Origin of the sequence: Janthinobacterium sp. FW305-129 (assembly GCF_020858115.1) — a bacterium.
GTDB lineage: Bacteria > Pseudomonadota > Gammaproteobacteria > Burkholderiales > Burkholderiaceae_D > Janthinobacterium.
Genome location: NZ_JACYMM010000006.1, coordinates 1 through 230,686 on the forward strand (window position 1 = coordinate 1; position 230,686 = coordinate 230,686).

Genomic DNA, 230,686 nt, shown 5'->3' on the forward strand with positions numbered 1-230,686 from the left:
CAATCCGAAGATCGGCGCTGCACTACATCAAATGTCCACACTTATCGACTGTTAATTGTTAAAGAACTGTATTCGGTACTGCTTATTTGCTACTCTCGCGCTATCGACAAAGCGTTGTGTTTGTCAGCTGCGAAGAAGGAAGAGTATGAAGCATTTCACTACATCCGTCAACTCCTTCTTTTACTACTCATCGCCGTTTCCGGTGATCCTCAACTGCCGAATTTGACTGCGTCTCATTGGGGAGGCGAACTATAGCAAAGCGCCCCAGTGGAAGCAAGGCTTTTCCGGGGTATTTGCGGCCAACTGCTACAATTTCGCCCCCTCCGCGCCAAACGGCGCTTGCCTATATATAGAACCATAGAAGATTCACCATGAAACAACAAGCTCAAGGATCAGGCCTGACCCTGAAACGAGCTGGCTTTACCACTGGCTTCGGCGTGCTCGCCGCCACCCTCGGTTCCGCAGTCGGTCTCGGCAATATCTGGAAGTTCCCCTATCTGACAGGCGCCAATGGCGGCGCCGGCTTCCTGCTCATCTATCTGCTCGCTACCCTTTTAGTGGGACTGCCCGTGATGATCGCGGAAATCACCCTGGGGCGCCGCGCCAAGGTCAACCCGATCTCCACCATGGAACGGCTGGCACCGAAGGGCAAGCCCTGGTGGCTGGTCGGCCTCATCGGCATGGTCGCCGCCTTCCTGATCGTCGCGTTTTATTCGGAAGTGGTGGGCTGGGTGTTTGCCTATATCGCCAAGGCCATCGATGGCTCCATCTTGAGCAGCGACAAGCTGGTGACGGAGGCGGCTTTCGCCTCGCTGATCAGCAATCCTTTGCAATCGCTGTTGTGGCAATGGGGCGTGCTGCTGTTTATCGGCGGTATATTGATGCTGGGCGTGACCAAGGGTATCGAGGCGATCGCCAAGAAACTGATGCCGCTGCTGTTCCTGCTGTTGCTGCTGCTGTGCGCGGTCAGCCTGTCGCTCGATAAAGCGGGCGAAGGCCTGGCCTTCCTGTTCCGTCCTGATTTTTCCAAGCTGACGGCTTCCGTCGTGCTGACGGCCATGGGCCTGGCCTTCTTTAAATTGTCCGTCGGCATGGGCACGATGATGACCTACGGCAGCTATTTCCGCGATGACCAGAATATCCCCGTCACCACCTTGCGCGTGATGGCGGCCGACCTCGGTGTATCGATGCTGGCCGGCATCGCCATCTTCCCCGCCGTATTCACGTTTGGTTTCGCCCCCAGTGCGGGACCGTCGCTGGTGTTCATCACGATTCCCGCCGTGTTTTCGCAAATCCCGATGGGGCAAGCCCTGATGGTGGTGTTCTTCATCCTGGCCGCCGTGGCCGCCACGGGGGCGATGCTGTCGCTGATGGAAGTGCCCGTGGTGATTTTCCATGAGCGCTTCGGCTGGACGCGCACGAAGGCCACCATCGTGACCATGCTGCTGCTGGCCGTGCTCGGCTCCGTGTGCGCGCTGAGCAACAGCAGCCTGGCAGACTTCAAGCTGTTTAATTTGAATATGTTTGATCTGTTCGACTTCGTCTCGTCGAATATCTTCCTGCCCGTGGGCGGCATCGCCATTGCCTTGTTTACAGGCTGGGCCTGGGGCAAGCAGCATTTTATCGAGGCAATCAGCAATCACGGCCAGTTGCAGAATCAAACCCTGGCGCATGTGCTGCTGTTCCTGCTGCGCTTTGTCTCGCCTGTATTGATCCTGATCGTGATGCTGAAGGGCTTAAAAGTCTTCTAATCAGAGTACCCGGGTGTAGGTCTGGCGCACCAGCACCCGGTCGCCGCAATCGAAGTGCCACCATTCGCTGTTGATGCCGAAGAAGCCCGCCTGGAACATGGCGTCGCGCAGCAAGCGGCGGTGCGCCACTTGCTCCTCCGTAATTTCCCCCTTCTCCAGCAAAGCCAGCTCCAGCGCCGGATGCGAGCGCTCACTCAGATCGTCAAAGCCCGTGCCCATGTCCAGTTCCCTGCCGTCCGGCCCCACGATGGTGATGTCGAGCGCCATGCCGAACGAGTGGATCGAGCCGCGCGACGGTTCGGCGATGTAACCCAGCAACTCCGTTCCCTGCAGCGCATCCCACAGCTGCTGCTGCACCCGTTGCGGGCGCAGGGCGTCGAGCACCAATAAATGATGATCGGGACGATGCGCGGCCAGCCAGGCCACGGCCTGCTCCAGCGCGGCGGCCGCGTCACGGTGCAGCCAGGCGCAATCGATGGGGCTGTATAAGTCGCGGCCGACGAAATTGTCGGGCGTGGCATAGCGCAAGTCGACGGCGATGCCGGCGATGCTGCTCAGGTGGCGAAATTGCGGATCGTTGCCGACCGCTTCCAATTGCAAACTTGCAACAGACATCAGACTCCTCTTTCCAGGCAGTTGCGCGCCGCCACGCCGATGCTGTCGGCCAGGCGCCGCGCGCCATGCGACAGCGGCGAGTGGCTCGCCGTCAATAAATACAGTTGGATCGGTATCGTGGGCGCCCAGGGACGGCGCTGCAGCCGCTCGGGCGAGCCGGACGCGGCCGTGAACGGGTCGACCACGGCCATGCCGGCGCCCGCTTCCACCAGGGAACGGGCGATTTGATAGGTCTGCACCACGGTACTGAAGACGGGGTGGATATCCTGCGCCTCGCAGGCGGCGACCACCAGTTCGCCCAGCGGATCGTTGTCCGCATGGCCGATCAGCTCGCCATTCAGGCCATGCGCCGTCAACGGTGTGCCGCAATCGGCCGCATGCCAGGTGCCGGCGGGGGCGATCACCGTCATGACGCCGTGCGCAATGGGTTCGGCCACGATGCCCGGATGGCGCGGGTCTTGCAGCGACACGGCCAGGTCCGCTTCACCGAGGCGCAGGGTATTGACGATCTCGCCCGTGTGATGGGTGGCCAGCTGGCAACGCGTGTGGGGAAAGTCGCGCCGCCATTCCGTCATGGCAAACGGCAAGACGCTGATGGCGAGCGTCGGCGTGGAGACCAAACGGATGGTTTCCACCGCGTGACCCTTCAGGCTGGCCGCCAGGCGGCGGATGCCCAACAAGTCGCGGTTGAGCTTTTCCGTCTCGACAAACAAGCGGTGTGCCTCGGGTTTCGGGTACAGCTTGCCCCGCACGCGCTCGAACAGCGGCATGCCCAGTTGCAACTCGCAATGCTGCAAGACCTTGGTCACGGCCGGTTGCGAGATATGCAGCACCTGGGCGGCGCCGCTGATGGTGCCAACTTGCATGATGGCGTGAAACACTTCGATATGACGCAGCCGCATGAGCTATTCCTTTACCTTGCCGTGGCCGTCTGGGCCGTCAACGTTCAGCATATAAGAAAAAGTCATGGGCTGGAACGGCCGTGCTACTTTGCGACAACAGCTGCGGCCGGTGTCGTCAGCACTTCCAGCAGGGCCGCCGTTTCGCCATCGGGCGTGCCGTCGAACAAGGTGTTGCGGTATTTCATCTGGAAGGCGATCAGCACATTGCGCGTCGCGTCGTCGAAGACGCCCGTCTGCGGCGTCGCATAGCCATGCTGGGCCAGCTTTTTCTGGAACCAGACAGCGTCCGGCACTTGCTGCTCAAAAATGAGGCGTTGCGCGGCGACGCGGTTGGCATCGGGCCAGACGATCAGGCCCGCGTCGGCCAACTGGCGCCATGGGAACAGCGGACCCGGGTCCTGCTTGCGCTGCGGGGCGATCTCGTTATGACCGAGGATGTTTTCCGGCGCGATGTTGTAGCGGGCCTGGATATCTTTCAGCAGCGGAATCAGCTCATCGATCTGTGCCTGGGGAAACGGATACCAGAGGCGGCCTTCCGGCGTGTCCTTGTAGCCTGGGTTGACGATCTCGATGCCGATCGAGCTGACATTCAACTGTGTATAAGTCTTCCAGTTACTCACACCCGCATGATTAGCCTGGCGCGATTCGTCGACCAAGACGTAAAACTTCGGCTTGTCCGTGTCCGTCAGCAAATAATGGCTGCTGACCACTTGTTCCGTCAGGATCTTGATCGAGCGGGGCAAGTCGCTGACCGTGTAATGGATGACGATGAATTTCACGCGCGGGCTCTGGCCGCGCGCCGTCAAACTGTGGTCGAGGTGCGGCGCGGGCGTGGTACAGGCGGAGAGCAGGGCCACCAGCAGGGCGAGGGCGATTTTCTTCATGAAAGATCCGTGTTCGAGTTAATAAAATAGTCAGTCTTTGCCGGCATACAAGCTGGCCGTCCTGGCCGCCAGCTTGGCCGCGGCCTCATGCGAGCGGGCAACTTTTTGCTCCATTTGCAACGATACAGGCAAAGCGGCCCGCATGGCAGCGGCGATGGCCGGGTGCAATTGCGCCGCGCGCCCCGCCAGCACCACGGGACGGGGACCGTAGCGCGCCGTCAGGGCCAGCGCCAAACGCGCCAGTTCCTGTCCCGCGCGCTGCAAGATGTCCAGCGCCAGCGGGTCGGCATCCGCACTGGCGGCCACGGCCAGCGCCAGCCGGCCGATGGCACCCCGGTCCTGGCCATACATGAAGGCGCGCGACAGCGACCAGTCGCTGCCGCCCAGTTGCGCAAACACGGCCACGGCCATGGGAGACGCTTGCCAGCTGCCGGGCGCCTCGTCTTCGCGGCGCCAGATGTGGCGCAAGGCTTCGCGCGCGATCCAGTAACCGCCGCCGCCATCGTCGAGCAACACGCCGCGCCCGCCCGCCCGGTGAAACACGCCATCCGCATCGATCCAGGCGGCAATCGAACCCGTGCCAGCGTAGACCAGATAACCCTGACCTGGTTCAAAACTGTCGCGATACGCGATGTCGATATCATTGCCCAAGCGAACGTCGCTGGCGTCCAGCGCCAGCAACTCCGCCAGCATGTGCGCCAGCGTTACATCGTCGCCGCCAAAGCCAGTCAAACCGGCCACCACGGCACGCGGCTGGCCGATGGCCAGCACAGCCTGAGACAGTTTCGCAAACGTGGCGTGCACGGCCGCGCGGCCCGCTTCGCTGCTCATTTGCAAGGCAGACAAGCCTTCCACGGCCCCATCGGCCACGATGACGCCGCCCCCGTTGGCCAGGGCCCAGCGCGTCTGCGTGCCGCCCGCGTCGATGCCCAGCCCCAGCACGGCAGTGTCAGTATGGGTTACAGGGAAGGAAATCATGGCATGAGTGTAAAGCCAAGCCGAGCTTGCAGGCATGAAAGCTTGCGCATGTTTCATGCCTGCAGGTTATGGACTAGCGGTGATCCGGCAACAATTACTTGGCGAGGGCCGTAAACGGTGCGCGCACGGTGACGCGGGGGCTTTCATTGCCGAGGCGGTCCACGGCGCTGACCACCACCGCATTGACTTTACCAACGGCATCGTCGACCAGGGTCAGCTCGCCTTGCACGCCCGTGACCACGGTAAAGCGCCAGTCTTCGCCGTAGCGGGCCCAGACGGCATATTGCGCCACGGCTTTGCCGCCGCCTGCCGTCAATTTGATGTTCAGGCTGGTGGAATCGCGGCGCAAGGCCAGCACGGGCGTGCCCGGCGCTTCCTTGCCCAGCCACGGTGTGGCGGGAATCAGGGCAGGGCTTTGATATACGGTCGCCTTGAGTTGCTCGCTGACACCCTTGCGGTTCTGCATCAGGGGCACCATGCTGAAATGCACTTGTCCATTCGCGCCGGGGCGCGTGCGCGTCACTTCGATCTGCTTGATGATCTCTTGCGGCGTGAAGGATTTGGCGGAATTGTCGATGCGGCTCGTATATAAACCGGGCCACACGTGGCGGCCGTACGGGTTTTGCGCCAGCCAATAGTCGAGCAGCACGCCAAACGCTTGCGGCGCCTGCGCCACGGGCCAGTACAACTGCGGCGACAGGTAATCGAGCCAGCCCTTGGCCAGCCACAATTCCGCATCCGCATACAATTTGTCGTACTGGCTGAAGCCGACGATGCCGGCAGGGCGGCGGTCGGGACGGCCGATGCCGAACGGGCTGATGCCGAAGCGCACCCAGCTCTTTTCGCGGTGGATGCCGGTATATAACGCTTCGATCAACTGATTGACGTTCTGGCGGCGCCACGAAGCGCGGTCGAGATCGCCGCCGGCCAGCAGATATTGCTGCCAGGAAGGCTCATCGGGGAAAGGCAGTTCACGCTTGGCGCCGCCATTGCCCGCATCCAGCGCGGCCGTTTCCGCACCGGCACCGGCGCCAGGCGCGTCGATCGGATACGGATAAAAGTAATCGTCGATGTGCACGCCATCGATATCGTAGCGGCGCACCACGTCGAGCACTACGTCCGTCGTGTGCTTCGAGGCGGCCGCGTCGCCCGGGTCCATCCACAGGTAGCGGCCGTATTGCTTGACGGACGCCGGGTTGGTGGACGCGAAACTGTCGCGAGCCAGCGGCGACTTGGCCGTCGCGTGGCGGGCCCGGTAGGGGTTGAACCAGGCGTGCAATTCCAGGCCGCGCGCATGCGCCTGGGCCACCCAGAAGGCCAGCGGGTCATACAGGGGCAACGGCGGCTGGCCTTGCTTGCCCGTCAGGTATTCCGACCACGGTTCCAGCTGCGACGGGTAAATCGTGTCCGCGCTGGGACGCACCTGCAGCACGATCGCGTTCAGATTCAAGGACTTGGCGCGGTCGAGGATGGCGATCGCTTCGGCTTGCTGCTTGGCGACAGGCAAATTGCTGCGGCTGGGCCAGTCGATATTGGCCACCGTCGAGACCCAGGCGGCGCGGAACTCGCGCGGCGCCGGCGGCGGCACTTCGCCCGTGATGTGCTGCACGGGCGGCACAGCCGGCAAGCCCGCTTCGCCTGGCGTCACTGCGGAGGGCAGTTTGGTGCTGGTACAGCTGCTGAGCAATGTGGCGGTGGCCAGCGCGGCCAGTACGCCGACCGTGGTGCCCAGGCGTTTTTTGAAAGTAGACAACAAAACAATTCCTTGCAGTGGTGGAGCGCAGGTCTATCGGTGGGGCATTTTACTGTGCGCCCGCCATCCTTGCGGGCGCACGGTTCAAAAGAATCAGGCCTCGGTCTTCTTGCCGAATTCCGGATCGATCTTGACCAGCGCGGCCATGATGAAAGCGGGAATCGTGGCGATGCAGACCCAGATGAAGAAGTGCTGGTAGCCGAGCATTTGCTGTATCCAGCCGCTGGCCATGCCCGGCAACATCATGCCCAGAGCCATGAAGCCCGTGCAAATGGCGTAATGGGCCGTTTTATGGGCGCCATCGGACACCATGATCATGTACAACATATAAGAAGCGAAACCGAAGCCATAGCCAAATTGCTCCAACGCAATACCACCGGCGATCACATAGATGTTGCTGGGCAGGGCGCTGGCCAGGTAGACGAAGACCAGGTCGGGCAAGTGGACGGACAGCACCATGATCCACAGGCAACGTTTCAAGCCGAAGCGGGAAATGATGAATCCGCCCAGCAAGCCGCCCAGGGTCAGGGCGATCACGCCGATGGTGCCGTAGACGAGGCCCACCTGTTCCGTGCTGAGGCCCAGGCCGCCCTTGGCGACCGGGTCGAGCAGGAAGGGTGCGGCCAATTTCAGCAGTTGCGCTTCGCCGAGGCGGAACAGCAGCAAGAAGCCCAGGATGACGAAAATATCCTTCTTCTTGAAGAAGGCGGCAAAGGTGGCGATGAACTCTTGCAACGGGGAAATACCAGCACCCTGGATGCTGGGGCGGTCATCCTTCGGTTTCGGCAAGACAAAATAATGATAGAGGAAGAGGGCGATGAACAGGCCCGCCAGAATGGCAAACACGACGGACCAGGCCAGCTGCACATTGCCCGTCGCATGCGTCAGGTAGCCGGCCAGAAACACCAAGCCGCCCTGGCCCGCGATCATTGCCAATCTGTAAAACGTGCTGCGCACGCCGACGAAGGCCGCCTGCTGGTGCTCTTCCAGGCCCAGCATATAAAAGCCGTCGGCGGCGATATCATGCGTGGCGGAACTGAAGGCCATCAGCCAGAAAACGGCCAGGCTGATCTGGAAGAAATGGGGCAGGGACGTCGTCAGGGCCACCAGCGCCAGCGCGGCGCCGATCACCAGCTGCAAGCCGACAATCCAGAAGCGCTTGGTGCGGTACATATCGATGAAAGGCGACCACAGGGGCTTGATGACCCAGGGCAAGTACAGCCAGCTTGTGTACAGCGCGATATCCGTATTGGAAAAGCCGTAATTCTTGTACATGATCACGGACAAGGTCATGACCACGACATAGGGTATGCCCTGGCCGAAATACAGGGATGGGATCCACAGCCACGGATTATTTTTGCGCGCCGGGGCGGCTTGTTTCACTAGCTCCATACATCCTTCTTTGTCTCCCAGACAGAAGAATGCCGCGCCATCGGATCACGCCGCCAGTGCTGCCCGCACACTGCCGTCCGCGCCGGCCAACAATGCCTGTGCCTGGTTTGTGTTGATTTTTTTGATCAAGGCAACAATCGCCACCTTGACGTGATAGTGGCATTGCTCCAGCACGGCCCTGGCCTGCGCCTCGCTGGCGCCCGTGGCATGCATGGTCAGACGCACGGCCCGCCAGATCAGCTTGGCGTTGGTCGGCTTCAAGTCTACCATCAAGTTTCCGTAAGTTTTGTGCAAACCCACCATCAGAGCGCTGGAAATCGTGTTCAGGGTGATTTTTTGCGCCGTGCCCGCTTTCAGACGCGTGCTGCCGGAAATGACTTCCATACCCGTGTCGAGCACGATGCCGCATTGCGCCTCGTGCGCCACGGGGGCGTCCACATTGTTGGCGATGCCTATGGTCAAGGCGCCCGCCTTGCGCGCGGCCAGCAAGGCGCCCAGCACGTACGGCGTGGCGCCGGAGGCGGCCAGCAGGATCACCACGTCATTTACTTGCGGCAACAGGGCCAGCACATCGCGCTCGCCTTGCTGTACATCATCTTCCGCCCCTTCGACGGCCGTGAACATGGCGCCCGCGCCGCCGGCCAGGATCGCGACGGCCCGCTCGGGCGGCCAGGAGAACGTGGGAGTCAATTCAACGCTGTCGAGCACGCCCAGGCGTCCCGACGTGCCCGCACCCACGTACAGCAGGCGTCCGCCGGCGGCGATGCGGGGCAGGGCGGCCGTGATGGCGGCAGCGATTTGCGGCGAGGCCAGCCGCACGGCTTCGACGGCCCAGAACTGGTCATCGACCAGCGCCGCCACCAGTTGCTCCACCGGATACAGGTCCAGATCCGGATGCCGCCGGCTCGGGGTTTCAGTTTTCAACATGATTTCAGAACATGGTTGAAGGTGAAACCAGTTTAATACCAACGAGCAAGATCAACCATGAAAGGTTGGCGGGCGGGCATAACGGGAGTTTATGGCTGATGCAGGACGTGGTGTACTACTTGTACTTCGATACGCTCCCGTTTGTGTCTATACTTGGGTTCGACGCCCTAATTCACGACACGCCCATGATCGCTCGCCAATTGCTGTTCCTGTTTAGCGCCCTGGGCGCCATCAACGGCATTTTTCTGGCCGTCTATTTTTTCAGCCGCCGGCCTCGCTGCCTGGCCGATTGCATGCTCGGTGCATTGCTGCTTGCCGTGGGGGTGCGCACCGCCAAATCCGCCTTCCTCTACTTCAACCCGGCGATCGCCATCGAATTCCGCCAGCTGGGCCTGTCAGCTTGCCTGCTGATCGGCCCCTTGACCTATCTGTATGTGCGCGCTTTCATCGCCGGGCGCGCGCAACTGCCTGCCGGCCAAGAATGGCGCTGGCATCTCGGCCTGTCCTTCCTGCTGATAGGCATAGGCGTTGCCTTTCCGTATTCCGCGTATCGTGCTGTGTGGAACCAGTCGAGCCATGCCATTCATGTGTTCTGGTTATGCTACCTGCTGGCAACTGCCAAGTTGCTCTGGCAAAGCCGCCATGCATGGCTGAACGACGGACAGCGGATGGCGACCGGCAGCGTACTCCTGCTGAGCGTCTTTGCAGGCAGCGGTGTCATGCTGGCGGCGTACGCGAGCACGCCGTTCACGTCGTATATTGTCGGCGCCTTGTCATTTACCTTCTCGCTGCATGTCGCGGTCATGGTCTTTCTGCTGAGAAAGGAAACCTCGACGCCTTCCGACCCGAGGCAGAAGTACCAGAACAGCCGCCTGACGCACGAAGATGCGCTTGCCGTGCTCGCTGCGCTGGAACAACAGATGAGCGGGCAGAAATCCTATCTGAATCCGAACCTCACCCTGGCGCAACTGGCCAAACGGGCAGGGTGCACGCAGGCGCAGGTGTCGCAAGTGCTGAATGACAAGCTGAGCAAGAGCTTCACCACCTACGTCAACGAATACCGTATCGCCGAAGCGAAACAGGTCTTGGCCGACGAGCCGCAACTGAACATGGATACCGTTGCCGAGCGCTGCGGGTTCAATTCCAGTTCCACCTTCTACTCAGCCTTCAAGAAAGTTACTGGGCAGACACCCGCCAGCTTCCGCGCCCAATCCAGCCCGGCGGCCAGGGCCGTTTCCGCGTAAAACCGCTCCGGAATCGCCATTCCGGAGTCTGAAATCATGTTTGGCGACATCAACTCCCCTGCATTTCGATAACTTATCGACCAGCAACGACCTGCAATAGTCGTTGCTCCGATAAACGCAGTTATTCATTCAGGGTAAAGTCATGATTCAGTTTTTATTGCGAACGGTACTCGCCTGTTGCTTGCTCGGCAGCGCCGCCGCCGGCACCGCCGCAACCGCAGACCAGGACGAAAATGCCATCCGGGAAACCGTGCGCTTGTATCTGCACGGCACCAGCTTCAACGTACCGGACGAGATCAACCAGGCCTTCCATACCACCGCCCGCCTTTACCTGGACGGCAAAAACGATACGGAATGGGAGCTCAGCGGTCCGGAATACGCCAAACTCTTTCCCCAGGAGAAAATAGGCCAATTCAATGGGCGCCACGGGCGACTGATCAAGGTGGAGGCGAGCGGCAAGGTGGCCACCGCCAAGGCCGAGATCCACATTCCCCAGCAAGGGGTACGCTATGTGGATGTCTTTCTTTTGAAAAAGATCGCCGGCAACTGGAAGATCATCAGCAAGTCGGCCGATCGCGAGCCCGCAGCCCCGCGCCATGCACGCAAAGTGCTGCTGGTCGTATCAAATGTGCATCAATATCCCGGTACAAAAATTAACGCGGGCAATAATTTTCCCGAGCTGGCCTATACCTATGATGCCTTTCGCAAAGCAGGGTACGCGGTCGACTTCGTCAGTCCCGAGGGAGGCGCCATTCCCCTGGAAATGATCGTCACGTCGGACGAGTTGCTCAAAAAGCATCTGTACGACAGTGATTTCATGTGGGCACTGGCCCATACCAAGCCCGTTTCCGAGGTCAGGGCAGACGAGTATGCGGGCATGGCTTTCGTCGGCGGCGGCGCGGCCATCGTCGGCATCCCGGACAACAAGCCGCTGCAGGACATCGCTATGCGTATCTACGAGCAACAAGGAGGGGTGATCGCGGCCATCTGCCATGGCACCGAGGGCATCAAGAATCTGAAGCTCAGTGACGGGACTTTCCTGATCCAGGGCAAGGTGCTCACCTCGTTCCCCGATGCGTATCTCAACAAGGAATCGCCGGTATACAAGGCCTATCCCTTCTCGGCGGAAGCCAGCATCAAGCGCCATGGCGGCATTTTCCGGCACGGCGCCAACGGCAAGAGTCACGTCGAGGTCGATGGCCGGCTGGTGACCGGCATGAGCTGGGAGTCATCCGTCGGCGTGGCCGAATCCATGATCCGCCTGATCGCGCAGTAGCTTTATGGAGAACGGCGCATTTCCGCCACGAAGTCGTAATGGTCGCTGCGGCAATACGAATGCGTCAGTTCCACCGCTTCGCCCGAGTCCAGGTAGGCGATGCGCGTGATGAACAGCACGGCCTGGCCATCGGGGATGCCCAGCTGCTTGGCCAGCACGTCCGTCGCATTCATGGCGCGGATGTGCTGCAAGGCGCGCACGGGGGCCTTCTTGATGCTGCTCAAGTATTCGTACAGCGAGTCGCCCATGGCGGCCGGGTCCGGCACCACGCTGAAGGGCAGCACGCTCACTTCATATGCCATCACCACGTCGTCGGCCAAGCGCAAGCGCTCCAGGCGCGCCACTTTCGTGTTCTGCGCCAGGCCCAGGCTCAGCTGTTCATCGCTGCTGGCGATGACGACTTCGCGCTTGAGCCAGCGCGAGCCGGGACGGTAGCCGCGCTGCTGCAGCTGCTCGGAAAAGCTCGACAGGTTCGACAGGGGCTGCTCGATGCGCGGGGCAATATAGTTGCCCGAACCACGGCGGCGCACGACGAGGCCTTGCTCGACCAATTGATCGATGGCCTTGCGGGCAGTCACGCGCGATACGTCGAGCAGTTCGGACAGGGTACGTTCGGATGGCAGGGCCTGGTCTACCTGGTAGCGGCCGTTGCGTACGTCATCGCTCAGCTTGCGGGCGATCTGCATATATAAAGGCGAATTGTCATTTAAATCGACCTTGAGTTCTACGCTGGTCTGGCTCATACAGTTCTCCTTGTCCTCCTAGTGTAATAGCGATGGCGCTTGCGCGTAGCCCGTCCACCCATGAATAAATGGAAAATGGGCATAAATAACGGTTATACATTTAAAAAAACGATGTTTTACCGTACGTATAGCTTTGCATTATAGATAAATAAGCAATTTTCATTAGCCATGGAAACCATCGCGTTCTATGCTGGCGGCGCATCCACCACAGCGCGAAACAGGAAACATGCATAACAAACTAACGGGTTTATTGGGCTTGCTACTGCTGGGAACGACCTGGACGGCGCTGGCCGCCCCGCCCGGCAGCGGCAGCGAACAGCTGGTGCAACACGAACAGCAGCGCGCGCTCGATGCGGCCCTGTCCGCCATCGTAGATGATGCGGTCCACCCGCTGGCCAGCCTGTCCGTGCTGGCCATCCGCCATGGAAAAGTGTCGTATCAGCAACAATTCGGCTACCGGCACATCGGTGCCACGCCGGCGGAAAACCTGCCCGTGACGCCGGCCACCCTGTTCCGTATCGCTTCCGTATCGAAGATGATGACGACCCTGGGCCTGATGCGCCTGGTCGAACAGGGCAAGCTGAGTCTGGATCAGGACGTGGGCATCTATTTAGGCTTTTCCCTGCGCAACCCGCATTTTCCCCAGCGGCCCGTGACCTTGCGCAGCCTGCTCAGCCACACTTCCTCGCTGCGCGACGCGGGCGGCTATGCCTGGGGCCCCGAACGCAGCCTGCGCGACGTGTTGACGGCCGGCGGCGACGCGATGTGGGATTCCAGCGCGGCGCCCGGCCGCTACTTTACGTATTCCAACCTGAACTGGGGCGTGATCGGCACCGTGATGGAGCAAGTCACGGGCGAGCGCTTCGACTTGCTGATGCGGCGCCTGCTGCTCGATCCCCTCGATGTGCGCGGCGGTTACCACCCGGCGGCATTTTCTAGGGAAGAGCTGGCGAATACGGCCACCCTGTACCGCAAGCGCGCGCCGGACACGGAAGAGTGGCGGCCAGCCGGCCCCTGGATCGCCCAGGCCGACGATTTTGACCAGCGCCCGCCGGCCGGCCTGGCCAACTATGTGATCGGCAGCAACGCCACCGTCTTCAGTCCCACGGGCGGCTTGCGCATCTCCGCCGCAGGGCTGGGCACCGTCATGCAGATGCTGCTCGACGGCGGACGCTACCGGAATCAGCAGCTGTTGCAACCGGCCAGCATCGCCCTGATGTTTGGCCGGCAATGGCAGCTGGCGCCAGACGCCCGCAATGGCGACAGCGAACGGGGCTTGTACCGCGCATGGGGCCTGGGCAACCAGCAATTCGATGCGGTGGAAGGACAGGGCAACGGCCTGGTCGAGGGCGCCAGTTTTCATGCAGTAGGCCACCTGGGCGACGCGTATGGCCTCGTCTCCGCCTTCGTGCTCGATTTCAAGCACAAGAATGGCATGGTGATGCTGGTGGGCGGCACAGGCAGCGATCCCGAACGCTATCCGGGCACGTATTCCGCCATGGGCCGCGGCGAGGAATTGATACTCACCACCTTATACCGTGGTGCGATTGACAAGCATGAATAATTCGCACAAAAATAGTGCATTCCTGAAAGTTATGGCTGCACCATGATGTTTCATTGGCTGCCGTGATGGCCAGCCTCTAAGCTCTCATCGAATGCTCCCGCACCATGGGGGCGCAACGCAGCGAGGCAACATGCAGCAACACGTCATCATCATCGGCGGCGGCGTCGTCGGCCTGACATCGGCCTGGTGGCTGGCCGAGGCCGGCTACAGGGTCACCTTACTGGAACGCAATGAACAGGTGGCGATCGCCGCCAGCTACCGCAATGGCGGCCAGCTCAGCTATCGCTATGTAGCGCCGCTGGCCGACGCGGGCGTGCCCTTGAAAGCCCTGCAATGGCTGCTGCAGAAAGATGGCCCGCTGCGCTTCCGTCCCGAAGCGGACTGGCGCCAATGGCGCTGGCTGGCCAGTTTCTTGCGCAATTGCAACAGCGCCAGCAATGCCCGCACGACGGCCAAGCTGCTGCAACTGGGAGAATTAAGCCGCGCCGGCATGGCGCAGCTGGAGCTGACCGTGCCGCCGGAAGCGTATGCCTGGCGCGACGCGGGCAAACTCATCGTCTACCGCTCGCACGCCATCTTCCAGCGCGCCGTGGCGCGGCCGGAATCGGAAGAGGCGCGCATCGTCTTGTCGCCGCTTGAAGCCGTACAGCGTGAACCGGCGCTGGCCGCCCTGCAGGGCGCGCTGGCGGGCGGCATCTTTACCGAAGGCGAGGCGGTGGCCGATTGCCACGCCTTTTGCCTGGCGCTGGAAGCGCGCCTGCTGCAGCACCCGAATTGTTCGCTCATCCTGAAAGGCGAGGCGCGCCGCCTCCTCGCGCACAAGGGCAGGATCACGGGCGTCGATACCAGCCTGGGCCTGCTGCAAGCGGACCATTACGTGCTGGCGGCCGGCATCCAGAGCCGCGACCTGGCCGCCACGGCCGGCGTCTACCTGCCCCTGTATCCGCTGAAAGGCTACAGCCTGACGGCGCCCATCCGCGCACAGGACCGGGCGCCCGAGATCAGCATCACGGATTTCGAGCGCAAGGTGCTGTACGCGCGCATAGGCGGCGACCTGCGCGTGGCCGCCATGGTCGACATGGTGGGCGCCGACAACAGCATCGACTGGAACCGCATCGCCGGCCTGACGCGGCTGGCGCGCGAAGCCATGCCGCACGGCGCCGATTACGACCAGGCCACGGCCTGGGCCGGCCTGCGTCCCGCCACGCCGAACAGCGCGCCGCTGGTCGGTGCCAGCAAAGTTGCAAACCTGTGGCTCAACGTGGGCCATGGCCCGCTGGGCTTTACCTTTGCGGCCGGCACTGCGCGCATCCTGGCCGACTTGATGCAGAACAAGGCACCGCCGTTCGCGCTGGACTTCCTCGCGCCGCAAAAGTAGGCGCAGCGGCAGCAACGGCGACCGGCGCCGCCGTTATGGCGGATAATTGCGGAACTTTCCTGTTCCCTCTTTTCTGTTGCATATCGTCAGCGCATGTCCACACCCTCGAAATCCACCGCCTGCCCCTGTGGCGGCGCCTCCTACGCCAGCTGCTGCGGCCCGTATATTGCGGGCGACGCCTTGCCGCCCACGGCCGAAGCCCTGATGCGTTCGCGCTACACGGCCTTCACCTTGCGCGATGAAGCGTATCTGCGCGCCACCTGGCATGCCAGCACCCGTCCCGCCGACGCTTTATTTGCGGAAGAAGAAAAAGTCCACTGGCTGGGACTTGAGGTAAAATCTGCTTTACGTTTACGTCAACGTAAAGCAGAATCAGCAGATCAAGCCGAAGAGATACACCGCGATACCGTGGAATTCGTGGCCCGCTACAAGGTCAACGGCCGCGCGCACCGCCTGCATGAAGTGAGCCGCTTCGTGCGCGAGGCGGGCGAGGGCGGTGGCGCCCTGCGCTGGTTTTATCTCGACGGCAGTTTTCCCGAATAGCGCGACCCGAGAGACCGGGCGATCATAAAAAGGAACCGCAATGCCGCATATCGAAAGCAAACTCAATCCGCGCAGTGAAGATTTCAAGGCCAATGCCGCGGCCATGCAAGCCATCGTCGACGATTTGCGCGACAAGGTAGAAAAGATCGCGGCCGGCGGCGGCGAGGCGGCGGCCGCCAAGCATCTGGCGCGGGGAAAACTGCTGCCGCGCGACAGAGTCCAGATGCTGCTCGATCCCGGCACGCCCTTCCTCGAGTTTTCCCAGATGGCGGCCTACGCCATGTACCAGGACGCCAAGGGCGTCGACGCGGCGCCTTCCGCCGGCATCATCACCGGCATCGGCAGGGTCTCGGGCCAGGAATGCGTCATCGTCTGCAACGACGCCACCGTCAAGGGCGGCACGTATTATCCGATGACGGTCAAAAAGCACTTGCGCGCCCAGGAAATCGCCGACCAGAACAACCTGCCCTGCATTTATTTGGTCGATTCGGGCGGCGCCAACCTGCCGAACCAGGACGACGTCTTCCCCGACCGCGACCATTTCGGCCGCATCTTCTACAACCAGGCGAACCTGTCGGCCAAGGGCATTCCGCAAATCGCCGTCGTGATGGGTTCTTGCACGGCAGGCGGCGCCTACGTGCCGGCCATGAGCGACGAATCGATCATCGTCAAGGAGCAAGGCACGATTTTCCTCGGCGGCCCGCCGCTGGTAAAAGCGGCCACGGGCGAAGTGGTGACGGCGGAAGACCTGGGCGGCGGCGACGTGCACACGCGTTTGTCCGGCGTGGTCGACCACCTGGCGCAGAACGATTTGCACGCGCTGTCGCTGGCGCGCACCATCGTCTCGAATCTGAACCGTAAAAAACCGCAGCAGATGGCTTTGCGCGATTCCGTCGAGCCGAAATACCCGACGCAGGAACTGTATGGCGTGATCCCCGTCGACACGCGCAAGCCCTTTGACGTGCGCGAGGTGATCGCGCGCATCGTCGACGGCAGCGATTTCGACGAATTCAAGGCCCGCTACGGCACCACCCTGATCTGCGGTTTCGCGCACATCTATGGCGTCAAAGTCGGCATCATCGCCAATAACGGCATCTTGTTCTCCGAATCGGCGCTGAAAGGCACGCATTTCATCGAATTGTGCTGCCAGCGCAAGATCCCGCTCGTTTTCCTGCAAAATATCACGGGCTTCATGGTGGGCCGCAAGTACGAAAACGAAGGCATCGCCCGCAATGGCGCCAAGATGGTGACCGCTGTCGCCACGGCCGCCGTGCCGAAATTCACGGTGATCATCGGCGGCAGCTTCGGCGCCGGCAACTACGGCATGTGCGGCCGCGCGTTCTCTCCCCGTTTCATGTGGATGTGGCCCAATGCGCGCATTTCCGTCATGGGCGGCGACCAGGCGGCTTCCGTGCTGGCGACCGTCAAGCGCGACGGCATCGAAGGCAAGGGCGGCGAGTGGAGCGCGGACGAGGAAGCGGCGTTCAAGCAGCCGATCAAGGAGCAATACGAACACCAGGGCCACCCGTACTACGCCACCGCGCGCCTGTGGGACGATGGCGTGATCGACCCGGCCGATACCCGCATGGTGCTGGGCCTGGGCCTGTCGGCCGCCTTGAACGCGGAAATCCCGGACACGAAGTTCGGCGTATTCCGCATGTAAGGGAGAGAAAAGCATGGAATTTGAAACCTTAAAGCTGGTCATCGAGGGCAATGTCGCCACCGTGACCCTGAACCGCCCCGACGTGCGCAACGCCTTCAACGAGACGACGATCGCCGAACTGGCGCGCGCCTTCGAAGGCCTGGGACGCAGCGACATGGTGCGCGCCATCGTGCTGGCGGCGAATGGCGCGGCCTTTTGCGCTGGCGCGGACCTGAACTGGATGAAGAAGATGGCAGGCTACACGCATGCCGAAAACCAGGCCGACGCGCTGCAGCTGGCGCAGATGCTGCGCACGATTTACCTGTGTCCGAAACCCGTGGTGGCGAAGATCCAGGGCGACTGCTATGCGGGCGGCATGGGCCTCGTCGCCGCATGCGATATCATTCTGGTTGCGGAAGACGTGCATTTCTGCCTGAGCGAAGTGCGGCTGGGACTGATCCCGGCCACTATTTCACCGTATGTCATCAAGGCCATGGGCGAAAACGCGGCACGCCGCTATTTCCTGACGGCGGAGCGATTCTCCGCCCGGGAAGCGTTGCGCATCGGCTTTGCCCACGAGGTAGTCGAGGCAAGCGCGCTGGACGCGAAAACGGCCGAGGTGCTCAAGGCGCTGACGGGCAACAGCCCGCACGCCGTGGCGCAAGCGAAAACGCTGGTGCGCGAAATCGCCGGCCAACCCGTCGACGATGCGCTGCTGGCGGACACCGCCGAGCGCATCGCGCAGATCCGCGCCTCGGAACAGGGACGCGAAGGCGTGCAATCCTTCCTCGACAAGCGCAAGCCGGGTTGGCTCATGGGCTAAGAATATCATTGGAGCAGTTTTGAAAGCAGAAAAACAATCGGGCTGGGTCGAACGCAGTCTGCGCAGCGTGTGGCATCCGTGCACACAGATGCAGCACCACGCATCGGCCAACGACGCGGTCCCCTTGATCCCCGTCAGCCACGGCCGCGGCGCATGGCTGTATGATCACGAAGGACGACGCTACCTGGACGCCATCAGCTCCTGGTGGGTGAACCTGTTCGGCCATGCCAATCCGCGCATCAATGCGGAACTGAAGGACCAATTGGACCGGCTGGAACACGCGATGCTGGCCGGTTTCACGCATGAACCGGTGATCGAGCTGTCGGAAAAGCTCTCCGCGCTCACCAACGGCGTGCTCGGTCACAGTTTTTACGCGTCCGATGGCGCGTCGGCCGTGGAAATCGCCCTGAAAATGAGCTTTCACGCGTGGCGCAACAGCGGCAAGGGTGAAAAACAGGAATTCGTCTGCCTGAAAGGCAGCTACCACGGCGAAACCATCGGCGCGCTGGCCGTCACCGACGTCGCCCTGTTCAAGGATGCCTACGGCCCCTTGCTGCGTGCATCAACGACGGTGATGTCGCCCGACTTCCGCCAGGCGGCCGAGGGCGAGTCCGCCGAGGACGTGGCGCGCCGCGCCGCGGCCGACGTGGAACGGCTGTTCCAGGAAAAGTCCGAAAGAATCGCCGCCATCATCATCGAGCCGCTGGTGCAGTGCGCCACGGGCATGGCCATGCACGACCCGCTGTACCTGTCGCTGGTGCGCGCCCTGTGCGACCGCTACCAGGTGCACCTGATCCTCGACGAAATCGCCGTCGGCTGCGGCCGCACTGGGACGTTCTTTGCGTGCGAGCAAGCTGGCATCTGGCCCGATTTCGTCTGCCTGTCCAAGGGCATCAGCGGCGGCTATTTACCGCTGTCCCTCGTGATGACGCGCGAAGATATTTATCAAGCGTTCTACAGCACCGACGTGCGCCGCGGTTTTTTGCATTCGCACTCGTACACGGGCAATCCGCTGGCCTGCCGCGCGGCGCTGGCGACCCTGTCGATTTTCGAGGAAGACGACGTGCTGGCGGCCAACCGGGTACGCGCCGGGAAAATCACGCGCGCCCTGGCGCCGCTGGCGCAGCATGAAAAAGTCAAGAATTTCCGCCAGCAGGGCATGATCTGGGCGTTTGACGCGGTCGATGCGGCGCCCGATTTTTCGCGCCGCTTCTTCAGCACGGCGCTGGAACACGAACTGCTGATGCGCCCCATCGGCTCCACCGTCTACCTGATGCCGCCGTACATCCTCGACGACGCCGAAATCGCGGGCCTGGGCCAGCAGACGCTGGCCGTCTTCAACAAAGTGATCGGAGCCTGAGATGGAACTGATCGCGCAATTGCAACAGCAGCTGCAAGGGCTGGAAGAGCGCAGCCTGATCCGCCGCCGCCGCACCGTCGACACGCCGTGCGCGCCGCGCCTGACGGTCGATGGGCGCGCCATGCTGGCCTTTTGCAGCAATGACTACCTGGGCCTGGCGTCGCATCCGCGCATCGTCGACGCGCTGAAAGAGGGCGCCGACCTGTATGGCGCCGGCAGCGGCGCTTCGCACCTGATCAGTGGCCACAGCCGCGCCCACGCACAGCTGGAAGAACGCCTGGCCGCGTTTGTCGGCGCCAACCTGGAACAGGCGCGCGCGCTGTATTTCTGCACCGGCTACATGGCCAATCTGGCCGTGCTGACGGCCCTGGCGGCCGGTGATGCCGAAGCCGAGATCTTCTCGGAAGCGCTGAACCACGCCTCGCTGATCGACGGCACGCGTTTGTCCCGCGTCAAGACGCGCGTGTATCCGCACGCGGACCTCGATGCGCTGGCGCTCCTGCTGGCGGCCAGCACGGCCAAAACCAAGATCGTCGTCACCGACAGCGTCTTCAGCATGGATGGCGACCTGGCGCCGCTGCCCGCGCTGCTGGCCCTGTGCGAACAACATGGCGCCTGGCTGGTGGTCGACGACGCGCACGGCTTCGGCGCGCTGGGAGCCAATGGCCGCGGCGCGCTGGAACACTTCGGCCTGCATTCGCCCTACCTCGTGTACGTCGGCACCCTGGGCAAATCGGCCGGCGTGGGCGGCGCCTTCGTTTGCGCGCATGAAGCCGTGATCGAGACGCTGATCCAGAAGGCGCGCCCCTACATCTTCACGACGGCAGCCGCGCCCGCGCTCGCGCATGCGCTGCTGGCCAGCCTGGACATCATCGCCGGTGAAGAAGGAAAACAACGCCGGATGCACCTGGCGGCGCTGGTGGCGCAATGGAACGAGGGCTTGCAGTTGCAACGCTGGCAAGCCTTGCCATCGCTCTCCGCCATCCAGCCCGTCATCATCGGCGAGAACGCGGACATGCTCGATATCGCCGCGAATCTGTACCAGCAAGGAATGTGGGTCGGCGCCATCCGCCCGCCCACCGTGCCAGCGGGCACGGCGCGCCTGCGCGTAACCCTGTCGGCCGGCCATACGGCGCAGGAAGTGGCGCAATTGATCAATGCAGTCAACACCCTGGAAAGGACTCGCCATGAGCCTTGATGATCCCATCGTGGCGGAAGTGCTGGCGGACCTGGCGCCGGCCGTGCAGCCCGCACCGGCAGCCACCGCCCTGCCATCGCGCTTTGCCTGTTTCGTCACCGGCACGGATACGGAAATCGGCAAGACATTGACGTCGTCGGCCCTGCTGCACGCGCTGGTGGCGCGCGGCGTGCGCGCCTGCGGCATGAAGCCCGTGGCCGCCGGCGCCGAGATGCGCGACGGCGAACTGCATAATGAAGACGCCGACAGCCTGATCGCCGCCGGCAACGTCAGCATGCTGCGCAGCCTGACGACGCCCTACATGCTCAAGGAACCGGCCGCGCCGCACATCGCCGCCGCGCTCGAAGGCGTGAGCATCGAATCGGTGCCGATACTGGCCGCCTACCTGGAAATCGCCGCCGCCTCGGACGCCGTGGTGGTCGAAGGCGTGGGCGGCTTCCGCGTGCCGCTGTCGCCCGGCTTTGATTCGGCCGACCTGGCGCAGCAGCTCGATCTGCCCGTGATCCTCGTGGTCGGCATGCGTCTGGGCTGCATCAGCCAGGCCTTGCTGACGGTGGAAGCCATCGAAGCGCGCGGCCTGACGGTGATCGGCTGGGTCGCCAACACCCTGGAAGTGGAAATGCGCTTCCTCGACGAAAATATCGATGCGCTAATCGAGCGCATCCCGGCGCCGCTGCTGGGCAGGGTGCCGCGCCTGGCGCAGCCCAGTGCGGAAGCGGCGGCCGCGTATCTCGATTTCACCGGCTTGCCGAACTGGCCGGCGCAGCATCCCAACACTTAAACGCATTCAAAAATAGAAACGAAGGAATCACATGTCTCACGTCCAAGAAGCAGCAAAAACCGTCGAACTGCACCGCCCAGCGGCGCGCATCACCGTGCCGGAAGCGGCCACCTGGCCCGTCGCCGACGTGCTGGCCCTGTTCGACCTGCCATTCAATGAGCTGATGTTCAAGGCCCAGCAAACCCACCGCGTCAACTTCCCCGACGGCGACGTGGAACTGGCGACCCTGTTGTCGATCAAGACGGGCGGCTGCGAGGAAGACTGCGGCTACTGCCCGCAGGCGGCCCGCTACGACACGGGCGTGGAAGCGAAGAAAATCCTCGACATCGACACGGTGCTCGACGCGGCCCGCCAGGCGAAAGCCAACGGCGCCACGCGCTTCTGCATGGGCGCCGCCTGGCGCAGCCCGAAAGAGCGCGACATGGAAAAAGTCGAAGAGATGGTGACCAAGGTCAAGGCGCTGGGCCTGGAAACATGCGCTACTTTGGGCATGCTGGAAGAGGGACAAGCGGACCGCCTGAAAAACGCGGGCCTGGATTTCTACAACCATAACCTCGATACGGCGCCCGAGTTCTACGACAACGTCATCTCCACGCGCGAATACCAGGACCGCCTCGATACCTTGGGCCGCGTGCGCGAAGCGGGCTTGAAAGTGTGCTGCGGCGGCATCGTCGGCATGGGCGAGACGCGTCTGCAGCGCGCGGGCCTGATCGCCCAGCTGGCGAACCTGAATCCGTATCCGGAATCGGTGCCCGTCAACCACCTGGTGCAGGTGGAAGGCACGCCTTTGTTCGGCCTGGAAGCGCTGGACCCGTTCGAATTCGTGCGCACGATCGCCGTGGCCCGCATCACCATGCCGAAGGCGCGCGTGCGTTTGTCGGCCGGCCGCCGCCAGATGGGCGAAGCCGTGCAAGCCATGTGCTTCCTGGCCGGCGCCAATTCCATCTTCTACGGCGACAAGCTGCTCACCACCGACAACCCGGAAGCGGAAGACGACCGCGTCTTGCTGGGAAAACTGGGCTTGCAGACACGCGGCGCCATGCTGGACTCGGTACAGAAAGAGAAGTGCGGCTGCTGATCCAGCCCATGGAATGCGCCCCGCCCGGGCGCATCCCCTCCCAGCGACACCTCAGATAAAAAACTTCCAGCCACGAGCTGCAAAGAGAGAGACCATGTTCACTAAAATCCTGATCGCCAACCGCGGCGAAATCGCTTGCCGTGTCGCCGCTACCGCGCGCCGCATGGGCATCCAGACCGTCGCCGTGTATTCGGAAGCGGACGCCAACGCCAAGCACGTCGCCGTCTGCGACGAAGCGGTGCTGATCGGCCCCGCGCCGGCCAAGGAAAGCTATCTGTGCGGCGACAAGATCATCGCCGTGGCGCTGGCCACTGGTGCGCAGGCGATCCACCCCGGCTACGGCTTTTTGTCCGAAAACGCCGACTTCGCCGACGCCTGCCACGCGGCGGGACTGGTCTTCATCGGCCCGCCGGCATCCGCCATGCGCGCCATGGGCTCGAAATCGGCGGCCAAGTCGCTGATGGAAAAAGCCAACGTGCCGCTGGTGCCCGGCTACCACGGCGAGAATCAGGATGCGGACTTCCTGCACGGCCAGGCCGACAAGATCGGCTACCCCGTGCTGCTGAAGGCGTCCGCCGGCGGCGGCGGCAAGGGCATGCGCGTCATCGAGAACAGCGCCGACTTCAAGGCCGCGCTGGCCTCGTGCAAGCGCGAAGCGATCAGCTCTTTCGGCGACGACAAGGTGCTGGCCGAAAAATACCTGTCGCGCCCGCGCCATATCGAAATCCAGGTGTTTGCCGACACGCTCGGTAACTGCATCTACCTGTTCGAGCGCGACTGCTCGGTGCAGCGCCGTCACCAGAAGGTGCTGGAAGAGGCGCCGGCGCCGGGCATGCCGGCGGATCGCCGCGCGGCCATGGGCGAGGCGGCCGTCGCCGCCGCCAAGGCCGTCGGCTACGTCGGGGCGGGCACGGTGGAATTCATCGCCAACCAGGATGGCTCGTTCTACTTCATGGAGATGAACACGCGCCTGCAGGTGGAACACCCGGTGACGGAAATGATCACCGGTACCGACCTGGTGGAATGGCAGTTGCGCGTCGCCTTTGGCGAGCCGCTGCCGAAAAAACAGAGCGAATTGACCATCCACGGCCACGCCATCGAAGCGCGCATCTATGCGGAAAACCCTGAAAAAGGCTTTTTGCCGTCGATCGGCACCCTGCGCCACATGCAGTCGCCGGCGGCCGTGACGTTCGAGCTGGGCGGCACGCTGGTTCCCGCCGCCGTGCGCATCGATTCGGGCGTGCGCGAAGGCGACGCCATCTCGCCGTTCTACGACCCGATGATCGCCAAGCTGATCGTCTGGGGCGCGGACCGCCGCGAAGCGCTGGCGCGCATGGCGCAGGCGCTGGCCGACTACCAGATCGTCGGCCTGGCCAGCAATATCGCCTTTTTGAAGCGCCTGGTCGAAGGCCAGGCGTTTGCCGGCGCGGATCTCGATACGGGTTTGATCGAGCGCAATCAAGACACGCTGTTCCCCGCCCTGCAGGCGGCGCCCGACACGGCCCTGGCGCTGGCGGCAGTCAGCCTGCTGACGGAAGAAAAAACCGCGTCCGAAGCGCAGTCGAGCAATCCCGCCGACCCGTGGGGCAATGCCCTGGGCTGGCGCTTGAACAGCACCCTGGGACGCAGCCTGGCGTTTGCCGACGAATTCGCGCTGGCGGGCGACAGCAAGGCCTATACAGCACGCATCGCCTACAAGACGGATGGCTGGCTGTTCAACGGCCAGCCCCTGAGCTTGACGGCGCGCAAAGGCAATGAGCTGCACATCAAGCTCGGTGAACGTGCCGTGCACGGCACGGTGCTGCGCGACGGCGAGCAGTTCCACGTATTCACCGGCGGCTTGCACTACACGCTGCACTACAGCGACCCGATGGCGCATGCGGGCGAAGTGGAAGCGGAGGGCGGCCGCCTGACGGCGCCGATGCCGGGCAAGGTCGTCGCCGTGCTGGTGAACAAGGGGCAGGACGTCAAGAAGGGCGAACCGCTGGTCATCATGGAAGCGATGAAGATGGAGCACACGATCGCCGCGCCGCACGACGGCCTGGTGGAAGACGTGCTGTACGCCGTCGGCGACCAGGTGGCCGATGGCGCGCCGCTGCTGGCTTTCAAGGCTGCCGCATAGAGGCAGCCACGATGCGCATCCTTTTACAACGCTCGGACGGCAAGGAAGCGGCGTGGATCGCCGATTTTAAAGCCTTGCTGCCCGAAGCTGAAATCCACTTCTGGCGCGAAGGCGACACATTCGCGCCATGCGATTATGCCGTCGTGTGGCAGCCGCCCGCCGCCATGCTGCCGGCATTGAGCGAAGTCAAAGCCATCTTCAACACGGGCGCCGGCGTCGACGCGCTGTTGAAGTTCGGCGACGCGCTGCCGGCCCACGTGCCGCTGGTGCGCCTGGACGACGCGGGCATGGGCGTGCAGATGGCCGAATATGTGAGCCACGCCGTGCTGCGCCACTTCCGCCGCTTCGACGACTACGAGGCGCAGGGCCGCGCCGGCATCTGGCAGCCGCTACCCGCCTTCGACAAGGCCGATTTTCCCGTCGGCGTGCTGGGCATGGGCGTGCTGGGCACGCGCGTGCTGCAAGCGCTGGCACAGTTCGAATTTCCCCTGCGGGGCTGGAGCCGCAGCCAGAAGCACATCGATGGCGTGCAGTGTTTTGCGGGCGAAGAGGGGCTCGATGCCTTTTTGCGCGGCACGCGCGTGCTGGTGTGCATGCTGCCGCTCACGCCGGACACGCACAACCTGCTCGACCGCGCACGCCTGTCGATGCTGCTGCCGGGCGCCTACGTCATCAACGTGGCGCGCGGCGCGCATCTGGCCGAACCGGACTTATTGACGTTGATCCGCTCCGGGCATATCGCTGGCGCGACCCTGGACGTGTTCCGCAACGAGCCGCTGCCGCAGCAGCACCCGTTCTGGCAAGAACCGCGCATCACCATCACGCCGCATATTTCGGCCGCCACCCTGCGCCGCGAAAGCGTGGCGCAGATCGCCGCCAAGATGCGCCGCCTGCACGCCGGAGAGCTTGTGGCCGGCATCGTCAACCGTTTGCAAGGATATTGAGATGAACCCTATTACCAGTTTGCCCAGGCAAGTCAAGATCGTCGAAGTGGGCCCGCGCGACGGCCTGCAAAACGAGAAGGAAACCATCAGCGCCGCCGTCAAGATCGAGCTGGTCGACCGTCTGACCCTGGCCGGCTTCGCCAATATCGAGGCGGCGTCGTTCGTCTCGCCAAAATGGGTGCCGCAGATGGCCACCAGCGCGGAAGTGATGGACAAGATCGCGCGCCGCCCCGGCACCATTTATTCGGCGCTGACGCCGAACATGCAGGGTTTCGAGGCCGCGCTGGCGGCGAAGGCCGATGAAGTGGTGATCTTCGGCTCGGCGTCCGAGGCATTCTCGCAAAAGAACATCAATTGCTCGATCGCCGAATCGATCGCCCGCTTCGAAGGCGTGGCGAAGGCGGCCAAGGAACACGGCCTGCGCCTGCGCGGCAGCATCAGCTGCGCCTTCGGCTGCCCCTACCAGGGCGAAGTGCCGCTGGACGCCGTGGCCGACGTGGTGGGCCGCATGCGCGACCTCGGTTGCGACGAAATCGACATCGCCGACACCATCGGCGTGGCCACGCCGAGAAAGACGCAGGCGGTGATGCAGCGCGCCATCGCCGCCTTTCACGTGGGCGGCCTGTCCGGCCACTTCCACGACACCTACGGCCAGGCGCTGGCGAACATCTACGCCAGCCTGGAAACAGGGATTGCGATTTATCATTCGTCCGTCTCCGGCCTGGGCGGCTGCCCGTACGCCAAGGGCGCCACGGGCAATGTGGCCACCGAGGACGTGCTGTACATGATGCAGGGACTGGGGATTAGTACCGGCATCGACCTGGACCTGGTGGTCGACGCGGGGCAGTTCATTGCGCAGCAGCTGGGGCGCAAGGGTTCCAGCCGCGCCGGCAATGCGATTGCGGCGAAACGCCTGGGATAAATAAAAAGGGGCTGCGGCCCCTTTTTGCTGCCGGCCTCGCGCCGCAGGCGCTACAGACGAAAAAAAACCCAAGAGCCTAAACTCTTGGGTTTTTTTCTACAAATTTGGTCGGAGTACAAGGATTCGAACCTTGGACCCCCTGGTCCCAAACCAGGTGCGCTACCGGGCTGCGCCACACTCCGAAGACCAAGATAATACAGGCCGTATCGACTTCGGTCAAGGGTCAGGTGAAACTCTGTGTAAATTATTTACGCGCGGCACTGCGACTCATGTATTTTTCAAAACGATACAAGTATGCGACACTGGCTTGGCAAGTTTTCCCGATCAGACATGAAGGCGACGACGGCAATGGATTTCAGTATAGAAAGAAGCGGCGGCGGCCAGCCCATGCCGAATCGCCGCGGCATCGCGCTGGGCGTCGGCGTATCCTTGCTGCTGCATGGCGCCTTGATCTACCTGTGGCGCCACGTGCAGCCAGCCGCGCTGCCGGATGCCGCGCCGCGCGTGGAATCGATCGCCGTGTGGATACGTCCGCTGGCCGCCAAGCCCCCGCCGCCGCCTGTCGAGGTGGTCAAGCCGAAGCGAGAAGCCAAACCCGTCAGCAAGCCGACACGCGCCACTGTCCGCGAAACGCCAGCAGCGGCCACAACACCAGCGGCCAGCCCGCAAGCCATCACGGTGGTGCCGGCCTCGCCGGCGGCCAACCCCGACACCTTCAGGCAAGAAACCCCGGAGACGCCGAAATTCGATATGGAAGCGGCCAAACGCACGGCGCGCAAGATGGCGGGCGAGCGCGACCCGTCCAAGGTGGGCACGGCCGTGGGACAAATCCCCGACAAGCCCCTGCAAACGGAAACCCAGCTGGCGCGCGACATCGCCCAAGGCAAGCGCGGCGATTGCCGCACCGCCTATTCCGGCGCAGGCTTGCTGGCGCCCGTGCTGATGTTACTCGACAAGAAGGATAGCGGCTGCAAGTGGTGATGGCCTGCTTGACTATACCCATATTGGGTACTAACATACCCAATATGGGTACTTTCGCAGACACATTGTTTTCCAAGACACAGCAGCGCGTGCTGGCTTTGCTCTTTGGCCAGGCACAACGGTCTTTCTATGCGAATGAAATCATCGCCTTCGCGGCCATCGGCTCGGGCGCCGTGCAACGCGAACTGGCCAAGCTGGTGAAATCGGCCCTGGTGACCGTCAAGAAAGTGGGCAACCAGAAGCATTACCAGGCGAATCACGATGCGCCGATCTTCGACGAGCTGCGCAGCATTGTGCTGAAAACCTTTGGCATCGCCGATGTGCTGCGCGTGGCCCTGCAACCGTATTGGCAGGAAATCGACCTGGCCTTTGTGTACGGTTCAATGGCCAAGGGCTCGGAACATGCGCACAGCGACATCGACCTGATGGTCATCGGCAACATGGCATCGAATGCCCAGTTGCTGGCAGCGCTGCAGCCTGCGCAACAGCAGCTGGGCCGCAGCATCAACCCGACCTTGTATACGCGGGAAGAATGGCGGCAAAGAATAGACGACGGCAAGTCGTTCGTCGTGCGCATCCTCGAACAGCCCAAGATTTTTGTCAAAGGGGCCGATGATGACCTCCTCAAGCTCACAGGCGCTGGCGAACCTGGCGCGCATCGGCCAGCTCAAGGCTGAGCCAGCGGACGCACGCGAACGGGCGGGCTTGCTGCGCTCGGCCACCGTGCGCCTGCGCGATGCCAGGCAGCAGATACTGTCGCTGGAAAGCCGCTTCGACCTCGCGTATAACGCGGCGCGTGCTGCCGCCTTGTCTGCGCTGCGTCAACATGGTTATCGCAGCGACAACCGCTATCTCGTCTTTCAAAGCCTGGAACACACGCTGGGTTTCACGCCGCAGCAATGGCTGCTATTCAATCAGGCGCACCGGAAGCGCAACCTGGCGGAATACGAGGGCGATCTCGATGTCACGCAGGGTTTTGTCGACGAGTTGATCGAGCACGTGGAACAGCTGTTTGCGGCGGCACAGGCACTCGATGTCCAGCCGCCGTCCTGATCGCCTTATTCCTGCCCCTTCAACTGCAACGCCCGCTCATACAGGGCGTTTTTCTTGCGGCCCGTGATTTGCGCCGTCAGATTGGCCGCTTGCTTGACGCTGCATTCGGCCAGCAGGATATTGAGGATGCGTTCCGCTTCCACGTCTTCCGCGTCCTGCGCTTCGGTGGCGCCTTCCAGCAGGACGACGAATTCTCCCTTTTCGCGGTGCGCGTCGGCGCGGATCCAGCTTTCCGCCTCGGACAGGGGGCAGCGGTGGATTTCCTCGAACAGTTTCGTCAGCTCGCGCGCGAACACCACCTGGCGCGTCGGCTCGAATGCTTCCACCAGGGCCGTGGCGCAATCGAGGATGCGGTGCGGCGCTTCATAGAACACCATCGTCGCCGTCACGCCGCGCAAGCCGTGCAAGATGTTTTCGCGCTGCTTGGCCTTGGCCGGCAGGAAGCCGACAAAGTAGAACTGGTCATTCAATAGTCCGCTGGCGGAGATGGCGGTGATGGCCGCCGACGGGCCGGGCAGGGGCAGCACGCGCAATCCCGCCGCGCGCACGGCGTCGACGATGCGCGCGCCGGGATCGGACACGGCCGGCGTGCCGGCGTCGGAAACGAGGGCGATGCGCTCGCCCGCCTGCAGGCGCGCGATCAAAGTCTGCGCCACTTCGCGTTCGTTATGTTGATGTGCCGCAATCAATGGCTTGTTCAAGCCGAAGCGCGTCAGCAGGTGCGCCGTGTTGCGCGTATCTTCACAGGCGACGGCGTCGGCAAGGCTCAGCAAGTGCAGCGCGCGCAGGCTGATATCGGTCACATTACCGATGGGCGTGGCCACTATATACAATGTTGCGATAGGATAGACCTGGTGCGCCGCCTCTGTCATGATGGGCAGGCTGGCGATGGAACTGATTTCTTGTACGGTCATTTTGGAGGTTAAATGCTTGCTAATAGTGTGAAGTTACTGCTTGTTTGTGCCGCGACCGGCATGCTGAGCGCTTGCAGCACGCCTTGCGACGCGCCCGGGCAATTGTGCGCGCCTATTGAATCTAACACAAGGGCGCTGCCGCCACCGAAGCCGCTGCCGCCTCCCGTGCCGCCCAAGCCGCCCGCGCCCGAACCGGTGACGTTTGCCGTGGCCGTGCCCGATATTACCGCGTACGACGGCAGCGGCGCGCCGCTGGCGCCCATCGCCACCAGGCCGGCCACGGGCACGCCGCAGGACATGCCGGCCGCCACGGCGCCGGCGCCATCCGACGGCAATGTCCACCACATCGGCCTGCTGCTGCCGCTGCGCTCCGCTTCCCTGGGGCCGGCCGCCGAATTGCTGCGCGCCGGCTTCATGGCCGCGTACGAGCGCGACCGCAGCGGCTTCGAAGTGACGGTGATCGACACGGGCGACGGCAGCAGCGACGTGCTGAACAAGTTTGCGCAAGCGCAAGAGGAACAGGACGTCGTCGTCGGTCCCTTGTCGCGTTCGGCCGTGACGGCCGTGGCGAACAGCGATCTGGTGCGCAAACCGACGATCGCCCTGAACCACCCGGACAACCGCGGCGAAGCGCGCCTGCCGGCCAAGCTGCTGGTGATGGGCCTGTCGATCGAGGCGGAAGCGCGCCAGGTCGCCGCCTGGGCCGCCAGCGAACAGCCGGGCGCCAGCGCGCTGATCCTGTCGGCCGGTTCGCCCTCGCAGCGCCGCGTCAGCGCCGCCTTCAAGCAGGAATGGCTGCGCCAGGGCGGCAAGGTCGATGCGATGGACTTGACGGCCACGAATGGCTACCTGAGCGATGCGGAACTGGTGCAGCTGCGCGCGCGCCTGGCCGCGACGCCCCCGGGCCTGCTGTTTGCCGCGCTCGACGCCGACCAGGCGCGCCAGCTGCGCGTGGCCATCGGCAGCGATCTGCCCCTGTATGGCACCTCGTCCTTGAATCCCGGCGCCGGGCGTGGCGCCAGCGGCCCCGAGCTCGACGGCGCGCGCCTGCTGGACTTGCCATGGCAAGTGCAGCGCGACCATCCGCAAGTGATGGTGTATCCGCAGCCGCCGCAGCCAGGCGACGTCCGCCCGACGGCCGACATGGAACGCCTGTACGCGCTGGGCATCGATGCCTTCCGCGTGGCGCGCGAAGTGGCGCTGCGGCCGAATGCCCCATTCACGCTCGATGGCGTGACGGGCCGCCTGGCCGTGCGCTTTGAGAACGATCAAAGCGTGTTCGAACGCACGGAGCAAGCCGCCACCTACCAGCAGGGCGTGCTGGGCACCTGGCCGCCGGCCCCGCCGGCCGCGCCGCCAGTACAATAAGGACACGGCCATGCCGCCCTTCGCTTTCTGGAACAAACGGGAACAGGGACGGCAGGGGGAAGACGATGCGCTCGCGTATCTGCTGCTGCAAGGCCTGGTGCTGCTGGAACGCAACTATCTGTGCAAGGGCGGCGAGCTGGACCTGATCATGCGCGACGGCGCCGCCATCGTCTTCGTCGAAGTGCGGCTGCGCAGCAGTGCCACCTTCGGCGGCGCCCTGGCCAGCATCACGCCGGCCAAGCAGCGGCGCATGGTGCTGGCCGCGCAAACCTGGCTGCAGGGGCAAAAGAGCTTGCCGCCGTGCCGCTTCGACGCGCTGGCCATCGACGGCGGACGGATCAGCTGGCTGAAGAACATCCTCGATATGTAAGCATTTTTAACAGTGCTTGTCCGCCATGCCGCGCGCCTGCACTATAATCGGCAGACTATGAATAATCAACGCATCCTCTCGCACTTCCACGAAAGTGCCGAACTCAAGATCCAGGCCGCCACCGTGCTGGCGCAACCCATTGCGCAGGCGATCGACCTGATGTTTTATGCATTGTCCAACGGCAACAAGATCCTCGCCTGCGGCAACGGCGGTTCCGCCGCCGACTGCCAGCATTTCGCGGCCGAGCTGGTCGGGCGCTTCGAACGCGAGCGCTTTCCGCTGCCGGCCCTGGCGCTGACGACGGATACGTCGATCCTGACGGCCGTGGCCAACGACTACAGCTACCGCGAAATCTTCTCGAAGCAGGTGCAGGCCTTCGGCCAGGCCGGCGACATCCTGCTGGCCATCTCCACGTCGGGCAATTCGGCCAACGTGATGGCGGCCGTGGAAGCGGCGCTCGAGCGCGAAATGCGCGTCGTGGCGCTGACGGGCAAGGACGGCGGCGCCATCGGCAAGATGCTGACGGACGCCGACGTGCATATCTGCGTGCCGGCCGAACGCACGGCGCGCATCCAGGAAGTCCATCTGACCACCATACATTGCATCTGCGACGGCATCGATGTCGCCCTATTCGGAGGAGACGTGAATGACTAAATTCGGTACTGGCCCAGGCTGGAAACGCGTACAACGCCCGCTGGCCACCGCACTCTTGTGCGGCGCCATGCTCACTTCGCTCACCGGCTGCATCGAATTGATGGTCGGCGGCGCGGTGATGGGCGGCGTTGCCGCGGCGGACCGCCGCACCCTGGGCGCCCAGACCGAAGACAAGTCGATCGCCCTGAAAGGCGAGTCGCGCATTCCCTCCATCGTCGGCGATGCCGGCCACGTGAATGTCACCAGCTTCAACCGCCGCGTCCTGCTGACGGGCGAAGTGCGCGACGAGGCGATGAAAAATGCCGTCGAGCGCGAAGTGCGCAATATCGAGGGCGTGGAATCGGTGGCGAATGAATTGATCATCGCCGGCCCGGCCAGCTACACCTCGCGCTCGAACGATGCGCTGATCACCACCAAGGTCAAGGCCAGTCTGGTCGACATGAAAACCATCTCGGCCGCCTCGTTCAAGGTCGTCACGGAAAACGGCACCGTCTTCCTGATGGGCCGCGTGACCCAGCGCGAAGGCACGGTCGCGGCCGACGTGGCGCGCGGCGTGGGCGGCGTGCAGAAAGTGGTCAAGCTGTTCGACTACATTTCGGAAGCGGAATTGAAGCAATTGCAGCCCGATCCGCCGCAACAGCGCACGACGAACACGGTCAGCGATACGGTCCAGCAATAAGCGCCTCCGCCGTTTGACCTACGGCGCCAGACTGACGATGCGTCTATAATGGCCGCATCGTTGCTCTACATTAGTGAAACTTTGCCATGTCAACTTCGCCCTCCGCAAGCAAGTCCTGGATCAAGCCAGCCCTGATCGCCGTCTTCGTGGCGGGCGTGGCGGCAGCCGGCTATCTGTCGCTGAATGACAAGCAACGCGCGCCGGACGTGACCTTCCACGGCATCCATGGCGAGAAAATCACCTCCGCCAGCCTGCGCGGCAAGGTCGTGATGGTCAATTTCTGGGCCACCTCGTGCACTACTTGCGTGGCGGAAATGCCGGAAATGGTCGACACCTACAACAAGTACAAGGGGCAGGGACTGGAATTCGTGGCCGTGGCCATGAAATACGATCCGGCCAACTACGTGCTGAACTTCGCCGAAACGCGCCAGCTGCCGTTCAAGGTGGCGCTCGACGTGACGGGCGAGGCGGCCAAGGCCTACGGCGACGTGGCCCTCACGCCCACCACCTTCGTCCTGGATAAACAGGGCAAGATCCTCAAGCGCTACGTGGGCAAGCCGGAATTTGCCGAACTGCATAAATTGCTGGAATCGGCCATCGCCGGCTGATCCAGCCCCCGGCACCGCACAAAACCTTGTTGCCAAGCGTTGTCAATCTGTTATAACCTTCCCAGGCGTGATCCCATTCACCTTGTGAAGGCCAGCCGTGTCCCCAGCCGCTCAATCGCTCGACCCGCAGCAACTCAAAGCCTGGCTGCTTGCCACCGGGAACAAGGACGCCACGGCGTTCCGCCAGCTGTATACTTCTACCTCATCGAAACTGTTTGGCTTCGCGCTGCGTATATTGCATAAGCAAGAGCTCGCTGAAGAAGCCTTGCAAGAGGGGTTCGTCGCCATCTGGAACAACGCCGCCGCTTACCAGAGCCATCTGGCGGCGCCGATGACCTGGATGGCCACCATCGTGCGCAACAAGGCGTTCGATGTGCTGCGGCGCAGCGACGATACCGTGGAAATCGATGCCGAACAGTTTGATAGCGAAGTCATGAATGCACTCCGGGACCCCCAGGCCACGCCGATCGAATCGCTGCAACTGAGCGGTGACGCCAAGGCGCTGGCGTTTTGCATGTCCGCCCTGGAAGGGCTGCACCGGCAGGTGGTCGCCCTGGCGTTCTATCACGACCTGTCGCACAGCGAAGTGGCGCAGCAGATGTCGCTGCCGATCGGCACCGTGAAGACGTGGATACGCCGCAGCCTGGAACGGCTGCGCACGTGCCTGGCGAAACGGGAGGCATCATGAATATCCGCGGCAATGACGCGCTGCGCCAGAAACTGGCGTCCGAATACGTGCTGGGCACCCTGAAAGGGGGCGCGCGGCGGCGTTTCGAAGGCTGGCTGCACAACGACGCCGATTTGCGCAATATCACGGCCGAATGGCGCCAGCGCCTGGAACCGATGGCGGAATTCGCCACGCCCGTGGCGCCGCCCAAGCGCGTGTGGCAGCAGATCGAGCAGCGCCTGCACCTGGCGCCGCAGGGCGGCTGGTCCTGGTTCCGCGATGCGCTGTCGTTCTGGCGCGGCCTGGGCATGGCCTCGAGCGCCATCGCCGCCTTGCTGGTGATCGTCTTGGCCACGCGCGTGATGGAGGCGCCGCAGATCAGCTATGTGGCCAGCCTGACGGACGAAAAAGCGCAAACTGCCCTGCTGCTGACGGCCGACAGCCGCCACGGCGCGCTCGAAGTGCGCATGGTGGCCAACGCGCCCGTGCCGGCCGACCGCGACCTGGAACTGTGGGCAGTGCCGAAGAGCGGCAACCCCCGTTCGCTGGGCTTGCTGGCAGACAAGGGCAACGTGAAACTGGCCCTGTCCCAGCGCGCCCTCGGCAACGACGTGGCCTTGCTGGCCGTTACCCTGGAGCCGAAAGGCGGTTCGCCGAATCCGAATGGACCGACGGGACCGGTGCTCTACAAGGGTAACTGGGTAAAAATATAGTCTTACTTAGGATACAGAATCATCTGCGTGCAGCGGAACAGGGCAATCGTCTTGCCCGTTTCCTTGCTTTTCACCACGGCATCCCACACCTGCGTGTTGCGGCCCTTGTGCTCGACCTTGGCCGTGCAGGTGAGCGTGCCTTCGCGGGCCGTGCCCAGGTGGTTCGATTTCAGTTCGATGGTGGTGAAATTATTGGCGCCCTCGGGCAGGTTGACGATGCAGCCATAGCCGGACGCCGTGTCGGCCAGGGTCACCACGCTGCCCGCGTGCAGATAGCCGTTCGGCGCCAGCAAATGCGGCAGCACGGGCAATTCCGCCGTCAGCTGGCCGTCGCCCACGGCCGTGATGACGATGCCCAGGTGGCCGGGCAGGCGGCCGGTGCCGCGTTCATTCAACATTGCTACGGTGATGTCGGGATTGCTCATGCTGGTCCTTGTGCGGGTGAGTCCGGACAGTGGATACGCCGGAAAATACTATGATGATAGCAACTTTCCCCGCAACGGTTTGGCGGCCGCTTATTTCCGGCCGCGCCGCCGTTTCCACCACACCAGGGTGCCCGTCAGCAGGAACAGCAAGGGCATCAAACCGAAGACGGTAATGAAGGCGCGTCCGGCCACGCCAAAGGCCTGGCCCGAATGCAAGGGGAATTGCCAGCCCAGGAAGACATCGCCGGCCGGCGCCCGCAAGGGATCGCGTATGCGCAGGGGCAAGCCGCTGCGCGCGTCCAGGGTGATGCGTGTGGCGCCGTCGCCGTGGGCGATTTCGCCGGGCTGGCGCACGCGCACGTCGTACGGCTGGTCCTTCTTGCCCGGCAGCACGATGCGCGACACGCGCGCCTGCGGATACAGCTGCTGCGCGGCGGCCATGGCCTGGCCCGCATCGAGCAAGGCGCCATCCCGGGCCACATTTTTCAATTTTGCCGTGTCCGGCACCGTCGACACGAGTTCCACCAGCGGCACGATCAATTGCGGCAAATTGAAATAGATGCCGGAAAAGGCGAGAATTGCCAGCACGGGCGCGGCAAAAAAGCCCGCCGCCTTGTGCAAGGTGTAATTAAAACGGGGCCAGGAACCGCCATGCGACACGGTCAGGGCGCGCTTGATCGCCGTCCACTGCAGGCGCGGCCACCACAGGTAGATGCCGCTCAAGGCCATCAGCAGCAGGGCCACGCCGGAAATCCCCGTGATGGTCTTGCCCGCGTCGCCGGACAATAAATAGCGGTGCAAATGAAACATGCCCGACATCAGCAATGGACGCGTGAGACCGAAGCGGCCCCAGTCGCGCTCGCCTTTGACTTGCAGGGTGTAGGGGTCGACCATCACCTGGCGCACGATGGCCTGGCTGAAGGGCGACGGCTTGCCGGCCTGGCGATACGAGGCCACGTACACGTCGCGCGCATCGGCGGGCGGATTGAGCTGGCTCGGCTTGCCATAGGCGGGGTCGGCCGTAAGCCCATCCACCACCGCCTGCAGCGTGCGCGGCGTCACCTGGAACACCTGGCCAGGCGCGGGCGTGCTCGCCTGCAACAAGGTCGGATTCAGATACGCGTCGAGTTCCGGCATCCAGGCGATGGCGGAGCCCGTCAAGCCCAGCAGGACGAACAGGGCGCCGAACCACAGCCCCACGTACAGGTGCAGTTTGCTGAGCAACCACTTGATCGGGCGTCGGGACATGGAAACTTTGGGAAATTTGGGCTGCGGAACGATAGCATGAAAGCCCGACAGTGAAAATCATGCGCGGCCAGAAAGCGGCAAACCACACAACACGCTCATGCAAACGTCGGAAATAGGATAAAACGAGCGTTTCGGCACCATCAGCGAGCGCATCGGCATCGCGCGGTTATGTTGCGCGACATACACTTTCCCCTATACTTATCGAAAGGAAAATTATGACCGCCTCCCGCTTCCTCGCCGCCACCTTGGGCCTCGCTCTTCAACTGGGCGCGCACGCCGCCGATTTCACGGTGACCAGCACCGACATCGCCCCCGGCCAGCGCCTGGCGAGCGCGCAAGTATTCCAGGGCTTCGGCTGCACGGGCGGCAACCTGTCGCCGCAATTGTCGTGGAGCAACGCGCCGGCCGGCACGAAAAGCTACGCCATCACCCTGTACGACCCGGACGCGCCCACGGGCAGCGGCTGGTGGCACTGGAGCGTGTTCAATGTGCCGACCAGCACCACGTCCTTGCCTGCGGGAACGACAACCGCCACCTTGCCGGCCGGCGCCGTGCAAGGGCGCAACGATTACGGCGACAGCGCCTACGGCGGCGCCTGCCCGCCACCGGGCGACAAGGCCCACCGCTACCAGATCACGGTGTGGGCGCTGAAAACAGACAAGCTGCCGCTGGACCAGCACGCCAGCGGCGCCATGCTCGGCTACATGCTCAACGCCAACGCACTGGGCAAGGCACAGCTGACGGGACTGTATGGCCGATGACATGGAAGCGGTGGCCCTGAGCGAACTGCGCATCGCCCACGGCACCATCGAGGCACGCCGCGCGCAAAACCTGCGCCGCGTGCCCGTCTTCCAGAGCGCCCTGTGCCGCGTGCGGCAAGGAACGAAACTGCTGGAATGGGGCGCGCGCCAGGCCCGCGCCGGCACGCACGATGTGGTGCTGATGCCGGCCGGGCAGGAACTGGGCGTGGCCAACCTGCCCGGCGCGCAAGGCTACCGGGCGGAAGTGCTGAGTTTTTCGCCGGCCCTGATCGCCCGCTTCCGCGCGCGCCACGGCGGCCTCGTCGACAACCAGCTGCGCCAGGCGGCCACGGCCAGCCTGTGCGTGCCGCTCGATGCCCACGCGGCGCTGGCCTGGGACCAGCTGACGGCCAGCCTGGCCAGCAGCACGCCGCCCGCGCTGCTGGCGCACCAGGCGGAAGGCTTGCTGCTGGCTCTGGCACTGGGCGGCCATTGCGGCCCGCTGTTGCTGGATCGCCGCGATCCGCTGGCCGCGCGCGTGCAGCAAGTGCTACTGCTGGACCCGGCCGCCGACTGGAGCGTGGCCAAGGTTGCCAGCCATCTGCACCTGGGCGCCTCGACCCTGCGCCGCCAGCTGGCCCTGGAACGGCGCCATTTCCGCGCCATCCTGGAAGACGTGCGGCTGGGACTGGCCTTGCAGGAATTGCAATCCGGCATCTTACCCATCGGCGACATCGCGGCCGCCTGCGGCTACGCCTCGCCCTCGCGCTTCGCGGCCCGTTTCCGCCAGCATTACGGCCTGTCGCCGCGCGAGCTGCGCGCCACGCTGTAAGGGCGCGCTGGCGCAAATCACGCAACAAGCGCTGACAAGGCGGCGATTTTCTTGCTACTATGCGCCCATGTCTTCCCGCCAGCCCACCCGCAAACCTTACCCGGCGTCCGCCCTCGCGCGCACGCCGTGGCAGCTGTGCGTGGCGCTGTTCAGTGCGCTGGCCCTCGTGTTCCTGCTGTCGACGGCCGCCTCGCACCTGCACAAGACGACGCTCGACGCGGAAGAGTGCGCGCTGTGCGCCACGGTCATCGACAAGGTGGCCGACATCGCCGTGCCGCCGGCCATCGCCGAGCCGCCCGCCCAGTTACTGCCGTACCGCCTGCTGGCCCTCGCGCCCGCTACCCTGGCGCCCGTCGCCGCCCTCGTCCTGCCGCCCGTGCGCGGCCCGCCTGCCGCCTCACTGTAGTTCCCACGCTGTTTTTATCCTTTTCAGGCTGCCCCTTGCCGCACTTTGATGCGCGCCGGGCCGCCTGGCGTTGACTATTTTCGAGGTTTACCATGCAACACACACCACGCCTGAGCGCGCTGTCGCTCGCCCTTGCCAGCCTGTTTACCGTTTCCGCCCATGCCGCCGAGCCTGCCGAAGCCGCCAATACCGATGCCGCCCCGCCAGAGATGCAAAAAGTGGAAGTCACCTCCGCCCATTTGAAAAGCGCGCGCATCAAGCTGTCGCCGAAAGTCGGCACCACCATCTACAGCATCGACAGCCACATGGTCGACATGCTGGGCCAGGGCGACAACACGCCGTTCAATGAAGTGCTGCTGCGCCTGCCGGGCGTGTCGCAGGATTCGAAGGGTTCCGGCGCCCTGCACGTGCGCGACGACCATGCCAACGTGCAATATCGCATCAATGGCGTGCAGTTGCCCGAAAGCATCAGCGGCTTTGGCCAGTCCATCGACACGCGCTTGATCGACAAGACGGATTTCATGACAGGCGCCTTGCCGGCCCAGTTCGGCCTGCGCACGGCCGGCATCGTCGATATTGAAACGAAGGAAGGCGGCTTGAGCCCTGGCGGGCGCATCGGCATCATGGTCGGCAGCCACGACCACGTGGAGCCGAGTGCCGAATTTTTCGGCAGCGTCGGCAAGTTCAATTACTACCTGTCCGGCAGCTACCTGGGCAATTCCCTGGGCGTGGAAAACCCGCAAGCCACGCGCAGCGCCCTGCACGACAAGACGCGCCAGAACAAATCGTTCGGCAGCCTGTCGTATTTCCTCGATGACAACACGCGCCTGGGCGCCATGTTCGGCACGTATAACGGCCGCTTCCAGATCCCGAACAACCCGGACCAGGCGCCGGGCTTCTCGCTGGCCGGCCACAGCGATGCGCAGGCGGGCACGTCCAGCATCCCTTCATCGCAGCTGAATGAAAACCAGCGCGAAGTGAACCGCTTTCTCGTGCTGTCGCTGCAAAAAAGCCTGGGCGACGTCAATTACCAGGTGTCGGCCTTCCACCAGTATTCGGAACTGCACTTCACGCCTGATGCCATCGGCGACCTGATCTACAACGGCGTGGCCTCCGATTCGCGCCGCGCCAACAGCGCTTCCGGTGCCCAGTTCGACATCAGCTACAAGCTGCACCAGGACCACACCGTGCGCGCGGGCCTGGCCTACACGCGCCAGAAGACGACCAGCGACAACACGGTGGCCGTCTTCCCGAGTATTGACGGGGCGCAAACCTCCACCACGCCGGTCAGCATTCTGGACAACAGCGGCAAGACGGGTACCCTGGCCAGTGTCTACCTGCAGGATGAATGGCATATCAGCAAGCCATTGACCCTGAACTACGGCGCCCGCTTCGACAAGGTCTCGGCCTACACGAACGAGCAGCAATGGAGCCCGCGCGTCAACCTGGCTTACCAGATCGCGCCGGGCACGGCCCTGCACGCCGGCTATTCGCGCTATTTCACGCCGCCGCCGCAGGAACTGGCCGCGCAGGGCAGCATCGACCTGTACGCGAACACGACGAATGCGCCGGAAATCGGCCAGTCCGACAACGTCAAGGCCGAGCGCACGCACTACTATGACGTGGGCATCAGCCACCAGGTGAGTTCAAAACTGACCGTGACGGCCGATGTGTACTATAAAAAGATCAACAACCTGCTCGATGAAGGCCAGTTCGGCCAGGCATTGATCCTGACCCCGTTCAACTATGCGGATGGCTATGCCAAGGGCCTGGAATTGTCCGCCATCTACAGCGAGAAAAACTGGGGCCTGTTCCTCAACGCCAGCACGCAAAAGGCGCAGGGCCGCAACATCAATTCGGGGCAAGCCCTGTTTGGCGCCGATGAGTTGAACTACATCAGCAAGAACTATGTCTACCTCGATCATGACCAGAAATACACGCTGTCGGGTGGCGGCCACTATCACTTCGGCGATTCGCAAGTGAGCGCTGACTTCCTCTACGGCAGCGGCCTGCGGATGACACCGGACGGCGGCGCACCGAATTCCGGCCATTTGCCGAGCTACTTCACCGTCAACACGGCGCTCACGCACACGTGGAAAAACACGCCGCTCGGCAAGGTGGAAGGACGGCTGGCCCTGATCAACCTGTTCGACAAGTCGTACCTGCTGCGCGACGGTTCCGGCGTGGGAGTGGGCGCGCCGCAATACGGTGCCCGCCGCAGCATTTACGCGGGCCTGTCGACCAGTTTTTAACCGTTACCACCGTTACGCGCGAAGACAGCGGCAGGGAGCAACGCCTGCCGCTGTCGGTTGCCGTCAGGAATCAGCCATCACCCCAGGCGATAGGCGCCTGGCCATGCGCCTGCAGATACGCATTCGTCAAGCTGAACGGCTTGCTGCCAAAGAAACCTTTGCTGGCCGACAATGGCGAAGGGTGGGGCGCCACCAGCACCAGGTGCTTGCCGGGGTCGATCAGGCTGCGCTTGGCTTGCGCATAGCCGCCCCACAGGATGAAGACCAGGTGTTCGCGCTCGGCGGACAGGTGGCCGATGGCGCTGTCCGTCAGCTTTTCCCACCCCTTGGCCGCGTGCGAACCGGCCGCCCCGGCGCGCACCGTCAGCACGCTGTTGAGCAAGAACACGCCTTGCTCGGCCCAATCGGACAAATCCGTGCGCGTGCGCGCCACGCCCACGTCGCTGTGTAATTCCTTGAAGATATTCTGCAGGCTCGGCTGCGGCGGCGTGCCTTCGGGAATCGAAAAGCACAGCCCCATGGCGGCGCCCGGCGTGTGATACGGGTCTTGCCCCAGGATCACCACCTTGACTTGCTCGAACGGCGTCAGGTCGAAGGCGCGAAAAATGTATTTACCCGGAGGAAAACACGGCCCCGCCGCGTACTCTTCCTTCACGAAGGCGGCCAGGCGCTCCCAGTAGGGCTGGGCAAACTCCCCCCCCAGCCGCGCCTTCCACGATGCATCGATGCGTACGTCCATGGCTCCCCCGTCAAGCATGTTTTTAAAACATCATTGATCAGTATAGCCGCGTCGCGCCCGGCACCGCGTTACGGTACGGCTAGGCAAAGCTACCTACAATAGCAATTTCACTTTAGAAGACTGATGCACTCATTTGTTCATTCTAAGCGGCAAAATAAATATCATTTGTGACTTGAAAATATAAGATTTTTGATCAATAATGACTTACTGAAAAACTAAAAAGGCGATGCTATGATTGGGCAAATTCCTACAAATGTACTTAAAATGGCTAGAGAGAAGGCAGCGTTGAGTCAAACAGAACTCGCTGGCAGATTAGGTGTGAGCGCAAGTATTGTCTCAAGATTAGAAAGTACTGAATTCGCTGATTGCAAAATGGCGGAACGCTACCTCAGTGCCATTAAAACAGACCTAGCAGCCGAAATAGTCGAATATTACGGTGAACGGTGGCGATTTATCGAACAACCACCGTTTACTCACACTGAGAGAAAAGTTATTTTTTCTGCAGAACAGGCACTTCAAAGCTTGGACAATTTCGAAAATAGTTCACAATTTGATGCTATTTTGCAAGATCCACTGTCCAAGTTACGAAACAGAATAATTGCAGAGACGGAATTTGTCCGGCATAGGGAGCATGGAATTGCTTTCATCGGCGACATTGGAGTTGGTAAAACCACTGCTCTATCTTTTGTAACCAATTTAATACTTACAGGGAAAGGAGGCAAGCCAGAGAGTGTATTTCCAACAGGCAGTGGACGCACAACCGTCTGCGAGGTGGCAATTAAAATAGCTCCAGCATTTGGCATTTCCGTTGAAAGTTTAACGGAGGAAGCAATTCGGGAGTTAGTATCGGATCTCGTGCGAGGACTTAAAACCGGCAAGAGTGGTCTTCCAAGCGAACTTGAACGTGTTATTAGAAACATGGCAGATTTACGACGTACGCCAGTTCGTCCTAAAGCCGGTCTCGAAAAAGCGAAACCAATAGATGAATTACGCGATATGGTTGATGCAACCGATGATATCGATCAGGTCATCGCAGACGTTCTCTCAAAGATGAAACTCGATACTCGGACTGAGGCACAGATGATTCTTTCTGAGCATACAGAAGGAAGTATTGAATGGCTAGCTAGTAATATTGCAAAAATTAACTACGGGCAGCATCCGAATTTTTCTGTCCCCCAACGTATAACTGTTCTGCTCCCGCTGCAAGCACTACGAGAAACACCGTACCTCCTCAGCGTCATCGACACAAAAGGTGTCGAAGGAACCACTCAACGGTCGGATCTTAAAGCTCAGGTGGATGATGCCCGAACTGTAGTTGTACTTTGCTCAAAATTTTCAGATGCACCTGGCCCTACCCCAATGTCGATTATGCGAGAAATGACTGACTCTGGCTCTGACGCATTGGAGGCTGGAAGGATTTGTCTACTTGTGCTTCCTAGGGAAGATGAGGCACTTAAAGTTATAGACGATTTTGGAGGCAATCCATTAACACCTGAAGATGGTTACGCAGTAAGGGAAGCACAAATCGATCAACAATTCGCTACAGAAGGCCTACCTAGCATCCCTTTGAATTTTTACAATGTTGAAAATGATAATCCTGCTGATGTTTGGGTCTGGTTAACTTCAATGATAAATCGCATACGCGAGAATAAAATCGTTAGAATTGAGCGCTTTGTTGGTGCCGCACATGACCTTGTAGTAAATAGTGACATAGCGAAAAGCCGTCAGGCTCGTATCACAATTGCGGAAACAATTGAAAATGTAGTAGTGCGCCTCAATAAACTCCCTGAATCAAGAAAGCCAGCTCATGTTAACCTTATAGCAGAAACAAAAAAAGCTCATCAAAGCTCAATTTCTGCCTCAGTAAACCGCCGCGGGAAATGGGAAAATTTCAATGTTCCTCACATACTTGGGGTAGGGGTTCGAGCAGATGCAAACCTACGTACCAGAGATCTTTTTATTCGAATTGATGAGCAAATAGAAGGTCTAAAAAGAAAATTTGGTCATCTTCTTGATATTAATCAGCTACTTGAATCCCTACAAGATGACGTTACAGAATGGAAGCAAAATTTTCTTGCTAAAGCCGCGCTGACAGGACGTGTGTCATATTCGCCGCACTTGGAAAGCGCGACTGAGCTATGGAGTTTATGCGAGCAACGATACGGTAATGGAACTGGCTACCGTGTCGACATTTCGGAAATTTTCCAAAATCATTTCGAAGAGGATGACGGAGCAATAAACGCTCGAAATCGAGTTAATGCATCTTTGGAAAAAAGCTGGACTATTATCGTTATTGATCCATTGCTTGATGCCGCTAAATTTGACTCCGAGGAAATCTGAAATTTTGTGATAATTCACATATCACTCAACGTAGATGAATTTTTATTTTTAAAAATAACCGTAAGCATGAAAATTTACTCACAGTGACGGGTTATTATCAGCAACCGCCATTCTAGCCGCATTTTCTCTTCATCTTTCTCATCTTGGTTACCCCTTGTAATCATCTTTAATACAACTTGTACTTGTATAGGATACATCATAAAAAAAACCGCCAGCATGAGCGGGCGGCTTTGATCTGGCGCAAGCTGCTTAGAAATTCAGCGCCGATTCCACGCCGGCGCTGTGCGCCTGTTCATCCGCATGGTACGAGCTGCGCACCATGGCGCCCACGGCGGCGTGGGTGAAGCCCATTTTATAGGCTTCTTCCTCGAACATTTTAAACACGTCCGGGTGCACGTAGCGGCGCACGGGCAGGTGGCTGTTCGATGGCGCCAGGTACTGGCCGATGGTCAGCATGTCGATGTCGTGCTCGCGCATGTCGCGCATGACTTGCAGGATTTCCTCGTCCGTCTCGCCCAGGCCCACCATGATGCCGGACTTGGTTTTGACGTCCGGGTACATGGCCTTGAAATCCTTAAGCAATTTCAGCGAGTGCATGTAGTCGGAGCCGGGACGCGCTTCCTTGTACAGGCGCGGCGCCGTTTCCAGGTTGTGGTTCATGACGTCAGGCAAGCCATCCTTGAACAAATTCAACGCTTTTTCCAGGCGGCCACGGAAGTCGGGCACCAGCACTTCGATGCGGGTGTTCGGCGACAGGGCGCGCGTTTGCTGGATGCACTCGACGAAATGGCCGGCGCCGCCGTCGCGCAAGTCATCGCGGTCGACGGAGGTGATGACGACGTAGTTCAAACGCAGCTTGGCGATGGTTTTCGACAGGTTGGCCGGCTCTTCCTTGTCCAGCGGGTCCGGGCGGCCATGGCCCACGTCGCAGAACGGGCAGCGGCGCGTGCACTTGTCGCCCATGATCATGAAGGTGGCCGTGCCCTTGCCGAAGCACTCGCCGATATTCGGGCAGCTGGCTTCCTCGCACACCGTGACGAGCTTGTTTTCGCGCAGGATATCCTTGATTTCATAGAAACGGGTCGAAGCCGACGCGGCCTTGACGCGGATCCAGTCCGGCTTTTTCAGGCGCTCGACTTGCTCGATCGGAATGATCTTGATCGGGATGCGCGAAGTCTTGCTGGCGCCTTTTTGCTTTTCGCTCGGGTTGTACGCAGGAGCGGCAGTAGCGGCGGGGGCGGTGCTGGAAATGGTCTCAGAAGTCATGGCTGCAAGCCCTTGACGGGCATGTTGGTTTGTTTGCTCAGGCATCCGCTGCCTGAGGCGCGCCTGCGGCGCTGTTTACTTCGCTTACATCGAGTAATACGGTCAATTCCTGGGCCAGGGCCCGCTGCACCTCGGCCAGCGGCGCCACCACGCCCATGCTGCGCATGTCCACCGTCTTCAGGCCGGAATAGCCGCAAGGGTTAATCCAGGAAAACGGCGCCAGGTCCATCGCCACGTTGAGCGATACGCCATGGTAGGTGCAGCCGTTGCCGCGCACTTTCAACCCCAGCGCGGCGATCTTCGCACCCTTGTCTGGCCCGTCGGCAATATAGATGCCAGGCGCGCCATCGATGCGCTCGCCAGCGAGATTATACGCCGCCAGCACGTTGATGATGGCTTGCTCGATTTTATGCACGAACTGGCGCGCATACAGCTTGCCGCCCGGCTTGTTGCGGCGCAAGTCCATCAGCAGGTAAATCACCACCTGGCCGGGGCCGTGGAACGTCACTTCGCCGCCCCGGTCCGTCTGCACCACGGGGATCGCATCTGCCCCGGCCAGCAGGTGGCCGCGGTCGGCCGCCAGGCCCAAAGTAAATACGGGCGGATGCTCGACGATCCACAGTTCGTCGCGCGTGTCGGTCGTGCGCGCGTCGGTAAAGGCGCGCATGGCGGCAAAGGTCGGCTCGTAATCGACGCGGCCCAGCTCGCGGATCAGCGCCGTTTCGGTGCGGGTGGTGGTCATGACAGATTCTGTAATCAGCTGCCGGCGCCCTGCGGACGCTGCGGCGAAGCCGTGATTATAAGCCAGGCCGCCGTTTCATTCAGCCGCGGGCGCCGGCGGCAGCAGCAACCTGCCCAATTTTTGAGCAGCATGGCGTATCTGGGCCCCATTCAGGGCCGTGTAGCCGAGCAGCACGGCCGGCGCCAATTTTGCGCTGTGGCAAAAGTCACCGAGCGGCTGCAGCGCCAGCCCCTCCTGCGCGGCGCGCGCGCAAAAGGCCCGCTCGTCGCTGCCCGGCGGCAGCCACAGCACGCAATGAAAGCCCGCCTGCTGGCCGGAAATCGCGTAACGCCCGGGCGCCGTCTGCTCGAGGCAGGACAGCAGCAGGTCGCGCCGCTCCTTGTAGGCCAGCCTGGCCTGGCGCAGATGGCGCACGAAGGCGCCTTCCTCCATCCAGGCGGCCAGCGCCAGCTGTTCCGTCACGCCCACGGAGCGGCCCGTCAACTGCACGATGCGCAGCAGCTGCGGGCGCAGGGCAGGCGGCAGCACCATGAAACCCACGCGCAGGCCGGCAAACAGGGTCTTGTTAAAACTGCCACAATAAATCACGCGCTGATATTGATCGAGCGCCTTCAGGGCCGCCAGCGGCGCGCTCTGGTAATTGAATTCGCTGTCGTAATCGTCTTCCACCACCCAGGCACCGCTGTCGTTCGCCCATTCCAGCAGCGCCAGGCGGCGCGTGACGGACATGGTCACGCCCAGCGGCGACTGGTGCGCCGGCGTCACATAGGCGAGGCAGGCGTCCGTGTGCGCAGCCAGGGCGGCGCAATCGATGCCCTCGGCGTCGACGGCAATGTCCACGGGCACGGCGCCGGCCAGGGCGAACAGGGCGCGCGCGGCCGGGTAGCCCGGTTCTTCCAGGCACACCTTGTCGCCATCGCGCACGATGCTGCGCGCCAGCAAGTCGATCGCGTGGCGGATGCCGGTGGTGACGACGATGTCGTGCGGATCGCAGCGGATGCCGCGGTACTTGGCGAGGAAATCGGCAATCTGCTGGCGCAGCTGGGGCAGGCCGGCCGGATCGGCGCTGCACAGCTGTTCCGGCGTGGCGGCGGCCAGTGCCCGCGTGGCGCATTTGGACCAGGCGGCCATGGGAAACAGGCTGGCGTCGGCCCGCCGGGCCACGAAGGGCAAGCCGTCGCGCACGCCCGTGTCCGGGGCGGGTACGGGCGCGCTGGCCGGTGCGGCCGGGGTGGTTTCTGCAAATCCTGCCATCAAAAAACGCTCCGGCACGACGGCGCACACGCGCGTGCCGGAACCGGGCACGCGCGTCACGTACGCTTCCGCGTGCAGGCGGTCGAACACGGTTTCGATGGTGCCGCGCGACAACTCCCACCGTTCCGCCAGGGTGCGGCTCGATGGCAGCTGGCTGCCGGCCGGCAGCATCTTCGTCAGGATGGCCGAGCGCAGCGCTTCATACGCGCCGTCCTGCTTGTTGACGCCTGCCTTGTCGAGCCAGCTGGTCGGGCGAGGCAAGTCCAGGGCGTGTGGTGATTTTCCTCGCGGCATGATAATCGTCCAAGTGGTCCAATGAATTTTCTGATGACTGGCACTTCGCATTACACCACAACCATCCTATTCTCACCGTTCCGGTGCGCCAGCGGGGCGCATCATGCAATCTTACGTTTGGAAAAATGGTCAAAAACACATCCCTGCCGCTGTGGGCCTGGGGCGGCATCGTGCTGCTGCTGGTCTGCCTGTCGCGCATCAGCATCGACATCTATCTGCCTTCGCTGCCGGCCATGGCCGACGCCCTGCATGCCAGCGATGCCCAGTTGCAACTGACCCTGAGCCTGTTCATGGCCGGCTCGGCCGCTTCGATGCTCGCTTGCGGGCCGCTGGCCGACCGCTACGGGCGCCGCCCCGTGCTGCTGGCCGGCACGGGCATTTTTGTGCTCGCCAGCATCGTCTGCACCGTGACTTCCGATGTGCACGTGCTGATCGCCGCGCGCGTGCTGCAGGCGTTCGGCGGCTGCAGCGGCACCATCATCGGCCGGGTCATGGTGCGCGACCGCTTCGACCCCGCCACGCAGGCGCGCATGCTGGGGCAAATCTCGATGGTGATGGGCTTGTCGCCGATCCTGGCGCCGCTGGCCGGCAGCGTGCTCGACGCGGCGTTCGGCTGGCGCGCCGTGTTTGGCGTGCTGTGCCTGCTGGGCGCGCTGTCGCTGTGGCTGATCGCCGCGTACGTGCCGGAAACCAGGCCGGCCAGCGTCGTGCCACAGGGCAATACCCTGGCGCTGTACCGGCGCCTGCTGGGCGACGCGTATTTCCTGCGCTATGCGCTGGCCATCGGCTGCGTGTACTGCACGTATTTCCCGTTCATCGCGGAATCGTCCGTGCTGCTGCAAAGGGGCATGCACCTGTCGCCCGGCGCGTATGCGCTGGTATTCGGCCTGACGGTGAGCGGCTATATCGCGGGGTCGAGCCTGTTTCGCGCGCTGGGACCGCGCCTGGGCGCCGATCACATGCTGGGCGTGGCGGTACTGATCAATGTGGCGGGGGCGGCCAGCCTGTTGCTGGCGGGTACCTTGGCGCCGCGGCACGTGGCGTCGCTGGTGGCGCCCATGCTGCTGGTGATGGTGTCGGTGGGCATGGCGATTCCCGCCTGCCAGCTGGCCGTGCTGCAGCCGTATGGCGCCCAGGCGGGCAGCGCCTCGGGCCTGTTCTTCTTCGTGCAGATGGCCATTACGGCCGCCTGCGGCGCCGTTATCGCCGCCATCACGGATGGCAGCGAAAAACCGCTGCTGTGGGTGACGGCGGCGGCCAGTGGCGCTTTTGCCGCCGTCTGGCTGCTCACGAAGAGCCGGGCCAGCGTGGCGGCAGCCAGCCTTACATGACGATCTTGACCATCGGGTGGCCCGACAGCGCCATGTACAGGGCGTCGAGCTGCTCGCGGCTGATGGCGCGCACGGTGACGGTCAGGCCCGTGTAATTGCCCTTGCCCGATGGGCGCTCTTCCATGCGGCCAGCGTGGAAGGTCGGATCGTGGCTGATGACCAGTTCCAGCATGGTCGGCGCGAAGTCGACATGCGTCGGGCCCATGATCTTGATGGGAAAATCGCTCGGGTATTCGATCAGCGATTCGCTGGGAGGAATCGTCACTTCGGTCGGTGGGGTGGTTTGCATGGGAAATCCAATCAGTGCCGGTCAGAACAGGCGGCGCAGCGTACATCGCGCGGCGGCTGCATAAAAGCGTATTGTAGCCAACTTTGGCGGCACTTGCGCCCGCCGCCATGGCGCCAGGGGCGCGGAAAAAAAAAGCCAGCTGGGTAAGCTGGCAAAAAACTATTTCGTTTGGACAAAATAGCCGGAAAATCGGTGCTGTCAGCCGCGTCGGCATTGCGCTGTCTTGCAATGACTCCACTGTAGACAAAACACCGCGGCTTGACCGCTGAAATGTGACGAACTGTCGGTTTGGCGGCTTGAACGTCGATAATCCATGACCGGACGGACAAGCGGCCAGCGCCAGCGGCCCGTTCAGCGCTCCGCTTCCTGCATCCGGCCACCGCGGCCAGGCCCGCCGCGCTCCTTGCCTCTTTCATTCCCTCTTTCATTGCCCCGCTCATGATTCCTGGCACGCTCGCCGCCGCGCGCTTCCTGTGCCGGGCCGGCGGCAGGGGCTGGCATCGGCGGCGCGGGCCGCGGCTGGGCCACGGGCGGCGGGGCAGGCATGGACGGCGGCGGCGCCGTCTGCAGCACTTCGCGGCGGGGGCCGCGTTCTCCGCGCTCTGCACGCTCCCAGCGGCTGCCGTCCGGGCGCGGCTGCGGCCGCTCGGCGCGGGACCGCTCTTCACCGCGCCAGCCGGGACGGGCCACCGGATCTTGGACCGGTGGCAAGGCCGGCACGGCCGGCATCACGGGCTGGGGCGGCACGGGCGGCTGCTGAGGCTGCTGAGGCTGCTGAGGCACGGGCGGCCGGTTCGGCTGCATGGGACGCGGCGCCAGATGCGTCTGCCCATCGTCCGTCTGCAAGCGGCCGGGACGGTTGCCCCAGTCGCGGCGGAAACCGTCTTCCTGGCGCGGCATCCCGGCGGCGGGGCGCTGCCAGTTGCCCGCCGGCGCAGGCGGCGTGCTCAAGGGCATGCTTTGCAGCACGGGGGCGGGCATGATGGTGCGGTGACGGCGCGGCACGTCGACCGTGCGCGACCCGCCAAAACGCTCGCCCGGCAGCATCGTCATGCCTTCGCGGCGTTCGCGTTCGCCCGCCACGGATCGGCGTCCTTCCGCCACGCGGTTGATGCGGCGTTCATACTCCGCGCTGGCGCGGTAGCCAGGCACGTAGCGCTCGTGCGGCGACAGGGGGAACCAGCCCACGCCGGGGCGCTGGCCGTGATTGCCGCCGACCCAGCCCACCAGGGCCGGCGCCCACGGCACGCGGCCGCGCTCGCGCCCCGGTGCCCAGCCCCAGCGGTGGCCCAGCAGCACCCAGCGGCCGTAGTGCGAGGGCGCATAGCCCCACGGCGCATTGTCGACCCAGGTCCAGCCCCACGGCGCGATCCACGTCCAGCGCCCGTCGCTGTACGGCGCCCAGCCGGCCGGCACCGCGCTGGGCAGCCACAGGGGGCCGTATTCCGCATCGTCCTGCCAGGCGCCGTAGCGGTCCAGCTCTTCATAGCCGGTGGTATCGTCCGTGACATAGCGCAAGGCCGGCGCCGCAGCGGGCAAGGCTTCGGGCCAGTTGTCAAACGCCACGCGCTGCACCGCGCCCGTGCGCAATTCCTCATCCGTCAGCTCGGCGCGCTTGCCTGCACGCAAGGTGACGCTGCCCGTCGCGCCATCCACGTCGGCCGCCCCTTCGAGCACGCTGACGACGCTGGTGCCGGGCTGGCGCCCCGCCTCGATGCGTATCCAGCCCGGCTGGGTCAGGATCACGCGCGCCTGGGCCGTGGTCAGCTCGAAACCGCGCAGCGCGTCCGGGTTGCGCACGCGCACGCTGACGGTGCCATAGCTGAGGTGCAATTTGAAACTGTCGTCATCGAGCTCGCTCACTTCCAGCTCGGAATCGCCATCGAGGCGCACGGCGGCCGCGCCCACGCGAAACTCGGCCAGCGCGCCGCGCATGGTGCTGAGCCGGTTATCCGTCGTGACGGGCCAGTTCAGCAGGGCGTTTTGCGCCTCGCCATCGCCTGCGCGCACCAGTACCTGCCCTTCGACGGTGGAAATACGCCCCACGCGGGCGGGCGGGTCCTGCGCCAGGGCCAAGGCGCACGCCGACGACAGCAGCATGGCGCACACGGTGTTCAGCAGGGGGAGAGACAGGGTCGGACGCATGGCGCGCTCCAGGCAGGACGGACAGAAATGAAAGATGGACAACAGCCCGATTACATTCCTATCGGGCCGGCATCGCAAGCGGGCTTACAAATGTTTGCATGTTGACCTGGCTCAGGCAGCCGCCTGGCTGCCGCGCTTGACGAAGAACAAGGCCGTGCCGACGGCCATCAGCAAGCCGCCGAAGAAGCGGTTCTGCTTTTTCACGGCGCGCGCATCGCGGAAAAAACGCTGCATCGACGACGCTAAAAAGGCGTAGCTGTGCATGACGATCTGGTCGATCGTGCACATGGTGACGGCCAGGATCAGCAATTGCGGCAGCAGCGGCGCTGCCGGGCTGATAAATTGCGGCAATACCGCCACCATGAAGATGATGCCCTTCGGATTCGTCACGTTGGTCAGAAAGCCCGTCAGCACGCGCCGGCCCATGGAAGGCACCACGGCGTCGGCATGCAGGTCGCCCGTGACGGCCACCTTGGCGCGCCACTGCGACAGGCCCAGGTAGATCAGGTACAGCGCGCCCACCGTCTTGACGATATTGAACGCCACTTCGGACGCGAGCAGCAGGGAACCGACCCCGGCGCCGGCGATGCCCAGCACCACCAGCAGCCCCAGTTGCAGGCCAAGGATGGTGGCGCTGGCCTTTCTGACCCCATACGACAGGCCGTGCGACATCGACAGCACGGCGCCCGATCCCGGCGAGATGGCGATGATGGAAGCGGCGACGACAAAGGCGATCCAGGTGGCGAAGTGCATGCGGTGTCCAGAAAATGGTGATAAGAAGCAATTTTAACCCGGTCAGTGCGGCCCTGCCGGCCTTCGCTGAGGTAAGATCAGGGTCGTGCTTTTCCTTGCCGTACAACCAAGAACAACATCATGAAAAACAATACTTTCCAAGCTCCAACATTCCCTGCCACCGCCACGGGAGCGCGCTGAGATGGCCGGCTCCAGCCTGCTGGCCCTGCTCGACGACATCGCCAGCATCCTCGATGACGTTTCCCTGATGACCAAGGTGGCCGCCAAGAAGACGGCCGGCGTGCTCGGCGACGACCTGGCCCTGAACGCGCAGCAAGTGGCCGGCGTGCGCGCCGAGCGCGAATTGCCCGTCGTCTGGGCCGTCGCCGTCGGTTCGCTGAAGAACAAGGCCATCCTCGTGCCCGCCGCGCTGGCCATCAGCGCGTTCGCGCCGTGGGCCATCACGCCGCTCTTGATGGTGGGCGGCGCCTACCTGTGCTTCGAGGGTTTCGAAAAGATCGCCCACAAATACCTGCACCCGGACGACAGCCACAAGGCCGAGCTGGCGCAGGCGCTGCGCGACCCGCAAGTCGACCTCGTGGCGCTGGAAAAGGACAAGATCAAGGGCGCCATCCGCACCGATTTCATTTTGTCGGCGGAAATCATCGTCATCGCCCTGGGCACGGTGGCCACGGCCACCTTCGCCGAGCAGGTGGCCGTCGTCGTCGGCATCGCCCTCATCATGACGGTGGGCGTGTATGGCCTGGTGGCCGGCATCGTCAAGCTCGATGACGCGGGCTTTTACCTGGCGGCGCGCAAGGGCGCGGGCGCGCTGATGGATGGCGTGCGCGGCTTTGGCCGCATGCTCGTGTCGGCGGCGCCAAAACTGATGAAGTTTCTTTCCGTGGTGGGCACGCTGGCCATGTTCATGGTGGGCGGCGGCATCCTGACGCACGGCTGGCCGTGGGCCAGCGCCATGCTGCACCACGCGGAAGAAGCCGTCGGCGGCGTGGCCGGCATCGGCCCCGTACTGGCGGCCGTCACGCCCAGCCTGATCAACGCGGTGGCCGGCCTCATCGCCGGCGGCCTGGTGCTGGCCGGCGTCACCGCCGTGTCGGCTTTGTTGCGCATGATCAAGCCAAACAAATAGACTTTCTGGTCTGATGGGGCGGCAGGCGCATCCGTGCCTGCCGCCCCGGCCATGCCGGCGGCGCCCGCTGCCCATGGAGACCCTATGCAGACTTCCCCCGCCCCACGCCCCAGCAGCGCCTTCATCGGCGCTTCCTGGGCGGCATTGCTGATCGGCATCGTCACTTATCTGTCCGGCCTGTGGAACGCCGGCATGGCCCTCAACGAGAAGGGCTATTATTTTACGATCCTCATGTACGGCCTGTTCGCCGCCATCTCGCTGCAAAAATCCGTGCGCGACCGCGCGGAAGGCATCGCCGTGACGGGGATCTACTTTGGCTTGTGCTGGATTTCCGTCCTGCTGGCCTTGCTGCTGCTGACGGTCGGGCTGTGGAACGCCGCCCTGCAAAACAGCGAGAAGGGTTTCTATGCCATGGCGTTTTTACTCAGCCTGTTCGCCGCCGTGGCCGTGCAAAAGAACGTGCGCGACGTGGCGCGCGCGGCGCCGGCCACCTCTGCCGAGGTACCGGGAACTTAAATAGCGGCGGCGCATCTATCCCTGTATCCATGTCGGGAGGGGATGATGGGCGACCAGCAGAAACGTTTGCAGATGGCACTGGAGGCGGCGCACATGGCCATCTGGGATTCGCGCATCGTCGATGGCCAGGTCATCGACGGCACGGTCAGCTGGTCGGCCAAGGGCGCTGCCTTGCTGGGCCTGGAGGAGCGCGCCCTGACGCAGCCGTTTCGCAGCTTTCTCGACTGCGTGCACGCCGGCGACCGCGACAAGGTGATCAAAGTGCTGCAGGACGGCGTGCGCCGACGCGAAGGCTACGCCCTGCAATACCGCGTCGTCTGGCCCGACGGCAGCGAGCACTGGTTGGCGGCCAAGGCGCAAGTGTTCATGGATGACGCCGGGCATCCCGAACGCACCCTGGGCATCATCTGGGATATCACCGAGCACATGGCGCGCGAGCTGATGATTGCCGAGCGCAAGGAACTGGCCGAAGTGACGCTCAGCTCCATCGGCGACGGCGTCATCACCACCGATCCGCAAGGCAAGACGCGCTACCTGAACCGCGTGGCCGAGCAGTTGACGGGCTGGAGCAACGACATGGCGCGCGGCCTGGACATCGCCCAGACCATGCCGCTGGCCGACGAGCGCACGGGCGAAGCGCTCGAGCACGTGGCCCTGCGCTGCCTGCAACAGCGCCAGGCCATCGGCATTTCCCCCCGTGCGCAACTGGTCACGCGCGACGGCCGGCGCATCGCCATCGAGGAGTCGGCCGCGCCGATCTGGTCGCGCGACGGCGCCATCCTCGGCGCCGTCGTCGTGTTCCGCGACGTCAGCCACGAACGCAAGCTGAGCCAGCAACTGTCGTGGCAAGCCACGCACGACGCCCTGACGGGCCTGATCAACAGGCGAGAATTCGAACACCTGGTGGCCGGCGCCCTGCACACGGCCAAGCAGGACGGCCACGTGCATGCGCTGCTGTACCTGGACCTGGACCAGTTCAAGGTCATCAACGACACCTGCGGCCACGGCGCCGGCGACGTGCTGCTGCAGCTGCTGGCCAAGATGCTGCAGGGGCGCATGCGCGACAGCGACATCCTGGCGCGCCTGGGCGGCGACGAGCTGGGCGTGCTGCTGCCCCACTGTCCCCTCGAGCACGCGCGCCTGGTCGGCGAACAGCTGCGCCAGTCCATCCGCGAATTCCGCTTCGCCTGGGACGAACGCAGCTTCGAGCTGGGCGTGAGCATCGGCATCGTGGAAATCAACCAGGACAGCAAATCCATGAGCGAGCTGCTGAGCGCCGCCGACCAGGCTTGCTACCTGGCCAAGGAGCAGGGCCGCAACCGCCTGCATGTGTACCAGGAGTCCGACGTCATGCTGGCGCAGCGGCATGGCGAAATGCTGTGGATTTCACGCCTGAACGAAGCCTTCGAACACGATTATTTCCGCCTGTACGCCATGCCCATCGTGCACCTGCACGACCATCCCGAACACCACGACGAAGTGCTGATCCGCATCCGCAACAGCAAGGGCGACCTGATCTTGCCGGGCGCCTTCATCCCCGCCGCCGAACGCTACGACATGATGCTGTCCATCGACCGCTGGGTGATTCGCGCCGTCTGCGCGCATATCCAGAGCGTGCGCGACAGCCTGCCGCCGCTCGAGGCGCTGGCCGAAAGCCGGCGCCGCAGCCCGGCCCTGTATTCCGTCAACCTGTCGGGCCTGTCGCTGGCCGATGCCGGCTTGCACGACTACATCACCGGGCAGTTCGTGCAGTTTGCGATTGCGCCCGAGCAAATCTGCTTTGAAATCACGGAAACGGCCGTCATCGCCAACCTGCCCAAGGCGCAAGTGTTCATGCGCCAGCTCAAGGCCCTGGGCTGCCGCTTTTCGCTCGACGACTTCGGCAGCGGCTTTTCCTCGTTCGGCTACCTGAAGGCCCTGCCCGTCGACTACCTGAAGATCGACGGCGTCTTCGTGCGCGACATCGCCACCAACGCCATCAACCGCGCCATGGTCAAGGCCATCAATGAAGTGGGCCACGTGATGGGCCTGCAAACGGTGGCCGAATACGTGGAAGACGCGGAAACCCTGGCCATCATCCGCGAACTGGGCATCGATTACGCGCAAGGCTACGCCGTCGGCAGCCTGCGGCCGCTGACGGCGGGCGTGGATTAAGAGCCTATCCCGGTAGATGAATACATCCCCTGCTGGCGCCCGTCAGAAGCGGGGACTGCGTTGCTCGTCGTCGCGTGGCTCGCCACGCGTCCTCCTCACGCCTTGTCCGCGCTCCTGATGCGCTGCCAGCAGAAGACGCTCCCTACCGGGATAGGCTCTAAGCGCCGCCGACAACCAGTAGCTTTAAAACAATGCCGCATTGCTATCGCTAAATGCGTGCAAGCACGACCAATCTGGAGGATTTTGATCTACATCAATAAATTTGCGCAGGCGACTCCTTACACTGATCTCCATTCTTGCAATCGTGCAAGTCTTACTCACCAATTGCTCATTTAACCGATCAGGAAGCCGCGACCATGCGACAAAATTTGCCAGTGACTAACCGTGAAGTCCTCGTCTTGGACGATCAGGCCATCGTGTCGAAAACGGATATGAACGGCAATATCGTCTACGTGAATCCCTACTTCAGCCAGGTCAGCGGCTTCAGCGAGGCAGAGCTGCTCGGTTCGCCCCAGAACATCGTGCGCCACCCGGACATGCCGGCCGAAGCGTTTGCCGACCTGTGGGCCTCGATCCAGGCTGGCACGCCATGGACGGGCCTGGTCAAGAACCGCTGCAAGAACGGCGATTTCTACTGGGTGCGCGCCAACGTCACGCCCATCCGTGAAGCGGGCAAGACCATCGGCTACATGTCCGTGCGCGTGAAGGCGGACAAGGACCAGGTGAAGGCGGCCGAGGAAGCCTATGCGGCCATCCGCAACAAGGAAGGCGGCAACATCGTCATCAAGCACGGGCAGATCGTGCGCCCGGGCCTGGCGCACCTGCTGCACAGCCTGACGCACATGTCGCTGAACCTGCGCATCTGGGCCGCCACCTCCATCGTCAACTGTTTGCAATTGCTGGTGTGCATCATCAGCCTGTTCGCCAGCGGCGGCAAGATCACCAATTACGCCATCTTCGGCGCCACCCTGTTCGGCTTCCTGATCAACGTCTTCCTCTGGTACACCTTGCGCATGTCCGTGCTCCAGCCGCTGGGCAAGGCATTGAACGGCGCGCGCGCGATTGCCGCCGGCGACCTGTCGGGCAGTTTCGAAACGGACAGCACGGATGAAATGGGGCAATTGCTGCGCGCGCTGCAGCAAATGAACAGCAACCTGATCGCCACCATCCGCGACGTGCGCATCAACGTGGAAACCATGGCCGTGGCCACCAAGCAAATCGCCGTCGGCAATATGGACCTGTCGGGCCGCACGGAATCGCAGGCGGCCAGCCTGGAAGAGACGGCGTCGAGCATCGAGGAATTCTCGTCGACCGTGAAACAGAACGCGGACAACTCGGTGCAGGCCAATGAACTGGCCGTGGCCGCCTCGAAAGTGGCGGTGCAGGGCGGCGAAATCGTTGCCGAAGTGATCACCACCATGGACGACATCAATACCTCGTCGAAGAAGATCGTCGACATCATCGGCCTGATCGAAGGCATCGCCTTCCAGACCAACATCCTGGCCCTGAACGCGGCCGTGGAAGCGGCGCGCGCCGGCGAGCAGGGCAGGGGCTTCGCCGTGGTGGCGGGCGAAGTGCGCAACCTGGCGCAGCGCTCGTCCGTGGCGGCCAAGGACATCAAGCAGCTGATTGAAATTTCCGTCGGCAAGGTGGGCGCCGGCATGCTGCAGGTAAACCGCGCCGGCGCCACCATGGAGCAGGTGGTCAGCTCCGTCAAGCAAGTGACGGCCATCATGCAGGAAATTTCCATCGCCTCGCGCGAGCAGAGCATCGGCGTCGACCAGGTCAACCAGGCCATCGCCCACATGGACCAGGTGACGCAGCAGAACGCGGCCCTGGTGGAAGAAGCCGCCGCGGCCGCCACGCGCCTGGCGGAAGAAGCGGCCAGCCTGTCGCAAGCCGTGAGCCTGTTCAATTTCGGCAAGATGCCGCCACCGCGCCGCGTTGCCATGCCCGGCGGCAAATCGGGTGCCGCAAACGCCGGCAAACCCGCCATGAAACGCCTGGCCGCCTAAACCTTTCAAGACATCAAAACACATCATGCCTACACTACTCAGCAGTGCTTCCGCCGAACTCGATGCGGTCGTCGAATTCGACCCGGTCATCATCGGCAAGATGAGCCAGTCCGGCCCCCGCTACACGTCGTATCCGACCGCCGACCGTTTCAATGCCGAATTTGGCTACGGCAACTTCCTCGAAGCGCTGGCCGCACTGCGCATGCGCGGCGGCCGCCGTCCGCTGTCGCTGTACGTGCACGTGCCGTTCTGCGACACCCTGTGCTACTACTGCGCCTGCAACAAGATCATCACGAAAGACCGCAGCAAGGCCGCTACCTACCTCAGCTACCTGAAGCAGGAAATCGCCATGCAGGGCAAGCTGTTTGCCGGCATGAACCACATCGAACAGCTGCATTTCGGCGGCGGCACGCCGACTTACCTGAGCGAAAAGCAGATGGACGAGCTGATGACCCACCTGCGCCAGCATTTCGAGTTCGCTTCCGATGAAGACGGCGAATATTCGATCGAAATCGACCCGCGCACCGTGTCGCGCGAGCGCGTGTTTTCGCTGCGCGCGCAAGGCTTTAATCGCATCAGCCTGGGCGTGCAGGATTTCGACGCGGACGTGCAAAAAGCCGTCAACCGCATCCAGCCGGAAGCGGAAACGGTGGCCATCATGCAGGCGGCGCGCGACGCGGGCTTCCGCTCGATCAGCATAGACCTGATCTACGGTTTACCCAAGCAAAGCCTGGAGACGATGACGGAAACCTTGCGCAAGGTCATATCGGCCAGCCCCGACCGCATCGCCCTGTACCACTACGCGCACATGCCGCACCTGTTCAAGCCGCAGCGCCGCATCCTCGACGCCGACATGCCCGACAGCGCCACCAAGCTGGCCATGCTGGGCCTGTGCATCGCGCGCCTGACGGCCGCCGGCTACGTCTACATCGGCATGGACCATTTCGCCAAGCCGACGGACAACCTGGCCGTGGCGCAGCGCCAGGGCCGTTTGCACCGCAACTTCCAGGGATACTCGACGCGCGCGGAAGCGGACCTGATCGCCTGCGGCGTGTCGGCCATCAGCTCCGTCGGCGCCGTCTACAGCCAGAATGAAAAGACGCTCGACGCGTACTACGAAAAACTCGACGAAGGCGTGCTGCCGATCGCGCGCGGCATCAAGCTCGATACGGATGATTTATTGCGCCGCATCATCATCCAGATGCTGATGTGCAACTTCGAATTGTCGATCGCCACCATCGAGCAGGCGCACCCCGTCAAGTTCCGCAGCTATTTCGCCGCCGAGCTGGAAAAGCTGCGCGAACTGGCGCGCGACGGCTTGCTCGTCATCGAGGAAGACTGGCTGACAGTGACGCCGAAAGGACGCTTGCTGATCCGCAATATCTGCATGGTCTTCGACCGCTACCTGACCCTGGCCCGGGCCAACGCCACGCCGGATGCGCCGCAGCCGCTGCGCTACTCGAAAACGGTGTAACGCCGCCCGATGAACGCCCTGAGCCTCCTGCCGCTGTTCATGGTCGGCCTGGCCGGCAGCGTACACTGCATCGGCATGTGCGGCGGCATCGTCGGCGCCCTGTCGATCAGCGGCGGCGCACCGGCGGCGCCGGCCCGCCCCGTGATCGCCATCGCCGTGGCGCGCCCGGCATTGCAGACAACCGTGCAGGCTAACGTCCTGCGCGTGCTGGCCTACAACGGCGGGCGCATAGCCAGCTACATGCTGGCCGGCGCACTGGCCGGCAGCCTGGCGGGCGCCGGCATGCTGCACCTCGCTTCCCTGCAAGTGGCCGGCTACTGGCTGGCCAACCTGATGCTGGTGGCTTTGGGCCTGTACCTGATGGATGCCTGGCGCGGCCTGGCCCATCTGGAAGCGGCCGGCAACGTCGTCTGGCGCCGCGTGCGGCCCCTGCTGAAACCGCTGATGCCGATGGATACCCCGCTAAAAGCGCTGGCCGTGGGCGGCCTGTGGGGCTGGGTGCCGTGCGGCATGGTCTACAGCGCGCTGCTGACGGCTATGATGCAAGGCTCGGCCCTGAGCGGCGCGGCCGCCATGGGCGCCTTCGGCCTGGGCACCCTGCCCACCCTGCTGGGCATGGGCTTGCTGGGCACGCGGCTGCGCACGCAGATGCAGCGCCGCCCCGTGCGCATCGCCAGCGGCGTGCTGGTGCTGGGCTTTGGCCTGCTGGGCCTGTTGCGCGCCGCGAATGGCGTCTCGCTGGGCTGGCTCGACGCCCTGTGCGTCACGGGCCATCCATGAAAAGACGCATGAAAACAAACCTATGAATGCTGTTTTACAACCCTCCGCCTGTTTCCATTGCGGCTTGCCCGTGCCAAGCGGCTCGAACTGGAACGTCACCATCGACGACGTGCCGCGCGCCATGTGCTGCCCCGGCTGCGAAGCGGTGGCGCAAACCATCGTCGACATCGGCCAGAGCGCGTATTACCGCGACCGCGACGAGTACGCCGTCAACGCGGCCGGCGCCGCCATGGTGCCGCCCGAACTGCGTTTGTACAGCAATGACGACGCGCAATTCGCGCGCGACGCCAGCAGTTGCGAGGCGACGCTGTCCGTCGAAGGCATCCGCTGCGCCGCCTGCGTCTGGCTGATCGAGCGTCAATTGACGCGCCTGCCCGGCGTGCAGGCGGCCAGCCTGAACGTCGCCACGGAGCGCCTGTACGTGCGCTGGAGCCGCGCCGAATGCGAGCCGGGCGACATCCTGCAAGCCGTGCGGCAAGTCGGCTACACGGCCTATCCGTACGACGCCGTGCGCCATGGCGAACGCCTGCAAAAGGCCAGCAAGACCCTGGGCCGCCAGCTGTTCGTGGCCGGCCTGTCGATGATGCAGGTCATGATGTACGTGGCGCCTTCCTATCTGGCGGCCGAGGATGGCACGCTGGACGAGAATATGGCCAGCCTGATGCGCTGGGCCAGCCTGCTGCTGACCTTGCCGGCCATCTGCTACTCGGCCATGCCGTTTTTCCAGGGCGCCTGGGCCAGCCTGCGCGCACGCACCCTGGGCATGGACGTGCCCGTGGCGCTGGGCATCCTGGCGGCCTTCTTCGGCAGCCTGGTGGCGACCTTTACGGGACGCGGCGAGGTGTATTACGACTCGGCCACGATGTTCATCTTCCTGCTGCTGTGCAGCCGCTATTTCGAGCTGCAGGCGCGCCGCAAGGCGGCCTCGGCGCTGGAACGGCTGCAGCACGCCTTGCCCGCGTCCGCCTCGCTGATGGCGGGCTTCCCGGCCAACCGCGCCACCACCCTGGTGCCGGCCGGCAGCCTGGCCGTCGGTGACATCATCTTGGTGAAACCGGGCGAGGCGATCGCCGCCGACAGCGTCATCATCGAAGGCACGAGCGCGCTCGATTTATCGCTGCTGACGGGCGAGAGCGCGGCGCAGCGCAGGAAAACGGGCGAGCGGGTGCCGGGCGGGGCCATCAACGCCAGCGCGGCATTGATATTGCGCGTGCTCAAGCCGGCGCGCGAAAGTACCTTGTCCGACCTGCTGAAACTGATCGAGCGGGCCGGCAGCGGCAAGCCGCAGATCGCGCAGTGGGCCGATAAAGTGGCGGCCTGGTTCGTGCTGGGACTGCTGCTGTTCGCCGTCGCCGTGTTCGCCTTCTGGAGCTGGCATGATCCGGCGCAAGCGTGGCCCGTGGCGATTGCCGTGCTGGTCGTGTCCTGCCCCTGCGCGCTGTCTCTCGCCACGCCGACGGCGCTGGCGGCCGCCACCGACAGCCTGCTGCGGCGCGGCGTGCTGATCGTCCAGCCGCACGTGCTCGAAACCCTGCACCGCGCCACCCACATCGTCTTCGACAAGACGGGAACATTGACGCTGGGCCGGCCCGTGCTCAAGCAGATCGAGGGCCTGGACGGCATGACGGAAGACGATTGCCTGCAGGTGGCCGCCGCGCTGGAAGCGGGCAGCGCCCATCCGCTGGCGCAGGCGATCCTGGCAGCAGCGGGAGAAACACCGCGCATGCTTGCGGAACAATTACAGGAAGTGCAGGGCCAGGGCCTGGAGGGTATCGTCGACGGCGTGCGCTACCGCCTGGGCAATGCGGCCTTTGTCGCCGCCGTCGCCGGCCCGCCGCTGGGCGACACGGCCGTCGGCATGCAGGGCATGACGCCGCTGTACCTGGGCACGCAGGGCCGGTGGCTGACGCGCTTCCTGCTCAGCGATGCGCTGCGCCCGGAAGCGCGCGACGTCGTCGCGTATTTCCACCGGCGCGGCAAGCAAGTCGTGCTGCTGAGCGGCGACCAGGAAGCGCTGACGCAAAGCGTGGCGGCGGAGCTGGGCATCGCCACGGCCTGCGGCGAATGCCTGCCCGATGAAAAGCTCGATTTCGTGCAGCAATTGCAGGCGACGGGCGCCGTCGTGGCGATGGTCGGCGACGGCATCAACGACGCCGCCGTGCTGAGCGGCGCCGACGTCTCCTTCGCCATGGGTTCCGGCGCCGCGCTGGCGCAAGCCCATGCGGACACGGTGCTGCTGTCGAGCCAATTGGTCTCCGTGCTCGACACGGCGAAGACGGCGGCGCGCAGCATGCGCATCATCCGCGAGAACCTGGGCTGGGCCACGCTGTACAATCTGACGGCCATCCCGGCCGCCGCGCTGGGCTTTTTAAACCCCTGGCTGTCCGGCGTCGGCATGGCTGCCAGCTCGGCCGTCGTCATCGCCAACGCCCTGCGCCTGCGGAAAGCCTGAACATGGAAGCACTGTATCTCCTCATCCCCTTGAGCGTCGTGGTCGTCTTCATCGCGCTGTGGGTGTATTTCACGGCCTCGGACAGCGGCCAGTTCGACGACCTCGTCGGACCGGGCCTGCGCGTGCTGCAGGACGACGATACGCCGCCGGAAGCGGCCGCCCCGCCCGCGCCTCAGCGCGAATAGCCTTGCGACCCCGGCCGCGCATCGAAGCGCCGGCCCCACCACGGCAGAAACACGGTATTGCCGCCGCGCGCGCGGAACCACGGCTGTTCGTGGTCGACGGGCCGCACGACGGCCGGCGGCGCCACCACCACGGCAGTCGCGCTCTCGCTGTCGCTGCTGCCCGCCACCAGCACGGGCCGGCCCACGTGGTTGGCATAAGCGATGGCCAGCGCCACGTTCGTCAGCGCCGTGCCGGCGCCCGTTTCACCCAGCAGCGCCGGCATGTTGAAGGTCTGCTTGTTGAAATCGAAGTCGGGCAATTGCTGCGTCAGGCTTTGCGCCAGCGGGCCAATGCGCTCCGACGAGGCAGGATAGACGGCGCCCGCATCGTGGATGACGTAGCCGATGGCGTCGTCGTTCAATTGCGCGTTCCGGGCGGCAGCGTCGATGGCAGCGCTCCACGCCTGCACGGCGCGCGGGGACTGTCCCTTGCCGGCGCTGAAATCGGCGACCTTGCGCGTGGCGGGAAAGCCCAGCCAGGCCAGCGGCGCGCGCTCCGTCTTGTAGCCGGGACCGGCCAGCACCAGCAAGACCATGTTTTCATTGATCTGCTCATCCCTGGGCGGATAACTGGGCGCATCCCAGTTCATCACCCACACCGTCTTGTCGGGGTTCGCCTGCAGGTAAGCCAGCCCCGCCGCCAGGGACGTAAAGCCCGCATTGGCGCCGCCCAGGGTCACGCGCACGTCGGGCGGCGTGGCCGTGGTCCAGGAATCGGGGAAATGGGGGTTGCCGATGCTGAAAGCGCGCCTGATTGTATCCTGCACATATTCTCCAGCTTCTATGGGATCAAGACGTCCCGCAGGCAGCGCATATTCGACACGAATGCCGGCCAGTTCACGGCGCGTGGATTTGTCGGTCAGCGAATGGGCGTTGTAAAAATACTCTTTGCAGGAAAAATAAATGTCACGAAAGCGATAAATTAACTCGGCAACGTATTGCTGATGGTAGCCTTTAAAGGTTTCGCTACCGTTATTACCATAGGCAATCATGCCGATCGATTGCACCTTGCCAAAACGCACGGGGTTCTCTTTCACTTTGCTATCGTCCTTGTTCGGCTTGGCCAGGCCCAGTGTCCACAGCAATTGCCACTCGGTCGGATAATCGCGCCGCTGCAGGGGATTGAGCCACTGCACGCCCACCACCTGCGCCATATACGGCTGCGCGGGCGCAGCAGGGATAACGGCGGCAAATGGTGACGCCACAGGTGCCTTGCTGGCGCAGGCCGATGTTAAAAAAAGCACGGCAAGCGCCAGCAATGCCGGCATCAAGAATAGTCGTTTCATCAGCAATCCTTCTTCAAGAGGAACGTCGATTGGCGGGGCCTGCAATACCGACCAAAGTGCAATACCAGACGCAAGACTGAAAACAAAGATGCTCCAGCCCAGCCTGCGCGGTAAGGTAGCGATCAAGTTGCGCATCAGGAGGTCTCCGGGCGCTTGTACATGCGCTCATCCACAATCTCAGAAGGCATGCTTCCCGTGCTGTCATCGCTGCGCACCCAATCCAGCAATGGCAGTTCCTTGAACGTTCCCGTCAAAAAATACTCACGAAATATTTTCAATGGCAGCATTTCATTACCAGTAATTAAAAGACGCCAATCTGCCGCAATGCGCAGTTGTCGCATCGCCTTCTCGCTGATATGGCACACCCCAATCGCCACGTCATATGCCAGTGCCATTTCCGCGTGCCGGGGATTGGTCAGGATGGTGGAGTGGTCGGTGGCATGCGTGTCGCAGGTGGCCGCCAGTTGCCCCTGGATTTCCTGCTTGCGCCATTGCAAGTATTCCGGCGTGGCGGTGGACAGGTCGTCTTCCATCATCGCCTTGCCGTCATTGCCGTCGAGCTTCCCGCGGCGGGCCTTCATGCGCAGGCGGGCATGGTCTTCGTAGCGCAGTGCCGCCTCGGTAGAAAGCCTTGCGCAAACACGCGCTGGGTAAACACGCCGGCGCCGCGCGTGGCCTTGATCTCTTCGGCGCTGAGACCCAACCAGCCCATGCCCTGGATGGGCGTGGCGGAAATCACCTGGTCGTGCGGATTGCAATACAGGGTGACGCGGCCGCGCGTCGTGGGCTGCGGGCCGCAGGCATAGGCGGCCCTGTTCTTGTCGAGGGTGAAATCATGGCGCACGTTGGCGGCCATGTCCGCCAGCACGGCAGACATGGGCGGCTCCGTGGCCTGACCGCGCACGATATCGAAAAACGCCGCCGGGGTCTTGCGGCGCGCCTCGCCGCTCTGCCGGCCCACATTGCCATCGACATCCCTGACCTGCCCCTGCAGCCAGCCTTCCGTGTCGTTTCTGCGCAACAGGCTGTAGGGCGGGTTCACAAGACATAGGTATCGGCCACGCAGCGCCCGCTTTTGCCCGCCGCATCCTGCACCTCGGCCATCTTATTGCCCAGAAACGCGGCCGCCATGCCCGCCATATTGCCCTGGCTGTGACAAACCAGCGTGTTCGTTCAGGTAGATCGCCATATTGCTGCAATTCCCTGTCGCTGGCCTTGTAGCCCCAGCGGAACTGGATCACGGGCGAGAAATGCGCTTGCGGCCCGATGAAGGTGGCGGCCGTGTAGTCGGGATCGACATAGCCGTCATCGCTCAGTTCGCTCCGATAGCCCACCGGCGTCAGTTGCCCCGCCTGCGCCGTGGCATGCGCCATGTGCTCGTCGCAGCGCTTCATGCGCGTGTTCAGGCCCTGGCACAAGCCGGCTTCGGCGGCGCCGTACCACTCGCCGCCGGAATTGACGCCATGCACGAAGATGACGATGCCCGGCGACGGCGCCTGCACCAGGCAAGCGAGCTTGCCGTGATCTAACAGGGTCGTGCCCTCGGCCTTGCCGACGACCAGGTCCACCGGGGCATCAAACGGGTCGCGGCGTTCGGGGTCTTCCATGGCGGGCCTTGGGCGTGTCTGGACAAGCCACTGTAAGTCATTGCTTCCATGCACGTTTTACGCCATGTCAAGCCAGCTGTTGCAGGGATCTTGCATGGCTTTTTTGACCGGAATATCACTTTATTTCGATGCCAGTTCGCTACGCTTATTTCATCCGGGGAATTTTGATCCACATCAAAGTTTTTTCGCGGTCAAACACTTACTCTCTGGCCACCATCATAAATAGTAATTCCAGGGAGAGTCTTTGTGGATCAATCGCTGAACTATAACTACAAGATCGTGAAGCAATTCGCGGTCGCTACTGTGGTATGGGGCATCATCGGCATGCTGGTAGGCGTTATCATCGCCGCTCAGCTGGCCTGGCCTGCCCTGAACCTCGACATACCATGGCTGACATACGGACGCTTGCGTCCGCTGCACACGAATGCGGTGATTTTCGCCTTCGGCATCTGCGGCCTGTTCGCCACCTCGTACTACGTGGTGCAACGCACCTGCCAGGTACGCCTGTTTTCCGACAAGCTGGCCGCCTTCACGTTCTGGGGCTGGCAAGCCGTGATCCTGTGCGCGGTCGTCAGCCTGCCCATGGGCCTGACCCGCGGCAAGGAATACGCCGAACTGGAATGGCCTATCGCCATCCTCATCGCCGTCGTCTGGATCGCCTACGCCATCGTTTTCTTCGGCACCTTGATCAAGCGCAAGGTCAAGCACATCTACGTGGCCAACTGGTTCTTCGGCGCCTACATCCTGGCCGTGACGATTTTGCACGTGGTCAATGGCGCCGTCATGCCAGCCTCGTTCACCAAATCGTATTCCGCCTACGCGGGCGTGCAGGACGCCATGATCCAGTGGTGGTACGGCCATAACGCGGTGGGTTTCATCCTGACCGCCGGCTACCTGGGCATGGTCTACTACTTCATCCCGAAACAGGCCGAGCGCCCCGTGTACTCGTACCGTCTGTCGATCGTCCACTTCTGGGCGCTGATCTTCACCTACATGTGGGCGGGCCCGCATCACCTGCACTACACGGCCTTGCCTGACTGGACGCAATCGATCGGCATGGTCTTCTCGCTGGTCCTGCTGGCACCAAGCTGGGGCGGCATGATCAACGGCATCATGACCCTGTCGGGCGCCTGGCACAAGCTGCGCACCGACCCGATCCTGAAATTCATGATCGTTTCGCTGTCGTTCTACGGCATCGCCACCTTCGAAGGTCCGATGATGTCGATCAAGACCATCAACTCGCTGTCGCACTACACCGACTGGACCGTTGCCCACGTGCATGCGGGCGCTCTGGGCTGGGTGGGCTTCATCACCATGGGTTCGATCTATTACCTGCTGCCACGCCTGGCGGGCCGCACGCAGATGCACAGCACGCGCCTGGTCGACGTGCACTTCTGGGTGGCCACCATCGGCATCGTGCTGTACATCGCCGCAATGTGGATCGCCGGCGTGATGCAGGGCCTGATGTGGCGCGCGGTCAATCCGGACGGCACCCTGACCTACACCTTTGTCGAGAGCGTGAAAGCAACGTATCCGTACTACGTGGTGCGCGTGGCCGGTGGCCTGCTGTACCTGTCGGGTATGTGCATCATGGGCTACAACACCTGGATGACCTTGCGCGGCAGCAAACTCCCCGTCGCCCGCATTCCAGAACTGAACGCGGCGCACGCCTGATAGGAGCATAAGCAAATGAAATTTTCACATGCATGGATTGAGAGAAACCCCTGGCTGCTGATCGCCCTGGTCACGGTGGTGATCAGCATCGGCGGCGCCGTCGAGATCGTTCCCCTGTTCTTCCAGAAGAGCACGACGGAGCCGGTCGCCGGCCTGAAGCCGTACTCGCCGCTGCGCCTGGCGGGCCGCGACATCTACGTGCGCGAAGGCTGCTACAACTGCCACTCGCAGATGGTGCGTCCGCTGCGCGCGGAAACGGAACGCTATGGCCACTACTCGGTCGCCGGCGAATTCGTCTACGACCGTCCGTTCCAGTGGGGTTCCAAGCGCACGGGGCCCGATCTGGCCCGCGTGGGCGCCCGCTACAGCGATGAATGGCACCGCACGCACTTGAACAACCCGCGCGACGTGGTGCCCGAGTCGAACATGCCGGCCTACCCCTGGCTGGCGAAGACCAAGCTGGTGCCTGACGACATCATGCCGAAGATGCGCGCCCTGAAACGCCTGGGCCAGCCGTACAGCGATGAAGAGATCGCCGCCGGCCCCGCGCAGCTGCAGGACAAGACGGAAGAAGACGCCCTGGTCGCCTATCTGCAGGGCCTCGGTACATTAATCAAAACAAGGAATTAGCATGGCAATCGAAAACCTGTTTGACAGCGCCAGCAGCGTCATGACGGTGGTTTCCTTTACGACGTTCGTGGGCATCCTGTGGTGGACGTTCAGCCGCAGCAATGGCGACTTCGACGCGGCGGCGCGCCTGCCGTTCGCCGACGACGCGCTCGACTATCCGGCCGAGGCCGAGATGAACCTGGCGAAGGAGCATAACCATGGCTGACTTTACCAATGGCTTCTGGAATATCTACGTCATCGTGCTGTCCCTGCTGGGCATCATCGGCTGCGGCGTGCTGCTGTACTCGCAGTCGAAAGTGAAAGTGGCCGCCGGCGCCCCCGCCGACGGCACCACGGGCCACGTGTGGGACGAGGACTTGAAGGAACTCAATACGCCGATGCCGCGCTGGTGGATGTGGTTGTTCTACATCACCATCGTCTTCGCTCTGGCCTACCTGTTCCTGTATCCGGGCCTGGGCAACTACGCCGGCAGCCTGGGCTGGAAATCCACGGGCCAGTACGAGGAAGAGCTGAAAAAGGCGGAAGCCGACTACGGTCCCCTGTTCAACAAGTACCTGAGCCAGGACTTGAAGACGGTGGCCGCCGATCCGCAGGCGCAAGCCATCGGCCAGCGTTTGTTCCTGACCTACTGCGCGCAATGCCACGGTTCGGATGCGCGCGGCAACAAGGGCTTCCCCAACCTGACGGACAAGGACTGGCTGTATGGCGGCGAACCCGACATCATCAAGACCACCATCATGCACGGCCGTAATGGGCAAATGCCGCCGATGGGCGCCGCGCTCGGTTCCGAAAAGGATGTCGAGAACGTGGCCCATTACGTGCTGAGCCTGTCCGGTTCCACCTCGGACCCCGTCAAATCCGTGCTGGGCAAAGCCAAGTTCGGCGCCTGCATGGCCTGTCACGGCGCCGATGCGAAGGGCAACCAGATGCTCGGTTCGCCTAACCTGACGGACAAGATCTGGCTGTACGGCGGCAGCGCCGATACCATCATGGAAACCGTGCGCAAGGGTCGCTCCAACACCATGCCGGCCTTCAGCGATTTCCTCGGCGAATCCAAGGTACACGTGCTGTCGGCGTATGTCTGGAGCCTGTCGAATCCCCAGACGCCCGTGAAATGATGTAATGGAACCTCAAGTCATCAAGATGTATGCGGCCCGCGAGCAAATCTACCCTCGCGAGGCCAAAGGACGCTACGCTACCTGGCGATGGGTATGCGTATGGCTTACCCAGCTCGCGTTCTACGGCTTGCCGTGGTTGACCTGGAATGGCAGGCAAGCCCTGCTGTTCGATTTGACCACGCGCAAGTTCTACATTTTCGGCGTCGTGCTGTGGCCCCAGGATTTCATCTATCTGGCGGCCCTGCTGATCATCTGTGCGTATTTGTTGTTCCTCGTCACGGCCATTGCCGGGCGGGTGTGGTGCGGGTTCTCTTGCCCGCAAACGGTATACACGGAAATCTTCCTGTGGGTCGAACGCCGCATCGAGGGCACGCGCAGCGCGCGCATGGCCCTCGACAAGCAGGGCCCCTCCGTGCGCAAGGCGTTCAAGAAGACGGCCAAGCACCTGGTATGGGGCGCCATCGCCCTGTGGACGGGCTTTACCTTTGTCGGCTACTTCACGCCGATCAAGGAACTGGCGCACGCGGTGACCACGCTCAATTTCGGTCCCTGGGAGTGGTTCTGGGTCTTGTTCTACAGCCTGGCAACCTACGGCAACGCGGGCTGGCTGCGCGAGCAGGTGTGCAAATACATGTGCCCCTACGCGCGCTTCCAGAGCGCCATGTTCGACCAGGACACCCTGATCATCACCTACGATGCCAAGCGCGGCGAACCACGCGGCGCCATGAGCAAGAAGGCCGGCAACAACGACAAGCTGGGCGATTGCATCGACTGCACCCTGTGCGTGCAGGTGTGTCCGACCGGCATCGATATCCGCAACGGCCTGCAGTATGAATGCATCGGCTGCGCCGCCTGCGTCGATGCCTGCAACAGCGTGATGGACAAGGTCGACCGGCCGCGGGGACTGGTACGCTACAGTACCGACCATGCGATGGAAAACAACTTCAATTCGAAGCAGATACGCCAGCGCGCCATGCGCCCGCGCGTCTTGATCTACACTTCCATCCTGGCCCTGATCATCATCGCCGTGTGTACTTCGCTGGCCCTGCGCACGCCGCTGAAGATGGACGTGATCCGCGACCGCGGTTCGATGGGACGCGAAGTGGAAGACGGCATGATCGAAAACGTCTACCGCCTGCAGATCATGAACACCTCGGAGCAAAGCCAGCATTTCAAAATCAGCGCATCCGGCTTGCCGGGCCTGACCTTGCTGACGCGCGAAGAAGTGACCTTGCAGCCGACGGAAACGCTGGGCTGGCCGATCCGCCTGCGCGTGCCGCACGGCGTCGGCGAGAAAGGCTCGAACAAGATTGCGATCGAATTGCAATCGCTGGACGACCCGTCGCTGCATGTGCGTGAAAGCGCGGTATTCATCGTGCCACGTTAACAAGGAAAGGCGGACGGGGACCGGGTGCCCTCGCCGCCGCCACGAAGTTGCAGGAAGGCCGGTCCCCGCATGGGGACTGGCCGTTTAAACAGGAGAAATAGCATGTCCGACAGTCTGAAACTGCAACCTCCCGTTGCCCCGTGGTACAAGCACCGCTGGCCATGGCTGCTGATGATCGGTCCCGGCCTGTCCGTGGTCGTCGGCAGTTTCATGGGCTATATTGCGTTTACGCAACCCGATGCGCTGGTGGTGGGCGATTATTACAAGCAGGGCAAGGCCATCAACCAGGATTTGAAGCGCGACACGGCCGCCAGCAACCTGGCGATGGATACCAGCCTGTCGTATGACGTCGCTGCAGCGCGCCTCAGCGGTTCCGTGCACAGCTTCGGCAAAGCGTACCAGGGTCCGCTGCAGCTGCACCTGGCGCATGCGACGTTGCCGGAAAAGGATATCAAGCTGCTGGTGCAGCCCGATGCGGCCGGCAATTTTTCCGTGACGCTGCCGATGCTCGAGCGCAGCCGCTGGCAGGTGCTGGTGGAAAACGACAAGCGCGAGTGGCGCCTGTCCGGCATCTGGACCTGGCCGTTGCAGCGCAGCATCGCGCTGCACGCCGATGAAGAGCTGTAAGCCTTATTTGCAGACGTCGGTGCCGGCCGTAATAGCTTTTAACTTGGCCGGCTGCAAGATCTCGATCTCGCGGTTGGAGACGCGCAGCCAGCCTTCCTTCTTGAATTTCGACAATAAGCGGCTGACGCTCTCGATGGTCAGGCCCAGGTAGTTGCCGATTTCCTCGCGCGACATGCGCAGCTGGAATTTGCTGCTCGAATAGCCGCGCGCCTCGTAGCGCGACGCCAGGTTGACGATGAAGGCGGCAAAACGCTGCGTCGCCTGCATATTGCCCAGCAACAGCATCACGCTTTGCTCGCGCGTGATTTCCTGGCTCATCATGCGGTGGAAATGACGCAGCAGGGTCGGCATGTTGCCCAGCAATTGTTCCAGGCTGGAAAACGGGATTTCACACACTTCACTATCTTCCAGGGCCACCGCATTACAGTGGTGACGGTCGGCGCTGATGGCGTCCATGCCCAGCAGTTCACCCGCCATCTGGAAACCCGTCACCTGCTCTTCGCCGCCCGGATTGATCTGGTACGTCTTGAAGTGGCCCAGACGGATCGCGTACAGGTTCTGGAACGAGTCGCCGATGCGGAACAGCGAGGCGCCGCGCACGATCTTGCGGCGGCGGCCGATGATCTGGTCCAGTCTGTCCATATCGCCCACATCGAGGCCCATCGGCAGGCACAATTGATGCATGCTGCAAGTCGAGCATCGCGCACGCAACGCCTCCACGTTCACGGTGGGCAAGGTTGGAGTGAGTAGCGCTTCAGTCATGTCGGTACCTTTTAGAAAATGCAACAACAAGTTTACTGCATACAGGGTTGCCGTGTGCCAATTTCACCGCAATTTCGCTGAATAAACGACGTTCCGACTTTAATTATATGGCAACATCGTCAAAAGGCCGTACGGGGCAGGCAATTTGCGCGGTGGCGCTTGCCAAGCTGGGGCATTGATAGGAAAATTCCTGACAGCATTATCTGCCGCCTGTGCCGCCCGGTACTGAAAAGGAAATCATGAAGCCTCTTGGCATCAAAGCAAAAGTCGCGCTGGCCACCAGCCTGACCTCGATCGCCATGATCGCGCTGGTCACGATGATCCAGGTGCAGCACATGCGCGACGATTTCACCCGAGTACTGCTGAGCCAGCAGTCGTCCCTGATCACCCGCACCGCCGCCGAACTCGACGACAAGCTGGCCATGCTGCTGCAGATCGTCACCCTGACGGCCAGGCAGCAGCCGCCGGAACTGATCGCCCAGCCCGCCCAGTTGCGCCAATACTATTCGCGCCGCTCGATGCTGGTGCTGTTCGACGACGTGCTGGTGCTCGACGCGCATGGCGCCGTCGTGGCCGACATGCCGGAAGTGGCGGGGCGCGCCGGCATCAATGTTGCCGAGCGCGAATACTTCCAGACCGTGCTGCGCACGCGCCAGCCCATGATCACGGAACCGATGCTGGGCAAATCGAGCGGCATGCCCATCGTGCAGATGGTAGCGCCCGTGCTGGCCGCCGATGGCCAGGTGGCCGGCGTGGTGATCGGCGTATTGCGCCTGTACAAGGACAACCTGCTGGGCCGTTTGCGTTCGGAAAAGATCGGCAAGAGCGGCTATTACTTCATCCTCACGCGCGGCGCCGTGCCGCGCTACGTGCTGCACCCGGACACCAGCCGTTTGCTGCAGCCGCGCCTGCCGAACGCCAACCTGACGACGACCCAGCTGCTGAAGGACGATGGCGAAGGCAGCATGGTCAGCACCAACAGCCGCGGCATTACGGCCGTCAACAGCTTCAAGCGCCTGAAATCGGTGAACTGGCTGCTGGCCGCCTCGCTGCCCATCGACGACGCCTTCGAACCGTTCGATGGCGTGCTGTACCGGCTGGTGCTGTGGAGCATCCTCGCCTCGCTGCTGGCCGCGGCAGTGCTGGGCTGGGTTACCGTGCGCCTGCTGTCGCCCCTGGTGCGCCTGCGCGATACCCTGCAGGCGCTGCGCACCAGCGGCAGCCGCTTCACCCCCGTACCCGTGCAGCAGCGCGACGAGATCGGCCAGCTGACGGAAGCCTTCAACGGCCTGATGAGCGAACGCGACCGGCTGCAGCAGGAGCTCGAAGCGCGCGCGGCGGAGCTGGAGCAGGAGCGCGACCGGGCCGAGGCAGCCAACCGCGCGAAGAGCGATTTCGTGGCCAACATGAGCCATGAAATCCGCACGCCCCTCAATGCCGTGCTGGGCATGGTGTATCTGCTGGGAAATACCAAGCTCGATACGGAACAGCGCAAGTATCTGACCATGGTGCGCGTGGCGGGCCAGTCGCTGCTGGGCATCCTCAACGACGTGCTCGACTATTCGAAGATCGAGGCGCGCCGCATGGAATTGTCGCCCGTCGAATTCGACCTCGACGAAGTCATGAACACGCTGGCCACGACGATGACGATGAATGCGGGCGAAAAGGAGCTGGAACTGGCCATTGCCGTCGAGCCCGACGTGCCGCGGCGCCTCGTGGGCGACGCCCAGCGGCTGCAGCAGATCCTCGTCAACCTGGCCGGCAACGCCATCAAGTTCACGGAGCAAGGCGAAGTGGTGGTGGCCGTCAGCCTGGCCGAGAAGGACAACGGCCGCGCCTGGCTGCGCTTCGAAGTGCGCGACACGGGCATCGGCATGACGGAACTGCAGCAACAGCAGCTGTTTGCCGCGTTTTCGCAGGGCGACCAGAGCATCACGCGGCGCTTCGGCGGCACGGGCCTGGGCCTGGCCATCAGCAAGCAGCTGATCCACATGATGGGCGGCGACATCGCCGTCGCCAGCAGCGAAGGCAAGGGCAGCCGCTTCTGGTTCAGCGTGCCGTTCGACATGCTGGCGCAGCCGGCCGAAACGCGGCGCACGCCCACCCTGGGCCAGCTGCGCCTGCTGGTGGCCGACGACAACCGCACCACGCGCGAGCTGATCGTCAAGCTGATCGAGGCATGGGGCTGGCTGGCCGACGAAGTGGATTCCGGCTTTGCCGCCATCGAGCTGTACCGCGAGCGCCTGGCGCAGCAGCAACCGTACGACGTGGTGCTGGCCGACTGGCACATGCCCGTGATGGACGGCCTGGCCACGGCCAAGGCCATCCGCCAGGCGGCGGCCGGCCAGCGCCAGCCCATCGTGGTGATGGTCAACGCCTTCGCCCGCAACCACCTGGAGGAAATCTCCAGCGCGGCCGAGGCCGACGTGGTGCTGATGAAGCCGATTACGGGCTCGAGCCTGTTCGATGCCCTGCACCAGGCGCTGATTGCCAAGCACGACGGCGGCGAGCAGCGCATCCTGCACCAGCCGCTGGGCACGGAACTGGCCGGCGTGCATTTCCTGCTGGTGGAAGACAATCATCTGAACCAGGCCGTGGCGCGCGGCATCCTCGAACACATGGGCGCCACCCTCGACGTGGTGGGCGACGGCTTGCAGGCGGTGGAACGGCTGCGCACGGAAGCGCTGCGCTACGACATCGTGCTGATGGACATGCAGATGCCCGTCATGGACGGCTTCAGCGCCACCCACATCATCCGCACGGAACTGCGCTTGAGCCTGCCCGTGATCGCCATGACGGCCGGCGTGCTGGCGTCCGAGCGCGAGCGCTGCATGACGGCCGGCATCAGCGATTTCATCGCCAAGCCCGTGGTGGTGGAAGAAATGATGGAAGTCATCCTGCGCCACCTGCCCAAGCGCCCGCCAGTACAGACGGCCGAGCCGGCACGCGTCGCCGATGAAGAAGTGTTTTCCATGGCGCCGCTGATGCGCGTGATGGGGCGCGATGCGAAGGGGCGCGGCGTGCTGCGGCGCATGGTGGAAGACGCGCTGAACAAGGGCATGACGCCCGTGCGCGACGCCGAAACGGCCTTGCAGGCGGGCCGCCACAGCGACGTGGCGCGCATCCTGCACAGCGTGCGCGGCTCCGTCGGCACCCTGGGCACGAAGCGCCTGATCCGTGCCGCCTTCGCCACCGAGGAAGCCATTGACGCGGGCCGCCTGGACGAGGTGCCGGCGCTGCTGGCGCAGACGGCGCAGGAACTGGAGCAGGCGCTGGCGGCGGCGGCGGATTGGTTGTCGCGCCTAAAAGATTAATTTATGCGGGTACGCCCAAAATCACGCTGGACGCCTTGAAAATCGCCGTCACATTGCTGCCGATCTCGATGCCCAGGTCGGTGCTGCTCTGGTTCGTGATGATGGCGGCAATCGTGCCGCCACGCGGCAAGTCCAGCACCACTTCCGTGTTGACGGCGCCCGTCTGCACGCGCGTCACCACACAGGTCAATTGATTGCGCGCCGAAAAGCGCGCGCCTGCGCTATCGGCCACGAGGATGATGGACGAGGCCTTGATCAGCGCAAACGCTTCCGCGCCCGGCACCAGGCCCAGGCTGGCGCTGCTGCCCTGCGTGACGATGGCCACGATATGCTGTCCGCCCGGCAATTCCAAGGTGACTTCGTCGTTGACGGCGCCCTGTTTCAGTTCAGCAACTTTACCGAGGAATTGATTGCGTGCCGTGGTTTTCATGGCCATTCTCCGTATGAGTAAAAGATCGTCGGCGATGCCTTCCGCCTGGCTGCCCAGCTGGCGCAGGTAGCGGGCATGCTCGCGCTCGATGATGCGGAAATTGTCGACCAGCTGGCGTCCCCGTGGCGTCAGCCGCGTGCCGCCGCCGCCCTTGCCGCCCGTCAAACGCTCGACCAGCGGTTCGCCGGCCAGGTTGTTCATGGCGTCGATGGCGTCCCAGGCCGCCTTGTAGCTCATCTTGACGAGTTTGGCCGCCTGCGTGATGGAGCCGCACTCGGCGATGGCGCCCAGCAATTCCACCCGCCCGGCGCCGCCCAGGTTTTCTCCGCCCACCGTCATCCATACCGAGCCTTGCAGGCCGATTTCCGCTGCCGCTGCTTTATCCAATGCGTTCACCTAATGCCTTATTTTCTTCCATGCTGTCAATTTGTCCGTCACGCAAGTAAAGCACATGTTCGCCCAGGATGCGCGCATCTTCGGGATCATGTGTGATCAGGATCATGGGCACGTCCAGGCGCTGCTGCCACTGGCTCAGTTCCAGCCGCATTTTGACACGCAGGGCCGGATCGAGGGCGGCAAACGGCTCGTCGAGCAGCAACGCGGCCGGCTCAGCCACGAGTGCCCTCGCCAGCGCCACCCTTTGGCGCTGGCCACCGGACAACTCGTCGGGGAACTGGTGCGCCAGTTCCTGCAAGTGGAATGCATCGAGCCAATGCTCGACCTTCTGCAATTTTTCGCGCGCGCGCGGGTTGAACCAGCCGCGCGCCAGGCCGAAGCCCACGTTCTGGCGCACCGTCAGGTGCGGGAACAGCGCGTAATCCTGGAACAGGTAGGCGACATTGCGCTGCTGCGGCGGCAAATTGATGCCGGCGGCCGAATCGAACAGCGTGCGCCCGTTCAGGCGGATATGCCCCGCGTCCGGTGTAAACAGTCCGGCAATGGCTTTCAGGGTCATGCTCTTGCCGGCGCCGGAGGGGCCATACACGGCGATGCGCTGGCTGGTCGACGTGCATTGCACATGCATGTCGAAGCGGCGTTTGCCGGAGCGCAAGGTGGCGCGGAGGTCGAGGTCGAGTTGCATGGGCGTCATCATCAGCGTCATTTGTGCGCGATGCGCCCGGGCGCCAGACGGCCAGCCGACAGCAGCACCACGATGCAGACCAGGGAGATAATCACGACCAGCGTATTGGCCACGTCGTCCTGCCCCGCCTGCACGGCCTCATACACGGCCACCGACAGGGTCTGCGTCTTGCCGGGAATGCTGCCGGCCACCATCAGCGTGGCGCCGAATTCACCGAGCGCGCGCACGAATCCCAGCAGCACGCCGGCGAGGATGCCGCGCCAGGCCAGCGGCAAGGTGACGCGGAAGAAAATCGCCATTTCCGGGAGGCCCAGCACGCGGGCCGCCTGCTCCAGCTGGCCGTCGACCGCTTCGAAGGCGGCGCGCGCGGGCTTGAAGACGAGCGGAAAGGCGACGACTGTGGAAGCGATCACGGCGCCCTGCCACGTAAAGATCAGGTTGATGCCGAAGTTGTCCTGCAGCCAGATGCCCAAGGTGCCGCGCCGGCCCAGCAGCACCAGCAGGTAATAGCCGAGCACGGTGGGCGGCATCACCATCGGCAGGGTCAAGAGGGCATCGAGCAGTTCGCGCCCGGGAAAACGCGTGCGCGCCAGCAGATAGCCCGTTCCGATGCCGAGCAGCAAATTGAGCGCCGTGGCCCACGCCGCTACTTTGAGCGACAGGGCCAGCGCGGTCCAGGCGATATCCATGCGGGCGTGGAGGCGTTAGGGTTTCTTGAAGCCGTACTTGGCCAGGATGGCTTGCGCCGGCGCAGTTTGCAAATAGCTGACGAAACGCTTCGCTTCGGCCGTATTGCCGCTGCCCTTGATGGTGGCGATCGGGTACAGCACGGGCGCGTCCAGCGGCACCTCCAGCACCACGCTGACCTTGTCTTTCATGATGGCCGCGTCGGTGGCGTAAACAAAGCCCGCATCGACTTCGCCGCGCGCCACGTAATCGAGCGACTGGCGCACGTTCTGTGTGCCGATGGCCTTGGGCTGCACGGCGTCCCACAGCTTCGCCTTCTTCAGCGCGCCTTCGGAATAGCGGCCGACGGGCACGCTGGCCGGGTTGGCGATGGCCACGCGGGTCACGCCCTTGTGCGTCAGGTCGGCCAAAGCCTTGATGCCCAGCTTGCTATCGTGCGGCACGATCAGCACCAGGCTGTTGCCAACGAAATCCATGCGGTCGGCCGGCAATACCAGGCCCTGCTTTTGCGCCGCATCCATGGTTTCCTGGTCGGCAGAGGCAAACACATCCACGGGCGCGCCCTTGACGATCTGCTGCAGCAGCACGCCCGAGGCGGCGAAGTTCAGGGACACCTTGCTGCCCGGATATTGCGCCTCGTAGCCTTGCGCCGCATCCTTGAACGCGTTCGTCAGGCTGGCCGCGGCCGACACCACCACTTCGCCGGCAAAGGCGGAAGTGGCGGCGGTGGCGAGAAGAGCGGTGCCAAGCAGGCGGGCGAGGGAGGTGAGGCGCATGATCGTATCCTTGTAAAGTGAACGGTGAACAAGGAGCGTAATATACACTTATATATAGCGTTCTGCCACGGCACAGGTCAAGACAGCTGAACTTGCTTCACGCGAATCCTGGTGCAGACTCAGGCGGCCACTTTCCCGCTGTCCAGCTCGTCGTCCTTGCGCCGCGCATAGCGCTGCGCGATCACGGCGCAGATCATCAGCTGAATCTGGTGGAACAGCATCAGCGGCAAAATCACCATGCCCAGCGAGTGGGTGGCAAACAAGACCTTGGCCATCGGCACGCCGCTGGCCAGGCTTTTCTTCGAGCCGCAGAAAACGATGGCGATCTCATCTTCCTTGTTAAAACCCAGGCGGCGGCTGATGAACGTCATCAGGCCCAGGACCAGCGCCAGCAGCACGATGCTGAACAGGCTCAGGGCGACCAGAGTTTCCACCGAGATCGTGTGCCACAGGCCTTCGCTGACGGCTTCGCTGAAGGCCGTGTAGACCACCAGCAAAATGGAACCCTGGTCGACGAATTTCAGCATGGCCTTGTGGCGGTCGACCCAGCGGCCGATCCAGCGGCGCAGGAACTGGCCGGCCAGGAAGGGCAACAGCAGTTGCATGACAATCGACAATACCGCGTCGACCGACGACTTGCTTTCCGCTCCCTTGGCCACCAGCAAGCCCACCAGGATGGGGGCAAGGAAGATGCCGATGAAATTCGAGGCCGAGGCGCTGCAGATGGCGGCCGGCACGTTACCGCGCGCCATGGCCGTCAAGGCGATCGACGATTGCACGGTCGACGGCAGCGCGCACAGGAACAGGATGCCCACGTACAGCTCGGGCGTGAGGAAAGTCAGCGCCAGCGGGCGCAGGGCCAGCCCCAGCAGGGGGAACAAAATAAACGTGCTGGCCAGCACCAGCAAATGCAGGCGCCAGTGCATGACGCCGGCCACCACGGCTTCGCGCGACAGCTTGGCGCCGTGCAAAAAGAACAGGGCGCCGATGGCCACCGTGGTGATATTGCCGAAGACCACGGCCGTCTGGCCCGTGCAGGGCAGGAAACTGGCCAGCGCCACGGTGACGAGCAGGGCGATGGTGAAGTTGTCGGGTTTGAGATTGCGCAACAGGGCGGCGGGAAAGAATGAAGACATGCGGTAGCCTGGTAGCGGCCCAGCCGTGCAACACTGCGCCGTGGATGACAAAAAGCGCCGGAATCGGCGCCAGTGCTGGCTATTCTAACCCCATTGCCGAGCTATCTGCCTGGAAGCAGGCGTGGCTTGTGGACACAATGGCACAAAAAAATGCCCTGTCCGCAGACAGGGCAACCCGGAGTAAAGTACAGCGCGAGGAATTAACCGGCGGCTTTGACTTTCAGCTCGTTCTTGATTTCTTTCACGCCGCTCACGGAAGCGACGATCTGCACGACGCGGTCACCCGCTTCGGCGCTCGGCACGTCGCCCGACAGGACGACCACACCTTGCTGGGTTGCTACCTTGACTGGCAGGGCAGCGGCTTGCGCATCGGCGCTCAGGGCGGCCTTGGCCGAGGAAGTGATGGTTTCATCAGGGACGGCAGCGGCGGCGTTGGCGGCCACGACGGTGTCAGCAGGAGCTTGTGCTTTTGGGGCGGAGTCAGCTGCATGCGAAGCGGTGATCGAGGCGCCCGACAGTACGATAGCGGCGACCAGGGTATTGAACAGTTTCGATGTTTGCATGGTAGTTCCTCTCAATGAAGTTAAAAGCTTCTTACTTAGATAAAGCAACACTTTGAAGCGTCACATCTACCCATACAGCAAGCACCGTGCCAGCTTTTAATTTCCCTTCAAAATCAGCGACTTACAATCAAACTTGATTTTTTCAGCCCATTTCCGCCGGATCCGGCCCGAAAATCGGGGCTTTCTGTCGCCTGGCAGCGACAGACTATGGCAAGCATATCAATGTTTTAAAATAAGTCGTTGATTATGAAGACTTTATTTTTGTCGCTATTCAGCGACAGGGTCGCCATCACCCCGGAACAGGGCCGGCGTCAGCTCGTATTTCTGCAGTAAACGGTAGAACTCCGTGCGGTTGCGGTCGGCCAGGCGGGCCGCGTCGGCCACGTTGCCGTCCGTCAGGCGCAGCAGCTGGATCAGGTAGTCGCGCTCGAAGCGCTGCTTGGCTTCGTTATAGCTGAGCGCTTCGAGCGACGGCACGCGCAGCGCCCGCTGCACCAGGGACAAGGGCACCAGCGGCGCCGTGGCCAGCGCGCACACTTGCTCGACGACATTGACCAGCTGGCGCACGTTGCCGGGCCAGGGCGCCGCCACCAGGGCTGTCAGGGCATCGGGCGCGAAGCCGTTCAGGGGCTTGTCGTACTTGGCGGCCAGTTTCTGCAAGAAATGGTTCGCCAGCAGGGCGATATCTTCGCGGCGCTCGGCCAGCGGCGGCAAGGTCAAGGTCACGACGTTGAGGCGGTAATACAGGTCTTCGCGGAATTGCCCTTCCGCCATGGCCATATCGAGGTCGCGGTGCGTGGCGGACAGCAAGCGCACGTCGACGGGCCGCGTCTGGTCGGCGCCCACGGGCCGCACGGCCCGCTCCTGCAGCACACGCAGCAATTTGACTTGCAGCGGCAAGGGCATGTCGCCGATCTCATCTAAAAACAGGGTGCCGCCGTCGGCCGCCTGAAATAAACCTTCGCGGTTGCCGACGGCGCCCGTAAACGAGCCCTTCACATGGCCGAACAGTTCCGATTCCAGCAACTGCTCGGGAATGGCGCCGCAATTGACGGCGATGAACGGCGCCTTGGCGCGGCGGCTGGCGTTGTGCAGTGCGCGCGCCAGCAATTCCTTGCCCGTGCCGCTGGGGCCGCGGATCAAAATGCTGGCGTCGGAACCGGCCACCAGCTTGGCTTCGGCCAGCAGCTCAGCCATCTGCGCGCTGCGGCTGATCAGCTCAGCGCGCCAGCTTTCGTCGCCGGACGCGGGCGCCGGCATGACGGTGGACAAGTTGATGGCGTACGCCACCTTTTCCATCAGCAACTTGCCGTCGAACGGCTTCGTCAGGTAGGCAAACGCACCGCGTGCCGTCGCGTCGACGGCGTCGGGAATGGTGCCGTGCGCCGTCAGCAGAATGACGGGCAGGGCCGCGTGCTGGCGGCGGATTTCATCGAACAGGGCCAGGCCGTCGCGGCCCGGCAGTTGCACATCGGTAATAACCAGGGCCGGCAATTCCACGGCCAGGCGCGCCAGCGCCGCTTCCGCGCTGCCCACGGCCGTCACGCGATAGTTGCCCGCCTTCAAGCGGATGGTCAGCAAACGCAGCAGGTCGGGATCGTCGTCGACCAATAAGATGTGGGCGTGCTCGCTCATTTCGGCGCTCCCGCGGCGGGGCGCACGGACAGGCTGCGCTCGATGTTTTTCAGCGCTTCCAGCTTTTCATTGAGCAAGTCGATGCGGCGCTGGGCGTCGCGCAGCTGCGCATTGAGCTTGTCGATGCTCTCTTCCTGGCGGCGCAGTTCCGCGTACTGGCTGCCCAGCAATTGCGCCAGCGGCGCCAGCAATTGCGCGTCCTTGCCCGTGGCCGTGGCCAGCGGTTCCAGCAGCGCTTGCGCGCGGGCCAGGTCGCCGGGGCCGCGCACGGTCGATTGCAGCATGGCGCGGCGTATCGTGTTGTGCGGCGCCGTATCGGCCTTGGCCAGATCCAGTTGCGCCTTCACCAGTTCCGACGGCGTCATCAGGCGCAAGGCGCTTTGATACGCCAGCAGTTCGGTCAGCTGGGGATCGGCGACCACCACCACGCGGGGCGGCGTCTGCACCAGCACGGGCGTCTGTTTGGGAGGCTTGGCGGCGCAAGCGCCCAGCAGCAGCGCGCAGGCGGCCATGCCGGCCAGGGAAGTTCTCGTCATCATAAGGGCAGTTCTATCCGAAAATGCGCGCCAGCCTGGCGCGGTAAAAGAGTGACGCTGCCATCATGGGCGGCGATATATTCGCGCACGATGGACAGGCCGATGCCATTGCCGTTGCGCGCGCCGGCCGCCTGGCGCACGCCCTGGTAAAACGGCTCGAAGATGCGTTCGGCATCCTCGGGCGCCACGCCGGCCCCCTCGTCGATGCAATCGATGCGCACGCGGCCGCCTTCACCGGACAGGGTAAACCGCACGGTGCCGCCTTCCGGGCTGAAGCGCACGGCATTCGACAGCAGGTTCGCCAGCACAGTTGCCAGCTTGTCGCGGTCGGCCTGCACGATCAGGGACTCTCCCTGCACCTCGACCGTCAAACGGCGCGCCAGCCATTGCAAGCGCTGGCCCGCCACCACATCTTGCAGCAAGACCAGCAAGTCGACCTTGCTGTGCGCCAGATGCTGGGCGTCAAAGGCGGCGGTATTGTAGCGCAGCAAGTCTTCGATCTGGGTTTGCAGCGAGGCCGTGTTTTGCTGCAGGATGCCGGCGATTTCGCGCTGGCTGTCGCTGAGCTTGCCGGCCACCTCGTCTTCCAGCAGGGCCACGCCTTCGCGCAGGGCCGCCAGCGGCGTCTTCAGCTCATGCGAGATGTGGCGCAGAAAACGTTCCTTGTCGGCATCGAGATCCGCCAGGCGCTGGCGCAGCCAGTCCAGCTGCTGGCCCAGGCGGCGCGTGTCGGCCGGGCCGCCGACGACGATGGGCTGGTCGTAGCGCTTGTCGCCCAGGCGCTCGATGGCCGTCTCGATGCGGCGCAGCGGGCGCGAGAGTAAAAAGCCGAAGCAGGTGGCCAGCACGGCCGCCAGCAGCACGGCGCCACCCACCAGCAGGCCCAGCAGGCGGCGCTGGCGTTCCAGCTCGGCCAGCAGGGCATCGTTGCGGCTGCCGATTTCCGTCTTGCTTTCGCGCGCCAGGCTGTCATTGATCTGCGTCATGCGGGCAAACGCGCGGTACACGACGGCGTGGCCATCGCGCTTGCGGCGTTTACCCGCTTGCAAGACTTCCCAGGCCGCTTGCGCCTGCACCGTCCACTCGTCGGCCAGCTGGGGAGCGAACTCGGGCGTGGCGCGGTTCAGCACTTGCAGCGCCGCCGCCGCTTCGTCGCGCGCCGCCGCGTAGCGCTCGCGGAAGACGGGGTCGTCCAGCACGAGGAATTGGCGCGCGCTGCGCTCCATGGCCAGGGTGCGTTCGGACAGGCGCTGCGACTGTTCCGTCAGGGCAATCGCCTGCGCCGCCGTCTCGCGCCCCAGGCGCGCCAGGTGCTCCAGGGTCAGCAAGGCTTGCACGGAGGTGGCCGTCAAAATGCCCGTCGTCAAAATGAAGGCGGCAAATAACAGTTGGCGAAAAGAAAGTCTGGACAAGGTGCGGCCTTCGCTACAGTCTGGTAAAAAAACGCATGGTACGCGAAGCGCCGATTCACAGACGCCAGCCACCCTGAAATGGTAAATTTGGCAATACTATGGCTTTTCCGGCCGCCAGCAAGTCCCCGTCGGCGGCGCACGAATACTCCTAGTACAATAGGGAAAAACTTCACACAGGCATCAAAGTGGCCGCCGGCCCTGGCAATACGCCGCTTTGCCCCCAGATGTGATGCACGTCCACCGACCATCCGAACCATCTACCGCAGAGATCCCATACCGCATGAGCACATTTGAAAAAGTCAGCAGCAACTTCATTCCAGTCTTGCAGGCAACCATCGAGCAATATGTCGAGCCAGCAACGGGCATGCGCCATATCCACATGCATACCGAGCAGGCTGAAATGGTGTTCCTGGTGGCCTTTCCCACTGTGCCGGAAGTGAGCGACGGGCGCGCCCACATTCTGGAACACCTGGCCTTGTGCGGCTCGGCCCGCTACCCGGTGCGCGACCCGTTCTTCTCGATGCTGCGCCGCTCGACGGCCACCTTCATGAATGCGATGACCTACCCGGACCGCACCGTGTACCCGTTCGCCAGCACCGACCGCAAGGATTTCTTCAATCTGCTCGACGTGTACCTGGACGCGGCCTTCTTCCCCAACCTCGATTACCTGAATTTCCGCCAGGAAGGCTGGCGCCACGCGTTCGAAGGCGACAAGCTGGTGTACCAGGGCATCGTCTTCAATGAAATGAAGGGCGCCTTCAACAGCCCCATGCGCGCTCTCGACAGCGGCATCGCCAGCGCCTTGCTCAAGGGCACGACGTACGAAGTGGAATCGGGCGGCGATCCGCTGAATATCCCCGAGCTGACACACGATATGCTGAAAGAATTCCACGCCAGCCACTATCACCCTTCGCAAGCCGTGATCATGACCTCCGGCAATATCGAAGCGTCGGCCGTGCAGGAACAAGTCGCGGAACGCGTGCTGTCCAAGCTCAGCGGCTTTAGCCCGCGCCGCCTGCCGCAGCTGGCGCCCGCGTGGACGGCGCCGCAGGAAAATGTGGTGAAAATTCCGTCGCAGGAAGCGCGCGACGATGAATTCGGCCTGCAATTCGCCTGGCTGATGGGCGAGTCGAGCGACCCCATCGCCTACTACCACGCGCATCTGCTGTCGCACGGCTTGCTGGGCGAATCGTCGGCGCCCGTCATGCGCGCCATGGAATCGGCCGGCTATGGCCGCCCATCGGACATGAATGGCCGCGACGCGGGCATCCGCCAGATGGTGTTCCACATCGGCATGGAAGGTTTGACGCAGGAACAGATCGCCGATGCGCACCAGCGCATCTGGACGGCCCTGGAAGAAACGGCGGAAGAAGGCATTCCCGCCGCCGTGCTGCACGCGGCATTGCGCGATATCAAATACAGCCAGCGCGAAATCAGCAGCGGCCGCATGCCTTACGGCTTGGGCCGTTTGCTGCACGCCTTGCCGCTGGCCATGTACGACGGCAACGTCATGGACGCCTTCGACAATGCGGCGATTTTGGAAACGCTGGAGCAGCAGATCGAGGACCCGGCATTCTTCAAGCAGCTGGTGCGCGAACTGATCGCCAATCCAACCCGCTTGACGACGCACGTGGTGCCCGATGCCGCCTATTTCACGGACCGCGCCGCGCAGGAAGATGCCAAGCTGGCGGCCCTGCAAGCGCAGCTGACGGACGCCGAGCGCGAGCACATCGTCGCCGAGTCGGCCGCGCTGGAAGCGCATCAGCAACTGCCATCGAATTCGGAAGTGCTGCCGCGCATCCGCCCGGGCGACGTCAGCGCCGCGCCGCGCCCTGCCCTGCCGATTCCGCCCGCCGTCGACGGCGCCGTGGCGTTCAGCATTGCCTCGAACGGCATCAGCTATGCCAACGTGCTGTACGACGTATCGGGCTTGCCGGAAGCGTCGTGGCCCTGGCTGCGTTTATATACGGACCTGGCGCCGGAACTGGGCGTGGGCGACATGTCGTTCGACGACGCCAGCGCCTGGCGCCAGAGCATGGTGCCGTCGTTCCACATCGGCCTGGAAGCCATTCCCCGCCCGCAACAGGCGATGCGCGTGGAATTGTCGTTCTCGGCCAGCGGCTTGCGCGAAGAACATGCAGCGATTGCCGCCGTGCTGTCGGCCTGGATCGCCAAGCCACGCTTCGATGAAGAAGAGCGCCTGGCTTTCCTGATCGAAAGCCTGGTGCAGGACAAACTCTCCAGCCTGGCCGAATCGGGCAACCGCTACGCCATGCTGGCCTCGGCGGCCCCGCTGTCGCCGACGCGCCGCTTCGACGACATCGTCGGCGGCCCGGCCGCCTTGCCGTTCTACCGCCGCTTGCAGCAGCTGAGCAAGACATCGGCAGGCTTGCAGGAAATCGCGCGCGAACTCGACACCCTGCACGCGCACATCATCGCCCAGCCGCCGACCGTGCTGTGCGCGGGCCTGGAACAGGATGGCATCACCCTGGCCCGTTTGCTGGAATTGCCGGCCGCCGGCACGCAGGCGGATGCGCCAGCCGTTGCCGCCGCACCGGCCGCATTGCCGCTGGCCAACACGGCCCTGCATGCGACGAGCCAGATCAACCATTGCTTCGTTTCCTGGGCCGTGCCAGGCGTGCACAATCCGGACGCTGCCGCCCTGGCCGTGGCCGCCGAACTGATGACCAACCAGGTGCTGCATACGGCCCTGCGCGAAAAAGGCGGCGCGTATGGCGGCAGCGCCAGCTATGCGGCCGGCGCCGGCACGTTCACGCTGAGCTCCTACCGCGATCCGCGCCTGGCCGGCACGTTTGCCGACTTCGGCACGACGCTCGATCAGATCCTAGCCGGCGATTTCTCGCAGGAACAAGTGGAAGAAGCCATCATCTGCGTCATCAAGGGCCTCGACAAGCCGCATTCGCCGTACGCGGAAGCGCTGACGGCGTGGAACATGCAGCAGCGGGGCACGACGGAAGCCGTGCGCCAGCAGTTCCGCACCGGCGTGCTGAATTGCACCTTGAGCCAGATCAAGGACGTGACGCGCACCTGGCTGAAAAACGGCCAGCAAAGCCGCGCCGCGTTTGCGGGCAACACGACGCAGGACCTGGCCGGGCTGGACGTGGTCGATTTGCTGGCGCTGGCCAGCTAAGCACGCTGTACCGGATTCAATACCGCAACTATTGCGGTATTGAATTCGCTTCCATGTACATCAATTCCCATTGATGCCCATCGGGATCCTGGAAACTGTGGCCATACATGAAGCCGAAATCGATCGGCTCCTTGTAGATGCTGCCGCCCGCCTGGACGGCTTTCGCCACCAGCTCATCGACTTCGCCCCGGCTCTCGGCCGACAAACACACGAGCACTTCCGTCGCCACCGTGGTATCGCACAGCTGCTTGGGCGTGAATTGCTTGAATTTGTCGTGCGTCAATAACATCACGAAAATATCGTCGGCGACGATCATGCACGTCGCCGTTTCATCCGTGAAATGGGCATTGAAACTGAAGCCCAGCGCCGTGAAAAACGCCACGGAACGTTCGAGCGACTGGACGGGCAGATTGACAAAGATTTTGCGGGCCATCATGTCTCCTTGTAGGTCGTATGAGTACATCGTGCCCGCCGATTCTACACCGGCTTTTTACCCGCCCGCGCGCCCCACGGTCTTCGGCGCGTAGCCGAAATGGCGGCTGAAGGCGGCGCTGAAATTGGCCGGATGCCGATAACCGGTCTGCCAGCCCGCCTGCGCCACCTGGCAACCATTTTCCAACAGTAACTTTGCCCGCTGCATGCGCAGCGCCAGCAGGGTGCGCTGGGGGCTGTCGTTGTAGCGGTAGCGCCACCCCTGCTTGAGTTTGAACAAACTCAGCCCCACTTGCGCGCACAGGTAATCGAGCGTGAGTGCCTGCGCCATCTGCTCCTGCATCAGCGCGTGGACGCGCTCCAGCTTGATGATGTCGGCCTCGGACCAGCGCGGCACAGGAACGGGCGGCGGCCGCAGTCCCCGCAACTGTTCCGCCAGGATACTCAGCACGCCGATATGCACGGCCAGCGGGTCCGTCGCGCGCAGCAGGGCGCGCGCGTGCTGGGCGACAGCTGCCGTGGTGGCCGCATGCGCCAGCTGGCGCGCGCCGCCGTGGGGCAGCAGGGATGCCAGGCCTTCCGGCCAGTAGCGCGCCAGCGCATCCTCGTCGACCAGCACGCGCAATTGCGCCGCCCGTTGCTGCGCCTCGAAACGGCGCTCGCCGCTGACGTGGTGAAACGCCGTCACCGTCGTATGGCCGGCCCGGAAACGCAATTGTTCGCCATCGCGCGTGGCGTAGGCGGACGCGCCTTCCAGGCCGATGGTAATGACCATGCCGCCCGCGTCGTCATGCTGCGATTGCTCGACGAGCGCCAGGCGCGGGCGGTAATCGGAATGCACGAGCAGCACGCCCTGGTCGACTTGCCGCTGGTCGGCGCGGCACTCTTTCAACCCCGGGTCCAGCTGGCGCCGCACCCAGCCTGCCGCTGCCCTGTCCTGTTCCATCATCGCTCCTCCCCGTTTTCCCGCGCGCCGTCCCGCATACGAAAAACGCCGCCGCGCATACAAATGCAAATGATAACTATTCTCATTGTTACATAAAATGACGTTGATGCCCACTTCGCCGAAAGGAAGATCATGTCATTCGATACGCAACACGCTTTGCAGCCGTACTGGGACCTGGCCGTCGCCCCCGTCCAGGCCGATGGACTGGCCGCCGCCCTGGAACTGGGTATTTTCGAGGTGCTGGCCACGCCGCACACGGCGGCGCAACTGGCCGAGGCCCTGTCGCTGCATGCGCCGCACACGGCCCTGCTGCTGGAATTGCTCTGGAGCATGCAAGTGCTGCAGCGCGACGGGGCCGACGCGGGTGCAGATGCAAGCGATCAGCGCTACCGCTGCGCGGCCGCCACCGTGCAGTATTTCTGCCGCGACTCCGTGGCCTTTTGCGGCGACGCCTGGCTGTACCGGCTGCACGCGCTGCGCCATTTCGCCACGCAATTGCACACGCTGGTGCGCGACGGCGGAAAAGCGGCGCCGTACAGCACGGCGAGCGGGGTCAACTGGGCCGCCGCCGCGCAGCAGCAGATCGGCCAGGAGCAACGCGCCGTCACCATGCGCGCCGCCCTGTCCGTGATGCAGCGCATCGCGCCGTTTGCGGACGGCAACACGCCGCTGCGCCTGCTCGACGCGGGCGGCGGCCCGGGCTGGGTGGCCATTGCGCTGGCGCAAGCCCATGCGGGCGTGCAGGGTTGCGTTTTCGACTGGCCGGAAACGGTGGCCGTGGCGGCCGCGAACATCGCCCATGCGCAACTATCTGAGCGCCTGGAGACCCTGGGCGGCGACCTGGACTGCGACGACATCGGCAGCGGTTACGACCTCATCTGGTGCTCGTCCGTGCTGCATTTCGTGCCTGACATGGCGGCGGCCTTGCGCAAGATGCAGGCGGCATTAAAACCCGGTGGCGTGCTCGTCTGCGTGCAGGCGGAAATCGCCCCGGCAGCCGGCGACGCGGCGCGCGTGCTGCCGTATTACTTGCCGATGCGCATGCTGGGCCGCGCCGTCACGCGCCAGGGAGAACTGGCGCAGCTGCTGCGCGACACGGGCTGGCGGCAAGTGGAACAATACAGTGCCAGCGATTTCCCCATGGCGCCCGTGCAAGTGCTGATTGCTCGCGCCTAACAATTATCATTTAATAATTATCTTTTTTATAGCAAAAGGGGACGCAAATGCGCTAAGCTGTGCCGGCATTGATCGATGTCATCCGCAGCACTGTGCTGCCTTCACAGGGAACCCATCATGAGTCAAGCTATTGCAGGGAAAGTCGTCGTCATCACCGGTGCCAGCAGCGGCCTGGGCGAAGCCACCGCGCGCCATCTGGCCGCATTGGGCGCCTGCGTCGTGCTCGGTGCGCGCCGCATGGATTTGCTCAATGCCATCGCCGAGGAAATCACGGCGGCCGGCGGCCAGGCCGCCATTGCCCGGACCGACGTCACCCGGCCCGAGGATCTGCAGCGCCTGGTCGAAACGGCCCTGGCCGTGTTCGGCAAAGTCGACGTGCTGATCAACAATGCGGGACTGATGGCCATCGCGCCGATGAGCGCCTTGAAAGTCGACGAGTGGAACAGCATGATCGATATCAACATCAAAGGCGTACTGAACGGCATCGCCGCCGTCCTGCCATATTTTCAGGCGCAAAACAGCGGCCACTTCATCAATATCTCGTCGGTGGCGGGACAAAAAGTCTTCAGCCCGGGCGGCACCGTCTACAGCGGCACCAAGTTTGCCGTCAGCGCCATTTCGGAAGGCTTGCGCCACGAGCTGGCGGCCAGCGGCGGCACCATCCGCACCACCGTCATTTTGCCAGGCGCCGTGGATACGGAGTTGAGCCAGGGCAGCAGCCACGCCGACAGCGCCAAGGCCGTCAAGGAGTTCTATCAGATCGCCATTCCCGCCGCGTCGGTGGCGCGCGCCATCGCGTATGCGATCGAGCAGCCGGCCGACGTGGATATCAATGAAATCGTGCTGCGCCCGACGGCGCAGGCGTTTTAAGCGGCATCCTGTTGCAGCGACTCGATGATCAGGGCCGCCAGGCGCTCGACCGGCGGCCTGGACACGCTTGAGGCGCGCAGCAATTCCAGCGACAGCGGGGGCAGGACGGGCAAGCCTGCTTCCACGTGATCGAGCGCGCGCACGGTCGAGGGCAAGCCCAGGCCCGTGCGCACCGTCACGCCCAACCCGGCGGCCGCCGCCGCCCATAGTCCCGCCAGGCTGGGGCTGGTAAACGCCGTGCGCCAGGCGATGCCGGCCCCATCGAGCGCCTGCGTGGCGCAGCGCTGGAACAGGCATTCGCGGTCGAACGTAATGAGCGGCAACGGCTCGCCCGACCCGGGCCGCCAGGCCAGGCTGGACGAGGCGATCCAGCGCATGGACGGTTGGGCAATATGCTGGCGCTGCAGCGGCGGATAGGCGGCCACGTCGGCGATGCAGGCGCCGCCCCACAGCAGGGCCAGGTCCAGCTGGCCCATGGCCAGCCCTTCCATCAGGGCCGTGTTGCGCGCCACATGCGCTTCGATGCGCACTTTCGGATGCGCGCGGGCAAAACGCCCCAGCACGTCCGGCAGCAAGGCTTCGCCAAAATCTTCCTGCAAGCCGAGCCTGATCCAGCCTTCCAGTTCCGCGCCGCGCAAGGCAACGGCCGCTTCGTCATTGAGTTCCAGCAGGCGGCGCGCATAGCCGAGCAGCACTTCGCCGGCCGGCGTCAGCGCCAGCCCCCGGCCATCCTTGCGGAACAGGGGCATGCCCGCCTGCTCCTCGAGTTTTTTCAGCTGCGCGCTGACGGCCGAGGTGGAACGGCCCACCTTGTCGGCCGCGCGGGCAAAGCTGCCCAGCTCGATGCCGGCCACATAGCTGCGCAAGAAGGCGATGTCGAAATTGAGCTGGTGCATGGCGTAACGTTAATCGTCCTGTTTTATGGGATGGTTCAGCGTAAATTATCTGATATTCAGAATGATCGTAGCGCGCCACACTGCCAGGGTCAACCACTATCCTCTCCCTGCCATGACTACCAGCTGCCAAGCCATTCCTGTTCCTGTCCCCGTCACCGCGCCCGCGCTGGGCGACGCCCACCGCTGGAAAGTGCTGGCCGTCGGCGTGGCGGCCAACGCCAGTTTTTCCGCCGCCGCCAACGGCATGCCCACGACGGCCATCTGGCTGCGCAGCGGCTATCACCTGAGCAATACTGAACTGGGGGTGGCGCTGGGCGCCATGGGCCTGGGCGTGGCCCTGACCGAATTGCCATGGGGCATGGCCACCGACCGCTGGGGCGACCGGCCCGTGCTGCTGACGGGCTTGCTGGGCACCATGCTGGCGCTGCTGGTCCTGCTGCTGTGGATGACGCCCGCTGGCGGGTCCGTGCCGCCGTTATGGGCGCTGGCGGCCGGGCTGGCGGCAGTCGGCGTGCTGGGCGGCAGCGTGAACGGCGCCAGCGGCCGCGCCGTGATGCGCTGGTTCGGCGCGGGCGAACGGGGTTTCGCCATGAGCATCCGCCAGACGGCCGTGCCGCTGGGCGGCGGCCTCGGCGCCCTGATTTTGCCCAGCCTGGCATCGCGCTACGGCTTTGTCCCCGTGTTTGGCGCCCTGGCCCTCGTATGCGGCCTGTCGGCGTTTTTGACGTGGCGCTGGATGCATGATCCCGACTTCTCTGCCGAGGCCGCCACGGGGCCGCAGAACGCGTCCACGAGCCTGTTTGAGGTCAAGCCGCCACCGCCGTTGCAGAATCGCAAGGTCTGGCGCATGGTAGCGGCCATCGGCTTGCTGTGCGTGCCGCAGTTTGCCGTACTCAGCTATGCCACCGTCTTCCTGCACGACCATGGCCGCCTGGGCCTGGCGGCCATCACGGCCGTGATGGTGGCCCTGCAAATGGGCGCCATGGTGATGCGCATCTGGAGCGGACGCCACACGGACCGCCACGCGAACCGGCCGAGCTACCTGCGCGGCTCGGCCCTGGTGGCGCTGGCGTCATTCATTTTGCTGGGATGCATCGCCTGGCTGCCGGCGCCGGGCTGGCTGCTGATGGCCGCCGTGGTGCTCGCCGGCATCGCCGTGTCCGCCTGGCATGGCGTGGCCTACACGGAACTGGCGACCCGCGCCGGCGCCGCCAATGCGGGCACGGCCCTGGGCATGGCGAACACGGCCGTCTACGTGGGGCTGTTCCTCACGCCGGTCACCCTGCCGCACGTGCTGGCGGCCAGCAGCTGGCCCGTCGTGTGGTGGCTGGCGGGGCTGGTGGCGCTGCTGACCTGGCCGCTGTTTCCGAAGGATTAGGACAGCACCGTGATCCGATAGACGCAGCGCATCGCATTGGCCAGCACGTGCTGCTCGCGCACGATGCTGGCGTTCGGTCCCACCACTTCCTGGAACAGCTGCAGTTCGGAGCGGCAAAAGCCCTGGCAGGTGCGCGCGGCCGCGCAGATGGGGCAATGGTCTTCGATCAGCAGCCAGTCGTCGCCGTCCGCTTCCACGCGCGCCATATAGCCCTCTTCATCGCGCACGGCGGCCAGCTGCCGCAAGCGCGTGGGCAAGTCCGGCGCCGAGCATGCGAGCGCATACGCGCTGCGGCTTTCCTCTTCGCGCTGCGTGATCAATTTGTCCAGTCCCGCTTCGCCGAACAGCTGGCGCACAGAGCCGATCAGCTTGATCGTCAGCTGCGCATGCGTATCGGGAAAGCGCGCATTGCCAGCTTCCGTCAAGACCCAGTTCTGGCGCGGCCGTCCCGCGCCCGCCTGCGCTTCCTGGCGCCCCTCGATCAGGCCCGCCGCCACCAGCTTTTGCACTTGCTGGCGCGCCGCCTCGCCCGTCATGTCCAGGGTCTTGGCCAGGGTCGCCGTGGAGACGGGTCCCTTGGTCTTGATGAAATACAGGATGCGCTCCGTCGTTTGCGGCGCCTCGCTATTATCCAAACGTTTACTTGTGTAATTCATTTCGCTCAACTATCATGGGGCCAGTTAACCAACTAATTGCTTGCATAATAGGCCGGTAGCTCCCCGCTGTCGAGGAGTTTCCACGTCCGCATGCTGGCAAGGTACTCTTTTGACAGGATTTTCCCATGCAACTGTCTCACTCGATCTGGCTGTTTCACGCCATCCTCGCCACCGGCCTGGCCGCCTGGCTGACCCTGGCCGCCATCAACAACCTGCACGCCTTCCACGGCTCCGTCTGGGCCATCGGCAACACCATGCGCATGGACCCGCTGCGCCAGGACCCCACCATCCAGACGCCGCTGCTGCGCCGCGCCCTCACTTCCCTGCTGCTGCACCGCCTGGCCTTGTTCACGGTGCTGGCGCTGCAACTGCTGGCCGCCATCGCCGCCTGGACGGGCGTGGCGCTGTTTTTCGGCGGTGGCCTGGCCGCCGGCTTGCCCTGGCTGAACCTGGCCTTGTGCGCCATGGCCGCCTTTTTGCTGCTGATGCACCTGGGCGGCCTGTGGTTCGGCTACTGGATCGCGCAGGAAGGCTTGCAGACGACGCACCTGGTGCTGCTGCTGTGGACCATCGGCCTGTTTGTACTCTTCAACGCGCAGCGGACCTGACCAGCCTCCGCTGCGCCTCTTCTTTTTTCCCTTTTACTGCTGTAAAGGACTTCATCATGAACACGAAAATCGTCGGCGCCTCCGCGCTGGCCATCGCCCTGGCCGTCGCGGGCGCCGCGCTGTATCCGCGCGCTGCATCACAAGCCGCTACGCATGCGGCCGATGCCGCCGCCTACCCCGCCACCAAGGTGGCGCTGGTCCCCGTCGTGCTGGGCACGCAGGAACGCTTTTTTGCCGGCGTGGGCGAACTGGAAGCGGCGCGCCAGGTACAAGTAGCCGCCGAAACGGGCGGCCGGATCACGCAGATCCGCTTCGAATCGGGTCAGCAGGTGGCAGCTGGCGCCGTGCTGGTACAGCTCAATGACGCCCAAGAACAGGCAATGCTGCTGCGCCAGCGCGCGCAGCTGAAAAACGCGGAAAGCAGCCATGCCCGCACGGTGCAGATGGTCAAGGACAAGGCGGCCACGCAGGAACAGCTCGACACTGCCCTGGCCGCGCGCGACGCAGCGCTGGGCGACGTGCGCCAGACGGAAGCGCTGATCGCGCAAAAGACCATCCGCGCGCCGTTCGCGGGGCAGCTGGGCATCCGCAAGGTACACGCGGGCCAGTACCTGAACGCGGCCGATACGGTGGCCAGCCTGATCGACACGAAATCCTTGCTGGTGAACTTCGCCCTCGATGAACAGAGCAGCGCCAAGCTGGCGCCGGGCCAGGCCGTGCAAGTGCTGGTGGACGCGTATCCGGGCGACGTTTTTACAGCGAAGATCAATGCCATCGACCCGCTGATCGCCCGCTCGCGCATGGTGCAGGTGCAGGCGGCGCTGACCAATCCGCGCGGCGCCCTGAAAGCGGGCATGTACGCGAACGTGCGGGTAGCCCGCGAGGCCGGGCAGCAGCTGACGGTGCCGGAAACGGCCGTGACTTACAGCGCGTATGGCGACACGGTGTTTGTGGCGCAGCAGGAAGGCAAGCAGCCGCTCACCGTCAAGCGCGTGGGCGTGAAACTGGGCGAGCGGGCCGGGGGCCGCGTGGCCATTATCGACGGCTTGCGCGAAGGCCAGCGCGTGGTCGCCTCGGGCCAGCTGAAACTGGCCGACGGCATGGCCGTGCAAGCCGTGGCCAATACCCTGGACGAGGCCAAGCGCGCCGCGCCCAAGGCCGGTTCCTAAGGAGCGCACACGATGAAATTTACCGATTTATTCGTGCGCCGCCCCGTGCTGGCGCTGGTGATCAGCACCTTGATTCTGATGCTGGGCGTGATTGCCATCCTGCAGCTGCCGATCCGCCAGTATCCGATGCTCGAATCATCGACCATCACCGTGAAAACCACGTATCCGGGCGCCTCGGCGGAACTGATGCAGGGGTTTGTCACGCAGCCGATCGCGCAAGCCGTGTCGTCGGTGGAAGGCATCGATTACCTGACCTCGTCGTCGGTGCAGGGCAGCAGCACGGTCACCGTGCGCATGGAGCTGAACCGCGATTCCACGCAAGCGTTGACGGAAGTCATGGCCAAGGTCAACCAGGTGCGCTATAAATTGCCTGAAGGCGCTTTTGACCCCGTAATCGAGCGTTCGGCCGGCGATTCCTCGGCCGTCGCTTACGTCGGCTTTGCCAGCGAGAGCGTCTCGGCGCCCGCGCTGACCGATTATCTGGCGCGCGTGGTGCAGCCGATGTTCGCCACCATCGACGGCGTGGCCAAGGTCGACGTGTACGGCGGCCAGCAGCTGGCCATGCGCCTGTGGATCGACCCGGCGAAACTGGCGGCGCGCGGCCTGACGGCGGCCGACGTGGCCGACGCCGTGCGGCGCAACAACTACCAGGCGGCGCCCGGCAAGGTGAAGGGGCAGTTCGTCGTCTCCAACATCAGCGTCAACACGGACCTGACCAGCGTGGAGCAATTTCGCGACATGGTCATCACCAAGGGCGGCGATGCAAAGGACGGCGCCGCCCTCGTGCGCCTGAAGGACGTGGGCACGGTGGAACTGGGCGCGGCCGCCACGGAAACGAGCGGCATCATGGATGGCGTGCCGGCCGTGTACCTTGGCCTGTCGCCCACGCCGGGCGGCAACCCGCTGGTGATCGTCGACGGCATCAAGAAACTGCTGCCCGAGATCCAGAAAACCCTGCCGCCGGGCGTGAAAGTCGAGCTGGCGTTCGAGACGGCGCGCTTCATCCAGTCGTCCATCGACGAAGTGGCGCACACCCTGCTCGAAGCGCTGCTCATCGTCGTCATCGTCATCTACCTGTGCATGGGTTCCCTGCGCTCCGTGCTGATTCCCGTCGTGACGATACCGCTGTCGATGCTGGGCGCGGCGGCGCTGATGCTGGCCTTCGGCTTCAGCATCAATCTGCTCACCTTGCTGGCGATGGTGCTGGCCGTGGGACTGGTGGTCGATGACGCCATCGTCGTGGTGGAAAACGTGCACCGGCATATCGAGGAAGGCAAGACGCCCGTGGCGGCCGCCCTGGTCGGTGCGCGCGAAGTGGCCGGCCCCGTGATCGCCATGACGATCACGCTGGCGGCCGTGTATGCGCCGATCGGCATGATGGGGGGCCTCACGGGCGCGCTGTTCAAGGAATTCGCGCTGACCCTGGCCGGCGCCGTGGTGGTGTCGGGCGTGGTGGCGCTGACCTTGTCGCCCGTGATGAGCTCATTGCTGCTGCAGCCGAAACAATCGGAAGGGCGCATGGCGCGCGCCGCCGAGCATTTCTTCGAAGGTTTGACCAGCCGCTATGCGCGCCTGCTGGACCGCTCCTTGCACCACCGCTGGCTGAGCGCCGGTTTCGCCGCGCTGGTGATGGTCAGTTTGCCCTTTTTGTACCTGCTGCCGCAGCGCGAACTGGCGCCGGCGGAAGACCAGGCCAGCGTCTTGACGGCGATCAAGGCGCCGCAGCACGCCAACCTCGATTACGTCGAACGTTTTTCCTACAAGCTCGATGACATCTACAAGAACATCCCCGAAACGGATTCGCGCTGGATCATCAACGGCGGCGAAGGTCCGGCGTCGAGCATCGGCGGCATCAACCTCACGCCGTGGGCCGAACGCGCGCGCAACGCGGCCGTCATCCAGGCCGAACTCCAGCACGCCGTGGGCGACGTGGAAGGCACCAGCATCTTCGCCTTCCAGCTGGCGCCCTTGCCGGGGTCGAGCGGCGGCTTGCCCGTGCAGATGGTCTTGCGCAGCGCGCAGGATTACGCCACCCTGTTCCGCACCATGGAAGACGTCAAGCAGCGCGCGCGCGACAGCGGCCTGTTTGCCGTCGTCGACAGCGACCTCGATTACAACAACCCCGTGGTCAAAGTGCGCGTGGACCGCTCGAAAGCCAACAGCCTGGGCATCCGCATGCAGGACATCGGCGAATCGCTGGCCGTGCTGGTGGGCGAGAATTATCTGAACCGCTTCGGCATGGATGGCCGCGCGTATGACGTCATCGCGCAAAGCCCGCGCGAACAGAGATTGACGGCGCAAGCCCTGACGCAGCAGTACGTGCGCGCCGACGATGGCAGCCTGCTGCCGCTGTCCGCCGTCGTCTCGGTGACGGAACAGATCGAGCCGAACATGCTGACGCAGTTCAACCAGCAAAACGCGGCCACCTTCCAGGGCGTGCCGGCGCCGGGCGTGACCCTGGGCGACGCCGTGGCCTTCCTCGACGGCGTGGCCAAGACCCTGCCGCCCGGCTTCAGCTACGACTGGCAATCAGACGCGCGCCAGTTCGCCACGGAGGGCAATGCCCTGCTGCTGGCCTTCCTGGCGGCCGTCGTCGTCATCTACCTGGTGCTGGCGGCCCAATACGAAAGCCTGACGGACCCTTTGATCATCCTGATCACGGTACCGCTGTCGATTTGCGGCGCGCTGATTCCGCTGGCGCTCGGCTACGCCACCGTCAACATCTACACGCAGATCGGCCTGGTGACCCTGATCGGCTTGATCAGCAAGCACGGCATCTTGATGGTGGAATTTGCCAACGAATTGCAGGTGCATGAACGGCTCGACCGCATCACGGCCATCCGCAAGGCGGCGCAGATCCGCTTGCGCCCGATCCTGATGACGACGGCCGCCATGGTGGTGGGCCTGGTGCCGCTGCTGTTCGCTTCCGGCGCGGGCGCCAACAGCCGCTTCGGCCTCGGCGTGGTGATCGTCTCGGGCATGTTGATCGGCACCTTCTTTACCCTGTTCGTGCTGCCCACCGTGTACACCTTTCTGGCCCGCCGCCACACGGCCGACCATGCCACGCCGCGCGCCCGCGACCTGTCGCAGGCGCTGAAGGAATCCCCATGAAAAATTACCGCTATCTTATTGCCCTTTTCCCCGTGCTGGCCGGTTGCGCCGTCAGCCCCGCCTACGTCACGCCGGGCACGCCCGCCATCGCCCTGGCCAGCCCCCAGCAGGCGCAGTTTGCGCCAGCTCAAACGGCGGCCAAGGATGCCGCCTGGTGGACGTTTTTCGACGATGCGCGGCTGTCGCAGCTGATCGCCAGCGCCCTCGAACACAACCTTGATATCGCGCAAGCGCAAGCGAATCTGCTGGCCGCGCGCGCCATCTTCGACGAGCGCCGCCTCGATGAACTGCCCACCGTCACGGGCCAGGCTGGGTGGCAGCGCACGGTGCAGCAAGACACTCCCGGCAGCCGCGCCGCCAGCACGAATACGCGCGTGGGATTCGACGCGCAATGGGAGATCGACCTGTTCGGCCGCCTGGCGCATATTTCCCGCTCGGCGCAGGCGCGCGCCGATGCCGCGCAGGCGGATTTGCGGCAGGTGCAGCTGACGATCGCCGCCGAAGTGGCGCGCAATTACTACGAGGCGCTGGGCTACCAGCAAAACCTGGCGCTGACGCAGGCGCAGATACAAAGCTGGCGCGATACGGTGGCATTGACCGACGCGCGCATCCGCGCCGGCAGCGGCTTGCCGGAAGAACGCCACAACGCGCTGGCCAACCTGGCGCGCAGCGAGGCAGCCTTGCCGCCCCTGCAGGCGGGGTTACGGCAGGCGCAGTACCGGCTCGATGTGCTGAGCGGGCAAGCGCCTGGCGCCATCGCGCTGGCGACCACGCCGCGGCAACAGGCGCCGCTGGCGGGCCAGCTGCCCCTCGGTGACGTGAACCGGCTGATCAAGCAGCGGCCCGACGTGGTGCGCGCCGAGCGCCTGCTGGCCGCCTCCAGCGAAGACGTGGGTGCCGCCACGGCCGACCTGTATCCGCGCCTGAGCCTGGGCGGCTTTTTAGGCTTCTTCGCCCTGCGCGGCAGCGGCGTGTTCGACGGCGGCGCGCGCGCCTTTGAGGTTGCTCCCTCCGTCAGCTATCCGGCCTTCCGCCTGGGCAGCGTCAAGGCCCGCTTGCGCGGCACCCAGGCCGAAGCTCAGGGCGCGCTGGCGCGCTATGCACAGACGCTGTTAGTCGCGCAGGAAGACGTGGAAAATGCCGTCACGCAGCTGGCGGAAAACCAGACGCGATTGGCCTCCCTGCTGGAATCGGCGCGCCATGGCAACGCGGCTCTGGGCATCGCCACGACGCGCTACCAGGGCGGTGCCGGCAGCTATCAGGCCGTGCTGGAAAACCAGCGCGCCTTGTTCGATATCCGGCGCGAAGCGCTGCAGGCGGAAACGGCGTCCTACATCGATGCGATCGCCCTGTACAAGGCGCTGGGATGGGGGCACACTATGTGATCTTTTTAGCTCGGAAAGGCACGCGATGTTCACGCAAGGCAGCTGGCTCAATCCACCGGAAAACTGGTCCGCCGACGGCGCGCAATTGCGCGTGACGACGGATGCGAACACGGACTTCTGGCGCAAGACCTCGTATGGTTTTATCCGCGACAGCGGCCACTTTTTCGGCACGGAAATCGCCGGCGATTTTACGGCGCAGCTGCACGTGGCGGCGCAGTACTCTGCGCTGTATGACCAGGCCGGCATGATGGTGCGCATCGACGAGCAGAACTGGATCAAATGCGGCGTCGAATTTTCCGACGGCCAGCTGTTATTGAGCTCCGTATTGACGCAGGACAAATCCGACTGGGCCGTCAGCATCGCCCCGGCCATGCCCGATGGTTTCTGGCTGCGCGTCACGGTGGAAAAGGGCGTGATCCGGGTGCAGTATTCGACCGATGGCCGGCGCTGGCCGCTGCTGCGCCTGGCGCCGTTTCCCGAGGCCGGCAGCTACCGCGTCGGACCCATGTGCTGCACGCCGGAACGGGGTGGGCTCGAGGTCGCGTTTTCGCATTTTACGCTGGGCCCGGCGCTGCGCAAGGACCTGCACGACCTCACTTGAGCGCCGGCGTGCGCATGGCGGGTCAGACAACGGCATCGAGCCACTGATTGTCGACGCACCATTGCCGCACATCAGCGATCAGTTGCGCTGAAACAGGCTGGAGTCCCGGGAGTTTTTTCTCGTATTTCTGGATGCTTGCCACAAAAAAAGTGAAAAAGGCGGCGCCGATCAATTTGCGTTGTGCCGGCGTGTTTTTTTTCACCGGCACGAAGTCTTCCTCATCCATGGCGATATCGAGGCCGAACATTTTATCGCTGGCGTAGTAACGGCAAAAGGTTTTTCTCTGCAAGTCTTTCGGCAGGCAGCGCAGGCAGACAAACAATTCCCAGTCCAGATCAGGATATTTTTCTTCCATCACGGGACCAAGCTGCCGCAGTTCATGACCAATGTCAAAGACTTTGCTCCAGCTTGGCGAGTCCGATGTCGTGTCTATGCGCATGTTTGTTTTCTCCGGGTGCAAGCACCGCATGATACGCGCATCGTCGTTCAGGCAGCGCACCCGCCACCACACGGTAAGATCAATCCGCCCGCGCCACCCACGTCTCGTGCAAATGGCGCCACAGCAGGGCGCCGCTGGCCATTTTTTCATACACGACGGTCGACAGGCGCTCCGTGTTTTCCGCGCCGGGCATGGCTTGGAACTCGCGGTAAGACACAGTGGCGCCGGCCGCGCTTTCCTGTATCAGAACGAGATCCGAAATGTGCATCTGCAAGCCCGGACGGCTGCCGCCGGCGGCGCGGAAAAACGCCGCCAATCCGGCGCCATCGAGCTGCTTGCCGCCCGGCGACACCATCGTGTAACCGGGCGAAAAACGCGCCAGCAAACCGGCGCAATGTTCGGGTGCCGTGGCTTCGCCGGCGAGCCACTCGCGGATCAGCACATGCGTGGATAAGACGTCGTCAAAATAAGGATTTGTAGCGTTCATTTTTTGCTTGCTCCATGGTGATGTAAAAGGTCAAGAACGGCGCGGTTGTCGATGCGCAGGCACAGCGCCAGCGGCAGCACGCACGAGACGGCGGCCAGGGCAAAACACCAGTGAAACACCTGCGCCGCGCGCGCATGCTGGGCGGGGTCGTCCAGCGTCGAAATTCCCTGCGCCGCCAGCAAGCCGTTGAGCAGTACGCTCAGCAGCGCCACGCCCAGGCAAAAGCCCAGCTGGCGGTTGATATTCCACACGGCGCTGGCCTGGCTCAGCTGCCCGTCCGGCGTGCGCAAAAACGCCGTGCTTTGCGCCGTGCTGCTGCACAAGCCGCCGCCAAAACCCATCACGGCATACGCGCCGGCCAGCCAGAATAACTGGCCCGCCGAGTCCACCCGCAGCAGCATCAGCATGCCCGCCGCCTGCAGCAGCGCGCCAGCGATGAACAGCGGCTGCGGCCCCACGCGGCGATAGCTTTTGCCCGTGAGCGAAATGGCGCCAAACGAGGCCAGCGCCCACGGCAGCATCAAGGCACCCGCCGTCGATGCCGGCATGCCCAGCACGCCCTGCAAATACAGCATGGCCAGCAGGCTCACCCCCATGAAGACACCGGGCACCAGCAGATACATCAGCATGGCAACGCGCAGCAGCGGCTCGGCGGCCAGGCGCAGGTTGAGCAGCGGCGTGGACTTGCGCAGCGCGCCGCGCACGTAGATCCACGCGCAGGCGGCGCCCAGCGCCAGCACGCCGGCGCCGGCCAGCAACTCGCCCGGCGTACCCAGCATGGTCAAGCCCAGCAACAGCAGCAAAATCGCCGTGCTGCCCGCCAGCAGGCCGCCTGTGTCGAGACGGGGAACGGCCGCGCGCGGTGCGTCGGGACGCAGCCAGCAGGCGGCCAGCAGCAGCGCCAGCGCCGCGAACGGCACGTTCAGGTAAAAAATCCAGCGCCACGACAGGCTGTCGACGATCACGCCGCCCAGCGCGGGCGACAGGGCCGGCGCCAGCAAGCCCACCAGCATGATGACGGAGGACAGGCCAGGACGCTCGGCAGGCTGATACAGCTGGTAGGTCATGCTTTGCCCCAGCGGGATCAGCAAGCCGCCACCGAGGCCCTGCACGCAGCGCCAGGCGATCAGCGCCTCGATCGACGGCGCCAGGCCGGCGCCGATGCTCGCGCATAAAAAAGTTAGCAACGATGCCATGAACACGGTTTTGCTGCCATAATAGGCAGCCAGCCAGGCGCTGGCGGGGATGACGATGGTCAAGCCGAGGATGTAGGCGGTGCTGATCCAGGCCAGCTGCGCCACCGAGGCGTGCAGGGCATGGCCGATGTCGGGGTAGGCGACGCTGGTGATGAACATGTTGATCAGGTCGACGAAAAAACCCAGCAGATAGATGGCCGCCACCTTTTTGCGATAGTCCATGGTGCTCCGAATGGCAAACGGCCAGCTTAAGCTTTCATCGCCATTTGCGTAACGGGCCAGCCCCGATTACACTGTCAAATAAAATTTGACAAACCTCCGACACCCGCATGTTTACTTACTCTTATCATGATCAGTCTTGACCGCCTGGGTATTTTCATCGCCATCGTCGACGCCGGTTCGCTGACGGCGGCCGCCGCCGTGCTGGGCCAGAGCAAGGCCGTCGTCAGTTTTAATTTGAAACAGCTGGAGGCGGAGCTGGGCGTGTCGCTGCTCACGCGCAGCACGCGCAGTCTGGCGCTGACGGACGTGGGGCGGCGCTTTTACGAGGATTGCCAGCGCGTGCTCAGCGAAGCCCACGGCGCCATCGAGACGGCGCGCCAGGGCCAGCAAGGCTTGCGCGGCACCCTGCGCCTGACCACCACCGTCGAATACGGCAGCCGCACGGTGATTCCCGCGCTGATCGCCTTCGCCGCCGCCCACCCGCAGCTGCAGATCCAGCATTCGTCGTCGTCTTCGCACGAAGACCTGATCTCGGGCCGCTACGACCTGGCCATCCGCATGGGTTCCCTCAACGATTCGAGCTACCGCGCCGCGCTGATCGAGCCGTATGCCATCTGGCCCGTCGCCTCGCCCGCCTACCTGGCCAGCCTGCCCGGCAGGGACATCGCCACCTTGGACGACTTGCAGCGCGCGCGCTGGCTGGCGCACAGCCGCCTGGCCTCGCCGCTGCGCTGGGACGTGCACACGCCCGACGGCCCGGCCGCCTTTGCCGCGCAGGACGACGCCGCCATCCATTCCGACTCCGCCTCGGCCCTGCTGGGCTTTGCGCTGGGCGGCTGCGGCGTGGCCCTGCTGCCGCAGTGGCTGGTGGAAGGGGAGGTGCGGGCGGGACGTTTGCGCCGTCTGCTGCCCGGCGTCGTCTTCCCGGAGCAGGGCGTGTATGCCGTGTATCCGAACACCCAGCATATTGCGGAAAAGGTGCGCGCCTTTATCGACTTTTTGCGCGCGTTCGTGGGCACGCCGGACTGAGGTTTCACTTCGTCAATACTTGATAGGCACAACGATTTCCAAGGGGCAAACGGGCGCCCTTTTCGGTGTGCCCGGCCTACACTGAAAGGACGTTGTTCATCGAATGGAGACCATCATGGCACATACATTGGCAGCAGTTTTCGCCGTGCGCGACATGGCCGAGCGCGCCCGGCACGACCTGATCACGGCGGGCTTCCCCGGCGCCAGCATCCGCCTGCACGATGCGGGCAGCGACGACTTTTCCGCCACGGAAAATATCCGCCGCGACGACAGCGACAGCCTGCTCGACAGCATCAAGCATTTCTTTACGGACCTGTTCGGCAGCCATGCCGACCGCCACATCTACGCGGAAGCCGTGCGGCGCGGGCACGTCGTGCTGACGCTGGAGGGAGCGAGCGACGCCGATCTCCAGCGCGCCACCGACCTCGTCGAGCGCTACGCGCCGCTCGACATCGATGCGCACGCCGAGCACTGGCGCGCTGGCGGCTGGCAGGGCGCGCCGCAAGACGACAGCGCGCGGCGCCAGGGCGCCAGCATGCAGTCCGGCGCGCCATCACAGCAGGGCACGCCCAGCGGCAACCTGAACGAAGCGGCGGCCGTATCGCAGCAATTTGCGGGCGGCATGGCCCCGCCGCCTTCCGGCATGGGCGCCAACGTGCGCCGCTATCCAGGCGCGGAGAACCTGCCCGGCACCAGCTACGACGACGAGCAGTACTACCGCAGCCACTGGAGCACCACGTATGTCGCCACCGGCGCGCGCTTCGAGGACTACGATCCCGCCTACCGCTATGGCCATTCGATGGCCAACAGCGACAGCTACCGGGGCCGCCCATGGGACGAGGTGGAAGCGGACCTGCGTTCCACGTGGGAGCACACGTATCCCCAGTCGGCGTGGGACAACTTCAAGGCGGCCATCAAGCATGGCTGGGAACGCGTGACGTCCTGACGCGCGCCGATAAGATTGCTGCCCTCAGCGCCCCTCGTGCGTGAGCTTGAGGAAGTGGTTCAGGATGTGGAAGTGGTCTTCGAAGAATTGCTCTTCCATGGCCGGCAGCGAGGCCACGGGCACCCATTGCGCCAGGGCCGCATCGTCGGCCGCCGTCACGGCCGGCAGCTGGCGCGTCTTCAGGTCGAAATAATGCGCGTGCGTGATGGTGCGCCCGCGCTGGCTGCGGTCCGGATGGTCGAACACGGCCACGCCCACCAGCGCCTCGACGAGGGTGGGCGCCAGCACGCCCAGCTGGGTCTCTTCCGCCAGCTCGCGCAGGGCGCCCTGCAGCAGGCGTTCGCGCGGCTCCAGGAAGCCGCCCGGCAAGGCCCACAGGCCCTTGCCCGGATAGCCGCCACGGCGCACCAGCAGCACGTGGCCGCCCGTCTGCACCAGCGCGTCCACGGTCGTGAAGATGGGCGGATACGGCGCCGTGCGCCAGCGCGCCTTGTAGGCTTCGATGGCGCGGTATTCCTGCACCAGCGGCGCGTACCACGGCAGCAAGGTCCACGCTTTGACATACTGCCCGATGGCCGCCGGCAGCAGCTGCGCCACGGCGCTCAGCGACACGTCGACGTCTTCCGCCTCGAACAGCACGTTGCGGATGGCCGTCGCGCCTATCGGTGCGCCGGGATCGATCTCCAGATTCAATAGCTGCCAATGCGGGAAGTGGTGCAGGTAATAGCTGGTGGCGTCCTTGAAGCAGGCCACCAGGGTGACGCGCTGCGCCGCGGGCACGGCGCCCGCCACGGCGCGCCGCACGGCGTCGGCCCACAGGCCATCGTCGTAGTAATCGCGCACGGCCACGTAATGCACGCGCGCGCGCTGCGCCTCGGGTAACGTCGCGGCGATCATGGCGGCCCGCTCCTGCCACGTAAACGGGTTTTTCGGGCTGCGCGCATGGAAGGCGGATCCGAGCACCACCACCACCTGGGCGGCGGTGGCCAGCGCCGTCTGCAGCAAGCCCGCATGGCCGTTATGAAAAGGCTGGAAGCGGCCGATCAGGATGGCCGCGTCGGCGGAATAGGATAAGGTCATGCGTCGTCTCCGGTGGGGTAGTGGGCGGCGATCGGCAATTGACGCCCGCTGCCAAAGGCGCGCGAACGCACGCGGATGATGGGCGCCGCCTGGCGCCGTTTGTACTCGCTGCGGGCGACCATGCCGAGGATGCGCGTCACGAGAACCCGCCCCTCGTCCGTCTCGCGCAGCTGGTCGACCAGGGTCAGCGCCTGCGCGCTTTCGGCCGCCGGCAAACGCCGTCCCTCGATATGCCACTTTAAAATTTCATCGAGCACCGGGTATGGCGGCAAGCTGTCCGTATCGCGCTGGCCGGGCGCCAGTTCCGCCGACGGGGGTTTCTCGAGCACGGCGACGGGGATCAGTTCGCGCCCGGCGCTGGCGTTGAGGTGGCGCGACAGGGCGAAGACCTCCGTTTTATACAGGTCGCCGATCAAGCCCAGGCCCCCGTTCGTGTCGCCGTACAGGGTGCAGTAGCCCACCGAGATTTCGCTCTTGTTGCCGGTGGTGAGCAGCAGGGCGCCGAACGCATTCGAGTACTCCATCAGGATCGTGCCACGCACGCGCGCCTGCAGGTTTTCCAGCGGCAGCCCCTGCAGCTTGCCGTCGAAGGCCAGGGCATAGCCGGCTTCGTACTGCGCCACGATGTCGCGGATGGGATGCGTGGTCAGGGCGATGCCGAGGTTGGCGCACAGGGCGACGGAATCGGTGACGGAGCCGGCGCTGGAAAATACGGACGGCATGGTGATCGCCACCACATTGTCGGCGCCGAGCGCCTCGACGGCCAGGGCCAGGGTCAGCGCCGAATCGATGCCGCCCGAGCAGCCGACGACGACTTTGCTAAAACGGCAGCGGCGCGCGTAGTCGCGCAAGCCGAGCACGATCTGGCGCCGCGCAAACTCCACGGCGGGGATGCCGTCCGGGTCCGGCACGGGGAAGGGCTGGCCATCGGATTGCGCGAAACGCCCATCGGCAAAACGCAGCAATTGGAAATCCTCGACGAAGCGGGCCGCCTCGAATTGCAGGCCGTCGCCGGGCGAGATGGCGAACGAGGCGCCGTCGAACACCAGCTGGTCCTGGCCGCCCACCTGGTTGACGAAGAGCAGGGGCAGATTCACGCGCTGGCAGGCGGCGCCAAACACGGCGTGGCGCTGCGCGCGCTTGCCGATGTCGGACGGGCTGGCGTTGATGCTGACGACCAGGTCGGGACGCGCCGCGTGCAGGGCCTCAAACGGATTGACGGCGTAGGCGCGGCCATCGTCGTTCCAGCCATCCTCGCAAATCATGAAGCCCACCTTGCAGCCGGCGATAGTCAAGGTGCAGGCGCCGGGCGGACCGGGCTCGAAATGGCGGCCCTCGTCGAAGATGCCGTAGGTCGGCAGCAGCTGCTTGTAGTATTCGGCGACGATATGCCCGTCGCGGATGGCCAGCAAGGCGTTGTACAGGGGCTTGCCGACGCCGGGATTCGGGCGCGCCGTGCCGATGACGGTGACGAGTTCCGGCCAGCGCGTCGATGCTTCCAGCAGCTGATTCAGTGCCTGCTGCAGGCCGCGCAGGAAGGCGGCATCCTCGAACAGGTCGCCCGGGTAATACGCGCACAGCGACAGTTCCGGGCACACGAGCAGGTCGGCGCCATCGCTGCCGGCGCGGACCATGCGCGCGGTGATGGCGGCGACATTGGCGTCGAAGTCGCCCACGGTGGGATTCATCTGGGCGAGGGCGATGGTCAGCATGGCGATCCTTCAATTGGTTACGCATAATTGTGGCACTTGAGACCACTATCCTGCCTGAAAAATTTTCAGAGCGTACTGATGCAATCGTGCAAGCCTGCCGATCCTGCCGCTACAAAGTTTTGAGCCAGGCCCGCAAGCGGGTGCGCGCATTCGCATACGGCGACGACGTATTGAACTGGATCATGCGCCCCATCGTGTAATGCGTGTACCAGGGCTGGCCATACAATTGCGCGTCGTCATGGCTTTCGATCAGCGCCAGCAGCCGGTTCTTCGCCTGTGCCAGGCGCTGCAGCAAGTCGTCCATGCTGAGGTCAGCATAGTCGGCATGGAAGCGCTGCGCCAGTTTTCCCAGAGCGTTCCACGTGAAACCTTCGGCGGGAAAGGCGATATCCTCGATGCGTTTGCCCTCGCGCAGCTGCGCATGCCAGTGCAAAACCAGCTCATTCCAGCCCACCAGGTAGGCGAGCAAATCGCACACGCTCATGCGCGTGCCTTTCACTTGTCCCTCCAGCACGGGATCGCGCGCCAAGGCCGGCGGCACGCGCGCCAGCTCCTGCGCCAGTTTCGCGTACGTGGTGGTAATCGCCTCGACCAGTTCCTGCTTGCTGTTCGGGATCGCCATCACGCCGCCTTCACGACAGGCAAGCCGGCCGCCTGCCAGTCGTCGTAACCGCTGCCCAGACGGCGCGCAGGCAAGCCGTGCAGACGCAGGGCGGCCACGGCCTGCACGGACAGCACGCAGTACGGGCCGCGGCAATAGGCGGCGATCTCCGCGTTCGCGGGCAATTCGCCCAGGCGGCGCTGCAAGTCATCAAACGGAATATTGATCGCCCCGGGCAAGTGGCCGGCGGCAAATTCCTGCGCGGGCCGCACGTCGAGCACGGTGATGCTCGCTTCCTGCATGCGTTCCAGCAACTCATCGCCCGTGATGGCTTCCACGTGGTCGCCCCGGCCCAGCGCCTGCAATTCGCTGCGCTGGTGCTGTGCATACAGCTCCAGCGCATCGAGCAACTGCATCACAGGGCCGCTGCCCAGGCGGTACAGCACGCGCTTGCCGTCGCGCCGCGCCTGCACGAAACCGGCGCGCCGCAGCTGCTGCAGATGCTGCGAGGTATTCGCCACGGACAGGCCCGTCAACTCCACCAGCTGCTCCACCGCATATTCGCCGTGCGCGATCTGTTCGAGCAGGCGCAAGCGCGGCGCGCTGCCTAAAATATGGGCAAATCCGGCGGAACCGGCAAGCAATTCGATATCGGCATTTTTCATTGACACGATGCTAGCACCCTTATAACATTCAAGCAATCAATTGAATGTTATAAGGGAGACACGATGCAAATACTCTGGCTCGATGCGCTGGCGATCGGCGTGGGCGCGACGGCGGTGATGGATGTGTGGGCGGTGGCATTAAAACGTTTCTGGTGCATACCCTCGCTGAACTTTGCCATGGTGGGACGCTGGCTCGGCCATCTGCCGCGCGGCACTTTGCGCCACGTCAACATCGCCCAGGCGGCACCCGTGCGCGATGAAGCGATCCTGGGCTGGACGGCCCATTACGTCATCGGCGTGCTGTTTGCGGCCATGCTGCTGGCGCTGGTGGGACAGGACTGGGTGCAAGGGCCGACGTTCGCGCCGGCCCTGCTGGCGGGCCTCGTGAGCGTGGCCGCGCCGTTCTGCATCTTGCAGCCGGGCATGGGCGCCGGCCTGGCCGCCAGCAAGACGCCGCATCCGAACGCCGCCCGCCTGCGCAGCCTGATGGCCCACACGGCGTTCGGCATCGGCCTGTACCTGGCGGCGCTGCTGTGGTCGACCGTGCGCTGACTTGTGCCGATTAGCTCGTCAACGGCGGCACGGGGGCGGGCGCCGGGGCCGGTGCAGCGGCCACCGCCGGGATCAGCGACGCCTCTGGCTGCGCCGGCACGGTGCTCAGCACCATGGTGCTGGGCTTGGCAATCGCGATATGCGCCTCGTCCAGGCGCTTGAGCAGCTCGAACAGCAGGGCGCTGCGGATGCCCGACGTCAGGCGCGGCGACGAGGCATAGCCGGTGGCGTTGAACAGCAACAAGCCATTGTCGATACCGTCGAGCTGCACGTTGGGCGCCGGCGTGTCGAGCACGTCGGGATTGTCGACAAATGCGGACAGGATCAGCGCGCGCGCCGCCTGCGCATCCGTGCCCAGCGGCAGCGGCAGCTTGACTTGCACCAGACCCAGCGGATTGGCCAGGGTGACGTTGCGCACCGTCTTGGTGATGAATTCCGAGTTCGGCACGATCACCGTGGAACGGTCGCCCAACTGGATTTCCGTGGCGCGCACATTGATGCGGCGAATGTCGCCCTCCACGCCGCCCAGGGACACCCAGTCGCCCACTTTCACAGGACGCTCGGCCAATAGAATCAGGCCGGAAACGAAGTTCTGCACCACGGCCTGCAAGCCGAAACCGATACCCACCGACAAGGCCGACGCCACCCACGCGATGCGTTCCAGGCCGATGCCGGCCGCCGACAGGGCCAGCGCCACGGCCAGCACGCCGCCGATATAGCCGAACAGGGTGATGAACGACACTTGCATGCCGGAATCGAGATTGGTAGTCGGCAAATAACTGTTTTGCAGCCAGCGCTTGAACAGGCCCAGCGCCACGAAGCCGACGACCAGCACCAGCAGGGCCTGGATCAGGGCGGACGGGCGGATCGCCACCTCGCCGATGGCCAGGCCATCCTGCAGCTTGCCGACGCGCTGGAACAGCTCGCCCGGCCCTTCACCGAACGGCGCCAGCAGCAGCATCAGGGCCAGCAGCACGACGATGGCACGGCCGATGCCCGACAGCAACACGGCCGCCTGGTCGCGCGCCTTGGGCGTGGCCAGCACGGGGTTGACGGCGTCCGGCGGCGGCGGCGTGGAGGCCAGCAGCATGCAGATATCGTCGACCAGCACCGTCAGCAGATAGGTGCTGCCCACCACCACGATGACCCAGGCGATTTGCTTGGCAACAAAACTGCCGAAGGCCACATAGCCGACCAGCAAGCTGATGACGCTCGACGCCAGCGCCAGCCACAGCAGCACAGTGACGCAGCGCAGCCAGAACGGCGTGAGCAGGGTGGCGGGGTCGGCCTCGCGCAACAGGCGCCAGCAGCGCTCGGCGCGCATCAAGCCATAGGCGATGGTCGTGCTCATCACGAGGGCGACGATGCAATTGACGGCCACGGCCGTCGACAGCCCCGCATTGATGACGATGGTGACGCGCTCCGTCGCCCACACGAGCACGACGATAAAGGAAAACATCGACGGAAAATGGCGCAAGCGGTGCGCCAGCGCGTCGGGCAGGGGCAGCAAACGCCACGACACGCGCCACGGCGACAGCAGCGCGTGACCGAGGCCCGCCGTGAAACCGGCAAAACAGATGATGCCGATCAAGCTGCTGAGGAAAGTCGACGTCTTTTCGGACAGGCCGCCTTCCCAGCGCAAGCCCATGGCCAGCAATTCCGCCACCAGCCCCGGCGTGGCCGCCGCCAGCACCAGCACGGCCAGCGCATGCAGCGAACGGCGCAAGCGGCCATGCGGCACGCGCGTGGCCGTGATCACCAGCAGATAGCGCGACGCCCAGATGCTGGCGCCGATCACGGCCACGATGCCGGCCAGCAAGCCGCCCCAGGCCGACCACGGCGTGGCGCTGGCCGCATTCGCCAATTCCAGCTCCAGCGCCCGCAGGCGCTGCAGATTCTGCGGCAATTCCGCATGCAGCTGTTTCCAGAACGAACCGGCCAAAATCGACGCCGTGCGCTCGCCCAGGCGCGCCTGCAACTGCGCGCGGCGCGCCGTCGACACCTGTTCCGACGCTTGCGTCGCTTCCACGGCCAACAGGCGCGCCAGTTTCACCTGCGCGTCGAGGGCGCTGCTGGTGCGGTCCAGCTGGCTGCGCTGCGCTGCCACGTCGGGGGCATCTTTCGTGCCCGCCGCCGGCTTGCCCAGCTCGGCCAGCCGCGCCTGCACGCTCGACAGCGTGGGCGTGAGCGCCTCGGCCACCTTGTCCGCCTCGGCGCTGGCCGCCAGCGCATCGGCGCGCATCTGCGACAGGGTCGCGTCATCGAGCTCGGCCTCGCCATCGAGCGCCTTCTGGATGGCCGTGATCTGCTTGCGCAAGCCGTCGAGGCGCTGGTCGGCCGTGGCGGCATCGTCGACGGGCTGCGACCAGGCGGGCGGCGCAGCCAGCGAGCACGCCAGCAGCAGGGTCAATAGCAGCGGCAGCAGGAAGGGGAAACAACGGAGACGGAAAGAAGTCATGCGGACCTATGGCTGAAAATGAGAAAAACGGCCGGATTGGCAGCGGCGCCGGTCATGGCGTGCGGCCCGGCGGGTGCCTGCCAATATAGCGGAAAACACGCGCAAGCCGCAGGATAAGCGGAACTGGCGTGTGCCACGGGGAGAAACTAGGCATATTGCCCTATGGAAATATCGAACAAAAAGGTCTAGGATCGTCGTCCGCTTGGCGGCGCGGCAGCCATCTGCACGCCGCCGACCTTTTTACCATTCCCTCCGTATCGAGACAGCCATGAAGTTTTTATCCCACCTGACCATCGGCACACGCCTTGCCGTGGGCTTTGGCGCCATCGGCGCCATGCTGATCATCATCTCTTGCCTGGGCATTGCCATGCTGGGCAAGATCAACCAGGGCACCGGCCATATCGTGCATGACAGCATGCCGAAGATCGCGCTCGCCAACAGCGTGTCGGCCAACATCAACGACATCGCCATTGCCCTGCGCAACATGATGCTCAGCGCCGATCCGGCCGACCAGCGCAAGCAGACCGACGCCATCCTGGCCGCGCGCCAGGCGGCGGCCGGCAATCTCGGCAAGCTCGCCAGCATGCTCGATTCCGAGCGCGAACGGGCCTTGCTGGCGAAGATGAACGACGCCAACACCCGCTACGCGCAGGGGCAGGAGGTGCTGCTGGAACTGATCAAGAGCGGTACGCCGGACGACAGCAGCGCCTACCTGTACGGCCAGCTGCGCCCCGTCTTGCTCGTCTACAAGCAGTTGATTGCCGAACAAATCAGCTTGCAAAACACCCTGGCCAACACGGCGGGCGACAACGCCAACACCACCTACGCCAACACGCGCACCTTGCTGATCGGCATGTCGCTGGCGGCCTTGGCCATCGCGGCGGCCTTGGCGTATGGCATCACGCGCTCGATCACCGGTCCCGTCGCCACGGCGCTGCAGGTGGCCAACACGGTGGCCGCGGGCGATTTGCGCAGCCGGATCACCGTGCAGTCGAGAGATGAAATGGGGCAACTGTTGCAAGCGCTCAAGCGCATGAACGACAACCTGGCGCACACGGTGGGCACGGTGCGTGCCGGCACGGAAACGATCGCCTCGGCCTCGTCCGAAGTGGCGGCGGGCAGCCTGGACCTGTCTGCGCGCACGGAGCAGCAAGCCAGTTCGCTGGAAGAGACGGCCTCGTCCATGGAAGAGCTGACCTCGACCGTCAAGCAGAATGCCGACAATGCGCGCCAGGCGCACGTGCTGGCCGACACGGCCTCCGGCGTGGCGCAGCGCGGCGGCGCCGTCATCGCGCAAGTGGTGGCGACGATGCGCCAAATCGACGCCGCGTCAAACAAGATTGCCGACATCATCGGCGTCATCGACGGCATCGCCTTCCAGACCAACATTCTGGCCTTGAACGCGGCCGTGGAAGCGGCCCGCGCGGGCGAGCAGGGCCGCGGCTTTGCCGTGGTGGCCACGGAAGTGCGCAGCCTGGCACACCGCTCGGCGGCGGCGGCCAAGGAAATCAAGACCCTGATCGACGACTCGACCCAAAGCGTGGCGGCCGGCAGCGAGCTCGTACACCAGGCCGGCAGCACCATGCACGACCTGGTCGACAGCGTGCGCCGCGTTACCGACATCATGGAAGAGATCACCTCGGCCAGCGCGGAACAGACGGCCGGCATCGAGCAAATCAACCAGGCCATCAGCGAGATGGACAACGTCACCCAGCAAAACGCGGCCCTGGTGGAAGAATCGGCCGCCGCCGCGGCCGCCATGCAGGAGCAGGCGGCTACTCTGGCGCAGGTGGTGAGCGCCTTCAAGCTGGAAGCCGGCGCGTCGGCAAGCAAGCCGGCAATCGCCGCGACAACCGTACCGCGCCAGCAAGCCGTCACCCTGCGCGTGCCGGCCGCCAAAAAAGCTGCACCGGCAGCAACGGCGTCATCCGACTGGGAAGAGTTCTAAGACAGCAACGCCACAAGCGCCTCTCAGCGCCTGTGGCGTCATGCAGCATCGGCTGCTTCCTGTGACACGACTTGATTCATGTCAAACAATTAAATTTGACACGGCGCGGCTAGGCCGAGATTTCTCTGCGGATGATCTCCGCGCCGGCACTGAGCGCTTGCAATTTGCCTCTTGCCACGCCACGCGACAAGGGCGCCATGCCGCAGTTGGTGCTCGGGTAAAGCTTGTCGGCATCGACAAAGCGCAGTGCCTTGCGCAGGGTGTTGGCCACTTCTTCCGGCGTTTCAATGGTATTGCTTGCCACGTCGATGGCCCCGACCATCACTTTTTTGCCGCGTATGAGTTCAATCAGGTCGATGGGCACGCGCGAGTTGTGGCATTCCAGCGAGATGATGTCGATATTCGATTGCTGCAGCTTGGGGAACGATTCCTCATATTGACGCCATTCGGACCCCAGCGTATTTTTCCAGTCCGTATTGGCCTTGATGCCGTAACCATAGCAAATATGCACGGCCGTTTCGCATTTGAGTCCTTCGATCGCCCGCTCCAGGGTGGCGATGCCCCAATCGTTCACTTCATCGAAGAAGACATTGAAGGCGGGTTCGTCAAACTGGATGATGTCGACGCCGGCCGCCTCCAGTTCCCGCGCTTCCTGATTGAGGATCCTGGCAAATTCCCAGGCCAGTTTTTCGCGGCTTTTATAGTGGCTGTCATACAGCGTATCGATCATCGTCATCGGACCTGGCAGCGCCCATTTGATCGGCTGCGTGGTTTGCTGGCGTAAAAATCTGGCGTCGTCCACAAACACCGGCTTCGGGCGGCTTACGGCGCCAACGACGGTCGGCACGCTCGCATCGTAGCGGTCACGAATGCGGACGGTCTCGCGTTTGTCAAAATCGACGCCGCTCAGATGCTCGATGAACGTGGTGACAAAGTGCTGGCGGGTCTGCTCGCCGTCACTGACGATATCGATGCCTGCCTGCTGCTGTTCCTGCAGCGACAAACGCAAGGCATCCTGTTTTCCCTCAATCAATTCCTCGTCCTGTAATTTCCAGGGCGACCAGAGTTTTTCAGGCTGCGCCAGCCAGGAAGGTTTGGGCAGGCTGCCGGCAGTTGAAGTAGGTAACAATTTTTTCATGATGGTGATTTCGTGTATTGTGATTAATCAACGAGCGTGGCGGCAGCCCATTGTTCAAGAATATGCTTGTAGGGCTTGATGAAGTGCTCTTCCGTATATTTGCCCTGCTTGACAGCCAGCTGGCTGCGCTCTTCCCGGTCATAGACAATTTGCGTCAGTGAATAATCCTGATTCTTCAGGCTGGGCTGATAGCATTTCCCCGCCGCGGCATTGGCGTTGTAAATCTCGGGCCGATAAATCTTCTGGAATGTTTCCATCGTGCTGATGGTGGCGATCAGCTCCAGATTGCTGTAGTCAGCCAGCAGGTCGCCGATAAAGTAAAACGCCAGCGGGGCGGCACTGTCTGGCGGCATGAAATAGCGCACTTGCATGCCCATTTTTTCGAAATATTCATCCGTCGAGGAGAACTCATTTTGCTGATACTCGACGCCCAGGATGGGGTGCTGATTTTCCGTCCGCTGATAGGTCTTGCTGCTCGATGCGCTGAGACAGATAACCGGCAGCTTCTTGAAATGCTGCTTGTAAGTAGTTGATCCGACAAAGTGCTTGAACAGCTTGCCATGAAAATCGCCGAAGTTCTCTGGCGTGCTGAAGGTGGATTTATTATTGTTGTGTTCTGGCAGCAGCACGCTGAAGTCGTAATCGCGCACGTAAGAGGAGAAGTTATTCCCCGCGATGCCATCGATGCGTTGTCCGGTTTTTTTATCGATGATATTCGGCTTCAATATCTCGATCAGCGGGATGTTGCCGCCTTTGACATCGATATTCAACTCGACGGAAATGATTTCGAGCTCGACAGAATAACGGTCTGCCTTCGGGTTGTCCCAATGCGCCAGGCTGTTGAAGCGGCTGTCGATCATTTTCAGGGTGTTGCGCAAGTTCTCCTGGCGGCTCTTTCCCCTGGCCAGATTGGCAAAGTTGGTCGTCAGGCGCGTATTGTCCGATGGATGATAGTTTTCATCGAAAACAATGCTCTTGATGCTGAATACAAAATCGTTGCTCATGGTGATCTGCTGTCCTGATTTCTGCGAAAAGGTGAATGGGTTGATTGCCTGGCGACTGTGGCCATGCGTCTCAGGCGGCGGCCAGCTCTTGCGTCGTGGCCGGTCTCGCATGGCGCGTCAATCCGATCAAGGGCAAGGCCCGTTGCACCGCCAGTGCGGCCCGCTGGAGCAGGGCCTCGTCCTGCAGGCGGTAGTCGAGGAAATCCTTGTCGGTCGCGTAGACGCCCAGCGGCAAGGTGCGTGCCTGGAAGAAACTGAACAGCGGCCGCAACTGGTGGTCGATCATCAGGGCATGGCGCTCGCTGCCGCCGGTGGCCGCCAGCAGGACGGGCTTGTCGATCAAGGCGTCCTGATGAATGAAGTCGAAGAAATGCTTGAACAGCCCCGTGTACGAGCCGCGATAGACCGGTGTGGTCACCACCACGATGTCGGCTTGCTCGACGGCCGCAAGTTCCCGCTCCACCGTCTCGGGCAGCTGCGAGCGCCAGACGGCGCCGGCCAGCTGCGGCGCCAGCTGGCCCAGTTCGACCAGGCGTTGCTCGCACAGCACTTCGTCCGCGATCAGGTCCATCAGGTGCTCGGCCAGGGCTGCCGCCTTGGACGGGCGTTGCAGGCCGCCGGAGACGGCGACTAAACGCAGTGGACGTGTCATGTTTGCTTTCATAGGGAGTGATGCGCGAAGGCCTGGTAAATGCCGGCAACAGGAAAGTGGATGATAGCGGGAGGAATCGATGAAGTATAATGGTCATATTTCATACATCCATGAATATGGCTCATTCCAATGCTTGAACGCATCCACCTCAGCATCGTCCAGCAGGTCGAAAAACAGGGGTCGTTGACGGCCGCCGCAGGCGTGCTGCACCTGACCCAGTCGGCCCTGAGCCACAGCATGAAGAAGCTGGAACAGCAGCTGGGCACCGACGTCTGGCTGCGCGAAGGGAGAAATTTGCGCCTGACGCAGGCCGGCCAGTACCTGCTGGCGGTGGCGAACCGGGTGCTGCCGCAGCTGGACCTGGCCGAAGAGCGCCTGGGCCAGTTTGCGCAGGGCGAGCGCGGCGCGCTGCGCATCGGCATGGAATGCCACCCTTGCTACCAGTGGCTGCTCAAGATCGTGTCCCCGTATCTGACCGCATGGCCCGACGTGGATGTGGACGTCAAGCAGAAGTTCCAGTTCGGCGGCATCGGCGCGCTGTTCGGCTACGAGATCGACCTGCTGGTCACGCCTGATCCCCTATACAAGCCGGGGCTGACCTTCGAACCCGTGTTCGACTATGAACAGGTGCTCGTCGTGGCCAAGGGCCACGCCCTCGCTTCGGCGGCCCATGTGCAGCCGCAGCAACTGACCCGGGAAGTGCTCATCAGCTACCCCGTGGACATCGAGCGCCTGGATATTTACAATCAATTCCTCTTGCCGGCCGGTGTCACGCCGAAGCGCCACAAAGCCATCGAAACGACCGACATCATGCTGCAGATGGTGGCCAGCGGCCGCGGCGTGGCCGCCCTGCCGCGCTGGCTGGTCGAGGAATATGCGGCCAAGATGGACGTGGTGCCGGTGCGCCTGGGCGCGCGCGGCATCGCCAAGCAGATCTTCCTGGGCGCACGCGAGACGGACACCGCCATCGACTACGTGCGCGCCTTCATCGCACTGGCGCGCCAGCCGGCCATTGCGATTGCGCAAGGAAGCTAAGCACGCACACCTGTTCGCTGAGGCCGGCTACCGCGGGCCTTCCATGGCTTCCACGGTGTCGAAAATATGCGCCAGCGCGCTTTCCATGGCGCCGGCCGTAGCGTCGCCGCTCTGGTTGGTGATGATGAAGACGCCAAGCTGATATTTGGGAACGACGTAGGCGTAGCTTTGCGCACGCGGCACGCCGCCATGGTGCACATAATGCGTGCCCAGCTGGCGATTGCTGCCGATGTTCCAGAAATAAGCAATGCTGAAGTCGTCCTGAAAACGGACCAGCGGCTGGTGCGATTCAACGACGGCGGGATGGGCGCTCAATTGCAGGCGCAGGTATTTCGCCATGTCCGGCATGGTCGACTTCAGGTTGCCCGCCGCCCCCCAGGGCAGTTGCGGCATCGGCGTGGTGACGACGGGATTGTCGCTGTGGTAGCCCGGTGCCAGCCGGCCCGCATCCTTGGCGGTGATGCTCAGCCTGGTATCCTGCATGCCCGCTTCGCGCGCGAGCCATTGCGTGAGCAGGACTTCATAGGGCATGCCGTAGATTGTTTCGAGCGTGTGCGCAACGAGTTCCGTACCGGCGCTGGAATAGGCGTAGTCCTTGCCGAGCGGCCCCTTGATGCTAACCGTGTGCAAGTCCTGCCAGAATTGCCGTTGTCCGTAGTTGGCGTAGGCGGCATTGAGCTTTGCCGGCGTGGCGTGTGCCGTGAAATCCTGCAAGACGGTGTTCACCTGCAATGGCAGCATGCCCGGCATATTGCTCGTGTGCGTGATCAAATGGCGCAAGCGAATGGGCTGCCCCTGCGACTGCAGGTTCGGGTAGGCGGCCGGCAGGTAGGTTTGTATGGGATCGTCGAGCGCGGCCTTGCCATCGAGCACGGCGTTCGCCAGCAGCAGGCCAGCAAACGTTTTGCTGACCGAACCGATTTCATACAGCGTCGTATCGTCCGGCGGATTGGCTTTGCCGGTCTCCAGCTCGCCCTGATGCAGCATGAATTGCTTGCCGCGATACACGACGGCAATCGAGGTCGCGTGCAGCAATGGCGACTGCAGCAGGGTGGTCGCGGTCTGGCGCATGGCCGCAGGAATGTCGTGCGCAGGTGCCGTGGCTGCGGGCTTGCAAGCTGCCAGCACGAGTGTCATTCCAGTCATGATTGCGGCGAGTTTGTTCATCATGCACACCATCGAAGGGGGAGGGGCATTCTCGCACAATGGGTACAGCGGTGCCTGATAAAAGACAACGCCACCCGGAGGTGGCGTTGTCTTTTCATTCCTGCTGGCCCGGGGCGGCCCCCGCCCGGCTTACTCCACCGTCACCGACTTCGCCAGATTCCTCGGCTTGTCCACATCCGTGCCGCGCGCCAGGGCCGTGTGGTACGCCAGCAATTGCAGCGCGACCACGTGCAGGATCGGCGACAGATCGCCGTAGTGCTCGGGCAGGCGGATGACGTGCAGGCCTTCGCCGGAGCTGATGCGCGAGTCGACGTCGGCAAAGACGTACAGCTGGCCGCCGCGGGCGCGCACTTCCTGCATGTTCGATTTGAGCTTTTCGATCAGGGCGTCGTTCGGCGCGATGGTGACGACCGGCATTTCATTCGTCACCAGGGCCAGCGGGCCGTGTTTCAGTTCGCCGGCCGGATACGCTTCGGCGTGGATGTACGAGATTTCCTTCAGTTTCAAGGCGCCTTCCAGGGCGATCGGATAGTGCATGCCGCGGCCCAGGAAGAGGGCGTTTTCCTTGCGCGCGAACTCCTCGGACCAGGCGATGATCTGCGGTTCCAGCGCCAGCACGGACGCGATGGCGACGGGCAGGTGGCGCATGGCTTTCAGGTGCGCCGCTTCCTGCTCTTCCGTCAGGCGGCCGTTGACTTGCGCCAGGCACAGGGTCAGCAGGAACAGGCCCGCCAGCTGCGTCGTGAACGCCTTGGTCGACGCCACGCCCACTTCCACGCCGGCGCGCGTGATGTAGGCCAGCGCGCATTCGCGCACCATGGCGCTGGTGGCCACGTTGCAGATGGTCAGGGTGTGCTGCATGCCCAGGCTGCGCGCATGTTTCAGGGCGGCCAGGGTGTCGGCCGTCTCGCCGCTTTGCGAAATGGTCACCACCAGCGTGTTCGGGTGCGGCACGCTGTCGCGGTAGCGGTATTCGCTGGCCACTTCCACGCTGACGGGCACCTTGGCAATCGCTTCGATCCAGTACTTGGCCGTCATGCCCGCATACGAGCTGGTGCCGCAGGCCAGGATCAGCACGCGGTCGATCTGCTTGAAGATTTTATAGGCGCCGTCGCCGAACAGTTCCGGCATGATGGCCGTCACGCCTTCGAGCGTGTCGCCGATGGCGCGCGGCTGCTCAAAAATTTCCTTCTGCATGTAGTGGCGGTACGGGCCCAGCTCGGCCGCGCCCGTATGCGCGTGCACGGTTTTGACTTCGCGCTCGACCGGCTTGCCATCGACGTCGACGATCCAGCAGCGCGACAGTTGCAGGTCGACCACGTCGCCTTCTTCCAGGTAGATGATCTGGTCGGTCGTGCCGGCCAGCGCCATGGCGTCGGACGCGACGAAGTTTTCACCATTGCCCAGGCCGACGATCAGGGGCGAGCCCTGGCGCGCGGCCACCACGCGGTGCGGTTCGTCGCGGCAGAAGACGGCGATCGCGTACGCGCCGTCGAGGCGTTTCACGGCCTGCTGCACGGTTTCAAATAGATCGCCGTTGTACATGTGCTCGACCAGGTGGGCGATCACTTCCGTATCCGTCTGGCTCTGGAAGACGTAACCCAAGGCCGTCAGTTCGGCGCGCAGTTCGTCGTGGTTTTCGATGATGCCGTTGTGCACCAGCGCCACGCGGGCATTTTCTTCCGTTGGGGAAAAGTGCGGGTGCGCATTGAAGGAAACAGGGGCGCCATGCGTGGCCCAGCGCGTGTGGGCGATGCCCGTAAAACCGCTCAAGCCTTCTTCGGCGATCTGCTTTTCCAGCTCGGCCACGCGCGAGGTGGAGCGCGAACGCTGCAGCCGGCCATCCGCGTGCAGGGCGATGCCGCAGGAATCGTAGCCGCGGTATTCCAGGCGCTTCAAGCCTTCGAGCAGGATGGGAGTGATATTACGCTGCGCTACCGCGCCGACGATGCCGCACATGGAAACCTCTGTCTAAAATTTAATCAATGCAAGCATGCTAATGCAGAGTGCGTGAAATATGCTTTCTAAATCTGTATGTTTTTGACTAAATATTTCATGACCATTTTACGATGAAATATTATTTCATTTAAACTCAATATATTTCCCAATTCATCAAAATCATGAGCGAACACAATATTGCCCTCGACGAAATCGATCGTCGCATCCTGAACGCATTGCAACTTGATGCATCGCAAACCAACAGCGAGCTGGCACAAGCGGTGCACGTCTCGGCGCCCACCTGTTTGCGCAGGGTCAAGCATTTAAGGGAAAGCGGCGTCATCGAACGGCAAGTGGCCATCGTCGCGCCGCAACTGGTGGGCGCGCGCCTGACGGCCATCGTGGAAATCACGCTCGACGTGCAGGCGGCGGAACGCATGGCGGAATTCGAGCAGCTCGTGGCGGACGAGCCCGCCGTGCTGCAGTGCTACCGCGTCTCGCCCGGGCCCGACTTCGTGCTGATGGTGCAAGTGGCCGACATGCCCGCCTACCACGCACTGGCGCACCGCCTGTTTGCCGCGCACGCGAATGTGCGCAACGTGAAAAGCTATTTTTCCACGTTCCGCAGCAAGTTCGAGACCCGTATCGCCGTTTGATTTCCTTGGCCTCATTTGTCCACGGCTTGCCCACCGCTTGCCCACAGACTTATACGGCGCTTTTCCACCGCTTATGCCGCACTTGCCCACAGGCTTATGCACAAGCGTGACGCGGGCAAGCCATGGCAGCAGAGCAAGGGATGCGCGGGGAAGCAGTGCCAGGCGGCCCGCGACGGCGCCGCACCAGCATGGAAAAAGTGCACAAGCTACTGCCAGGTCAACTTGTACACCGGCTGCGCACAGCTTGCCAACAAGTTAGCAGCCCACTTATCGACAGGCTTATCCACAGCCATTGTGCGATGGCAGGCGGCATACTCAGGGGCGCACTTCGGCGTCGGCATAGAAGCGGTAGCCCGCGTTGCGGGCGGTATTGATGGGCAAGGCCAGGCCCGCGGCCTGTTCGGCCTTGCGGCGCAAGCGGCTGATCTGGGTGTCCAGGCGGCGCTGGTCGTAGCTGAGAAAATCCTCGCCCAGCGATTGCACGATCTGCTGGCGGCTGACGATGCGCTCCGGCTCGGCCATCAGCACGTGCAGCACGGTGACGTCCTGTTGCGACAGCGCAATGGCGCCGCAGCCGGGCGGCAACAGGCGGCGCGGTCCCAGTTCCAGCACCCAGGCCGTGGCGGGCGGCGGCGCGTCGGCAGGCGGCGCGCCGAGGCGCCGTGCCAGCGCGCCCAGGGTGGCGGCCAGCTCGTCCAGGTCGGCGCTCTTGGGCAGGTAGTAATCGGCACCACCGCCCAGTCCGTTGACCTTGTCCTGCGTGGCCCCGCGCGCCGTAAACACGACGATGCCGATGGGATGCCCCTGCGCGCGCAAGGCGCGCACCAGCACCATGCCTTCGCCATCGGGCAAGCCGAGGTCGATGATGGCAATGCGGTGCAGTGCCGGCGTGTAGCAGGCATGGAAGGCGGCCAGGTCGGCCACGGCGCTGACGCGGTAGCCGCAATCGCCGAGAAACTCCGTCAGCTCGTGGCGCAGCACGGCTTCGTCTTCAAGCAGGATGAGGTTCAACATGGCGCAAGGATAACCGATCGCCGTAGGGCCGGGAAGTTGTCTTTTTGACTGCCACGATGGCCGTGGTAAGCTCCTGCGCCATGAAAATCCTGCTCGCCATTTGCCTGTTGCTCACCGCCTTGCTCTGCCGGACTGCGGCAGCGGCACCCGTCCCCGCGCCGCTGCTGCTGCCTGCCAGCGGGCAGCCTGTGTCCGCCAGCGGCCACCTGCGGATGCTGCGCGACGCCACCGGCCGGCTGGGGCCCGATGCGGCATTGGCGGCCCCCGGCTGGCGCACCTTGCCCGGCGCCGTCAGCGCCGGCTACACGCAGGACGCCGTCTGGCTGCGCCTGGACGTGACGCGCGCGGCAGCCTCCCCCGACGAATGGGTCCTGCGTTTCAGCAACGCCGTGCTCGACGATGTGCGGCTGTACCGCTGGGATGCGGCAGGCCACTGGAGCGTGCAGGAGGCGGGCGCCGACGTGGCGCGCGGCAACTGGCCCATCGATGCGCGCCAGGTGGTGTTTCCGCTGCGCCTGCAAGCCGATACGCCGCAGCGCTGGCTGGTGCGCCTGCACAGCAAAAAGGCCATGTCCACCGAACTGACCTTGTTGCCCAGCGCCAGCTTCGACGACGTTTCGCGCCGCGAATACCTGTATTACGGCTTGCAGTTCGGCAGTTATTTGCTATTGATCCTGTTCCACATCTTTTTCTGGCGCATGACGCGCGAAGCGCACAGCGGCTGGTATCTGCTGTACGTGCTGACGAATGCCACGACGGAAGCGCTGACGATCGCCATTCCCCAGCAAATTTTCGCCATGCCGAACTGGCTGTCCGATCCCATGCTGGGCGTGTCGATGGCGATGTCCATCGCCGTCGGTGCCCGTTTTTCCACTTTGCAACTGGAACTGCCCGCCCTGTTTCCCCGTTTCAGCCGCGCCGTGGTGGGCGTGACGGCCGCTGCCGCGCTGTGCGGTGCACTGCTGGTGCTGCGCGGCAACTATGCCGCTGGCGTACTCGTCGTGCAAATGACGGCCTTGCCCTTGATCGTGCTGTTCATCACCCTGGCCAGCTGGCTGGCGCTGCGCGGGCATCGTCCGGCGCACGCCTTCCTGTTTATCTTCGGCATCTTTTACGCGGGCGTGGTGATCAGCTTCCTGCGCAACATGGCGATCGTGCCGCCGAATTTCTGGACCAACCATGCGGCCACCCTGGGCGCCTTCGTGCACATGATGCTGATGAGTTTGCGCCTCAACCGCCGTTACGCCGAATTGCGCCGCGCCAAGGACCGGGCGCAGGCCGAGGCCGTCAGCGCCGTGCGCGCCCTGAATGAGCGCCTGGAAGAGCAGGTGGCGCTGCGCACGGCAGCATTGCGGCAGGAAATCGGCCGGCGCGCCGCGCTCGAAGGCGAATTGCGCGCCGCGCTGGAAGTGGAAACCCGCACGCGCGAAGAGCAGCAGGATTTCGTTGCCATGGTGTCGCATGAATTCCACACGCCACTGGCCATCATCAATACCACGGCCCAGCAAATTGCCCGCAACACAGAGGCGCCGCGGGAAAAGACCCTGCAGCGCTGCCAGAATCTGCGTGAAGCCAGCGGCCGCATGACGGCGCTGGTGGATGAATACCTGAGCGCCGACCGCATGGAAACGAGCGCGGCGACCTTCCGGCCCCTGCCATGCGACTTGCGCGCGCTGCTGACGGCCGTGCTGGCCGAGTGGCCGCCCGGCCGCGTCGATGCCAGCGTGCAGGCGCTGCCCGACAGCATCGTGGCCGATGCCAGCCTGCTGCGCGTGGCCCTGCGCAACCTGCTCAGCAATGCCGACCGGCACGCGCCGCAGACCCAGGCGATCCGCATGCAGGCCGCCACGCTGGGGGACGGCCGCGTGCAGATCGTCGTCAGCAACGAGGGCGAGCCGCTGCCCGCCGATGAAATCCCGCGCCTGTTCCAGAAATACTTCCGTGGCCGCATCGCCCAGCACAAGCCTGGCGCCGGACTGGGCCTGTACCTGGTGCAGCGCATCGCCGAACTGCACGGCGGCCAGGTCACGCTGGCCAGCGCCGGCGCCAACGGCACCATCAGTTTCGCCCTGCACCTGCCCGCCTGATCGCTCCCGCATTCCCGACTGAAACAGTCGGGAATCGCTCAGGTTTGCTCAATTTCAAACGCTTCCATTCTGCTATATTTCCCGTCGGAAATCTTTGTAGCTTTTTATAACAAGAATGTTTAAAAAAGCAACAAAATAGATGCCTTCGGGGAAGCGCACGCCTTTCCTGTCGGCCATCGGCGCCAACACCTACCGCACAGGAAAAACATGCATCGCTCTTCATTCTTCATCCGCAGTCTTGGCCACGCCTGTTCCCGGCCGCATTCCTGAGCGATTTTCATCCCCATTCTGCCCACGCCAGCCTGGCGCTGGAGCATACCTTTTTCACATCAACAAGGATCGACCCTATGCATCGTCATGGATCATTGAATCACGTCTACCGCCTCGTCTGGAGCCACGTCCTGAACGCCTGGGTCGCCGTCGCGGAAACCTCGCGCGGACGCGGCAAGGGCAGCCGCCGCAAACTGGCCGCAGCGGCGGCCGCCATGACGGCGCTGGCGCTGGGAGGACCGGCGCTGGCCACTCCCACGGGCGGGCAGGTGGTGGCAGGCACGGCCAGCATCAGCCAGCAGGGCAACAGCACCACGATCAGGCAATCGAGCCAGCAGGCGGCGCTGAACTGGAACAGTTTTAACGTGGGCGCCAACGAAAGCGTCACCTTCGTTCAGCCTTCGGCCAGCGCGCTGGCCGTCAACCGCATCTTCGACAGCAACGGCACGCAAATCCTCGGAAGGCTCAACGCGAATGGCCAGGTATACCTGATCAACCCGAACGGCGTGCTGTTCGGCCGCGGCGCGCAAGTCAATGTGGGCGGCCTGGTGGCTTCGACGCTCGACGTCGACAACGCCAGCCTGGGCGGCTCGAAGCATGCCTTCGCCGGCAAGGGCAGCGGCAGCGTCATCAACGAAGGCACGCTGCGCGCGGCCGACGGCGGCTATGTCGCCTTGCTGGGCAACAAGGTCGGCAACCAGGGCGCCATCTCGGCCCGTCTGGGCACGGTCGCGCTGGGTGCCGGCAGCGCCGCTACCCTGAGCTTTGACGGTGCGCGCCTGCTGCAACTGCGCATCGAGCAAAGCACCCTGAACAACCTGGCCGAGAACGGCGGCCTGATCCGCGCCGATAGCGGCCAGGTGCTGATGAGCGCTGGCGCCCGCGACTCGCTGCTGGCCAGCGTCGTCAACAACACGGGCGTCATCGAGGCGCGCAGCGTGGAACAGCGCGATGGCAGCATCGTCTTGCTCGGCGGCATGAGCGCCGGCACCACCCATGTGGCCGGCACCCTGGACGCCAGCGCCCCGAACGGCGGCAATGGCGGCTTCATCGAAACGAGCGCCGCCCACGTGAAGGTCGCCAACGACGTTCGCATCAGCACGGCCGCCGCTCAGGGCCGCGCCGGCACCTGGCTGATCGACCCGGTCGACTTCACCATCGCCGCCAGCGGCGGCGACATCAGCGGCGCCGCCCTGTCGGCCAACCTGCGCAATGGCAATGTGGTGATCCAGAGCACGCAAGGCAGCGCCGGCACGGCCGGCGACGTGCACGTCAACGACAAGGTGAACTGGTCGGCCAACCGGCTGACCCTGAACGCCCAGCGCAACATCAATATCAACGCCACCCTGAACGGTTCCGGCACAGCCAGCCTGGCGCTGGAATATGGCCAGGCCGCCGCCGCCGCCGGCAATACGGCCGTGTATCAGCTGGGCAGCGGCGCGCAGGTGCATCTGCCCGCCGGGCAAAATTTCAGCACCACATTGGGCGCGGACGGCGTGCGCACCGACTATACGGTCATCACCGCCCTGGGCGCTTACCGCAGCGTCACGGGCACCGACTTGCAAGGCATTAATGGCAAGCTGAACGGCAATTTTGTGCTCGGTGCCGACATCGACGCCTCGGCCACCGCCTCGGCCGCCTGGAACCCCGTTTGGTGGGATGCGGGCTTCATGCCGCTGGGCAGGGATACGGGCTTCAGCGGCATCTTCGACGGCCTCGGTCATTCCATCAATCAGCTCAGCATGATGTCGGGTTCCGGCGGCGGCAGCGGCTTGTTTTCCATCACCACCAAGGATGCCCTGATCCAGAACGTGGGTTTGAATGGCGGCCACATCAAGACCCATTATTACGCGGGCGGCCTGGTGGGCGACAACAAGGGCACGATCAGGAATAGCTATGCGGCGCTCGATGTCACCGCCGATGGCTTCATCAGCGGCGGCCTGGTGGCGCGCAACAGCGGCAGCATCATCAACAGCTACGCCTCGGGCGCCGTCAGCGGCAACTCCCTGAGCGGGGGCTTGGCCGGCATCAACCTGGGAACGATCAGCAACAGCTATGCCACGGGCAGCGTGGCGGGCAAGAGCGACATTGGCGGCCTGATTGGCACCAACTCGGGATCGGTCGATACCAGTTTCGCCACGGGGCGCCTGCTCATCGCCGACGGCGGCAGCAACTTCGGCGGTTTGATCGGCAGCAATGGTGCACCGCAAAAAATCATCAACAGTTTCTGGTCCATCGACGGCACGGGCCAGGCCACCTCCAAGGGCGGCACCGGGCTGACGGACGCGCAGATGCGCACGGCCAGCAGTTTCACGGGCTTTAACTTCACCACCACGCCTGGCGCGCCGGGCAACAACTGGGTGCTGGTCAACGTGGACGGCGGCTTGAATAATGCCGGCGGCGCGGCGGGCGCCACATATCCGATGCTGGCGTCCGAATATGCGACGACGATCCACAATGCGCACCAGTTGCAATTGATGGCCATGGCGCCGGGCGCCGCGTATGTGCTGGGCGCGAATATCGACGCCAGCGGCACGGCGGGCGGCAAGGGCGTCTGGGGCGAGACCGGCTTCATTCCCGTCGGCACGCGCGACAACGCATTCACGGGTAGCCTGGATGGCCAGGGCCATACCATCAGCGGCCTGTATATCGACCTGCCTGATACCAGGAATGTCGGACTGATCGGCTACTCGGAGGCAGGTTCCGTCATCCGCCATGTCGGCATGCTCGGCGGCAGCATCAAAGGAGAGGACAGTGTTGGCGGCCTGGTAGGGTCGAATGGCGGCCTGGTCAGCGATAGCTACGCCACCGGGACGGTCAGCGGCGACGACTATGTTGGCGGTCTGGTAGGGGAGAATGGCGGTCGGGTTACCGATAGCTACGCCACCGGGACGGTCAGCGGTGACGACAGCATCGGCGGCCTGATGGGCCTGAACTACAAGGGCACCGTCAATGACAGCCACGCCAGCGGCAATGTCAGCGGCAGCGGCAGGATCGGCGGCCTGATCGGTGAAATTGACCATGGCACCGTCAGCGGCAGCTACGCCAGCGGGACGGTCGTCGGCGTGGATAACCGCGTGGGTGGCCTGGTGGGCGATAACTACAAAGGCACCATCACTGGCAGTTATGCCACCGGTAACGCCAGCGGATTTCGCAATGTAGGCGGCCTGGTCGGAAGCAATACTGGCGACGATGGCATCAGCGCCACGGTGCGCGGCAGTTACGCCACAGGCAACGCCACCGCCGTCAAGGACAATGCGGGCGGCCTGGTCGGCTACAACCTGGAAGGCAGCATTGCCGACAGCTACGCTACTGGCGTGGCCAGTGGCGACTATGACGTCGGTGGCTTGCTCGGTTTTAACAGCAACCCGGGTGACAGCGTGAGCAACAGCTACGCAACGGGCGCCGTGCACGGCAATGCGACGACCGGCGCCTTGGTCGGCAACAACTTCGGCATCGTGCGCGACAGCTTCTGGCGCGGCGCGGCCACAGCGCCTGGCATCGCTGGAAATGAAGGCACACTGAGCAATGTGCGCGGCCTGAGCGATGCAGAGCTGCGCTCGCCATCGAGCTTCGCCGGCTGGGACATGGCGTCCGCCGGCGGCAGCCATGCCGTCTGGCGCATCTATGAAGGCCAGACGGCGCCGCTGCTGCGCAGCTTCCTGACGGCCCTGACCGTCAACGCCGATGCCACGAGCAAGACCTACGATGGCAGGAACTACTCTGGCGGCCTGGTCAATGCCCGCTATTCGCTGGCCGGCGCCGCCGAATCCGGGAATATTCTCTACAGCAACAATGGCGTGTATGGCGCCATGCGCGATGCCGGCAGCTATCACGCCATAGACAGCTATCTGTATTCCGGCCAGCAAGGTTATGACATCGACCTGGTGGCAGGGGCGCTGACGATCAACCGGGCCGTCATTACTCTCGACGGCATGCGCACCTACGACGGCGGCAACGGCATGGCTGCGGGCCAGTTGACCATGTACGGGCTGGTCAACGGCGAAAGTCTGTTCCTGTTCGGGAATGGCAGCCTCGACAATAAAAACGTCGGTGTAGACAAGTACCTCAACAGCGCTAGCTTGATGCTGGCGGACGGCCAGGGTGGCCGGGCGGACAATTACACGCTGGAAGGTGGCCAGCACCGCGCCACCATCACCCGCGCCACCTTGTATGTGCAGGATGCGGGGGTGGCAAATAAAGTGTATGACGCCACCAACCAGGCCACCCTGACGGGCACGGCCAAGGTGCTGGCGCTGGGCGACGACCAGCTCAGCTTGACGGGCGGCAATGCGCATTTTGCCGACAAGCACGCCGGCACAGGGAAAACCGTCACCCTCGGCGGCTTCAGCCTGCAGGGCGCGGACGCGGCCAACTATGACCTCGTGCAGCCGGGCAACGTCACGGCCGATATCGCCAAGGCCAGCGTGATGGTGACGGGCGTGGGCGCGGCGAATAAAGTGTATGACGCGACGACGGGTGCCACCCTGACGGGCACGGCCAAGGTGCTGGCGCTGGGCGACGACGACTTGCGCGTGGCGGGCGGCACGGCAGCGTTTTCCGACAAGCATGCCGGCAACCGTAAAACCGTCACCCTCGGCGGCTTCAGCCTGCAGGGCGCGGACGCAGCCAACTATGCACTCGTGCAGCCGGGCACCGTCACGGCCGATATCGCCAAGGCCAGCGTGATGGTGACGGGCGTGGGCGCGGCGAATAAAGTCTACGACGCGACCAATCAAGCCACCCTGACGGGCACGGCCACGGTGCTGGCGCTGGGCGACGACGACTTGCGCGTGGCGGGCGGCAACGCCCACTTTGCCGACAAGCATGCCGGCAACCGTAAAACCGTCACCCTCGGCGGCTTCAGCCTGCAAGGCGCGGACGCGGCCAACTATGACCTCGTGCAGCCGGGCAACGTCACGGCCGATATCGCCAAGGCCAGCGTGGTGGTGACCGGCGTGGGCGCGGCCAACAAAGTCTACGACGCGACCAATCAAGCCACCCTGACGGGCACGGCCAAAGTACTGGCGCTGGGCGACGACCAGCTCGGCGTGACGGGCGGTAACGCAGCGTTTGCCGACAAGCACGCCGGCAACGGTAAAAAGGTCACTGTCAGCGGCTTCAGTTTGCAAGGCGCGGACGCGGCCAACTATGCACTCGTGCAACCAAGCAACGTCACGGCCGACATCGCCAAGGCCAGCGTGGTGGTGACCGGCGTGGGCGCGGCCAACAAAGTCTACGACGCGACCAATCAAGCCACCCTGACGGGCACGGCCAAAGTACTGGCGCTGGGCGACGACCAGCTCGGCGTGACGGGCGGTAACGCAGCGTTTGCCGACAAGCACGCCGGCAACGGTAAAAAGGTCACTGTCAGCGGCTTCAGTTTGCAAGGCGCTGACGCGGCCAACTATGACCTGGTGCAGCCAGGCAACGTCACGGCCGATATCGCCAAGGCCAGCGTGGTCGTCACCGGCGTGGGCGCGGCGAATAAAGTCTACGACGCGACAACCGCCGCCACTTTGACGGGCACGGCCAGGGTACAAGCGCTGGGCGACGACGACTTGCGCGTGGCGGGCGGCACGGCAGCGTTTGCCGACAAGCATGCCGGCAACCGTAAAACCGTGCTCGTCGGCGGCTACACCTTGCAGGGCGCGGACGCGGCCAACTATGACCTCATGCAGCCAGGCAATATCACGGCTGACATCGCCAAGGCCAGCTTGCTCTACACGGCCGCGCCCGTGACCTTGACGGGTGGCCGCACGCCCGATGGCTTGAGCGGCAAGGTCAGCGGCCTGCTGGGCAGCGACACCCTGGCGGATGCCACCAGCGGCATCCTGGCCTGGACCAGCCCGGCCACGGCCAGCAGCCCGGCCGGCAACTACGCCATCACCGCCAGCGGCCTGAGCTCGACCGACTATGCCTTCGTGCAAGCCGGGGGCAATGCCAGCGCGCTGACGTTGCAGTCGGCGACCCTGCCGCCGCCGGCCCAGGCAGCCGTGGTGCAATTGCAGGCGCAAGTGCTGGGCAGCTTTGCCGACACGCGTCCCGGCACCTTGGCCGCCGCGCCGACCATCACCATCACGCAGACGGATGCCCCGGCCGCCAATGCTGGCGCCAGCAATACCTTGCCGAACACCACCATGCAGATCGGCAGCCGCGGCCCGGCCCTGCAAGTCGTCCTGGGCGGCGTCAAGCTGCCCCCCAACATGCTTAACGTAAATCAATAACACCATGACTTATTCATCGATTCCGCGACACCTGATGCAACAACCGTTGCTGTCCCTGCTGCTGCTGGCCTTTGCGCCATGCGCCGCCGCCCAAACCACCCCGGTGGTGCCCGACGCGGGCACCATCCTGCGCCAGTTGCAGCCGGCCACGCCCGCCAATGCGCCCGCCAGTGCGCCGGCGCTGCGCATCGAACAGAAAGAGGGCGCGCCGCTGCCCGCCAGCGCGCCATTTCTCGTCACGCACATCGACATCGCCGGCAACGGCGCGTTCGATGCGGCCACCTTGCAAGCGCTGGTGGCCGATGCCCGCGGCACCACGCTGACCTTGGAGCAGCTGGGCGAACTGGCCGCCCGCATCACCAGCTACTACCGCGTCAACGGCTATCCGCTGGCGCGCGCCATCGTGCCCGCCCAGACCATCCGCCAGGGCACCGTGCGCATCGAAGTACTCGAGGCGCGCTATGGCCAGGTCGGCATCGACAACCGCAGCGATGTCAGCGACGCCTTGCTGAACGCCACGCTGGCGCCCTTGCAAACGGGCCAGACCATCGGCCAGGCGGAACTCGACCGCAGCTTGCTGTTGCTGTCCGACATCCCGAATGTCGCCATCACGGCCACGCTCAAGCCCGGCGCCGAGGTCGGCAGCTCCGACCTGCTGGTCGATGCCTGGTCCGGTCCTGGCGTGGCCGGCAATGCTTTCCTCGACAACAATGGCAACCGTTACACGGGCCGCGCCCGCCTTGGTGCCACCGTGTACCTGTACAACCCGCTGCACCAGGGCGACGTGGCCAGCGCCAGCGTGCTCAGCTCGGGCAAGGGCATGTCGTATGCGCGTCTCGGCTATGATTTGCTGCTGAACGGCGCCGGCACGCGCGCCGGGGTGGCCATGTCCGCCTTGCGCTACCGCCTGGAAGGCGCCATGCGCCCGCTGGAAGCGCATGGCACGGCCCAGGTCGCCAGTGGCTGGCTGCGCCATCCGCTGCTGCGCAGCCGCGATGCGAATATGTATCTGCAGCTGCAATATGACCAGGTGCACTTGCGCGACCGCATCGACACCAGTGCCATGCGCAGCGACCGCCGCCTGGATAACCTGGGCGCGACCCTCGGCGGCGACGTGCGCGATGCGACCCTGGCTGGCGCCATCACCAGTTGGAGCGTGGCCGCCACCGCTGGCAAGCTCGACATCAGCGACCCGCTGGCGCGCCTGAACGACGCCTACAGCGCGCGCAGCCATGGCACTTACGCAAAATGGAACGTCAACCTGTCGCGCCTGCAAAACCTGGACCAGCGCAATGCCGTGTACCTGGCCATCGCCGGGCAGTGGGCCGATAGCAACCTCGATTCGTCCGAAAAGATGAGCGTAGGCGGGCCCTACACGGTGCGCGCCTATGACGTGGGCGTCGCTGCTGGCGACCTCGGCTACTTCGGCAGCGCGGAATGGCGGCATGACCTCGATACCGGCAGCGCCGGGCAATGGCAAGCCGTGGCCTTCCTCGACAGCGCGCGCGTGACGGTCAACCAGCAGCGCTGGTCGGCAGGCCCGAACAGCGCGCGCCTGCACGGCGCCGGGCTGGGCGTGAACTGGGCGGACGGACAGCAGTGGAATGCCCGCGCGTATGTCGCCAAGCCCATCGGCGGCACGCCGGTCCTGCTGGCTTCGCGCAACTCCGCCCGCCTGTGGGTCGAGCTGAATCGCCGTTTCTGATGCGGCAGCAACAGCCGGAAGCCTGGCTTCCGGCTGTTGCTTGATCCAACGCAATACTTACCCACCAGCTTTCCACCGCCTATGCACGGCTTTTCCACAACCTTACCCACAGAGCAAGCTCAGGCCGATGACAGGCACGACTGCTTATCCCCACTTATGCAAAGGCTATGCAGTGCTTATCCGCAGGCTTACGCACAGACTTATCCACAATTAACGGGTAAACCGGCTTACACGACCGCAAAATGACGAAAATCGGAGGGGAGGGGGAGGACAGGCGCATGACAGGCGAAGCCACCCATCTTGCGCACAGCTTGTACGCAGGCTTGCCCACATGCTTATCCCATACTTGCTGATGGGCTTACCCACATAGTTATCCACAAATAAAAAAGGCAGGCCGCAAGGCCTGCCCGTGTGCCAGCGCCGACGCCAGCCTTACTTCTTGATCTTGACGGGACGCGTCCAGCCGTCGATGGTCACCTGCCGCGCGCGCGAGACCGTCAGCTTGCCGGCCGGCGCATCTTTCGACAAGGTCGTGCCGGCGCCCAGGGTGGCGCCCTTGCCGACCGTGACTGGGGCGATCAGCTGGCTGTCGCTGCCAATAAAAGCGTCGTCTTCAATCACCGTGCGGAACTTGTTCACGCCATCGTAGTTGCAGGTGATCGTGCCGGCGCCGATGTTGACCTTCGAACCGATGGTGGCGTCGCCGATGTAGGCCAGGTGGTTGGCCTTGCTGTGGGCGGCGATCTGGCTGTTTTTCACTTCGACGAAGTTACCCACATGCACGTCTTCCGCCAGGACCGTGCCCGGGCGCAGGCGCGCGTAGGGGCCGATGATGGAAGCGGCGCCGACGACGGCATCCTCGATATGGCAGAAGGGCTTGATGTGCGCGCCGGCGGCCACGGTGGCATTGATGATGACGTTGTTGGCGCCCACGCGCACGCCGTCGCCCAGTTCCACGCGGCCTTCAAACACGCAGCCGACGTCGATGGTGACGTCGCGGCCGCAAATGAGTTCGCCGCGCACGTCGATGCGGGCGGGATCGAGCAGGGTCACGCCCCGTTCCAGCAAGGCTTGCGCGATATTGTTCTGGTGGATGCGCTCCAGCTGGGCCAGCTGCACCTTGCTGTTGACGCCCGCCACTTCCCACACGGCAGCCGGGTGGGCCGAGGTGACGGCCACGCCATCGGCGACGGCCTGGGCAACGATATCGGTCAGATAATATTCCCCTTGGGCATTATTGTTCGACAGGGACGACAGCCATTGCTTCAGGGGCACGGTGGGCGCGACCATGATGCCGCTGTTGATTTCGCGGATGGCGCGCTCTTCTGGCGTGGCATCCTTTTCCTCGACGATGCGCACGATGGCGCCATGCTCGCGCACGATGCGGCCCAGGCCGAAGGGATCGTCCTGTTCCACGGTCAAAATAGCCAGCTTGTCCTTGCCGGCCGCCTGCACCAGCTGCTGCAGGGAAGCGGCGCTGGTCAGCGGCACGTCGCCGTACAGGATCAGGGTCGGTACGCTGTCATCGAGCAAAGCCACGGCTTGCTGCACCGCATGGCCGGTGCCAAGCTGCTGCGTTTGCTCGGCGGCGTCGACCGCCAGGCCTTGGCTGGTCTTGTAGCCGTCAAGCAACTTCAGCACCGCAGCGCCCCCATGCCCGTAAATCACGCATAATCGGGACGGCGCCAGACTGCGCGCCGTATCGATCACATGCGACAGCAGCGGCTTGCCAGCCAGCGGGTGCAGTACTTTTGGCAGCGCCGACTGCATGCGTTTCCCCATACCGGCGGCGAGAATGACAACGTTCATAGACCGTAATTTTTATAAGTTAAGAATATGAAAAAGTTTAACACGCAGGCCCCGTCTTCCACGCCCTTCCAGCGGTTTACTTATGCCGTGCTGGCCCTCATGCTGGTCGTCATGGCCGGCTGCAGCGGCTTGCGCCTGGCCTACAACAATGGCGATACCGTGCTGTACTGGTGGCTGAACGCGTATGTCGACCTGGACCGCGACCAGAAGGGCTGGGTACGCGAGGATATCGACAAGCTGTTCGACTGGCACCGCAAGACGCAGTTGAAGGATTACGTGGATATCCTGCGCACGGGCCAGAAACAGTTACAGGGCAATATCACGCAGGCGGACCTGATGGCCGACTACGGCGAAATCAAGCAGCGCACCCAGGCACTGCTGCTGAAGGCGGCGCCGGAGCTGGCCGACCTGGCCCGTTCGCTCAAGCCCGAGCAAATTGCGCAGATGGAAAAGAAGTTTAAATCGAACAATGATGATTATCGCAAGAAATACCTGAGCGGAGACCAGGAGAAACGCCAGAAACTGCGCTACAAGAAAGCCATGGAGCAATTCGAACTGTGGTTCGGCAGCTTCAGCAGCGAGCAGGAAGCCCTCATCCGCAAGGCGTCCGACGCGCGTCCGCTGAACAATGAGATCTGGCTCGACGAACGCATGCGGCGCCAGCAGAACGTTTTGAACCTGGTCAAGAAAGTCCATCAGGAAAAGCTCGGCAAGGACGCCAGCGTGACCCTGATCAACACCCTGATCAAGGACAGTTTCGAGCGCCTCGAACATTCCGAGCGCAAGGCCTTTTTTGATGCCTACGAAAGCAGCACGGCGCAGATGGTCTTGACGGTGATCAAGATCGCCACTCCGGCGCAAAAGGCCCACGCCGTCAAGCGCATGCAGGGCTGGATCGACGATTTCAATTCCCTGGCCACGCAAGCCAAATAGCCAGGCAGCGCCAGCAGGGGGGGAGGGGGCCATATGCTATAGTGGCCGCCACCGAATTGAAGAAATACCCATGCAAAAGAAAATTAAAAAACCCGCCAAAGTCCCCGTCCACCACGCGCCGCCACCGAACCAGGTGCGCATCATCGGCGGCCAGTGGAAACGCTCCGTGCTGCCTGTTTTGCAGGCACTGGGCTTGCGCCCGACGCCGGACCGCGTGCGCGAAACCGTCTTTAACTGGATCAATCACTTGCGCGACGGCGACTGGGCCAACGCCCAGGTGCTGGACCTGTTCGCCGGCAGCGGCGCGCTGGGCTTCGAAGCGGCCAGCCGTGGCGCGGCGTCCGTCACCATGGTCGATACGCACACGCCCGTGATCCGCCAGCTGGAAGAAAACAAAACAAAATTGCGCGCCGACAATGTGCAACTGCTGCGCGGCGACGCCCTGCTGACGGCGCAAGGGCTGGCAGCGCGCGGCCAGCGTTACGACCTGATCTTCCTCGATCCGCCCTACCAGCAGGATTTCCTGGCGAAAGTATTGCCGCTGTGCGCCAACCTGCTCAAGGAAGGCGGCATGGTGTATGCGGAATCGGGCTTGCCGCTGGTCTTCGATGAAACCAGCGCACTGGAAAAGCCCGAGTGGATGGCGCCATGGGAAGTCATCCGCGCCGACAAGGCGGGCACCGTTTATTATCATTTGCTAACTTACAACAAAGTGCCGGCAACTGCCTGAATCTGCCTATAAATGAGGCAAAAAATCTCCCTGGCCCGAGGCGCGGCACCAAGGTGGTCACCAATTTCAGGCATAATGCGCGTCTATATTGGTGCATCATCAGGGAGCCGCAATGGTTGTAGCCGTTTATCCAGGAACATTCGATCCGCTCACGCGCGGTCATGAAGATTTGGTGCGCCGCGCATCGGGCCTGTTTGACAAGCTGATCGTCGGTGTGGCCGACAGCAAGAACAAGCAACCGTTTTTCTCGCTCGACGAACGCCTGGAAATCGCCAACGAAGTGCTCGGCCACTATCCGAACGTGCAAGTGGAAAGCTTTTCCGGCCTGCTCAAGGATTTCGTGCGCAAGCACGAGGCGCGCGTCATCGTGCGCGGCTTGCGCGCCGTTTCCGACTTCGAATACGAATTCCAGATGGCGGGCATGAACCGCTACCTGCTGCCCGATGTCGAAACCATGTTCCTGACGCCATCCGACCAGTACCAATTCATTTCGGGCACCATCGTGCGCGAAATCGCGGCGCTGGGCGGCGACGTCTCCAAGTTTGTCTTCCCCTCGGTGAACCGCTGGCTGCAAAACAAGATTGCCGCCAACGCTGCCTCATCGCAATAAGTAAGAGTGAAATCATGGCATTACTGATCACCGACGAATGCATCAATTGCGACATTTGCGAGCCCGAGTGCCCGAATGACGCGATCTACATGGGCGCGGAAATCTACGAAATCGATCCCAACAAGTGCACCGAATGCGTGGGCCACTTTGACGAGCCGCAATGCCAGCAAGTGTGCCCCGTCAGCTGCATCCCCTTCAATCCCGCCTGGCGCGAAAGCCCGGAGCAATTGATGGCCAAGTACGAACGCCTGCAGGCGGAACTTCCCGCCAAGACTTAAGCTTTTCTTCCGCGCCACTTCCGGGCCACGTCTGCGTGGCGCCAGCTTCTGCCAACTGTTCTACACTGTGTGCTTGTGCGGACTTATCCACAGCCCATGTTTCTCCACGGAGGCAGAAGATGCAAATAAGCACATCCCGTTTCGGCCGCTCCCTGGCTTGTGCCTGCCTGTGCGCCGCCCTGGCACAAGCGGCGCTGGCCGTCGAGGTGGGCGGCGTCAAGCTGGACGACACGGTGCAGCTGGCCAGCCGCGAGTTGAAACTCAACGGTGCCGGCGTGCGCTACAAGGTCATCTTCAAGGTCTACACGATCGCGCTGTACCTGCCGGAAAAGAAAACCCAGCTGGAAGATATCCTGGCGCTGCCCGGGCCGCGCCGTCTGGAAATCGTCATGCTGCGCAATATCACCTCCGACGAGCTGGGACAGGCGTTCATGCAGGGCTTGAAGCGCAGTTCCGACCAGGCCGACCGCACGCGCCTGCTGAGCCAAACGATGCAATTCGGCGCCATGTTCGCCATGGTGCCCGGCCTGAAGAAGGGCGACATTCTCACCGTGGACTGGCTGCCGGAAGAGGGCACCTTGTGCAAGCTGAACGGCAAACAGGTGGGCGACACGGTGCCGGACCTGGCTTTTTATAATGCACTGCTGAAAATCTGGATCGGCGCCCATCCGGCCGACACGCTATTGCGCGCGCATTTGCTGGGCGATATGGCGTAATCGGCTGGCGGCAGGCGTAAAAAAAGCCGGCGCAGGCCGGCTTGTCATTTTGCAACAGTTGCTCGCTCAGGCACGCGTCGACAGGGCGCGCAATTCGGCGGCATTGCTTGGCGACACGCCGTCCATCTTGCCCAGAGTGCGTTGCAAGGCTTGCGCTTCACGCATCTGCTGGCGCGCCAAACGCTCTTCGCGGCTCAGCTTGGGACGCACCACCAGCACCATGGCGCGGGCGATGCCCACCAGCAATGGCTTGAACAGCAGGGCAAACGCGCCCACGGCGACGATCACCAGCACGAGTTGCAGGGCGTTCAGCAGGGAAATCTCCAGCACGGGTGCGGATACTGCGTACAGGGCGGAGGCGAAGGTAGACATACTGTTCCAGTGCATTATAGAATTTGCCAGTACTATAGTGCAGTGCAACATATAAATCTAATTCCATTTCTTGATACCAATTATATGAATCGTGAATGGAAAACTGTAATATTTTTTTACGAGTGAAAATATTCGTGCCCGGCGCGGTTTACACTCTTAACTAAATATCTGAATTCAACTTTTATCTTGGGCTTTCCATGAGTTTTCTGACGCTGGATCTGAACTTGCTGCGTGTTTTCGACGCCGTCATGACGGAACAAAACCTGACGCGCGCAGCGGGCCACCTGGCGATGACGCAGCCGGCGGTATCGAACGCCATCAAACGCCTGCGCGAAAGCCTCGGTGACGAATTGCTGATCCGCACGGCATATGGCGTGAAACCCACGCCCCGCGCCGAAGCGCTGTGGCCGTCCGTGCGCTCGGCCCTGGCCAGCCTGGAAGCGGCCGTCACGCCGGAAACCTTCGACGTGTCGAAAACGCATGCCACCTTCCGCATGGCCATGGCCGATGCGACGGCCGCCTTCTGGCTGCCCTCCCTGATGCGCTCGATCGAACGGGAAGCGCCGGGCGTCAACGTGCGCATGATGCCGCTGACCACGCGCGAGCCACGTCCGATGCTGCTGCGCGGCGACATCGACCTGGCCGTGGGCTTCTTTCCCGGCGTGGCGGCGCAATTGTCGAGCGAAACGGGTTCGCCCATCCGCCACGAGCGCCTGTATTCCGGCAAATATGTATGCGTGATGCGGCGCGGCCATCCGCTGGCCGACAAGGAATTGACCCTTGATAACTATTGCGCGGCGAACCATTTATTGGTGAGCTTTTCCGGCCGCGCGCATGGCTTGATCGACGAAGCGCTGTCGCAGATCCACCGCGAGCGGCGCATCTTGCTGACGGTCAACCAGTTCTTCACGGCCGGCAGAGTCGTCGCCAATTCCGACCTGATCACCGTCTTGCCGCGCCATCTGATCGCCTCGACGGGCATGACGGAATCCCTGCTGTACAAGGATTTGCCCTTGACCTTGCCGGCCGTCCACCTGGACATGCTGTGGCACGAGCGCGACGCCCGCAGCCCCGCCCACAAGTGGCTGCGCAACCACCTGGAAAGCATGAACACGCCCACGTTACGGACGGCCACGGCGGCCGGCGGCGGCGTGGCGCCGAAACCGCATATTGAATAAATGATCTGCCAGCACCAGAAAAAAAACGCCTGATGAATCATCAGGCGTTTTTTTTTTCATGCATGGCTGCTGGAGCGATAACCAATTCTAAAACCGCCCCAGTGCTTGCCCTCGACGTGGATGGGCACGGATAAATCGTGCATGACTTCGCCCGTATCGCGTTTATAGGTTTGCAACAGGAAGGGCTTGGTGTTGCTGCCGCAGCGCTTGCCCGTACGGTCGCTGAAGATGCGCTTGGTGCGGTTATTCACCATATCGGTGGCGTAATCTCCCGTCAGCGGCTGGGAAAACTTCTTGTTGTGCGTTGGAAAATATCCATTGTTGTCGACGGCGCCCGCATACGCCAGGTGGGGCAATGCCGCCAGCACGCCTTCCTGCAGGTCCGGCAGCACCTTGTCCGTAAATGCATCGAACTTCGTGTTGTGCTTGGGCGGATTGGTATTCGGGATGGGCCGGTAGTGCCGGTCGAACAGGGCTTCGCGCGTGATGCGGCCCGACGCGATCGCTTGCTCGAACAATTTGCCCACCTCGCGCGCGGCGCGCTGGGCCGCCTCGCGGATCTCGTCGTGCGGCGTGGCCACGCTCGATTCGCCCAGGGCGCCGGCGATCGCTTCGGCCCGCTCGGCCAGGGCCATGGCCGACTGCGTGGCGCGCGGCAATTCGGCATTCGTCGACAGCATGCTGTCGCGGATTTGCAGGATGGCATCGGCGATCAGCTGCGTCGTATCGACGTGTTCGCGCGAGGCGCGGGCGATCTGCCCGATCTCGTCCTCGGACTCGCCCGATGACTGCTCGATATGGCTGAGTGAGGCATGCACGCTTTCCACATTGCGCGCCGCTTCCGTGACACCGGCCGCGAGCGAACTCATGCCGCGCGCGGCTTTTTCCGCCTGTTCATTGATTTCGCGCACCATCACGCTGATTTCATCGGAGGCTTCCTTGGTGCGCTGCGCCAATTGCCGCACTTCCCCGGCCACCACGGCAAAACCGCGCCCGTGTTCGCCGGCGCGCGCCGCTTCGATGGCGGCGTTCAGCGCCAGCAAATTGGTACGCGCGGAAATATCGGAAATGGCTTCCGTAAAGCCCGTGATGCGTTTGGATTTTTCCTGCAGGCTCAGCATGTTGCTGGACGCGCCTTGCGCTTCCTCGCGCGCGCTATTGATGCGGCGCAAGCCCTGGTCCACTTCGGCGCGCGCCGCCACGCTTTCCACGCGCACGCCGGCGGCCACCTTGGCGGCCCGTTCCGCATTGGCGGCGATCTTTTCCGTCATCGCGGCGTTCTGTCCGGAACTGTCGGCGATGTCGCTGGCCGTGCGCACGTCGAGTTCCACCTTCTGTTTGACGGAATCGACAAAATACGAGGTTTCCGCCGCGCCGATCATGATGGCATCGATGGCGTTGCCCACCGTGTCGGCAAACTGGTGCAAGCCCGGCTCGCCGCGCGGACGGCCGGCAAACGCCAGCAGCGCGGCGCCGATGGCGGCCGCCACGCAGGCAATCAGATACGGATGGTCGCCGCCCGACAGCAGCAGCAGATAGGCCAGGCAACAGGCGACGGCCATGGCCAGGATCGTGAATACAAAGAAACGCACCAGCTGATGCTGCAACTGCTTCATTTGTCCCCCGCTGCGCGAACCCGTCACGTCCCCGCCGAGGGGACGTGCTGTAACCGTATGCGGATGGGCACGATTGCCCACTGTGCACCCTGAAGTTACCGTCTGCGCGGCGTTTCAGGCGGCTACCGGATAGCAGAATTGTAGTTCTACCCTACAACATTTGTTCCGATAGCTCAATCAGAAAAGTGGGGCGGCTACACCGAGGTCACTTAATCGGCAATTTGGTGGTGTTTTTGACCTCTTCCATGACGGCATAAGTGTGGGTTTCCCGCACACCTTTCTGCAACAGCGTCTTGCCCAGGAATTCGCGGTAGGCAGCCATGTCCTTGACGCGCGCCTTGACCAGGTAATCGAAACCGCCAGCGACCATATGACATTCCAGTACCTCTGGAATGATTTGTACGCTATGCTTGAAGGCGTCGAACACTTCCGGTGTCGTGCGATCGAGCACCACTTCGATGAACACCAGCAGCGACACGTCGAGCAGCTGCGGGTTCAACTGGGCCGTATAGCCCATGATGTAACCGGATTCGTGCAACTTGCGCACGCGCTCCAGGCAGGCGGCCGGCGACAGGTTCACGCGCGCGGCCAGCTCCACATTGCTGATGCGTCCATCGCTCTGCAATTCCATCAAGATTTTCTTACTGATCTTGTCCAGCATTACCATCACCCCCAAATTAATATTATTTGGTTAAATTGTCGCATCAAAAACTATCTATTGCTAGTCCCCTGTATTACCAGAATTAATCCATAAGAATCCCCTTTACAATCGAATCATCTTAACGTCCGACTTTCTGTATTTTTTTGCACCAAAAAAGAGCAAGAATTACGTCAGTTTTCGTCCCCTTTTTCCTTGTAAAGAGCACTTATGCACCCTGCAGGCCCCTCGGCTTTTACCCCGATTCCTTTTGCTGCGTTCCAGGCAGAAATCCTGCCCGAAGCGACACCCCAACGCGCCGCCATCACTGCCGCCTATAGGCGCGACGAGGTTTCCGCCGTGCAGTGGCTGTTGCAACAGGTACGCCCCAGCAGCACCGAAACGACGGCCGAAGGACAAGCGCTGGCGCACCGCCTGGTGTCGAACGTGCGCCAAAAACGCACACGCGCGTCCGGCGTCGATGCACTGATGCACGAGTTCTCGCTATCGTCGGAAGAGGGTGTTGCATTGATGTGTCTGGCTGAAGCGCTGTTGCGTATACCCGACAGTCAAACGGCCGACCGTCTGATCGCCGACAAAATCAGCAAGGGCGACTGGAAGAAACACCTGGGTGAATCGCCGTCGCTGTTCGTCAACGCGGCCACCTGGGGTTTGCTGATTACGGGCAAACTGGTCAGTACCAGCAGCGAATCGGGCCTCGGTTCAGCGATGACCAAGCTCATCGCCAAAGGCGGCGAACCGCTGATCCGCAAGGGCGTCGACCTGGCCATGCGCATGCTGGGCAACCAGTTCGTGACGGGCCAGACCATCGAAGAAGCGCTGAAAAACAGCCGCGAGAATGAAACCCGCGGCTACCGCTACTCGTACGACATGCTGGGCGAGGCGGCCCTGACGCAAGCCGACGCGGCCAATTACTACGCCTCGTACGAAACGGCGATCCACGCCATCGGCAAGGCCTCGAACGGGCGCGGCATCCGCAACGGCCCCGGCATTTCCGTGAAACTGTCGGCCCTGCACGCGCGCTACAGCCGCGCCCAGCGCGCCCGCGTCATGGAAGAATTGTTGCCAAAGGTCAAAGCGCTGCTGTTGCTGGCAAAACAGTACAACATCGGCTTCAACATCGATGCGGAAGAAACGGACCGCCTGGAACTGTCGCTCGACCTGATGGAAGCGCTGGCTTTCGATGCGGACCTGGCCGGCTTCGACGGCATCGGCTACGTGGTGCAGGCGTATCAGAAGCGCTGCCCGTTTGCCATCGATTACCTGATCGACCTGGCGCGCCGCAGCGGCCGCAAGTTCATGGTGCGCCTGGTGAAGGGCGCGTATTGGGATGCGGAAGTCAAACGCGCGCAAGTCGATGGCCAGGAAGGCTATCCCGTCTACACGCGCAAGGTCTACACGGACGTGTCTTACCTCGTGTGTGCGCAAAAACTGCTGGCCGCGAGCAGCCTGATCTACCCGCAATTTGCCACGCACAACGCGCAAACCCTGTCGACCATCTACACCTGGGCGAAACGCGACGGCATCACCGACTACGAATTCCAGTGCCTGCACGGCATGGGCGAGACCCTGTACGACCAGGTCGTCGGCCCCGACAACCTCGACAAGCCGTGCCGTATCTACGCGCCCGTCGGCTCGCATGAAACCCTGCTGGCCTACCTGGTGCGCCGCCTGCTGGAAAACGGCGCCAACTCGTCGTTCGTCAACCAGATCGTCGACGAAAGCGTGGCCATCGATAGCCTGATCCGCGATCCCCTCGAGCAGGCACGCCTGCAGGGCGGCTTGCCGCACCCGTCGATTCCGTTGCCGCTGGACATGTTTGGCAGCGAGCGCAGGAACTCGGCCGGTCTGGACCTGTCGAATGAAGACACCTTGCGCACCCTGGCCACCGGCCTGGCCCAGCAGCAACAATGGCAGGCAGCGCCGCTGATCGATGGCGCCGTCAGCCTGAACGGCCCCACGCACATGCTGCACAACCCGGCCCAGCACGACGATGTCGTGGGCAAGGTCATGGAAGCCGGTCCGGCCGACGTGGAAACGGCGCTGGCCAGCGCCAGCGCGTATGCCATGGATTGGCAAACCACGGAACCATCGCTGCGCGCGCAAGCGTTGCAACGCGCGGCCGACCTGTTCGAAGAGCATCATATCGAGCTGATGGCCCTGGCCGTGCGCGAAGCGGGCAAGTCGCTGCCGAACGCCATTGCGGAAATCCGCGAAGCCGTCGACTTCCTGCGCTACTACGCGGCGCAGGTGGAACACGCGCCGAACACCCTGGCGCTCGGTCCCGTCACCTGCATCAGCCCATGGAATTTCCCGCTGGCCATCTTTACGGGCCAACTGGCCGCCGCCCTGGCCGCCGGCAACGTGGTGCTGGCCAAGCCGGCCGAGCAAACGCCGCTGATCGCCCACCGCGCCGTGCAATTGCTGCACGCGGCGGGCGTGCCGCGCGGCGCGCTGCAATTCTTGCCCGGCAGCGGAGAAGTCGTCGGCGCCGGCCTGTGCAATGACGCGCGCGTCAAAGGCGTGATTTTCACGGGTTCGACGGAAGTGGCGCAATTGATCAACCGCAACCTGGCCGCGCGCGCCGTGGCCGAAGGCATCGACCTTCCCCTGATCGCCGAAACGGGCGGCCAGAATGCCCTGATCGTCGATTCGTCCGCCTTGCCGGAGCAAGTGGTGCAGGACGTGATGTCGTCCGCTTTCGACAGCGCCGGCCAGCGCTGCTCGGCCTTGCGCGTGCTGTTCCTGCAAGCGGAAATCGCCGACAAGACTATCCACATGCTGAAAGGCGCCATGCAGGAATTGCGCGTTGGCAATCCTGACCGCCTGGCCACCGATATCGGTCCCGTCATCGATGCGGAAGCGCAAAGTAACTTGCTGGCCCACATCAACAAGATGAAAACCATGGCCATCGACCATTATTCGCTCGATTTGCCGACCGTCAAAGGCACGTTCGTCGCCCCGACCGTGCTGGAAATCAAGTCGCTGGCGCAATTGACGCAGGAAGTCTTCGGCCCCGTGCTGCACGTGATCCGCTACAAGCGGGCCGAACTGCCGCAACTGGTGCAATCGATCAACGACAGCGGTTACGGCTTGACCCTGGGCATCCATACGCGCATCGATGAAACCATCGATTTCATCACCCAGCGCGCGCACGTGGGCAATATTTATGTCAACCGCAACATCGTCGGCGCCGTCGTCGGCGTGCAGCCGTTCGGCGGCGAAGGCAAATCGGGCACCGGTCCGAAGGCGGGCGGGCCCCTGTATCTGAAACGCCTGCAGCGCAATGCGCCGGCCAGCGCGCAGCACCAGCGCCAGGCGCCGCCCGCGCTCGATGCGCTGACCGTGTGGGCCAAGATGCATGGCCACGACAAGGTCGAGCAACTGGCGCAGGAATACGCGCGCACCACCTTGCTGGGCAGCACCACCGTCTTGCCAGGCCCGACGGGCGAGCGCAACACCCTGAGCTTTGCCGCACGGGGCACGATTCTGTGCGCGGCAGCCACCTCCGGCACCTTGATGAACCAGCTGGCAGCCGTACTGGCGACGGGCAACCAGGCTCTGGTGTTGGCGCAAGCGCCGGAGTTGATCCCGGCCGACTTGCCGGCGGCGCTGAAAGACCGCATCCAGATCGTCAGCAGCCTGGAGTCGGTCAAGCAGGATTTCCAGATCGCCATGATCGAGCCGAGTCTCGATGGCCAGCTCAAACCGCTGCTGGCGGCGCGGGAAGGGGCCCTGGTGGGCACCATCGCCACCACGCAGGACGGTGCCATCCCCCTGTGGCGCCTCGTCGCTGAGCGGGCGCTGTGCGTGAATACGACGGCGGCGGGTGGTAACGCCAGTTTAATGATGTTAAGTGTCTAAATTTTAATCAGGTAGTTAACAAGGAAGGGCAGAACCAGTGGTTCTGCCCTTTTTTTATGCACGCTAGCTGAAAAATCAGCCGGCCAGGCGCTGGCACAATTGCTGGATCACCGTCAACGCATACGGCGAGGCGACGGATTGCACGAAACGCATGAAGTCGACGGCGGCCTCCTCATTCGCGTTGTCGGAAATGGTGCGCATGACCGTAAACGGTACACCGAGTTCAAAACACACTTGCGCCACGGCGGCGCCTTCCATTTCGACGGCCAGCAAGTCCGGGATATCCGCTTTCAGCTGCTTGATATGCGCGGCGCTGCTGATGAACTGGTCGCCGCTGGCGATCAGGCCGCGGTGCACCTGCGCGTGCTGCAAGCCGAATTCCACGATATCGGCCGCCTTGAGCACGCTGGAAACATCGTCGCGCAGGAAATCTTCCGCGGCGCCAGCCAGTTGCGTGCTCAGTTCCAGATCCGTGGCGAAGCGCTGCAAGCCCGTCAGCGGCACTTCGAAGCGGGGAAACAGAGGGCGGGCGTCCATATCGTGTTGCAGCAACGATTCCGCCACGACGATATCGCCGACTTTCACGTGTTTATCCCCGCTGCCGGCCACGCCGGTGAAGACGATGTGGGTAACTCCGTACTTTTCCACAAGGATAGAAGCTGTCATGGCAGCGGCAACCTTGCCCAGACGCGACAGGACGCACACAGCGTCGATATTCCACAGGGTTCCCAGGGTGTAGTCGCGCATGCCGTGCGAACGCCTCTGGGGGCCTTGCATGGCTTCTACCAGCCCCTGCTGTTCTTCGTGCAAGGCACTGATGATGCCTAAACGCATTTTTTTGTGTGAATTCATGCTGTTTTTACAGGTTTTTTGCATTGCAAAACGGTTTACAGGGTGAAAACAGCCGTTCAGGCGACTTTTCCACCGTGTGCGTTTGTCTCTGTGTTTTAAATAAAGATGTATACATAAAAATAGTAGTGATAGTAAACGGCCATTTTTTTGTGGATAAGTCGGTATACCGTCTAAAAATCATCGACTTAGCGCACAAAAAAGTAGGCGCACAAGCATTGTATCTACGGAGGACTTGTTTGGGATAAAAATTGGCTTGTGGACAAAGATCGACTTTTCCCACATCTCATCCTGTGGATATGCAGGCACTTATCCACATCACCAAGCAAAAATCGCGTTTTTTCTTGCTGCAGTGACATGTTTGACGGGATTTGCGTGTATGGATCCCTGTCTGGCAATGCATGTTGAGCGATCACGAACGCTGTTCTTTCGCGAACATTGGCGTCCAGGTGATTCCTGGTAGACGGTTTGGCAGTGGGTCGGGCTGTCGCCGTTGGCTTTTTTTTTTTGATGCTTTTTGCATGCTTTTTGGAAATATCCTCGGACTTCCGCTTTTTTTGTCGGTTTACAATAGATCTATATATAAAAATAGTAGTAATAGTAAACGCGTTTTTTTCTGTGGATAAGTCACTTTTTTTCAACAGGATCAACCGTTTACGTGCAAAATAAAGCGTGAATAATCGCTGTATCACGCGAGGAGCAAAATTGTATAAAATGCGGACCTGCGCATAACTTCGTGTTTACTCACAAGTCATCCTGTGGATATCAAGTGACTTATCCACAATCGCTTCAAATACCCCCTCTTTTCGACACTGAATGGCTTGCTGGCACTGTGCCTGCTCAAGCCGGTTGACGTTTCTATTTTGCAAAACGGTTTGGCAGTGCTGTGCGCGTGATGCCGGCCGCGCCGGTTTTCGTTGCTCAGTTGTTGGCTGGATTTTTTTTTGTCAGCCAAAGCAGTTCGGCGGTTTTTTTTGAAGACAGGCTTGCGAACCTTCCCGAAGGCGAAGGGCAGGCAAAGCGCGCGTTGTCGGGTTTACCTTAACAAGTTCGTATACAAGAATAGTAATAGTAGTTAACGGCGGCATCTTCTGTGGATAAGTCCCGATTTATCCTTGTAAACAATCGCTTGGCGTGCGGATAAGCGCTGAGTAAGCGTTGTATCTGCCCGGGATGGTTTTGGGATAAAAAAAAGTCATCCAAAAAAAATTTCGTTTACTCACATATCGTACCTGTGGATATCCATACGGTTATCCACAGCTCGGAGCCCCTGTTTTGCCCGGTTTTTTGGGCTTGCCTTGACGTTTTTTCCTATCGCTTGCCACGATTAATGTCGCCCTGGCCCGGCACTGGTGGTAATCTCAATACGGCTCAGCAGCCATGCATGCACGAAGAAAGACAGACTCTGGTAGCGGAACGGGGCGGGGAGACACGCCGCGCGACAGCTTGATGGCATACCGAAAGGAGCTTCATTGGAATCGGCAGGCGAATACGACTACATCATCGTGGGCGGCGGCACGGCAGGTTGCGTGCTGGCCAACCGGCTTACGAGCGACAAGGATGCCAGTGTTTTGCTCGTGGAAGCGGGCGGCAAGGACGATTATGTGTGGATCCACATCCCCGTCGGCTATCTGCATTGCATCGGCAATCCCCGCACGGACTGGCTGTATTCCACGCAGGCGGACGCGGGCCTGGGCGGACGCAGCCTGATGTATCCGCGCGGCAAAGTGCTGGGCGGCAGCTCGTCCATCAACGGCATGATCTATATGCGCGGCCAGGCCGGCGATTACGATCACTGGGCCGACCTGACGGATGACGCTTCCTGGCGCTGGGACAAAGTCTTGCCGCTATTTAAACAAAGCGAGGATTATTACGGCGGCGCCTCGGAAAACCATGGCGCGGGCGGCGAATGGCGCGTGGAAAAACAGCGGCTGTCGTGGGATATTTTGAATGCTTTCCGCGATGCGGCGCAGCAGGTCGGCATCCCGAAAACCAGCGATTTCAATGGCGGAGATAATAGCGGCAGCGCGTATTTCGACGTCAACCAGCGCCGCGGCATCCGCTGGAATACCTCGAAAGCGTTTTTGAAACCGGCATCGCGGCGCCCGAATCTGACCATCATGACGGGTTGCCACGTGGAACGCTTATTACTGGAAACGACGGAAACGGGGCCGCGCTGCACGGGCATCGTGTTGACGGGCGGCGGCACGCAGTGGCAGGCGACGGCTCGGCGTGAAACTTTATTGACGGCGGGCGCCATCGGTTCACCCCAATTGCTGCAATTGTCCGGCATCGGCCCGGCCGCCTTGCTGCGCGAACACGGTATCACGCCCGTGCTGGACTCGGCAGGCGTGGGCGGCAATTTGCAGGACCACCTGCAGCTGCGCATGGTCTTTAAAGTCCAGGGCGTCAAGACCTTGAACGTGATGGCCAGCAATATCGTGGGAAAAATGCAGATCGGCTTGCAATATGCGCTATTCCAGAGCGGGCCCATGTCGATGGCGCCGTCTCAGCTGGGGGCGTTTGCCAAGTCCGACCCGCAGCAAGCCACGCCAAACCTGCAATATCACGTGCAGCCCTTGTCCTTGGACAAATTCGGCGAGCCCTTGCACGCGTTTCCCGCGTTTACGGCCAGCGTCTGCAATCTGCGCCCCACGTCGCGCGGCCATGTGCAGATCGCGTCGGCCGACAGTTATGCGGCGCCGAAGATCGTGCCCAATTACCTGAGTACCGAACAGGACCGCGCCGTGGCGGCCGACGCCTTGCGCCTGACGCGGGCCATCGCCGCCGCGCCGGCCCTGAAAAAATTTGCGCCGCAGGAATACAAGCCTGGCGTGCAATTCCAGAGCCAGGAAGAGCTGGCGCAGGCGGCCAGCCAGATCGGCACCACCATCTTTCACCCCGTGGGCACCTGCCGCATGGGCCTGGCCAGCGATGCGTCGAGCGTGGTCGACAGCCAGCTGCGCGTGATCGGCGTGGCTGGTTTGCGCGTCGTCGATGCGTCGATCATGCCGTACATTACTTCTGGTAATACGAACTCGCCCACCGTGATGATCGCGGAAAAAGCGGCGCAAATGATACACGCGGCCTGGAAATAGCCGGGCAAGCGTGCGAGTTTGCGCCATTCGGACTGGCGAAAAATCCCCGTAGTTATACTGTATTGTGCGTTAAATTTAAGTTGTGTATTATAAAAATGACTAAGTAGTACAAAAAGTACAACTAGGAGACACGATGTCAAACGTAATCTTGGAAACAAGAAATTTGACCAAGGAATTCAAGGGTTTCACCGCCGTGAGCGAAGTGAACCTGAAGGTAGAGCGGGGCCATATCCACGCCTTGATCGGTCCTAACGGCGCCGGCAAGACCACGTGTTTCAACTTGCTCACCAAATTCCTGGTCCCCACATCCGGACAGATCCTGTTCAATGGGAAAGATATCACGGCCGCCAAACCGGCCCAGATCGCGCGCATGGGCGTGATCCGTTCCTTCCAGATTTCCGCCGTCTTCCCGCATCTCTCCGTGCTGCAGAATGTGCGCATCGGCTTGCAGCGCCAGCTCGGCACCTCGTTCCACTTCTGGCAAAGCGAACGCGCCTTGAACCAGCTCAATGACCGCGCCATGGCCTTGCTGGCCGAGGTCGACCTGACGGAGTTTGCCGACACCATCACGGTCGACATGCCCTACGGACGCAAGCGGGCGCTGGAAATTGCCACTACCCTGGCGATGGAACCGGAAATGATGCTGCTCGACGAACCGACGCAAGGCATGGGCCACGAAGACGTGCACCGCGTGACGGAACTGATCAAGAAAGTGTCGGCTGGCCGCACGATTTTGATGGTGGAACACAATATGAGCGTGGTTTCCGGCATCTGCGACAAGATTTCCGTCCTGCAGCGCGGCGCCATGCTGGCCGAGGGCAGTTACGCGGAAGTGTCGCGCAATCCGCAAGTGATGGAAGCGTACATGGGCACCACCCACGCCGAACTGGAAGGGGCGCATTGATGGCGACACAAGTGAATGGCGGCGCACCCGCGCTGGAAATTACGCAACTGCACACCTGGTATGGCGAATCGCACATCCTGCACGACGTGAACCTGAAAGTGGAGCAGGGCGAGGTGGTGACTTTGCTGGGCCGTAACGGCGCCGGCCGCACGACCACCTTGCGCGCCATCATGGGGCTGACGGGCGCGCGCACGGGTTCCATCAAAGTCAACGGCGCCGAAGCGATAGGTTTGGCCACGCACAAAATCGCCCACCTGGGCATCGGGTATTGTCCTGAAGAGCGCGGTATTTTCTCGTCGCTGTCGACCGAGGAAAATCTGCTGCTGCCGCCGACCCTGGCCAGCGGCGAGAAGGGCATGTCGGTGGAGGAAATCTACGCCATGTTCCCGAACTTGCAGGAACGCCGCCACAGCCAGGGCACGCGATTGTCGGGCGGGGAGCAGCAGATGCTGGCCGTGGCGCGCATCCTGCGCACGGGCGCGCGACTGCTGCTGCTCGATGAAATTTCCGAAGGCCTGGCGCCCGTCATCGTGCAGGGCCTGGCGCGCATGATCACCACCTTGAAAGCGAAGGGATACACCATCGTCATGGTGGAGCAGAATTTCCGGTTTGCCGCGCCGCTGGCGGACCGGTTTTATGTGATGGAGCACGGTCAGATCGTCGAGACCTTCGCTGCATCCGAACTGGAAGCCAAGATGCCGGTATTGACCGAGCTGCTTGGCGTGTAATGCCCATGTAGTTCCGTATCGTCGTCGAGCAATCGTTTAAATAGCAAACAATAATCCCAACGGAGACACTATGAAACGTAACGCTATCGCCATTGCCACCGCCACTCTTTGCGCACTGGGCTTTTCCGCTGCCGCGCATGCCCAGGTATCGGGCGACACCATCAAGATCGGTTTTATTTCCGACATGTCGGGCGTGTATTCCGACGTCGACGGCCTCGGTGGCGCGGAAGCCATCAAGATGGCGATCGCCGATGCCGGCGTGGTACTGGCCGGCAAGAAGGTGGAATTCATTTCCGCCGACCATCAAAACAAGGCCGACATCGCCGCCTCGAAGGCGCGCGAATGGTTCGACCAGCAGGGCGTCGACATGCTGATCGGCGGCACCAATTCCGGCGCCAGCCTGGCCATGGCCAAGGTCGCGGCGGAAAAGAAGAAAATTTTTATTGCCATCGGCGCCGGCTCCTCGCGCCTGACGAATGAAGAGTGCACGCCGTACACCGTGCATTACGCCTACGACACGGTGGCACTGGCGCGCGGCACGGGCGGCACCATCGTCAAGCAGGGCGGCAAGAACTGGTATTTCATGACGGCCGACTATGCATTTGGCCACTCGCTGGAAAAGGACACGGCCGAAGTCGTCAAGGCGGCCGGCGGCAAGGTGCTGGGCAGCGTCAAGCATCCGCTGGGCGCCTCGGATTTCTCGTCCTTCCTGCTGCAGGCGCAAGCGGCCAAGCCGCAAATCCTGGGCCTGGCCAATGCCGGTGGCGACGCCATCAACAGCATCAAGGCGGCCAACGAGTTCGGCCTGACGAAGTCGATGAAACTGGCCGGCTTGTTGATCTTCATCAACGACATCCATTCGCTGGGCTTGAACCTGACGCAGGGCATGTACCTGACCGATGGCTGGTACTGGGACTTGAATGCGGACACGCGCGCCTGGTCGAAACGCTATTTCGCCAAGATGAAGAAGGAACCGTCGATGCTGCAGGCAGCCGATTACTCGGCCGCAGCGAACTACCTGAAAGCCGTCAAGGCGATCGGCACGGATGACACCGAGAAAGTCATGGCGTACCTGAAGAAGACCAAGATCAACGACATGTTCACCCAGAATGGCGAAGTGCGTCCCGATGGCCGCATGGTGCACGACATGTATCTGATGGAAGTCAAAAAACCGTCCGAATCGAAATATCCATGGGATTACTACAAGGTGGTCGCCACCGTGCCCGGTGCGCAAGCGTATGTGACCAAGGCTGAATCGAAGTGTTCGTTGTGGAAGTAATGCTGTAGCCACACCCGCGAAACGCCCGCTTGTGCGCGGGCGGTTCGTCCTGCACGCTTCGCCCGCAGGGTTCACCTTGCGCCGCCGCACTTGTTTGCGGTGGCGCGTTTCCCTTGATACCACACCGCTATCCGGCGGTGCTTTTTATACTGTGATGCCATGGAAATTTTCGGCGTTCCAATACAAGCGATGATGAGCCAGTTGCTGCTGGGTCTTGTCAACGGCTCGTTCTATGCCATGTTGTCCCTCGGTCTGGCCGTCATCTTCGGCTTGCTCAACGTTATTAATTTCTCGCACGGCGCCATGTACATGATGGGCGCCTTCCTGGCCTGGATGGGCCTCAGCTATTTCGACATCAGTTACTGGGCCATGCTGGTCATTGCCCCGATCCTCGTCGGCCTGGTCGGCATCCTGATCGAAAAGACCATGCTGCGCTGGCTGTATAAACTCGACCACCTGTATGGCTTGCTGCTGACCTTTGGCATTACCCTGATCATGGAAGGCGTGTTTCGCTCCTTTTATGGCGTCTCGGGCCAGCCGTATGCCGTGCCCGAAGCGCTGGCCGGCGCGACGGACCTGGGTTTCATGATCTTGCCGAACTACCGCGCCTGGGTGGTCATCGCTTCGCTCTCCGTCTGCCTGGCCACCTGGTTCGTCATCGAAAAAACCAAATTAGGGGCCTACCTGCGGGCCGGCACGGAAAACCCGAAACTGGTGGAAGCGTTCGGCATCAACGTGCCGCTGATGGTGACCTTGACCTTCGGCTTCGGCGTGGCGCTGGCCGGTTTTGCCGGCGTGCTGGCCGCCCCGATCATCCAGGTCTCGCCACTGATGGGCTCGAACCTGATCATCGTCGTGTTTGCCGTGGTGGTGATCGGCGGCATGGGTTCCATCATGGGCTCCATCCTGACGGGCCTGGGCCTGGGCGTGATCGAGGGCCTGACCCGCGTGTTCTACCCGGAAGGCTCGGCCACCGTGGTGTTCGTGGTGATGGTCATCGTGCTGCTGCTGCGTCCCGCCGGCCTGTTCGGCAAAGAAAAGTAATCCTCATCAGTCATGTATTGGAGCTACCACGATGAATAAGAATGTAGGCTACGCCATTGCCCTGCTGCTGGCACTGGCGGCCCCGTTTTACGGCTATCCCGTCTTCCTGATGAAGTTGCTGTGCTTTGCCCTGTTTGCCTGTGCTTTTAATTTGCTGATCGGCTACACCGGTTTGCTGTCGTTCGGCCATGCGGCCTTCTTCGGCGGCGCCGGCTATGTCACCGGCTACGCGCTGCGCACCTGGGGCTGGCCGACGGAACTGGGCTTGCTGGCCGGCGTCGCCACGGGCGCCTTGCTGGGTCTGGTGATCGGCGGGCTGGCGATCCGCCGCCAGGGCATCTACTTTACGATGATCACGCTGGCGCTGGCGCAGATGGTGTACTTCCTGGCCTTGCGTTTGCCGTTCACGGGCGGCGAGGATGGCTTGCAGGGTGTTCCACGTGGAACCTTGCTGGGCACGATAGACCTGGGCAATGACACGGTGTTGTACTACGTCGTGCTGGCCATTTTTGTCGCCGGCTTCGCCCTGATCGTGCGCACCATCCATTCGCCGTTCGGCCAGGTGCTCAAGGCGATCAAGGAAAACGAACCGCGCGCCATCTCGCTGGGCTACGACGTCAACAAGTACAAGCTGATGGCCATCGTCCTGTCGGCTTCGCTCGCCGCCCTGGCCGGCGCCACCAAGACCCTGGTGCTGGGCTTTGAGACCTTGACCGACGTGTACTGGGGCATGTCGGGCCTGGTCGTGCTGATGACCCTGGTGGGCGGCATGGGTACCTTGTCCGGCCCCATCCTCGGCGCCGTGCTGATCATCGCGCTGGAAAACAAGCTGGGCGATGTCGGCACCTACCTGGCCACGCACACGGGCATCGAGTGGTTCGGCACCCTGGGCGAATCGGTGGGCATGGTCACGGGCGTGATCTTCGTCATCTGCGTGCTGCTGTTCCGGCGCGGCATCGTCGGCGAAGCCATCGCGCGCTTCGGCGGCAGGGCGGCCAAAGCAGCTGTCTGATTTTCAAGCAACGCCGGACGGATCGTCCGGCGTTTTTCATTGTGCGTCCACTGTTACTTCAACGGAGAGAACCACCATGCAAATGACGATCACGCGCGCGGGCACCGGCATGAGCCTGTGCACCCTGCTGGCATTGGCAGGCTGCGGCAGCAACCATGCGCCGGAAGAACTGAACCAGATGCCCGGCTACCTGGGGACGATTGCGCGCGCCGACTACGACGGCAAGACGAACGATTTGCTGACGGCCGGCCTGGGCAAGACGGGGCTGGCGGGCGCCACGCCCTTGTATGCGAATGCCGAACAGCCGACGCCGGTCGAACTGCGCCGCAATGCGATTTACGCCAACTACCGCGCCGTGCTCGACATCGCCGCCAACAGCGGCTATGGCACCCTGTACGGACCGAACGTGGATGCCGCCGGCAACGTGGGCAGTGGCGAGGGCCTGGTCGCGGGCAGCGAATACATCGCCTATGCCGACGATGGCACGGGCAAGAAGAATGTCACCTTGATGGTGCAGGTGCCGGCCAGCTTCGACCCGGACCGCGCCTGCATCGTCACGGGCACGTCGAGCGGTTCGCGCGGCATCTACGGCGCCATCGGCAGCTCGGGCGAATGGGGTCTGAAGAAGGGCTGCGCCGTGGCGTATGCCGACAAGGGTTCCGGCACGGGCCTGTATGTGTTCGAGGACGACAGCGTGAACCTGCAGAATGGCGTGCGCGCGGGAAGAGTCGCCGCGGGCAAGAACGCGCTCTTCGCGCCGGACTTGAGCGATGCCGACCGGCTGGCCTGGGCTGGCGCCTACCCGAACCGCGTCGCCTTCAAGCATGCGCACTCGCAGCAGAATCCCGAGAAGGATTGGGGAAAAGTGACACTGCAGGCGGTCGAGATGGCGTATTACGTGTTGAACGAGCGCTACGGCGTGCTGGCCCGCGATGGCAGTTCGCGCATCGTACGGCTGACGCCGAAGAACACCATCACGATCGCCTCGAGCATTTCCAACGGCGCCGGCTCGGCTCTGCTGGCGGCGGAACAGGATAGCAAGGGCTTGATCAGCGGCGTGGCGGCCAGCGAGCCGCAGGTACAACCGCAGCCGTCCACGGCCTACAGCGTGCGCCAGGGCGGGGCGCTCGTCGCCAATCCCGGCCGTGCGCTGTTCGACTACGCCACCTATGCCGCCCTGTATCAGCCGTGCATCGCTTCCACGGCCGGCAATGCGGGACGCTGCACGGCGCTGGTAGCCAAGGGCTTATTGAACGGCGCCGACCTGGCGGCGCAGCAGGCGGATGCGAAGCAGCGCTTGCGCGCGTATGGCTGGCTGGTTGACTCCGACCCGCTGCAGGCGTCGCACGCGGGCACGAACATCCTCGTGGCCGTCACGTACGCGTATGCCTACGGAAAATTCTCTGTGACGGATAAAGTGTGCGGTTTCACGTTTGCACAGACGGATGGCAGCGGCAATCCGATCCCGTTCACCTCGGCGCAAAAGGCGGCCAGCTTTGCCGCGCAAAACGGCATCCCCGGTAATGTCGTGTACGAGAACAGCGTGGGCGGTGCCAAAGTCTACACGGCCGGCGTGTCGCCATCGAGCAGCCTGGCGGACCAGTCGCTCGATGGCTTCCTGTGCCTGCGCAGCCTGGCGACGGGGCGCGACGCCGTCAGCGGCGCCAACTTGCAGGGCACCCTGGCGGGGCAGAGCGTGCGCGTGCGGGCGGGCATGGCTGAGGTGCAGGCAACTGGCAAGCTCAATGGCAAGCCGGCCCTCATCGTGCACGGCCGCAGCGATACCTTGATTCCCGTCAACCACGCTGCGCGCGCCTACCTGGGCCTGAACGCCGCCGTGGAAGGGGGCAATAGCAAGTTGCGTTATATCGAGGTGACCAACGCCAACCACTTCGATTCCTTCAGCAGCGCCTTGCCGACCCTGATCGTACCGCTGCACGTGTACCTGAACCGGGCACTCGACGCCATGTATGCGCACTTGAACGCCAAGCAAGCCTTGCCGCCATCGCAGGTGGTGCGCACGGTGACGCGCGCCGATGCGTCGACCCTGATCACGAATGTCAACGTGCCGGCGATTGCGGCAACGCCGGCGCCCGGCAATGCCATCAGCGTGACGGGGACTGTCGTCGATATTCCCAACTAGGCAGTATCATTTGTGGAACCTGCGGCCACGTTTCACGTGGCCGTTTTTATTCCCAGGCCATATCGGCGATATGGCCCAATCCCTGGAAGATGGGCTTGGAAAACCAGTAGCCCTGCATCAGTGAAATGCCGCAGCCGGCCAGGAAGTCGCGCTCGGCGCGTGTCTCGATGCCCTCGGCCAGCACGCGGATGCCGAGCTCGCGGCACAGGCCAGCGATGGCGCGCACGATCGCCTGGCGCGGCGCCAGCGTATCGATGCCGCGCACCAGGTCCATGTCGATCTTGATGATGTCGGGCTGGTATTCGGCCAGCAGGTTCAAGCCCGCATGGCCGGCGCCGAAATCATCGATGGCCGTCTGAAAACCGAAGCGCCGGTAGGCGCGGAAGATCTCGACCAGGTGGGGACGGTCCTGCACCCGTTCGCCTTCCGTCACTTCAAAGATGATTTTATCGGTAGGGAAGCGATGCAGTTTTGCCGCTTCCAGGGTGCTGCGGATGCACACTTCCGGGCGGTAGACGGCGTTGGGCAGGAAGTTGATTGACAGGAAGCCTTGCATGCCGAGGCGCGCTGCGCCGGCCACGGCCTTGACGCGGCACGCCTGGTCGAAGCGGTAGCGGTTGGCGTCGTTGACTTGCGCCAGCACGCTGGCCGCGCTTTCGCCGTTCGGGCCACGCACCAGTGCCTCGTGCGCATAGATGCTGCGCGTGTCCAGGTCGACGATGGGCTGATAGGCATACTCGAAGGCAAACGGCAGCGGCGCGCTGTCATGGCAGCCGGCACAGGCACCGTAGGGAAAGTGGGTGCTGTCGGGATGAATGGGGATGTCGGGAGGCGTCATGGCTTCAGTGTAGCAGGGCGGGTTGGCAGATTCCGTCTGCTGGCTCACAGTGCGGCAGCATAGATGGCGCGCGCATCGGCGCGCGTGACGGGCCGGGGATTGTTGCCCAGCAAGCGCGTTTGCAGCATGGCTTCATCGGCCAGCCGGTCCAGGTCGCAGGCCGCGATGCCCACTTCGCGCAGGGTGCGCACGATGCCCGTCGCCAGGGCAATCTCCTGCAGGGCGTCGATCAGGGCCATGGCGCGCGCTTCCTCGCTGCCGGTGATGCCGGGTTGCAAGACGGTCGCCAGTTGCGCATACAGGGGCGCCGCATGGGACAAATTAAAACGCAGCACGTGCGGCAGCACCAGCGCATTCGACAGGCCATGTGGCACGTGGAACAGGCCGCCGATCGGATAGGCGAGCGCGTGCACGGCGGCCACGGGCGCATTGGCAAATGCCTGGCCGGCCAGCATGGCACCGAGCAGCATTGCCTGGCGGGCCGGCAAGTTGGCGCCATCGCGGCAGGCGGTGACGAGATTCGCGTGCAGCAGCGACAGCGCCTGGGTTGCCAGCATGTCGGACAGAGGATTTTTCAGCAGGCGGCTGGTGTACGCTTCGATCGCATGCACCATGGCATCGATGCCGGTGGCGGCCGTCACGGCGGGCGGCAAGCCCAGGGTCAGGCTGGCATCGAGGATGGCCAGGTCCGCATACAGTTGCGGCGCGACCACGCCCATCTTGCTGGTGGCGCCCGTGGTGACGATGGCGATATGCGTCACTTCCGAGCCCGTGCCGGCCGTCGTCGGCAATTGCACCAGGGGCAGGCGCTGGCCGTGGACATTGCCGATGCCATACAGCTGGGCCAGTTCCTGGCGGCCCGGTGCCAGCACGGCGATCAGCTTGGCCACGTCCAGCGAACTGCCGCCCCCGAGGCCGATAATCAGTTCCACGTGAAACATCTGGGCTTGGGCCACGCCAGCCAGCACGACGGCTTCGGGCGGATCGGCTTGCACATCGGAAAAGACATGCGCCTCGATGCCCGTCGCTTGCAAACTGTGCAGCGAGGCATCGGCCAGGCCCGTGCGCAAAAAGCCGGCGTCGGTGACGAGCAGGGCGCGGCGTACGGTGGGGAAGTGATGGGCGATATGCGCGCCCAGTTGGGCGGCGGCGCCTGGTTCAACGATCAGATGCGGCACGGTGCGAAACTGGAAGGCGGGCATGCGTACTCCTGACAGGAAGGACAGAAGCCCAGCTTACTCCGCTTTTCGCCCCCGTGCCTGTTTCACGTGGAACCAGAAGCGGCGCTTACTCCCACTCCAGCGCGCCGCGTTTCCATTCATACGCCAGGCCGATGGCCAGCACGGCCAAAAACCCCATGACGGCCCAAAATCCGGCTAGTCCCAGTGCATTGACGTTGGCCGCCCATGGCATCAGGAAGATCACCTCGATATCGAACAGAATGAACAGGATGGCGACCAGGTAGAAGCGGATGTCGAACTTCATGCGCGCATCGCCGAACGCTTCGAAGCCGCATTCATACGGGGACAGTTTTTGCGCATCGGGCTTGTGCGGCCCGAGTACGCGTCCCAGCAGCATGGGCACGATGCCGACGAGGATGCCGATCAGAATGAACAGCAGGACGGGAAAATAGTTTTCGAGGAGCATGGGGATTCCTCTCAGTGGCTGGACGACAGTTTCATCAGCACGATACCGCACACGATGAGGACGGCGGCGCACACGCGCATGGTGTTGACTTGCTCGCCCAGAAAGACGATGCCGACGATGAAGGCGCCGACGGCGCCGATGCCCGTCCAGATGGTGTAGGCCGTGCCCAGGGGCAGGGTGCGCATGGCCAGCGACAGCAAGCCGAAGCTGGCGATCATCATGACGATGGTAATCACGGAGGGGGTAAGTCTGGTGAAACCCGCGGAGAGTTTCATCGAATATGCCCATACGACTTCAAGCATGCCGGCAATCATTAACAGTATCCAGGCCATGGCGGCTCCTTATACAGAGCGGGCCGTCCCGGTGTGTTCCCATGATGGGGGAGGCCGTCCTCCTGGATGATCGTCCCGCTGGCCACTGGCGTGGTCGCGTTGGCGGACGATGCGGCAATTGTAGCAAACATTTCACGCTACCGCAGCCCACTGCCTGACCACGCTGCGTGTTCCACGTGAAACAGAAATCGCCGTTGACTTGCCCCTGCTGAGTAAAAATTAAGCAAAAAATGCGCTGCGCAAGGTTGCGCTTGCAAAAAGACTCTATAATCGGAGCTCTCATCCCGCATTTTTACTTGCACTGTTACCTATTTATCATGTTATTTCCTACAGAATTCGACGTCATCGTTGTCGGTGGTGGTCACGCCGGTACCGAGGCGGCCCTCGCTTCCGCCCGCATGGGGCAGAAGACGCTATTGCTCACGCATAATATTGAGACACTGGGCCAGATGTCGTGCAACCCCTCCATCGGCGGCATCGGCAAGGGCCACCTGGTCAAGGAGGTCGATGCCATGGGCGGCGCGATGGCAATTGCCACCGACGAGTCCGGCATTCAGTTTCGCATCCTGAATTCCTCGAAAGGCCCGGCAGTGCGCGCCACGCGCGCCCAGGCCGACCGTATTCTTTACAAGGCCGCCATCCGTACACGGCTGGAAAACCAGCCTAACCTGTGGCTGTTCCAGCAAGCGGTCGACGATTTGATCGTCGAAGGCGACCGGGTCGTCGGCGCCGTGACGCAGATCGGCCTGAAGTTTCTCGCGCGTGCCGTGGTGCTCACGGCCGGTACTTTCCTCGACGGCAAGATCCACGTGGGCCTGAATAATTATTCGGCCGGCCGCGCCGGCGATCCGCCCGCCATCTCCCTGTCCGCCCGCCTGAAAGAACTGAAACTGCCGCAAGGCCGCCTGAAAACGGGCACGCCGCCGCGCATTGATGGCCGCACGATCGACTTTTCCGTGATGCAAGAACAGCCGGGCGACCTCGATCCCGTGCCCGTGTTTTCCGTCATGGGCAACACGGCCATGCACCCGCGCCAGGTGCCGTGCTGGGTCACGCACACGAATAGCCAGACGCACGACATCATCCGCGCCGGCCTGGACCGCAGCCCCATGTATACGGGCGTCATCGAAGGCGTGGGCCCGCGCTATTGCCCGTCGATCGAAGACAAGATCCACCGTTTCTCGGGCAAGGAATCGCACCAGATCTTCCTCGAGCCGGAAGGCTTGACGACGCACGAGTTCTATCCGAATGGCATCTCCACCAGCCTGCCGTTCGACGTGCAGATCGCCCTGGTGCAATCGATGAAGGGCATGGAAAACGCGCATATCCTGCGCCCCGGCTACGCCATCGAATACGATTATTTCGACCCGCGCGGCTTGAAGGCGTCGCTGGAAACGAAGGCCGTCGCCGGCCTGTTCTTCGCCGGCCAGATCAACGGCACCACGGGCTACGAGGAAGCGGCCGCGCAAGGCATGCTGGCGGGCCTGAATGCGGCCTTGTTGACGCAGGACAAGGAAGCCTGGGTACCGGGCCGCTCAGAGGCCTACCTGGGCGTGCTGGTCGACGATCTGATCACCCAGGGCGTGCAGGAGCCGTACCGCATGTTCACCAGCCGCGCCGAGTACCGCCTGAGCTTGCGCGAAGACAATGCCGACATGCGCCTGACGGAAATCGGCCGCACCCTGGGCTGCGTGGGCGACGCCCAGTGGCAAGCGTTCGAGACCAAGCGCGAAGCGGTGGCGCGCGAACTCGAGCGCCTGCGTTCCACGTGGGTCAACCCGCGCATCCTGGCGGCTGCCGAATCGGAACGCATCGTCGGCCAGGCCCTCGAGCGCGAGTATTCGCTGGCGGACCTGCTGCGCCGCCCGAACGTGGCCTACGACACCCTGATGAGCATGACGGGCATGGAAGGCCAGGCGCTGGCCGGCCCCGGCGTGGAAGACCCTGCCGTGCGCGAACAGGTGGAAATCCAGCTCAAATATGCGGGCTACATCGAGCGCCAGAGCAAGGAAATCGAGCGCCACGAACACTATGAAAACCTGGCCTTGCCGGAAGGTTTCAATTACCTGGATATCGGCGCGCTGTCGGTCGAAGTGCGGCAAAAACTCGACAAGCAGCGTCCGGAAACCCTGGGCCAGGCTTCGCGCATTTCCGGCGTGACGCCGGCGGCGATTTCGCTGCTGCTGGTGCATCTGAAAAAGCGCGGTTTTGGTGCCGCGCAGACTACCACTTTAAAGGACGAGGTTGTTGAATGAAGCAGTTTGACCGGGCCGCATTGGCCCAGATTTTGAATGAAGGCATCGCCGCGCTGGGGCTCGACCTGAGCGCGGATCAGACGGAAAAACTGCTCGATTACCTGGCCTTGCTGGCCAAATGGAACAGCGTGTACAACCTGACGTCGGTGCGCGATCCGATACAGATGCTGACTCTGCACGTGCTCGATTCGCTGGCTGCCGTGCCGGCATTTGCGGAGGCGAAAAACGTGCTCGACGTGGGCGCCGGCGGCGGCTTGCCGGGCATGGTATTGGCCATCGCGCGGCCCGATGTGAAGGTGTCGATGATCGACACCGTGCATAAAAAGACGGCATTCCTGACGCAAGTGAAGGCGGAACTCGGTTTGAGCAACGTCACCGTGTACACGAAACGCGTGGAACAGCTGGAAGTGCAGCAGAAGTTCGACGTGATCACCTCGCGCGCCTTTGCCGACCTGTCCGACTTCGTCAACTGGTCGAACCACGTGCTGGCCGAGGGCGGGCAATTCATCGCCTTGAAAGGGGTAGCACCGCCAGACGAGAGAGAGCGACTGCCGGCAGACTGGAAAGTGACGGAATTACGAGCGATCCAGGTGCCAGGGCTAAATGCAGAGCGGCATCTGGTCTTTATAGCAAGAATTTAAAAGCCGAAAAATTAAACGGTATAAATCATATAAATAGTTTATACGGTATAAATGATATAAACGATTTATATCGTATAAATGGAATAAACAGTATAAACCGTTTCGGCGAGATGCCGGGGCGCACGATGAAGTTTGCATCTCTTTACAACTAGAAGATACATGGCCAAAATTTTTTGTGTAGCAAATCAAAAGGGTGGTGTTGGTAAAACCACAACAAGCGTCAACCTCTCCGCCGGTCTGGCCAAGTTGAACCAGCGCGTGCTGCTGGTCGACCTCGACCCGCAGGGCAATGCGACCATGGGCGCCGGCATCAACAAGGCCGGCCTGAAGGCGTCCACCTATGAAGTCATGCTGGGCGAGTCAGATGTCAAGACGGCACGCCAGCGTTCGGAAGCGGGGCGCTTCGATGTGCTGCCCTCGAACCGCGAGCTGGCCGGCGCCGAAGTGGAGATGGTCGAACTCGACAACCGCGAACGCCGGCTGAAGGATGCGCTGGCCGAAGTCGACGGCGAATACGATTTCATCCTGGTGGATTGCCCGCCGGCATTGTCGATGCTGACCCTGAACGGCCTGTGCGCCGCGCATGGCGTGATCATCCCGATGCAGTGCGAGTACTACGCGCTGGAAGGCTTGTCCGACCTGGTCAACACCATCAAGAAGGTGCATGCGAACCTGAACCCGGATTTGAAGATCATCGGCTTGCTGCGCGTGATGTTCGATCCGCGCATGACATTATCGCAACAAGTGTCGGCGCAGCTGGAACAGCACTTCGGCGACAAGGTCTTCAATACCATCATCCCGCGCAACGTGCGCCTGGCCGAAGCGCCGTCGTACGGCTTGCCCGGCGTGACCTTCGACCCCAGCTCGAAAGGTGCCCAGGCGTATATCGCCTTCGGCGCCGAAATGGTCGAGCGCATCAAACATATGTAAACAAGGGGCGGGCGCCTGCACAATTTGATGTAAGCGCTTACTCTGAAAACACGATTAGGACAGCATGGCTACGAAAAAACTAAAAGGACTGGGTCGCGGACTCGACGCCCTGTTGGGCGGCGGCGGCGACTTCGCCAGTCCGGACACGACTCAACCGTCGAACTTGCCCGTATCACAAATGCAAGCCGGCAAGTACCAGCCGCGCACGCGCATGGACGAGGGCGCACTCAATGAACTGGCCGCCTCAATCAAGGCGCAGGGCTTGATGCAGCCGATCCTGGTGCGCCCAATCGGGCAAGACACCCTGAGCGGACTTATTAAATATGAAATTATCGCCGGTGAACGCCGCTTCCGCGCCTCGCAGCTGGCCGGTTTGACGGAAGTGCCGGTGCTGGTGCGCGACGTGGACGACCTGGCTGCGGCCGCCATGGCGCTGATCGAGAACATCCAGCGCGAAGACCTGAACCCGCTGGAAGAGGCGCAAGGCATCCACCGCCTGATCGCCGACTTCAGTTTTACGCATGAGCAAGCGGCCACTGCGCTGGGACGCTCGCGCAGTGCCGTGTCGAACCTGTTGCGTTTGATGAACCTGGCCAGTCCCGTGCAAACCATGCTGATGGCCGGCGATATCGACATGGGCCATGCGCGCGCGCTGCTGGCCGTCGATGCCGCCAGCCAGATTACCCTGGCGAACCAGGTCGTGGCCAAGCGCCTGTCCGTGCGCGAAACGGAAAAGCTCGTCACCCGCACGGTCGAGGAAGCGGCCAACCCGGTCGAGCCGCGGCAAAAGGAAAAGTCCGGCGACATCGCGCGCCTGGAAGAAGAGCTGTCCGATGCGCTGGCCACGCCCGTGGTGTTCAAGATGGGCAATAAAGGCCGTGGCCAATTGGTCATCGATTTTGCCGATCTTGACGTGCTCGATGGTTTGTTGACCCGCTTGCGTGGTTAAATAGCAAGCTGCAAAGACAGGGGGAACGCGGGGTGGACAATCCTGCCATGCTTTCCAGATGCACCACGTGATTCCTTGATAACACGGCTGGAAGCGGCCAGACAAGCGACTTTGCCATATAGTGGTGCAAAAGGCGGCGAATAGTCGGTAAAGCGTCAGTTTCACGCAGCAATTGCCCTGCTGCGGTGCAGCAACGTTTGACTCTATAGAACAAAGCCAACTATAATCCCGTGTCTTTGCGTGTGTAGATTTTTCTGGGAACCTGGCAATTGAGTGATTCACAACAAAATATTGCCAAGCCAGTCTACAAAGTAGTTGCATTGCAGCTAGCAATCGCTATCAGCTTTGCCACAGTCACCCTGTTTTTCGGTGGTAGTGTCAGAGGCTGGTCCGCCGCATACGGCGGTGCTATCGCAGTCATCGGTAGCCTGGTGTATGCCATGCTGGTCGTTCGCGGTTCTAGCGACGCCAACAAGGCATTCCGGGCGCATTTGCGCGCAGAAGTGATGAAAATATTTATCACAGCGGTGCTGTTTATATTGGCACTGGTGTTGTTTCAGTCGGCCGCCTGGTTATGGCTGATCTTGGGTTTCGCGGTGGCAACCTTAGCATACTGGTTTTCATTGCTCGCTGTTTAATCATTGGTTTTGGGGCCTGTTGAGCTCTGAAACGACAAATCTAAATTCATTATGACCACAGAACACGCTATTGAAGCGGGCCATGCTGCCCCGGCCAACGCCACAGAATACATCAGTCACCATCTGGCCCACCTGAGAAGTGCCGACGGCATGATCAATCTGGATACGTTCTGGATTTCGGCCATTCTGGGCTTTGTTTTCCTGGCTGTTTTCTATATGGCGTCGCGCCGCGCGACGGCTGGAGTCCCTGGCAAGTTGCAAAACTTCGTCGAAATGGTCATGGAAATCGTCAATGACACTATTAATGGGGCCTTCCACGCGAAAAGCAAGGTCATCGCGCCGCTGGCCATCACTATTTTTGTGTGGGTCTGGTTGTTGAACGCGATGGACTTCCTGCCGGTTGACCTGTTGCCGAAGATCCTGAGCTGGTTTGGCGTGCATAAGCTGCGCGCCGTGCCGACCGCCGACGTCAACCACACCTTCGCCATGTCGCTGTCGGTGGTGCTGTGCGTGATTGCCTTCTCGATCAAGGCCAAGGGCCTGGGCGGCTGGATCAAGGAACTGTTCACGGCACCATTCCATGCAAGCGGTCTGATCGGCACGATCGCCCTGGCACCCGTCAATTTCCTGCTGCAAATGGTTGAGCTGGTTGCAAAACTGATCTCCCTGTCGCTGCGACTGTTCGGCAATATGTATGCCGGCGAACTGATTTTCATCTTGATCGCGTTGTTGCCTTGGTGGGCACAGTGGGCGTTGGGTGGTCCATGGGCAATTTTCCATATCTTGATTGTAACTTTGCAAGCTTTTGTGTTTATGGCGTTGACGGTTGTGTATCTGAGCCTTGCGGTTGAGAAACATTAATCATTAACTTTATATTTTGTTTTTTTAGTATCTTTCGTTTTTAAATTTAGGAGAATTTTATGCAAGCTCTGATCGCACAAGTACAAAGCATGACCGTTCTGGCAGCAGCAATCATCATCGGCCTGGCCGCAATCGGCACCGCTCTGGGCTTCGCTATCTTGGGTGGCAAATTCCTGGAAGCTTCGGCACGTCAACCAGAACTGATGCCACAACTGCAAACCAAACTGTTCGTTATCGCTGGTCTGCTGGATGCTATCTCGATGATCGGCGTTGGTGTTGCTCTGCTGTACACGTTCGCTAACCCGTTCCTGTCCGCTCTGACGGCTGTTGCTCAGTAATTCGCTCCAACCCTAGGAGAAACTTTTAGTTAGGAGCAAAGGTATGGACATCAATATGTCGCTCATCGGCCAGATGATCACCTTCGCGGTGTTGGTCTGGTTCTCGATGAAGTTCGTATTTCCAGCGCTGAACAACGCGCTGGATGAGCGTGCCAAACGAATCGCGGATGGATTGGCTGCGGCCGATCAAGGTCAGGCTTCGATGGCTGTCGCTGAAAAGCGTGCGCAAGAGGCATTGAACAGTGCACGTGAAGAAGCGTCGCAACGTGTTGCGGACGCTGAAAAGCGCGCGCAGCTGGTTGCTGAAGAGATCAAGCAAAATGCACAAGCTGAAGCTGCGCGTATCATTGCGCAAGCCCAGTCGGACGCCGAACAGCAACTGTCGAAAGCACGCGAACAATTGCGCGCTCAGGTGGCTGACCTGGCTGTCAAGGGTGCCGAGCAGATCCTGAAGCGTGAAGTCAACCCAACGGCTCACGCCGAAATGTTGCAGCGTCTTGCTGTCGAGCTGTAATCATGGCAGAACTCGCAACCGTCGCCCGTCCCTACGCGGAAGCTTTGTTCCGCGTAGCCCAAGCTGGTAAGGAGTCAAGCAACCTCGCGGCGTGGTCCGAACTGGTGTCCGAACTGGCACAGATCGGTAGCCACCCCGAGGTACAGGCGTACGCGCGCAATCCGAAAGTTTCGGAAAGCGACGTCGCCGCCACCATCCTGTCGTTGTTGAAATCGCCGCTCAATGAAGAAGTGAAAAACTTCGTCACCATGTTGATCGAAAATGGCCGCATCAGCCTGCTGCCGGAAATCGGCGCGCAATTCCATACGTTGAAAAACAGTGTGGAAGGTGCGGCTGACGCCGAGATCACGAGCGCTTTCGATCTGAGCGAAGGCCAAACGGCCGAGCTGGTCGCAACGCTGGAAAAGAAATTCAGTCGTAAGCTCAACCCTGCCGTCACAGTGGATCCATCGCTGCTCGGCGGCGTGCGCGTGGTTGTTGGCGACCAAGTGCTCGATACCTCGGTGCGCGCCAAGCTGCAGCAACTGCACGCTGCACTGGTGTCGTAAGACACGCGCTTCGGCAGGCCAGCTAAGACAGACCCTTACCCCTCGCGCAAGCTGAGAGAAACACTTTTAGGAGTTAGTATGCAACTCAACCCATCTGAAATCAGCGAGTTGATCAAGAGCCGGATCCAAGGTCTTGACGGCGGCGCTGAAGTGCGTAATCAAGGCACGGTTATTTCCGTCGCCGACGGTATCTGCCGCATCCACGGTTTGTCGGACGTGATGCAAGGCGAGATGCTGGAATTCCCAGGCAACACCTTTGGCCTGGCAATGAATCTGGAACGCGACTCCGTCGGTTCCGTGATTCTGGGTGCCTACGAGCACATCTCCGAAGGCGACACGGTGAAATGCACCGGCCGCATTCTGGAAGTGCCAGTCGGTCCTGAGCTGCTCGGCCGCGTTGTCAACGCGCTGGGCCAGCCGATCGACGGCAAAGGCGCCATCGACACGAAACTGACGGCCGCGATTGAAAAAATCGCGCCGGGCGTGATCGCCCGTGAATCCGTTTCGCAACCGATGCAAACCGGCCTGAAGTCGATCGATGCGATGGTTCCGGTTGGCCGCGGCCAGCGCGAACTGATCATCGGCGACCGTCAAACCGGCAAGTCGGCTGTGGCGATTGATGCGATCATCAATCAAAAAGGCCAGGGCATGAAATGTATCTACGTCGCGATTGGCCAAAAAGCCTCGTCGATCAAGAACATCGTGCGCTCGCTGGAACAGCACGGCGCGATGGAATACACCATCGTTGTCGCCGCTTCCGCTTCGGAATCGGCCGCCATGCAATACATCTCGCCGTACTCCGGTTGCGCCATGGGCGAATACTTCCGTGACCGCGGTGAAGATGCACTGATCGTCTACGATGATCTGTCCAAACAAGCTGTTGCATACCGTCAAATCTCGCTGCTGCTGCGCCGTCCACCAGGTCGCGAAGCGTACCCAGGCGACGTGTTCTACCTGCACAGCCGCCTGCTGGAACGCGCAGCACGCGTGAATGCCGACTACGTCGAGAAGTTCACCGACGGCGCCGTCAAAGGCAAGACCGGTTCCCTGACGGCTCTGCCGATCATTGAAACGCAAGCTGGCGACGTATCCGCATTCGTTCCAACCAACGTGATTTCGATTACCGACGGTCAGATCTTCCTGGAAACCTCGCTGTTCAACGCCGGTATCCGTCCTGCGATTAACGCCGGTATTTCCGTATCGCGCGTCGGTGGCGCTGCCCAGACCAAGGTCATCAAAAACCTGTCCGGCGGTATCCGTACCGACTTGGCGCAGTACCGTGAACTGGCCGCGTTTGCGCAGTTCGCTTCGGACCTGGATGAGTCGACCCGCAAGCAGCTGGACCGTGGTGCCCGCGTAACGGAATTGCTCAAGCAAGCCCAATACTCGCCACTGTCGATCTCGCTGATGGCCGTATCGCTGTTCTCGGTGAACAAAGGCTTCATGGACGACGTGCCAGTCAAGCAAGTGCTGTCGTTCGAAGCTGGTGTCCACGCTTACATGAAGACCAAGCAAGCTGCTCTGCTGGCCAAGATCGAAGAAACCAAGCAACTCGACAAAGACAGCGAAGCAACTCTGTCGGCGGCCATTGCTGATTTCAAGAAATCCGGCGCATATTAAGCGGCCAGGCGGCGCCCGCCTCGAGTGAGGCGCCGCCCTACGCGCAGAAGGAGTAAGGACTCATGGCATCAAGCAAAGAGATACGTGGCAAGATCAAAAGCGTAGAGAATACGAAGAAGATCACCAAGGCGATGGAAATGGTTGCCGCATCGAAAATGCGCAAAGCGCAGGACCGTATGCGCGCCGCCCGTCCCTACAGTGACAAGATTCGGAATATCGCCGCCAATCTGGCGACCGCCAATCCGGAATACACGCACCCGTTCCTGGCAGCTGCCCAGGGTACGCAAGCGAAGGCAGTGGGTTTCATCGTTGTCACGACCGACAAAGGTCTGTGCGGCGGCATGAACACCAACATCCTGCGCCAGGTGACGTCGAAGTCGCGCGAGCTGGAAGCAGCTGGCAACCGGATTGAAGCAGTTGCCATCGGTAACAAGGGTTTGGGTTTTTTGAATCGCATCGGTGTCAAGATCATTGCGCACGCCATTCAAACCGGTGATACGCCCCACCTGGACAAATTGATCGGACCTGTCAAGGTCATGCTCGAAGAGTTCCAGGCAGGCAAGATCGATGCAGTCTACCTGTGCTACACCAAATTCATCAACACGATGAAACAGGAACCAGTCGTGGAGCAGTTGCTGCCCCTGACGGCCGACAAGATGGTCGCCGACAAGGGTGCCCACTCGTGGGATTACATCTACGAGCCGGACGCGCAAAGCGTGATCGACGAATTGCTGGAGCGCTATGTAGAAGCGCTGGTGTACCAGGCAGTCGCGGAGAATCTGGCGTCCGAGCAATCGGCACGGATGGTCGCGATGAAAGCTGCAAGCGACAACGCGGGTAGTGTGATCGGCGAATTGAAGCTGATCTACAACAAGACCCGCCAAGCTGCGATTACCAAAGAACTCTCCGAAATCGTCGCCGGTGCGGCTGCGGTTTAAACGAATTTAACTATATTGAAGGAACGAACATGGCTGATGGCAAAATCGTTCAGTGTATCGGCGCTGTGGTGGACGTTGAGTTTCCCCGCAACGCGATGCCTAAGGTATTTGATGCCTTGAAGATGGCAGGCTCGGAACTGACCCTGGAAGTACAACAGCAGTTGGGCGACGGCATTGTCCGTACCATTGCACTCGGCTCGTCCGATGGCCTGCGTCGCGGCATGATGATTCAAAATACCGGCAAACCTATCATGGTGCCAGTCGGTAAAGCAACCCTGGGTCGCATCATGGACGTGCTGGGCAACCCGATCGACGAATGCGGCCCCGTGTCGCACGAGCAGATCGCGTCGATCCACCGCACCGCTCCTGCATACGACGAACTGTCGCCATCGCAAGAACTGCTGGAAACCGGCATCAAGGTGATCGACCTGGTATGCCCGTTTGCAAAAGGCGGTAAAGTTGGTCTGTTCGGCGGCGCTGGCGTAGGCAAGACCGTGAACATGATGGAACTGATTAACAACATCGCCAAGGCGCACAGCGGCGTGTCCGTGTTCGCCGGTGTGGGTGAGCGTACCCGTGAAGGTAACGACTTCTACCACGAGATGGCTGACGCGAAAGTGGTCGATCTGGAAAATCCAGAGAACTCCAAGGTCGCGATGGTCTACGGTCAGATGAATGAACCGCCAGGTAACCGTCTGCGCGTCGCGCTGACCGGCCTGACGATCGCTGAATCGTTCCGTGATGAAGGCAAGGACGTTCTGTTCTTCGTCGACAACATCTACCGCTTCACGCTGGCCGGTACCGAAGTGTCGGCACTGCTGGGCCGTATGCCGTCGGCTGTGGGTTACCAACCGACCCTGGCGGAAGAAATGGGCCGTCTGCAAGAGCGTATCACGTCGACCAAGACCGGTTCGATCACCTCGATCCAGGCCGTCTACGTTCCAGCCGATGATTACACCGATCCGTCGCCTGCTACCACGTTTGCTCACTTGGATTCGACCGTTGCGCTATCGCGTGACATCGCTTCCCTGGGTATCTACCCAGCCGTGGACCCGCTGGATTCGACCTCGCGTCAGCTCGATCCGTTGATCGTTGGTCAAGAGCACTATGACACCGCGCGTGCCGTGCAAACGACCCTGCAACGCTACAAGGAATTGCGCGACATTATCGCGATTCTGGGTATGGACGAGCTGGCACCGGAAGACAAACTGCTGGTCGCCCGTGCACGTAAGATGCAGCGTTTCCTGTCGCAGCCTTTCCACGTCGCTGAAGTCTTTACCGGCGCGCCTGGTAAATACGTTTCGCTCAAAGACACGATCAAGGGCTTCAAAATGATCGCTTCGGGCGAACTCGATCACCTGCCGGAACAAGCGTTCTACATGGTCGGCACGATCGAAGAAGCAATCGAAAAAGCCAAGAAACTTAACTAAGTTAAGTCTGGGCCTAACCCCGCCCCTTAGAAGGCGGGGTTCTTCAACCCGATAGGACACACATGGCACACACAATTCACGTTGACGTGGTTTCCGCTGAAGAACTGATTTTTTCAGGCGAAGCAGAATTCGTCGCGTTGCCGGGTGAACAGGGCGAGCTGGGTATCTACCCACGCCACACGCCTTTGATTACCCGCATCCGTCCGGGCGCGGTCCGCATCAAGGTAGTCGGCCAGGCTGAAGAAGAGTTCGTCTTCGTTGCCGGCGGCCTGCTGGAAGTGCAACCGGATACCGTGACCGTCCTGGCCGATACCGCAATCCGCGGTCACGACCTCGACGAAGCGAAAGCGCTGGAAGCGAAGAAGTTGGCGGAAGAAAATATCCACAACAAGGATTCGGGCATCGACTACGCGCAAGCGCAAGCCGAGCTGGCCAGCGCGATTGCGCAGCTGGCAGCGATCCAGAAGCTGCGCAAGCATTAATTTGCGCGCATGCAGTAATACAAAAAGGCAGCCTGCGGGCTGCCTTTTTTTTCAGCAAACGGATTTCAGTAAAAACTAGCGGCGCTTGTTCTTTCCCCTTTCCAGCCCCGCCTTCAAGATCGTCTTCCACTTGGCGCGCGCGGCGATGCGCTCGAGCGGCGTCTCCTCGCTGCGGTGGGCGTCGCGCAGCAGCTTGTGATAATTGCGCAGGCGGTCGCCGTCGACGGCGCCGCGCACGGCGCAACCGGGCTCGCTGGCATGCTGGCAATCGCGGAACTGGCACGTCGCTGCCAGCGCCGCGATGTCGTCAAACGTGGCGGCCAGGATCTGCGCATCGGCATCGGCGCGCCAGCTGCGCAAGCCCGGCGTGTCGATGATGCAGGCGCCGCCGGCGCACAGGTGCAGCGAACGGGCCGTCGTCGTATGCCGGCCGCGGCCGTCGCCATGGCGCACGCCATTGGTCGCTTGATCCGCCGCGCACAAGGTATTGGTCAGGCTGGACTTGCCCGCGCCCGATGAGCCGAGCAGCACCAGGGTCTGGCCGGCGCCCAGCCAGGGCTCCAGGATGGCCACGTCATACGCATGGCGCGTATCGATGGCAAACAACGGCACGTGGGGCGGCAGGCGCTGTTTCAGCAGCGCCAGCTTGCCCGCCACGTCGTCGGCCACGTCGGCCTTGCTCAGCACCACCACGGGCGTCACTTGCGCCGCCAGCACGATGGCGAGATAACGCTCCAGGCGGCGCGGATTGAAATCCCCATCGAGTCCCATCACCAGCAGGGCCGTGTCGACATTGCTGGCCAGTACCTGGCGCCGGCCGTCATTGCCGCGCCGGGCGATCTGCGTGGCGGGGGATAAGTGGGCCGTTATCCACAGCGTGCCGTGAAGATCGGGTTCGGCGGCGATCCAGTCGCCGACCGTGAGGATGGTGTCCTGCGCCAGCAGCGCGTGCAGCAGCCGCGGCAGGACGTGCGCCGGGTGTTCCTGCTTGCCGTCGTGCACGCCGATGCTGTCGCGGTGCACGGCGCTCACGCGTAGTAACTGCGCGGCGGGGGACGATACGTCGAGATGGGTGGCTGCGCTGGCGATGGCCTGCTGCAGCCCGATAAGGCGTAGTTGCGCAAAATCGAATGCGATCATGGTAGCGTGATTCCAGATTCTGTCGTCCGCGTGCGGACGTGTAGCCTGCGCGTGCAGGCACCGCCAGTCGCGATGACTGGCACGAAAGAAGGGGGAAGTCGGCTACGCGATCACGCGTATGGGCATTGCGGGCTAAAAGGCTTAGCGGGGAAAAACAGTGATCAGGCAGCCGACAGCACGGCAGTATCCGAATGGCGCATGTTGTCTACTCCTGTTGTGTGATGGAAAACACCAGTGTGCCAGCGGCACGCGCCGGCGTCAACCTCAGCTGCACATGCCGTAAGCCTTGCGCTCGGGGAAATAGCGGTAGGTAAACGTGCGCACCGGGTAGCGCTTGCCGGCGATGAGCATGTCGGGCATGGACAGATCAAAACGCTGCGGCAACTGGCGCGGCAGTTGCAGGCGCAAGCGCCACTGGGTTTCGGCGCTCGAACCCACGGCGGAAAACATGATGGGCAGCGTTTCGATGACGTCGACGATTTCCGCCTTGCGGTTCATGCCGCGCTGATAGATGGTCAGCACCTTCGCTTCGGCGAACGGTTCCTTGTGCGGTTCTTCCAGCAGGAAAGACAGGCGCGTAAAACTGGCTTGCGTACCGATGGGCAAGGTAAAAATCAGCGCCAGCTCCGTGCCGCCTTCCTTCAAGGTGACGGGCGGCGTGGCGTAGATGCTGATACCGCGAGGCAGTTCGAAACGCGATCCCTCCGTCCACGTCTTGCACTCGGGCGTGGTGGCCTGGTACAGGCTGGGCGCCGTGTAGTCGTCACAGGCGGAAACCAGCAGCAGCAGGGGCAGGGCAAGGAGGGCGGAACGGCGCATGGGAGTCACGGTTGGGGGAATGAGCCGACAGTGTAAGCGATCCCCACGCGATCCACCAGCGACGCTAGGCTTGCCCAGGCGGCGCGCGCCGCACGGATTGCAGCTGGCAGTGCGCCGCCTGCAAGGCATCCTTGATGGCATCGAGCGCCAGTTGCGGCCGGGCCGCGCCGCACATGAAGATATCGACGGCGGCAAAGCTGCATTCCGGCCAGGTGTGGATGGAGATGTGCGATTCAGCCAGCAGCACCACGCCGGTGACGCCCTGGCCTGCGCCAAAGCTGTGGAAATGGCTGTGCAGCACCTGCGCGCCAGCCGTGATGGCAGTGTGGCGCAGCAGGCGCTCGAGCGCGGCGCCGTCGCGCAGGCGTGCCGGCGCGATGCCCGACAAATCGGCCAGCAAGTGGGTGCCCAGGGGCAGATGCGGTGTGGCTGCCATGCTTATTTGTGGCTGCCGCCGCTGGAGCCGCCGCCATAGCTGCCGCCGCCGCTGCCCGTGCGCGAACTCCAGCTGCTGCCGCTGCTGCTGCCGGCCACCTTGAACATGCGCACCCAGTTGGCGGCCGTGACACTGAAGGTCACCATCAGGGCATAGATCACGTATTTACTCATGGGGGATTCTTTGCATTCTTGTCGAGAAAAGCGGCAGGCAGGAACAGCGCCAGGCAGCCCAGCAAACTCCACATCAAGGTGCTGGAGAACGAGACAAACATGGGAATCGCATTCAAGACCAGCACGATGATGATGAAGACCTTGGCGATGCCGCGATGGCTCAACTGGATATTCTGCACTTTGTCGCCGCCATGGAAGGCGCTGCCGAACCAGGCGGCCATCTGGTCATAGGCGACGGGCACGGAGCGCGACCAGGTCATTTCCTCGCCGGTGAGCTCCGCCGCCAGCTTGGTCTGCCCCTGTTCGAATTCAAACACGCGCGTGTTGTCGCCGACGGCCACCTTCCAGTTGAAGGCGCCCGCCGCATACACGACCTGCGAGCCGTAGTCATACAGTTTGCGGTAGGTGGCGCCATCGAGCGTGCAGCTGGCGGCGTCCAAGGACGCCCAGCTGGGCCAGTTCGGCAGCACGTTCGAGCGCGACCAGCCCTCGTCCGTCTCCACCAGCCAGAAGAAGCCGGCGCGGGCGTTGTACAGCAGGTATTCGTTCCACTCGCTGCCCTCGTCGTCGGCGCGGCGCATCATGCCGATCACCGTGAAATCCACATTGCTGATCTTCGCGCTGGCGCCCAGCTCCAGCGTGATGTCGGCGTTGTCGTGCACCTGCTTGCCGATGGCCAGCACCTGCGCTTCCGGGCCGCTGGCGTCGAGCTGCGCGTGGCAGGCGGGGCACACCAGCTGCGCCGCCGCACCCGGCACATACTGGATGCCGCTGCCACAGGAGGGGCAGTCGAGCGCATCGAGTTTGCCGCGGTACTTGCCGGCGCTTTTGGCGATGGCGTCGTCGTCGCGCAGCAGCTGGCACTTTAAACTGTCCAGGGTGACGGCCACGCCCTGGTAGACGACCGGTTGCGGGCCATCCGTGTAGTCGAGCGTGACGAAGCTGGCGTAGTTGCGGAAGTCCGCCACCTGGATGCGCCAGCCGGCGCCCACCTTGAAGGGCAATTCGCCCTGGCCGGCGATGCATTCGGCATTGCGGATCTCGGCCGCCGTATACGGTTCGCCGCAAATCGTGTAGCGCTTGCCCGGCGCCAGCTCGCCAAAGACGGGTAAGGTAGCTTGCGTGCTGCGCTCGCGCGTCAGCGTGTACAGGCCGGACGAGTCGCCCAGCCAGGCCGTGCTGGCGTCGTCGAACAGCAGATACCACTCGTTCCACGTGCCGGCGCTGTAGCGCTGCTGGATGCGCCCGACGACGGTGAAGTGCACGCCATCGTGCATGCCGGCCGTGCCGATCTGGATTGGCGAATAGTCTTCCAGGACGGCCGACATCTTGCCCACGTCCCTGACGGTATCGGCGTCCTTGAGGATGGTGCTGTGGCAGTACTCGCACACGGCGAGCACGGAAGCGTGCGAGCGGAAACGGACTTCCGCGCCGCAGCTGGGACAGGAAACAGTTTGCATGCAGTCGTATTTCGCCCTAATCAGCCGATCAGTTTTTTCAGCAGCTCAGCCTTGGCGCCGTCGTAGTCGGCCGGCGAGATGAGCCCCTTGTCCAGTAAACCCTTGAGTTTTTCCAGGCGCGCCTCGATCGGTTCTTCCGCGGGAGCCGGTGGCGCCGCAGGTGACGCGGCGGGCGCCGGCTGCTGCAGCGCACCGCCCATGCTTTGCGCCATCACCTGGCCGATCGACAGCCCGGCGCCGAGGCCTGCGCCGATACCGGCCATGCCGCCTTCGTTCTGCGCCGCCAGCGGGATCGCGTTGGCCACCTGGAATTTGGTGTAGCCGCTCATCTTGTCGGCGCCCAGGCCGCCCTTCATGCCGGCGGAAATACGCTCGTCGAGCGCCGCCTGCAATTCCTCGGGCAGGCTGATGCTGGCCACGTTGAATTCATCGAGGCCCACGCCGTAGCGGGCAAACGCCTGCGCCAGGCCATCCTTGACCTCTTGCGCCATCAGCGCCTGGTTGGCCGCCATGTCGAGGAAGGGGACATTCGCGCCGCCCAGCGAGCTGGCCATGCTCGACATCAGAATGCCGCGCAGTTGATCTTCCACCTCGTCGCGCGTATAGACTTCGCGCGTGCCGCTGATCTCCGTGAAGAAGGTGCGGGCGTCGGCGATGCGGTACGAATACATGCCGAAGGCGCGCACGCGGATCATGTCGAAATCCTTGTCGCGGATGGTGATCGGCTGCGGCGTGCCCCACTTGCGGCCCGTCTGCACGCGGGTGCTGAAGTAATACACGTCCGACTTGAAGGGCGAGTCGAACAGCTTGTCCCAGTTTTTCAGGTTGGTCAGCAACGGTAACGTTTGCGTCGTCAGCTTGTGCGTGCCGGGACCGAAGACGTCGGCGATCTTGCCTTCATTGACGAAGACGGCGACCTGCGATTCGCGCACATTCAGGATGGCGCCGTTCTGGATCTCGAAATCCTGCATGGGGAAGCGCCAGGCCAGCACGCCTTCCGTCTCTTCGTTCCACTGCAGTACGTCGATAAACTGCTTCTTGATAAAGCTGCCGAGGCTCATGATGGATGTCCTTGAATAAGATAAAGCGGTGTCAGGAAATGCAGGCGGCGTTGATGGCGCCGATCGACAGTGAAATGGCGCCCAGCAGGCCGCCGAAAGCGCTGTTGTTCGATTCGATCTGATCCTTCGACATGCGCAGCAGGCGCGTGGTGACCACATAGGCGAGCAATTGCACCACCATGGCGCCAAAGGCCCAGGCGAAGAATTGCTGGTAGTCGGCCGTGTGCATCAGGGACGAGGCGATGGTGGCGGAAAAGCCCAGCAGTGCGCCGCCCAGCGACAGGGCCGCCGCCTGATTGCCCTGGCGGATCAGCAGCACTTCGTTATACGGCGTGACGCGCGTGTAGATGATAAAAAAGGCAATCAGCAGCGCGGCGGCCAGTATAAGATGGATCAGATAGTTTAGGATGGCGGGCACGGCTTTCCTCGCAATGAGTATTTGATAACGTCAACGCATATTAGAACAAAAAAAGTCCAATGAACAAAAAGATTCTGATTTTGTCCGTCTTCGTGGTCGCCTCCTGCGGCCTCGCGTATGAACTGATCGCCGGCGCCATGTCCAGCTACCTGCTTGGCGACTCGATCCTGCAGTTTTCCACCATCATCGGCTGCTACCTGTTTGCCATGGGGGTGGGTGCTCACTTTTCCAAGTATGTGCGGGACGACGACGTGCTCTCGCGCTTCGTCGACATCGAACTGGCCGTGGGCCTGATCGGCGGCCTGTCGGCCGCCATCCTGTTCATGACGTTTTCGTGGATGGCCGCGCCATTTCGCACCCTATTGTATGTGATGGTGTTCCTGATCGGCGCACTGGTCGGCATGGAAGTGCCGCTGGTGATGCGCGCGCTGAACTCGCGCCAGACGGAATTTTCCGAGCTGGTCAGCCGCGTGCTGACCTTCGATTACCTGGGCGCGCTGGCCGTCTCCCTGCTGTTCCCGCTGGTGCTGTCGCCCTACCTGGGACTGGTGCGCACGGGCTTTTTGTTCGGCATGCTCAACGTGGGCGTGGGCCTGTGGACGATCTGGGTGTTCCGCGCGGAGCTGAAGAACCTCACGGGGCGCTTCCTGCGCGCCTGCGCCGTGATGCTGGTGCTGGTCGCCGGCTTTGCCATGTCCGACCGCATGGTGGCCTGGGGCGAGCACGGCCTGTTCGGCGACCAGATCGTGTATTCCACCACCACGCCCTACCAGCGCCTGGTGATTACGCGCTGGAAGGACGATACGCGCCTGTACATCAACGGCAACCTGCAGTTTTCCTCGCGCGACGAGTACCGCTACCACGAGGCGCTGGTGCACCCCGTGCTCGAAGCGCTGCCGTGGGCGCGCCGCGTGCTGGTGCTGGGCGGCGGAGATGGCCTGGCGCTGCGCGAAATCCTCCGTTATCCACAGGTCGAACACGTCACCGTGGTCGACCTCGACCCCGCCATGACGGCCGCTTTTACCACGCGCCCGGAACTGGCAAAGTTAAATAACAACGCGTTCTCGGACAAGCGCGTCACCGTCGTCAATGCTGATGCCGCCGTCTGGCTGCGCAACAATGGCGACATGTTCGACGCGGCCATCGTCGATTTCCCCGACCCGTCCAGCTTCGCGCTCGGCAAGCTGTATTCGGTGCCGTTCTACGACCTGGTGAAAAAGCACCTGGCCGCCAAGGGCCTGATGGTGGTGCAATCGACCTCGCCCTTCTTTGCCCCGCACGCCTATTGGACCATCAATTCGACCCTGCGCGAAGTGGGCATGCGCACCTGGCCTTATCACGCCTATGTGCCCTCGTTCGGCGAATGGGGTTTTATCCTTGCCTCGCCCCAGCTCGATTACGTGCCGCCGACGAAATACCGCCTGCCGATGCGCTACCTGAATGCGGACACCACGCGCGAGATGTTCATCTTCCCGCCCGACATGCAGCCGCTGCCGATGGCGCCGAACCGCTTGAATACCCAGTCGCTCGTGCATGAATTCGAGCAGGACTGGAACCGGGTGATCCGCTGATGCAGCGCCGCTCCTTCATGTTGTGGGCCGCTGGCGGCACGGCGGCGGCCGCAGCCGGCATCGGCAGCATCGCCGCGTATCTGCGCTGGCAGGAAATCACGCCCAAGGTACTGTATCCGGGCCGCAGCGAGGGGCATTATTTGCGCAAGCTGCTGCGCGAGCGCACGGCGCTGCCGCCGCCTACACGCACCTTGAGCACCGACGTGGCCATCCTCGGCTCCGGCATCGCGGGCCTGACGGCCGCCTGGCGCCTGAACAAGCTGGGGCACGGGGACTTTCTCATGATCGATGGCCCGCAGCCGTATGGCAACGCGGCCGGCGGCCACTTCGGCGACCTCGCTTATCCGACCGGTGGTCATTACCTGCCGCTGCCGTCGCCCGAATCGACCCATGTGCGCGAGATCCTGTTCGACCTGGGGATCATCGAGCGCGACCCGCAGGCGGAAAAGCCATATTACGACGAGCGCTACATCCTGCACGCGCCGGAAGAGCGATTGCTGTTCAACGGCCACTGGCAGGACGGCTTCATTCCCACCGAAGGAGTGTCGCCTGCGGAACTGGCGCAGCATGAACGCTTCTTTGCCGAGGTGCGGCGTTTGCGCCAGGCGCATGGCAACGATGGCAAGCGCGTCTTCGTCTTTCCTACCGTGGAGTCGTCGCAAGATCCGGCCTGGCAGGCGCTCGACACCATCACCTTGAAGCAGTGGATGGAGCGCGAAGGCTATACCTCGCCTACCCTGCACTGGTATCTGAACTACTGCTGCCGCGACGATTACGGCACGCGCTACGACCAGGTCTCGGCCTGGGCCGGCCTGCATTACTATTGCAGCCGCTGGGGCCAGGCGGCCAACGCAGGCAATGGCGCCTGGCTGACCTGGCCGGGCGGCATGCAACCGGTCGCCACGGCCATGGAGCAGGCCTCTGGTGTCAAACGTCATGTGGGCACGGTGGTTTCCGTGCAGACGACGGAGCAGGGCGTGGAGGCGCTGTGCCTGGAACTGGTCGATGGCCAGCCGCGCACCTATCTGGTCAAGGCGCGCAAGGCCATCTGCGCCATGCCTTTGTACGTGGCATCGCGCGTGGTGAAGAACATCGCCGAGTATGGCTTTGACGCGAAACGCGATACGCCCGCGTATGCGCCGTGGCTGGTGGCGAATTTTCTACTGAAACGCTTTCCCGAGGAACTGCCGCATGCGCCCCTGTGCTGGGACAACGTGGTGTACCAGGAACCGGGCCTAGGCTACGTCGTCTCGACCCACCAGGATATCCGCGTGCGTCCGCCCGAGAAAACCGTCTTCAGCGCCTACGTGGCCCTGTCCGACCGCACGCCGCAGCAAGCGCGCAAGTGGCTCGACACGGCCAGCCCCGAAGAACTGCTGGCGCTGGCCAGCGTCGATTTAAAGACGGCGTATGGACGCGATTTTGCCAGCTGCGTCGAGCGCGTCGACATCACCGTGCGCGGTCACGCCATGGCGGCGCCCTTGCCGGGATTTCGCAGCAACGCGGGCTTGAAGGCCTTGCGCGAGCACGACGGCGCCATCCTGTTCGCGCATGCGGATTTGTCGGGCTTTTCCGTGTTCGAGGAAGCGGCGTGGTGGGGGGACCGCGCTGCGCGATTAGCCTCCGCATAAAAAAGGCCGGCGCGAACGCCGGCCAGAGCCCCCTAAGGCTCGAACCTGTGCTTCCTTGTTCTTCTCATTTATTTTTATTAATCACGTCGATGAAGACGGCTGCCAGCAGCACCAGGCCCTTGATCACCTGCTGGTAATCGATGCCGATGCCCATGATGGACATGCCGTTGTTCATCACGCCCATGATGAAGGCGCCGATGACGGCTCCCATCACCTTGCCCACGCCGCCCGAGGCCGAGGCGCCGCCGATGAAGCAGGCGGCGATCACGTCCAGCTCGAAGCCCGTGCCCGCCTTCGGCGTGGCCGTGTTCAGGCGCGCCGCGAAGATCAGGCCGGCCAGCGCGGCCAGCATGCCCATGTTGACGAAGGTGTAGAAGCTGACCCGTTCCGTCTTGATGCCGGACAGGCGCGCCGCCTTCTCGTTGCCGCCCACGGCGTACACGCGGCGGCCCAGCACGGTGCGGTTGGTGATGAAGGTGTAGGCGACGATGAGCAGCGACATCACGGCCAGCACGTTGGGGAAACCGCGGTACGACGCCAGCAGGTAGCTGAAATACACCATCACGGCAGCGAACACGCCGTTTTTCAACAGGAAGAACGCGCGCGGCTCGTTTTCCATGCCGTGTTTCAGTTGCTTGGCGCGGCTGCGCAGCGAGGTGACGATCAGTGCCACGGCGGCGATCACGCCCAGCAGCAGCGAGAAGCCGCGCAGGTTGTCGCCGCCGAACGGGTCGGGCAGGAAGCCGGAGCTGAGCATCTGGAAGCCTTCCGGGAAGGGGCCGACCGACTGGCCAGCCAGCAGCGCCAGGGTCAGGCCCTTGAAGACCAGCATACCGGCCAGGGTGACGATGAAGGACGGGATTTTAAAGAAGGCGACGAAATAGCCTTGCGCGCCGCCGATGACGGCACCGGCCAGCAGGCAGAGGATGCTGGCCGCGACAAAGTTCATCTCGTAGTTGACGATCAATACCGCCGCCAGCGCGCCGACGAAGCCGACCACCGAGCCGACCGACAAATCGATATGGCCGGCCACGATGACCATCAGCATGCCCAGCGCCATGATGACGATGTAGCTGTTTTGCAGCACCAGGTTCGTCAGGTTCAGCGGCTGCATCAGGGTGCCGTCCGTCATGTACTGGAAAAAGCCCATGATGACGATCAGCGAGAGCAGCATGCCGTAGTCGCGCATATTGTTTTTCAGGAAGCCGGCATAGCTTTTCGCTTGCGGCGCGGCCGCTGGCGCGCCTGCCGCCGCTCCCGCTGTCAGTTTATTGTCCATTGTTTTCTCCGTGTGTAACGATCGCGCGCATGATGCGTTCCTGCGATGCTTCTGCCGCGCTCAGTTCTGCCGCGAAGCGGCCTTCGTTCATGACATAGATCCGGTCGCACATGCCCAGCAATTCCGGCATTTCCGAGGAAATCATGATGATGCATTTGCCTTCGGCGGCCAGCTCGCTGATGATGCTGTAGATCTCGTACTTGGCGCCCACGTCGATGCCGCGGCTCGGTTCATCGAGGATCAGCACGTCGGGGCGCGAAAACAGCCATTTCGCCAGCACCACTTTCTGCTGGTTGCCGCCGGACAGGTTGACCACCTTCTGCGCCACGCTCGAGCAACGGGTCTTGAGCTTGCGGTGGAACTCCTCGGCCACGCTGAATTCACGCTGCTCGTCGATGACCATGTGCCGCGAAATCGCGTCCAGGTTGGCCAGGCTGGTGTTCTTCTGGATGTCTTCCTCGAGGATCAGGCCCAGGCCCTTGCGGTCTTCCGTGACGTACGCGAGGCCGTGGGCGATCGCCTTGCCGATGGTGCTGACGTCGATTTCCTGGCCATGCTTGAGCACCGTGCCGCTGATGCGCTGGCCGTAGGCGCGCCCGAAGAGGCTCATCGCCAGTTCCGTGCGCCCGGAGCCCATCAAGCCGGCGATGCCGATGATCTCGCCCTTTTTCGCGTGCATATTGATGCCCTTGATGACGGGGCGGTCGGCATGCTCGGGATGGAAGACGCGCCAGTCGCGCACTTCAAAAATGGTCTCGCCGATGGTGGGCGTGCGCGGCGGATAGCGGTCGGCCATCTCGCGACCGACCATCTTTTCGATGATGCGGTCTTCGCTGACGGGCTCCGTGCGGCAGTCGAAACTGTCGACCGTGTTCCCGTCGCGCAGCACCGTGATGGCGTCGGCGACCCGTGAAATTTCATTGAGCTTGTGCGAAATCAGGATCGAGGCGATGCCCTGGGCTTTCAGGCCCAGCAGCAGGTCGAGCAGGGCCGCGCTGTCGCTTTCGTTCAGGCTGGCCGTCGGCTCGTCGAGGATCAAGAGCTTGACGTCCTTGCACAGCGCCTTGGCGATTTCGATCAGCTGCTGCTTGCCCACGCCCAGATTGGTGATCAGGGTGTCGGGGGACTCTTTCAGCCCGACTTTCTGCAGCAGTTCGCGCGTCTTCGCTTGCGCGTATTCCCAGTCGATGACGCCCATGCGGGACGGTTCGTTGCCGAGGAATATATTCTCGGCGATCGACAGCTGGGGCACCAGCGCCAGTTCCTGGTGGATGATGATGATGCCGATTTCTTCGCTGTCCTTGATGCCGCGGAAGTGCCGCGTCTGGCCCAGGTAATCGATGTCGCCCGTATAGCTGCCATGGCCGTAGACGCCGCTCAGCACTTTCATCAGGGTCGATTTGCCGGCGCCGTTTTCGCCGACGATGGCGTGAATCTCGCCGCTGCGTACCCGCAGGTTGACATTGTCGAGCGCAACGACGCCCGGGAATGTTTTGCGTATCCCGCGCATTTCCAGGATAGTGTTCGTCATATAACCTCTCTGGCACGGCCGCGCTGGTGGGCAGCGGTCGTGCGGCAGTCTTGTTCTTGATCGTGCGTGAAGCGAAAGGCCCGGCAGTGCCGGGCCTTCAGTACCTTGGACGCTTATTTCACTTGCGCTTCCGTGTAGTAGCCGCTGCCGGTGACGAGCACCTGCTTCCAGTTCGCCTTGTCGACGGTGACTGGTTTGAGCAGGTAGGACGGCACGACCTTCACGCCGTTGTTATAGGTCTTGGTATCGTTGACGGTCGGCGTCTTGCCGCTCATCATGGCGTCGACCATGTTGGCCGTCACCTTGGCCAGTTCGCGGGTGTCCTTGAACACGGTCGATGCCTGTTCGCCGCGGATGATCGATTTCACCGACGGGATTTCCGCATCCTGGCCCGTGACGACGGGGAACGGTTGTTTCGGCGTGCCGTAGCCGACGCCCTTGAGCGAGGACAGGATGCCGATGCTCAAGCCGTCATACGGCGACAGCACCGCGTCGACGCGCGCATTGCCGTAGTAGGCGCTGAGCAGATTGTCCATGCGCGCCTGCGCCACAGCGCCGTCCCAGCGCAGGGTGGCGACCTTTTCCATGCCCATCTGCTTCGAGCGCACCACCAGCTTGCCGCTGTCGATGTACGGTTTCAGCACCGACAGCGCGCCGTTGTAGAAGAAGTGCGCATTGTTGTCGTCGGCCGAGCCGCCGAACAGTTCGATATTGAACGGGCCCTTGCCTTCCTTGAGTTTCAGCGCCGATTCGATATAGCCCGCTTGCAGCACGCCGACCTGGAAGTTGTCGAAGGTGGCGTAGTAATCGATGTTTTTCGTGCCGCGGATCAGGCGGTCATACGAAATGACCTTGATGCCCTTGTCGGCCGCCTTTTGCAGCACGTTCGACAAGGTGGTGCCGTCGATGGCGGCGATCACCAGCACCTTGGCGCCCTTGGTGATCATGTTTTCCACCTGCGCCAGCTGGTTCGGGATGTCGTCGTCGGCAAACTGCAAGTCCGTCTTGTAGCCGCGCTCCTTGAATACCTTGACCATGTTGTCGCCGTCGGCGATCCAGCGCATGGACGATTTGGTCGGCATCGAGATGCCGATCGCGCCCTTGTCGGCGGCGCTTGCCACGGGCATTGCCGCCATGCCGGAGATGGCCAGCGCCAGGCTCGCGGTCAGCATTTTCATTGTTGTTTTCATTTCAGGTCTCCACCGTCTTCGATAGTTGAATGTGCCAGGGCCGTCGTCCAGCGGGCGGGCTCCGTGCGGATGGCCGATTGCAGGCCACGGCTGATACTAGTTTGTCCATCCATCCCTCACCAATCACTTTTTTCGCATTGGCGATATCCAAAACGGTATCGATAAGCCAATTGATGCAATGCGCCATTGCGCCCCTTTGCGCCTGCCGGCAGGGCGGGAACGGGGGCCGGGCGGCGGCTTTTTTTGGTGCGCTGCAATACCAATAATCATCATCCAATTTGGTGATTTTCGTAATTGCGGCGACACAGGGGGGCGCGCAGAATCGCTCCGAACTTGACCAATTGCCTTCTCATCACGACCCTTTGAAAGCTTGCCATGCAGCTGATTTCCCCCGCTTCCCTGTTGCCCGCCGACCTGGCGCAGGCGCTCCTCATCGGCCGCATCTGGCGTGACGGCCCCTGCGTCATCGCCGTGCGCGGCGGCGAGGTGGTCGACATCACGCAGACGATGGCGACGGTGGCCGGGCTGTTCGAGCGCAGCGATGCGCTCGATATCGCCCGCCATGCGCCCGGCATCGCGCTCGGCTCCGTGCAGGCGCTGCTGGCGCAGGCGCTGGCCGCGCCGGCTGGCGAGCCGTTCCTGCTGGCGCCGTGCGACCTGCAGGCCGTCAAGGCCTGCGGTGTGACTTTCGCCGTCAGCCTGCTGGAACGGGTGATCGAGGAACAGGCAGGCGGCGACGCGGCGCGCGCGGCGAGCCTGCGCGCCGCGCTGCAAACAACCCTCGGCAGCGACCTGTCCGCATTGAAACCGGGTTCGGACGCGGCGCAGCGCCTGAAACAGCAGCTGCAGCAGCGCGGCGCCTGGTCGCAATACATGGAAGTGGGCATCGGCCCCGATGCGGAAGTGTTTACCAAGGCACAGCCGATGTCGTCGGTGGGCTGCGGCGCGCAGGTGGGCTTGCTGCCATCGTCCGCCTGGAACAACCCCGAGCCGGAGATCGTCCTGGCCGTCAACAGCCGCGGCGAGGTGCTGGGGGCTTCCCTGGGCAACGACGTCAACCTGCGCGACATCGAAGGGCGCAGCGCCCTCTTGCTGGGCAAGGCCAAGGATAACAACGGCTCCTGCGCCATCGGTCCCTTCATTCGCCTGTTCGACGAACATTTCACGCTAGACACCGTGCGCCAGGCGGAAGTGTCGCTGCTGATCGAAGGCGCGGACGACGGCTTTGTGCTCGAAGGTGCCAGCTTCATGCGCGAAATCAGCCGCGACCCGCTCGACCTGGTGCGCCAGACGGCGGGCCAGTACCACCAGTATCCGGACGGCTTCATGCTGTTCCTGGGCACCATGTTCTCGCCCGTGAAGGACCGCGGCGCGCAGGGCGGCGGCTTCACGCACCACCTGGGCGACCGGGTCACCATCGCCAGCGCCGCGCTGGGCGCGCTGGTCAACGAAGTGCAGCGCTGCGACGCGATTGCCCCATGGACGTTTGGCGTGCGCGCGCTGTACCAGAACCTGGGCCAACGCGGCCTGCTTTGATCCGATTATTTTAAAAAGAGAGACACCATGCAGCATGCAACTTACCCCAGCCTGGCAGGCCAGCGCGTCGTCATCACGGGCGGCGGCACCGGCATCGGCGTGGCCATCGTCGAGGCGTTCGCGCGCCAGGGCGCCCACGTCACCTTTCTCGACATCGCCCGCGAGGCGTCGCTGGCGCTGCAGGAAACGCTGGCGCACCTGCCGCAGCCGCCCCTGTTCCGCTATTGCGACCTGACGGACCTGGCAGCCCTGGCCGCCACTTTCGCCGAGATTGAACACAGCACGGGCGCCACGGATATCCTCATCAACAACGCGGCCAATGACGACCGCCATCAGCTGCAGGACGTCACGCCCGCCTACTGGGACGAACGCATCGCCGTCAACCTGCGCCACCAGTATTTCTGCGCCCAGGCAGTGGCGCCGGCCATGCGCGCCAAGGGCAGCGGCGTGATCCTCAACCTGGGCTCGATTTCCTGGCACCTGGCGCAGGCGAACCTGTCGATCTACATGACGGCGAAGGCCGGCATCGAAGGGCTGACGCGCGGTCTGGCGCGCGACCTGGGTGCCGACGGCATCCGCGTCAACTGCATCATTCCCGGCGCCGTGCGCACGCCGCGCCAGGAGCGGCTGTGGCATACACCGGAAGCGGAAGCCGTGATCCTGCAGGGACAATGCCTGCAGACGCGCGTGGAGCCGGAAGACGTGGCGGCGCTGGCGCTGTTCCTCGCGTCGGACAACGCGGCCAAGTGCGCGGGGCGCGAATACTATGTCGACGCAGGCTGGTACGGCGCATGAGTACCCCAGGCAATCGCCAGGCGCGGCGCTTCCGCTCGCAGGACTGGTTCGACAATCCCGAGCACATCGACATGACGGCGCTGTACCTGGAGCGCTTCATGAACTACGGCATTACGGCCGAGGAGCTGCGTTCGGGCCGGCCCATCATCGGCATCGCGCAAAGCGGCAGCGATATCAGCCCCTGCAACCGCATCCACCTGGAACTGGCCCTGCGCGTGCGCGACGGCATCCGCGACGCGGGCGGCATCCCGATGGAATTTCCGCTGCACCCGATCTTCGAGAACTGCCGCCGTCCCACGGCCGCGCTGGACCGTAACCTCGCGTATCTGGGCCTGGTGGAGATTTTGCATGGCTACCCGATCGACGCCGTGGTGCTGACGACGGGCTGCGACAAGACCACGCCGGCGCAATTGATGGCCGCGGCCACGGTGGACATTCCCGCCATCGTGCTGTCGGGCGGCCCTATGCTCGACGGCTGGATGGACGGCGAACTGGTCGGTTCCGGCGCCGCCATCTGGAAGGGCCGCCGCCAGCTGTCCGCCGGCTTGATCGACAATGACAAATTCTTGCAGATCGCCGCCGCCTCGGCGCCGTCGGCCGGCCACTGCAACACCATGGGCACGGCATCGACCATGAATGCGCTGGCCGAGGCGCTGGGCATGTCCCTGACGGGCTGCTCGGCCATCCCCGCGCCGTACCGCGAACGGGGCCAGATCGCCTATGCAACGGGGCGCCGCATCGTCGGCATGGCGCGTGACGACGTGCGCCCGTCGAGCATCCTCACGCGCGAGGCCTTCCTGGACGCCATCATCGTCAACGCGGCCATCGGCGGCTCCACCAACGCCCAGCCGCACCTGATGGCCATGGCGCGCCATGCGGGCGTGGCATTGCACTCGAGCGACTGGATGGCGCACGGCTACGACGTGCCGCTGCTGTTGAACATGCAGCCGGCCGGGAAGTATCTGGGCGAGCGCTTCCACCGCGCCGGCGGCGTGCCGGCCGTGATGTGGGAGCTGCAGCAGGCGGGCCTGCTGCACGCGGATCGGTTGACGGTCACGGGCCAGAGCATGGCGGCCAACTTGCAAGGCCGCGAAAGCGCGGACCGCGAGATGATCCGCCCGTTTGCCGCACCGCTGAAGGAAAAGGCCGGTTTCATGGCCTTGCAGGGCAACCTGTTCGACTTTGCCATCATGAAGACCAGCGTGATCTCGCCCGCTTTCCGCGAGCGCTACCTGTCGCGCCCTGGCAGCGAGGGCGTGTTCGAGGCGCGCGCCATCGTCTTTGACGGTTCAAGCGACTATCACGCGCGCATCAACGACCCGGCGCTCAATATCGACGACAGCTGCATGCTGGTCATGCGCGGCGCCGGTCCCGTGGGCTGGCCCGGTTCGGCCGAGGTGGTCAACATGCAGCCGCCCGACGCCTTGCTGAAGGCCGGCATTTTGAACCTGCCGACCCTGGGCGACGGGCGCCAGTCGGGCACCTCGGACAGCCCCTCGATCCTGAACGCGTCGCCGGAAAGCGCCGTGGGCGGCGGCCTGGCGCTGCTGCGCACGGGCGACATCATCCGCGTGGACCTGAACGGGGGGCAGTGCGACATGCTGGTCGATGCACAGGAACTGGCGCGCCGCGCCCGGGAACTGCCGCCGCCCGTCAACGACAGCGCCACGCCGTGGCAGGAGCTCTACCGCGCCAGCGTTGGCCAGCTGGAAACGGGCGCCTGCATGGAGCTGGCCCTGAAATACCGCGCCGTGGGCCAGACCCTGCCGCGTCACAACCATTAGCAGCACGTAGGTCGGGTTAGCGCTTCGCACGTAACCCGACGTGATTGTAGAAGTACCCCGCAGTTAAAAAATGTAGTTAAAAAATCCAACAAGGAGACACACAATGAACAAGATCATCAGTGCAGCCATCATGACCGCCATGCTGGCTTTGAGCAGCAGCGCCGCCCTGGCCGATGCGAAAAACCCGAAAATCGGCTTTTCCATCGACGATTTGCGCGTCGAGCGCTGGACGCGCGACCGCGACTTCTTCATCGCCGCCGCCGAGAAGCAGGGCGCCAAGGTCTTCGTGCAGTCGGCCGATGCCAGCGAACAGCGCCAGATTTCGCAGATCGAAAACCTGATTTCGCGCGGCGTGGACGTGCTGGTGATCGTGCCGTTCAACGCCACTGTCCTCAACAACACCGTCAAGGAAGCGAAAAAGGCCGGCATCAAGGTGCTGTCGTATGACCGCCTGATCCTGAACGCCGATATCGATGCGTATATCTCGTTCGACAACGAGAAAGTGGGCGAGATGCAGGCCGAAGGCGTGACCAAGCTGCAGCCGAAAGGCAATTACTATTTGCTGGGCGGTTCGCCGACCGACAACAACGCCAAGATGCTGCGCGAAGGCCAGATGAAGGTGCTCAAACCGTTCATCGACAAGGGCGACATCAAGATCGTCGGCCAGCAGTGGGTGAAGGACTGGAGCGCCACCGAAGCGCTGTCCATCGTGGAAAACGCGCTGACGGCCAACGGCAACAAGATCGACGCCATCGTCGCCTCGAACGACGGCACGGCCGGCGGCGCCATCCAGGCCCTGGCCGCGCAAAAACTGGCCGGCAAGGTGCCGGTTTCGGGCCAGGACGCCGACCTGGCGGCGGTCAAACGCGTCATCGCCGGCACGCAATCGATGACCGTCTATAAACCCCTGAAAACCATCGCTTCGGAGGCGGCCAAGCTGGCCGTGCAACTGGCGCGCAACGAAAAGCCGGCCTACAACTCCAGCTATGACAACGGCCTGAAAAAAGTCAGCACGGTGCTGCTCAAACCCACGCCCTTGACCAAGGCGAATGTGAACATTCTCGTCGATGACGGTTTCTATACCAAGGCGCAGCTGGGTAATTAAGTGGTGGTGTCGGGTTACGCGCTGCGCGCTAACCCGACCTACGCCTCCTTCCTGGTCAATAAATGTGAGCTCAGATGTCTGAATTTTTGCTTGAAATGAAAGGCATCGTCAAACAGTTTGGCGGTGTCCGCGCGCTTGACGGCATCGACCTGCAGGTGCGGGCCGGCGAGTGCATCGGCCTGTGCGGCGAGAATGGCGCCGGCAAGTCGACCCTGATGAAGGTGCTGTCCGGCGTGTACCCGCACGGCACCTGGGATGGCGAGATCCTGTGGGATGGCCAGCCCCTGCGCGCGCAATCGATCCGCGACACGGAAGACGCGGGCATCATCATCATCCACCAGGAACTGATGCTGGTGCCGCAGCTGTCCGTGGCCGAGAATATCTTCATGGGCCGCGAGATCACCCTGCCCGGCGGGCGCATGTATTACGCGGCCATGTACAAGCGCGCCGACGAGCTGCTGCGCGAATTGAAGATACCCGAACTGAACGTGGCGCAGCCCGTGATGCATTACGGCGGCGGTCACCAGCAGCTGGTGGAAATCGCCAAGGCACTCAACAAGAATGCGCGATTGCTGATACTCGACGAGCCGTCGTCGTCGCTGACGGCCTCGGAAATCGCCGTGCTGCTCGATATCCTGCGCGCGCTGAAGGCCAAGGGCGTCACGTGCATCTATATTTCGCACAAGCTCGATGAGGTGGCGGCCATCTGCGACACCATCGTCGTCATCCGCGACGGCAAGCATATCGCCACCACGCCGATGGCGCAGATGAACGTCGAGCGCATCATCGCGCAGATGGTAGGCCGCGAAATGAGCCAGCTGTATCCGCAGCGCGCAGTGGGGAACAATGCGCCTGCGGCCATCGGCGAAGTGCTGTTCGAGGCGCGCCACGTGAGCTGTATCGATGCCGACAACCCGCAGCGCAAGCGGGTCGACGATGTGTCGTTCACCCTGCGCAAGGGCGAGATCCTCGGCATCGCCGGCCTGGTGGGGGCGGGGCGCACGGAGCTCGTCTCGGCCCTGTTCGGCGCCTACCAGGGGCCGTGCCAGGCCGAAGTGTGGCTCGATGGCCGCCGCATCGACACTTCGTCGCCGCAAAAGGCCATCGCCATGGGCCTGGCCATGGTGCCGGAAGACCGCAAGCATCACGGCATCGTGCCCGACCTCGACGTGGGGCAGAACATCACCCTGGCCGTGCTGGAGGAATTCGCACGCGCCACACGCATCGATGGCGAGGCGGAATTGACGGCCGTGCGCGGCGAGATCGCGCAGCTGGAACTGAAGGCGGCCAGCCCGTCGCTGCCCATTACGAGCCTGTCGGGCGGCAACCAGCAAAAGGCCGTGCTGGCCAAGATGCTGCTGACGCGCCCGCGCGTGCTGATCCTCGACGAACCCACGCGCGGCGTGGACGTGGGCGCCAAATATGAAATCTACAAACTGATGCTGGCGCTGGCCGACCGGGGCGTGGCCATCATCATGGTCTCGTCGGAACTGGCCGAAGTGCTGGGCGTGTCCGACCGCGTGCTGGTGATGGGCGAAGGCCGCCTGCGCGGCGACTTTATCAACGATGGCCTGAGCCAGGAAACCGTGCTGGCGGCGGCGCTGGACCAGCGCCCGGCGCCCGCCGTCAACACCGCAAACAAGGAACCCGCAGCATGAAACCGCACAGTATCAAACAGCTGTTCACCCAATACAAGATGCTGGCCCTGCTGATCGCCGTGGCGCTGATCTGGGCCTTTTTTTCGTGGAAAACGCAGGGCAGTTTCCTCACGCCGCGCAACCTGTCGAATTTGCTGCGCCAGATGTCCGTCACCGGCATCCTCGCCTGCGGCATGGTGCTGGTGATTATCGCCGGAGAGATCGACCTGTCGATCGGCTCCCTGCTGGGGCTACTCGGCGGCATCGCCGCCGTGCTGGACGTCACGCAGCACTGGCCGCTGGCGCTGAACCTGATGGCGGTGCTGGGCTGCGGCCTGGTGATTGGCCTCTTGAATGGCTACCTGACGGCGTACCGGGGCATCCCGTCCTTCATCGTCGGCCTGGGCGGCATGCTGGCGTACCGCGGCATCCTGCTGGGCATCACGGGCGGCATCACGATCGCCCCCGTCTCCGAGCCGATGGTCTACCTGGGACAGGGTTACCTGCCCGCCGTGCCGGGCATCGTGCTGGGCATCGGCCTGTTCCTGCTGGCCGCCTTTCTGACGTGGCGCGCGCGCGCCAGCCGCGCCCAGCATGGCTTGCCGCAGACGGCGCCCTGGGCCGACGGCTTGCGCCTGGCCGTCATCGGCGCCGTGCTGTATGCCTTCGTGCGGACCCTGAATGGCTATGAAGGCATTCCGCTGCCTGTGCTGCTGCTGCTGGCCTTGCTGGGGCTGTTCAGCTACATCACCAGCCAGACCGTGTTCGGCCGCCGCATCTACGCCGTGGGCAGCAATATGGAAGCGACGCGCCTGTCCGGCATCAACGTCAAGGCCGTCAAGCTGTGGATCTTCGGCATCATGGGCCTGATGTGCGCGCTGGCGGGGCTGATTAACACGGGCCGCCTGGCGGCCGGTTCGCCGTCGGCCGGCACCTTCAGCGAACTCGATGCGATTGCCGCCTGCTTCATCGGCGGCACCTCGATGCGCGGCGGTTCGGGCACCGTGTACGGCGCCCTGATCGGCGCGCTGGTGATGGCCAGCCTCGATAACGGCATGTCCATGCTGGACGTGGACACCTACTGGCAGATGATCGTGAAAGGCAGTATTCTCACCCTCGCCGTCTGGGTCGATGTCAGTACAAGGGCGGGACGCCGGTAAGACCGATGCGTGACCGGCAGCCAGGGACGAAAATACGTCCCGGCCGCCACATGGAGGAGACACCAGCATGAAGTTACCGACCGCGCACCGGATCGCGCTGCTGTTTAACGGGAATAAAATCTACGACCGCGACATCATCGCGGGCATCGCCGCCTACCTGAACACCACGCGCGTGTCGTGGGACCTGTTCCTGGAAGAGGATTTTCGCTGCCGCCTGCCCGGTATCGAGCGCTGGCAGGGCGACGGCATCATCGCCGATTTCGACGATCCCGCCGTCTGCGCGGCGCTGGCGCACAGCCGCTTGCCCGTGGTGGCTGTGGGCGGCTCGTATGCGCGCGAGGACGATTACCCGGCCGGCATCCCGTACGTGGCGACCGACAATTTCAAGATCGTCAAGCTGGCCTATGAACACCTGGTGGAAGCGGGACTGAGCCGCTTTGCCTGTTTCAGCCTGCCCGAGGCCGATGTCAACCGCTGGGCCCAAGAGCGCGAAACAGCGTTTTGCGCCCTGATGGAGCGCGACCACATGCGCGCCGACGTGTACCGGGGCGTGGCCACCAGCGCGCCGTCTTGGGACGAGGCGGTGGAGCAGCAGATCGCCTGGCTCAACAGCCTGGAAAAACCCGTCGGCATCATCGCCGTGAGCGACGCGCGCGCGCGCCAGCTGCTGCAAGCCTGCATGCACGCGGGCATCGCCGTGCCGGAGCAAGTGGCCCTGATCGGCATCGACAATGATCCGCTGGCGCGCATGCTCACGCGCATTCCCTTGAGTTCCGTGATCCAGGGCACGGAGGAAATGGGCCGCACGGCGGCGCATTTGCTGCACCAGATGCTGAACGGCGCGCGCCTGTCCGGCACGCGTATCCTCGTGCCGCCGGCCGGCCTGAACGTGCTCGCCTCCACGCGCCACCAGCCTTTCCAGCATCCGCAGGTGATGCAGGCGCGCCACTTCATCCGCCAGTACGCCTGCCAGGGCATCAAGACGGAGCAGGTGGCCGATTACGTCGGCGTGTCGCGTTCCTCGCTCGAAGCGCACTTCCGCCATGAGCTGGGGCGCAGCGTGCACGACGAGATCCTGCATTTCAAGCTCGATGCGGCCAAGACCCTGCTGGCGCGCGGGCCGGGGCAGGTGGCTGAGGTGGCCGTGCGTTGCGGCTTTACCACGGTGCAGTACATGCACGCCGTCTTCAAGCGCGAACTCGGCTGCACGCCGCGCGAATTCCAGCAGCGCAGCCGGCCGCCGCCAGCGCCCGGGCAGGCGCCATGATGCATCTGCTGCGCAATGCGCGCGGCATGCGCGTGGCCATCGACGCGCACGATGCCAGCGTGCGGGCCTGGTGGGCGCCCGACCGTTATGGCCGCGTGGCCGACGTGCTGAGCGCCGCGCCCCCTGCGGCGCAGTCGTCTGCGGGCTGGCGGTGCGACCCGCCGGACGATGGCCACTTGCGGCTGCATCTGATGCAAGACGGCCTGTCGGTGCGTCTGGCCTACCGGTTTGATGACGATGGCAGCCTGCAGCTCGATTGCGCCGCCACGGCCGATACGGTTTCCCATTTCTCTCTTGCCGCGCCCCGCTTCAATCTGCAGGGACGCCATGCCAGCGTGGGTGATCACGTGCTGTGCCTGGCCGCCGACCGTTACCGGCCTTGGCCCGGCGGCTGCGCGGGCGACGCTGCGCTCGACGTGGCGGGCAGCGCGTTTGACTTCCGCCAGCCGGCGCCGCTCGCGTCGCGCCTGGCCTGGCCCGCGCTGGTGCACTTGCCGGGATTCCGGCATGACTTTTACTGGACGGGCAGCGGCCAGCTGCGCGAAGCGGCGCGGGTTGCGGACCCCGCGTCCGGCCGGGTCCTGCGTTTTTCCAGCACCCAGGACAGCTGCCATCTGTATTCCGATGCGCGCTGTTTTTCCCTGCTGGCGCAGGGCGTGGAAGTGCAGCCGGGACAGGTGAGGCGCTTCAAGCTCGCCTACCGTTTGGGCGTGCAGGATATCGATGCGTTTGACATATCCGAACCGGTATCAATGATGTCAAATAAGTGATTGGTCAGATATGCGGGGCAGTTCTACCATGGGGTAGTTTTTCCCTCATTTATTTTTGTCCTGACCGACGCTGCGAACCTGCCCATGAACATACTCACCATCGATGCCGGTACCACCAATACGCGTACTTTGCTGTGGCGCGGCGGCGCCGTCGTCGCCCAGGCGCAGCTGGAAACGGGCGTGCGCAATACCGCCATCGATGGCCATAACGGCGCGCTGAAACAGGCGCTGCGCGACACCATCGCCAGCGTGCTGGCCAGCGCCGGCATCGCGCCGTCCGCCGTGGACCTGGCGCTCGCTTCGGGCATGATCAGTTCGCCCATGGGGGTGCAGGAAGTGCCGCATTTGCCGGCGCCCGCCGGCCTGGCCCAGCTGGCGCAAGGCATGCAGGCGGTGGACTTGCCCGACGTGCTGGCGCAGCCCCTGTGGCTGATTCCCGGCGTGCGCAACCAGCATGGCGCCGTCGGCTTGCATAACGTCGAGGCGATGGACATGATGCGCGGCGAAGAGACGGAAGTCGTCGCGCTGCTCGAGCGCCTGCAGTTGCGGGGCGCGGCGACCCTGATCATGCCCGGTTCGCATACCAAACTGATCAGCGTGGACGAGCAGCGCCGCATCCTCGGCTGCAGCACCACCATCGCGGGCGAGCTGCTGCAGGCGATCACGCAGCACACCCTGATCAAGCAATCGGTCGATGGCGGTTTTGCCCATACCCTGGTGCCGAAAATGCTGCTGGCCGGCGCGGCCGCGGCGCAAAAAACGGGGCTGGCGCGCGCCTGCTTCAGCGTGCGCACCCTGGGCCAGTTCAGCGCCGTCGAATGCAATGAGCGGGCCAATTTCCTGATGGGCGCGGTCCTCAGCGGCGACCTGCTGGCGCTGCGCAACAGCACCGCCATCCAGATGCGGCCCGATACGCCGCTCGTCATTACCGGCAAACCCATGCTGCGCCAGGCGCTCGGGCTGCTGATCGAGGAACACGGATTTTTTTATGGCAAGCGCATCATCGTCGACGACCAGCAGCAAGACCATCTGGCCGGTCACGGTGCGCTGCTGATCGCCGCCGCGCGCGGCTTGATTTCCCCGCAGGAGACAGTATGAGCAGCAACAAGAACAAGCGTCCCTTGCGTTCGCAAGCGTGGTTTGGCGGCGACGACAAGGACAGTTTCATTCACCGCAGCTGGATGAAGAACCAGGGTTATCCCGGCGACGCTTTCGATGGCCGCCCCGTCATCGGCATCTGCAATACCTGGTCCGAACTGACGCCGTGCAATGGCCATTTCCGCGACCTGGCCGAGATGGTCAAGCGCGGCGTGCTCGAAGCGGGCGGCTTTCCCGTCGAATTTCCTGTCATGTCGCTGGGCGAGACGAATCTGCGCCCGACGGCCATGCTGTTCCGTAACCTGGCCAGCATGGATGTCGAGGAATCGATCCGCGCCAACCCCATCGACGGCGTGGTGCTGCTGACGGGCTGCGACAAGACCACCCCGGCCCTGCTGATGGGCGCGGCCAGCGTGGACTTGCCCACCATCGTGCTGTCGGGCGGCCCCATGTTGAACGGGAATTACCGGGGCAAGCCGATCGGCTCGGGCACGGACGTGTGGAAGTTTTCCGAAGACGTGCGCGCCGGGCGCATGACCTCAAACGAATTCAAGCAGGCCGAATCGTGCATGTCGCGTTCCGCCGGCCACTGCATGACCATGGGCACGGCTTCCACCATGGCCAGCATGGTCGAGGCGCTGGGCGTGACCCTGCCCGGCAACGCGGCCATTCCCGCCGTCGATGCGCGCCGCAAGCTGCAGGCGCAGCTGACGGGCCGGCGCATCGTCGACATGGTGCATGAAGACCTGAAACTGTCGCAGATCCTCACGCGCGAAGCGTTTGAAAACGCCATCATGGTCAACGGGGCCATCGGCGGCTCGACCAATGCCGTGATCCATCTGCTGGCCATTGCCGGGCGCATCGGCGTGGACATGCGCCTGGGCGACTGGGACCGCCTGGGCCGCGACATTCCCTGCCTGCTGAACCTGATGCCGTCGGGCCAGTACCTGATGGAAGACTTTTACTATGCGGGCGGCCTGCCCGTGATCATCCGCGACCTGCTGGGCAAATTGCATGGCGGGGCGCTCACCGTCACGGGCGCCAGCATGGCCGTCAACGTGGCCGAGGCGGAAAATTTCAATCCCGAGGTGATCACGCCGCTGGCGCAGCCATTCAAGGACGAGGGCGGCATCGCCATCCTGCAGGGCAACCTGGCCCCGCGCGGCGCCGTCATTAAGCCTTCCGCCGCCTCGCCCGAGCTGATGCAGCACCGTGGCCGCGCCGTCGTCTTCAACAGCATCGAGCACTATAAAAAGCGCGTCGACGATCCCGCGCTCGATATCGATGCCAGCTGCGTGATGGTGCTGCAAAATTGCGGCCCGCAGGGCTATCCGGGCATGGCCGAAGTGGGCAATATGGGATTGCCGAAAAAACTGCTGGAGCAGGGCGTGCGCGACATGGTGCGCATCTCGGACGCGCGTATGAGCGGCACGGCCTATGGCACGGTGGTGCTGCACGTGGCGCCGGAAGCGGCCGTGGGCGGGCCGCTGGCGCTGGTGCGCGACGGTGACATGATAGAACTGGACGTGGCGGGACGCCGCTTGCACCTTGACGTCGACGAGGACGAATTGGCGCGCCGGCGCGCAGAGTGGCGCGCTCCCGAGCCGGCCATGCGCGGCGGTTACCAGTCCATGTACATCAAGCACGTGACGCAAGCCGACGAAGGTGCGGACCTGGATTTCCTCGTCGGCTGCCGGGGTTCGGCCGTGCCGCGCGAATCACACTAAAAAGGAAAAAATGATGGGGACACAGGCCCAATTGCTGGTCGATGCGCAGAATTTCCTGGGCGAGGGCGTGCGCTGGTGCGAACGCAGCGGCCGCGTTTTCTGGACAAATATCGAAGGCTGCCAGCTGCATGCGCTGGTGCTGGCGACGGGCGAACGCCAGCGCTGGGACATGCCCGAGCGCCTGGCGTGCTTCGCGCTGACGGACAGCGACGACGTGCTGCTGCTGGGCCTCGCTTCGCGCCTGGCGTGGTTTGACGCGCGCAGCGGGGCCGTCACGCTCTTGCACACGGTGGAGGGGGACTTGCCCATGACGCGCCTGAACGATGGCCGCTGCGACCGCCAGGGACGCTTTGTCTTCGGTACGCTCGATGAGCGCCCGTGCCGCGATGCGATCGCCGGTTTCTATCGCCTCAACCTGGACTTGAGCCTGGAGCGCTTGCCGCTGCCGTCCATCGCCATCTCGAACAGCATCTGCTTCAGCGTCGATGGCACGGCCATGTATTTCTGCGACTCGATGAAGAAGGCGATCTACCGCTGGGACGACTACCTGGGGGGCGACGCCAGCCGGGTGCGCGTGTTTGCTGTGCTTGATCCGGGGCCGGGCGCCGCCGATGGCGCCACCATCGATGCGCATGACCACTTGTGGAGCGCGCAGTGGGGGGCGGGCAGAGTATTGCGCTTCGCGCCGGACGGCAGCGTCGAGCGGGCGATCGCCTTGCCCGTCTCGCAGCCCAGCTGCGTGAGCCTGGGCGGCCCGCACTACGACGAATTGTTCGTCACGACGGCTCAGGAAAGCTTGAGCCCGGCCCAGTTGGCGGGCGAACCGCTGGCTGGCGGATTGTTTCATGCGCGTCAGGTGGATGTGCGCGGTTTGCCGGAAGTGCGCTTTGGCGCCCTGCCGGCCTGACAGGAGAGAGCAGATGCAGAAGCACATGGTTTTCGATGGCATTCTGGAGCGGGGCATGGTCGGCATCGTGCGCGCCAATTCGGCGCAGGCGGCCGTGCAGATCGCCGAGGCGTGCATCGCCGGCGGCATCACGGCGCTGGAAGTGGCGTTCACCACGCCCGATACCCTGGGCGTGCTGCGCACCCTGCGCGAACGCCATGGCCATGACGTGCTGCTGGGTGCGGGCACGGTGCTCGATACGGAGACGGCGCGCGCCGCCATCCTGGCTGGCGCCCAGTTCATCATCTCGCCCGGCGTGAACGTGGAGACCATCGCGCTGTGCCAGCGCTACCAGGTGCTGGCCATGCCCGGGGCGATGACGCCGACGGAGATCGTCACGGCCCTGCAGGCGGGCGCCGACATCGTCAAGGTCTTCCCCGCTGAGATGTTCGGCCCCGCCTACATCAAGGCGCTGCGCGCGCCCTTGCCGCAGGCGCCGCTGATGCCCACGGGCGGCGTGACGGTGGAGAACCTCGACGAATGGTTTGCCAGCGGCGCCGCGGCCGTGGGCATCGGCAGCAGCCTGAGTGGCCCGGGCGCCACGGGAGATTACGCGGCCGTGACGGCGCGTGCGCGCGCATTTGTGGCGAAGATGGCGCTGGTGCGGAGTTCTAGGTCTTCTGGATAGCTCCCTGCGCTGGATAATTCTGCTACGCTAGGCGGGCAATGTCGCACGCCTAACCACGCCCCGAATATGTCTAACATCGCCCGCATCCTGCAAGACAGCCGCATCATCGCCATCGTCGGCATGTCCGACAAGCCCGAACGCGCCAGCCACGAAGTGGCCGACTACCTGCTGCGGCATGGCTACCGCGTATTGCCCGTTAATCCGGCCCTCGCCGGGCGCGACGTGCTGGGACAGCGCGCCTACGCCACTCTGGCGGAAGCTGCGGCGGCCGTCGCGCCGGCGCGCATCGACATCGTTGATTGCTTCCGCAAGCCGGAAGACATTCTGCCCATCGTCGGGGAAGCAATTGCCGTCAAGGCCGGCTGCCTGTGGCTGCAGCTCGATATTATCAACGAACAGGCGGCGCAACTGGCGCGGGCGGCTGGGCTGGAGGTGGTGATGGACCGCTGCACAAAAATCGAGCACCGCAAGCTGGCGGTGGCGGCATGAAGGCGCGCACGCAGTTTCGCGCCGGCCAGGGCTTTGACCTGAACGAGGAATTCGCCGGCAAGCGCCTGCTGGGCGCCGCCACCAAGGCGGCGAACAAGAAGCTGACGGCGGCCCAGTGCAAGGCTCTGGACCGCGAGGAAACCGTGGCGCTGACGGCGCAGATCGCCGAGTGCCAGAGCATGCTGTACGCGCAGCGCAAGAAAAAAGTGCTGCTGGTCCTGCAGGGCATGGATACCTCGGGCAAGGATGGCACGGTCAAGGCCATCTTCAGCAATATCAATCCGATGGGCATCCGCGCCGTGGCCTTCAAGGGCCCCACCGATATCGAACTGGCGCACGACTACCTGTGGCGCGTGCACCAGCACGTGCCGGTGAAGGGCGAGATCGCCATCTTCAACCGCAGCCATTACGAGGATGTGCTGATCACGCGCGTGCAGGACATGATCGACAAGGCCGAATGCCAGCGCCGCTACGCGCAGATCCGCGATTTCGAGCGCATGCTGAGCGAAACGGGCACCGTCATCCTGAAAGTCTTCCTGCATATCTCGAAGGACGAGCAACGGGGACGGTTGCAGGAGCGGCTCGACGATCCCGACCGCCAGTGGAAGTTCGATCCCAACGATATCGCCCAGCGCAAGAAGTGGGATGGCTACCAGCGCGCCTATGAAACGGCGATCCGCGAGACGGATGCCGATCATGCGCCGTGGTACGTGGTGCCGTCCAATTCCAAGACGCAGCGCAACCTGGTGGTGGCCTCGCTGCTGCTGGAAACCTTGCAGGGCATGAAGCTGGAATACCCGGCGCCGGACCCGAAACTGTCGTCTTTCAAGGTCGAGTAGAGGTCAGGGCAGTTCAGCGCTGCGCCTGCGGAATCGGCCGCGCTGTGGCATAGTATCCCTCGTCGATAATTCAAACCAGACCGGAGATCCATATGCTGCAGTTGAAAGATCCTACCTTGTTGCGTCACCAGGCTTACGTGAATGGAGCCTGGGCGGATGCCGATGGTGGCCAGACGATTAATGTGAGCAATCCCGCCACGGGCGAGCATATCGGCACGGTGCCCCTGATGGGCGCGGCCGAGACGCGCCGCGCCATCGAGGCGGCCAATGCCGCCTGGCCCGCCTGGCGCAAGAAGACGGCCAAAGAGCGCGCGGCCGTGCTGCGCCGCTGGCATGACCTGATCCTGGAAAACGCCGACGACCTGGCGCTGATCATGACTACCGAGCAGGGCAAGCCCCTGCCGGAAGCGAAGGGCGAAGTGCAGTTCGGCGCCTCGTTCATCGAGTGGTTTGCCGAAGAAGGCAAGCGCGTGGCGGGCGATACCCTGCAGTCGCCGTGGCCCGACCGCCGCCTGGTCATCACCAAGGAGCCGATCGGCGTGTGCGCCGCCATCACGCCGTGGAATTTCCCCGCCGCGATGATCACGCGCAAAGTCGGCCCGGCCCTGGCCGCCGGCTGCCCGATGGTCCTCAAACCTGCCGAAGCGACGCCGTTTTCCGCGCTGGCGCTGGCCGTGCTGGCCGAGCGCGCAGGCGTGCCTGCGGGCGTGTTCAGCATCGTCACGGGCGCGCCGAAAGACATCGGCGGCGAAATGACGTCGAATCCCATCGTGCGCAAGCTGACGTTTACGGGCTCGACCCAGGTGGGCCGTCTGCTGGCGGAACAGTGCGCACCGACGATCAAGAAACTGTCGCTGGAACTGGGCGGCAATGCGCCGTTCATCGTCTTCGACGACGCCGACCTGGATGCGGCCGTGGAAGGCGCCATCGCCTCGAAGTACCGCAATGCGGGCCAGACCTGCGTCTGCGCCAACCGCCTGTACGTGCAGGACAGCGTGTATGACGCGTTTGCCGACAAGCTGGTGGCCGCCGTGGCCAAGCTGAAGGTGGGCAATGGCATCGAGGCGGGCGTCACGCAGGGCCCGCTGATCGACGCCAAGGCCGTCGCCAAGGTGGAAGAGCACGTGGCCGACGCGCTGGACAAGGGCGGCCGTCTGCTGGCCGGCGGCAAGCGCCATGCGCTGGGCAACGGCTTCTTCGAGCCGACCATCATCGCCGACGTGACGAACGACATGCGTGTGGCCACCGAGGAAACCTTCGGCCCGCTGGCGCCACTGTTCCGCTTCAAGACCGATGATGAAGTGATCGGGCTGGCGAACAACACGGAATTCGGCCTGGCCGCCTACTTCTATTCGCGCGATATCGGCCGCATCTGGCGCGTGGCCGAAGGTCTGGAAACGGGCATGGTCGGCGTCAACACGGGCCTGATCTCGAACGAGATCGCGCCCTTCGGCGGCGTCAAGCAATCGGGCCTGGGCCGTGAAGGGTCGACGTATGGTATCGAAGATTATTTAGTCATCAAGTACATCTGCATGGGCGGTATCTGACGCCGTTCAATGTGAGCCGCGGCGCGCAGCCAACCTGTCCAGCATGCCCTTGACCGCTTCCATCTGCGTGCCGCTCTTGCGGTAGAAATCCGGATCGATCGGATTGATGCTGGTATAGCCCCAGAAATCCCAGCAGCCTTTCGGGTTGTACGGATAGACGGGGCTCGGTTCGGCCTGCGGATACAGCACGATGATCTTGTTGGCGTCCGCCACCTGGTTGTAGCCGGTGCTGGTATAGAAACGGTCGCCGATGGCTTGCGTCGTTTGCAGGCAGCCGTGGAACACCACGTGTACGCGGCAGCTTTCGCTGTCGCAGGCTTTCGGAATGTAGGCGTAGCCCGTATTGTTCATGCTGGAATACGCGTTCTGGATGAAGCTGCGCTGGTTGAAGGCGATCAGCTTGCCCGTCAGGGTGGTCGACGAGGGCTGCAAGTCCGGGTACAGGTGCTGCAGGATGTCGCGCGCCTGCACGAAGTCGCAGTCGTTGATGAACGGCGAGTCCGTCACGGCGCAGGGCTTGTCCTGGTTGTTGTCGGTGATGATGGCATGGCCCGCGCCGACCGTGTCGACGAAGCGGATTTGCGCCGCCGGCGTGCCGGCCAGTTGATAGAACTTTCCTACCTGTTCCACCACCGGCCGCGTCACGGTCTGGTCTTTCGTTCCGCTGAACAGATATACGCGCTGGCGTTTCAGGTTGGCCGTGTCGTCGATGAGACGGGCCTGCGCAAAATCGTTCGCCGCGCGCAGCAATTCGCTGGCCACGGGCGGCGCCACTTGCGAGCTGCCTGGATTCATGCAGGTGGTCAGGGCATTCGTCAGGTAGGGAATATACGGGAAGCGGCCCGGCTGGCCCGAGCAGAAATACGGGCCGCCCGCGATGATGCCGGCGCCGGCGACGGTGGCCGAGTAGGCGACGGCAAACTGCGCCGCCATGAAGCCGCCCGAGGACAGGCCGGACACCGTGGTCTGGCTCAGGTCGGCCTGGTAGGCAGGCAGGGCGGCAGCGTCCTTGCTCGCGGCGGGTTTGACGGCTTTGGCAGCCGTGGCGGCATGGGCGCTTGCTGGCGCCAGGATGAGCAGGCTGGCGGCCAGCAGGGGGGTGGGTAATGCGGTCAGGTACGGGAAGGGCATGGCAACTCCACAAGGCAAGGGCAGGAAGGCCGAGCATAGGTAAAAAAACTGTGCTTTGGGAAAGTACTGCACTATCGTTGATATCGCTCAAGCTAATGCTGTTGCTGTTCGTCTTGTACGCGTGCGCGGTGTTTGGCATAGAATGGTTTTTTTTTCCTTCCCGACCATGGTGCCCTTCATGTCCAAGACCCTTGCCCAGTTGTTTGCGCTGACCACCCTTGCCGCCAGTGCCAGCCTGGCTGTGCCCGCCCATGGCGCCGAAGCCGCTGCCGCTGCCGCCGCGCCAGCCGCCTGTCCTGCCATTTTGAAACAGACCTTCAAGCGCTTGCAGGATGAAGCGCCGCAAAACCTGTGCCAGTACGCAGGCAAGGTCGTGCTGGTGGTCAATACCGCCAGTTATTGCGGTTTTACCAATCAGTACGAAGGGCTCGAGGCGCTGTACGCCAAGTACGGCAGCAAGGGCCTGGTGGTGCTGGGCTTCCCATCGAACGATTTCGGCAAGCAGGAGCCGGGCAACAGCAAGGAAATCGCCGATTTCTGCTACAACACCTATGGGGTGAAGTTCCCCATGTTCTCCAAATCGGTGGTTTCCGGCCCCGCGCCGAATCCGCTGTACATGGACTTGATCAAGCAGACGGGCAAGACGCCGGCCTGGAATTTCCATAAATACCTGATCGACCGCCACGGCAAGGTGGTGGAAAGCTTCCCCAGCAAGGTAACGCCGGACGACAAGAAACTCGTTGGCGCGGTGGAAAAAGCGCTGGCGCTGTAAGGTGCCGACACAAGCAGGCTGGAACGCCTGCTTTTTTTTTAATGCCGTGCTTGTCGTCTTGCTATCATTGTCCTAAGCTGGTTGTTCGTGTTTGTCAAAACAACCATCAAGGAGATTATCATGGCGTATGTCGATGGATTTGTGGTGCCCGTACCGAAAGCCAAGCTCGATACCTACCTGGCCATGTCGCGTGCTTGCGGCGCCGTCTGGCGCGAATATGGCGCGCAGGAATTTCGCGAATGCGTGGGCGACGATGTCAAGCCGGGCAAGCTGACCTCGTTCCCGCAGGCAGTGGACTTGCAGGATGGCGAAGTAGTGGTGTTTTCCTGGATCGTGTTTGAATCGCGCGCCAAGCGCGATGAAATCAACGACAAGGTCATGAAAGACCCGCGCCTGGCCGAGATGATGGATCCGGCCAAGCTGCCGTTCGATGGCAAGCGGATGATCTATGGCGGCTACGAAATGCGCATTGACGCTTAAAGGATGAGCTTGGCGGGCATCGCCCCGCGCAGCGCATTGCACACGACAATCGCCTCGGCCCGCGCCAGCATGGCGCGCGTGATGACGGTTTCCTGCGCATCCCAGGCAGGATCGGCCAGCATGGTCGTGCGCTGCACGCCGGGCAGCAGGCCGCAGGACAGGGGCGGCGTGTGCCAGCGGCCGTCCAGCTTCACGAAGACATTGCTGCGCCCGCCCTCCGTCAGCTCGCCCCGTTCGTTAAAGAACAGCATGTCGAAGCCGCCTTGCGCTTCGGCCGCGCGCCACGCCGCGTCATAGCGCGCGCGCACGCTGCTCTTGTGGCGCAGGAACAGGTCGTCGGCCACGGTGGCGTCGGACGCCAGCAGGATGGTGACCGTGTCCGGCAAGGCGGTGAGGGCACCGCTTTGCGTCGTGAACCGGCCATCCTGGCGCAGCGCCAGGCGCAGGCGGAAGGGTGCGTCGTCGGGGCGTGCCGCGCAGGCCGCGTGCAGCGCCGCGCGGGCAGCGTCCGCATTCCAGGCAAAACCGAAGTAAGCGCAGGAAGTGGCCAGGCGCGCCAGGTGGCGCTCCTGCTGGCGGCAGCCGCCGGCCCGGTTCGCGTGCAGGGTCTCGAACAGTTCGAAGTCATTGCCCAGCCCCGTCAGGAAGCGGGCCTTGAGCTGGCACTCCGCAAATTCCTCGCCCGGGTCGCTGTCGAGGACGATGCCGGCGCCCACGCCCATCTCGCCGCGCCGCAGGCCGCCAGGGCCGGCCGGTTGCAAGGCCAGCGTGCGGATCGGCACGGACATGCAAAAGTCGCCCACGGCGTGGGCGGCGCTGGCGGCTGGCGGATCGAACCAGCCGATGGCGCCCGTGTAGATACCGCGCGGCGCCGGTTCCAGTTCGGCGATGATTTCCATGGTGCGGCGTTTCGGTGCGCCCGTGATCGAGCCGCATGGATACAAGGCCTGGAAGATGTCGGCCAGACTGGCATCGTCGCGCAAACGCGCCTGCACGGTGGATGTCATTTGCAGCACGCTGCTGTAGCGCGTCACCTGGAACAGGGCCGGCACCTTGACGGAGCCCGTGGCGGCGATGCGGCCGATGTCGTTGCGCAGCAGGTCGACGATCATCAGGTTTTCCGCGCGGTTTTTCGGGTCGCTGGCCAAGGCGGCGGCGCGGCGCGCGTTTTCGTCTGTTTGTTCAGGCGGGGCGGCCGGCGCCGTGCCTTTCATCGGGCGCGCCGTCAGCTCGCCCTGCGCATGGCGCACGAACAGTTCCGGCGACAGCGACAGCAGGGCGCCGCCATCGGGCAGCATCACCAGCGCGCCGTATGGCACGGGCTGGCGTTCCCGCAGCCGCGCATACAGGGCCAGGGGCGAGCCGAAGGCGTCGAAGCGCAGCCGATACGTATAGTTGACCTGATAGGTGTCGCCAGCCACGATGTAGTCGTGGATGCGCCCCAGTGCGCGCGTGAATTCGGCCTGATCCACGTTCGCGCGGATGCCGGCGATGCCGGCCGGCGTTTCCATCGCCGGCGTACGTGCGGCCAGCCACTGCAGCACCTCGTCCTGCGACAGCTGGGTGCAATGTTTGAAGACGAGCACCTGCGCCAGCGGCGGCGCATCCGGGCCGGGGGCGCGCGGCGGCATGGCCAGCAAGTGCGCGCCCAGCTCGTAGCTGCACACGCTGACGGCGTACTGGCCGCGTTCCAAGGCCGCTTGCAGCCCTTCGAGCAGGGCCGGCCACTGCTCCCCCTCGCTGCACCGCAGGACCGCCGCCAGGCCCGTGTACAGGCGCGAACCGGCGCCGGGCGTGCTGGCGTCGTCGAGCAGGGCGAAACAGTCGGTATGCATGGGGACAGCCGCGGCGGTGACCTACCCTAGCAGCATGGCGATTTGCAGCGCCGCTTCCTGGGATGGATTGATCTTGAAGCCGCTCTTGGCGTAGCGGTGCCAGCGTCCGATGACGAAGCTGACGATCAGGGTGGCGCGCGCCGCCACTTCGCTTTCCTTGCCATGGCCTTCGGCGGCGGCCACGCGCAAGGCCTGCTTGAGCGCCAGCTCCACGCGGTCGTAGAACTGGTTCATGCGCACTTGCAGGCGCTCGTCCTCATTGACCAGGGCGTCGCCGATCAGCACGCGCGTCATGCCCGGATTGCTGATGGCGAAATTGAGCAGCATGCCGATGATGTCGCGCGTCTGCGTCATGCCGTCGCTGTGCTTTTCAGCGATCTGGTTGATCAGGCCGAAGACGCTCGACTCGATGAATTCGATCAGCCCTTCGAACATTTGCGCCTTGCTGGCGAAATGGCGGTACAGGGCTGCTTCCGAGACGGCCAGCCTGGCCGCCAGTGCGGCGGTGGTGATCTTTTCGCCTTTCGGCTGCTCCAGCATTGCGGCGAGGGCCTGAAGAATTTGTAGCCTGCGTTGGCCCGGCGGTGTGCTTGCCATATTTTCTCTTGTCGTTAAAAAAAATGCTGCCTTGATGGGGAGGTCCGTCACCGCCGCTAGCGGTGCAGCTTCCGGCGTCAACCGGAAGTCCAGGAGTCCCCTTCAACGCAGTCGGTGAAGGCGGCGTGCCAAATGCCGGACAGATTTTACTTTGACATCGACGTAAGCGGGGCGATTTAACGCCTTGGGCAGCTTCGCCACGCCGATCGGATCGGCCATTTTCAGGTATTGCGTGACCCAGGCCGTGCGCAGGCCCAGTCTTTTTGCGCCCTTCAGGTTGGCGAGGGTGTCTTCCACCAGGATGCAGCGGCCAGGGCGGACCTGGTGCTTGCGCATCAGTTTGCGCAGCATCAGGGTCGATGGCTTGGGCCGCAGCTGGCGGTGCACCTGCATCGCCTCGATGGCGACGTGGTGTGAAAAGTGCCGGCGCAGTCCCAGGTGGCGCATCACGTCGCTCGAATAGCGCAGCGGCGCGTTGGTGAGTAAAATTTTACGGCCAGGCAGGCGTTTGAGTAAAGCCCCCAGCCCCCGTTCGGCGCGTATCATGGCGCGCAAATCGTCGAAGGCGTGCGTCTCGTGTAAAAAATGCGCGGCCTGCACCTGATGGTGCTTGACCATGCCCAGCAAGGTGGCGCCATAGCGGCGCCAGTAAGCCGCGCGCGCCGCATTGACGATGGCGTCGTCGGCCGGCGTCACGCCGTCGCCCAGCACCCGGGCAATATACGTGTTCATATTGGCCGTGATGGTGGGGAAGATGGCGTGCGAGGCATTGTGCAGCGTGTTGTCGAGGTCAAACAGCCAGACCGGCGACGAGCGGTTAAGATGGGACACAGGCACGAGAGTCTTTGCTAGCGAGAGAAGATGAAAAATTCAACAATCAGGAAAACCATGCGACGCCAGATTATAGTGATGTTTTGCGGATTATTCTTGCTGCCGTTGCAGGCGGCCTTCGCCGAGGCGCCACCCGTGGCGCAAAACCGGGGCGCCCTGTTCAAGGTGCAGGACGCGGGCCACACCCTGTATCTGTTCGGTACCATCCACGTGGGCGCGCCCGATTTTTATCCGCTCGAACCGACCGTGACGCAGGCGTTGCTCCAGGCAGGGGCGCTGGCGCTGGAGATCGATCCCGGCGCCGATCCGCGTAAGGCTGTGAGCGCCGTGCTGAAATACGGCATGGAGGCGCCGGGCAGCAAGGTGCCTGCCGACTGCCGCCAGACCCTGGCCCCGCGCCTGGCGCCGCTGTTGCAAAAATACGGCATTCCAGCCGAGTCGGTGGCGCCGATGAAGCCGTGGATGCTGGCCAGCATGCTGGCCATCGGCGAGTTTTCCACCCTCGGCTACCGCTCCGACCTGGCCGTCGACAATTATCTGTCGCAGCAGGCCAAGGCGCGCAAGATCCCCGTGCTGGAACTCGAATCGATGGAAGGCCAGATGGCGCTGTTTGGCGCCATGTCGCCGGCCGACCAGTGCCGCTTCCTGGAAGACGGCGTGGCGTCGATCGAGGACCAGGAGCAAAGCCAGGAAGCGCGCGAGATCGCCGATGCCTGGCGCAACGCCGACGCGGCTGCCTTTGACAAGCTGGCGGCCAAGGCTGCGCAAGACCCCTCGTTCGCCGCGCAATTCGTGCAAAAGGTGTTGCTGGATGGCCGCAACCCGGCCCTGGCCGACGGCATCGCCAAGCTGCTGGCGCGCGAAAAGCACAGCCTGGCCGCCATCGGCGTGCTGCACCTGGTCGGAGCGAAAAGCGTGCCGGATTTATTGCGTCAGAAGGGCTTGAAGGTCGAGCGGGTGTATTGAAACGCGGAGGCGATGCGGGCGACAGATAGCAGAGCAGATGGAAAAATGTTCAGGGCAAGGCGTACTGACGAAGACAGTACGCATGTACGGCGAGGCGAGGCAACGCAGCCATGGACATTTTTTACTATGAGGAGATGACGGCAGAGCAGATGGAAAAGTGTTCAGGGCAAGGCGGACTGACGAAGACAGTACGAATGTACGGCGAGGAAGGACAACGCCGCCATGGGCATTTTTACAGCTGCGGGGAAAGTATACTGGTGCCCTTGACGTGGATCGAACACGTGGCCTCTCCCTTACCAAGGGAGTGCTCTACCACTGAGCTACAAGGGCATAAAAAATCGGCGCTGGGTGAATTGCGCCGAATTATTTTTTAGTGCGAACGGATCATAGTACCAAAAGCCTGCTCGGTCAACACTTCCAGCAATAATGAGTGTTCGATGCGGCCATCGATGATGTGCACCGTGTTCACGCCGGACTTGGCGGCGTCGAGCGCGGACGAGATCTTCGGCAGCATGCCGCCCGAGATCGTGCCGTCGGCGAACATCTCGTCAATTTCACGCGCCGACAGGTCGGTCACCAGGTTGCCCTGCTTGTCCTGGACACCGGCGATGTTGGTCATCATGATCAGCTTTTCCGCTTTCAGGATTTCCGCGATCTTGCCAGCTACCACGTCGGCGTTGATGTTGTAGGCCTGGCCATCCTGGCCGAAACCGATCGGCGAAATGATGGGAATGAAGGCGTCGTCCTGCAGCGCCTTGACGACGGCCGGGTTGATCGCGTCGATCTCGCCGACAAAGCCGATGTCGAGGAATTCGCCCGGATGTTCGCGGTCCGGCATCTGCATCTTGCGCGCGCGGATCAAGCCGCCATCCTTGCCCGTCAGGCCCACGGCCTGGCCGCCGTAATGGTTGATCAGCATGACGATATCCTGCTGCACTTCGCCGCCCAGCACCCACTCCACCACTTCCATGGTTTCTTCATCGGTGATGCGCATGCCTTGCACGAAGGTGCCTTGCTTGCCGATTTTTTTCAGCGCGTTGTCGATCTGCGGTCCGCCGCCGTGCACCACGACCGGATTCATGCCGACCAGCTTGAGCAGGATGACGTCGCGCGCGAAGCCGTGTTTCAGGCGTTCGTCCGTCATGGCATTGCCACCGTATTTGATGACGATGGTCTTGCCATGGAAATTGCGGATGTAGGGGAGGGCCTCGGCCAGAATCTGCGCCTTGATTTGCGGCGACACCGCCGTCAAGTCGTCATTCATGTCCAGGTTCAAGTTAGCTAGTTGATTCATGGCGAGTCCGGAAAATAGATTTGTGCGATTTTACAGGGAAGAAGAAAATCCTGGAGGCATTATAGGGCGATCTTGTTGTATTTTCCCTGATGATCCTATAGTCTGGCCCGATATGTTCCCCAGCCAGCCCTTTTACTGCCCGTTACATCTGCGTCGCATTCCGGCGCAGCATGACACACACTTGTCAATTCAAACATAGCCATGAGCCAGTGCAGCCTGTGCGGCGCCACTTTCCAGTGTGGCCAGCTTGACCCGAACGCCAAGGAACCCTGCTGGTGCGTCGCCCTGCCGCCGGCCGTTCCCGTACCCGGCAGCGCTGCCGTGGGCTGCTGGTGTCCCGCCTGCCTGCAAGAGCGCATCGCCACCCTGGCGTCCCCTGCAAAAGCCATAACGTCGGCTAAATAAGTGCTTCGGCATGCAATTGCTTTGCAATAAACCTTGCATTCCGTAGGGGAATACGTTCAGACTTCGATTTTTAAGAATTTCTTATAGGAAAGTTATGCGCTTCAGGGATATCCGCATCGGCGTACGCATCAATGCCGGTTATGCCATTCTGATCGTGCTGATGCTGGTCGTCATCGTCCTGGCGGGTAGCCGCATCTATGCCATCCGCGCCGAGACCGACGATATCCTGCAGCGCGACTGGGTCGCCGCCAAGGCCACCAGCAAGATCCATGGGCTGGCGCGCGAGGCGGCCACGCGCATCGCCAGCCTGCCTGGCCAGAACCGGCTGGCGCTGCGTCGGGCGAATCAGGCGCGCCTGGAAGCGATCAAGCAAGGCATCGATGAGCAGGTGCGCATCCTCGACGGTCTCGATGCGCGGCCCGAAGAACGGCGCCTGCTGGAACAGATGCATCTTGCGCGTGCCGAGTACTATGGCTCGCTCAAGGCGATGTTCGAACTGGTCGAGCGCGGCGAGGATGCCCGCGCGGAGCAGGCCATGCAGACGCAGACCTTGCCGGTGCTGGAAAAAGTGCTGCTGTACGTGGGCCAGCTCGACGACCTGCAGCAGCAACTGATACGCGACAGCGCGGCCAGGATACGCAACGACATCGATACGTCGCTGCTGCTGATGGGCGGCATCGGCCTGGCGGCCCTGCTGACGGGCCTGGCCTTTGCCTGGTCGGCGCGCTCGATCACGCGCCCGCTGGGCGAGGCGGTGGCGATCGCCACGCGCGTGGCCAACGGCGACCTCAGTTCCGTCATCGAAGTGACGTCGCGTGACGAGACGGGCGAATTGCTGCAGGCGCTCAAGGACATGAGCACCAGCCTGGCCGTCGAGCAGGACCTGCGCCATGCCGTCGAAGTGGCCGAGGATGCGACCAAGATGAAGTCGGACTTCTTGGCCAATATGTCGCATGAGATCCGCACGCCGATGAACGGCATCATCGGCATGACCCACCTGGCGCTGCAGACGGAGCTCACGTCAACCCAGCGCAACTACCTGGAGAAGGTGGAATCGGCCTCGAAGAACCTGCTGGCCATCATCGACGACATCCTCGATTTCTCGAAGATCGAGGCCGGCAAGATGGCCTTTGAAAAAGTCGATTTCTTCCTCGAGGACGTGCTGGCGCAGATCGCCGACCTGTCCGTGATGCGCGCGCAGGACAAGGGCCTCGAACTGCTGTTCGACATCGCCCCCGACGTGCCGAACGCCTTGCAGGGCGACCCGCTGCGCCTGGGCCAGGTGCTGATCAACCTGACCAACAACGCCATCAAGTTTACGGACAAGGGCGAGATCGTCGTCACCATCCGCCTGCAGCAGCTGGAAGAACATGCGGCTGTCTTGCGCGTGGACGTGCGCGACACGGGCATCGGCCTGACGCCGCCCCAGCGCAGCAAGTTGTTCCAGGCATTTACCCAGGCCGACACCTCCACCACGCGCCACCATGGCGGCACGGGCCTGGGACTGACCATCAGCAAGCGCCTGGTGGAAATGATGGAAGGCGAGATTGACCTGGTCAGCGAAGCGGGCGTGGGCAGCACCTTTTTCTTCACGGCCCGCTTCGGCCTGGCAGCCGTGCCGCGCGACAGCCTGCTTGCTCCGCAGCGCTTTGAGGGCCTGCGCGTGCTGGTGGTCGACGACAACCCCAGCGCGCGTGAAATCTTCGTCAGCATGCTGACGGCGCTGGGCTTCGAGGCGCGTGCGGTGTTTGGCGGCGTGCTGGCCATCGGCGCCGTGGCGCAGGCGCGCGCCGAGGGGCGCCCGTACGGGCTGGTGCTGATGGACTGGAAAATGCCGGGCATGAACGGCCTCGATACCCTGGCCGGCATCCGTGCCGATGCCGCCGACATCGATGCCACGCCGGCCTGCATCATGGTCACGGCCTTCCATCGCGAAGCGCTGCTGGAAGCGGCGCGCCAGCGGGACTTACCGCTCGACGGCGTATTGAACAAGCCGGTCAGCGCCTCGACCCTGCTTGACCAGATATCGTTCGTGTTTGGCGGCGTGACGGGGCAGAGCCGCAAGACGCAGCGCCAGAGCAGCTATCGCGACGATGAACGCGCCCTGCGCGGCGCCTGGCTGCTGCTGGTGGAGGATAATGAAGTGAACCAGGAAGTGGCGCAGCATATTCTCAACGACGCCGGCATCCGTGTCGACATCGCGGGCAATGGCGCCATCGCGTTGGCGAAGATCGAGGAAAACGCCTATGACGGCGTGCTGATGGATTGCCAGATGCCGGTAATGGATGGCTACCAGGCCACCCGCAAGCTGCGCCAGGATCCCCGTTATTCCAATTTGCCCGTGATTGCCATGACGGCCAATGCCATGGTCGGCGACAAAGAGAAATGCCTGGACGCCGGCATGAACGATTTCATCGCCAAGCCGATCGATGTGGCGCAGCTGTTCGGCACTCTGGCGCGCTGGATTGCGCCGGCCATGCCGCAGGAAGTGGCGGCGGTGGTGACCCAGCCGGAAGCGGAGCTGCCGGTGATCTCCGGCCTGAAAATGACGGAGGCCATGCGCCGCGTGGGCGGCAATGCCGTTTTGATGCGAAAATTGCTGGACCGTTTTGTGGAAACCCAGTTCGATGCCATGCAGCGCATCGTTGCCGCCATCGAGAACAATCAGCTCGAGACGGCCATCCGGGAAGCGCATACCCTGAAGGGCCTGGCCGGCAATATCGGCGCTGGTGGCCTGGCCGACAGTGCCGCGCGGGTGGAGCATTTGCTCAGCCTGGGCTCGCACGACGGCTTGCCGCAGGCGCTGGCCGCCTGCACGCTGGCGCTCGACGAGCTGGTGCCGAAGATCGTGCTGGCGATGCAGTCGCGCAGCAATGCGGCCGAGGCGGGCGGCGCGCCGGTGGCGCACGTGGCACCGGTGGACCGGATGCGCCTGGAAGCGGGCTTGCGCGAATTGTCGCAGCTGCTGCAGCAGGACGACGCGCAGGCCGTCAAGCACCTGGACGGCATCGGTCCCGTGCTGGTCGCGGCGGGGCAGGCGGAACATGCGCGCCAGTTGAAACGCATGCTGGGACAATACGATTTCGAAGGTGCGCTGGCGCAGCTGGGCGAGGTGGCCGATGCGCTGGAGCTGACACTGTGACAAGGATAACTATGCAGAGCGAAGGACGGGCATGAAAGCGCCGGCAAGCAAGCCAACCATCCTGGTGGTCGACGACACGCCAGACAATATCGACCTGTTGCGCGCGGTGCTGGAAGACGATTACCGCACCAAGATCGCCGTCAATGGCGAGCGTGCCCTGAAGATCGCCGCCGGCAGCGACCAGCCCGACCTGATCCTGCTCGACATCATGATGCCGGGCATGAGCGGCTACGACGTGTGCCGCGCGCTGAAGAGCGATCCCGCCACGGCCGGCATACCCGTCATTTTCGTGACCGCCATGAGCGAAGTGGCCGACGAGCAGCTGGGCCTGGCCCTGGGGGCCGTCGACTACATCACCAAGCCGATTTCGGCGCCCATCGTGCTGGCGCGCATCAGGACGCAACTGGCGATGAAGCAGATGCAGGATTTTTTGCGCGACCAGAACCACTACCTGGAAACGGAAGTGGAGCGCCGCGTGCAGGAAGTGGCGGCGCTGCAGGACGTCACGATCCACGCCATGGCTTCGCTGGCCGAGACGCGCGACAGCGAGACGGGCAACCATATCCGCCGCACCTCGCACTACCTGAAGGCGCTGGCCGAGAAAGTGCGCAGCCTGCCGCGTTTCCGCGATTTTTTGACGGACAAGAATATCGAACTGCTGTTCAAGACGGCGCCGCTGCACGATATCGGCAAGGTGGGCATCCCCGACCATATCCTGCTCAAGCCGGGGCGTTTCGAGCCGCACGAAATGGCCATCATGAAAACGCACACCACCTTGGGGCGCGACGCCATCCTGGCGGCCGAGCATGAGCTGGGCATCGAAGTCGATTTCCTCAAGTACGCGAAAGAGATCGCCTACAGCCACCATGAAAAATGGGATGGCAGCGGCTACCCGCAAGGCCTGGCGGGCGAAGCCATCCCGATTTCGGCGCGCCTGATGGCGCTGGCCGACGTATACGACGCCCTGATCAGCCGGCGCATCTACAAGCAGGGCATGGACCATGCGCAGGCCGTGCAGATCATCGTCGAGGGGCGCGGCACGCATTTCGACGCCGAGATCGTCGACGCCTTCCTGCAGATCCAGGACCAGTTCATCGCCATCTCCACCCGCTATGCCGACGGCGTGTGCGAGATCGCCGACAAGCAGCGGCAGATCGCGCCGTTCGCCGAAAACATCAGCTGACGGTCTTGAAGAAGCGCAGCATCTCCCGGCTGGCGTCCGGCCCTTTGCCGTCCGTATAGCTGCCGTTGTTGCTGCCGCCGGACCAGGCATGGCCGGCGCCGTGGATGACCCAGTGTTCTCCCAGCGGCGAGCCATCGGCCTGGCTGTGCGTGGTGCGCGTGTAGCGGTGGCCGTTCGGCACGCTGCCGTCGACGGATGCGGCCCTGGCCGCCTTGCCGCCCGCCTGGCTGCGCACGCCCTGGGCGATCAGTTCATCGCCATTGCGCGGGTTGACGGTGGTGTCGCGGTCGCCGTGAAAAACGATGATGGGCACGCCGCCGGCCGGCGCCTTGCGCTGGGCATTGGGCATGGCGCCGCCCTTCATGGCTGCCAGCGCCGACGGCAAGTCCTGCGCCGAAGCGAAGGGCAGTCCCGAATGCACGCCGACGGCGGCAAACAGGTCGGGGTACAGGGTGCCGACGATGACGGCCATGGCACCGCCCGCCGACAGGCCGGCGACGAACACTTCGCGCTCGTTGACCGGGTAGTCGTCGATGACTTGCTGGGCGATGCCGGCGATCAGCGACGGTTCTCCCTGGTCGCGCTGCTGGTCGATGGCGTTGAACCAGTTCCAGCAGCGCGAACTGTTGGCGCCCTGCGTCTGCGCCGGATAGACGACAAAACACTCCTTTTCTTCGGCCAGTGCATTCATCTGCGTGCCGGCGGCGAAATCGTCGGGATTTTGCGTGCAGCCGTGCAGCATGACGATCAGCGGCATGGCCTGGCCGTGATAGCTGCTGGGGATATACAGCTTGTACGAACGCGTGCCCGCATGGTTGCGGTACACGCCGTCGATGAACTGCGCGCCAGCGGGTATTTCCGCCGGCGTGGCGGCCGGCGCGTTGAAGCCGGGCGGATGGAAATTCGGCAGCTCGAAGCTGGGCATGTCGAAGCTGTGCTGGCCCAGGCCGGCCGGCACGCCCAGGCGCGCCATGAAGTCCTGCGCGAAATCCTGCGCCGCCTGCGCGGGCGTGGGCGGCACCGATGCCGCTTCCGGTGCGGCTTCCGCTTGCGGCTGCCCGGCCCGGGCCTGCGCCTGCGCCTGCGCTGGTGCCGGTGGTGGATTAATGTCGCGCATCGGCTGCGGTGGCGGCGCTTGCGTGGACGCTGCCGGCGGCGGCGTCAGGCCGGCCGCAGACAGCGCCTGCTGGATCGCTTCGGTGGCGGCGGCAGGGCCGCTGCCCATCAGATTACGGGTCGCTGCGCGCATCTGCGCCAGCATGTTGAGAGGTAGTTTCATGACCATCCTTAACGGTGCCGCGCATCGGCCGGGTCATCGCCGCAAACCAATACGCTAGTGAATTCGCCCTGCGAGCGCCGTCTTGACGACGGTGCTGGCGTGCAGGGCACCTAATACGAAAATCGACTCGATGGTGGCCAGTGCCAGTTCCACGGAGACGTCGCTGGCGATGCTGGCCAGTCCCAGCACCTGTATCTGCAGGCGCTGGCCGGCTGCCTGGATCGCTTCCAGGTCGGCGCGCGAATAGTGCTGCATGCCCAATACCAGGCTTTTACGGGCGACGGTCTGTTTCACCACGTCGGCGTGGGTGCCCAACTGGTTGCGTATGGCCGTACGGATCAGATCCGTGCGGTTGGAATAAAACCCCTCCTGGACCAGCAGATCGATCTGCCCCAGGTCGATCAAGCCCAGGTTGATCGTGATTTTCTCGGATTCCCCAATTTTGGGCTTGCTGTCTTGCTTGGCCATATTTCTCCAAAAACTCCACGTGGCATCCATTTGCCATCTGTATGGATGGTAGTATAGTTCTGAAATGACTCAAGTCAAGCAGGATCTGGGCTGATCGTGTTGTAGGACGGGCACCCGCAGAGTGAGAATGTGTGAAAAATATATTTCCGGAACAGCGGTTGTTGACCATTGTTTCGCTGGAAAATATATTCACGGAAACATTGCAGGGCGATGTCATCGCCTCGCCGGCACGGTTTCGCGGCATAATGAAAACCTTCACGTTTACCGATGCCGCTCCATGATGGTCGCTCCCCCACCTCCGCCAGCCGTTCCGCTCCCGTCGCCGGTGCCGTCGCCCTGCGTCAGCCTGTGCAAGATGAACCGCAACAGCGGCTTGTGCGAAGGCTGCCTGCGCACGCTCGACGAAATCATCGCCTGGAGCAAGGCCGACGACGACTTCAAGCGCGCCGTCTGGGCCGAATTGCCGGGCCGTGAATCGCTGCTCGATTTCGAGCCCGACTACTGAGGAAGCCCATGCCGCGATCGCCAGCGCTGTTCCCCGATGCCATGCAGGTGTTCGAACGCGGCTGGCTGTCGTCGAACAACATCCTGTTCCAGGGGAAGGATGACACGGCCCTGATCGACAGCGGCTATGTCACGCATGCGCCGCAAACCCTGGCCCTGCTGCGCCATAGCCTGGCCGGCCGTCCCCTGGACCGCCTGTTCAATACGCACCTGCACTCCGACCATTGCGGCGGCAACGCGCTGCTGCAAGCCGCATACGGCTGCCACACGGCCATACCCGTGTCGGAGGCGGACAAGGTGCGCGCGTGGGATGCCGATGCCCTCAGCTTCCAGGCCACGGGCCAGCAATGCCCGCGCTTCGGCTTTGACGCCACCGTCTCGCCCGGCGACACCTTGACCTTGGCCGGCATGGCCTGGCAGGCGCTGGGCGCACCGGGCCACGATCCGCACTCGCTGATTTTTTACTGCGCCGGCGAGGGCATCCTGATCTCCGCCGACGCCCTGTGGGAAAACGGCTTTGGCGTGATCTTCCCTGAACTCGATGGCGGTTCCGGCTTTCCGGAAGCGCGCGCCACCTTGGACCTGATCGCCAGCCTGGACGTGCGCGTCGTCATTCCCGGCCACGGGCGGCCGTTCCAGGACGCCGCCGGCGCCCTGCAGCGTGCGTATTCGCGCCTCGATTACCTGGCGTCCGACCCCGTGCGCAATGCGCAGAATGCGGTCAAAGTGCTGCTGAAATTCTTGCTGCTGGAGCGCCAGCGCATCGCCCTGGCCGGGATACCGGCCCTGCTGCGCGGCATGCCCGTCTTCGAAGAGGCCAACCGGCGTTTCCTGCGCCAGGAAGCGGATGCGCTGGCCGAGTGGGCCGTCGCGCAGCTATGCAGGGCTGTAGCGGCGCGTGTCGAGGGTGAGTACTTGCTCAATGATGGCTGAAGCGGGTCTGCGATAAATTCAGCACGATCGTACTTTTTCTGCACTATAATCAACGTTCAGTGTGTCTTTCACGTCCGATCAACTTTCCAGCGAGTCCGCCATGGCATTGCCTGTTGCGTTGCAAAACCTCTCCTTACCCGTTATCGCCTCGCCGATGTTCATCGCCAGCGGCCCGGCCCTTGTCGCGGCGCAGTGCAAGGCCGGCATCGTCGGTTCCTTCCCTGCCCTGAACGCGCGTCCCGCCGAATTGCTCGACACGTGGCTGACCGACCTGCAGGCCGAACTGGCCGCCTTCCAGGCCGCCAATCCCGATAAAAAAGTGGGGCCGATCGCCGTCAACCAGATCGTGCACCAGTCGAACGACCGCCTGGCGCACGACGTGGAAGTGTGCGTGAAACACCAGATTCCCATTATCATTTCCTCGCTGCGCGCGCCGCCCAAAGAAATGCTCGACGCCATCCACAGCTATGGTGGCATCGTGCTGCACGACGTGATTTCGATCCGTCACGCGAAAAAGGCGCTGGAAGCGGGCGTCGATGGCTTGATCCTGGTCGCCAGCGGCGCCGGCGGCCATGCGGGCACCCTGTCGCCGTTCGCGCTGGTGGGCGAAGTGCGCAAATTCTTTGACGGTCCGCTGGCGCTGTCGGGCTCCATCGCCACGGGCGACGCCGTGCTGGCCGCGCAAGCGATGGGCGCCGACTTTGCCTACATCGGCTCGCGCTGGCTGGCGACCAAGGAGTCGAACGTCAGCGACGGCTACCGCGACGCCATCGTGGATTCAAGCGCGGCGGACATCGTCTACACGAACCTGTTTACGGGCGTGCACGGCAACTACCTGAAAAAATCGATCGAAGCGGCCGGACTCGATCCGGAAGCCTTGCCCGAAGCGGACAAGAGCGCGATGAATTTCGGCTCCGGCAGCGCCAAGGCCTGGCGCGACATCTGGGGCGCGGGCCAGGGCGTGGGCTTGATGGACGACGTGCCCAGCGTGGAAGAGATGGTGGCGCGCCTGAAGGCCGAATACGATGCGGCACGCGCGCGGTTGAAGCTGTAAGCTGGTGGTAGTGTCGGATTACGCGCTGCGCGCTAATCCGACCTACGTCCGACCTGCCGCGTCAACCATGGGTAGGTCGGATTAGGCCAAAGGCCGTAATCCGACAAATCCTTACTCCTGCTTCAAATCCTCAGGCTTGATGGCCCACAAACCCGGCAGGTTGCGCCAGTAGCCGTATGCATCCATGCCGAAGCCGACGACGAAGCGGTTCGGGATCACCAGGCCGACGATGTCCGCCTGCACGGGCTTTTTCTTGCCGATGGCCTTGTCGGCGAAGACGGCCAGGATGACTTCCGAGGCGCCCATGTCCAGCAGGCGCTGCTTGACGTGCGCCAGGGTTTCGCCTTCATCGAGGATATCGTCGAGCACGATGACGGTGCGGCCCGCTACGTTCGAGCGGGGGATGACTTTCCACACCACCTCGCCGCCCTTGTCGTCGTCGCCGTAGCGGCTGACGTGGATGTAGTCGAATTCGAGCGGGAAGCTCAGTTGCGGCAGCAGGCTGCCCGTAAACACGACGGCGCCGCCCATCACGCCCAGCACCAGCGGGAATTCCTTGGAATCCGCGGCGTTGAAGCGCGTGTTGAGTACATCGGCCATGCGCGTGATCGACGCCTGCACGGTATCTTGGTCGAACAGCAGTTCCGCGTTCTTGATCAGGTCACGGGCACGGTTGTGATGAAATTCTTGCATGGACTCTTGCATGGCGATGAATGGGGCTGATGGTCAATGCCGGTATTATCCCGCAAATTGGCCTTATTTGTAATCGCGCATGTCGTCGATGATTTTCCCATCCTGCGCCAGACTGCCCACTGCCACCAGCACCACGTCGCCCCGCAGCTTGGTCAATTCGCGGATCGAAGCGACGATCGCTTCCACGCCGCTGGCGTCCGCCGGATCGTCGACTTCGCAATGCAAGGCCATCTCGTCGTTGGCCATGCGCCCCGATACCACCAGCCGCGCCTTCCTGATTTGCGGGTGGCGGCGCGCGATGTCATGCACCTGCGACGGATGCACGAACATGGCGCGCACCTTGGTGGTTTGATCCGCGCGACCCATCCAGCCTTTGATGCGCGTATTCGTGCGGCCGCACGGCGACTCCGGCGCATCGACCAGCTCGGCCGACAGATCGCCCGTGGCAAAGCGGATCAGCGGGTAGTCGGCATTGAAGACGGTGACGACGACTTCGCCCACCTCGCCCGGCGCGACGGGAATGCCGCTGCCCGGATGGACAATCTCGAGCAGCACATTTTCGTCGACGACCATGCCGGGATTGAGCTTGCCATTGCTGGCCGTCTCGTAGGCGATGCTGCCGATATCGGCCGAGGCATAGGTCTGGAACACGTGCGGCACGCCGTTCTCGGCAAACCAGCTGCGCAAGGATTCGGGCAAGGCTTCCGCGCCCATCACGGCCTTGGTGACGCTGCTGATGTCGGCGCCCATTTCGCGCGCCTTCTCGATGATCAGTTTTAAAAATGAGGGCGTGCCGATATACGTGTCCGGCTTCAGGTCGGCCATCGCCTGCACCTGCATTTCCGTCTGGCCGATGCCGGCCGGGATGACGGTGCAGCCGATGCGCGCGGCGCCCCCTTCGACCATGAAGGCGGCTGGCGTGAAGTGATACGAGAAGCAGTTCTGCAGCAGGCCGCCGGCGCGCACGCCGGCCGCATACATGGGCCGCGCGAAGCGCCACCAGTCGGGGCCGCGGCCTTCCGGATCGAAGATGGGGCCGGGCGAGACGAACACGCGCGACAGGGCGTTTTTCGGCGTCGTGTTCAAGCCGCCGAACGGCAGCTGCGCGTGCTGCAATTGCTTGAGGTCGGACTTGCGCGTCACGGGCAGCTGCGCCAGCGCGGCGCGGCTGGTGATGCCGGCCGCGTTGACGCCGTCGAGGATACGGGCCCAGCCCGGCGCCTGTTGCGCGCGCGCGATCAGCTGCGGCAGGCCGGCCATCAATTCGCGTTCGCGCGCCTCGGCGGTGCGCGTTTCCAGACTGTCGAGCGTATCGTTCATGTCAGTCATTCTCCATTTGTCAGTGCGTGTTGATCCGCACGCCAGGCCATCAGGACCGCCGTGCGCGTTGCAGCCAAGGGTTTTGATGGATCAGGCCAGCCAGCGTTTGCGGCGGCGGTAGAACTTCATGTCGCGGAAGCTCTTGCGCCCGGCGCCGGAGACGCCCAGGTAAAACTCCTTGACGTCTTCGTTGCTGGCCAGTTCCTGGGCTTGTCCTTCCATCACGACGCGCCCGTTTTCCAGGATGTAGCCAAAGTCGGCGTAGCGCAGCGCCACGTTGGTGTTCTGTTCGGCCAGCAGGAAAGAGACGTTTTCCTGGTGGTTCAGGTCCTTGACGATGCCGAAAATCTCTTCGACGATCTGCGGCGCGATGCCCATCGAGGGCTCGTCCAGTAAAATCATTGACGGCTTAGCCATCAGCGCGCGGCCGATGGCGCACATCTGCTGTTCGCCACCCGAGGTGTAGCCGGCTTGGCTGGCGCGCCGCGTTTTGAGGCGCGGGAAATAGTGGTACACCTTCTCCAGCGCGTCTTTCAGCTCGCCGCGCGACAGGCTGCGCGTGTAGGCGCCCGTCAAGAGGTTTTCCTCGATGGTGAGATGGCCGAAACAGTGCCGGCCTTCCATCACCTGCGACAGGCCGCGCTTGACCAGTTCATTCGGCGTCAACTGGTCCACGCGCTCGCCCTTGAACTGGACTTCGCCCTTGGTGACGTCGCCGCGTTCGCCGCGCAGCAGGGTCGAGATGGTCTTCAGGGTGGTCGACTTGCCGGCGCCGTTGGCGCCCAGCAGCGCCACGATCTTGCCTTGCGGCACTTGCAGCGACACGCCCTTCAGGACCAGGATCACGTGGTCGTAGATGACTTCGATATTGTTCACCGACAGGTAGGGCGGCGGCGCGTCCGGCTTGATCGGGGCTTGCGTGGCAGAGTGGGTCATGGCTGCTTCTTTAAAATGTTAAACACGGGACCGGCGTTGGCCGGTCCGGTTCCTCTCGCTACGGCATTACTTCATGCACGCCGGCGTGATCTTTTTCTCTTCGGCGTACTTGCCGGACGATTCCTCGACCAGCTTGCGCACCAGGGCCTTGTCGCCGACGATCCATTTCGGCGTGATGGCGGTCCACTTCTTGCCATCCCACTGCTGCACTTTCACGGCACCCGAGCCTTCATGGTCGTCGCAGCTGGTTTTCACGGTGGGGAACATGCCCAGCGCGCCCACGGCCTTTTGGCGCGCATCGTCGACGTTCAGGTTTTCCAGGCCCCAGCGCATCTGCTCGCCCGTGATCGGTTTTCCCTTGCCGAATTTTTCCTGCGCCGTGCGAATCGCTTCGACCCACAGGATGCCGGCCGTCACGCCGCGCATGTGGTACACGGAGCCGATGCGCGACTGGTCGGACAGGTTGCCCTTGCCGGAGGCGTAGAGTTTTTTGCGGATGTCGTCGAGAACGGGGTAGTTGCCCGGCGTATTAAAACTCATCGCCGTGTAGCCCTTGGCCGCGTCGCCCGATGGAATCGTGTCTTCTTCGGAACCGGCCCACCACACGCCCAGCATCTTGTCGCGCGGGAAGCCGTTGCGCTGCGCCGTCTTGATGGCGACGGAGTTCATCACGCCCCAGCCCCACAGGATCACGTGGTCCGGCTTGGCCTGTCGGATTTGCAGCCATTGCGATTGCTGTTCGCTGCCAGGCGGCGCGACGGGAATCTTGATCAGCTCAAAGCCGTACTGTTTCGACAGCGCTTCAAGCACAGGCAGCGGCTCCTTGCCAAAGGCCGAATCGTGGTACAGGTGCACGATCTTTTTGCCTTTCAGCTTGTCCATGCCGCCATCCTTGTCACCCAGGTATTTGATCATGGCGGCGGCCTGGCTCCAGTAGCTGGAGATCAGCGGATACACGTACGGGAAGACCTTGCCGTTGGCGGCGTCCGAGCGGCCGTAGCCGATCATCGTCATGGGGATCTTGTCCTGCGCCACGCGGTCCAGGATGCCGTAGGCGACACCCGTTGACAGGGTTTCGACCAACGTGGCGCCGCCCTGCTTGGTTTTCAGGCGTTCATAGCATTCGACGCCGCGCGAGGGGTTGTATTCGGTTTCGCACTCTTCCCAGCTGATCTTGACGCCATTCACGCCGCCGGCCTGGTTGACCAGGTTGAAGTAGTCGATGATGCCGCCGTAGAAACCGGAGCCGCCGGCCGCGTACGGTCCCACGCGGTAGGACGGCAGGGCGATGTACTGTTCCTTGTCCTGCGCCTGGGCGCTGGCGGCCATGGTGAGTGCGGCACTGGCGATGGCGGCGGCCAGCATGAGCGATTTGATGTGTTTCATTGTGTGTCTCCTCTTGTTTTATTTGGTATTCAAGTGAACCGACATCGACTGCAAAAACTTAATGGGGGAAGGGCCAGAGTCTCAACTTTTCCTTGGCGATTTGCCACAGCCTGGCCAGGCCATGCGGTTCGACGATCAGGAAGAAGATGATCAGCGCGCCGAACACCATCAGTTCCAGGTTCGAGGCCACGCTGGTGGGTAGCGACAGGCCGTGCGCGATGGTATTGAGGAAGATGGGCAGCAGCACGATGAAGGCCGCGCCGAGGAAGGAACCTAAAATCGAACCGACGCCGCCGATGATGATCATGAACAGGATGCGGAAGGACAGGTCCAGGTTATAGGCTTCCGGTTCCACCGTGCCCAGGTAGGCATACGCGTACAGCGCGCCGGCCACGCCGCAGTAAAACGAGCTGACGGCAAAGGCCAGCAGCTTGGTGCGCATCAGTCTGAAACCGATCACTTCGGCCGCCATGTCCATGTCGCGCACGGCCATCCACGAACGGCCCACGTTCGAGCGGATCATGTTCTTGGCCAGCAGCGCCATGCCCGCGACGATGGCCAGCACCAGCAGGTATTTGCTTTGCGGCGTGTCGAACTGGTAGCCGAGGATGGTCATCTTTTGCACCGTGATCACGCCCGAGGAACTGTAGTTGGTCAGGTAGGGGATCTTGGTCAGGCACCAGACGACGAAGAACTGCGTCGCCAGCGTGGAGGCGGCCAGGTAAAAGCCGCGGATGCGCAGCGAGGGCAGGCCGAAGGCGATACCCACCATGGCCGCGCACAGGCCACCGAGGATGAACGACACCAGCAGCGGCAGCCCGGGCAGCCGCGCCATGAAGTTATACGAGGCGAAGGCGCCGACTGCCATGAAGGCGGCCGTGCCCAGCGACAGCTGGCCCGCATAGCCCGTCAGGATGTTCAGACCCAGCGCGGCCAGGGCGAAGATCAGGAAGGGAATCATGATCGCTGACAGGAGATAGGGCGAGGCGAAATACGGCAGGAGGAAGACGGCGGCGAGGAGCGTGGCCGTCAGCGCCAGGCGGTCTTGCCGGATCGGGAAGATCTGGTTGTCGGCCTGGTAGCTGGTCTTGAATTGTCCTGCTTCACGGTAAATCATGGGATGGTCCTTTGCTGGCTGTTTTGGCTGTTGTCGGGTTACGCGCCATGCGCTAACCCGACCTACGATGCTGTTACGGTGGCGTTATATTCGCCGGATGATCTTTTCGCCGAACAGGCCTTCTGGACGCACCAGCAGGAACAGCAGGGCCAGCACATACGGGAACCAGCCTTCGATGCCGCCGCCGACCATGGGGCCGATGTAGACTTCGGCCAGCTTTTCCGAGGCACCGATGATCAGGCCGCCGACGATGGCGCCCGGCACCGAGGTAAAGCCGCCGAGGATCAGCACCGGCAAGGCTTTGAGGGCGACGAAGGTGAGGGCGAACTGCACGCCGTTGCGGGCGCCCCACAGCAAGCCTGCCACCAGAGCCACCAGGCCCGCCACGCCCCAGACCACGGCCCAGATGCGCTGCAAAGGGATACCCACGGCAAGCGCCGCCTGGTGGTCGTCCGCGACCGCGCGCAGGGCGCGGCCCACCTTGGTTTTCGAGAACAGCAATGCCAGGCAAATGACCAGCAGCGCGCAGACGCCGGCGGCCACCATGTCGAATTGCGAAATGTTGATGTCGAAGTGGTCCATCAGGAACTGCATCGGCACGTCTTCGATCGGCAGATCCAGCTTGTGCACCTGCGAGCCCCACATCAGCTGCGCCAGGCCCTCGATGAAGAAGGTCAGGCCGATGGTGGCCATGAAGAGGGTGATTTCCGGCTGGTTGACGAGCGGGCGCAAGACCACCCTTTCAATCGCCATGCCCAGGGCTATCATGGTCACCATCGTCAGCGGGATGGCCAGCCACAGCGACAGGCCGAACTTGTCCATGATGCCGACGCAGGTGAGGGCGGCGAAGAACACCATCGCGCCCTGCGCGAAGTTGAAGACGCCAGAAGCCTTGTAGATCAGGACAAAACCGATCGCCACCAGCGCGTACATGACGCCCGACAGCAGGCCGCCGATCAGCACTTCAAAGAAAAAATTGATATTCATACGGATCCCGGGAATTAATGGCTCGTGCCAAGGTAGGCGTTGATGACATCCTGGTTGCTGCGCACCTCGTCGGGCGTGCCATCGCCGATCTTCTTGCCGTAGTCGAGCACCACCACGCGGTCGCAGATATCCATCACCACGCCCATGTCGTGCTCGATCAGCACGATGGTCGTGCCCAGCTGGTCGTTGACGTCGAGGATGAAGCGGCACATGTCCTGTTTTTCTTCCACGTTCATGCCGGCCATCGGTTCGTCCAGCAGCAGAATCTCCGGTTCGGCCACGAGGGCGCGGCCCAGTTCCACGCGCTTTTGCAGGCCGTAGGGCAGGCGCCCGACGGGCGTCTTGCGGATGGCCTGGATTTCCAGAAAGTCGATGATTTCCTCGGCCTTCTTGCGGTGCTCGATTTCCTCGCGCCGTGCCGGACCCCAGTACAGGGCTTGCAAGAGAAAATTCGACTTCATTTTGAGGTTGCGTCCCGTCATGATGTTGTCGAGTACCGTCATGCCCTTGAACAGGGCGATGTTCTGGAAGGTGCGTGCAATGCCGGACTTGGCGGCCTGGTAGCAGTCCATGCCGCGCCGGTGCTCGCCCCGGTAGATGATCTCTCCCTGCTGCGGGCGGTACACGCCATTGATCACGTTGAGCATCGAGCTCTTGCCGGCGCCGTTCGGGCCGATGATGGCGCGGATTTCATGCTGTTTCACGTCGAACGAGATGTCGGTCAGCGCTTTCACGCCGCCGAACGACAGCGAGATGTTCTTCAGGTCGAGGATGACGGGACCCGTCTTGCGGGCCGTGCCGAAATGGGCGTCGGGTTCGTTCATTTGCATCGTGCTGTGCTCCATCATGCGGCCAGGCCCTGGGGCCGGTACGTTTTGCTGTCCCAGATCTGCAGGTCGGCGCTGGTCGAGCCAAGGCGGCCATCCTCGAATTTCACCTGGGTCTCGATGTATTGCGTTGTCTTACCCTCATACAGGGCGGAAATGAGCACCGCATATTTTTCGGCGATGAATTTGCGGCGTACCTTGCGCGTGCGCGTCAGTTCGTCGTCGTCCGGGTCGAGTTCCTTGTGCAGCACCAGGAAGCGGTGTACCTGCGTGCGGTCCATCAAGGGGTCGGCCGCCAGTTCCGCGTTGACCTGCTCGATGCAGTCGCGGATCAAGCCGTAGGTCTCGGCGCGCGCCGCCAGGTCCGTGTAGCCGGAATAGGCGATGCCGCGCCGCTCCGACCAGTTGCCCACCGCTTCGATGTCGATGTTGATGAAGGCGCAGACCTGGTCGCGCGCATTGCCGAAGGCCACCACTTCCTTGATGAAGGGGAAGAACTTGAGCTTGTTTTCGATGTAGTTGGGGGCGAACATGGCGCCGCAATTCAGCTTGCCGACGTCGGCCGCGCGGTCGATGATTTTCAGATGGCCTTCGCTGTCGAACACGCCCGCGTCGCCCGTATGAAAGTAGCCGTGATCGTCGATCACTTCGGCCGTGGCGTCAGGGCGCTTGAAGTAGCCGCTCATGGTGGCGGGCGACTTGACCAGCACTTCGCCATTGGCCGCCAGCTTGACTTCCACGCCCGGTGCCGGCAAGCCGACGCTGTCGAACTTGATATTGCCATCCGGTTGCAGGCATACGTAGGCGCAGGTTTCGGTGGAACCGTACAGCTGCTTGAGGTTGACGCCGATCGAACGGTAGAAGCGGAACAGGTCGGGGCCGATGGCGGCGCCGGCCGTGTAGGCGACGCGCACGCGCGACAGCCCCAGCACGTTTTTCAGGGGACCGTAGACGAGGATTTCGCCCAGCTTGTAGCTGAGGCGGTCCGCCAGCGAGACGGGCTTGCCATCCAAAATCTGCGCGCCGCAGCGCTTGGCGACGTCCATGAAATGGCTGAACATGCGGCGCTTGATGCTGCTGGCGTCTTCCATGCGTATCATCACGCTGGTAAGCATGTTCTCGAACACGCGCGGCGGCGCAAAGTAGCAGGTGGGGCCGATTTCGCGCATGTCGATCATCACCGTATCGCCCGACTCGGGGCAGTTGACGGTGAAACCGGCCACCATGGCCTGCGCCAGCGAGAACAGGCAGTCGCCCACCCACGCCATGGGCAGGTAGGACAGGATGTCTTCTTCGTCGGTGAGCTGGTCGAAGGTGACGCCCCCTTCGCCTGCCGCCAGCAGTGCCGTGTGGCTCTGGCACACGCCCTTCGGTTTGCCCGTGGTGCCCGAGGTGTACAGGATCACGGCCGAGTCGTGGCCGGCACCCGCTGCCACGGCCGCCTCGAAGAAGCCCGGATGCTCGCGGTCGTAGGTCCGGCCCAGTGCCTGCAGGGCGGCAAAGGACGTCAGCTCCGGCTGGCGGTAATGGCGCATGCCCCGTTCATCATCATAGGCGATGTGGGCGACGTGCGGATACAGGGCCTTGAGTTCGAGCAGCTTGTCGACCTGCTCCTGGTCTTCGACGACGGCGTAGCGGATTTCCGCATCCTGCAGCACATAGGCCATGTCGGCGGCCGGCGCATCCTGGTACAGTGGCACGGGTACGCCGCCCAGGCTTTGCGCGGCCAGCATGGCCCAGTACAGGCGGGGACGGTTGTCGCCGATGATGGCCAGGTTCATGCCGCGCCGGAAGCCGATGGCGGCCAGGCCGCAGGCCAGCGCGCGTACCTCGTCATTGACCTGGGACCAGGTCCAGGTTTGCCAGATGCCCAGGTGCTTTTCGCGAAAGGCGGGCTTGTCGGATCGTACTGTCCCGTGTTGCAATAAGCGCCGCGGAAAAGTCGGCATTGTTGCTGTGGTAGTCGTTTGCACCAGTGTCTCCCTGTTGCTTGTCTCAGGCCCCACCTCGTTGGATGGCGCTCTGTGTTTTTATGTGTAAGGCGTTTGTGCAATGATAGTAGCTTGCGTTAGTTTGCCGAGTTGTCTTTTCGGGGACATTTACCCACTTTTCGATGGTGCATCGCACAATGATCAACCCTGATATCAGCCTCAAGGATGCCGTGCGCGCGGCCAACTGGGCGCAGCTGCTCGACCCCGTTCAACTGGCCAGGGTCGAGGCGGACGTGTTCGAGACTTTCGTGCCGAAAGGCGGTTTTGTCTGCCGCAAGGGCGAACCGGTGGACAACTGGATCGGCGTCATCAGCGGCATGGTCAAGATGAATAATTTTTCCGCCTCCGGCAAGGCCATGACCTTCATCGGCGTGCCGCCCGGCAGCTGGTTCGGCGAAGGTTCATTGCTGAAGAATGAAATCCGCAAATACGACACCATGGCCCTGCGCGACACGCGCGTGGCGCGCCTGCCCGGCGCCACCTTCCACTGGCTGCTGGAAACGAGTTTGCCATTCACGCGCTTTCTGCTGATGCAGCTGAACGAACGCCTGGGCCAGTTCATCGGCATGGTGGAAAACGAACGCTTGCTGGACCTGAACACGCGCGTGGCGCGCTGCCTGGCGTCGATGTTCAACTCGCACTTGTATCCGGGCGTGGAGACGCTGGTGCAGCTGTCGCAGGAGGAAATCGGCCTGCTGTCGGGTTCCTCGCGCCAGCGCGCCAACCAGGCTTTGCAGGTGCTGGAAAAAAAAGGTTTATTGCGCCTCGATTACGGCGGCATCCGCGTGCTGGACCTGGAAGGCTTGCGCCGCTACGAGGCCGATGATGCCATCTGAATCCACTCGCGCCGCGGCGCTACGCGTCCGCCTCGATGGCGGCTTTGTCGAGCATGCGCGTTTCACGGGGCCGCCGGTCGATTTCAGCGACTGGACACCCGAGGAGCTGGGCGCCATCTGGGGTGCGCTGCACCGCGCGGCGGGCTTTGGCCATGACGATCCCGCGCGGCGCGAACTGGCGATGGCGCTATTGGCACAAGCGAGCAGCGTGAAGCTGGCACCGGCGCTGGCAGGTGACATGTTCCTCGACGCGCTGGATGCGGCCCGCGTGCACGACTGGGACTACGCAATCGGCTGCCTGGATTGTCTGCGCGGCGCGCCACCGGAAGGCAGCGCGCAGCTGGCGCTGCGCATCCTGGATGAACCGAAGCACTGGGGCGAACAGCATTTTGCCGCCTGGCTGCTGGCGCAGCTGGCCGGCGGCGACGCCCCGGCCCAGTTCGGGCAGATGATGGAGGAGCGCCATGCGCGCTACCCGATGCCATTGACCTTGCAGGAACTCACCGTACTGCCGCAACTGGCGCGAGCATCCCTGCTGGCGCTGGCCGGCTCGCGCTACAGCGGCCATTGGAGCCGCGACAGTATCGGCGAGGCGGATCCTGCCGAAGTGCTGGCCGATGATGCGGCGTATGTCGCGTTTGCGCGCACGATACTGGAACAGGCGGCGCGCCATATCGCCGCCATCCATGACGGCAGCGTGCCGTATGCGGCCGATGCCGCCTTTGCCACGGCAGACTCGCCCGTGCTGGCGCGTGCCGCGCGGGTGGCGTCCTATCGCGATGATGCCTGGTTCAGGCCCGTGATCGCCGTCTTGCTGCCTTTGGCATGCGTGGCGCCCGGCGCGGCCAAGAGCGCGCCGTCGCAGTCGCTGGCGATGGCGCTGGGCCATGCGGTGGAAACCATCCCCACGCCCGAAAGCCTGCTGGCCCTGCGCGAGGCGCTGGCCCAGGTACGCCATGCGGGCATCCGCAAGAAACTGGAACGCAATCTGAAACCGGCCGAACGGGCGCTGGCCGAACGGCCCGATATCGCCTGGAGGATCGGCATGCCGGGCCCCATGGGCAAGCGGCGCCAGGCCATGCTGGCGCGACGCCTGGAAGCGGGCTACGCCAGCGAGGTGTGGTTTGGCCTGGACCAATGGCGTGGCCTGCGCGAGGATGCCGATATCGACGCGGTGGCGCGTGCGCTGGTCTGGCGCACGGGCGATGGGCTGGCCTTTATGCTCGACGGGAAAGGCGCCATCGATGCGCAGGGGCAGCCGGTGGATTTGCCTGCGCAAGGCGAGATCGGCCTGTGGCACCCCTTGCATGGCAGCGGGGAGGAGCGCGCCGCCTGGCAAGCGCTGGTCGCGCAGCGGCGCCTGCGCCAGCCGCTGCGCCAGGTTTATCGCGAAATATATGCACCGCCCGGCGACGGCAGTGCCGCATTTGCCGGCTACCAGCTGTCGCTGCGCACCTTGCTGGGACTGGCGCGCCGCGAAGGCTGGCGCCTGGACTACGATGAAGGCTTGTCGCGCCAGTTCGGCGCCTGGCGCGTATTGCTGCGCCTTGAGGGGCACGTGTATCCGGGGGCGGGCGGCGCCTGCACGTCAAACGGGCTGGCGCCCGCGCAGATGATGCCGATGGCGCCGGTGGCGTATTCGGAAGCGTGCCGCGCGGTGGACCTGCTGGTCAGCGCCAGCGCGCTGGCGCTGGTGGAGGAGGAGCAAAGCGTGGAGCGCGAACAGCGCCTGTTTTACCTGGCCAATCTGGCACCGGGGCCGATGGCGGGCATGCGGCGCGCCGTGCTGGAACAGGTATTCGCGGACCAGATCGAGGACGGCCGCATGGCGCTCGATGCGCGCCACCTGACGGTGGGCGGGCATGCGATCCACTTGAGCACCGGCAGGATCACGAAAGATGGTGCCGGGGTGCTGATCGAGGTGGTAGCGCAGGGGAACAAGCTGGGCGCCGTGCCGTGGTTGCCCTACGATGAGGCGCTGCTGGAAAAAATCGCCGCCGCCGTCGGGGCGCTGCTGGCGCTGCACCGAGTGCAGTCCGGCCGCTAATCGCGGTATCATAGACGCTTCCCGGCACCGCTCCATTTTCGCTCCCATGCAGACACCAGACCAATCCACTCCCGCTTCCCGTTTATCGCAGCTGCGCGACGCCATGCGCGCGCAGCACATCGATGCCCTGATCGTGCCCTCGGCCGACCCGCATTTGTCCGAATACCTGCCGGCCCGCTGGCAGGGCCGCGAGTGGCTGTCGGGCTTTACGGGGTCGGTCGGCACCCTGGTCGTGACGCAGGATTTTGCCGGCGTGTGGACCGATGGCCGCTACTGGGAGCAGGCAGAAACGGAGCTGGCCGGCAGCGGCATCGTCCTGAAGAAAATCCCGTCCGGCGCCAGCGTGCTGTATATCGACTGGCTGGGCGAGACCATGCAGCCGGGGCAGACGGTGGCCGTCGATGGCGCCGTGCTGGGCCTGGCCAATGCGCGCCTGCTGCAGCAGGCGCTGGGCGCGCAAGTGACCCTGCGCACCGATACCGATGTGCTGCAAGCCGTCTGGCCGGATCGTCCGGCCATGCCGGCCGCACCCGTGTACGAGCATGCGGCCGCGTATCCGGCCCTGTCGCGCAGTGAGAAACTGGCGGCCCTGCGCGCCGGCATGGCGGCGCACGGCGCCAGCCACCACGTCATTTCCACCCTCGACGATATCGCGTATTTGTTCAATCTGCGCGGCGCCGACGTCAATTACAACCCCGTCTTCCTCGCGCATGCGCTGGTGGGCCCCGAGCGCGCCACCCTGTTCGTCGCCGACGGCAAGCTGCCCGCCGCCCTGCGCGCCACGCTGGAGAGCGAAGGTGTGGACGTGGCCGCGTATGACCGTGCCGGCACCGCGCTGGCCGCCTTGCCGGCCGGCGCCAGCCTGCTGCTGGACCCGCGCCGCGTCACGTTCGGCACGCGCCAGGCCGTGGCCGGCGGCGTGCGCGTGGTCGAATCGATCAATCCGACCACCCTGGCC

At 63.1% G+C, this 230,686-nt stretch carries 205 protein-coding genes, 2 tRNA genes and 1 pseudogene (1 of these 208 cut by a window edge); 122 read left to right on the forward strand and 86 right to left on the reverse strand.

Annotated elements, in window-relative coordinates:
- Both IGS61_RS13135 and IGS61_RS13140 read left to right on the forward strand, forming a co-directional pair.
- Positions 1-255, forward strand: a 255-nt coding sequence (locus IGS61_RS13135) for a hypothetical protein (RefSeq protein WP_230539991.1), incomplete at its 5' end; no start/stop codon positions are given.
- A 116-nt stretch (positions 256-371) separates the two neighbouring features.
- Positions 372-1,751, forward strand: a complete 1,380-nt coding sequence (locus tag IGS61_RS13140) for a sodium-dependent transporter (protein ID WP_230539992.1) — start codon at positions 372-374, stop codon at positions 1,749-1,751.
- On the opposite strand, the gene IGS61_RS13145 is transcribed toward IGS61_RS13140, so the two are convergent.
- The 7 genes from IGS61_RS13145 to IGS61_RS13175 all read right to left on the reverse strand — a co-directional run bounded on the left by IGS61_RS13145 (position 1,752) and on the right by IGS61_RS13175 (position 9,202).
- On the reverse strand, positions 1,752-2,366 hold the full coding sequence (locus IGS61_RS13145; RefSeq protein ID WP_230539993.1) for a M15 family metallopeptidase: 615 nt from the start codon (positions 2,364-2,366) through the stop codon (positions 1,752-1,754).
- Positions 2,366-3,268, reverse strand: coding sequence for a LysR family transcriptional regulator (locus tag IGS61_RS13150; RefSeq protein ID WP_070288989.1), 903 nt, complete (start codon positions 3,266-3,268; stop codon positions 2,366-2,368). Before IGS61_RS13150 ends, IGS61_RS13145 begins: the two co-directional genes overlap by 1 nt.
- A gap of 83 nt (positions 3,269-3,351) precedes the next feature.
- Positions 3,352-4,152: an N-acetylmuramoyl-L-alanine amidase gene (locus tag IGS61_RS13155; protein ID WP_230539994.1), complete on the reverse strand. Its 801-nt coding sequence runs from the start codon at positions 4,150-4,152 to the stop codon at positions 3,352-3,354.
- Positions 4,153-4,182: 30 nt separating this feature from the next.
- Positions 4,183-5,130, reverse strand: a complete 948-nt coding sequence (locus IGS61_RS13160) for a BadF/BadG/BcrA/BcrD ATPase family protein (protein ID WP_230539995.1) — start codon at positions 5,128-5,130, stop codon at positions 4,183-4,185.
- 94 nt (positions 5,131-5,224) lie between these two features.
- A complete protein-coding gene (locus tag IGS61_RS13165; RefSeq protein WP_230539996.1) occupies positions 5,225-6,886 on the reverse strand; it encodes a glycoside hydrolase family 10 protein in 1,662 nt (553 codons plus the stop codon).
- A 90-nt stretch (positions 6,887-6,976) separates the two neighbouring features.
- Positions 6,977-8,275, reverse strand: a complete 1,299-nt coding sequence (locus IGS61_RS13170; protein WP_230539997.1) for an MFS transporter — start codon at positions 8,273-8,275, stop codon at positions 6,977-6,979.
- 45 nt (positions 8,276-8,320) lie between these two features.
- The gene (locus IGS61_RS13175) at positions 8,321-9,202 is read right to left on the reverse strand and encodes an N-acetylmuramic acid 6-phosphate etherase (protein ID WP_230539998.1); all 882 of its coding nucleotides are present in this window, start codon (positions 9,200-9,202) and stop codon (positions 8,321-8,323) included.
- A gap of 185 nt (positions 9,203-9,387) precedes the next feature.
- Here IGS61_RS13175 and IGS61_RS13180 point away from each other — a divergent pair, with 185 nt between their 5' ends.
- Both IGS61_RS13180 and IGS61_RS13185 read left to right on the forward strand, forming a co-directional pair.
- Positions 9,388-10,446, forward strand: a complete 1,059-nt coding sequence (locus IGS61_RS13180; protein WP_230539999.1) for a helix-turn-helix transcriptional regulator — start codon at positions 9,388-9,390, stop codon at positions 10,444-10,446.
- A gap of 142 nt (positions 10,447-10,588) precedes the next feature.
- Positions 10,589-11,722, forward strand: a complete 1,134-nt coding sequence (locus IGS61_RS13185; protein ID WP_230540000.1) for a nuclear transport factor 2 family protein — start codon at positions 10,589-10,591, stop codon at positions 11,720-11,722.
- Between the two features lie 2 nt (positions 11,723-11,724).
- On the opposite strand, the gene IGS61_RS13190 is transcribed toward IGS61_RS13185, so the two are convergent.
- Positions 11,725-12,465: a GntR family transcriptional regulator gene (locus tag IGS61_RS13190; protein ID WP_230540001.1), complete on the reverse strand. Its 741-nt coding sequence runs from the start codon at positions 12,463-12,465 to the stop codon at positions 11,725-11,727.
- A gap of 226 nt (positions 12,466-12,691) precedes the next feature.
- Here IGS61_RS13190 and IGS61_RS13195 point away from each other — a divergent pair, with 226 nt between their 5' ends.
- The 12 genes from IGS61_RS13195 to IGS61_RS13250 all read left to right on the forward strand — a co-directional run bounded on the left by IGS61_RS13195 (position 12,692) and on the right by IGS61_RS13250 (position 26,820).
- Positions 12,692-14,029, forward strand: coding sequence for a serine hydrolase domain-containing protein (locus IGS61_RS13195; RefSeq protein ID WP_230540002.1), 1,338 nt, complete (start codon positions 12,692-12,694; stop codon positions 14,027-14,029).
- Between the two features lie 91 nt (positions 14,030-14,120).
- Positions 14,121-15,407, forward strand: coding sequence for a D-amino acid dehydrogenase (locus IGS61_RS13200; protein ID WP_268993873.1), 1,287 nt, complete (start codon positions 14,121-14,123; stop codon positions 15,405-15,407).
- Positions 15,408-15,500: 93 nt separating this feature from the next.
- A complete protein-coding gene (locus tag IGS61_RS13205) occupies positions 15,501-15,950 on the forward strand; it encodes a YchJ family protein (RefSeq protein ID WP_230540004.1) in 450 nt (149 codons plus the stop codon).
- 40 nt (positions 15,951-15,990) lie between these two features.
- Entirely contained in the window at positions 15,991-17,613 is a 1,623-nt protein-coding gene (locus IGS61_RS13210) for a carboxyl transferase domain-containing protein (RefSeq protein ID WP_230540005.1), read from the forward strand.
- A 13-nt stretch (positions 17,614-17,626) separates the two neighbouring features.
- On the forward strand, positions 17,627-18,415 hold the full coding sequence (locus tag IGS61_RS13215) for an enoyl-CoA hydratase/isomerase family protein (RefSeq protein ID WP_230540006.1): 789 nt from the start codon (positions 17,627-17,629) through the stop codon (positions 18,413-18,415).
- A gap of 19 nt (positions 18,416-18,434) precedes the next feature.
- Positions 18,435-19,775 carry an adenosylmethionine--8-amino-7-oxononanoate transaminase gene (gene bioA / locus IGS61_RS13220; RefSeq protein WP_230540007.1) on the forward strand — a complete coding sequence of 447 codons (1,341 nt, stop codon included), beginning with the start codon at positions 18,435-18,437 and terminating at the stop codon, positions 19,773-19,775.
- A 1-nt stretch (position 19,776) separates the two neighbouring features.
- Positions 19,777-20,973, forward strand: a complete 1,197-nt coding sequence (gene bioF, locus IGS61_RS13225) for an 8-amino-7-oxononanoate synthase (protein ID WP_230540008.1) — start codon at positions 19,777-19,779, stop codon at positions 20,971-20,973.
- The gene (bioD, locus tag IGS61_RS13230; RefSeq protein WP_230540009.1) at positions 20,963-21,754 is read left to right on the forward strand and encodes a dethiobiotin synthase; all 792 of its coding nucleotides are present in this window, start codon (positions 20,963-20,965) and stop codon (positions 21,752-21,754) included. The genes bioF and bioD overlap by 11 nt, the downstream gene beginning before the upstream one ends.
- 31 nt (positions 21,755-21,785) lie before the next feature.
- Entirely contained in the window at positions 21,786-22,832 is a 1,047-nt protein-coding gene (gene bioB / locus IGS61_RS13235) for a biotin synthase BioB (protein ID WP_230540010.1), read from the forward strand.
- Positions 22,833-22,926: 94 nt separating this feature from the next.
- Positions 22,927-24,954, forward strand: a complete 2,028-nt coding sequence (locus tag IGS61_RS13240; protein WP_230540011.1) for an acetyl/propionyl/methylcrotonyl-CoA carboxylase subunit alpha — start codon at positions 22,927-22,929, stop codon at positions 24,952-24,954.
- A gap of 11 nt (positions 24,955-24,965) precedes the next feature.
- A complete protein-coding gene (locus IGS61_RS13245; protein ID WP_230540012.1) occupies positions 24,966-25,898 on the forward strand; it encodes a 2-hydroxyacid dehydrogenase in 933 nt (310 codons plus the stop codon).
- A 1-nt stretch (position 25,899) separates the two neighbouring features.
- The gene (locus IGS61_RS13250; protein ID WP_230540013.1) at positions 25,900-26,820 is read left to right on the forward strand and encodes a hydroxymethylglutaryl-CoA lyase; all 921 of its coding nucleotides are present in this window, start codon (positions 25,900-25,902) and stop codon (positions 26,818-26,820) included.
- A 105-nt stretch (positions 26,821-26,925) separates the two neighbouring features.
- Here the strand turns inward: IGS61_RS13250 and IGS61_RS13255 are convergent.
- A tRNA-Pro gene (locus IGS61_RS13255) sits at positions 26,926-27,002 on the reverse strand.
- A 205-nt stretch (positions 27,003-27,207) separates the two neighbouring features.
- On the opposite strand from IGS61_RS13255, the gene IGS61_RS13260 reads away from it, so the two are divergent.
- The 3 genes from IGS61_RS13260 to IGS61_RS13270 all read left to right on the forward strand — a co-directional run bounded on the left by IGS61_RS13260 (position 27,208) and on the right by IGS61_RS13270 (position 28,854).
- Positions 27,208-27,801, forward strand: coding sequence for a hypothetical protein (locus tag IGS61_RS13260; RefSeq protein ID WP_230540014.1), 594 nt, complete (start codon positions 27,208-27,210; stop codon positions 27,799-27,801).
- 65 nt (positions 27,802-27,866) lie between these two features.
- Entirely contained in the window at positions 27,867-28,478 is a 612-nt protein-coding gene (locus IGS61_RS13265) for a nucleotidyltransferase domain-containing protein (RefSeq protein WP_230540015.1), read from the forward strand.
- Entirely contained in the window at positions 28,414-28,854 is a 441-nt protein-coding gene (locus tag IGS61_RS13270) for a hypothetical protein (RefSeq protein ID WP_230540016.1), read from the forward strand. The genes IGS61_RS13265 and IGS61_RS13270 overlap by 65 nt, the downstream gene beginning before the upstream one ends.
- A 5-nt stretch (positions 28,855-28,859) precedes the next feature.
- On the opposite strand, the gene rsmI is transcribed toward IGS61_RS13270, so the two are convergent.
- Positions 28,860-29,768, reverse strand: a complete 909-nt coding sequence (rsmI, locus tag IGS61_RS13275; RefSeq protein ID WP_230540017.1) for a 16S rRNA (cytidine(1402)-2'-O)-methyltransferase — start codon at positions 29,766-29,768, stop codon at positions 28,860-28,862.
- 165 nt (positions 29,769-29,933) lie between these two features.
- Here rsmI and IGS61_RS13280 point away from each other — a divergent pair, with 165 nt between their 5' ends.
- The 7 genes from IGS61_RS13280 (at position 29,934) to IGS61_RS13310 (ending at position 34,827) form a co-directional block, all read left to right on the forward strand.
- The gene (locus tag IGS61_RS13280) at positions 29,934-31,136 is read left to right on the forward strand and encodes a penicillin-binding protein activator (RefSeq protein WP_230540018.1); all 1,203 of its coding nucleotides are present in this window, start codon (positions 29,934-29,936) and stop codon (positions 31,134-31,136) included.
- Between the two features lie 10 nt (positions 31,137-31,146).
- Complete coding sequence (locus IGS61_RS13285; RefSeq protein WP_230540019.1) at positions 31,147-31,506, forward strand: YraN family protein; 360 nt, start codon at positions 31,147-31,149, stop codon at positions 31,504-31,506.
- Between the two features lie 57 nt (positions 31,507-31,563).
- Positions 31,564-32,160: a phosphoheptose isomerase gene (locus tag IGS61_RS13290; protein WP_034752465.1), complete on the forward strand. Its 597-nt coding sequence runs from the start codon at positions 31,564-31,566 to the stop codon at positions 32,158-32,160.
- Positions 32,153-32,839 (forward strand): BON domain-containing protein, encoded by a 687-nt coding sequence (locus tag IGS61_RS13295; RefSeq protein WP_230540020.1) that lies wholly within the window; start codon positions 32,153-32,155, stop codon positions 32,837-32,839. Before IGS61_RS13290 ends, IGS61_RS13295 begins: the two co-directional genes overlap by 8 nt.
- Positions 32,840-32,925: 86 nt before the next feature.
- On the forward strand, positions 32,926-33,447 hold the full coding sequence (locus IGS61_RS13300; RefSeq protein ID WP_230540021.1) for a peroxiredoxin family protein: 522 nt from the start codon (positions 32,926-32,928) through the stop codon (positions 33,445-33,447).
- A 97-nt stretch (positions 33,448-33,544) separates the two neighbouring features.
- On the forward strand, positions 33,545-34,135 hold the full coding sequence (locus IGS61_RS13305; RefSeq protein ID WP_230540022.1) for a sigma-70 family RNA polymerase sigma factor: 591 nt from the start codon (positions 33,545-33,547) through the stop codon (positions 34,133-34,135).
- Entirely contained in the window at positions 34,132-34,827 is a 696-nt protein-coding gene (locus IGS61_RS13310; protein WP_230540023.1) for an anti-sigma factor, read from the forward strand. The genes IGS61_RS13305 and IGS61_RS13310 overlap by 4 nt, the downstream gene beginning before the upstream one ends.
- Before the next feature lie 2 nt (positions 34,828-34,829).
- On the opposite strand, the gene IGS61_RS13315 is transcribed toward IGS61_RS13310, so the two are convergent.
- Together IGS61_RS13315 and IGS61_RS13320 are read right to left on the reverse strand one after the other, a co-directional pair.
- On the reverse strand, positions 34,830-35,252 hold the full coding sequence (locus tag IGS61_RS13315) for a PaaI family thioesterase (protein ID WP_230540024.1): 423 nt from the start codon (positions 35,250-35,252) through the stop codon (positions 34,830-34,832).
- A gap of 90 nt (positions 35,253-35,342) precedes the next feature.
- Positions 35,343-36,500, reverse strand: coding sequence for a PepSY-associated TM helix domain-containing protein (locus IGS61_RS13320; protein WP_230540025.1), 1,158 nt, complete (start codon positions 36,498-36,500; stop codon positions 35,343-35,345).
- A 215-nt stretch (positions 36,501-36,715) separates the two neighbouring features.
- Between IGS61_RS13320 and IGS61_RS13325 the strand changes: the two genes are divergently transcribed.
- The 4 genes from IGS61_RS13325 to IGS61_RS13340 all read left to right on the forward strand — a co-directional run bounded on the left by IGS61_RS13325 (position 36,716) and on the right by IGS61_RS13340 (position 40,730).
- A complete protein-coding gene (locus tag IGS61_RS13325) occupies positions 36,716-37,261 on the forward strand; it encodes a YbhB/YbcL family Raf kinase inhibitor-like protein (RefSeq protein WP_230540026.1) in 546 nt (181 codons plus the stop codon).
- Positions 37,251-38,072, forward strand: coding sequence for a helix-turn-helix transcriptional regulator (locus tag IGS61_RS13330; RefSeq protein WP_230540027.1), 822 nt, complete (start codon positions 37,251-37,253; stop codon positions 38,070-38,072). Before IGS61_RS13325 ends, IGS61_RS13330 begins: the two co-directional genes overlap by 11 nt.
- Positions 38,073-38,139: 67 nt before the next feature.
- Positions 38,140-38,478 (forward strand): hypothetical protein, encoded by a 339-nt coding sequence (locus IGS61_RS13335; RefSeq protein ID WP_230540028.1) that lies wholly within the window; start codon positions 38,140-38,142, stop codon positions 38,476-38,478.
- A 92-nt stretch (positions 38,479-38,570) separates the two neighbouring features.
- Entirely contained in the window at positions 38,571-40,730 is a 2,160-nt protein-coding gene (locus IGS61_RS13340; protein WP_230540029.1) for a TonB-dependent receptor, read from the forward strand.
- A 70-nt stretch (positions 40,731-40,800) separates the two neighbouring features.
- On the opposite strand, the gene ung is transcribed toward IGS61_RS13340, so the two are convergent.
- The gene (ung, locus tag IGS61_RS13345) at positions 40,801-41,469 is read right to left on the reverse strand and encodes a uracil-DNA glycosylase (RefSeq protein ID WP_230540030.1); all 669 of its coding nucleotides are present in this window, start codon (positions 41,467-41,469) and stop codon (positions 40,801-40,803) included.
- Positions 41,470-41,700: 231 nt separating this feature from the next.
- Between ung and IGS61_RS13350 the strand changes: the two genes are divergently transcribed.
- Positions 41,701-43,809, forward strand: coding sequence for a helix-turn-helix domain-containing protein (locus tag IGS61_RS13350; protein ID WP_230540031.1), 2,109 nt, complete (start codon positions 41,701-41,703; stop codon positions 43,807-43,809).
- 249 nt (positions 43,810-44,058) lie between these two features.
- Here the strand turns inward: IGS61_RS13350 and lipA are convergent, their stop codons facing one another.
- From lipA to pdxR, 3 genes are all read right to left on the reverse strand, one after another.
- The gene (lipA, locus tag IGS61_RS13355; RefSeq protein WP_034782748.1) at positions 44,059-45,075 is read right to left on the reverse strand and encodes a lipoyl synthase; all 1,017 of its coding nucleotides are present in this window, start codon (positions 45,073-45,075) and stop codon (positions 44,059-44,061) included.
- 37 nt (positions 45,076-45,112) lie between these two features.
- Entirely contained in the window at positions 45,113-45,817 is a 705-nt protein-coding gene (gene lipB / locus IGS61_RS13360; protein WP_230540032.1) for a lipoyl(octanoyl) transferase LipB, read from the reverse strand.
- Positions 45,818-45,892: 75 nt separating this feature from the next.
- Positions 45,893-47,365: a MocR-like pyridoxine biosynthesis transcription factor PdxR gene (gene pdxR / locus IGS61_RS13365; protein ID WP_230540033.1), complete on the reverse strand. Its 1,473-nt coding sequence runs from the start codon at positions 47,363-47,365 to the stop codon at positions 45,893-45,895.
- 125 nt (positions 47,366-47,490) lie between these two features.
- Between pdxR and IGS61_RS13370 the strand changes: the two genes are divergently transcribed.
- Positions 47,491-48,696 (forward strand): multidrug effflux MFS transporter, encoded by a 1,206-nt coding sequence (locus tag IGS61_RS13370; RefSeq protein WP_230540034.1) that lies wholly within the window; start codon positions 47,491-47,493, stop codon positions 48,694-48,696.
- Here the strand turns inward: IGS61_RS13370 and IGS61_RS13375 are convergent.
- The 3 genes from IGS61_RS13375 to IGS61_RS13385 form a co-directional block, all read right to left on the reverse strand.
- The gene (locus tag IGS61_RS13375; protein WP_070257888.1) at positions 48,689-48,985 is read right to left on the reverse strand and encodes a DUF493 family protein; all 297 of its coding nucleotides are present in this window, start codon (positions 48,983-48,985) and stop codon (positions 48,689-48,691) included. The genes IGS61_RS13370 and IGS61_RS13375 overlap by 8 nt on opposite strands.
- Before the next feature lie 351 nt (positions 48,986-49,336).
- Positions 49,337-51,130, reverse strand: a complete 1,794-nt coding sequence (locus IGS61_RS13380) for a FecR family protein (protein WP_230540035.1) — start codon at positions 51,128-51,130, stop codon at positions 49,337-49,339.
- Between the two features lie 111 nt (positions 51,131-51,241).
- Positions 51,242-51,883, reverse strand: coding sequence for a LysE family transporter (locus IGS61_RS13385; protein WP_230540036.1), 642 nt, complete (start codon positions 51,881-51,883; stop codon positions 51,242-51,244).
- A gap of 181 nt (positions 51,884-52,064) precedes the next feature.
- Here IGS61_RS13385 and IGS61_RS13390 point away from each other — a divergent pair, with 181 nt between their 5' ends.
- The 8 genes from IGS61_RS13390 to ccoS all read left to right on the forward strand — a co-directional run bounded on the left by IGS61_RS13390 (position 52,065) and on the right by ccoS (position 62,588).
- The gene (locus IGS61_RS13390) at positions 52,065-53,012 is read left to right on the forward strand and encodes a DUF808 domain-containing protein (protein ID WP_230540037.1); all 948 of its coding nucleotides are present in this window, start codon (positions 52,065-52,067) and stop codon (positions 53,010-53,012) included.
- 84 nt (positions 53,013-53,096) lie between these two features.
- Positions 53,097-53,528, forward strand: a complete 432-nt coding sequence (gene yiaA / locus IGS61_RS13395) for an inner membrane protein YiaA (RefSeq protein ID WP_230540038.1) — start codon at positions 53,097-53,099, stop codon at positions 53,526-53,528.
- A gap of 42 nt (positions 53,529-53,570) precedes the next feature.
- Positions 53,571-55,682, forward strand: coding sequence for an EAL domain-containing protein (locus tag IGS61_RS13400; RefSeq protein WP_230540039.1), 2,112 nt, complete (start codon positions 53,571-53,573; stop codon positions 55,680-55,682).
- Positions 55,683-56,038: 356 nt separating this feature from the next.
- Positions 56,039-57,697, forward strand: a complete 1,659-nt coding sequence (locus tag IGS61_RS13405) for a methyl-accepting chemotaxis protein (RefSeq protein ID WP_230540040.1) — start codon at positions 56,039-56,041, stop codon at positions 57,695-57,697.
- Between the two features lie 25 nt (positions 57,698-57,722).
- Positions 57,723-59,171 (forward strand): oxygen-independent coproporphyrinogen III oxidase, encoded by a 1,449-nt coding sequence (gene hemN / locus IGS61_RS13410; protein WP_230540041.1) that lies wholly within the window; start codon positions 57,723-57,725, stop codon positions 59,169-59,171.
- A 9-nt stretch (positions 59,172-59,180) separates the two neighbouring features.
- Positions 59,181-59,951 carry a sulfite exporter TauE/SafE family protein gene (locus IGS61_RS13415; protein ID WP_230540042.1) on the forward strand — a complete coding sequence of 257 codons (771 nt, stop codon included), beginning with the start codon at positions 59,181-59,183 and terminating at the stop codon, positions 59,949-59,951.
- Between the two features lie 22 nt (positions 59,952-59,973).
- The gene (locus IGS61_RS13420) at positions 59,974-62,403 is read left to right on the forward strand and encodes a heavy metal translocating P-type ATPase (protein ID WP_230540043.1); all 2,430 of its coding nucleotides are present in this window, start codon (positions 59,974-59,976) and stop codon (positions 62,401-62,403) included.
- Positions 62,404-62,405: 2 nt separating this feature from the next.
- Positions 62,406-62,588, forward strand: coding sequence for a cbb3-type cytochrome oxidase assembly protein CcoS (gene ccoS / locus IGS61_RS13425; protein ID WP_100875003.1), 183 nt, complete (start codon positions 62,406-62,408; stop codon positions 62,586-62,588).
- Here ccoS and IGS61_RS13430 read toward each other — a convergent pair.
- From IGS61_RS13430 to IGS61_RS28015, 4 genes and pseudogenes are all read right to left on the reverse strand, one after another.
- A complete protein-coding gene (locus tag IGS61_RS13430; protein WP_230540044.1) occupies positions 62,576-64,048 on the reverse strand; it encodes a virulence factor in 1,473 nt (490 codons plus the stop codon). The two genes, ccoS and IGS61_RS13430, sit on opposite strands and share 13 nt — an antisense overlap.
- Complete coding sequence (locus IGS61_RS13435) at positions 64,048-64,494, reverse strand: effector protein Tle3 domain-containing protein (protein ID WP_230540045.1); 447 nt, start codon at positions 64,492-64,494, stop codon at positions 64,048-64,050. Before IGS61_RS13435 ends, IGS61_RS13430 begins: the two co-directional genes overlap by 1 nt.
- The gene (locus IGS61_RS28010; RefSeq protein WP_442908066.1) at positions 64,491-64,955 is read right to left on the reverse strand and encodes a T6SS effector phospholipase Tle3 domain-containing protein; all 465 of its coding nucleotides are present in this window, start codon (positions 64,953-64,955) and stop codon (positions 64,491-64,493) included. The genes IGS61_RS13435 and IGS61_RS28010 overlap by 4 nt, the downstream gene beginning before the upstream one ends.
- A 157-nt stretch (positions 64,956-65,112) precedes the next feature.
- Positions 65,113-65,520 (reverse strand): annotated as a pseudogene (locus IGS61_RS28015) (T6SS effector phospholipase Tle3 domain-containing protein); the annotation flags it as partial.
- A gap of 246 nt (positions 65,521-65,766) precedes the next feature.
- Here IGS61_RS28015 and ccoN point away from each other — a divergent pair.
- From ccoN to IGS61_RS13475, 6 genes are all read left to right on the forward strand, one after another.
- The gene (gene ccoN / locus IGS61_RS13450; RefSeq protein WP_046681775.1) at positions 65,767-67,194 is read left to right on the forward strand and encodes a cytochrome-c oxidase, cbb3-type subunit I; all 1,428 of its coding nucleotides are present in this window, start codon (positions 65,767-65,769) and stop codon (positions 67,192-67,194) included.
- A gap of 15 nt (positions 67,195-67,209) precedes the next feature.
- Positions 67,210-67,824: a cytochrome-c oxidase, cbb3-type subunit II gene (gene ccoO / locus IGS61_RS13455; protein WP_086144255.1), complete on the forward strand. Its 615-nt coding sequence runs from the start codon at positions 67,210-67,212 to the stop codon at positions 67,822-67,824.
- Position 67,825: 1 nt separating this feature from the next.
- On the forward strand, positions 67,826-68,029 hold the full coding sequence (locus IGS61_RS13460) for a cbb3-type cytochrome oxidase subunit 3 (protein WP_230540048.1): 204 nt from the start codon (positions 67,826-67,828) through the stop codon (positions 68,027-68,029).
- Positions 68,022-68,942: a cytochrome-c oxidase, cbb3-type subunit III gene (gene ccoP, locus IGS61_RS13465; RefSeq protein ID WP_230540049.1), complete on the forward strand. Its 921-nt coding sequence runs from the start codon at positions 68,022-68,024 to the stop codon at positions 68,940-68,942. Before IGS61_RS13460 ends, ccoP begins: the two co-directional genes overlap by 8 nt.
- Before the next feature lie 4 nt (positions 68,943-68,946).
- Positions 68,947-70,329, forward strand: a complete 1,383-nt coding sequence (gene ccoG / locus IGS61_RS13470; RefSeq protein WP_230540050.1) for a cytochrome c oxidase accessory protein CcoG — start codon at positions 68,947-68,949, stop codon at positions 70,327-70,329.
- A 102-nt stretch (positions 70,330-70,431) separates the two neighbouring features.
- Positions 70,432-70,956, forward strand: coding sequence for a FixH family protein (locus IGS61_RS13475; RefSeq protein ID WP_230540051.1), 525 nt, complete (start codon positions 70,432-70,434; stop codon positions 70,954-70,956).
- A gap of 3 nt (positions 70,957-70,959) precedes the next feature.
- Here the strand turns inward: IGS61_RS13475 and fnr are convergent, their stop codons facing one another.
- On the reverse strand, positions 70,960-71,718 hold the full coding sequence (fnr, locus tag IGS61_RS13480; RefSeq protein ID WP_046681780.1) for a fumarate/nitrate reduction transcriptional regulator Fnr: 759 nt from the start codon (positions 71,716-71,718) through the stop codon (positions 70,960-70,962).
- Positions 71,719-71,957: 239 nt separating this feature from the next.
- On the opposite strand from fnr, the gene IGS61_RS13485 reads away from it, so the two are divergent.
- Positions 71,958-75,032 (forward strand): response regulator, encoded by a 3,075-nt coding sequence (locus IGS61_RS13485; RefSeq protein WP_230540053.1) that lies wholly within the window; start codon positions 71,958-71,960, stop codon positions 75,030-75,032.
- Position 75,033: 1 nt separating this feature from the next.
- On the opposite strand, the gene IGS61_RS13490 is transcribed toward IGS61_RS13485, so the two are convergent.
- The 9 genes from IGS61_RS13490 to IGS61_RS13530 form a co-directional block, all read right to left on the reverse strand.
- Positions 75,034-75,858: a TOBE domain-containing protein gene (locus IGS61_RS13490; protein ID WP_442908067.1), complete on the reverse strand. Its 825-nt coding sequence runs from the start codon at positions 75,856-75,858 to the stop codon at positions 75,034-75,036.
- The gene (locus IGS61_RS13495) at positions 75,842-76,543 is read right to left on the reverse strand and encodes a sulfate/molybdate ABC transporter ATP-binding protein (protein ID WP_230540054.1); all 702 of its coding nucleotides are present in this window, start codon (positions 76,541-76,543) and stop codon (positions 75,842-75,844) included. Before IGS61_RS13495 ends, IGS61_RS13490 begins: the two co-directional genes overlap by 17 nt.
- 17 nt (positions 76,544-76,560) lie before the next feature.
- Positions 76,561-77,232, reverse strand: a complete 672-nt coding sequence (modB, locus tag IGS61_RS13500) for a molybdate ABC transporter permease subunit (RefSeq protein ID WP_219134163.1) — start codon at positions 77,230-77,232, stop codon at positions 76,561-76,563.
- 15 nt (positions 77,233-77,247) lie between these two features.
- On the reverse strand, positions 77,248-78,006 hold the full coding sequence (gene modA / locus IGS61_RS13505; RefSeq protein WP_230540055.1) for a molybdate ABC transporter substrate-binding protein: 759 nt from the start codon (positions 78,004-78,006) through the stop codon (positions 77,248-77,250).
- A 119-nt stretch (positions 78,007-78,125) separates the two neighbouring features.
- Entirely contained in the window at positions 78,126-79,142 is a 1,017-nt protein-coding gene (locus tag IGS61_RS13510) for a bile acid:sodium symporter family protein (protein ID WP_230540056.1), read from the reverse strand.
- Between the two features lie 200 nt (positions 79,143-79,342).
- Positions 79,343-79,705 (reverse strand): BON domain-containing protein, encoded by a 363-nt coding sequence (locus tag IGS61_RS13515; RefSeq protein ID WP_034752546.1) that lies wholly within the window; start codon positions 79,703-79,705, stop codon positions 79,343-79,345.
- Between the two features lie 267 nt (positions 79,706-79,972).
- Entirely contained in the window at positions 79,973-81,340 is a 1,368-nt protein-coding gene (locus IGS61_RS13520; protein WP_230540057.1) for a sigma 54-interacting transcriptional regulator, read from the reverse strand.
- On the reverse strand, positions 81,337-81,879 hold the full coding sequence (locus tag IGS61_RS13525) for a hypothetical protein (protein ID WP_230540058.1): 543 nt from the start codon (positions 81,877-81,879) through the stop codon (positions 81,337-81,339). The genes IGS61_RS13520 and IGS61_RS13525 overlap by 4 nt, the downstream gene beginning before the upstream one ends.
- Positions 81,876-83,288, reverse strand: a complete 1,413-nt coding sequence (locus IGS61_RS13530; RefSeq protein ID WP_230540059.1) for a HAMP domain-containing sensor histidine kinase — start codon at positions 83,286-83,288, stop codon at positions 81,876-81,878. The genes IGS61_RS13525 and IGS61_RS13530 overlap by 4 nt, the downstream gene beginning before the upstream one ends.
- Before the next feature lie 280 nt (positions 83,289-83,568).
- On the opposite strand from IGS61_RS13530, the gene IGS61_RS13535 reads away from it, so the two are divergent.
- Complete coding sequence (locus IGS61_RS13535; protein ID WP_230540060.1) at positions 83,569-86,439, forward strand: insulinase family protein; 2,871 nt, start codon at positions 83,569-83,571, stop codon at positions 86,437-86,439.
- A gap of 28 nt (positions 86,440-86,467) precedes the next feature.
- On the opposite strand, the gene IGS61_RS13540 is transcribed toward IGS61_RS13535, so the two are convergent.
- Entirely contained in the window at positions 86,468-86,872 is a 405-nt protein-coding gene (locus IGS61_RS13540) for a VOC family protein (RefSeq protein WP_230540061.1), read from the reverse strand.
- Positions 86,873-86,929: 57 nt separating this feature from the next.
- Complete coding sequence (locus IGS61_RS13545) at positions 86,930-87,820, reverse strand: helix-turn-helix domain-containing protein (RefSeq protein WP_230540062.1); 891 nt, start codon at positions 87,818-87,820, stop codon at positions 86,930-86,932.
- Between the two features lie 129 nt (positions 87,821-87,949).
- Here IGS61_RS13545 and IGS61_RS13550 point away from each other — a divergent pair, with 129 nt between their 5' ends.
- Together IGS61_RS13550 and IGS61_RS13555 are read left to right on the forward strand one after the other, a co-directional pair.
- A complete protein-coding gene (locus tag IGS61_RS13550) occupies positions 87,950-88,993 on the forward strand; it encodes a methyltransferase domain-containing protein (protein ID WP_230540063.1) in 1,044 nt (347 codons plus the stop codon).
- Positions 88,994-89,110: 117 nt separating this feature from the next.
- On the forward strand, positions 89,111-89,863 hold the full coding sequence (locus IGS61_RS13555) for an SDR family oxidoreductase (RefSeq protein WP_230540064.1): 753 nt from the start codon (positions 89,111-89,113) through the stop codon (positions 89,861-89,863).
- Here IGS61_RS13555 and IGS61_RS13560 read toward each other — a convergent pair.
- Complete coding sequence (locus tag IGS61_RS13560) at positions 89,860-90,759, reverse strand: LysR substrate-binding domain-containing protein (RefSeq protein WP_230540065.1); 900 nt, start codon at positions 90,757-90,759, stop codon at positions 89,860-89,862. The genes IGS61_RS13555 and IGS61_RS13560 overlap by 4 nt on opposite strands.
- A 112-nt stretch (positions 90,760-90,871) precedes the next feature.
- On the opposite strand from IGS61_RS13560, the gene IGS61_RS13565 reads away from it, so the two are divergent.
- Positions 90,872-92,137 carry an MFS transporter gene (locus IGS61_RS13565; RefSeq protein WP_230540066.1) on the forward strand — a complete coding sequence of 422 codons (1,266 nt, stop codon included), beginning with the start codon at positions 90,872-90,874 and terminating at the stop codon, positions 92,135-92,137.
- On the opposite strand, the gene IGS61_RS13570 is transcribed toward IGS61_RS13565, so the two are convergent.
- Positions 92,134-92,793 (reverse strand): helix-turn-helix transcriptional regulator, encoded by a 660-nt coding sequence (locus tag IGS61_RS13570; protein WP_230540067.1) that lies wholly within the window; start codon positions 92,791-92,793, stop codon positions 92,134-92,136. The two genes, IGS61_RS13565 and IGS61_RS13570, sit on opposite strands and share 4 nt — an antisense overlap.
- A gap of 125 nt (positions 92,794-92,918) precedes the next feature.
- Between IGS61_RS13570 and IGS61_RS13575 the strand changes: the two genes are divergently transcribed.
- Genes IGS61_RS13575 through IGS61_RS13595 form a run of 5 tightly spaced genes read left to right on the forward strand, consistent with a single transcriptional unit; the run spans position 92,919 to position 99,667 of the window.
- On the forward strand, positions 92,919-93,401 hold the full coding sequence (locus IGS61_RS13575) for a DUF2165 family protein (RefSeq protein WP_230540068.1): 483 nt from the start codon (positions 92,919-92,921) through the stop codon (positions 93,399-93,401).
- Between the two features lie 56 nt (positions 93,402-93,457).
- Positions 93,458-94,570 (forward strand): efflux RND transporter periplasmic adaptor subunit, encoded by a 1,113-nt coding sequence (locus tag IGS61_RS13580; protein ID WP_230540069.1) that lies wholly within the window; start codon positions 93,458-93,460, stop codon positions 94,568-94,570.
- A 12-nt stretch (positions 94,571-94,582) separates the two neighbouring features.
- On the forward strand, positions 94,583-97,681 hold the full coding sequence (locus IGS61_RS13585) for a MexW/MexI family multidrug efflux RND transporter permease subunit (protein WP_230540070.1): 3,099 nt from the start codon (positions 94,583-94,585) through the stop codon (positions 97,679-97,681).
- Positions 97,678-99,066, forward strand: coding sequence for an efflux transporter outer membrane subunit (locus IGS61_RS13590; protein ID WP_230540071.1), 1,389 nt, complete (start codon positions 97,678-97,680; stop codon positions 99,064-99,066). The genes IGS61_RS13585 and IGS61_RS13590 overlap by 4 nt, the downstream gene beginning before the upstream one ends.
- 25 nt (positions 99,067-99,091) lie before the next feature.
- Positions 99,092-99,667 (forward strand): DUF1349 domain-containing protein, encoded by a 576-nt coding sequence (locus IGS61_RS13595; protein WP_230540072.1) that lies wholly within the window; start codon positions 99,092-99,094, stop codon positions 99,665-99,667.
- Positions 99,668-99,689: 22 nt separating this feature from the next.
- Here the strand turns inward: IGS61_RS13595 and IGS61_RS13600 are convergent, their stop codons facing one another.
- From IGS61_RS13600 to IGS61_RS13610, 3 genes are all read right to left on the reverse strand, one after another.
- Positions 99,690-100,106, reverse strand: coding sequence for a hypothetical protein (locus tag IGS61_RS13600; RefSeq protein ID WP_230540073.1), 417 nt, complete (start codon positions 100,104-100,106; stop codon positions 99,690-99,692).
- Between the two features lie 79 nt (positions 100,107-100,185).
- The gene (locus IGS61_RS13605; RefSeq protein ID WP_230540074.1) at positions 100,186-100,593 is read right to left on the reverse strand and encodes a DUF4440 domain-containing protein; all 408 of its coding nucleotides are present in this window, start codon (positions 100,591-100,593) and stop codon (positions 100,186-100,188) included.
- Complete coding sequence (locus IGS61_RS13610) at positions 100,590-102,011, reverse strand: MFS transporter (RefSeq protein ID WP_230540075.1); 1,422 nt, start codon at positions 102,009-102,011, stop codon at positions 100,590-100,592. Before IGS61_RS13610 ends, IGS61_RS13605 begins: the two co-directional genes overlap by 4 nt.
- A 126-nt stretch (positions 102,012-102,137) precedes the next feature.
- Between IGS61_RS13610 and IGS61_RS13615 the strand changes: the two genes are divergently transcribed.
- Both IGS61_RS13615 and IGS61_RS13620 read left to right on the forward strand, forming a co-directional pair.
- Entirely contained in the window at positions 102,138-103,040 is a 903-nt protein-coding gene (locus tag IGS61_RS13615) for a LysR family transcriptional regulator (protein WP_230540076.1), read from the forward strand.
- Positions 103,041-103,155: 115 nt separating this feature from the next.
- The gene (locus IGS61_RS13620) at positions 103,156-103,986 is read left to right on the forward strand and encodes a hypothetical protein (protein WP_230540077.1); all 831 of its coding nucleotides are present in this window, start codon (positions 103,156-103,158) and stop codon (positions 103,984-103,986) included.
- A gap of 24 nt (positions 103,987-104,010) precedes the next feature.
- Here IGS61_RS13620 and IGS61_RS13625 read toward each other — a convergent pair whose 3' ends face one another.
- From IGS61_RS13625 to IGS61_RS13640, 4 genes are all read right to left on the reverse strand, one after another.
- Positions 104,011-105,066, reverse strand: coding sequence for a bifunctional nicotinamide-nucleotide adenylyltransferase/Nudix hydroxylase (locus IGS61_RS13625; RefSeq protein WP_230540078.1), 1,056 nt, complete (start codon positions 105,064-105,066; stop codon positions 104,011-104,013).
- Positions 105,063-106,778, reverse strand: coding sequence for an NAD+ synthase (locus tag IGS61_RS13630; RefSeq protein ID WP_230540079.1), 1,716 nt, complete (start codon positions 106,776-106,778; stop codon positions 105,063-105,065). The genes IGS61_RS13625 and IGS61_RS13630 overlap by 4 nt, the downstream gene beginning before the upstream one ends.
- 109 nt (positions 106,779-106,887) lie before the next feature.
- Positions 106,888-107,400: a ClbS/DfsB family four-helix bundle protein gene (locus IGS61_RS13635; protein WP_230540080.1), complete on the reverse strand. Its 513-nt coding sequence runs from the start codon at positions 107,398-107,400 to the stop codon at positions 106,888-106,890.
- Positions 107,400-108,044 (reverse strand): ArsR/SmtB family transcription factor, encoded by a 645-nt coding sequence (locus IGS61_RS13640; protein ID WP_230540081.1) that lies wholly within the window; start codon positions 108,042-108,044, stop codon positions 107,400-107,402. Before IGS61_RS13640 ends, IGS61_RS13635 begins: the two co-directional genes overlap by 1 nt.
- Positions 108,045-108,107: 63 nt before the next feature.
- On the opposite strand from IGS61_RS13640, the gene IGS61_RS13645 reads away from it, so the two are divergent.
- Positions 108,108-108,596, forward strand: a complete 489-nt coding sequence (locus tag IGS61_RS13645; protein WP_230540082.1) for a DUF2938 domain-containing protein — start codon at positions 108,108-108,110, stop codon at positions 108,594-108,596.
- A 10-nt stretch (positions 108,597-108,606) separates the two neighbouring features.
- Here IGS61_RS13645 and IGS61_RS13650 read toward each other — a convergent pair whose 3' ends face one another.
- Positions 108,607-111,054 (reverse strand): DUF3772 domain-containing protein, encoded by a 2,448-nt coding sequence (locus IGS61_RS13650; RefSeq protein WP_230540083.1) that lies wholly within the window; start codon positions 111,052-111,054, stop codon positions 108,607-108,609.
- A gap of 268 nt (positions 111,055-111,322) precedes the next feature.
- Between IGS61_RS13650 and IGS61_RS13660 the strand changes: the two genes are divergently transcribed.
- Positions 111,323-113,002: a methyl-accepting chemotaxis protein gene (locus IGS61_RS13660; protein WP_329958056.1), complete on the forward strand. Its 1,680-nt coding sequence runs from the start codon at positions 111,323-111,325 to the stop codon at positions 113,000-113,002.
- A 109-nt stretch (positions 113,003-113,111) separates the two neighbouring features.
- Here IGS61_RS13660 and IGS61_RS13665 read toward each other — a convergent pair whose 3' ends face one another.
- From IGS61_RS13665 to msuE, 3 genes are all read right to left on the reverse strand, one after another.
- Positions 113,112-114,140 (reverse strand): methionine synthase, encoded by a 1,029-nt coding sequence (locus IGS61_RS13665; protein ID WP_230540084.1) that lies wholly within the window; start codon positions 114,138-114,140, stop codon positions 113,112-113,114.
- Between the two features lie 23 nt (positions 114,141-114,163).
- Positions 114,164-115,144: a DUF1852 domain-containing protein gene (locus IGS61_RS13670; protein ID WP_230540085.1), complete on the reverse strand. Its 981-nt coding sequence runs from the start codon at positions 115,142-115,144 to the stop codon at positions 114,164-114,166.
- A gap of 70 nt (positions 115,145-115,214) precedes the next feature.
- A complete protein-coding gene (gene msuE / locus IGS61_RS13675) occupies positions 115,215-115,796 on the reverse strand; it encodes an FMN reductase (RefSeq protein ID WP_230540086.1) in 582 nt (193 codons plus the stop codon).
- A 129-nt stretch (positions 115,797-115,925) separates the two neighbouring features.
- Between msuE and IGS61_RS13680 the strand changes: the two genes are divergently transcribed.
- Positions 115,926-116,831 carry a LysR family transcriptional regulator gene (locus tag IGS61_RS13680; RefSeq protein WP_230540087.1) on the forward strand — a complete coding sequence of 302 codons (906 nt, stop codon included), beginning with the start codon at positions 115,926-115,928 and terminating at the stop codon, positions 116,829-116,831.
- A gap of 27 nt (positions 116,832-116,858) precedes the next feature.
- Here IGS61_RS13680 and IGS61_RS13685 read toward each other — a convergent pair whose 3' ends face one another.
- Entirely contained in the window at positions 116,859-117,977 is a 1,119-nt protein-coding gene (locus tag IGS61_RS13685; RefSeq protein WP_230540088.1) for a serine hydrolase domain-containing protein, read from the reverse strand.
- Positions 117,978-118,127: 150 nt separating this feature from the next.
- A complete protein-coding gene (gene glmS / locus IGS61_RS13690; RefSeq protein ID WP_230540089.1) occupies positions 118,128-119,957 on the reverse strand; it encodes a glutamine--fructose-6-phosphate transaminase (isomerizing) in 1,830 nt (609 codons plus the stop codon).
- Positions 119,958-120,118: 161 nt separating this feature from the next.
- Here glmS and IGS61_RS13695 point away from each other — a divergent pair, with 161 nt between their 5' ends.
- The gene (locus IGS61_RS13695; RefSeq protein WP_230540090.1) at positions 120,119-120,592 is read left to right on the forward strand and encodes an Lrp/AsnC family transcriptional regulator; all 474 of its coding nucleotides are present in this window, start codon (positions 120,119-120,121) and stop codon (positions 120,590-120,592) included.
- A 315-nt stretch (positions 120,593-120,907) separates the two neighbouring features.
- On the opposite strand, the gene IGS61_RS13700 is transcribed toward IGS61_RS13695, so the two are convergent.
- Positions 120,908-121,606, reverse strand: a complete 699-nt coding sequence (locus IGS61_RS13700; protein WP_230540091.1) for a response regulator transcription factor — start codon at positions 121,604-121,606, stop codon at positions 120,908-120,910.
- Positions 121,607-121,686: 80 nt separating this feature from the next.
- Between IGS61_RS13700 and IGS61_RS13705 the strand changes: the two genes are divergently transcribed.
- The 3 genes from IGS61_RS13705 (at position 121,687) to IGS61_RS13715 (ending at position 131,895) form a co-directional block, all read left to right on the forward strand.
- Positions 121,687-123,693, forward strand: a complete 2,007-nt coding sequence (locus IGS61_RS13705; RefSeq protein ID WP_230540092.1) for a sensor histidine kinase — start codon at positions 121,687-121,689, stop codon at positions 123,691-123,693.
- A 347-nt stretch (positions 123,694-124,040) separates the two neighbouring features.
- Positions 124,041-130,190 (forward strand): YDG domain-containing protein, encoded by a 6,150-nt coding sequence (locus tag IGS61_RS13710; RefSeq protein ID WP_230540093.1) that lies wholly within the window; start codon positions 124,041-124,043, stop codon positions 130,188-130,190.
- A 34-nt stretch (positions 130,191-130,224) separates the two neighbouring features.
- Positions 130,225-131,895 (forward strand): ShlB/FhaC/HecB family hemolysin secretion/activation protein, encoded by a 1,671-nt coding sequence (locus IGS61_RS13715; RefSeq protein WP_230540094.1) that lies wholly within the window; start codon positions 130,225-130,227, stop codon positions 131,893-131,895.
- 432 nt (positions 131,896-132,327) lie between these two features.
- On the opposite strand, the gene glmU is transcribed toward IGS61_RS13715, so the two are convergent.
- Positions 132,328-133,704 carry a bifunctional UDP-N-acetylglucosamine diphosphorylase/glucosamine-1-phosphate N-acetyltransferase GlmU gene (glmU, locus tag IGS61_RS13720; RefSeq protein WP_230540095.1) on the reverse strand — a complete coding sequence of 459 codons (1,377 nt, stop codon included), beginning with the start codon at positions 133,702-133,704 and terminating at the stop codon, positions 132,328-132,330.
- A gap of 27 nt (positions 133,705-133,731) precedes the next feature.
- Between glmU and IGS61_RS13725 the strand changes: the two genes are divergently transcribed.
- The 5 genes from IGS61_RS13725 to IGS61_RS13745 all read left to right on the forward strand — a co-directional run bounded on the left by IGS61_RS13725 (position 133,732) and on the right by IGS61_RS13745 (position 136,971).
- Positions 133,732-134,637 carry a DUF6279 family lipoprotein gene (locus IGS61_RS13725; protein ID WP_230540096.1) on the forward strand — a complete coding sequence of 302 codons (906 nt, stop codon included), beginning with the start codon at positions 133,732-133,734 and terminating at the stop codon, positions 134,635-134,637.
- A gap of 70 nt (positions 134,638-134,707) precedes the next feature.
- Entirely contained in the window at positions 134,708-135,367 is a 660-nt protein-coding gene (gene rsmD / locus IGS61_RS13730) for a 16S rRNA (guanine(966)-N(2))-methyltransferase RsmD (protein ID WP_230540097.1), read from the forward strand.
- 112 nt (positions 135,368-135,479) lie between these two features.
- Entirely contained in the window at positions 135,480-135,977 is a 498-nt protein-coding gene (gene coaD, locus IGS61_RS13735; protein WP_034752633.1) for a pantetheine-phosphate adenylyltransferase, read from the forward strand.
- Between the two features lie 14 nt (positions 135,978-135,991).
- A complete protein-coding gene (locus tag IGS61_RS13740) occupies positions 135,992-136,255 on the forward strand; it encodes a YfhL family 4Fe-4S dicluster ferredoxin (RefSeq protein WP_035823425.1) in 264 nt (87 codons plus the stop codon).
- Positions 136,256-136,374: 119 nt separating this feature from the next.
- On the forward strand, positions 136,375-136,971 hold the full coding sequence (locus tag IGS61_RS13745; protein ID WP_230540098.1) for a chalcone isomerase family protein: 597 nt from the start codon (positions 136,375-136,377) through the stop codon (positions 136,969-136,971).
- 66 nt (positions 136,972-137,037) lie between these two features.
- Here the strand turns inward: IGS61_RS13745 and IGS61_RS13750 are convergent, their stop codons facing one another.
- Complete coding sequence (locus tag IGS61_RS13750) at positions 137,038-137,343, reverse strand: hypothetical protein (RefSeq protein ID WP_070218913.1); 306 nt, start codon at positions 137,341-137,343, stop codon at positions 137,038-137,040.
- Positions 137,344-137,540: 197 nt separating this feature from the next.
- Here IGS61_RS13750 and IGS61_RS13755 point away from each other — a divergent pair, with 197 nt between their 5' ends.
- Positions 137,541-138,521 (forward strand): LysR family transcriptional regulator, encoded by a 981-nt coding sequence (locus tag IGS61_RS13755; protein WP_034752642.1) that lies wholly within the window; start codon positions 137,541-137,543, stop codon positions 138,519-138,521.
- Positions 138,522-138,577: 56 nt separating this feature from the next.
- Here IGS61_RS13755 and IGS61_RS13760 read toward each other — a convergent pair whose 3' ends face one another.
- Together IGS61_RS13760 and IGS61_RS13765 are read right to left on the reverse strand one after the other, a co-directional pair.
- Complete coding sequence (locus tag IGS61_RS13760; protein ID WP_230540099.1) at positions 138,578-140,137, reverse strand: methyl-accepting chemotaxis protein; 1,560 nt, start codon at positions 140,135-140,137, stop codon at positions 138,578-138,580.
- A 205-nt stretch (positions 140,138-140,342) separates the two neighbouring features.
- Entirely contained in the window at positions 140,343-140,798 is a 456-nt protein-coding gene (locus IGS61_RS13765) for an Lrp/AsnC ligand binding domain-containing protein (RefSeq protein ID WP_010393827.1), read from the reverse strand.
- Positions 140,799-141,005: 207 nt separating this feature from the next.
- Here IGS61_RS13765 and putA point away from each other — a divergent pair, with 207 nt between their 5' ends.
- The gene (gene putA, locus IGS61_RS13770) at positions 141,006-144,659 is read left to right on the forward strand and encodes a trifunctional transcriptional regulator/proline dehydrogenase/L-glutamate gamma-semialdehyde dehydrogenase (protein ID WP_230540100.1); all 3,654 of its coding nucleotides are present in this window, start codon (positions 141,006-141,008) and stop codon (positions 144,657-144,659) included.
- Positions 144,660-144,734: 75 nt separating this feature from the next.
- Here the strand turns inward: putA and IGS61_RS13775 are convergent, their stop codons facing one another.
- On the reverse strand, positions 144,735-145,511 hold the full coding sequence (locus IGS61_RS13775; RefSeq protein ID WP_230540101.1) for a 5'-methylthioadenosine/adenosylhomocysteine nucleosidase: 777 nt from the start codon (positions 145,509-145,511) through the stop codon (positions 144,735-144,737).
- A gap of 1,469 nt (positions 145,512-146,980) precedes the next feature.
- Between IGS61_RS13775 and IGS61_RS13780 the strand changes: the two genes are divergently transcribed.
- The 7 genes from IGS61_RS13780 (at position 146,981) to IGS61_RS13810 (ending at position 155,716) form a co-directional block, all read left to right on the forward strand.
- The gene (locus IGS61_RS13780) at positions 146,981-148,606 is read left to right on the forward strand and encodes a GMC family oxidoreductase (protein WP_230540102.1); all 1,626 of its coding nucleotides are present in this window, start codon (positions 146,981-146,983) and stop codon (positions 148,604-148,606) included.
- A 133-nt stretch (positions 148,607-148,739) separates the two neighbouring features.
- The gene (locus IGS61_RS13785) at positions 148,740-149,510 is read left to right on the forward strand and encodes an ABC transporter ATP-binding protein (RefSeq protein ID WP_035823437.1); all 771 of its coding nucleotides are present in this window, start codon (positions 148,740-148,742) and stop codon (positions 149,508-149,510) included.
- Positions 149,510-150,238 (forward strand): ABC transporter ATP-binding protein, encoded by a 729-nt coding sequence (locus IGS61_RS13790; RefSeq protein ID WP_230540103.1) that lies wholly within the window; start codon positions 149,510-149,512, stop codon positions 150,236-150,238. Before IGS61_RS13785 ends, IGS61_RS13790 begins: the two co-directional genes overlap by 1 nt.
- Before the next feature lie 70 nt (positions 150,239-150,308).
- On the forward strand, positions 150,309-151,517 hold the full coding sequence (locus tag IGS61_RS13795) for an ABC transporter substrate-binding protein (RefSeq protein WP_230540104.1): 1,209 nt from the start codon (positions 150,309-150,311) through the stop codon (positions 151,515-151,517).
- A 159-nt stretch (positions 151,518-151,676) separates the two neighbouring features.
- Positions 151,677-152,561 carry a branched-chain amino acid ABC transporter permease gene (locus tag IGS61_RS13800; protein ID WP_230540105.1) on the forward strand — a complete coding sequence of 295 codons (885 nt, stop codon included), beginning with the start codon at positions 151,677-151,679 and terminating at the stop codon, positions 152,559-152,561.
- 31 nt (positions 152,562-152,592) lie between these two features.
- Positions 152,593-153,573 (forward strand): branched-chain amino acid ABC transporter permease, encoded by a 981-nt coding sequence (locus tag IGS61_RS13805; protein WP_230540106.1) that lies wholly within the window; start codon positions 152,593-152,595, stop codon positions 153,571-153,573.
- Positions 153,574-153,655: 82 nt separating this feature from the next.
- Entirely contained in the window at positions 153,656-155,716 is a 2,061-nt protein-coding gene (locus tag IGS61_RS13810) for a 3-hydroxybutyrate oligomer hydrolase family protein (RefSeq protein WP_442908070.1), read from the forward strand.
- A gap of 46 nt (positions 155,717-155,762) precedes the next feature.
- Here the strand turns inward: IGS61_RS13810 and IGS61_RS13815 are convergent, their stop codons facing one another.
- The 4 genes from IGS61_RS13815 to sugE form a co-directional block, all read right to left on the reverse strand.
- On the reverse strand, positions 155,763-156,554 hold the full coding sequence (locus IGS61_RS13815; protein WP_230540108.1) for an EAL domain-containing protein: 792 nt from the start codon (positions 156,552-156,554) through the stop codon (positions 155,763-155,765).
- Positions 156,555-156,598: 44 nt separating this feature from the next.
- On the reverse strand, positions 156,599-157,756 hold the full coding sequence (locus IGS61_RS13820; protein ID WP_230540109.1) for an iron-containing alcohol dehydrogenase: 1,158 nt from the start codon (positions 157,754-157,756) through the stop codon (positions 156,599-156,601).
- Between the two features lie 85 nt (positions 157,757-157,841).
- Entirely contained in the window at positions 157,842-158,201 is a 360-nt protein-coding gene (locus IGS61_RS13825) for an NADH-quinone oxidoreductase subunit A (RefSeq protein ID WP_230540110.1), read from the reverse strand.
- Between the two features lie 11 nt (positions 158,202-158,212).
- Positions 158,213-158,533 (reverse strand): quaternary ammonium compound efflux SMR transporter SugE, encoded by a 321-nt coding sequence (gene sugE / locus IGS61_RS13830; RefSeq protein WP_230540111.1) that lies wholly within the window; start codon positions 158,531-158,533, stop codon positions 158,213-158,215.
- 317 nt (positions 158,534-158,850) lie between these two features.
- Between sugE and mnmG the strand changes: the two genes are divergently transcribed.
- The 13 genes from mnmG (at position 158,851) to IGS61_RS13895 (ending at position 170,677) form a co-directional block, all read left to right on the forward strand.
- Entirely contained in the window at positions 158,851-160,788 is a 1,938-nt protein-coding gene (mnmG, locus tag IGS61_RS13835) for a tRNA uridine-5-carboxymethylaminomethyl(34) synthesis enzyme MnmG (RefSeq protein WP_230540112.1), read from the forward strand.
- Positions 160,785-161,429 (forward strand): 16S rRNA (guanine(527)-N(7))-methyltransferase RsmG, encoded by a 645-nt coding sequence (gene rsmG, locus IGS61_RS13840; RefSeq protein ID WP_230540113.1) that lies wholly within the window; start codon positions 160,785-160,787, stop codon positions 161,427-161,429. The genes mnmG and rsmG overlap by 4 nt, the downstream gene beginning before the upstream one ends.
- A gap of 159 nt (positions 161,430-161,588) precedes the next feature.
- Positions 161,589-162,359, forward strand: a complete 771-nt coding sequence (locus IGS61_RS13845; RefSeq protein WP_034752687.1) for a ParA family protein — start codon at positions 161,589-161,591, stop codon at positions 162,357-162,359.
- Between the two features lie 64 nt (positions 162,360-162,423).
- Positions 162,424-163,308 (forward strand): ParB/RepB/Spo0J family partition protein, encoded by an 885-nt coding sequence (locus tag IGS61_RS13850; RefSeq protein ID WP_230540114.1) that lies wholly within the window; start codon positions 162,424-162,426, stop codon positions 163,306-163,308.
- 269 nt (positions 163,309-163,577) lie between these two features.
- Positions 163,578-163,946 carry an ATP synthase subunit I gene (locus IGS61_RS13855; RefSeq protein WP_230540115.1) on the forward strand — a complete coding sequence of 123 codons (369 nt, stop codon included), beginning with the start codon at positions 163,578-163,580 and terminating at the stop codon, positions 163,944-163,946.
- A gap of 51 nt (positions 163,947-163,997) precedes the next feature.
- Complete coding sequence (atpB, locus tag IGS61_RS13860; RefSeq protein WP_046681851.1) at positions 163,998-164,807, forward strand: F0F1 ATP synthase subunit A; 810 nt, start codon at positions 163,998-164,000, stop codon at positions 164,805-164,807.
- A gap of 59 nt (positions 164,808-164,866) precedes the next feature.
- Entirely contained in the window at positions 164,867-165,145 is a 279-nt protein-coding gene (gene atpE, locus IGS61_RS13865; protein WP_034752695.1) for a F0F1 ATP synthase subunit C, read from the forward strand.
- A 43-nt stretch (positions 165,146-165,188) separates the two neighbouring features.
- Positions 165,189-165,659 carry a F0F1 ATP synthase subunit B gene (locus IGS61_RS13870; RefSeq protein WP_071325906.1) on the forward strand — a complete coding sequence of 157 codons (471 nt, stop codon included), beginning with the start codon at positions 165,189-165,191 and terminating at the stop codon, positions 165,657-165,659.
- Between the two features lie 2 nt (positions 165,660-165,661).
- Complete coding sequence (locus IGS61_RS13875; RefSeq protein WP_076564768.1) at positions 165,662-166,207, forward strand: F0F1 ATP synthase subunit delta; 546 nt, start codon at positions 165,662-165,664, stop codon at positions 166,205-166,207.
- 78 nt (positions 166,208-166,285) lie between these two features.
- A complete protein-coding gene (gene atpA / locus IGS61_RS13880; RefSeq protein WP_077398373.1) occupies positions 166,286-167,827 on the forward strand; it encodes a F0F1 ATP synthase subunit alpha in 1,542 nt (513 codons plus the stop codon).
- Between the two features lie 62 nt (positions 167,828-167,889).
- Positions 167,890-168,765 carry a F0F1 ATP synthase subunit gamma gene (gene atpG / locus IGS61_RS13885; protein ID WP_230540116.1) on the forward strand — a complete coding sequence of 292 codons (876 nt, stop codon included), beginning with the start codon at positions 167,890-167,892 and terminating at the stop codon, positions 168,763-168,765.
- 29 nt (positions 168,766-168,794) lie between these two features.
- Positions 168,795-170,195 (forward strand): F0F1 ATP synthase subunit beta, encoded by a 1,401-nt coding sequence (gene atpD / locus IGS61_RS13890; protein ID WP_034752705.1) that lies wholly within the window; start codon positions 168,795-168,797, stop codon positions 170,193-170,195.
- Positions 170,196-170,257: 62 nt separating this feature from the next.
- Positions 170,258-170,677: a F0F1 ATP synthase subunit epsilon gene (locus tag IGS61_RS13895; RefSeq protein ID WP_065307860.1), complete on the forward strand. Its 420-nt coding sequence runs from the start codon at positions 170,258-170,260 to the stop codon at positions 170,675-170,677.
- A 75-nt stretch (positions 170,678-170,752) separates the two neighbouring features.
- Here the strand turns inward: IGS61_RS13895 and rsgA are convergent, their stop codons facing one another.
- The 7 genes from rsgA to IGS61_RS13930 form a co-directional block, all read right to left on the reverse strand.
- On the reverse strand, positions 170,753-171,817 hold the full coding sequence (gene rsgA, locus IGS61_RS13900) for a ribosome small subunit-dependent GTPase A (RefSeq protein ID WP_230540117.1): 1,065 nt from the start codon (positions 171,815-171,817) through the stop codon (positions 170,753-170,755).
- 264 nt (positions 171,818-172,081) lie between these two features.
- Positions 172,082-172,636 carry a hypothetical protein gene (locus IGS61_RS13905; protein WP_230540118.1) on the reverse strand — a complete coding sequence of 185 codons (555 nt, stop codon included), beginning with the start codon at positions 172,634-172,636 and terminating at the stop codon, positions 172,082-172,084.
- 64 nt (positions 172,637-172,700) lie between these two features.
- Positions 172,701-173,072: an adenosylmethionine decarboxylase gene (gene speD, locus IGS61_RS13910; RefSeq protein WP_230540119.1), complete on the reverse strand. Its 372-nt coding sequence runs from the start codon at positions 173,070-173,072 to the stop codon at positions 172,701-172,703.
- A 2-nt stretch (positions 173,073-173,074) separates the two neighbouring features.
- Entirely contained in the window at positions 173,075-173,245 is a 171-nt protein-coding gene (locus tag IGS61_RS13915; RefSeq protein ID WP_157814714.1) for a hypothetical protein, read from the reverse strand.
- Complete coding sequence (locus tag IGS61_RS13920) at positions 173,242-174,705, reverse strand: DUF4178 domain-containing protein (protein ID WP_230540120.1); 1,464 nt, start codon at positions 174,703-174,705, stop codon at positions 173,242-173,244. The genes IGS61_RS13915 and IGS61_RS13920 overlap by 4 nt, the downstream gene beginning before the upstream one ends.
- Positions 174,706-174,725: 20 nt before the next feature.
- Positions 174,726-175,766 (reverse strand): SPFH domain-containing protein, encoded by a 1,041-nt coding sequence (locus IGS61_RS13925; RefSeq protein ID WP_230540121.1) that lies wholly within the window; start codon positions 175,764-175,766, stop codon positions 174,726-174,728.
- A gap of 31 nt (positions 175,767-175,797) precedes the next feature.
- On the reverse strand, positions 175,798-176,184 hold the full coding sequence (locus IGS61_RS13930) for a DUF350 domain-containing protein (RefSeq protein ID WP_070288892.1): 387 nt from the start codon (positions 176,182-176,184) through the stop codon (positions 175,798-175,800).
- Between the two features lie 59 nt (positions 176,185-176,243).
- On the opposite strand from IGS61_RS13930, the gene IGS61_RS13935 reads away from it, so the two are divergent.
- Positions 176,244-177,755: a polyamine aminopropyltransferase gene (locus IGS61_RS13935; RefSeq protein ID WP_230540122.1), complete on the forward strand. Its 1,512-nt coding sequence runs from the start codon at positions 176,244-176,246 to the stop codon at positions 177,753-177,755.
- Entirely contained in the window at positions 177,755-179,386 is a 1,632-nt protein-coding gene (locus tag IGS61_RS13940) for an NAD(P)-binding protein (RefSeq protein WP_230540123.1), read from the forward strand. The genes IGS61_RS13935 and IGS61_RS13940 overlap by 1 nt, the downstream gene beginning before the upstream one ends.
- 64 nt (positions 179,387-179,450) lie before the next feature.
- On the opposite strand, the gene mmsB is transcribed toward IGS61_RS13940, so the two are convergent.
- From mmsB to chvE, 3 genes are all read right to left on the reverse strand, one after another.
- Positions 179,451-180,665 carry a multiple monosaccharide ABC transporter permease gene (gene mmsB, locus IGS61_RS13945; protein ID WP_230540124.1) on the reverse strand — a complete coding sequence of 405 codons (1,215 nt, stop codon included), beginning with the start codon at positions 180,663-180,665 and terminating at the stop codon, positions 179,451-179,453.
- Complete coding sequence (gene mmsA / locus IGS61_RS13950) at positions 180,655-182,196, reverse strand: multiple monosaccharide ABC transporter ATP-binding protein (protein WP_230540125.1); 1,542 nt, start codon at positions 182,194-182,196, stop codon at positions 180,655-180,657. The genes mmsB and mmsA overlap by 11 nt, the downstream gene beginning before the upstream one ends.
- 113 nt (positions 182,197-182,309) lie before the next feature.
- Entirely contained in the window at positions 182,310-183,332 is a 1,023-nt protein-coding gene (gene chvE / locus IGS61_RS13955) for a multiple monosaccharide ABC transporter substrate-binding protein (protein ID WP_329958060.1), read from the reverse strand.
- Between the two features lie 429 nt (positions 183,333-183,761).
- On the opposite strand from chvE, the gene IGS61_RS13960 reads away from it, so the two are divergent.
- The 15 genes from IGS61_RS13960 (at position 183,762) to gabD (ending at position 200,714) form a co-directional block, all read left to right on the forward strand.
- Positions 183,762-184,922, forward strand: coding sequence for a fumarylacetoacetate hydrolase family protein (locus IGS61_RS13960; RefSeq protein WP_230540127.1), 1,161 nt, complete (start codon positions 183,762-183,764; stop codon positions 184,920-184,922).
- Positions 184,923-184,949: 27 nt separating this feature from the next.
- Positions 184,950-185,717, forward strand: a complete 768-nt coding sequence (locus IGS61_RS13965) for an SDR family NAD(P)-dependent oxidoreductase (RefSeq protein WP_230540128.1) — start codon at positions 184,950-184,952, stop codon at positions 185,715-185,717.
- Positions 185,714-187,501 (forward strand): IlvD/Edd family dehydratase, encoded by a 1,788-nt coding sequence (locus IGS61_RS13970; RefSeq protein ID WP_230540129.1) that lies wholly within the window; start codon positions 185,714-185,716, stop codon positions 187,499-187,501. Before IGS61_RS13965 ends, IGS61_RS13970 begins: the two co-directional genes overlap by 4 nt.
- Positions 187,502-187,631: 130 nt before the next feature.
- Positions 187,632-188,606: a D-xylose ABC transporter substrate-binding protein gene (xylF, locus tag IGS61_RS13975; RefSeq protein WP_099389834.1), complete on the forward strand. Its 975-nt coding sequence runs from the start codon at positions 187,632-187,634 to the stop codon at positions 188,604-188,606.
- Between the two features lie 74 nt (positions 188,607-188,680).
- Positions 188,681-190,264, forward strand: a complete 1,584-nt coding sequence (gene xylG / locus IGS61_RS13980; protein WP_230540130.1) for a D-xylose ABC transporter ATP-binding protein — start codon at positions 188,681-188,683, stop codon at positions 190,262-190,264.
- On the forward strand, positions 190,261-191,403 hold the full coding sequence (locus IGS61_RS13985) for a sugar ABC transporter permease (RefSeq protein WP_230540131.1): 1,143 nt from the start codon (positions 190,261-190,263) through the stop codon (positions 191,401-191,403). The genes xylG and IGS61_RS13985 overlap by 4 nt, the downstream gene beginning before the upstream one ends.
- 67 nt (positions 191,404-191,470) lie before the next feature.
- Complete coding sequence (locus IGS61_RS13990; protein WP_099408150.1) at positions 191,471-192,670, forward strand: XylR family transcriptional regulator; 1,200 nt, start codon at positions 191,471-191,473, stop codon at positions 192,668-192,670.
- On the forward strand, positions 192,667-193,440 hold the full coding sequence (locus tag IGS61_RS13995) for an aldose epimerase family protein (protein ID WP_230540132.1): 774 nt from the start codon (positions 192,667-192,669) through the stop codon (positions 193,438-193,440). The genes IGS61_RS13990 and IGS61_RS13995 overlap by 4 nt, the downstream gene beginning before the upstream one ends.
- Positions 193,441-193,524: 84 nt before the next feature.
- Positions 193,525-194,538, forward strand: coding sequence for a 2-dehydro-3-deoxygalactonokinase (locus IGS61_RS14000; protein WP_230540133.1), 1,014 nt, complete (start codon positions 193,525-193,527; stop codon positions 194,536-194,538).
- On the forward strand, positions 194,535-196,265 hold the full coding sequence (araD, locus tag IGS61_RS14005) for an L-arabinonate dehydratase (protein ID WP_230540134.1): 1,731 nt from the start codon (positions 194,535-194,537) through the stop codon (positions 196,263-196,265). The genes IGS61_RS14000 and araD overlap by 4 nt, the downstream gene beginning before the upstream one ends.
- Positions 196,266-196,275: 10 nt before the next feature.
- Complete coding sequence (locus tag IGS61_RS14010) at positions 196,276-197,172, forward strand: SMP-30/gluconolactonase/LRE family protein (RefSeq protein WP_442908068.1); 897 nt, start codon at positions 196,276-196,278, stop codon at positions 197,170-197,172.
- Positions 197,173-197,185: 13 nt separating this feature from the next.
- Positions 197,186-197,839, forward strand: a complete 654-nt coding sequence (locus tag IGS61_RS14015) for a bifunctional 2-keto-4-hydroxyglutarate aldolase/2-keto-3-deoxy-6-phosphogluconate aldolase (protein ID WP_230540135.1) — start codon at positions 197,186-197,188, stop codon at positions 197,837-197,839.
- A 66-nt stretch (positions 197,840-197,905) separates the two neighbouring features.
- Positions 197,906-198,328 carry a CoA-binding protein gene (locus tag IGS61_RS14020; RefSeq protein WP_230540136.1) on the forward strand — a complete coding sequence of 141 codons (423 nt, stop codon included), beginning with the start codon at positions 197,906-197,908 and terminating at the stop codon, positions 198,326-198,328.
- Entirely contained in the window at positions 198,325-199,167 is an 843-nt protein-coding gene (locus IGS61_RS14025) for a PPK2 family polyphosphate kinase (protein ID WP_230540137.1), read from the forward strand. The genes IGS61_RS14020 and IGS61_RS14025 overlap by 4 nt, the downstream gene beginning before the upstream one ends.
- 92 nt (positions 199,168-199,259) lie before the next feature.
- On the forward strand, positions 199,260-200,714 hold the full coding sequence (gene gabD / locus IGS61_RS14030; protein WP_230540138.1) for an NADP-dependent succinate-semialdehyde dehydrogenase: 1,455 nt from the start codon (positions 199,260-199,262) through the stop codon (positions 200,712-200,714).
- A gap of 6 nt (positions 200,715-200,720) precedes the next feature.
- Here gabD and IGS61_RS14035 read toward each other — a convergent pair whose 3' ends face one another.
- Positions 200,721-201,845: an extracellular catalytic domain type 2 short-chain-length polyhydroxyalkanoate depolymerase gene (locus IGS61_RS14035; protein ID WP_230540139.1), complete on the reverse strand. Its 1,125-nt coding sequence runs from the start codon at positions 201,843-201,845 to the stop codon at positions 200,721-200,723.
- 178 nt (positions 201,846-202,023) lie between these two features.
- Between IGS61_RS14035 and IGS61_RS14040 the strand changes: the two genes are divergently transcribed.
- Together IGS61_RS14040 and IGS61_RS14045 are read left to right on the forward strand one after the other, a co-directional pair.
- Positions 202,024-202,617 (forward strand): glutathione peroxidase, encoded by a 594-nt coding sequence (locus IGS61_RS14040; RefSeq protein WP_230540140.1) that lies wholly within the window; start codon positions 202,024-202,026, stop codon positions 202,615-202,617.
- Positions 202,618-202,737: 120 nt separating this feature from the next.
- Positions 202,738-203,097 carry a DUF1428 domain-containing protein gene (locus tag IGS61_RS14045; protein WP_230540141.1) on the forward strand — a complete coding sequence of 120 codons (360 nt, stop codon included), beginning with the start codon at positions 202,738-202,740 and terminating at the stop codon, positions 203,095-203,097.
- On the opposite strand, the gene pabB is transcribed toward IGS61_RS14045, so the two are convergent.
- The 3 genes from pabB to IGS61_RS14060 form a co-directional block, all read right to left on the reverse strand.
- Positions 203,094-204,932 carry an aminodeoxychorismate synthase component I gene (gene pabB, locus IGS61_RS14050; RefSeq protein ID WP_230540142.1) on the reverse strand — a complete coding sequence of 613 codons (1,839 nt, stop codon included), beginning with the start codon at positions 204,930-204,932 and terminating at the stop codon, positions 203,094-203,096. The two genes, IGS61_RS14045 and pabB, sit on opposite strands and share 4 nt — an antisense overlap.
- A 21-nt stretch (positions 204,933-204,953) precedes the next feature.
- Positions 204,954-205,529: a nucleoid occlusion factor SlmA gene (slmA, locus tag IGS61_RS14055; protein WP_070313104.1), complete on the reverse strand. Its 576-nt coding sequence runs from the start codon at positions 205,527-205,529 to the stop codon at positions 204,954-204,956.
- Positions 205,530-205,631: 102 nt separating this feature from the next.
- Complete coding sequence (locus IGS61_RS14060; protein ID WP_230540143.1) at positions 205,632-206,366, reverse strand: pyrimidine 5'-nucleotidase; 735 nt, start codon at positions 206,364-206,366, stop codon at positions 205,632-205,634.
- A 90-nt stretch (positions 206,367-206,456) separates the two neighbouring features.
- Between IGS61_RS14060 and IGS61_RS14065 the strand changes: the two genes are divergently transcribed.
- Positions 206,457-207,326 (forward strand): TraB/GumN family protein, encoded by an 870-nt coding sequence (locus IGS61_RS14065; RefSeq protein WP_230540144.1) that lies wholly within the window; start codon positions 206,457-206,459, stop codon positions 207,324-207,326.
- 255 nt (positions 207,327-207,581) lie between these two features.
- On the opposite strand, the gene IGS61_RS14070 is transcribed toward IGS61_RS14065, so the two are convergent.
- Positions 207,582-207,656: transfer RNA gene (locus IGS61_RS14070), tRNA-Thr, on the reverse strand.
- A gap of 40 nt (positions 207,657-207,696) precedes the next feature.
- On the reverse strand, positions 207,697-208,590 hold the full coding sequence (argB, locus tag IGS61_RS14075) for an acetylglutamate kinase (protein ID WP_010393729.1): 894 nt from the start codon (positions 208,588-208,590) through the stop codon (positions 207,697-207,699).
- A gap of 231 nt (positions 208,591-208,821) precedes the next feature.
- Here argB and IGS61_RS14080 point away from each other — a divergent pair, with 231 nt between their 5' ends.
- The 3 genes from IGS61_RS14080 to IGS61_RS14090 all read left to right on the forward strand — a co-directional run bounded on the left by IGS61_RS14080 (position 208,822) and on the right by IGS61_RS14090 (position 213,350).
- The gene (locus IGS61_RS14080) at positions 208,822-209,025 is read left to right on the forward strand and encodes a cysteine-rich CWC family protein (protein ID WP_230540145.1); all 204 of its coding nucleotides are present in this window, start codon (positions 208,822-208,824) and stop codon (positions 209,023-209,025) included.
- Between the two features lie 94 nt (positions 209,026-209,119).
- The gene (locus IGS61_RS14085; protein WP_230540146.1) at positions 209,120-212,167 is read left to right on the forward strand and encodes a response regulator; all 3,048 of its coding nucleotides are present in this window, start codon (positions 209,120-209,122) and stop codon (positions 212,165-212,167) included.
- 31 nt (positions 212,168-212,198) lie between these two features.
- Positions 212,199-213,350 (forward strand): response regulator, encoded by a 1,152-nt coding sequence (locus tag IGS61_RS14090; protein WP_230540147.1) that lies wholly within the window; start codon positions 212,199-212,201, stop codon positions 213,348-213,350.
- Here the strand turns inward: IGS61_RS14090 and IGS61_RS14095 are convergent.
- Together IGS61_RS14095 and IGS61_RS14100 are read right to left on the reverse strand one after the other, a co-directional pair.
- On the reverse strand, positions 213,343-214,629 hold the full coding sequence (locus IGS61_RS14095) for an extracellular catalytic domain type 1 short-chain-length polyhydroxyalkanoate depolymerase (protein ID WP_230540148.1): 1,287 nt from the start codon (positions 214,627-214,629) through the stop codon (positions 213,343-213,345). The genes IGS61_RS14090 and IGS61_RS14095 overlap by 8 nt on opposite strands.
- A gap of 54 nt (positions 214,630-214,683) precedes the next feature.
- Complete coding sequence (locus tag IGS61_RS14100; protein ID WP_034752801.1) at positions 214,684-215,097, reverse strand: CopG family transcriptional regulator; 414 nt, start codon at positions 215,095-215,097, stop codon at positions 214,684-214,686.
- Between the two features lie 131 nt (positions 215,098-215,228).
- Here IGS61_RS14100 and IGS61_RS14105 point away from each other — a divergent pair, with 131 nt between their 5' ends.
- The 4 genes from IGS61_RS14105 to IGS61_RS14120 all read left to right on the forward strand — a co-directional run bounded on the left by IGS61_RS14105 (position 215,229) and on the right by IGS61_RS14120 (position 217,588).
- Entirely contained in the window at positions 215,229-215,378 is a 150-nt protein-coding gene (locus tag IGS61_RS14105) for a hypothetical protein (protein WP_230540149.1), read from the forward strand.
- 74 nt (positions 215,379-215,452) lie between these two features.
- Complete coding sequence (locus tag IGS61_RS14110) at positions 215,453-215,602, forward strand: DUF1289 domain-containing protein (protein ID WP_230504287.1); 150 nt, start codon at positions 215,453-215,455, stop codon at positions 215,600-215,602.
- An 8-nt stretch (positions 215,603-215,610) separates the two neighbouring features.
- The gene (locus tag IGS61_RS14115) at positions 215,611-216,534 is read left to right on the forward strand and encodes an MBL fold metallo-hydrolase (protein ID WP_230540150.1); all 924 of its coding nucleotides are present in this window, start codon (positions 215,611-215,613) and stop codon (positions 216,532-216,534) included.
- A gap of 100 nt (positions 216,535-216,634) precedes the next feature.
- Positions 216,635-217,588: an NAD(P)H-dependent flavin oxidoreductase gene (locus IGS61_RS14120; protein ID WP_099665909.1), complete on the forward strand. Its 954-nt coding sequence runs from the start codon at positions 216,635-216,637 to the stop codon at positions 217,586-217,588.
- Between the two features lie 111 nt (positions 217,589-217,699).
- Here IGS61_RS14120 and IGS61_RS14125 read toward each other — a convergent pair whose 3' ends face one another.
- The 8 genes from IGS61_RS14125 to IGS61_RS14160 all read right to left on the reverse strand — a co-directional run bounded on the left by IGS61_RS14125 (position 217,700) and on the right by IGS61_RS14160 (position 226,803).
- Positions 217,700-218,281, reverse strand: coding sequence for a hypoxanthine-guanine phosphoribosyltransferase (locus tag IGS61_RS14125; protein ID WP_076564827.1), 582 nt, complete (start codon positions 218,279-218,281; stop codon positions 217,700-217,702).
- Between the two features lie 63 nt (positions 218,282-218,344).
- Positions 218,345-219,601, reverse strand: a complete 1,257-nt coding sequence (locus IGS61_RS14130; protein ID WP_230540151.1) for a phenylacetate--CoA ligase family protein — start codon at positions 219,599-219,601, stop codon at positions 218,345-218,347.
- Positions 219,602-219,691: 90 nt separating this feature from the next.
- A complete protein-coding gene (locus tag IGS61_RS14135) occupies positions 219,692-220,537 on the reverse strand; it encodes an ABC transporter ATP-binding protein (RefSeq protein ID WP_230540152.1) in 846 nt (281 codons plus the stop codon).
- Between the two features lie 66 nt (positions 220,538-220,603).
- Positions 220,604-221,923, reverse strand: a complete 1,320-nt coding sequence (locus tag IGS61_RS14140; protein ID WP_230540153.1) for an ABC transporter substrate-binding protein — start codon at positions 221,921-221,923, stop codon at positions 220,604-220,606.
- A gap of 58 nt (positions 221,924-221,981) precedes the next feature.
- Positions 221,982-223,040, reverse strand: coding sequence for a branched-chain amino acid ABC transporter permease (locus tag IGS61_RS14145; RefSeq protein ID WP_230540154.1), 1,059 nt, complete (start codon positions 223,038-223,040; stop codon positions 221,982-221,984).
- Between the two features lie 84 nt (positions 223,041-223,124).
- The gene (locus IGS61_RS14150) at positions 223,125-224,021 is read right to left on the reverse strand and encodes a branched-chain amino acid ABC transporter permease (RefSeq protein WP_230540315.1); all 897 of its coding nucleotides are present in this window, start codon (positions 224,019-224,021) and stop codon (positions 223,125-223,127) included.
- A 20-nt stretch (positions 224,022-224,041) separates the two neighbouring features.
- Positions 224,042-224,857 (reverse strand): ABC transporter ATP-binding protein, encoded by an 816-nt coding sequence (locus IGS61_RS14155; protein ID WP_230540155.1) that lies wholly within the window; start codon positions 224,855-224,857, stop codon positions 224,042-224,044.
- Positions 224,858-224,871: 14 nt separating this feature from the next.
- A complete protein-coding gene (locus tag IGS61_RS14160) occupies positions 224,872-226,803 on the reverse strand; it encodes an AMP-binding protein (RefSeq protein ID WP_230540316.1) in 1,932 nt (643 codons plus the stop codon).
- Between the two features lie 179 nt (positions 226,804-226,982).
- On the opposite strand from IGS61_RS14160, the gene IGS61_RS14165 reads away from it, so the two are divergent.
- The 3 genes in view from IGS61_RS14165 to IGS61_RS14175 are tightly spaced (at most 46 nt apart) and all read left to right on the forward strand, a layout consistent with a single transcriptional unit that may run on beyond the window.
- Complete coding sequence (locus IGS61_RS14165; RefSeq protein WP_077398453.1) at positions 226,983-227,681, forward strand: Crp/Fnr family transcriptional regulator; 699 nt, start codon at positions 226,983-226,985, stop codon at positions 227,679-227,681.
- Positions 227,668-229,728 carry a DUF4132 domain-containing protein gene (locus IGS61_RS14170; protein ID WP_230540156.1) on the forward strand — a complete coding sequence of 687 codons (2,061 nt, stop codon included), beginning with the start codon at positions 227,668-227,670 and terminating at the stop codon, positions 229,726-229,728. Before IGS61_RS14165 ends, IGS61_RS14170 begins: the two co-directional genes overlap by 14 nt.
- Before the next feature lie 46 nt (positions 229,729-229,774).
- Positions 229,775-230,686 carry the beginning of an aminopeptidase P family protein gene (locus IGS61_RS14175; RefSeq protein WP_230540157.1) on the forward strand. Its footprint extends 912 nt past the window's final position, so the window shows 912 of its 1,824 coding nt (coding positions 1-912); its start codon is at positions 229,775-229,777; its stop codon lies off the right edge, out of view.

Coding starts and splice junctions, on each gene's coding strand:
- IGS61_RS13140 (WP_230539992.1), top strand. CDS start 372: ATGAAACAACAAGCTCAAGGATCAGGCCTGACCCTGAAACGAGCTGGC.
- IGS61_RS13145 (WP_230539993.1), bottom strand. CDS start 2,366: ATGTCTGTTGCAAGTTTGCAATTGGAAGCGGTCGGCAACGATCCGCAA.
- IGS61_RS13150 (WP_070288989.1), bottom strand. CDS start 3,268: ATGCGGCTGCGTCATATCGAAGTGTTTCACGCCATCATGCAAGTTGGC.
- IGS61_RS13155 (WP_230539994.1), bottom strand. CDS start 4,152: ATGAAGAAAATCGCCCTCGCCCTGCTGGTGGCCCTGCTCTCCGCCTGT.
- IGS61_RS13160 (WP_230539995.1), bottom strand. CDS start 5,130: ATGATTTCCTTCCCTGTAACCCATACTGACACTGCCGTGCTGGGGCTG.
- IGS61_RS13170 (WP_230539997.1), bottom strand. CDS start 8,275: ATGGAGCTAGTGAAACAAGCCGCCCCGGCGCGCAAAAATAATCCGTGG.
- IGS61_RS13175 (WP_230539998.1), bottom strand. CDS start 9,202: ATGTTGAAAACTGAAACCCCGAGCCGGCGGCATCCGGATCTGGACCTG.
- IGS61_RS13180 (WP_230539999.1), top strand. CDS start 9,388: ATGATCGCTCGCCAATTGCTGTTCCTGTTTAGCGCCCTGGGCGCCATC.
- IGS61_RS13185 (WP_230540000.1), top strand. CDS start 10,589: ATGATTCAGTTTTTATTGCGAACGGTACTCGCCTGTTGCTTGCTCGGC.
- IGS61_RS13190 (WP_230540001.1), bottom strand. CDS start 12,465: ATGAGCCAGACCAGCGTAGAACTCAAGGTCGATTTAAATGACAATTCG.
- IGS61_RS13195 (WP_230540002.1), top strand. CDS start 12,692: ATGCATAACAAACTAACGGGTTTATTGGGCTTGCTACTGCTGGGAACG.
- IGS61_RS13200 (WP_268993873.1), top strand. CDS start 14,121: ATGCTCCCGCACCATGGGGGCGCAACGCAGCGAGGCAACATGCAGCAA.
- IGS61_RS13205 (WP_230540004.1), top strand. CDS start 15,501: ATGTCCACACCCTCGAAATCCACCGCCTGCCCCTGTGGCGGCGCCTCC.
- IGS61_RS13210 (WP_230540005.1), top strand. CDS start 15,991: ATGCCGCATATCGAAAGCAAACTCAATCCGCGCAGTGAAGATTTCAAG.
- IGS61_RS13215 (WP_230540006.1), top strand. CDS start 17,627: ATGGAATTTGAAACCTTAAAGCTGGTCATCGAGGGCAATGTCGCCACC.
- bioF (WP_230540008.1), top strand. CDS start 19,777: ATGGAACTGATCGCGCAATTGCAACAGCAGCTGCAAGGGCTGGAAGAG.
- bioD (WP_230540009.1), top strand. CDS start 20,963: ATGAGCCTTGATGATCCCATCGTGGCGGAAGTGCTGGCGGACCTGGCG.
- bioB (WP_230540010.1), top strand. CDS start 21,786: ATGTCTCACGTCCAAGAAGCAGCAAAAACCGTCGAACTGCACCGCCCA.
- IGS61_RS13240 (WP_230540011.1), top strand. CDS start 22,927: ATGTTCACTAAAATCCTGATCGCCAACCGCGGCGAAATCGCTTGCCGT.
- IGS61_RS13245 (WP_230540012.1), top strand. CDS start 24,966: ATGCGCATCCTTTTACAACGCTCGGACGGCAAGGAAGCGGCGTGGATC.
- IGS61_RS13250 (WP_230540013.1), top strand. CDS start 25,900: ATGAACCCTATTACCAGTTTGCCCAGGCAAGTCAAGATCGTCGAAGTG.
- IGS61_RS13260 (WP_230540014.1), top strand. CDS start 27,208: ATGCCGAATCGCCGCGGCATCGCGCTGGGCGTCGGCGTATCCTTGCTG.
- IGS61_RS13270 (WP_230540016.1), top strand. CDS start 28,414: ATGATGACCTCCTCAAGCTCACAGGCGCTGGCGAACCTGGCGCGCATC.
- rsmI (WP_230540017.1), bottom strand. CDS start 29,768: ATGACCGTACAAGAAATCAGTTCCATCGCCAGCCTGCCCATCATGACA.
- IGS61_RS13285 (WP_230540019.1), top strand. CDS start 31,147: ATGCCGCCCTTCGCTTTCTGGAACAAACGGGAACAGGGACGGCAGGGG.
- IGS61_RS13290 (WP_034752465.1), top strand. CDS start 31,564: ATGAATAATCAACGCATCCTCTCGCACTTCCACGAAAGTGCCGAACTC.
- IGS61_RS13295 (WP_230540020.1), top strand. CDS start 32,153: ATGACTAAATTCGGTACTGGCCCAGGCTGGAAACGCGTACAACGCCCG.
- IGS61_RS13300 (WP_230540021.1), top strand. CDS start 32,926: ATGTCAACTTCGCCCTCCGCAAGCAAGTCCTGGATCAAGCCAGCCCTG.
- IGS61_RS13310 (WP_230540023.1), top strand. CDS start 34,132: ATGAATATCCGCGGCAATGACGCGCTGCGCCAGAAACTGGCGTCCGAA.
- IGS61_RS13315 (WP_230540024.1), bottom strand. CDS start 35,252: ATGAGCAATCCCGACATCACCGTAGCAATGTTGAATGAACGCGGCACC.
- IGS61_RS13320 (WP_230540025.1), bottom strand. CDS start 36,500: ATGTCCCGACGCCCGATCAAGTGGTTGCTCAGCAAACTGCACCTGTAC.
- IGS61_RS13325 (WP_230540026.1), top strand. CDS start 36,716: ATGACCGCCTCCCGCTTCCTCGCCGCCACCTTGGGCCTCGCTCTTCAA.
- IGS61_RS13330 (WP_230540027.1), top strand. CDS start 37,251: ATGGCCGATGACATGGAAGCGGTGGCCCTGAGCGAACTGCGCATCGCC.
- IGS61_RS13335 (WP_230540028.1), top strand. CDS start 38,140: ATGTCTTCCCGCCAGCCCACCCGCAAACCTTACCCGGCGTCCGCCCTC.
- IGS61_RS13340 (WP_230540029.1), top strand. CDS start 38,571: ATGCAACACACACCACGCCTGAGCGCGCTGTCGCTCGCCCTTGCCAGC.
- ung (WP_230540030.1), bottom strand. CDS start 41,469: ATGGACGTACGCATCGATGCATCGTGGAAGGCGCGGCTGGGGGGGGAG.
- IGS61_RS13350 (WP_230540031.1), top strand. CDS start 41,701: ATGATTGGGCAAATTCCTACAAATGTACTTAAAATGGCTAGAGAGAAG.
- lipA (WP_034782748.1), bottom strand. CDS start 45,075: ATGACTTCTGAGACCATTTCCAGCACCGCCCCCGCCGCTACTGCCGCT.
- lipB (WP_230540032.1), bottom strand. CDS start 45,817: ATGACCACCACCCGCACCGAAACGGCGCTGATCCGCGAGCTGGGCCGC.
- pdxR (WP_230540033.1), bottom strand. CDS start 47,365: ATGCCGCGAGGAAAATCACCACACGCCCTGGACTTGCCTCGCCCGACC.
- IGS61_RS13370 (WP_230540034.1), top strand. CDS start 47,491: ATGGTCAAAAACACATCCCTGCCGCTGTGGGCCTGGGGCGGCATCGTG.
- IGS61_RS13375 (WP_070257888.1), bottom strand. CDS start 48,985: ATGCAAACCACCCCACCGACCGAAGTGACGATTCCTCCCAGCGAATCG.
- IGS61_RS13380 (WP_230540035.1), bottom strand. CDS start 51,130: ATGCGTCCGACCCTGTCTCTCCCCCTGCTGAACACCGTGTGCGCCATG.
- IGS61_RS13385 (WP_230540036.1), bottom strand. CDS start 51,883: ATGCACTTCGCCACCTGGATCGCCTTTGTCGTCGCCGCTTCCATCATC.
- IGS61_RS13390 (WP_230540037.1), top strand. CDS start 52,065: ATGGCCGGCTCCAGCCTGCTGGCCCTGCTCGACGACATCGCCAGCATC.
- yiaA (WP_230540038.1), top strand. CDS start 53,097: ATGCAGACTTCCCCCGCCCCACGCCCCAGCAGCGCCTTCATCGGCGCT.
- IGS61_RS13400 (WP_230540039.1), top strand. CDS start 53,571: ATGATGGGCGACCAGCAGAAACGTTTGCAGATGGCACTGGAGGCGGCG.
- IGS61_RS13405 (WP_230540040.1), top strand. CDS start 56,039: ATGCGACAAAATTTGCCAGTGACTAACCGTGAAGTCCTCGTCTTGGAC.
- hemN (WP_230540041.1), top strand. CDS start 57,723: ATGCCTACACTACTCAGCAGTGCTTCCGCCGAACTCGATGCGGTCGTC.
- IGS61_RS13415 (WP_230540042.1), top strand. CDS start 59,181: ATGAACGCCCTGAGCCTCCTGCCGCTGTTCATGGTCGGCCTGGCCGGC.
- IGS61_RS13420 (WP_230540043.1), top strand. CDS start 59,974: ATGAATGCTGTTTTACAACCCTCCGCCTGTTTCCATTGCGGCTTGCCC.
- ccoS (WP_100875003.1), top strand. CDS start 62,406: ATGGAAGCACTGTATCTCCTCATCCCCTTGAGCGTCGTGGTCGTCTTC.
- IGS61_RS13430 (WP_230540044.1), bottom strand. CDS start 64,048: ATGCGCAACTTGATCGCTACCTTACCGCGCAGGCTGGGCTGGAGCATC.
- IGS61_RS13435 (WP_230540045.1), bottom strand. CDS start 64,494: ATGAAGGCCCGCCGCGGGAAGCTCGACGGCAATGACGGCAAGGCGATG.
- ccoO (WP_086144255.1), top strand. CDS start 67,210: ATGAAATTTTCACATGCATGGATTGAGAGAAACCCCTGGCTGCTGATC.
- IGS61_RS13460 (WP_230540048.1), top strand. CDS start 67,826: ATGGCAATCGAAAACCTGTTTGACAGCGCCAGCAGCGTCATGACGGTG.
- ccoP (WP_230540049.1), top strand. CDS start 68,022: ATGGCTGACTTTACCAATGGCTTCTGGAATATCTACGTCATCGTGCTG.
- ccoG (WP_230540050.1), top strand. CDS start 68,947: ATGGAACCTCAAGTCATCAAGATGTATGCGGCCCGCGAGCAAATCTAC.
- IGS61_RS13475 (WP_230540051.1), top strand. CDS start 70,432: ATGTCCGACAGTCTGAAACTGCAACCTCCCGTTGCCCCGTGGTACAAG.
- fnr (WP_046681780.1), bottom strand. CDS start 71,718: ATGACTGAAGCGCTACTCACTCCAACCTTGCCCACCGTGAACGTGGAG.
- IGS61_RS13485 (WP_230540053.1), top strand. CDS start 71,958: ATGAAGCCTCTTGGCATCAAAGCAAAAGTCGCGCTGGCCACCAGCCTG.
- IGS61_RS13495 (WP_230540054.1), bottom strand. CDS start 76,543: ATGCAACTCGACCTCGACCTCCGCGCCACCTTGCGCTCCGGCAAACGC.
- modB (WP_219134163.1), bottom strand. CDS start 77,232: ATGGATATCGCCTGGACCGCGCTGGCCCTGTCGCTCAAAGTAGCGGCG.
- modA (WP_230540055.1), bottom strand. CDS start 78,006: ATGCGCCTCACCTCCCTCGCCCGCCTGCTTGGCACCGCTCTTCTCGCC.
- IGS61_RS13510 (WP_230540056.1), bottom strand. CDS start 79,142: ATGTCTTCATTCTTTCCCGCCGCCCTGTTGCGCAATCTCAAACCCGAC.
- IGS61_RS13515 (WP_034752546.1), bottom strand. CDS start 79,705: ATGCAAACATCGAAACTGTTCAATACCCTGGTCGCCGCTATCGTACTG.
- IGS61_RS13520 (WP_230540057.1), bottom strand. CDS start 81,340: ATGAGCGAGCACGCCCACATCTTATTGGTCGACGACGATCCCGACCTG.
- IGS61_RS13525 (WP_230540058.1), bottom strand. CDS start 81,879: ATGATGACGAGAACTTCCCTGGCCGGCATGGCCGCCTGCGCGCTGCTG.
- IGS61_RS13535 (WP_230540060.1), top strand. CDS start 83,569: ATGAGCACATTTGAAAAAGTCAGCAGCAACTTCATTCCAGTCTTGCAG.
- IGS61_RS13540 (WP_230540061.1), bottom strand. CDS start 86,872: ATGGCCCGCAAAATCTTTGTCAATCTGCCCGTCCAGTCGCTCGAACGT.
- IGS61_RS13545 (WP_230540062.1), bottom strand. CDS start 87,820: ATGATGGAACAGGACAGGGCAGCGGCAGGCTGGGTGCGGCGCCAGCTG.
- IGS61_RS13550 (WP_230540063.1), top strand. CDS start 87,950: ATGTCATTCGATACGCAACACGCTTTGCAGCCGTACTGGGACCTGGCC.
- IGS61_RS13555 (WP_230540064.1), top strand. CDS start 89,111: ATGAGTCAAGCTATTGCAGGGAAAGTCGTCGTCATCACCGGTGCCAGC.
- IGS61_RS13560 (WP_230540065.1), bottom strand. CDS start 90,759: ATGCACCAGCTCAATTTCGACATCGCCTTCTTGCGCAGCTATGTGGCC.
- IGS61_RS13565 (WP_230540066.1), top strand. CDS start 90,872: ATGACTACCAGCTGCCAAGCCATTCCTGTTCCTGTCCCCGTCACCGCG.
- IGS61_RS13570 (WP_230540067.1), bottom strand. CDS start 92,793: ATGAATTACACAAGTAAACGTTTGGATAATAGCGAGGCGCCGCAAACG.
- IGS61_RS13575 (WP_230540068.1), top strand. CDS start 92,919: ATGCAACTGTCTCACTCGATCTGGCTGTTTCACGCCATCCTCGCCACC.
- IGS61_RS13580 (WP_230540069.1), top strand. CDS start 93,458: ATGAACACGAAAATCGTCGGCGCCTCCGCGCTGGCCATCGCCCTGGCC.
- IGS61_RS13585 (WP_230540070.1), top strand. CDS start 94,583: ATGAAATTTACCGATTTATTCGTGCGCCGCCCCGTGCTGGCGCTGGTG.
- IGS61_RS13590 (WP_230540071.1), top strand. CDS start 97,678: ATGAAAAATTACCGCTATCTTATTGCCCTTTTCCCCGTGCTGGCCGGT.
- IGS61_RS13595 (WP_230540072.1), top strand. CDS start 99,092: ATGTTCACGCAAGGCAGCTGGCTCAATCCACCGGAAAACTGGTCCGCC.
- IGS61_RS13600 (WP_230540073.1), bottom strand. CDS start 100,106: ATGCGCATAGACACGACATCGGACTCGCCAAGCTGGAGCAAAGTCTTT.
- IGS61_RS13605 (WP_230540074.1), bottom strand. CDS start 100,593: ATGAACGCTACAAATCCTTATTTTGACGACGTCTTATCCACGCATGTG.
- IGS61_RS13610 (WP_230540075.1), bottom strand. CDS start 102,011: ATGGACTATCGCAAAAAGGTGGCGGCCATCTATCTGCTGGGTTTTTTC.
- IGS61_RS13615 (WP_230540076.1), top strand. CDS start 102,138: ATGATCAGTCTTGACCGCCTGGGTATTTTCATCGCCATCGTCGACGCC.
- IGS61_RS13620 (WP_230540077.1), top strand. CDS start 103,156: ATGGCACATACATTGGCAGCAGTTTTCGCCGTGCGCGACATGGCCGAG.
- IGS61_RS13625 (WP_230540078.1), bottom strand. CDS start 105,066: ATGACCTTATCCTATTCCGCCGACGCGGCCATCCTGATCGGCCGCTTC.
- IGS61_RS13630 (WP_230540079.1), bottom strand. CDS start 106,778: ATGCTGACCATCGCCCTCGCCCAGATGAATCCCACCGTGGGCGACTTC.
- IGS61_RS13635 (WP_230540080.1), bottom strand. CDS start 107,400: ATGGCGATCCCGAACAGCAAGCAGGAACTGGTCGAGGCGATTACCACC.
- IGS61_RS13640 (WP_230540081.1), bottom strand. CDS start 108,044: ATGAAAAATGCCGATATCGAATTGCTTGCCGGTTCCGCCGGATTTGCC.
- IGS61_RS13645 (WP_230540082.1), top strand. CDS start 108,108: ATGCAAATACTCTGGCTCGATGCGCTGGCGATCGGCGTGGGCGCGACG.
- IGS61_RS13650 (WP_230540083.1), bottom strand. CDS start 111,054: ATGACTTCTTTCCGTCTCCGTTGTTTCCCCTTCCTGCTGCCGCTGCTA.
- IGS61_RS13660 (WP_329958056.1), top strand. CDS start 111,323: ATGAAGTTTTTATCCCACCTGACCATCGGCACACGCCTTGCCGTGGGC.
- IGS61_RS13665 (WP_230540084.1), bottom strand. CDS start 114,140: ATGAAAAAATTGTTACCTACTTCAACTGCCGGCAGCCTGCCCAAACCT.
- IGS61_RS13670 (WP_230540085.1), bottom strand. CDS start 115,144: ATGAGCAACGATTTTGTATTCAGCATCAAGAGCATTGTTTTCGATGAA.
- msuE (WP_230540086.1), bottom strand. CDS start 115,796: ATGACACGTCCACTGCGTTTAGTCGCCGTCTCCGGCGGCCTGCAACGC.
- IGS61_RS13680 (WP_230540087.1), top strand. CDS start 115,926: ATGCTTGAACGCATCCACCTCAGCATCGTCCAGCAGGTCGAAAAACAG.
- IGS61_RS13685 (WP_230540088.1), bottom strand. CDS start 117,977: ATGACTGGAATGACACTCGTGCTGGCAGCTTGCAAGCCCGCAGCCACG.
- glmS (WP_230540089.1), bottom strand. CDS start 119,957: ATGTGCGGCATCGTCGGCGCGGTAGCGCAGCGTAATATCACTCCCATC.
- IGS61_RS13695 (WP_230540090.1), top strand. CDS start 120,119: ATGAGCGAACACAATATTGCCCTCGACGAAATCGATCGTCGCATCCTG.
- IGS61_RS13700 (WP_230540091.1), bottom strand. CDS start 121,606: ATGTTGAACCTCATCCTGCTTGAAGACGAAGCCGTGCTGCGCCACGAG.
- IGS61_RS13705 (WP_230540092.1), top strand. CDS start 121,687: ATGAAAATCCTGCTCGCCATTTGCCTGTTGCTCACCGCCTTGCTCTGC.
- IGS61_RS13710 (WP_230540093.1), top strand. CDS start 124,041: ATGCATCGTCATGGATCATTGAATCACGTCTACCGCCTCGTCTGGAGC.
- IGS61_RS13715 (WP_230540094.1), top strand. CDS start 130,225: ATGCAACAACCGTTGCTGTCCCTGCTGCTGCTGGCCTTTGCGCCATGC.
- glmU (WP_230540095.1), bottom strand. CDS start 133,704: ATGAACGTTGTCATTCTCGCCGCCGGTATGGGGAAACGCATGCAGTCG.
- IGS61_RS13725 (WP_230540096.1), top strand. CDS start 133,732: ATGAAAAAGTTTAACACGCAGGCCCCGTCTTCCACGCCCTTCCAGCGG.
- rsmD (WP_230540097.1), top strand. CDS start 134,708: ATGCAAAAGAAAATTAAAAAACCCGCCAAAGTCCCCGTCCACCACGCG.
- coaD (WP_034752633.1), top strand. CDS start 135,480: ATGGTTGTAGCCGTTTATCCAGGAACATTCGATCCGCTCACGCGCGGT.
- IGS61_RS13740 (WP_035823425.1), top strand. CDS start 135,992: ATGGCATTACTGATCACCGACGAATGCATCAATTGCGACATTTGCGAG.
- IGS61_RS13745 (WP_230540098.1), top strand. CDS start 136,375: ATGCAAATAAGCACATCCCGTTTCGGCCGCTCCCTGGCTTGTGCCTGC.
- IGS61_RS13750 (WP_070218913.1), bottom strand. CDS start 137,343: ATGTCTACCTTCGCCTCCGCCCTGTACGCAGTATCCGCACCCGTGCTG.
- IGS61_RS13755 (WP_034752642.1), top strand. CDS start 137,541: ATGAGTTTTCTGACGCTGGATCTGAACTTGCTGCGTGTTTTCGACGCC.
- IGS61_RS13760 (WP_230540099.1), bottom strand. CDS start 140,137: ATGAAGCAGTTGCAGCATCAGCTGGTGCGTTTCTTTGTATTCACGATC.
- IGS61_RS13765 (WP_010393827.1), bottom strand. CDS start 140,798: ATGCTGGACAAGATCAGTAAGAAAATCTTGATGGAATTGCAGAGCGAT.
- putA (WP_230540100.1), top strand. CDS start 141,006: ATGCACCCTGCAGGCCCCTCGGCTTTTACCCCGATTCCTTTTGCTGCG.
- IGS61_RS13775 (WP_230540101.1), bottom strand. CDS start 145,511: ATGAATTCACACAAAAAAATGCGTTTAGGCATCATCAGTGCCTTGCAC.
- IGS61_RS13785 (WP_035823437.1), top strand. CDS start 148,740: ATGTCAAACGTAATCTTGGAAACAAGAAATTTGACCAAGGAATTCAAG.
- IGS61_RS13790 (WP_230540103.1), top strand. CDS start 149,510: ATGGCGACACAAGTGAATGGCGGCGCACCCGCGCTGGAAATTACGCAA.
- IGS61_RS13795 (WP_230540104.1), top strand. CDS start 150,309: ATGAAACGTAACGCTATCGCCATTGCCACCGCCACTCTTTGCGCACTG.
- IGS61_RS13800 (WP_230540105.1), top strand. CDS start 151,677: ATGGAAATTTTCGGCGTTCCAATACAAGCGATGATGAGCCAGTTGCTG.
- IGS61_RS13805 (WP_230540106.1), top strand. CDS start 152,593: ATGAATAAGAATGTAGGCTACGCCATTGCCCTGCTGCTGGCACTGGCG.
- IGS61_RS13810 (WP_442908070.1), top strand. CDS start 153,656: ATGACGATCACGCGCGCGGGCACCGGCATGAGCCTGTGCACCCTGCTG.
- IGS61_RS13815 (WP_230540108.1), bottom strand. CDS start 156,554: ATGACGCCTCCCGACATCCCCATTCATCCCGACAGCACCCACTTTCCC.
- IGS61_RS13820 (WP_230540109.1), bottom strand. CDS start 157,756: ATGCCCGCCTTCCAGTTTCGCACCGTGCCGCATCTGATCGTTGAACCA.
- IGS61_RS13825 (WP_230540110.1), bottom strand. CDS start 158,201: ATGCTCCTCGAAAACTATTTTCCCGTCCTGCTGTTCATTCTGATCGGC.
- sugE (WP_230540111.1), bottom strand. CDS start 158,533: ATGGCCTGGATACTGTTAATGATTGCCGGCATGCTTGAAGTCGTATGG.
- mnmG (WP_230540112.1), top strand. CDS start 158,851: ATGTTATTTCCTACAGAATTCGACGTCATCGTTGTCGGTGGTGGTCAC.
- rsmG (WP_230540113.1), top strand. CDS start 160,785: ATGAAGCAGTTTGACCGGGCCGCATTGGCCCAGATTTTGAATGAAGGC.
- IGS61_RS13845 (WP_034752687.1), top strand. CDS start 161,589: ATGGCCAAAATTTTTTGTGTAGCAAATCAAAAGGGTGGTGTTGGTAAA.
- IGS61_RS13850 (WP_230540114.1), top strand. CDS start 162,424: ATGGCTACGAAAAAACTAAAAGGACTGGGTCGCGGACTCGACGCCCTG.
- atpB (WP_046681851.1), top strand. CDS start 163,998: ATGACCACAGAACACGCTATTGAAGCGGGCCATGCTGCCCCGGCCAAC.
- atpE (WP_034752695.1), top strand. CDS start 164,867: ATGCAAGCTCTGATCGCACAAGTACAAAGCATGACCGTTCTGGCAGCA.
- IGS61_RS13870 (WP_071325906.1), top strand. CDS start 165,189: ATGGACATCAATATGTCGCTCATCGGCCAGATGATCACCTTCGCGGTG.
- IGS61_RS13875 (WP_076564768.1), top strand. CDS start 165,662: ATGGCAGAACTCGCAACCGTCGCCCGTCCCTACGCGGAAGCTTTGTTC.
- atpA (WP_077398373.1), top strand. CDS start 166,286: ATGCAACTCAACCCATCTGAAATCAGCGAGTTGATCAAGAGCCGGATC.
- atpG (WP_230540116.1), top strand. CDS start 167,890: ATGGCATCAAGCAAAGAGATACGTGGCAAGATCAAAAGCGTAGAGAAT.
- atpD (WP_034752705.1), top strand. CDS start 168,795: ATGGCTGATGGCAAAATCGTTCAGTGTATCGGCGCTGTGGTGGACGTT.
- IGS61_RS13895 (WP_065307860.1), top strand. CDS start 170,258: ATGGCACACACAATTCACGTTGACGTGGTTTCCGCTGAAGAACTGATT.
- rsgA (WP_230540117.1), bottom strand. CDS start 171,817: ATGATCGCATTCGATTTTGCGCAACTACGCCTTATCGGGCTGCAGCAG.
- IGS61_RS13905 (WP_230540118.1), bottom strand. CDS start 172,636: ATGCGCCGTTCCGCCCTCCTTGCCCTGCCCCTGCTGCTGCTGGTTTCC.
- speD (WP_230540119.1), bottom strand. CDS start 173,072: ATGGCAGCCACACCGCATCTGCCCCTGGGCACCCACTTGCTGGCCGAT.
- IGS61_RS13915 (WP_157814714.1), bottom strand. CDS start 173,245: ATGAGTAAATACGTGATCTATGCCCTGATGGTGACCTTCAGTGTCACG.
- IGS61_RS13920 (WP_230540120.1), bottom strand. CDS start 174,705: ATGCAAACTGTTTCCTGTCCCAGCTGCGGCGCGGAAGTCCGTTTCCGC.
- IGS61_RS13925 (WP_230540121.1), bottom strand. CDS start 175,766: ATGAGCCTCGGCAGCTTTATCAAGAAGCAGTTTATCGACGTACTGCAG.
- IGS61_RS13935 (WP_230540122.1), top strand. CDS start 176,244: ATGAACAAAAAGATTCTGATTTTGTCCGTCTTCGTGGTCGCCTCCTGC.
- IGS61_RS13940 (WP_230540123.1), top strand. CDS start 177,755: ATGCAGCGCCGCTCCTTCATGTTGTGGGCCGCTGGCGGCACGGCGGCG.
- mmsB (WP_230540124.1), bottom strand. CDS start 180,665: ATGGACAATAAACTGACAGCGGGAGCGGCGGCAGGCGCGCCAGCGGCC.
- mmsA (WP_230540125.1), bottom strand. CDS start 182,196: ATGACGAACACTATCCTGGAAATGCGCGGGATACGCAAAACATTCCCG.
- chvE (WP_329958060.1), bottom strand. CDS start 183,332: ATGGCGGCAATGCCCGTGGCAAGCGCCGCCGACAAGGGCGCGATCGGC.
- IGS61_RS13960 (WP_230540127.1), top strand. CDS start 183,762: ATGCAGCTGATTTCCCCCGCTTCCCTGTTGCCCGCCGACCTGGCGCAG.
- IGS61_RS13965 (WP_230540128.1), top strand. CDS start 184,950: ATGCAGCATGCAACTTACCCCAGCCTGGCAGGCCAGCGCGTCGTCATC.
- IGS61_RS13970 (WP_230540129.1), top strand. CDS start 185,714: ATGAGTACCCCAGGCAATCGCCAGGCGCGGCGCTTCCGCTCGCAGGAC.
- xylF (WP_099389834.1), top strand. CDS start 187,632: ATGACCGCCATGCTGGCTTTGAGCAGCAGCGCCGCCCTGGCCGATGCG.
- xylG (WP_230540130.1), top strand. CDS start 188,681: ATGTCTGAATTTTTGCTTGAAATGAAAGGCATCGTCAAACAGTTTGGC.
- IGS61_RS13985 (WP_230540131.1), top strand. CDS start 190,261: ATGAAACCGCACAGTATCAAACAGCTGTTCACCCAATACAAGATGCTG.
- IGS61_RS13990 (WP_099408150.1), top strand. CDS start 191,471: ATGAAGTTACCGACCGCGCACCGGATCGCGCTGCTGTTTAACGGGAAT.
- IGS61_RS13995 (WP_230540132.1), top strand. CDS start 192,667: ATGATGCATCTGCTGCGCAATGCGCGCGGCATGCGCGTGGCCATCGAC.
- IGS61_RS14000 (WP_230540133.1), top strand. CDS start 193,525: ATGAACATACTCACCATCGATGCCGGTACCACCAATACGCGTACTTTG.
- araD (WP_230540134.1), top strand. CDS start 194,535: ATGAGCAGCAACAAGAACAAGCGTCCCTTGCGTTCGCAAGCGTGGTTT.
- IGS61_RS14010 (WP_442908068.1), top strand. CDS start 196,276: ATGATGGGGACACAGGCCCAATTGCTGGTCGATGCGCAGAATTTCCTG.
- IGS61_RS14015 (WP_230540135.1), top strand. CDS start 197,186: ATGCAGAAGCACATGGTTTTCGATGGCATTCTGGAGCGGGGCATGGTC.
- IGS61_RS14020 (WP_230540136.1), top strand. CDS start 197,906: ATGTCTAACATCGCCCGCATCCTGCAAGACAGCCGCATCATCGCCATC.
- IGS61_RS14025 (WP_230540137.1), top strand. CDS start 198,325: ATGAAGGCGCGCACGCAGTTTCGCGCCGGCCAGGGCTTTGACCTGAAC.
- gabD (WP_230540138.1), top strand. CDS start 199,260: ATGCTGCAGTTGAAAGATCCTACCTTGTTGCGTCACCAGGCTTACGTG.
- IGS61_RS14035 (WP_230540139.1), bottom strand. CDS start 201,845: ATGCCCTTCCCGTACCTGACCGCATTACCCACCCCCCTGCTGGCCGCC.
- IGS61_RS14040 (WP_230540140.1), top strand. CDS start 202,024: ATGTCCAAGACCCTTGCCCAGTTGTTTGCGCTGACCACCCTTGCCGCC.
- IGS61_RS14045 (WP_230540141.1), top strand. CDS start 202,738: ATGGCGTATGTCGATGGATTTGTGGTGCCCGTACCGAAAGCCAAGCTC.
- pabB (WP_230540142.1), bottom strand. CDS start 204,932: ATGCATACCGACTGTTTCGCCCTGCTCGACGACGCCAGCACGCCCGGC.
- slmA (WP_070313104.1), bottom strand. CDS start 205,529: ATGGCAAGCACACCGCCGGGCCAACGCAGGCTACAAATTCTTCAGGCC.
- argB (WP_010393729.1), bottom strand. CDS start 208,590: ATGAATGACGACTTGACGGCGGTGTCGCCGCAAATCAAGGCGCAGATT.
- IGS61_RS14080 (WP_230540145.1), top strand. CDS start 208,822: ATGAGCCAGTGCAGCCTGTGCGGCGCCACTTTCCAGTGTGGCCAGCTT.
- IGS61_RS14085 (WP_230540146.1), top strand. CDS start 209,120: ATGCGCTTCAGGGATATCCGCATCGGCGTACGCATCAATGCCGGTTAT.
- IGS61_RS14090 (WP_230540147.1), top strand. CDS start 212,199: ATGAAAGCGCCGGCAAGCAAGCCAACCATCCTGGTGGTCGACGACACG.
- IGS61_RS14095 (WP_230540148.1), bottom strand. CDS start 214,629: ATGAAACTACCTCTCAACATGCTGGCGCAGATGCGCGCAGCGACCCGT.
- IGS61_RS14100 (WP_034752801.1), bottom strand. CDS start 215,097: ATGGCCAAGCAAGACAGCAAGCCCAAAATTGGGGAATCCGAGAAAATC.
- IGS61_RS14110 (WP_230504287.1), top strand. CDS start 215,453: ATGAACCGCAACAGCGGCTTGTGCGAAGGCTGCCTGCGCACGCTCGAC.
- IGS61_RS14115 (WP_230540150.1), top strand. CDS start 215,611: ATGCCGCGATCGCCAGCGCTGTTCCCCGATGCCATGCAGGTGTTCGAA.
- IGS61_RS14120 (WP_099665909.1), top strand. CDS start 216,635: ATGGCATTGCCTGTTGCGTTGCAAAACCTCTCCTTACCCGTTATCGCC.
- IGS61_RS14125 (WP_076564827.1), bottom strand. CDS start 218,281: ATGCAAGAATTTCATCACAACCGTGCCCGTGACCTGATCAAGAACGCG.
- IGS61_RS14130 (WP_230540151.1), bottom strand. CDS start 219,601: ATGAACGATACGCTCGACAGTCTGGAAACGCGCACCGCCGAGGCGCGC.
- IGS61_RS14135 (WP_230540152.1), bottom strand. CDS start 220,537: ATGACCCACTCTGCCACGCAAGCCCCGATCAAGCCGGACGCGCCGCCG.
- IGS61_RS14140 (WP_230540153.1), bottom strand. CDS start 221,923: ATGAAACACATCAAATCGCTCATGCTGGCCGCCGCCATCGCCAGTGCC.
- IGS61_RS14145 (WP_230540154.1), bottom strand. CDS start 223,040: ATGATTTACCGTGAAGCAGGACAATTCAAGACCAGCTACCAGGCCGAC.
- IGS61_RS14155 (WP_230540155.1), bottom strand. CDS start 224,857: ATGCAAATGAACGAACCCGACGCCCATTTCGGCACGGCCCGCAAGACG.
- IGS61_RS14160 (WP_230540316.1), bottom strand. CDS start 226,803: ATGCCGACTTTTCCGCGGCGCTTATTGCAACACGGGACAGTACGATCC.
- IGS61_RS14165 (WP_077398453.1), top strand. CDS start 226,983: ATGATCAACCCTGATATCAGCCTCAAGGATGCCGTGCGCGCGGCCAAC.
- IGS61_RS14170 (WP_230540156.1), top strand. CDS start 227,668: ATGATGCCATCTGAATCCACTCGCGCCGCGGCGCTACGCGTCCGCCTC.